Origin of the sequence: Bacillus sp. CH140a_4T (assembly GCF_008923725.1) — a bacterium.
Taxonomy (GTDB): domain Bacteria; phylum Bacillota; class Bacilli; order Bacillales; family Bacillaceae_G; genus Bacillus_A.
Genome location: NZ_WBPF01000019.1, coordinates 1 through 205,639, shown reverse-complemented (window position 1 = coordinate 205,639; position 205,639 = coordinate 1). Strand labels below are relative to the sequence as shown.

The 205,639-nt window shown below is 35.3% G+C and carries 167 protein-coding genes, 11 tRNA genes and 6 pseudogenes; 130 read left to right on the top strand and 54 right to left on the bottom strand.

The genetic code is table 11. The features are described 5' to 3' along the window. Positions 1–16: 16 nt before the first annotated feature. From F8162_RS21190 to F8162_RS21145, 10 genes are all read left to right on the top strand, one after another. A tRNA-Asp gene (locus tag F8162_RS21190) sits at positions 17–92 on the top strand. Positions 93–101: 9 nt separating this feature from the next. Continuing rightward, positions 102–177 (top strand) — tRNA-Phe (locus F8162_RS21185). 18 nt (positions 178–195) lie between these two features. Continuing rightward, a tRNA-Thr gene (locus tag F8162_RS21180) sits at positions 196–271 on the top strand. A gap of 10 nt (positions 272–281) precedes the next feature. After that, positions 282–365 (top strand) — tRNA-Tyr (locus tag F8162_RS21175). 7 nt (positions 366–372) lie between these two features. Beyond that, positions 373–446, top strand: a tRNA-Trp gene (locus F8162_RS21170). 19 nt (positions 447–465) lie between these two features. Continuing rightward, positions 466–541 (top strand) — tRNA-His (locus F8162_RS21165). Positions 542–604: 63 nt separating this feature from the next. Further along, positions 605–679, top strand: a tRNA-Gln gene (locus tag F8162_RS21160). A gap of 5 nt (positions 680–684) precedes the next feature. Beyond that, positions 685–759 (top strand) — tRNA-Gly (locus tag F8162_RS21155). Between the two features lie 14 nt (positions 760–773). After that, positions 774–844: transfer RNA gene (locus F8162_RS21150), tRNA-Cys, on the top strand. A gap of 10 nt (positions 845–854) precedes the next feature. Further along, positions 855–936 (top strand) — tRNA-Leu (locus tag F8162_RS21145). A gap of 399 nt (positions 937–1,335) precedes the next feature. On the opposite strand, the pseudogene F8162_RS21135 reads toward F8162_RS21145, so the two are convergent. Beyond that, a pseudogene (locus tag F8162_RS21135) lies at positions 1,336–1,566 on the bottom strand (DUF3884 family protein); the annotation flags it as partial. 264 nt (positions 1,567–1,830) lie between these two features. On the opposite strand from F8162_RS21135, the gene F8162_RS21130 reads away from it, so the two are divergent. The 13 genes from F8162_RS21130 to F8162_RS21070 all read left to right on the top strand — a co-directional run bounded on the left by F8162_RS21130 (position 1,831) and on the right by F8162_RS21070 (position 18,646). After that, entirely contained in the window at positions 1,831–2,550 is a 720-nt protein-coding gene (locus tag F8162_RS21130) for a YebC/PmpR family DNA-binding transcriptional regulator (RefSeq protein ID WP_000532975.1), read from the top strand. 146 nt (positions 2,551–2,696) lie between these two features. After that, entirely contained in the window at positions 2,697–3,158 is a 462-nt protein-coding gene (locus F8162_RS21125) for an NUDIX hydrolase (RefSeq protein ID WP_151635544.1), read from the top strand. Positions 3,159–3,638: 480 nt separating this feature from the next. Next, the gene (locus F8162_RS21120) at positions 3,639–4,415 is read left to right on the top strand and encodes a transglycosylase domain-containing protein (RefSeq protein WP_151635546.1); all 777 of its coding nucleotides are present in this window, start codon (positions 3,639–3,641) and stop codon (positions 4,413–4,415) included. Positions 4,416–4,602: 187 nt separating this feature from the next. Next, positions 4,603–5,253 (top strand): DsbA family protein, encoded by a 651-nt coding sequence (locus F8162_RS21115; RefSeq protein ID WP_151635548.1) that lies wholly within the window; start codon positions 4,603–4,605, stop codon positions 5,251–5,253. 114 nt (positions 5,254–5,367) lie between these two features. Continuing rightward, positions 5,368–5,441: transfer RNA gene (locus F8162_RS21110), tRNA-Gly, on the top strand. A gap of 199 nt (positions 5,442–5,640) precedes the next feature. Further along, positions 5,641–6,783 (top strand): tRNA epoxyqueuosine(34) reductase QueG, encoded by a 1,143-nt coding sequence (gene queG / locus F8162_RS21105; protein ID WP_151635550.1) that lies wholly within the window; start codon positions 5,641–5,643, stop codon positions 6,781–6,783. Between the two features lie 44 nt (positions 6,784–6,827). Beyond that, positions 6,828–7,715 (top strand): amidase domain-containing protein, encoded by an 888-nt coding sequence (locus tag F8162_RS21100; RefSeq protein ID WP_151635552.1) that lies wholly within the window; start codon positions 6,828–6,830, stop codon positions 7,713–7,715. A 58-nt stretch (positions 7,716–7,773) separates the two neighbouring features. Further along, the gene (gene trmL / locus F8162_RS21095; RefSeq protein WP_000538149.1) at positions 7,774–8,262 is read left to right on the top strand and encodes a tRNA (uridine(34)/cytosine(34)/5-carboxymethylaminomethyluridine(34)-2'-O)-methyltransferase TrmL; all 489 of its coding nucleotides are present in this window, start codon (positions 7,774–7,776) and stop codon (positions 8,260–8,262) included. Between the two features lie 134 nt (positions 8,263–8,396). Then, positions 8,397–10,466, top strand: a complete 2,070-nt coding sequence (locus tag F8162_RS21090; protein ID WP_151635554.1) for a GGDEF domain-containing phosphodiesterase — start codon at positions 8,397–8,399, stop codon at positions 10,464–10,466. Between the two features lie 394 nt (positions 10,467–10,860). Next, positions 10,861–12,756, top strand: a complete 1,896-nt coding sequence (locus F8162_RS21085; protein WP_000353281.1) for a PrkA family serine protein kinase — start codon at positions 10,861–10,863, stop codon at positions 12,754–12,756. Positions 12,757–13,202: 446 nt separating this feature from the next. Then, positions 13,203–14,378, top strand: a complete 1,176-nt coding sequence (gene yhbH, locus F8162_RS21080; RefSeq protein ID WP_000503502.1) for a sporulation protein YhbH — start codon at positions 13,203–13,205, stop codon at positions 14,376–14,378. Positions 14,379–14,507: 129 nt separating this feature from the next. Then, positions 14,508–17,624 carry a leucine-rich repeat domain-containing protein gene (locus F8162_RS21075; protein ID WP_151635556.1) on the top strand — a complete coding sequence of 1,039 codons (3,117 nt, stop codon included), beginning with the start codon at positions 14,508–14,510 and terminating at the stop codon, positions 17,622–17,624. Positions 17,625–17,779: 155 nt separating this feature from the next. Beyond that, positions 17,780–18,646 carry a GNAT family N-acetyltransferase gene (locus tag F8162_RS21070; RefSeq protein ID WP_151635558.1) on the top strand — a complete coding sequence of 289 codons (867 nt, stop codon included), beginning with the start codon at positions 17,780–17,782 and terminating at the stop codon, positions 18,644–18,646. A 130-nt stretch (positions 18,647–18,776) separates the two neighbouring features. On the opposite strand, the gene opuD is transcribed toward F8162_RS21070, so the two are convergent. Further along, positions 18,777–20,327, bottom strand: a complete 1,551-nt coding sequence (opuD, locus tag F8162_RS21065) for a glycine betaine transporter OpuD (protein WP_151635560.1) — start codon at positions 20,325–20,327, stop codon at positions 18,777–18,779. A gap of 268 nt (positions 20,328–20,595) precedes the next feature. Between opuD and colA the strand changes: the two genes are divergently transcribed. The 7 genes and pseudogenes from colA to F8162_RS21035 all read left to right on the top strand — a co-directional run bounded on the left by colA (position 20,596) and on the right by F8162_RS21035 (position 30,541). Continuing rightward, the gene (gene colA / locus F8162_RS21060) at positions 20,596–23,493 is read left to right on the top strand and encodes a collagenase ColA (protein WP_151635562.1); all 2,898 of its coding nucleotides are present in this window, start codon (positions 20,596–20,598) and stop codon (positions 23,491–23,493) included. Between the two features lie 246 nt (positions 23,494–23,739). After that, positions 23,740–24,288, top strand: coding sequence for an NfeD family protein (locus F8162_RS21055; protein WP_151635564.1), 549 nt, complete (start codon positions 23,740–23,742; stop codon positions 24,286–24,288). A gap of 12 nt (positions 24,289–24,300) precedes the next feature. Beyond that, positions 24,301–25,875 (top strand): flotillin family protein, encoded by a 1,575-nt coding sequence (locus F8162_RS21050; RefSeq protein ID WP_151635566.1) that lies wholly within the window; start codon positions 24,301–24,303, stop codon positions 25,873–25,875. A 123-nt stretch (positions 25,876–25,998) separates the two neighbouring features. Further along, a pseudogene (locus F8162_RS29475) lies at positions 25,999–27,096 on the top strand (cache and HAMP domain-containing protein); the annotation flags it as partial. 42 nt (positions 27,097–27,138) lie between these two features. Next, positions 27,139–28,086, top strand: a complete 948-nt coding sequence (locus tag F8162_RS29470) for a methyl-accepting chemotaxis protein (RefSeq protein ID WP_413226578.1) — start codon at positions 27,139–27,141, stop codon at positions 28,084–28,086. A 152-nt stretch (positions 28,087–28,238) separates the two neighbouring features. Continuing rightward, entirely contained in the window at positions 28,239–29,849 is a 1,611-nt protein-coding gene (locus F8162_RS21040; RefSeq protein ID WP_151635570.1) for a sensor histidine kinase, read from the top strand. Then, the gene (locus F8162_RS21035) at positions 29,849–30,541 is read left to right on the top strand and encodes a response regulator (RefSeq protein WP_151635572.1); all 693 of its coding nucleotides are present in this window, start codon (positions 29,849–29,851) and stop codon (positions 30,539–30,541) included. Before F8162_RS21040 ends, F8162_RS21035 begins: the two co-directional genes overlap by 1 nt. A gap of 42 nt (positions 30,542–30,583) precedes the next feature. On the opposite strand, the gene F8162_RS21030 is transcribed toward F8162_RS21035, so the two are convergent. Next, on the bottom strand, positions 30,584–31,888 hold the full coding sequence (locus F8162_RS21030) for a CitMHS family transporter (protein ID WP_151635574.1): 1,305 nt from the start codon (positions 31,886–31,888) through the stop codon (positions 30,584–30,586). A 253-nt stretch (positions 31,889–32,141) separates the two neighbouring features. Between F8162_RS21030 and F8162_RS21025 the strand changes: the two genes are divergently transcribed. From F8162_RS21025 to F8162_RS20965, 13 genes are all read left to right on the top strand, one after another. Further along, positions 32,142–32,396 carry a hypothetical protein gene (locus F8162_RS21025; protein WP_151635576.1) on the top strand — a complete coding sequence of 85 codons (255 nt, stop codon included), beginning with the start codon at positions 32,142–32,144 and terminating at the stop codon, positions 32,394–32,396. A gap of 131 nt (positions 32,397–32,527) precedes the next feature. Beyond that, positions 32,528–33,031, top strand: coding sequence for a nitrous oxide reductase accessory protein NosL (locus F8162_RS21020; RefSeq protein WP_151635578.1), 504 nt, complete (start codon positions 32,528–32,530; stop codon positions 33,029–33,031). 294 nt (positions 33,032–33,325) lie between these two features. Continuing rightward, positions 33,326–34,162: an ankyrin repeat domain-containing protein gene (locus tag F8162_RS21015; protein WP_225990170.1), complete on the top strand. Its 837-nt coding sequence runs from the start codon at positions 33,326–33,328 to the stop codon at positions 34,160–34,162. Positions 34,163–34,736: 574 nt separating this feature from the next. Then, entirely contained in the window at positions 34,737–35,441 is a 705-nt protein-coding gene (locus F8162_RS21010; protein ID WP_151635580.1) for a metallophosphoesterase family protein, read from the top strand. Positions 35,442–35,591: 150 nt separating this feature from the next. Beyond that, on the top strand, positions 35,592–36,263 hold the full coding sequence (locus tag F8162_RS21005) for a response regulator transcription factor (protein ID WP_001238626.1): 672 nt from the start codon (positions 35,592–35,594) through the stop codon (positions 36,261–36,263). Further along, on the top strand, positions 36,260–37,510 hold the full coding sequence (locus F8162_RS21000) for a HAMP domain-containing sensor histidine kinase (protein WP_318826082.1): 1,251 nt from the start codon (positions 36,260–36,262) through the stop codon (positions 37,508–37,510). The genes F8162_RS21005 and F8162_RS21000 overlap by 4 nt, the downstream gene beginning before the upstream one ends. Before the next feature lie 206 nt (positions 37,511–37,716). Beyond that, complete coding sequence (locus F8162_RS20995; RefSeq protein ID WP_151635811.1) at positions 37,717–38,538, top strand: transporter; 822 nt, start codon at positions 37,717–37,719, stop codon at positions 38,536–38,538. Between the two features lie 13 nt (positions 38,539–38,551). Beyond that, positions 38,552–39,301 carry a C39 family peptidase gene (locus F8162_RS20990; RefSeq protein WP_151635583.1) on the top strand — a complete coding sequence of 250 codons (750 nt, stop codon included), beginning with the start codon at positions 38,552–38,554 and terminating at the stop codon, positions 39,299–39,301. A gap of 393 nt (positions 39,302–39,694) precedes the next feature. Beyond that, positions 39,695–41,536, top strand: coding sequence for a methyl-accepting chemotaxis protein (locus tag F8162_RS20985; protein WP_413226545.1), 1,842 nt, complete (start codon positions 39,695–39,697; stop codon positions 41,534–41,536). Between the two features lie 78 nt (positions 41,537–41,614). Next, a complete protein-coding gene (locus tag F8162_RS20980; protein ID WP_151635589.1) occupies positions 41,615–43,219 on the top strand; it encodes a sensor histidine kinase in 1,605 nt (534 codons plus the stop codon). Further along, positions 43,216–43,923: a response regulator gene (locus F8162_RS20975; protein WP_151635591.1), complete on the top strand. Its 708-nt coding sequence runs from the start codon at positions 43,216–43,218 to the stop codon at positions 43,921–43,923. Before F8162_RS20980 ends, F8162_RS20975 begins: the two co-directional genes overlap by 4 nt. A 122-nt stretch (positions 43,924–44,045) precedes the next feature. Further along, positions 44,046–45,392, top strand: a complete 1,347-nt coding sequence (locus F8162_RS20970) for a 2-hydroxycarboxylate transporter family protein (protein ID WP_151635593.1) — start codon at positions 44,046–44,048, stop codon at positions 45,390–45,392. A 59-nt stretch (positions 45,393–45,451) separates the two neighbouring features. Beyond that, on the top strand, positions 45,452–46,651 hold the full coding sequence (locus tag F8162_RS20965; protein WP_151635595.1) for an NADP-dependent malic enzyme: 1,200 nt from the start codon (positions 45,452–45,454) through the stop codon (positions 46,649–46,651). A gap of 297 nt (positions 46,652–46,948) precedes the next feature. Here the strand turns inward: F8162_RS20965 and F8162_RS20960 are convergent, their stop codons facing one another. Next, positions 46,949–47,473 carry a DUF4871 domain-containing protein gene (locus tag F8162_RS20960; RefSeq protein WP_151635597.1) on the bottom strand — a complete coding sequence of 175 codons (525 nt, stop codon included), beginning with the start codon at positions 47,471–47,473 and terminating at the stop codon, positions 46,949–46,951. Positions 47,474–47,588: 115 nt separating this feature from the next. Continuing rightward, positions 47,589–48,515 carry a DMT family transporter gene (locus F8162_RS20955; RefSeq protein WP_151635599.1) on the bottom strand — a complete coding sequence of 309 codons (927 nt, stop codon included), beginning with the start codon at positions 48,513–48,515 and terminating at the stop codon, positions 47,589–47,591. A gap of 120 nt (positions 48,516–48,635) precedes the next feature. On the opposite strand from F8162_RS20955, the gene F8162_RS20950 reads away from it, so the two are divergent. Next, positions 48,636–50,036 (top strand): PLP-dependent aminotransferase family protein, encoded by a 1,401-nt coding sequence (locus F8162_RS20950; protein ID WP_151635601.1) that lies wholly within the window; start codon positions 48,636–48,638, stop codon positions 50,034–50,036. A 33-nt stretch (positions 50,037–50,069) separates the two neighbouring features. On the opposite strand, the gene F8162_RS20945 is transcribed toward F8162_RS20950, so the two are convergent. From F8162_RS20945 to F8162_RS20935, 3 genes are all read right to left on the bottom strand, one after another. Continuing rightward, on the bottom strand, positions 50,070–50,582 hold the full coding sequence (locus F8162_RS20945) for a GNAT family N-acetyltransferase (protein WP_000351216.1): 513 nt from the start codon (positions 50,580–50,582) through the stop codon (positions 50,070–50,072). 145 nt (positions 50,583–50,727) lie between these two features. Beyond that, the gene (locus tag F8162_RS20940) at positions 50,728–52,191 is read right to left on the bottom strand and encodes a sensor histidine kinase (protein ID WP_151635603.1); all 1,464 of its coding nucleotides are present in this window, start codon (positions 52,189–52,191) and stop codon (positions 50,728–50,730) included. Between the two features lie 65 nt (positions 52,192–52,256). Further along, on the bottom strand, positions 52,257–52,928 hold the full coding sequence (locus F8162_RS20935; protein ID WP_151635605.1) for a response regulator transcription factor: 672 nt from the start codon (positions 52,926–52,928) through the stop codon (positions 52,257–52,259). Positions 52,929–53,260: 332 nt separating this feature from the next. On the opposite strand from F8162_RS20935, the gene F8162_RS29275 reads away from it, so the two are divergent. Next, positions 53,261–53,383 carry a hypothetical protein gene (locus tag F8162_RS29275; RefSeq protein WP_001068388.1) on the top strand — a complete coding sequence of 41 codons (123 nt, stop codon included), beginning with the start codon at positions 53,261–53,263 and terminating at the stop codon, positions 53,381–53,383. Between the two features lie 503 nt (positions 53,384–53,886). Here F8162_RS29275 and F8162_RS20930 read toward each other — a convergent pair. Together F8162_RS20930 and fdhD are read right to left on the bottom strand one after the other, a co-directional pair. Then, on the bottom strand, positions 53,887–54,393 hold the full coding sequence (locus tag F8162_RS20930; protein WP_000405878.1) for a GNAT family N-acetyltransferase: 507 nt from the start codon (positions 54,391–54,393) through the stop codon (positions 53,887–53,889). 230 nt (positions 54,394–54,623) lie between these two features. Beyond that, positions 54,624–55,430 (bottom strand): formate dehydrogenase accessory sulfurtransferase FdhD, encoded by an 807-nt coding sequence (fdhD, locus tag F8162_RS20925; RefSeq protein ID WP_151635607.1) that lies wholly within the window; start codon positions 55,428–55,430, stop codon positions 54,624–54,626. A gap of 299 nt (positions 55,431–55,729) precedes the next feature. Here fdhD and fdhF point away from each other — a divergent pair, with 299 nt between their 5' ends. From fdhF to F8162_RS20890, 7 genes are all read left to right on the top strand, one after another. Beyond that, positions 55,730–58,666 carry a formate dehydrogenase subunit alpha gene (gene fdhF, locus F8162_RS20920; RefSeq protein WP_151635609.1) on the top strand — a complete coding sequence of 979 codons (2,937 nt, stop codon included), beginning with the start codon at positions 55,730–55,732 and terminating at the stop codon, positions 58,664–58,666. A gap of 12 nt (positions 58,667–58,678) precedes the next feature. Then, positions 58,679–59,161 carry a DUF1641 domain-containing protein gene (locus tag F8162_RS20915; protein WP_151635611.1) on the top strand — a complete coding sequence of 161 codons (483 nt, stop codon included), beginning with the start codon at positions 58,679–58,681 and terminating at the stop codon, positions 59,159–59,161. 155 nt (positions 59,162–59,316) lie between these two features. After that, entirely contained in the window at positions 59,317–61,188 is a 1,872-nt protein-coding gene (locus F8162_RS20910; protein WP_151635613.1) for a glycerophosphodiester phosphodiesterase, read from the top strand. A 369-nt stretch (positions 61,189–61,557) separates the two neighbouring features. Next, a complete protein-coding gene (gene ald, locus F8162_RS20905) occupies positions 61,558–62,691 on the top strand; it encodes an alanine dehydrogenase (RefSeq protein WP_151635615.1) in 1,134 nt (377 codons plus the stop codon). Between the two features lie 103 nt (positions 62,692–62,794). Continuing rightward, entirely contained in the window at positions 62,795–64,210 is a 1,416-nt protein-coding gene (locus tag F8162_RS20900; protein ID WP_151635617.1) for an amino acid permease, read from the top strand. Positions 64,211–64,466: 256 nt separating this feature from the next. Further along, positions 64,467–64,844, top strand: a complete 378-nt coding sequence (locus F8162_RS20895) for an ArsR/SmtB family transcription factor (RefSeq protein WP_151635619.1) — start codon at positions 64,467–64,469, stop codon at positions 64,842–64,844. Between the two features lie 24 nt (positions 64,845–64,868). Beyond that, on the top strand, positions 64,869–67,235 hold the full coding sequence (locus F8162_RS20890; RefSeq protein ID WP_151635621.1) for a heavy metal translocating P-type ATPase: 2,367 nt from the start codon (positions 64,869–64,871) through the stop codon (positions 67,233–67,235). Between the two features lie 341 nt (positions 67,236–67,576). Here the strand turns inward: F8162_RS20890 and F8162_RS20885 are convergent, their stop codons facing one another. Beyond that, the gene (locus F8162_RS20885; RefSeq protein WP_151635623.1) at positions 67,577–69,040 is read right to left on the bottom strand and encodes a nicotinate phosphoribosyltransferase; all 1,464 of its coding nucleotides are present in this window, start codon (positions 69,038–69,040) and stop codon (positions 67,577–67,579) included. 199 nt (positions 69,041–69,239) lie between these two features. Here F8162_RS20885 and F8162_RS20880 point away from each other — a divergent pair, with 199 nt between their 5' ends. The 3 genes from F8162_RS20880 (at position 69,240) to F8162_RS20870 (ending at position 72,642) form a co-directional block, all read left to right on the top strand. Continuing rightward, on the top strand, positions 69,240–70,505 hold the full coding sequence (locus F8162_RS20880; RefSeq protein WP_151635625.1) for a helix-turn-helix domain-containing protein: 1,266 nt from the start codon (positions 69,240–69,242) through the stop codon (positions 70,503–70,505). Positions 70,506–70,510: 5 nt separating this feature from the next. Continuing rightward, a complete protein-coding gene (locus F8162_RS20875; RefSeq protein ID WP_120342204.1) occupies positions 70,511–70,765 on the top strand; it encodes a Phr family secreted Rap phosphatase inhibitor in 255 nt (84 codons plus the stop codon). Positions 70,766–70,941: 176 nt separating this feature from the next. Beyond that, complete coding sequence (locus F8162_RS20870) at positions 70,942–72,642, top strand: M4 family metallopeptidase (RefSeq protein WP_151635627.1); 1,701 nt, start codon at positions 70,942–70,944, stop codon at positions 72,640–72,642. A 63-nt stretch (positions 72,643–72,705) separates the two neighbouring features. Here the strand turns inward: F8162_RS20870 and F8162_RS20865 are convergent, their stop codons facing one another. Continuing rightward, positions 72,706–73,254, bottom strand: coding sequence for a TVP38/TMEM64 family protein (locus tag F8162_RS20865; RefSeq protein ID WP_151635629.1), 549 nt, complete (start codon positions 73,252–73,254; stop codon positions 72,706–72,708). 399 nt (positions 73,255–73,653) lie between these two features. Here F8162_RS20865 and F8162_RS20860 point away from each other — a divergent pair, with 399 nt between their 5' ends. Continuing rightward, positions 73,654–74,172: an RNase A-like domain-containing lipoprotein gene (locus F8162_RS20860; protein WP_151635631.1), complete on the top strand. Its 519-nt coding sequence runs from the start codon at positions 73,654–73,656 to the stop codon at positions 74,170–74,172. 15 nt (positions 74,173–74,187) lie between these two features. Next, on the top strand, positions 74,188–74,460 hold the full coding sequence (locus F8162_RS20855; protein ID WP_151635633.1) for a hypothetical protein: 273 nt from the start codon (positions 74,188–74,190) through the stop codon (positions 74,458–74,460). A 48-nt stretch (positions 74,461–74,508) separates the two neighbouring features. Here F8162_RS20855 and F8162_RS20850 read toward each other — a convergent pair whose 3' ends face one another. From F8162_RS20850 to F8162_RS20840, 3 genes are all read right to left on the bottom strand, one after another. Then, positions 74,509–75,771 carry a VanW family protein gene (locus tag F8162_RS20850; protein WP_151635635.1) on the bottom strand — a complete coding sequence of 421 codons (1,263 nt, stop codon included), beginning with the start codon at positions 75,769–75,771 and terminating at the stop codon, positions 74,509–74,511. Between the two features lie 234 nt (positions 75,772–76,005). Further along, the gene (locus F8162_RS20845) at positions 76,006–77,022 is read right to left on the bottom strand and encodes an LCP family protein (protein ID WP_318826083.1); all 1,017 of its coding nucleotides are present in this window, start codon (positions 77,020–77,022) and stop codon (positions 76,006–76,008) included. 187 nt (positions 77,023–77,209) lie between these two features. Continuing rightward, entirely contained in the window at positions 77,210–78,388 is a 1,179-nt protein-coding gene (locus tag F8162_RS20840) for a NupC/NupG family nucleoside CNT transporter (RefSeq protein WP_151635639.1), read from the bottom strand. A 91-nt stretch (positions 78,389–78,479) separates the two neighbouring features. Between F8162_RS20840 and F8162_RS20835 the strand changes: the two genes are divergently transcribed. The 3 genes from F8162_RS20835 (at position 78,480) to aspA (ending at position 81,878) form a co-directional block, all read left to right on the top strand. Continuing rightward, positions 78,480–78,866: a VOC family protein gene (locus tag F8162_RS20835; protein ID WP_151635641.1), complete on the top strand. Its 387-nt coding sequence runs from the start codon at positions 78,480–78,482 to the stop codon at positions 78,864–78,866. 107 nt (positions 78,867–78,973) lie between these two features. Beyond that, the gene (locus F8162_RS20830) at positions 78,974–80,272 is read left to right on the top strand and encodes a hemolysin family protein (protein WP_151635643.1); all 1,299 of its coding nucleotides are present in this window, start codon (positions 78,974–78,976) and stop codon (positions 80,270–80,272) included. Between the two features lie 172 nt (positions 80,273–80,444). Next, the gene (gene aspA, locus F8162_RS20825) at positions 80,445–81,878 is read left to right on the top strand and encodes an aspartate ammonia-lyase (RefSeq protein ID WP_151635645.1); all 1,434 of its coding nucleotides are present in this window, start codon (positions 80,445–80,447) and stop codon (positions 81,876–81,878) included. Between the two features lie 40 nt (positions 81,879–81,918). On the opposite strand, the gene F8162_RS20820 is transcribed toward aspA, so the two are convergent. Continuing rightward, the gene (locus tag F8162_RS20820; RefSeq protein WP_151635647.1) at positions 81,919–83,538 is read right to left on the bottom strand and encodes an L-lactate permease; all 1,620 of its coding nucleotides are present in this window, start codon (positions 83,536–83,538) and stop codon (positions 81,919–81,921) included. 814 nt (positions 83,539–84,352) lie between these two features. On the opposite strand from F8162_RS20820, the gene F8162_RS20810 reads away from it, so the two are divergent. Continuing rightward, on the top strand, positions 84,353–84,640 hold the full coding sequence (locus tag F8162_RS20810; RefSeq protein ID WP_000081429.1) for an ArsR/SmtB family transcription factor: 288 nt from the start codon (positions 84,353–84,355) through the stop codon (positions 84,638–84,640). Between the two features lie 191 nt (positions 84,641–84,831). Further along, positions 84,832–85,011 carry an acid-soluble spore protein H gene (locus F8162_RS20805; RefSeq protein ID WP_000382683.1) on the top strand — a complete coding sequence of 60 codons (180 nt, stop codon included), beginning with the start codon at positions 84,832–84,834 and terminating at the stop codon, positions 85,009–85,011. A gap of 41 nt (positions 85,012–85,052) precedes the next feature. Here the strand turns inward: F8162_RS20805 and F8162_RS20800 are convergent, their stop codons facing one another. Continuing rightward, positions 85,053–86,402 (bottom strand): peptide MFS transporter, encoded by a 1,350-nt coding sequence (locus F8162_RS20800; protein ID WP_063261600.1) that lies wholly within the window; start codon positions 86,400–86,402, stop codon positions 85,053–85,055. Between the two features lie 381 nt (positions 86,403–86,783). Next, a complete protein-coding gene (locus tag F8162_RS20795) occupies positions 86,784–87,749 on the bottom strand; it encodes an ABC transporter substrate-binding protein (protein WP_151635649.1) in 966 nt (321 codons plus the stop codon). A 162-nt stretch (positions 87,750–87,911) separates the two neighbouring features. Between F8162_RS20795 and F8162_RS20790 the strand changes: the two genes are divergently transcribed. From F8162_RS20790 to F8162_RS20780, 3 genes are read left to right on the top strand one after another with little or no spacing between them, the layout of a single operon-like run. Next, positions 87,912–88,916, top strand: coding sequence for a FecCD family ABC transporter permease (locus F8162_RS20790; protein WP_151635651.1), 1,005 nt, complete (start codon positions 87,912–87,914; stop codon positions 88,914–88,916). After that, on the top strand, positions 88,913–89,971 hold the full coding sequence (locus F8162_RS20785) for a FecCD family ABC transporter permease (RefSeq protein WP_151635653.1): 1,059 nt from the start codon (positions 88,913–88,915) through the stop codon (positions 89,969–89,971). The genes F8162_RS20790 and F8162_RS20785 overlap by 4 nt, the downstream gene beginning before the upstream one ends. 12 nt (positions 89,972–89,983) lie before the next feature. Continuing rightward, entirely contained in the window at positions 89,984–90,805 is an 822-nt protein-coding gene (locus F8162_RS20780; RefSeq protein WP_151635655.1) for an ABC transporter ATP-binding protein, read from the top strand. Positions 90,806–90,837: 32 nt separating this feature from the next. On the opposite strand, the gene F8162_RS20775 is transcribed toward F8162_RS20780, so the two are convergent. Beyond that, positions 90,838–91,569, bottom strand: a complete 732-nt coding sequence (locus F8162_RS20775; RefSeq protein ID WP_151635657.1) for a class I SAM-dependent DNA methyltransferase — start codon at positions 91,567–91,569, stop codon at positions 90,838–90,840. Between the two features lie 212 nt (positions 91,570–91,781). Here F8162_RS20775 and F8162_RS20770 point away from each other — a divergent pair, with 212 nt between their 5' ends. The 3 genes from F8162_RS20770 to F8162_RS20760 are packed head-to-tail and all read left to right on the top strand — an operon-like array spanning position 91,782 to position 94,464. Next, positions 91,782–92,972 carry a glycine C-acetyltransferase gene (locus F8162_RS20770; RefSeq protein ID WP_151635659.1) on the top strand — a complete coding sequence of 397 codons (1,191 nt, stop codon included), beginning with the start codon at positions 91,782–91,784 and terminating at the stop codon, positions 92,970–92,972. A 44-nt stretch (positions 92,973–93,016) separates the two neighbouring features. Continuing rightward, positions 93,017–93,982 carry an L-threonine 3-dehydrogenase gene (locus F8162_RS20765; RefSeq protein WP_151635661.1) on the top strand — a complete coding sequence of 322 codons (966 nt, stop codon included), beginning with the start codon at positions 93,017–93,019 and terminating at the stop codon, positions 93,980–93,982. 59 nt (positions 93,983–94,041) lie between these two features. Then, positions 94,042–94,464, top strand: coding sequence for an NUDIX hydrolase (locus F8162_RS20760; protein ID WP_151635663.1), 423 nt, complete (start codon positions 94,042–94,044; stop codon positions 94,462–94,464). A 38-nt stretch (positions 94,465–94,502) separates the two neighbouring features. Here F8162_RS20760 and F8162_RS20755 read toward each other — a convergent pair whose 3' ends face one another. From F8162_RS20755 to F8162_RS20745, 3 genes are all read right to left on the bottom strand, one after another. Further along, positions 94,503–96,386 (bottom strand): vWA domain-containing protein, encoded by a 1,884-nt coding sequence (locus F8162_RS20755; protein WP_151635665.1) that lies wholly within the window; start codon positions 96,384–96,386, stop codon positions 94,503–94,505. 3 nt (positions 96,387–96,389) lie between these two features. Then, the gene (locus tag F8162_RS20750) at positions 96,390–97,283 is read right to left on the bottom strand and encodes an ATP-binding protein (protein ID WP_076542363.1); all 894 of its coding nucleotides are present in this window, start codon (positions 97,281–97,283) and stop codon (positions 96,390–96,392) included. 127 nt (positions 97,284–97,410) lie between these two features. Next, on the bottom strand, positions 97,411–98,940 hold the full coding sequence (locus F8162_RS20745; protein WP_151635667.1) for a cardiolipin synthase: 1,530 nt from the start codon (positions 98,938–98,940) through the stop codon (positions 97,411–97,413). Positions 98,941–99,331: 391 nt separating this feature from the next. Between F8162_RS20745 and F8162_RS20740 the strand changes: the two genes are divergently transcribed. Together F8162_RS20740 and F8162_RS20735 are read left to right on the top strand one after the other, a co-directional pair. Next, the gene (locus tag F8162_RS20740) at positions 99,332–99,667 is read left to right on the top strand and encodes a cobalt transporter (RefSeq protein ID WP_151635669.1); all 336 of its coding nucleotides are present in this window, start codon (positions 99,332–99,334) and stop codon (positions 99,665–99,667) included. 490 nt (positions 99,668–100,157) lie between these two features. Beyond that, complete coding sequence (locus F8162_RS20735; RefSeq protein WP_151635671.1) at positions 100,158–101,861, top strand: putative bifunctional diguanylate cyclase/phosphodiesterase; 1,704 nt, start codon at positions 100,158–100,160, stop codon at positions 101,859–101,861. 31 nt (positions 101,862–101,892) lie between these two features. On the opposite strand, the gene F8162_RS20730 is transcribed toward F8162_RS20735, so the two are convergent. Continuing rightward, positions 101,893–103,290 (bottom strand): amino acid permease, encoded by a 1,398-nt coding sequence (locus tag F8162_RS20730; protein ID WP_151635673.1) that lies wholly within the window; start codon positions 103,288–103,290, stop codon positions 101,893–101,895. A 449-nt stretch (positions 103,291–103,739) separates the two neighbouring features. Here F8162_RS20730 and treR point away from each other — a divergent pair, with 449 nt between their 5' ends. From treR to treC, 3 genes are all read left to right on the top strand, one after another. Next, positions 103,740–104,450: a trehalose operon repressor gene (gene treR / locus F8162_RS20725; RefSeq protein WP_151635675.1), complete on the top strand. Its 711-nt coding sequence runs from the start codon at positions 103,740–103,742 to the stop codon at positions 104,448–104,450. A 244-nt stretch (positions 104,451–104,694) separates the two neighbouring features. Beyond that, positions 104,695–106,122, top strand: a complete 1,428-nt coding sequence (gene treP / locus F8162_RS20720; RefSeq protein WP_151635677.1) for a PTS system trehalose-specific EIIBC component — start codon at positions 104,695–104,697, stop codon at positions 106,120–106,122. 13 nt (positions 106,123–106,135) lie between these two features. Continuing rightward, the gene (gene treC / locus F8162_RS20715) at positions 106,136–107,797 is read left to right on the top strand and encodes an alpha,alpha-phosphotrehalase (RefSeq protein ID WP_151635679.1); all 1,662 of its coding nucleotides are present in this window, start codon (positions 106,136–106,138) and stop codon (positions 107,795–107,797) included. A gap of 32 nt (positions 107,798–107,829) precedes the next feature. On the opposite strand, the gene gerKC is transcribed toward treC, so the two are convergent. From gerKC to gerKA, 3 genes are read right to left on the bottom strand one after another with little or no spacing between them, the layout of a single operon-like run. Next, entirely contained in the window at positions 107,830–108,954 is a 1,125-nt protein-coding gene (gene gerKC / locus F8162_RS20710) for a spore germination protein GerKC (RefSeq protein WP_151635681.1), read from the bottom strand. Beyond that, positions 108,935–110,041, bottom strand: a complete 1,107-nt coding sequence (locus F8162_RS20705; RefSeq protein WP_151635683.1) for a GerAB/ArcD/ProY family transporter — start codon at positions 110,039–110,041, stop codon at positions 108,935–108,937. The genes gerKC and F8162_RS20705 overlap by 20 nt, the downstream gene beginning before the upstream one ends. After that, positions 110,022–111,524, bottom strand: coding sequence for a spore germination protein GerKA (gene gerKA, locus F8162_RS20700; RefSeq protein ID WP_151635685.1), 1,503 nt, complete (start codon positions 111,522–111,524; stop codon positions 110,022–110,024). Before gerKA ends, F8162_RS20705 begins: the two co-directional genes overlap by 20 nt. Positions 111,525–111,876: 352 nt before the next feature. On the opposite strand from gerKA, the gene F8162_RS20695 reads away from it, so the two are divergent. The 14 genes and pseudogenes from F8162_RS20695 to F8162_RS20630 form a co-directional block, all read left to right on the top strand. Further along, positions 111,877–113,709 (top strand): GAF domain-containing sensor histidine kinase, encoded by a 1,833-nt coding sequence (locus F8162_RS20695; protein WP_151635687.1) that lies wholly within the window; start codon positions 111,877–111,879, stop codon positions 113,707–113,709. A 1-nt stretch (position 113,710) separates the two neighbouring features. Next, the gene (locus F8162_RS20690; protein ID WP_151635689.1) at positions 113,711–114,352 is read left to right on the top strand and encodes a response regulator; all 642 of its coding nucleotides are present in this window, start codon (positions 113,711–113,713) and stop codon (positions 114,350–114,352) included. A gap of 401 nt (positions 114,353–114,753) precedes the next feature. Next, positions 114,754–118,995: a S8 family serine peptidase gene (locus tag F8162_RS20685; protein ID WP_151635691.1), complete on the top strand. Its 4,242-nt coding sequence runs from the start codon at positions 114,754–114,756 to the stop codon at positions 118,993–118,995. A gap of 251 nt (positions 118,996–119,246) precedes the next feature. Beyond that, positions 119,247–119,846, top strand: a complete 600-nt coding sequence (locus tag F8162_RS20680) for a TasA family protein (protein WP_151635693.1) — start codon at positions 119,247–119,249, stop codon at positions 119,844–119,846. A 166-nt stretch (positions 119,847–120,012) separates the two neighbouring features. After that, the gene (locus tag F8162_RS20675) at positions 120,013–120,984 is read left to right on the top strand and encodes a phosphotransferase enzyme family protein (RefSeq protein WP_151635695.1); all 972 of its coding nucleotides are present in this window, start codon (positions 120,013–120,015) and stop codon (positions 120,982–120,984) included. 158 nt (positions 120,985–121,142) lie between these two features. Further along, on the top strand, positions 121,143–122,603 hold the full coding sequence (locus F8162_RS20670; protein WP_151635697.1) for an alanine/glycine:cation symporter family protein: 1,461 nt from the start codon (positions 121,143–121,145) through the stop codon (positions 122,601–122,603). Then, positions 122,548–123,468 carry an amino acid ABC transporter ATP-binding protein gene (locus tag F8162_RS20665; protein ID WP_151635699.1) on the top strand — a complete coding sequence of 307 codons (921 nt, stop codon included), beginning with the start codon at positions 122,548–122,550 and terminating at the stop codon, positions 123,466–123,468. Before F8162_RS20670 ends, F8162_RS20665 begins: the two co-directional genes overlap by 56 nt. Positions 123,469–123,480: 12 nt before the next feature. After that, a complete protein-coding gene (glnH, locus tag F8162_RS20660) occupies positions 123,481–124,311 on the top strand; it encodes a glutamine ABC transporter substrate-binding protein GlnH (RefSeq protein ID WP_151635701.1) in 831 nt (276 codons plus the stop codon). A gap of 100 nt (positions 124,312–124,411) precedes the next feature. Continuing rightward, positions 124,412–125,068, top strand: a complete 657-nt coding sequence (locus F8162_RS20655) for an amino acid ABC transporter permease (protein WP_151635703.1) — start codon at positions 124,412–124,414, stop codon at positions 125,066–125,068. Then, positions 125,069–125,713 carry an amino acid ABC transporter permease gene (locus tag F8162_RS20650; protein ID WP_151635705.1) on the top strand — a complete coding sequence of 215 codons (645 nt, stop codon included), beginning with the start codon at positions 125,069–125,071 and terminating at the stop codon, positions 125,711–125,713. It begins immediately after the preceding gene. 204 nt (positions 125,714–125,917) lie between these two features. After that, on the top strand, positions 125,918–127,345 hold the full coding sequence (locus F8162_RS20645) for an amino acid permease (protein WP_151635707.1): 1,428 nt from the start codon (positions 125,918–125,920) through the stop codon (positions 127,343–127,345). After that, a complete protein-coding gene (locus tag F8162_RS20640) occupies positions 127,320–127,697 on the top strand; it encodes an OsmC family protein (protein WP_151635709.1) in 378 nt (125 codons plus the stop codon). Before F8162_RS20645 ends, F8162_RS20640 begins: the two co-directional genes overlap by 26 nt. A gap of 62 nt (positions 127,698–127,759) precedes the next feature. After that, positions 127,760–128,008, top strand: a pseudogene (locus F8162_RS20635) (HIT family protein); the annotation flags it as partial. A 153-nt stretch (positions 128,009–128,161) separates the two neighbouring features. Beyond that, a pseudogene (locus tag F8162_RS20630) lies at positions 128,162–128,347 on the top strand (HIT family protein); the annotation flags it as partial. 222 nt (positions 128,348–128,569) lie between these two features. Here the strand turns inward: F8162_RS20630 and F8162_RS20625 are convergent. Beyond that, positions 128,570–129,511: a helix-turn-helix transcriptional regulator gene (locus tag F8162_RS20625; RefSeq protein ID WP_151635711.1), complete on the bottom strand. Its 942-nt coding sequence runs from the start codon at positions 129,509–129,511 to the stop codon at positions 128,570–128,572. Positions 129,512–129,620: 109 nt separating this feature from the next. On the opposite strand from F8162_RS20625, the gene F8162_RS20620 reads away from it, so the two are divergent. Next, positions 129,621–130,142 (top strand): dihydrofolate reductase family protein, encoded by a 522-nt coding sequence (locus F8162_RS20620; RefSeq protein ID WP_151635713.1) that lies wholly within the window; start codon positions 129,621–129,623, stop codon positions 130,140–130,142. 173 nt (positions 130,143–130,315) lie between these two features. On the opposite strand, the gene F8162_RS20610 is transcribed toward F8162_RS20620, so the two are convergent. Further along, on the bottom strand, positions 130,316–131,701 hold the full coding sequence (locus tag F8162_RS20610; RefSeq protein ID WP_151635715.1) for an ATP-binding protein: 1,386 nt from the start codon (positions 131,699–131,701) through the stop codon (positions 130,316–130,318). 11 nt (positions 131,702–131,712) lie between these two features. Beyond that, positions 131,713–132,390, bottom strand: coding sequence for a response regulator transcription factor (locus F8162_RS20605; protein ID WP_151635717.1), 678 nt, complete (start codon positions 132,388–132,390; stop codon positions 131,713–131,715). Positions 132,391–132,563: 173 nt separating this feature from the next. Here F8162_RS20605 and F8162_RS20600 point away from each other — a divergent pair, with 173 nt between their 5' ends. The 4 genes from F8162_RS20600 to F8162_RS20585 all read left to right on the top strand — a co-directional run bounded on the left by F8162_RS20600 (position 132,564) and on the right by F8162_RS20585 (position 136,385). Next, positions 132,564–133,811, top strand: a complete 1,248-nt coding sequence (locus F8162_RS20600; protein ID WP_151635719.1) for a cell wall-binding repeat-containing protein — start codon at positions 132,564–132,566, stop codon at positions 133,809–133,811. Between the two features lie 297 nt (positions 133,812–134,108). Beyond that, positions 134,109–135,560 carry a SulP family inorganic anion transporter gene (locus tag F8162_RS20595; RefSeq protein ID WP_151635721.1) on the top strand — a complete coding sequence of 484 codons (1,452 nt, stop codon included), beginning with the start codon at positions 134,109–134,111 and terminating at the stop codon, positions 135,558–135,560. Between the two features lie 65 nt (positions 135,561–135,625). Beyond that, complete coding sequence (locus F8162_RS20590; RefSeq protein ID WP_000277996.1) at positions 135,626–136,048, top strand: universal stress protein; 423 nt, start codon at positions 135,626–135,628, stop codon at positions 136,046–136,048. 211 nt (positions 136,049–136,259) lie between these two features. Continuing rightward, the gene (locus tag F8162_RS20585; RefSeq protein WP_087979436.1) at positions 136,260–136,385 is read left to right on the top strand and encodes a DUF4027 family protein; all 126 of its coding nucleotides are present in this window, start codon (positions 136,260–136,262) and stop codon (positions 136,383–136,385) included. 100 nt (positions 136,386–136,485) lie between these two features. Here F8162_RS20585 and opp4A read toward each other — a convergent pair whose 3' ends face one another. The 6 genes from opp4A to glpT all read right to left on the bottom strand — a co-directional run bounded on the left by opp4A (position 136,486) and on the right by glpT (position 143,743). After that, positions 136,486–138,261, bottom strand: coding sequence for an oligopeptide ABC transporter substrate-binding protein (gene opp4A / locus F8162_RS20580; RefSeq protein WP_151635723.1), 1,776 nt, complete (start codon positions 138,259–138,261; stop codon positions 136,486–136,488). A gap of 12 nt (positions 138,262–138,273) precedes the next feature. After that, entirely contained in the window at positions 138,274–139,179 is a 906-nt protein-coding gene (locus tag F8162_RS20575; RefSeq protein ID WP_000880735.1) for an ABC transporter permease, read from the bottom strand. A 17-nt stretch (positions 139,180–139,196) separates the two neighbouring features. Continuing rightward, a complete protein-coding gene (opp4B, locus tag F8162_RS20570; protein ID WP_033655978.1) occupies positions 139,197–140,162 on the bottom strand; it encodes an oligopeptide ABC transporter permease in 966 nt (321 codons plus the stop codon). Between the two features lie 14 nt (positions 140,163–140,176). Beyond that, positions 140,177–141,103, bottom strand: coding sequence for an ABC transporter ATP-binding protein (locus F8162_RS20565; RefSeq protein ID WP_001196372.1), 927 nt, complete (start codon positions 141,101–141,103; stop codon positions 140,177–140,179). After that, a complete protein-coding gene (locus tag F8162_RS20560) occupies positions 141,090–142,109 on the bottom strand; it encodes an ABC transporter ATP-binding protein (RefSeq protein ID WP_151635813.1) in 1,020 nt (339 codons plus the stop codon). Before F8162_RS20560 ends, F8162_RS20565 begins: the two co-directional genes overlap by 14 nt. A 284-nt stretch (positions 142,110–142,393) precedes the next feature. Next, on the bottom strand, positions 142,394–143,743 hold the full coding sequence (gene glpT, locus F8162_RS20555) for a glycerol-3-phosphate transporter (RefSeq protein WP_151635725.1): 1,350 nt from the start codon (positions 143,741–143,743) through the stop codon (positions 142,394–142,396). A gap of 272 nt (positions 143,744–144,015) precedes the next feature. Here glpT and F8162_RS20550 point away from each other — a divergent pair, with 272 nt between their 5' ends. The 11 genes from F8162_RS20550 (at position 144,016) to F8162_RS20500 (ending at position 156,109) form a co-directional block, all read left to right on the top strand. Continuing rightward, positions 144,016–144,474 carry a MarR family winged helix-turn-helix transcriptional regulator gene (locus F8162_RS20550; protein ID WP_061676345.1) on the top strand — a complete coding sequence of 153 codons (459 nt, stop codon included), beginning with the start codon at positions 144,016–144,018 and terminating at the stop codon, positions 144,472–144,474. Between the two features lie 19 nt (positions 144,475–144,493). Next, the gene (locus F8162_RS20545; RefSeq protein ID WP_151635727.1) at positions 144,494–146,107 is read left to right on the top strand and encodes an MDR family MFS transporter; all 1,614 of its coding nucleotides are present in this window, start codon (positions 144,494–144,496) and stop codon (positions 146,105–146,107) included. 137 nt (positions 146,108–146,244) lie between these two features. Beyond that, on the top strand, positions 146,245–147,216 hold the full coding sequence (rbsR, locus tag F8162_RS20540; protein ID WP_000104028.1) for a ribose operon transcriptional repressor RbsR: 972 nt from the start codon (positions 146,245–146,247) through the stop codon (positions 147,214–147,216). A 13-nt stretch (positions 147,217–147,229) separates the two neighbouring features. Then, the gene (rbsK, locus tag F8162_RS20535; protein WP_151635729.1) at positions 147,230–148,126 is read left to right on the top strand and encodes a ribokinase; all 897 of its coding nucleotides are present in this window, start codon (positions 147,230–147,232) and stop codon (positions 148,124–148,126) included. Further along, the gene (rbsD, locus tag F8162_RS20530) at positions 148,123–148,518 is read left to right on the top strand and encodes a D-ribose pyranase (RefSeq protein ID WP_151635731.1); all 396 of its coding nucleotides are present in this window, start codon (positions 148,123–148,125) and stop codon (positions 148,516–148,518) included. The genes rbsK and rbsD overlap by 4 nt, the downstream gene beginning before the upstream one ends. Positions 148,519–148,536: 18 nt before the next feature. Next, positions 148,537–150,021 (top strand): ribose ABC transporter ATP-binding protein RbsA, encoded by a 1,485-nt coding sequence (gene rbsA / locus F8162_RS20525; protein ID WP_151635733.1) that lies wholly within the window; start codon positions 148,537–148,539, stop codon positions 150,019–150,021. A gap of 2 nt (positions 150,022–150,023) precedes the next feature. After that, positions 150,024–150,959, top strand: coding sequence for an ABC transporter permease subunit (locus F8162_RS20520; protein ID WP_001074641.1), 936 nt, complete (start codon positions 150,024–150,026; stop codon positions 150,957–150,959). A 14-nt stretch (positions 150,960–150,973) separates the two neighbouring features. After that, positions 150,974–151,900 (top strand): ribose ABC transporter substrate-binding protein RbsB, encoded by a 927-nt coding sequence (gene rbsB, locus F8162_RS20515; protein ID WP_087979445.1) that lies wholly within the window; start codon positions 150,974–150,976, stop codon positions 151,898–151,900. 34 nt (positions 151,901–151,934) lie between these two features. Then, positions 151,935–152,582, top strand: coding sequence for a fructose-6-phosphate aldolase (gene fsa / locus F8162_RS20510; RefSeq protein ID WP_151635735.1), 648 nt, complete (start codon positions 151,935–151,937; stop codon positions 152,580–152,582). Positions 152,583–153,048: 466 nt separating this feature from the next. Then, the gene (inhA2, locus tag F8162_RS20505) at positions 153,049–155,448 is read left to right on the top strand and encodes a M6 family metalloprotease immune inhibitor InhA2 (RefSeq protein WP_151635737.1); all 2,400 of its coding nucleotides are present in this window, start codon (positions 153,049–153,051) and stop codon (positions 155,446–155,448) included. A gap of 319 nt (positions 155,449–155,767) precedes the next feature. Next, positions 155,768–156,109 (top strand): hypothetical protein, encoded by a 342-nt coding sequence (locus tag F8162_RS20500; RefSeq protein WP_151635739.1) that lies wholly within the window; start codon positions 155,768–155,770, stop codon positions 156,107–156,109. Positions 156,110–156,145: 36 nt separating this feature from the next. Here the strand turns inward: F8162_RS20500 and F8162_RS20495 are convergent, their stop codons facing one another. Next, positions 156,146–157,324: an MFS transporter gene (locus tag F8162_RS20495; RefSeq protein ID WP_151635741.1), complete on the bottom strand. Its 1,179-nt coding sequence runs from the start codon at positions 157,322–157,324 to the stop codon at positions 156,146–156,148. A gap of 225 nt (positions 157,325–157,549) precedes the next feature. Between F8162_RS20495 and bdhA the strand changes: the two genes are divergently transcribed. The 6 genes from bdhA (at position 157,550) to F8162_RS20465 (ending at position 163,841) form a co-directional block, all read left to right on the top strand. Beyond that, positions 157,550–158,602 carry a (R,R)-butanediol dehydrogenase gene (bdhA, locus tag F8162_RS20490; protein ID WP_151635743.1) on the top strand — a complete coding sequence of 351 codons (1,053 nt, stop codon included), beginning with the start codon at positions 157,550–157,552 and terminating at the stop codon, positions 158,600–158,602. A gap of 118 nt (positions 158,603–158,720) precedes the next feature. Then, positions 158,721–159,065 carry a potassium channel family protein gene (locus F8162_RS20485; RefSeq protein ID WP_000948235.1) on the top strand — a complete coding sequence of 115 codons (345 nt, stop codon included), beginning with the start codon at positions 158,721–158,723 and terminating at the stop codon, positions 159,063–159,065. Between the two features lie 265 nt (positions 159,066–159,330). Further along, on the top strand, positions 159,331–160,182 hold the full coding sequence (gene cerA / locus F8162_RS20480; RefSeq protein ID WP_151635745.1) for a phospholipase CerA: 852 nt from the start codon (positions 159,331–159,333) through the stop codon (positions 160,180–160,182). Positions 160,183–160,255: 73 nt separating this feature from the next. Continuing rightward, on the top strand, positions 160,256–161,257 hold the full coding sequence (gene sph / locus F8162_RS20475) for a sphingomyelinase C (RefSeq protein ID WP_151635748.1): 1,002 nt from the start codon (positions 160,256–160,258) through the stop codon (positions 161,255–161,257). 110 nt (positions 161,258–161,367) lie between these two features. Continuing rightward, the gene (locus F8162_RS20470) at positions 161,368–162,540 is read left to right on the top strand and encodes an amino acid deaminase/aldolase (protein WP_151635750.1); all 1,173 of its coding nucleotides are present in this window, start codon (positions 161,368–161,370) and stop codon (positions 162,538–162,540) included. After that, positions 162,528–163,841 carry a D-arabinono-1,4-lactone oxidase gene (locus F8162_RS20465; RefSeq protein ID WP_151635752.1) on the top strand — a complete coding sequence of 438 codons (1,314 nt, stop codon included), beginning with the start codon at positions 162,528–162,530 and terminating at the stop codon, positions 163,839–163,841. Before F8162_RS20470 ends, F8162_RS20465 begins: the two co-directional genes overlap by 13 nt. A 7-nt stretch (positions 163,842–163,848) precedes the next feature. Here F8162_RS20465 and F8162_RS20460 read toward each other — a convergent pair whose 3' ends face one another. Further along, a complete protein-coding gene (locus F8162_RS20460; protein ID WP_151635754.1) occupies positions 163,849–165,000 on the bottom strand; it encodes a VanZ family protein in 1,152 nt (383 codons plus the stop codon). A gap of 172 nt (positions 165,001–165,172) precedes the next feature. On the opposite strand from F8162_RS20460, the gene F8162_RS20455 reads away from it, so the two are divergent. After that, positions 165,173–165,376, top strand: a complete 204-nt coding sequence (locus F8162_RS20455) for a hypothetical protein (RefSeq protein WP_001268328.1) — start codon at positions 165,173–165,175, stop codon at positions 165,374–165,376. 119 nt (positions 165,377–165,495) lie between these two features. Here F8162_RS20455 and F8162_RS20450 read toward each other — a convergent pair whose 3' ends face one another. Both F8162_RS20450 and F8162_RS20445 read right to left on the bottom strand, forming a co-directional pair. Next, positions 165,496–166,308, bottom strand: a complete 813-nt coding sequence (locus F8162_RS20450) for an undecaprenyl-diphosphate phosphatase (RefSeq protein ID WP_097817871.1) — start codon at positions 166,306–166,308, stop codon at positions 165,496–165,498. A gap of 134 nt (positions 166,309–166,442) precedes the next feature. After that, on the bottom strand, positions 166,443–167,123 hold the full coding sequence (locus F8162_RS20445) for a methyl-accepting chemotaxis protein (protein ID WP_413226577.1): 681 nt from the start codon (positions 167,121–167,123) through the stop codon (positions 166,443–166,445). 484 nt (positions 167,124–167,607) lie between these two features. Here F8162_RS20445 and F8162_RS20440 point away from each other — a divergent pair, with 484 nt between their 5' ends. The 4 genes from F8162_RS20440 (at position 167,608) to F8162_RS20425 (ending at position 170,407) form a co-directional block, all read left to right on the top strand. After that, positions 167,608–168,861 (top strand): 3D domain-containing protein, encoded by a 1,254-nt coding sequence (locus F8162_RS20440; protein ID WP_151635758.1) that lies wholly within the window; start codon positions 167,608–167,610, stop codon positions 168,859–168,861. A 112-nt stretch (positions 168,862–168,973) separates the two neighbouring features. Then, positions 168,974–169,192 (top strand): helix-turn-helix transcriptional regulator, encoded by a 219-nt coding sequence (locus F8162_RS20435; RefSeq protein WP_151635761.1) that lies wholly within the window; start codon positions 168,974–168,976, stop codon positions 169,190–169,192. Then, positions 169,185–169,658, top strand: a complete 474-nt coding sequence (locus F8162_RS20430; protein WP_001079697.1) for a hypothetical protein — start codon at positions 169,185–169,187, stop codon at positions 169,656–169,658. Before F8162_RS20435 ends, F8162_RS20430 begins: the two co-directional genes overlap by 8 nt. A 116-nt stretch (positions 169,659–169,774) precedes the next feature. Continuing rightward, positions 169,775–170,407 carry a class A sortase gene (locus F8162_RS20425; protein WP_151635763.1) on the top strand — a complete coding sequence of 211 codons (633 nt, stop codon included), beginning with the start codon at positions 169,775–169,777 and terminating at the stop codon, positions 170,405–170,407. A gap of 30 nt (positions 170,408–170,437) precedes the next feature. Here the strand turns inward: F8162_RS20425 and F8162_RS20420 are convergent, their stop codons facing one another. Further along, the gene (locus tag F8162_RS20420; protein ID WP_151635765.1) at positions 170,438–171,823 is read right to left on the bottom strand and encodes a peptide MFS transporter; all 1,386 of its coding nucleotides are present in this window, start codon (positions 171,821–171,823) and stop codon (positions 170,438–170,440) included. 401 nt (positions 171,824–172,224) lie between these two features. Here F8162_RS20420 and brnQ1 point away from each other — a divergent pair, with 401 nt between their 5' ends. After that, on the top strand, positions 172,225–173,526 hold the full coding sequence (brnQ1, locus tag F8162_RS20415) for a branched-chain amino acid transport system II carrier protein BrnQ1 (RefSeq protein ID WP_151635767.1): 1,302 nt from the start codon (positions 172,225–172,227) through the stop codon (positions 173,524–173,526). 134 nt (positions 173,527–173,660) lie between these two features. Continuing rightward, positions 173,661–175,382, top strand: coding sequence for a DUF2339 domain-containing protein (locus F8162_RS20410; protein ID WP_151635769.1), 1,722 nt, complete (start codon positions 173,661–173,663; stop codon positions 175,380–175,382). Between the two features lie 35 nt (positions 175,383–175,417). Here the strand turns inward: F8162_RS20410 and F8162_RS20405 are convergent, their stop codons facing one another. Together F8162_RS20405 and F8162_RS20400 are read right to left on the bottom strand one after the other, a co-directional pair. Then, positions 175,418–176,965: a DNA-binding protein gene (locus F8162_RS20405; RefSeq protein ID WP_151635771.1), complete on the bottom strand. Its 1,548-nt coding sequence runs from the start codon at positions 176,963–176,965 to the stop codon at positions 175,418–175,420. Positions 176,966–177,134: 169 nt separating this feature from the next. After that, positions 177,135–178,526: an amino acid permease gene (locus F8162_RS20400; RefSeq protein ID WP_151635773.1), complete on the bottom strand. Its 1,392-nt coding sequence runs from the start codon at positions 178,524–178,526 to the stop codon at positions 177,135–177,137. A 280-nt stretch (positions 178,527–178,806) separates the two neighbouring features. Between F8162_RS20400 and F8162_RS20395 the strand changes: the two genes are divergently transcribed. From F8162_RS20395 to F8162_RS20385, 3 genes are all read left to right on the top strand, one after another. After that, positions 178,807–180,099 carry an NCS2 family permease gene (locus F8162_RS20395; protein WP_151635775.1) on the top strand — a complete coding sequence of 431 codons (1,293 nt, stop codon included), beginning with the start codon at positions 178,807–178,809 and terminating at the stop codon, positions 180,097–180,099. A gap of 239 nt (positions 180,100–180,338) precedes the next feature. Continuing rightward, positions 180,339–180,539 (top strand): helix-turn-helix transcriptional regulator, encoded by a 201-nt coding sequence (locus F8162_RS20390; RefSeq protein ID WP_000301181.1) that lies wholly within the window; start codon positions 180,339–180,341, stop codon positions 180,537–180,539. A gap of 4 nt (positions 180,540–180,543) precedes the next feature. Beyond that, entirely contained in the window at positions 180,544–180,972 is a 429-nt protein-coding gene (locus F8162_RS20385) for a hypothetical protein (protein WP_151635777.1), read from the top strand. Between the two features lie 39 nt (positions 180,973–181,011). Here the strand turns inward: F8162_RS20385 and F8162_RS20380 are convergent, their stop codons facing one another. From F8162_RS20380 to F8162_RS29100, 8 genes and pseudogenes are all read right to left on the bottom strand, one after another. Beyond that, the gene (locus tag F8162_RS20380; RefSeq protein WP_151635779.1) at positions 181,012–181,449 is read right to left on the bottom strand and encodes a GNAT family N-acetyltransferase; all 438 of its coding nucleotides are present in this window, start codon (positions 181,447–181,449) and stop codon (positions 181,012–181,014) included. A 14-nt stretch (positions 181,450–181,463) separates the two neighbouring features. Continuing rightward, positions 181,464–181,721 (bottom strand): DUF4022 family protein, encoded by a 258-nt coding sequence (locus tag F8162_RS20375; RefSeq protein ID WP_000926994.1) that lies wholly within the window; start codon positions 181,719–181,721, stop codon positions 181,464–181,466. A gap of 52 nt (positions 181,722–181,773) precedes the next feature. Next, entirely contained in the window at positions 181,774–183,603 is a 1,830-nt protein-coding gene (locus F8162_RS20370; RefSeq protein ID WP_151635781.1) for a monovalent cation:proton antiporter family protein, read from the bottom strand. Between the two features lie 268 nt (positions 183,604–183,871). After that, positions 183,872–184,183: a cytochrome aa3 quinol oxidase subunit IV gene (gene qoxD, locus F8162_RS20360; RefSeq protein ID WP_087979469.1), complete on the bottom strand. Its 312-nt coding sequence runs from the start codon at positions 184,181–184,183 to the stop codon at positions 183,872–183,874. Continuing rightward, positions 184,184–184,786, bottom strand: a complete 603-nt coding sequence (gene qoxC, locus F8162_RS20355; RefSeq protein WP_151635783.1) for a cytochrome aa3 quinol oxidase subunit III — start codon at positions 184,784–184,786, stop codon at positions 184,184–184,186. 13 nt (positions 184,787–184,799) lie between these two features. Beyond that, positions 184,800–186,734, bottom strand: a complete 1,935-nt coding sequence (gene qoxB / locus F8162_RS20350; RefSeq protein WP_151635785.1) for a cytochrome aa3 quinol oxidase subunit I — start codon at positions 186,732–186,734, stop codon at positions 184,800–184,802. A gap of 33 nt (positions 186,735–186,767) precedes the next feature. Beyond that, positions 186,768–187,643 (bottom strand): cytochrome aa3 quinol oxidase subunit II, encoded by an 876-nt coding sequence (locus tag F8162_RS20345; RefSeq protein ID WP_001176180.1) that lies wholly within the window; start codon positions 187,641–187,643, stop codon positions 186,768–186,770. A gap of 282 nt (positions 187,644–187,925) precedes the next feature. Further along, positions 187,926–188,078, bottom strand: a pseudogene (locus F8162_RS29100) (amino acid permease); the annotation flags it as partial. Positions 188,079–188,179: 101 nt separating this feature from the next. On the opposite strand from F8162_RS29100, the gene F8162_RS20335 reads away from it, so the two are divergent. From F8162_RS20335 to F8162_RS20305, 7 genes are all read left to right on the top strand, one after another. Next, on the top strand, positions 188,180–188,890 hold the full coding sequence (locus F8162_RS20335) for a C39 family peptidase (RefSeq protein ID WP_151635787.1): 711 nt from the start codon (positions 188,180–188,182) through the stop codon (positions 188,888–188,890). A gap of 132 nt (positions 188,891–189,022) precedes the next feature. Continuing rightward, positions 189,023–190,198: an amidohydrolase gene (locus F8162_RS20330; RefSeq protein WP_151635789.1), complete on the top strand. Its 1,176-nt coding sequence runs from the start codon at positions 189,023–189,025 to the stop codon at positions 190,196–190,198. Position 190,199: 1 nt separating this feature from the next. Further along, entirely contained in the window at positions 190,200–190,397 is a 198-nt protein-coding gene (locus F8162_RS20325) for a DUF3311 domain-containing protein (RefSeq protein ID WP_151635791.1), read from the top strand. Then, a complete protein-coding gene (locus tag F8162_RS20320) occupies positions 190,394–191,866 on the top strand; it encodes a sodium:solute symporter family protein (protein ID WP_151635793.1) in 1,473 nt (490 codons plus the stop codon). The genes F8162_RS20325 and F8162_RS20320 overlap by 4 nt, the downstream gene beginning before the upstream one ends. A gap of 101 nt (positions 191,867–191,967) precedes the next feature. Beyond that, the gene (gene gerLA / locus F8162_RS20315; RefSeq protein WP_151635795.1) at positions 191,968–193,446 is read left to right on the top strand and encodes a spore germination protein GerLA; all 1,479 of its coding nucleotides are present in this window, start codon (positions 191,968–191,970) and stop codon (positions 193,444–193,446) included. Continuing rightward, complete coding sequence (locus tag F8162_RS20310; protein ID WP_151635797.1) at positions 193,447–194,568, top strand: endospore germination permease; 1,122 nt, start codon at positions 193,447–193,449, stop codon at positions 194,566–194,568. Further along, the gene (locus F8162_RS20305) at positions 194,552–195,718 is read left to right on the top strand and encodes a Ger(x)C family spore germination protein (protein ID WP_151635799.1); all 1,167 of its coding nucleotides are present in this window, start codon (positions 194,552–194,554) and stop codon (positions 195,716–195,718) included. The genes F8162_RS20310 and F8162_RS20305 overlap by 17 nt, the downstream gene beginning before the upstream one ends. Before the next feature lie 209 nt (positions 195,719–195,927). Here F8162_RS20305 and F8162_RS20300 read toward each other — a convergent pair whose 3' ends face one another. The 3 genes from F8162_RS20300 to F8162_RS20290 are packed head-to-tail and all read right to left on the bottom strand — an operon-like array spanning position 195,928 to position 198,282. Continuing rightward, positions 195,928–197,328 carry a nucleoside recognition domain-containing protein gene (locus F8162_RS20300; RefSeq protein WP_144615874.1) on the bottom strand — a complete coding sequence of 467 codons (1,401 nt, stop codon included), beginning with the start codon at positions 197,326–197,328 and terminating at the stop codon, positions 195,928–195,930. Continuing rightward, positions 197,306–198,028, bottom strand: coding sequence for a FeoB small GTPase domain-containing protein (locus F8162_RS20295; protein WP_151635801.1), 723 nt, complete (start codon positions 198,026–198,028; stop codon positions 197,306–197,308). The genes F8162_RS20300 and F8162_RS20295 overlap by 23 nt, the downstream gene beginning before the upstream one ends. After that, positions 198,025–198,282, bottom strand: coding sequence for a FeoA family protein (locus F8162_RS20290; protein ID WP_000252989.1), 258 nt, complete (start codon positions 198,280–198,282; stop codon positions 198,025–198,027). Before F8162_RS20290 ends, F8162_RS20295 begins: the two co-directional genes overlap by 4 nt. 509 nt (positions 198,283–198,791) lie before the next feature. On the opposite strand from F8162_RS20290, the gene F8162_RS20285 reads away from it, so the two are divergent. The 4 genes and pseudogenes from F8162_RS20285 to F8162_RS20270 all read left to right on the top strand — a co-directional run. Continuing rightward, complete coding sequence (locus F8162_RS20285; RefSeq protein WP_151635803.1) at positions 198,792–199,694, top strand: phosphate ABC transporter substrate-binding protein PstS family protein; 903 nt, start codon at positions 198,792–198,794, stop codon at positions 199,692–199,694. A gap of 71 nt (positions 199,695–199,765) precedes the next feature. Continuing rightward, on the top strand, positions 199,766–200,656 hold the full coding sequence (pstC, locus tag F8162_RS20280; protein WP_000676674.1) for a phosphate ABC transporter permease subunit PstC: 891 nt from the start codon (positions 199,766–199,768) through the stop codon (positions 200,654–200,656). A gap of 2 nt (positions 200,657–200,658) precedes the next feature. Then, positions 200,659–201,579 (top strand): phosphate ABC transporter permease PstA, encoded by a 921-nt coding sequence (gene pstA, locus F8162_RS20275; protein WP_144615878.1) that lies wholly within the window; start codon positions 200,659–200,661, stop codon positions 201,577–201,579. Positions 201,580–201,641: 62 nt separating this feature from the next. Then, positions 201,642–201,744: pseudogene (locus F8162_RS20270) on the top strand (ATP-binding protein); the annotation flags it as partial. A gap of 44 nt (positions 201,745–201,788) precedes the next feature. Here the strand turns inward: F8162_RS20270 and F8162_RS20265 are convergent. Continuing rightward, positions 201,789–204,833 carry an efflux RND transporter permease subunit gene (locus F8162_RS20265; protein ID WP_151635805.1) on the bottom strand — a complete coding sequence of 1,015 codons (3,045 nt, stop codon included), beginning with the start codon at positions 204,831–204,833 and terminating at the stop codon, positions 201,789–201,791. Between the last annotated feature and the right edge of the window lie 806 nt (positions 204,834–205,639).

Sequence of the window (205,639 nt, the reverse complement as noted above, 5' to 3'; positions counted from 1 at the left end):
GTCCCCGCAACCAAATGGTCCCGTGGTGTAGTGGTTAACATGCCTGCCTGTCACGCAGGAGATCGCCGGTTCGACCCCGGTCGGGACCGCCATTTTAATAAGGCTCGGTAGCTCAGTCGGTAGAGCAGAGGACTGAAAATCCTCGTGTCGGCGGTTCGATTCCGTCCCGAGCCACCATTTATTTTAATAAAATACGCCGGCTTAGCTCAATTGGTAGAGCAACTGACTTGTAATCAGTAGGTTGGGGGTTCAAGTCCTCTAGCCGGCACCATGTAAGTTTCGGAGGGGTAGCGAAGTGGCTAAACGCGGCGGACTGTAAATCCGCTCCTTCGGGTTCGGCAGTTCGAATCTGCCCCCCTCCACCATTTACATAGGGGCATAGTTTAAAGGTAGAACTGAGGTCTCCAAAACCTCCAGTGTGGGTTCGATTCCTACTGCCCCTGCCAAATATATTTACACAACATGGCGGTTGTGGCGAAGTGGTTAACGCACCGGATTGTGGCTCCGGCATTCGTGGGTTCGATTCCCATCAGTCGCCCCATTTTTATTTTTAAAATTACAAATAATCTAATGGATACTTACATATAATTAAGTAAGAAATCGATGGGCTATAGCCAAGCGGTAAGGCAACGGACTTTGACTCCGTCATGCGCTGGTTCGAATCCAGCTAGCCCAGCCATTTTTGCGGAAGTAGTTCAGTGGTAGAATACAACCTTGCCAAGGTTGGGGTCGCGGGTTCGAATCCCGTCTTCCGCTCCAATAAAATTTCATATGGCGGCATAGCCAAGTGGTAAGGCAGAGGTCTGCAAAACCTTTATCACCGGTTCAAATCCGGTTGCCGCCTTTTCTTTTGTGCCGATGTGGCGGAATTGGCAGACGCGCACGACTCAAAATCGTGTTCCTTCGGGAGTGTCGGTTCGACCCCGACCATCGGTATCAAGAACGGCATAAAAAAACTCTATACTAATTGTATAGAGTTTTTTTGTGTTTTCATTACACGACGAAATAAGCACAAAAAAGCAAATGCTCTGATTTAATTCAGATTTAACATAATTTGTAAGGTGTCAGAACAGTTCGCTTCGCTTGCATTTACGTTGATTTCACAAGCTAACTATAAAGAAAATTTACAGTTAAATGATGAATGTCAAACAGAGGAAGTTGAGAAAGAAATAGTTATCCCTCATCAACAGGCAAGGGATTATATATTGGCACTTATCAACTTTGAAGTGAAAACACTAAAAGGATAAAAACGAACATTCATTTTTATCCTTTTAGTTTTATTTTTCTATAAAACGTCAGCAGAATATTGTATATACAATATTCCTTTCGAGCACTCTAGAGCGAATTTCTCCACCCCGGTGACATGAAGTTAAATCCGACACCACTAGTAGATATTAGTACATTATCAACGGTTAAGTTTGTAATTTCTAAAAACCTCTTTTCAAACTCTTCTTTGTTGTACTTGTACATAGTTGAGTGGCACGCCCACATGTGCGTTGAAGTACTCAACCAGTCCCCTAATTCCTTTAATTCAGGAAACACCTCAAATTGAATTGGTTCATCTAGTATCGGCGATATAAAAAGATTCTAACAAAAATGTTAGAGTTTTTTTGTTAAATTGTGCTATGTGCTTCTAAAATTCGTAATAAATGTAGAAATTCATGTATAATATAACTTGTCGATAGAACAAAATGATAGTGATTTATATTATGTCTGTAATATGAATCAAAAATGAACTTTTTATATTTCTTTTAAAAATGTGTTGAATACACATTATATTTCATATTAATATTTTTATGTAGATTTAAAACGGGAAAGAGAGTGGGAAGTATGGGTCGTAAATGGAATAATATTAAAGAAAAAAAAGCATCAAAAGATGCAAATACAAGCCGTATATACGCGAAATTTGGACGTGAAATTTATGTGGCAGCAAAACAAGGCGAGCCAGATCCAGAATCAAACCAAGCGCTTAGAGTTGTATTAGAACGTGCGAAAACATACAATGTTCCAAGAACAATTATTGATCGTGCAGTTGAAAAAGCAAAAGGCGGTTCAGAAGAAAATTATGACGAGCTTCGTTATGAAGGATTTGGACCAAACGGATCTATGGTAATTGTAGATACACTTACAAATAACGTAAACCGCACTGCAGCAGATGTACGAGCTGCATTTAGCAAAAACAGTGGTAACATGGGTGTAAACGGTTCTGTAGCTTATATGTTTGATGCGACAGCTGTTATCGGTCTTGAAGGTAAAACATCAGATGAAGTTCTTGAAATTTTAATGGAAGCAGATGTTGATGCACGTGACATTCTAGAAGAAGAAGATTCTGTTATCGTGTATGCTGAACCTGATCAATTCCATTCCGTACAATCTGCACTTAAAGATGCTGGTGTTGAAGAATTCACAGTTGCAGAATTAACAATGCTTGCACAAAGTGATGTAGAACTTCCTGAAGATGCTCAAGTACAATTTGAAAAAATGGTTGATGCATTAGAAGATTTAGAAGATGTGCAACAAGTTTACCATAACGTAGACTTAGGAGAATAATACGATAGAAGCCCTGCCCGTTTAACGGATAGGGGCTTTTTTTATGAAGTTAATTAAGTTGATGAATTAGTAAAGGTATTTTGTTGTAGACAGGGAATATGCTTATAGGGATATATGAAATAATCAGTATTTCTAGGAGGTTTAATATGGAACATAAAATACCAAAGCATATTGTTGCTGTAGCAGGTTATTTAACAAATGAAAAAGATGAAGTGTTATTAGCTAAAGTACATTGGCGATCGGATACGTGGGAGTTGCCAGGAGGACAGGTGGAAGAAGGAGAAGCGCTCGATCAAGCAGTTTGTAGGGAAATGTTTGAGGAAACGGGTTTAACGGTGAAGCCTATCGGAATTACAGGGGTTTATTATAATGCTTCTATGCATATTTTGGCTGTTGTTTTTAAAGTGGCATATGTGAGCGGTGAAATAAAAATTCAACCTGAAGAAATACAAGAGGCTAAATTTGTTGCTTTAAATGAAGAGAACATAGATGAGTATATAACGCGTCCTCATATGAAATCCAGAACGCTTGATGCGATGAGAGCAACACATTGTATTCCGTACGAAACGTGGGAAGTGCAGCCGTATAATTTAATAGGTAGATTGTAAAGAAAAGGGTAGCTGATTTGAGATACAATCAAATCACTACTCTTTTTTGTATACTGTTTAAGAAAAAGGCCAAAATAATAATAGTGCTAGTATTGATTTTAAGAACGTTCGTTCTGTATAATGTATGATATGTTATGCACATTTAGATTGCTAGATACTTACAAATATATATATTTGTAGATGATATAATGGAAATAGGTTGTTTTAATAGAGATGCCTTAAGGATTACTCTGTTATTATTGCTTTGACATAATCTATATTCAATATTTCAGATGAATAGTAGATAAAAAAGGACTGTGATACAATACTTTTTTACCCCACTATTTGCCGGGTAGTCCGATTGGTGCGGGCTAATTGAAGTTTCACTTTATACCTTACAATGATGTAAGGTACGTGTAAGAGAAATCGATGGGATATTTTTTTACAACAAGGTATTCTTAAAGTAAGAAGTATACGCTGTGTGGAAAAGAGGTGTTCAAGATGAAAGAACGAGTATTATCTAGGGTGAACTATCATCAAAAAGTTGCATTAAATCCAATGACTAAGTTTTTTTATAAAGCCATTATTATATTATTATTGTTAAGTTTTACGTTATTATTCATTGGAAATGTAATGATTGAGAAAAGTGACATTAGTAAATTACATGTACCGGCTAAGTTAGAGGTGCCAGAATCATTAACACATGCCTTTATTGCGACAGAAGATAAAAGGTTTTATCATCATAACGGTTTAGATTATATAGCGATTATTAGGGCATCTGTTGAGAATATAAAAGCTGGTGGTGTTGTGCAAGGCGGAAGCACAATTACACAACAGTTATCTAAAAATGCTTTTTTAACGAATGAACGCACATTTTCTCGTAAGTGGAAAGAGATTTTTTATACGAAAAAAATTGAACGCACATTTACGAAGGATGAAATTTTAAAATTGTATGTAAGTAATATTTATTACGGAGAAGGAGCATGGGGAATTGAAAAAGCAGCAAACCTTTACTTCGGTAAAAAGGTGGATCAATTAACGCTGGCTGAAAGTGCAATGATGGCTGCTGTAGTAAAGGCACCTGCTTATTACTCACCTGCACAAAATTATGATAAGGCTGTAGAGAGACGGAATGTAGTTTTGAGATTAATGGAGAAAGAAGGCTATATCAATCATGATGAATATGTGCAAGCAGTTAGTGAGAAATTAGTCATTCGTCATGATATAAAAACAGAGCAGTCGATGTTAAATACTGCCCGTGAAAAAGCAGTAAGCTAAGGGAAGTTCCTACATAGGAGCTTCTTTTTTTGAATAAATTGTGACAAATTGTGACACAATATCGTCACAATTGTTGTGTTTTTGTAATTTATGTGAGCGTGTTCATTGCGTGACATATGTAAGTATTGATATTATGTGTATTGTGTACAATGCTGTATACAGAATATGAATTTAAAGAGGAATGTATATGAAATCAAATAAACTCATGGCTCTTGGTATAGTTTTTTCTATCGCAGTATTGATTGTAATTGGAACAATTGCGTATAGCATCATAAATGACAAAAAAGATAAAGGGAATGAGATGTTTGCTTATTCCACACAACAATCTTTAGGGAAAGATGATGCACCAGTTAAGGTAGTTGAATTTGGAGACTTCAAATGTCCTGCTTGTCGTACTTGGGATGTAACAGTATTACCACGATTAAAAGAAGAGTATATTGATAAAGGTAAAGTGCAGTTATATTTTATTAACTTCCCGTTTATTGGAAAAGACTCTGATTTAGGTGCAGCAGCTGGTGAAGCAATTTATAAACAAGATCAAGATTCATTCTGGATTTTCTATGATGAGATTTATCAAAGTCAAAAGAAAGACACGGAAGAATGGATTACGGAAGAATTACTTCTTAACATTGTGAAAGAGAAGCTTCCGAAAGTTGATGTAGAACAATTTAAGAAAGATTTACACAGTAAAGAAATAAAAGAAAAAGTACGTAAAGATTCAGATCGTGCTCAAAAATTAAAAGTTCAAGGTGCTCCTTCAGTATACATAAACGGAAATCTTGCAAACCCTGATTTCGATAGTATGAAGAAGGCGATTGATAAAGAATTGAAAAAGTGATGAGCTATTCATCACTTTTTCGACTTTTTTCGATAAAATTCTTGCTTACGTTTTTTTTACATGCTATACTACTTTACATAAGTTATTCTAATATCTTATATTTATTTCATATTTGCGGGTGTAGTTTAGTGGTAAAACAAGAGCCTTCCAAGCTCTGGTCGAGAGTTCGATTCTCTTCACCCGCTCCAAATTTTATTAAATGTTTTTCTATAAATTGTGATCAACGCAGTGTTTCGTTTCTAAGATAAACGAGGCATTGCGTTTTTTAATGTTTGAAAAACATAATTGTATGCGAAAATAGAAGTAAAGAATAGTATTCCAAAAGTGAATTGCTAACCAATATAGACATTACATAAGAGGTGGATTCATCTGAGGAGGCGATTAGGAATGGATTTTGAACAATTAAAGCAAGATGTAATTGCGTATAGTAAAACAATTGGTATAGATAAAATAGGCTTTGCCAGTGCTTCACCATTTGAGGAATTAAAGCAGCGCTTAATCCAGCAGCAGCAATTAAATTATCAATCTGGATTTGAAGAGCCTGATATAGAAAAGAGAACGAACCCGCAGCTTCTACTACCTGGCTCAAAATCAATTATTGCGATTGCATTAGCGTATCCTTCAAAATTAAAAAATGCGCCATTAAGTAAGCGTGGAGAACGACGCGGGATTTTTTGTCGTGCTTCTTGGGGACAAGATTATCATCTTGTTTTACGAGATCGTTTGCAAAAATTAGAAGCATATTTAATCGAAAAACTTCCCGATATAGAAGTGAAGTCAATGGTTGATACGGGTGAATTAAGTGATCGAGCTGTTTCGGAGCGTGCCGGTATTGGATGGAGCGGTAAGAATTGCGCTATTATTACACCTGAATTTGGTTCGTATGTATATTTAGGAGAAATGATTACAAACGTTCCGTTCCCACCAGATCAGCCGATAGAAGATCAATGTGGAAGTTGTACAAAATGTATTGATATTTGTCCTACAGGTGCTTTAATACAAGGAGGACAGTTAGACTCGAAGAAATGCATTGCATTTTTAACACAGACGAAAGGATTCCTACCGGAAGAATATCGCGATAAAATAGGGAATCGTATTTATGGATGCGATACATGTCAGACTGTTTGTCCGAAAAATAAAGGAATGGATTTTCATAACCATCCTGAGATGGAACCAGATCCTGAGTTAGTTAAGCCTTTGTTAACACCACTTTTAACAATTAGTAATCGTGATTTTAAAGAAAAATATGGAATTATGTCGGGTTCATGGAGAGGTAAAAAGCCGTTGCAACGAAATGCGATTTTGGCACTTGCGCATTTTAAAGAAGCATCAGCAACTCCTGATTTAATAGGTGTTATGAAAGATGATCCAAGACCAGTACTTCGCGGAACAGCAGCATGGGCACTTGGGAAAATTGGTGGAGATGGCGTGGGCGAAGCCATTGAAAAAGCGATGCAACGTGAGAAAGATGAAGAGGTTCTTCATGAAATGAATCGCGGGCTTGAATTGTTAGCGCAGAAAAAAGAGTAGATAATATCTCCCTTTTTCATATTGTAATATGGGAGGGAGACGAAATGGTTGTAAAAATAAATATTGAAAAGCAAGTACAACAATTTTTAGCATATATAACAGAAAAACGAACAAATGTAGATGGTATTGCTGAAGATTTATTCCAAATAGCACAGAGAAAGAAACAATTGTTTCAAAAGCGTAATGCACATATAGTGAAAGCAACTGCGGACGTTTCTTTCATGAGACAATTAAATAATAGCAATCATCAAGAAATTGATTATCAAATACATTTTAAATATTTAATTAAGCATAAAGAATTATTTTATATCGAAGAGGAACAACTAAAACGAAGAGTTTGTTTAAATAATAGCCGGGTAATAGGTGATTATGCTATTGAAGTGCCAGAAGCAGCTGGAATGAATGAGACGTTAGAAAGGGAATTTATAAAAGAGAAGTATGGTTCTTATCAGTATAACCGTTTAGAGGCAGTTAAATATGCAGAGCGTTGGTGGGATGATCGAAACCCTGTATATCGTAATTTCCCTGATAATTGTACGAATTTTATTTCTCAATGTCTTCATACTGGAGAAGTACCAATGAATGGATATCCTAACATTCGTAAAGGATGGTGGCAAAGGGAGAATCAGTGGAGTTGGAGCTGGGCTGTTGCACACTCTTTTTATTGGTATTTGTCAGGTGCTACAACAGGGCTTCGAGCAGAAGCGGTAGAACGGCCAGAGGACCTTATTCTTGGTGATGTCATTGCTTATGATTTTGAGGATGATGGTAGGTGGAATCATACGACGATTGTAGTAGCAAAAGACGCAGATGGTATGCCACTTGTAAATGCACATTCAGCGAATAGCCGTCGGCGTTATTGGAACTATGAAGATTCTAGTAAATATACACCACAAATGAAATATAAATTCTTTCACATTATTAATGGGTAGAGATTTTTCGCTCAAGTGGTATAATACGTAGTAGACAAAAAACAGAGGTGAATATCGCGTGGGAGTACATGTTGTTTTATATCAACCAGAAATTCCAGCAAATACAGGGAATATTGCTCGTACTTGTGCAGCAACTGGAACAGAATTACATTTGATTAGACCGCTTGGATTTTCAACGGATGATAAAATGTTAAAACGTGCAGGATTAGATTATTGGCAGCACGTGAAAGTTACGTATTATGATTCAATTGAAGAATTTTATGAGAAAAATAAAGACGGTGAATTCTTCTATTTAACAAAGTATGGCGAGAAAGCTCATACAGCGTTTGATTATAGCAAACGTGAGAAGGATTACTATTTTGTATTTGGAAGAGAAACAAACGGCTTACCAGCTAATGTAATCGAAGAAAACTTCGATCATTGTTTACGTATTCCAATGACTGATAAAGTGCGCTCATTAAATTTATCTAATACAGCAGCTATTTTAATTTATGAAGCATTCCGTCAACAAAATTATCCAGGATTAGATTTAGAAATTGTTTATTAAAAGTCGCCATATGGCGACTTTTTTTCTAAAAATAAAAATAAAAATAATATGTAATCATACATTTAAAAAAGGGTGCATATTCATATAGAATGGGGATATATGAATAAAAATAGATCAGACGGGTTGAGATAAATATGAAGGAACAATATAATAATCAAAATACCTTTTTAAGTATGATAGATATGGATTTAATAAGAAGAGGATTATTACATGCTATTCAAGATTTAGTATTTATTGTGAAAGTTATGGATGAGGAAACCTTTAAATATATTTATGTAAATAAGATAGGTATGGATTATGCGAAGCTAGGCGAAGAATGTTATGGAAAAACGTTTGCTGAAGCATTACCAGAAGATACGGCGGAAATATTGCAAGTGCAATATGCAAAAGTAGCAAGCGAAGCGAAAGCACATACCTTTTGTGATGTAGTTAGTTTACCAACTGGTAACTTACATTATGAATCTTCACTTAATCCTGTAGTCGACGAAGAAGGAGTATGTCAGTTTATTATTTGTATTACGAGAGATATTACAGCTCAGATTGAGGAAAAGGCAGAGATAGAGCAAAAACAAATGTTATTTAAGTCATTACTAGAATATAATAATGACTCCATTATATCTATAGATTCTATAGGTAGAATTACATATGCAAACCCAGCAACGTATGAAATATTTGGATACCGACATGAAGAATTACATAAAAAATCTATTTTTGAATTTATTAATAAAGAATATGAAAAAGACTTTCAAATTATATTTAAAGGAGCCTTGCAAGGAAGAGCAAAACAAATTGTTTCAAAGAAATATGTTCATAAAGAAGGGTACGAGCTCTATATTTCTTTGAGAACTATTCCGATTATTGTGAACGGTGAAATTGTTGGAGTATATATTGTTACGAGGGATGTTACAAGGCAAGTATTGAATGAAATGCGGACAGAATATTTAGCTTATTATGATCAGTTAACAGGATTAATGAATAGAATTTCGTGTACAAATAAGTTAAATAATTTTTTAAATGAAAATATAAATTTTGCGCTTGTTTTTATAGATTTAGATGAGTTTCACCTTATTAATGATACTTTTGGTCATAAAGAAGGGGATAAAGTATTACAAAAAGTTACAGAATGTTTAAGCAATCTCCGAATAGACGGTATGCACTTATTTAGAGAACACGATGATCAATTTGTTATGTTAATAGAAAATGTAACGAAAGAATGTGTAGAGACAGTTGCCAAAAGTATACTAAAAAAGATTAGTGAACATTTTGTAATCGAAGAAGAGGACGTGTATTTAAGTGCGTCAATCGGAATTGTAATGGCTCCAACAGATGGAGAAGATGAAAAAATACTATTTCAAAGAGTGGATGCTGCTTTGGAAAAAGCAAAAGAAAAAGGAAAAGGGCATTATCATTTTTACTACATTGGATTAGATTGTGAGCGTGAACAAAGATTTATAATAGAAAACCAATTACATCGTGCTATAGAAAAAAATGAATTCTTTTTATATTATCAGCCACAAATGAATATTGAAACGAAAAAAATAGCTAGTATGGAGGCTTTAATAAGGTGGGAGAATAAAGAATTAGGATTTGTCCCTCCCAATCAATTTATTTCGCTAGCAGAAAGAACAGGGTTTATTATTAAGCTTGATGAATGGGTAGTAAATGAGGTGTGTCAGCAAATACGTGAATGGTTAAATAAAGGATATGAAGTTGTCCCGATTGCAGTTAATATTTCAGCCAGACACTTTCGCTCCATTACATTAATAGAAATGATTACACGGGCCTTACATAAGCACAATGTCCCAGCCCATCTATTAGCGATAGAGGTTACAGAAGGAGCCCTTATACATAAAGACATATCGAAAAGAGTATTGCTACAATTAAAAGAACAAAACTTAAAGATTCATTTAGATGATTTTGGAACGGGATATTCATCTTTAAGTTATTTAAAAACGTATCCAATTGATACTTTGAAAATCGATCGTTCTTTTATGGAAGGTATACATGTAGATGAACGCGATACGAATATTACAGCTGCCATTATTCATTTAGCTCATACTTTGGAATTGAATGTAATTGCAGAAGGAGTAGAAAAAGCGGAACAAATACAATTTTTGAAGGAAAAGAATGTGAAGTTTGTACAAGGTTATTATTATAGCCGACCTTTATCAAAAGATGATGTGGAAAATGTGTATTATAAATGATTGATAAAAAAAGTGATGTGCTTAGAAGCACATCACTTTTTATGTGTACCAGGTTTATCATTGTAACCAGATGTAAAAATGGCTGTAAGAAATGTGAGTGATACACCTAAAATTAATAATAATTTCATACTAATCCCCCTCCTGTTTTTTCAGTTTGTGAATCTGAAATATGAATTGAAAATGTATGTAAGGTTCTTGGAAGAAAAGAATTTATTTAAAATGAATAGCGGTGTAAAAACTTTAATACCTATATTATACAGAATTTTCTTTGAATTTTGGAGAGAATTTTATAGCACTACTGTATATTTCATTTTGATTTAAAGAATGTTTGAGGACATCCTAGCATACCTTTTATAATAATCCGATTGAACAAGGAGATGGGGGAGGAGCTATAATGGATATTCTAAAAAAAATTGAACAGCATCGAGAAGCAGAAGAACGCTTACAATGGGAAGGTACGTTTGCAGAGTATTTGGAGCTTGTGAAGGAAAGACCATGGGTGGCTCAAACAGCACACTCTCGCATTTACAATATGATAAAAGATGCTGGAATTGAAGAAGTAGATGGTAGAAGAAAGTATAACTTCTTTAGTAATCAGCTATTTGGATTAGAGGATGCTTTAGAACGTCTTGTAGAGGAATATTTCCATCCATCTGCAAAACGATTAGATGTTAGAAAACGTATTTTATTATTAATGGGTCCTGTTAGTGGAGGGAAATCAACGCTAGTTACGATGTTGAAACGAGGTTTAGAAACATATTCACGAACAGATCGAGGAGCAATTTTTGCAATTAAAGGCTGCCCAATGCATGAAGATCCGCTTCATTTAATTCCGCACCATTTACGGGATGATTTCTTTGATGAGTATGGAGTTAGAATTGAAGGGAATTTATCGCCACTCAACGTTATGCGTCTAGAGCAAGAATATGGTTCAAGAATTGAGGATGTAGTTGTAGAGCGTATTTTCTTCTCGGAAGATCGCCGTACAGGGATTGGTACATTTAGCCCGTCTGATCCTAAATCACAAGATATCGCCGATTTAACAGGTAGTCTGGACTTTTCAACAATCGCAGAATATGGTTCAGAATCAGACCCACGAGCGTATCGCTTCGATGGAGAATTGAATAAGGCAAACCGTGGGATGATGGAATTCCAAGAGATGTTAAAATGCGACGAGAAGTTCTTATGGCATTTATTATCGCTTACGCAAGAAGGGAATTTCAAAGCGGGAAGATTTGCGCTTATTTCAGCAGATGAATTAATTGTAGCCCATACGAATGAAACAGAGTATCGTTCCTTCATAGCAAACAAGAAAAATGAAGCATTACACTCAAGAATTATTGTAATGCCAGTCCCATACAATTTACGGGTGAGTGAAGAAGAACATATTTATGAAAAAATGATTCGTGAAAGTGATGTATCCAATGTTCATATTGCACCACACACACTTCGCGTTGCAGCAATGTTTACAATTTTAACTCGTTTAAAAGATCCGAAGCGTCCGGATATTGATTTAATTAAAAAGATGCGTTTATATGATGGAGAAACGGTAGAAGGTTATAATGCGATTGATGTAGAGGAGCTGCAACGTGAATATCAAGATGAAGGTATGAAAGGTATTGATCCTCGTTATGTTATTAACCGAATTTCTTCTACAATTATTCGAAAAGAGGTACCATCTATTAATGCATTAGATGTACTTCGCTCTTTAAAAGATGGATTAGATCAGCATCCATCCATTAGTAATGAAGATCGAGAGCGTTATATGAATTTCATCTCATTAGCGAGAAAAGAATATGATGAAATTGCGAAGAAAGAAGTACAAAAAGCATTCGTGTATTCATATGAAGAATCAGCGAAGACACTTATGGATAATTACTTAGATAACGTTGAAGCATATTGCAATAAATCGAAATTACGTGATCCATTAACAGGTGAAGAAATGAGTCCAGATGAAAAGCTAATGCGCTCAATTGAAGAGCAAATTGGAATTTCAGAAAATGCTAAGAAAGCATTCCGTGAAGAAATTTTAATTCGCATTTCTGCTTATGCGCGTAAAGGAAAACGCTTTGATTATAATTCACATGAGCGTCTTCGTGAAGCGATTCAGAAAAAACTATTTGCTGATTTAAAAGATATAGTGAAAATTACAACATCAACGAAAACGCCAGACGAAAATCAGCTTAAGAAAATTAATGATGTTGTTGCACGCTTAATTGATGAGCATGGCTATAATTCTTCATCTGCGAATGAATTATTACGCTATGTAGGTAGTCTGCTAAACCGATAGTTTGATAACAAAACGCTGTCTCTTGTATTTTGCGGGACAGCGTTTTATTATCCATTTATATGTGTAAAGTGTCATACCTTGTCCAAATGTAATAAATTAAGATGCAATTTCATGAATTTATTGTCAATTATTTTTACAATATGCATATGATAGAGTAACCAACCATTCATACGAAAAAAGCCAACACAATACAATATGTTGCAAAGTGTAAATGTGTGCAACTATGCATTGTGTTTCTTTCTTATCAACGGCTGAATATTTCTTTCTAGTATATGAGTGGCAAAATTTTGTTTAGGATGCTCGGAGTATTATATGAAAAACGTTATATATGTTTATGGGATGAATTTCGATGGGCAGTTATCTTTCATTCTAGCTTGCACAGTATAAAACAAAATTTCTAGCTTACTGTTCATAGGGAAAGACAATTACAGTAAGGAGGGAAAGAAATGGGTGAAGAAAACCAACCAAATTATACGATTTCACAGGAAAACTGGTCCCTCCATCGCAAAGGATATGACGACCAACAACGCCATCAAGAAAAAGTACAAGAGGCAATTAAGAATAATTTACCCGATCTTGTAACAGAAGAAAGCATAGTTATGTCTAATGGTAAGGATGTTGTAAAAATACCGATTCGTTCTTTAGATGAATATAAGATTAGGTACAATTATGATAAAAACAAACATGTTGGGCAAGGAAATGGTGACAGCAAAGTTGGTGATGTCGTTGCGAGAGATGGATCAGGTGGTCAAAAGCAAAAAGGACCAGGAAAAGGGCAAGGAGCAGGGGATGCGGCTGGAGAAGATTATTATGAAGCTGAAGTCTCTATTCTAGAATTAGAGCAAGCGTTTTTCAAAGAATTAGAGCTGCCTAATTTAAAGAGAAAAGAAATAGATGAAAACCGGATTGAACATGTTGAATTTAATGACATTAGAAAGACTGGATTATGGGGAAATATCGATAAGAAACGAACGATGATATCCGCATATAAACGAAATGCGATGCGTGGTAAAGCATCTTTTCATCCGATTCACCAAGAAGATTTAAAGTTCCGTACTTGGAATGAAGTATTAAAGCCAGATTCAAAAGCTGTTGTATTAGCGATGATGGATACGAGTGGATCGATGGGAATATGGGAGAAATATATGGCACGTAGCTTCTTTTTCTGGATGACAAGATTTCTACGAACGAAGTATGAAACGGTAGATATTGAGTTTATTGCTCATCATACGGAGGCGAAAGTCGTTACAGAGGAAGAGTTCTTTTCAAAAGGAGAAAGTGGCGGAACAATCTGTTCTTCTGTATACAAAAAAGCACTCGAGCTAATTGATAATAAATACTCACCAGACCGCTATAATATTTATCCATTCCATTTTTCAGACGGTGATAATTTAACATCAGATAATGCTAGATGTGTAAAGCTTGTCGAGGAGTTAATGAAGAAGTGTAATATGTTTGGATATGGGGAAGTGAACCAGTACAACCGCCATAGTACCCTCATGTCAGCCTATAAAAATATTAAAGATGAGAATTTTAGATATTATATTTTAAAGCAAAAAGCAGACGTATTCCATGCGATGAAGAGCTTTTTTAAAGAAGAATCCGGAGAAAAAATGGCATAACCCCCTTAAAAAGGGGTTATTTTTTTGTTAACTTTTTATTTTTTTAGTTGACAATGATAATGAAAATCATTATCATTTATTCGAGATATGATTACATTTAGATTTATATATTTTGGAGGAGATGTAAAGTTGAAAAAAAATAAAAGAAAACATATAAATGCAATGTTAGTGGCGGCAACATTATCGTTGCCGTTTGCTGTTTATGCTACACCTGTCTTAGCAGCTACTGCTGCTACAGAGAATATGGTTGCACAAAGTCCAAAAAAACATGTTTTTGATGCGGTAATTAAGGCCTATAAAGATAACTCAAATGAAGAGTCATATGCAACTGTATATATAAAAGATCCAAAGCTGACGATTGAAAATGGGAAAAGAATTATTACAGCAACATTAAAAGATAGTGATTTCTTTGACTATCTGAAAGTTGAAGATAGTAAAGAACTAGGTGTGTTCCATGATGTAAAGGTGCTTTCAGAAGATAAAAGAAAACATGGAACGAAAGTTATTCAATTTGAAGTAGGTGAGTTAGGAAAAAGATATAATATGCAAATGCATATTTTAATTCCAACTTTAGGGTACGATAAGGAATTCCAAATTCAATTTGAAGTGAATATGCGAACATTTGTAGAAAGTGATATAGAAGAAGATGACGAAGAACAAATCGAGGATACACAAAATGTAATACGTGATAAACGATTACAGCAAGTAATTAATAAAAACGTATTAAATAGAAAAGATGTAAATGAGCCAATATTTGAAGAAGATTTAAAAGAAATTAAAGAGTTAAATATATATGCAGGTCAAGGAATTGAGAGTCTAAAGGGATTAGAGTATATGGAAAATCTAGAAAAACTAACAATACAAGGGTCTGATGTACGAAATATAGCTCCTATTTCACAACTAAAACGTTTAAAAGTAGTTGATCTATCTTTTAATAAAATAGAAAATGTTGAGCCGTTTGTAAACTTAGAAAGATTGGATATACTAGAGCTACAAAATAATAGAATTACTGACGTTACTCCATTAAGTCAACTTAAAAAGGTTAGGACAATTAACTTATCAGGTAATAAAATTAGTGATATAAAGCCTTTATATAATGTTTCTTCTTTAAGAAAGTTATATGTAAGCAATAATAAAATTACTGATCTTACAGGCATTGAGCAAATGAATAAGTTAGGGACATTAGGAGTAGGAAGTAACGGGCTTGTAAATATTGAACCGATTAGTCAGATGAGTGGTATTGTGGAACTTGATCTTAAAAATAATGATATTAAAGATATTGCATCGTTATCTAAACTAACTGGCTTACAATCACTTAATTTAGAGGAAAACTATGTTTCGGATGTATCATCACTTAGTAATTTGACTCATTTATATGAATTAAAACTTGCAACAAATGAGATTCGTGATATAAGGCCTATTCAAGAATTAGGAAAACGAATTAAGATTGATGCTCAAAGACAAAAAGTCTTTTTAGATGAAGCGTATATGAATGATGAAGTGAAAATTCCTGTGTATGATTTAAATGGGGCAGCACTTCAAAATATTGAGTGGAAGAGTGAAGGCGGAAGTATTACGAACGGAGAAATAAAGTGGAATAGTCTTGGAGAAAAAACGTATGAATTTAAGATGGATGCTGGGGAAAGCAAGATAAGGTTCCACGGAAGGGTAATACAAAATATCGTTGAAAAACGAGAAGAAAGCTCTAACGTAATTCAAGATATGAAACTAAGACAATACATGAATAAACATAATTTTGAACGCAAAAATGTAAATACCCCTATAACGAAAGAAGATTTATTAACAGTTAAGACTTTGAAAATTACAGATGGGAAAAAAGAGGGAATAACAGATTTTTCTGGATTAGAATTTATGATAAATATGGAAGAATTGACATTAAAAAATGTTAATGTGAAAAATGTGGAATTTATCTCGAGTTTGAGAAGTTTAAAGTTAGTAGATTTATCCAATAATCAAATTGAGGATATGAAACCACTTCATTCATTAGAGAATCTTGAAAAATTAAATGTTAGCAATAACAGCATAAAAAATGTTCCAGAACTATTTAAGATTCAGAAATTAAAAACTCTCGATTTATCAAATAATAAACTTGATCATGCTGCTCTTGATGGAATTCATCAATTGAAAAATCTAGATACGTTGTTAGTAAATCATAATGAAATCAATAGTTTAGAGGAAATTAGTAAAATTAACAAATTGAATAAGCTTGAAATGATGGGCAATAAAGTACGAGACATTTCTCCATTAGCGAACTTGAAAAACCTACAGTGGTTAAATTTATCTGATAATAAGATTCAAGATATCTCTACTTTATCTTCTATGCTCGATTTACTTAGTTTGAAATTGGCTGGAAATGAGATTCGTGATGTAAGACCAATCATTCAATTGGCTCAATGGATGTTTATTGATATTAAAAATCAGAAAATTATTTTAGAAGATGGACAAATGAATCAAGAAATACAAATTCCTATCTACGATTTAGAGGGAGAAATCTTTGAAGATATTGAACTGAAGGGTACAGATGGTATCGTTACTGATAGAGGAACAGTCGTATGGAAAACTCCAGGAGAAAAAGTTTATGCGTTCTCCTTAAATGGAAATTATCACGGTCTATCTCTATTATTCAGTGGAACAGTTATGCAAAATATAGTAGCGCAAGAAGAAGTAAAAGAGCCGGCAAAAGAAGTTGACGGATCGAAAGAAGAGCCAAAAGAACCAACAAAAGAAGTTGAAGAATCAAAAGAAGAAGTAAAAGAACCAACAAAAGAAGTTGAAGAATCAAAAGAAGAAGTAAAAGAACCAACAAAAGAAGTTGAAGAATCAAAAGAAGAAGTAAAAGAACCAGCAAAAGAAGTTGAAGAATCAAAAGAAGAAGTAAAAGAACCGTCAAAAGAAGTTGAAGAATCAAAAGAAGAAGTGAAAGAGCCAACAAAAGAAGTTGAAGGACCGAAAGAAGTAAAAGAAATTCAAGGTTCAAAAGACGCAGTAAATCAATCAGTAGCAGTTCAAGAACAAAGTATGAACAATCAGGTTGTGAAAGAAAAAGTAATAGAGAATCAAAACGTGAAAGAAAATAAACCAGCTGTTAATAAGCAAGAAGAAAGTAAGAAATCATTAGGAGCAACAGGTGGACAAGAAAATAATGTACCTTTATTTGGTGGCCTAGCATTAGTTCTTTCAGCATTAAGTATGTTTGTATTTAGAAAGAAATTATTTAAGAAATAAAAACGTTTTATCTTGCTATAACGTAAAATAATTATATGATTTTTTGAGAAGACATTATTATGGCGATTTCATTTTGAAATATGCTTATGATAATGTCTTTTTTTGAAGGATATAAATGGAAAAAGTGTAAATGTATTAGAGAAGGAGGAGAGGTTATGCATGTTAGTTCTATTTTGAAAATTGAAGAGGTGGCAGCATTTATTGCGAATATGAATAAAGATGCTACTCATCATGTTGGTTATTGTGGAGATGAGAAAGAGGAGTTGTTACAGACAATTATTCATGATTTTTCGGATATAGGATGGGAACAATCTTTTGTTGCTACTTATGAGAATAATAATTTAATAGGTGTATTAGGATTCGATGTGGATGAAGTAAAGAAATGTGCCGAAATATGGGGACCATTTATTCTTTCAGCGAATTGGGAAGAAGTAGCTTTACATATGTGGAAGGAACTTATCGAAAAGATGCCTTTCCATATTGAAAAGTTTTATGGTTTTTATAATGTGGAGAATAATAATTGTGCCGGCTTAATGAAGGATTTACATGCAAAAGAACAAGATCAACATAGTATTTTCAGTTTAAGCCATAATCTTGTGGAAGAACGTAGTATATGTAATGTAGAAGAAGCTTTACCAAAAGTATTTAAGCAGTTTATCTCTTTACACAATAATGTTTTTCCTAATACATATTATGAAGGAAATGAAATTATCGAACGTTTAAGTGATACGAATAAATTATTTGTAAGTATGAAGAATGATAAGTTAGAAGGTTACGTATATGTTGAAGTAAATCCGGAGTTTCAAGAAGCGAATATCGAATTTATTTCAACTGCTGAAAATAGTAGAAGAAAAGGTGTCGGAGAGCGGTTATTACAAGCTGCAATTCAGTATATTTTCTCGTTCCAAGGGATGAGAGAGATAGAACTATGTTTAAATAAGAATAATGATGGTGCGATGAAGTTGTACAAGAAAGTAGGCTTTGTGGAGAAAGCATGTTTACAACACTATATAATAGAGTAAAAGTCCATTCGTATGAAAAGTATATTTCATACGAATGGGCTTTTACTTCATTTACTTTGCCGCCCTCAGTAATAAGGGATGCAGGACTAATTTGAGGAACGAATGCTCCTTTTAGAAGAGGTGCTAATCGTTACATAACTTTTTTTATTTTTTTCGGAACTTCTTTCGTTTGCAAATTAACATCTTCTTTTCGTAGCTCTTTAAAGAGCGAAGTAATCATAAGAACGACTACGATAGAAAATGGTAGAGCTGCGATTATAGCTGCAATTTGTAGTGCATTTAACCCTCCAGCTTGTAATAAAAGAGCTGCAATTATCGCGATTGTTAATCCCCATATAAGTTTTAAACTATTTTTCGGTGATAAGCTTCCGTTACTCGTTTGCATTGAAACAACAAATGTTGCCGAGTCGGCAGAAGTAACGAAAAATGTGGCTACTAAAATTAACCCGATAATCGTTAAAAATGTAGAGAATGGTAGGTGTGAAATAACAGCAAATAATCCAATCTCTGTACCATTCTTTGCGATTTCATCAGCTATGCCAAGCGATTGGAACATTTCCATATGGATAGCGGTACCGCCAAATACTGCAAACCAAAATGTACAGATAAGAGTTGGGACTAATACAACTCCAAAAATAAATTCTTTTATTGTGCGTCCTTTAGAAATACGGGCGATGAATGTACCGACGAATGGAGACCAAGAGATCCACCATCCCCAATAGAAAATAGTCCAGTTTTCAATCCAAGAAGAAGATTTTTCATTAAATGCGCCTAAATTTAATCCCATACTAGGTAAAGCTCCGATATAAGAACCGAGTGTAGATGTGAAATATTTCATAATAAATACAGTTGGTCCTAAAAGTAAAAAGGAGACGAGTAATATACCTGCAAGAGAGAAATTTAAGTTACTCAAATATTTAATCCCACGATCTAAGCCTGTTTGTGCACTTGTTAAATATAAAACAGCGAAGATGGCGATAAGTACGAGCTGAGTAAATAAAGTATTATGAATAGAAGGGAATAAATAGCTTAATCCTCCGGCGATTTGTTGAGCACCAATCCCAACAGATGGCACAATACCGAATACTGTGGCTAAAACAGCTAAAATATCCACTGTTTTTCCGATAGGAGAATTTTTCGATCGATTAAATAATGGAGTAACTGTAGCCCCAATTGTGCTACCTTTTTGTTTGCGGAATGTGAAATATGCAATTGTTAAAGCAACCATTGCGTATAGTGACCATGGAAAGAGACCCCAGTGGAAAAATGAATATTGCATAGCAAGCTTGGCGCTTTCCTCTGTACCTGCTTTTCCTGTTAGTGGATCTGTAAAATGTGAAATCGGTTCAGCGATTCCATAAAAGAGGAGTCCAATTCCCATTCCTGCCCCAAACAACATGGATAGCCAAGATGGGTAACTATACTTTGGTTTTTCTCCATCCTTACCAAGACGAATAGAACCGTACTTAGAAAATGCTAAATACGTGGCTAAAATAATCATTGTGGTCATAAGTAGAGAGTAAAACCATCCAAATTTATTGAGGATAAATGAGTTTAAAGAAGATGTAACGCTTTGTAAATCATAGCCTTGTATCCAACTTGCCGGGGTAATTCCCCATATGATGAATAACGTTGTTAGCAAGAAGGAGATATAAAATACACTGTTTTCTTTTTTTATCATAGAATCCCACCTTTGTTTAATAAAGTTAACAATTATATTAATCATAACAATTAAAGGTTTAATTGTCAAAAAATTCTCTTTTTGATACGTGTGAAATGACTGTTTAATCGCTATAGATTCATAACTATTGGAGGTTAGATAAAGGGAAGGTTGTTCACGATATGTACAAAATGTAAGAAGAAATAATATGAAATATTGCATTTTACATTGTTACATCTAGATTTTATGTTAAATTCGTGAATGGAATATTTGAATAGGGGGCAAGGATATGAACAAGAAATCAACAATTAATAAAGTAATGCTTAGTATTAGTACAATGGCTCTATCACTGGGGGCAATTCAAACTCATGTATCAGCAGAAGAAAAGGTACCATATAATGTATTGCATTCGAAACCGGTTGGAATCGAAAAGCCAGTAGATGAGATTGGGCACGTTTCTAAAGCAGAGGAGACATTATCGTTTAAAGAACGGTTAAAAGTAGGAGACTTTTCACAGAGACCAGCATCTATTATGAAGAGCTCAGAAGTAAAGCAAATTAAAGAAAGCTATTCAATGGCTGATTTAAACAAAATGAATAATCAAGAATTGGTTGAAACGCTAGGAAGTATTAAATGGAATCAAATTACAGACTTATTCCAGTTCAATGAAGATGCAAAGGCTTTTTATAAAGACAAAGGGAAAATGCAAGCGGTTATAGATGAATTAGCTCACCGAGGTAGTACGTTTACGAAAGATGATTCAAAAGGAATTCAAACGTTTACGGAAGTGTTACGTTCAGCTTTTTATCTCGCATTTTACAATAATGAATTAAGTGATTTAAATGAGAGAAGCTTCCAGGATAAATGTTTACCTGCTTTAAAAGCAATTGCAACCAATCCAAACTTTAAGCTTGGTACATATGAGCAAGATGCAGTCATATCTGCATACGGTAAATTAATTAGTAATGCTTCAAGTGATGTGGAAACGGTTCAATACGCATCGAATATTTTAAAACAATACAATGATAATCTTCATACGTATGTAGACGATCGTATGAAAGGACAAGCTGTATACGATATGATGCAAGGTATTGATTATGATATGCAATCTTATTTATTTGAAACTCGTAAAGAGGCAAAAGATACAATGTGGTACGGGAAAATAGATGGATTTATTAATGAAATAAATCGTATTGCTCTTTTAAATGAAGTAACACCAGAAAATAAGTGGCTCGTTAATAATGGAATTTATTTTGCTAGTCGTTTAGGTAAGTTTCATAGTAATCCAAATAAAGGTTTAGAGGTTGTTACACAAGCAATGCATATGTATCCGCGTTTAAGTGAGCCGTATTTTGTTGCAGTAGAACAAATTACGACAAATTATAACGGAAAAGATTATAGCGGTAATACGGTAGATTTAGAGACGATACGTAAGGAAGGAAAAGAACAGTACTTACCAAAAACGTATACATTCGACGATGGGTCTATTGTGTTTAAAACAGGAGATAAAGTATCAGAAGAAAAAATTAAGAGACTATACTGGGCTGCAAAGGAAGTAAAAGCACAGTATCATCGTGTAATTGGGAATGACAAAGCGTTAGAGCCAGGCAATGCAGATGATGTATTAACGATTGTGATTTATAACAGTCCAGAGGAGTACCAGTTAAATAGACAACTGTATGGATATGAAACAAACAACGGTGGCATTTATATAGAAGAAACAGGTACATTCTTTACATATGAGCGTACGCCAGAACAAAGTATTTATAGTCTAGAAGAGCTGTTCCGTCATGAGTTTACTCATTATCTTCAAGGTAGATTTGAAGTGCCAGGTTTATTTGGAAGAGGAGATATGTATCAAAATGAGAGATTAACTTGGTTCCAAGAAGGAAATGCAGAATTTTTCGCAGGATCTACTCGTACAAATAATGTAGTACCGAGAAAGAGCATCATTAGTGGATTATCATCTGATCCTGCAAGCCGTTATACAGCAGAGCGCACATTATTTGCTAAATATGGTTCTTGGGATTTCTATAATTACTCGTTCGCATTGCAATCTTATTTATATACACATCAATTTGAAACATTTGATAAAATTCAAGATTTAATTCGTGCAAATGACGTGAAAAATTATGATGCCTATCGTGAGAATTTAAGTAAAGATTCTAAACTAAATAAAGAGTATCAAGAGTATATGCAACAGTTAATTGATAATCAAGATAAATATAATGTACCGGAAGTAGCAGATGATTATTTAGCTGAACATGCACCAAAATCTTTAACAGCAGTAGAGAAAGAAATTCGTGATACGTTGCCGATGAAAGAGGCAAAAATGACAAAACATAGCTCCCAATTCTTTAATACATTTACATTAGAAGGCACATTTACAGGTAGTGTAACAAAAGGTGAATCAGAAGACTGGAATGAAATGAGTAAACGAGTAAATGAAGCAATAGAAGAACTGGCGCAAAAAGAATGGAGTGGCTACAAAACTGTTACAGCATACTTCGTCAATTATCGTGTGAATAGTTCAAATGAATTTGAATATGATGTAGTCTTCCACGGTATCGCAAAAGATGATGGAGAAAATAAAGCTCCAACGGTTAAGATAAATGGACCTTATAATGGGCTTGTAAAAGAAGGAATTCAATTTAAAAGTGATGGCTCAAATGATGAAGATGGAAAAATTGTTTCTTATTTATGGGAATTTGGAGATGGCAGCACAAGTGCAGAAGTTAATCCAATACATGCATATGAAAGAGAAGGAATTTATAAAGTAGCGTTAAGAGTAAAAGATGATAAAGGTAAAGAGAGCAGAAACGAAACCACTGTTACGATTAAAGATGGAAGTTTAACAGAATTAGAACCAAATAATCGTCCAGAGGAAGCGAATCGTATTGGGCTAAACACTACTATAAAAGGTAGCCTTATCGGCGGAGATCACACCGATGTTTATACATTTAATGTAGCATCAACGAAAAATATCGATATTTCCGTTTTAAATGAGTATGGAATCGGGATGACATGGGTGCTTCACCATGAATCAGATATGCAAAATTATGCCGCTTACGGTCAAGCTAATGGAAATCATATAGAGGCAAAATTTAATGCAAAACCAGGTAAGTATTATTTGTATGTATATAAATATGATAATGGCGATGGAACGTACGAATTATCAGTAAAATAAGTGCTTTTCCAATGTATGTTTAACTTTACTTTTTGTGGAAAATAGTATATTATATAGATATATAATATATCGGTTATTTACTAGGAGGAGCCTGTCACAATAGGTTTCTCCTGTTCTTTTTTAGGGGCCTGTCTTACAGGCTTTTCTTTAAAGGGTAAATAACTGAAAATTAAGAACTATAATCTTTGAAAGAGGTGGGGCATAAACATAACAAAAAAGGAATTGTTTAAGAGAGGGGGATAAGAAATGGCTTTGTTTGGTTATCCACTTGAAACAATTTATTTATACGGATTTATTATTGCTACTATACTCACTGTTATTTATATCTTTTTTGGAGATATATTTGAATCCATATTTAGTTTTGGAGGCGGATCGGTATCCGTTGTTACTTTATTACTTAGTTTTTTCGCCATGTTATGTGGACTTAGTTATATAGGAGAATATTTATTTTCCTTTAATAGCATTCTTATTTTTGGGGCTGCATTTGCTATATCCTTTATTGGTGTTTTCATAATGAAAATATTAATTTTAAAGCCGATTGCAGAAGCAGAACAAAACACTGTGCAGCGTATGGATGAATTCATTGGTTGTAAGGGAGAGGTCATTACGGCTATTCCTATAGAAGGGTTTGGTGAAGTATTAATTTCCTCCCAATTTGGAAACAATGCAATCCTAGCTAAAACAGTTGGAAAGAAAGATATTTCACAAGGAACGGAAGTTATTATCGAGGGAGTCCAAGATGGTGTTTTACTTGTACAGAACATCGCTTATTCTTTAAAGAAACCAAAATTATAAGGGGGAATTTACATGACGATTCCATTAATTATCGGTGGAGTATTACTCGCAATTTTAATTCTACTCATTTTAGTATTCATTACAAAGTATCGAACAGTTGGACCAGATGAAGCATTAATTGTTACTGGAAACTGGCTTGGTGGCGGGAAAAATGTAGTTACCACTGATGATGGAAAGAAGATTAAGATTATTCGTGGTGGCGGTACTTTCGTAGTTCCGATTATGCAAAGAGCAGAGCCTTTAAGTCTATTAAACTACAAATTAGAAGTGGGAACACGTGATACGTATACGAAACAAGGTGTACCGATTACAGTAAATGGTGTTTCTATTATTAAAGTAGGATCTACCATTGAAGAAGTTTCTACAGCAGCTGAACAATATTTAGGAAAAGAAACAGAAGAGTTGAAAATAGAAGCAAAAGAAGTTTTAGAAGGTCATCTACGTGCTATTTTATCTTCTATGACAGTAGAAGATGCCTATAGTAATAGAGAGCAATTCGCTCAAAAGGTACATGAAGTAGCTTCTACAGATTTAAAGAAGATGGGACTTCGCATCGTTTCCTTTACAATTAAAGAAATCATGGATAAGAACGGTTACTTAGATGCACTTGGTCAGCCACAAATTGCGATGGTTAAGCGTGATGCAACAGTTGCAAATGCAGAGCGTGAAAAAGAGGCGCGAATTGAAAAAGCTCGTGCTGAGAAAGAAGCGAAAGAAGCTGAGTATCAACGTGATGCACAAATCGCTGAAGCTGAAAAACATAAAGAGTTAAAAGTACAATCTTATAAGAGAGACCAAGAACAAGCTCGCGCAGATGCAGATCTTTCCTATGAATTACAACAAGCAAAAGCGCAACAAGGTGTTACAGAAGAGCAAATGCGCGTTAAAATCATTGAGCGTGAGAAACAAATTGAATTAGAAGAAAAAGAGATTGCGCGTCGTGAGAAGCAATATGATGCAGAAGTAAAGAAAAAAGCAGATGCAGATCGCTATGCTGTTGAGCAATCAGCGGAAGCAGAAAAAGTAAAACAAATTAAAAAAGCAGATGCGGATCAATATAAGATTGAAGCTGAAGCGAGAGCTCGTGCGGAAGAAGTACGTGTAGAAGGTTTAGCGAAGGCGGAAATTGAAAAAGCGCAAGGTCAAGCAAAAGCAGAAGTACAAAAAGCACAAGGTACAGCGGAAGCAGATGTTATTAGGTTAAAAGGTTTAGCAGAAGCAGAAGCGAAACAAAAAATTGCAGAGGCATTTGAATTATATGGCCAAGCGGCAATTATGGATATGGTTCTTAACATGCTTCCAAGTTATGCGAAGGAAGTTGCAAGCCCACTTAGCAACATTGATAAAATTACAGTTGTCGATACAGGCGGCGGTGGTAAAAATAGCGGTGCCGGAAAAGTTGCAGGTTATGCGACTGATTTAATGGCAACGATGCAAGAAACATTAAAAGCTTCTTCTGGCATTGATTTAAAAGAGTTATTAGAAGGATTTGCAGGAAAAGGAGCGATACAACAATTATCAAACGATAAACCTGTTGTATCTGTAGTAGAAGATGCGAAAAAAGAAGTAGAAAAAGATAAAGAGTAGTAAAGTGGGAGGAACCTCTAGTAAGTAAGATACTAGAGGTTCTTCTGTGAATTATAATATTTCGAATAATATACATTTTTATATATTGTTTTAATTATTTAATTTATATAGAATGAAAAAGGTATGTATCAACTCTTCAATAGAGAAAGAGTTGATACATTTGAATCGTATGATTTATATAAAGAAATTAAATGTAAAACAATTACATTTAAAACGGTATGGAGGGGTAGAAATATGTTTCAAGGGAAATTAAGGAGTAGTAGTTTAAAAACAAAGTTACTTGTATCATTTATCATTATTTTAATTCTTCCAAGTATTGTAATTGGTTTGACGTCTTATCAGCAGGCCAAGACGAATTTTAATGAAACGATTGTAAACTCGGCGAAAGATAATATAAAAATTTTGGATAATGTAATTAACAAGGAATTGGATAGTAAAAAAGTAGATGCAACTTATTTTACGAAATTATTCACACACTCAAGTTACCAAGCAGACCAAATTCAAAACATCCAAAATAAACTAGAAGAATACAACAAATTACATCCAGAAATGGAAGCAATCTATACAGGATCTAGTAATGGACAGTTTATTCAATCACCAGCTATTCAGATGCCAGACGGATATAATCCTACAGAAAGAGATTGGTATAAAGAAGCAGTGAAGAAAAGCGGAGAGGTAATTGTAACTGCTCCATATAAGTCACAGACGACAGGGAATATTGTTATTACACTAGCGAAACAAAATGAGGATAAAAGTGGCGTTCTTGGGATTGACTTAATAATTAATGATATTGTTACTACTTCCAAGATGGTTAATATCGGTAAGGAAGGGTATGTAGCAATATTTGATCAAGATAAAAATGTAGTAGCACATCCAAAAATGAAGCCAGGAGAGAAATTAGAAGAGAAACTTAGTAAGGTATTTTATAAACAGGAATCTGGTGATTTTCATTATTCATTAGAGGGTGAAGACCGTAATATTACTTTTAAAACGAATAAGAAAACGGGATGGAAAATAGCAGGAGTTATGCCTTCAAAAGAAATTATTGAAGCAGCTGAACCTATTTTCTATAAAACGATAACTGTTATTGGTATTTCATTAATAATTGGCGGGATTTTAATTTACTTCATCATTGCCTCTATTATTAATCCGTTAAAACAACTTGTTATATCATCGAAAAAGATTAGTGAAGGCGATTTAACAGAATCTATTGCAGTTCATTCTAAAGATGAAATTGGACAGCTAGGAGAAAGCTTTAACGAGATGGCAGCATCATTACAGCATGTCATTTCCAATATAAATACTTCGGCAGGTCATGTAGCGGCATCTTCAGAAGAATTAACAGCTAGTATGAAGCAGACGAGTGAAGCAACGGAACAAATTACACAAGCGATAGAGCAAGTGTCGAGTGGAGCGGAAATACAAACGAAAGAAGTCGAAGAAGGCGCAACATTATTAGAAGAAGTTACAGAAGGAATTCAACGTGTGGCAGACAGTTCTTCATTAGTGTCCACAGCATCTATGTATACGAAGAAAAAGGCTGAAGATGGTGGGAAGTTAGTTGAACAAACGGTGAATCAAATGCAATTAATCCATGAGTCTGTTTCACAATCAGATAAAGTTATTGTTTTGCTAGATGATAAGTCGAAACAAATTGGAGCAATCCTTGAGGTAATTCAACATATTGCAGAGCAGACAAATTTATTAGCATTAAATGCTGCAATTGAGGCTGCGAGAGCGGGAGAGCAAGGAAGAGGATTTGCAATTGTAGCAGATGAGGTGCGAAAGTTAGCAGAACAATCAGGACAGTCTTCTACGGAAATTGGAAAACTAGTAAAAGAGATACAATTTGACATAAAAGAAACGGTAAGTTCTATGAAGCAAGTTGGAACAGAAGTACAATCGGGGCTTGTAGTTGCAAATGAAACGAAGCAAAGCTTTGCTGAAATATTGAAGTCTACAGATGATACAGTTGTACAAATTGATAGTATGGTAGAAGTAGCGAAACAAATGACAGTAGATGCAAAACAAGTTAGTGCATCTATTAATGAAATTGCAGCTACGATTGAAGAAAATGCAGCAAGCGTTCAAAATATTGCTGGTTCTTCAGAAGAACAATTAGCTTCAGTAGATGAAATTAATGCAGCAGCAGTTCATTTATCGCAAATGGCAGAAGAATTACAAGAGATGATTGGAAAGTTTAAAGTGTAATAACAAATGTTAAGAAACGAGGTAGTAATTGTACTTCGTTTCTTTTTTTATGAAGAGAAAAAGAAAGAAATATAGAGTAACCGTGTTATGATTAGGTGTAAATATAAAAGACTGTATTTTCGTTAAATTCTATCTTTAATCATGTTAGGGGAATGGTTTTGAAATTTAAAAAATTAAAACTACAACCGAGAATTACATTAACAATTAGTACCCTTATTTTAGTTGTACTTCTGTTAACAAGTTATTTGTTTTATTACATATTGTCTGAAACGGTAGAAGAGCAAATTGGGAAACGTGCTTTGCATGTTGCGAAAACAGTTGCTGCTATACCTGAAATAAAGGAAGCTTTTCAAAAAGAAAACCCAGCTTCTATCATTCAGCCAATTGCAGAAAAAATTCGAATTGATACAGATGCTGATTTTATTGTAGTTGGAAACAAAGAGGGGATTCGATATGCACATCCTAAGCGAGATAAAATAGGAGAAATAATGGTTGGTGGAGATAACAAAGGAGTTCTATTAGAAGGAAAATCTTATGTTTCGAAAGCAACTGGATCATTAGGACCTTCATTACGCGGCAAAGTTCCAATCCGTAATCAGGAAAATGAAATTATAGGCGTGGTGTCTGTTGGATTTTCAATGGATGATATTCATGGAGCGATAGAAGTGTATGGAAAGCGTGTATTTTGGATTACAATAATAGGTCTTTTAATGGGGGTAATGGGTTCTATATATTTAGCGAGAAGTATAAAAAGAATGATGTTTGGGATGGAGCCAGAAGAAATTTCATCTTTATATGAAGAACATAGTACAGTGATTCAATCTGTACGTGAAGGGATTATTGTTATTGATCAAAATGGTATGATTAGTTTAGTCAATCAAGCAGCTTATGATATTCTTTCGCTAGATGAACAACGAAATATTATTGGAGAATTTATTTTAAATGTAATTCCTAATTCGACGATATTAGATATATTTCAAACTGGTGAAGAGCAGTTTGATCGTCAATTAAATATAAAAGGGCAGGCTGTTATTGCAAACCGTCTACCTATTAAAGTAAAGAATAAAGTAACTGGAGTTGTATCGAGCTTACGTTTGAAATCTGAAATGGATCAGTTAACAGCAGAATTATCTCAAACGAAGCAATATACAGAGGCATTACGAGCGCAAACGCATGAATATAACAACTTATTGTATACGCTTTCAGGTCTTATCCAGTTAGAATCATATGAAGACGCTTTAGAGCTTATTCATAAAGAAACAGCGGTATATCAAGATTTTGTTCAATTTATTATGAAGCGAATTCAAAATCCGTGGTTAGGTGGAATTTTAATTGGATTCTATAATAGAGCAAGAGAGTTGAAGATTGATTTTGTGCTAGATCGAGAAAGTAGCTTAGACAAATTAAGCCCGCACATTGAGAGTAATTATGTCGTTTCTATTTTAGGAAATTTAATTACGAATGCATTTGAAGCGATTGAAGGAAATGAAGAGAATGATAAGAAGGTAAGAATGTTTGTAACTGATATGGGAGAAGAAATAGTAATTGAAGTGGAAGATTCAGGACAAGGGATTCATGATGAAGTCATTACTAGCATATTCTATAAAGGCTTCTCGACGAAAGAAGGTGGGAAGCGAGGATATGGATTAGCAAAGGTGAAAGAGTTAGTGGAAGATTTAAATGGAAGTATCGCAATCGAAAAAGGGGATTTAGGTGGTGCATTATTTATTATTGCATTACCAAAAGAGAGAGGCGAATTGTGATGGGTGAGGAGATTGAAGTATTGATTGTAGAAGATGATATTCGCATTGCGGACATTCATCGGCGTTTTACTGAAAAGGTTGAGGGATTTAAAGTAATTGGAACAGCAACGAATGGAGAACAAGCGAAAGAATGGCTAGACCTTGTGAAGCCACAGCTCGTTTTATTAGACGTGTACTTACCTGATATGCAAGGAACGGAACTTGTCACGTATATTAGGCATAATTTACATGATACAGATATTATTATGATTACAGCTGCATCGGAAACAGATGTAGTAAGGCACGCTTTACGAGGCGGAGTAACAGATTATATCGTAAAGCCACTTATGTTTGATCGATTTAAGGCGAGTTTGGAAATTTACCAAAAAAAGATTGTGCAGTTAAAGAAAACTAATCAATTATCTATAGAGCAAATTGAACATTTATGGTCTCAAAGAGGCGTAAAGGGAAATGACATAGAATATGCCCCGAAAGGGATAGATCCTTTAACTTTAGCAAAAATAAAAAAGCATATGTTAACAGTTGATGAAGAAGGTATTACGGCAGAAGTGTTAAGCTCAATGGTTGGGGTGAGCCGATCAACAGCGAGGCGTTATTTAGAGTATTTAATATCTGGAAAGAAAGTTCATGCGGAGCTTATATATGGGAGTGTAGGGAGACCAGAGAGACGGTATTTTCTTGTTTCTTCATAATAAACAACAGTAGAGGGTATATGTCCTCTACTGTTGTTTATCTTATATTGGAATAATCCCAATTACAATTCCAGTAATCAACATCACCATTGTCGTTCCAACAGCCCAAAGTAACGTAAATCGTTGGTGTTCACCAAAATCAACCTTTGCCATACCGACTAATAAATAAGTGGAAGCAACGAGGGGACTCAGTAAGTGAACAGGTTGACCGAGTAAAGAAGCACGTCCCATTTCAGCTGCACTAATTCCGTAAGCAGCGGCAGCTTTCGTTAAAATAGGTAATACGCCGAAGTAAAATGCATCATTGGACATGAAAAATGTGAACGGCATACTAAGAAGAGCTGTAATAATTGGTAGTTGTGGTCCAAGAGCGTCTGGTATAAGAGTGACTACACTTTGAGCCATTGCATCTACCATTTTAGTTCCTGATAAAATACCAGTGAAAACTCCAGCGGCAAATACGAGAGAAACAACCGCTAATACGTTTCCTGCGTGAGAAGCAATACGTTCTTTCTGTTGTTCTAAGTTTGGATAGTTAAGCATAACAGCAATAGCGAAAGCAATTGTAAATAAAACAGGTAACGGCATAACTTCTAGTATGAGACAGACAAGTAAGGTAACAGTTAATAAAAAGTTAATCCATAGAAGTTTAGGGCGTTTATGAACAGCAGCTTCTACTGTTGCAGCTTGCTCATCCATCGTTTGCATTTGTTTTAAATATTGTACATCCATAATTCCTAGACGTTTTCTTTCTTTTTTGCCAAGGTAGTAAGCAACGAAAACGACCCAAATGGCACCCGCGATCATTCCTGGTATAAGTGGTGTAAAGAGCTCTGATGCGTCTAGTCCAAGAGCACTCATAACACGAGCTGTCGGTCCGCCCCACGGTGTAAGGTTTGTCACTCCTGCCCCTAACATAACAACCCCAGCTAATATAAGTGGATTCATTCCAAGGCGTTTATATAGTGGGTACATTGCGGAAACAGTAATCATATATGTCGTTGTTCCATCCCCATCTAATGAAACGATAATCGTAAGAATCGCTGTACCAACAACAATTTTTAAAGGATCTCCTTTTACAAATTTCAAAATCCGACTAATGACAGGATCGAATAAACCGCTATCAATCATAATTCCGAAATACAAAATAGCAAACATAAGCATAATACCGGTAGGTGCAAGTTTTTGAATTCCCTCTAACATCATAGGTCCCATGTCTGCATAGAAGCCTCCAATTAATGCGAAAGTAATTGGAATTAATATTAATGCTACTAGTGCTGACATACGTTTCGTCATAATTAAAAACATAAAGACAAGTACCATCGTAAATCCAAGTAGTGCTAACATGTAATCTCCCCCTCAAAAATGATTGCGCTTTCAAAATGGAATGAAAATTCAGAAAAATGTTTTTTGTTTATCATAAAATCATTCATTCAAATGGTAAATAATTTGAAAAATAACATCATTAGAAGCATAATTTTTATTTTGGTCATTTTGTTCACGGTAGTTAATTTGAATTTTTTAAAAAGTAAGCCGCCATCCGTAAGAATGGTAGAATAAGATGAAAATATTGAAGTGTGACATAGGGAGTAGATTTTATATGAAAACGAGAATGGAAGAGATTTATAGCTCTTATGAAGGAAAAGTAGAGGAGATTTTTGTTAATGAATCTTCTTACGTATATGAGTGGGAAAAATTAATGATGATCCAAAAAAATAACGGTGAACTTGAAAAAGTTGCGATCGGTATCAGTGGAAATATAAGATTAGTAAATGTAGTTGTTGGGCAGCAAATTCATACAGATACATTATTAGTTAAGTTAGAAGACGATTTATTAATTACAGGTTGTGAATGATGAGAGATGTGTAGAAATGACTACACATCTTTTTTGTTCCATATATTACAAAAGCCACATTGTTTTTTCACAAATCGCACACAAGTTTTTGATATGCTCCTTGTAGAAGATACGGTTAGGGAGGAAATAAAATGAGAACAAAGTATGCGATGCTTGCTATATGCTTATTCCTTGTCTTTACAATAGTAGGATGTGGTAAGAAACGAGCAGAGGCAGTGGCAATTGATGAGAAACATGATAAGTGTGATATTTGCCAAATTGGGGTAATGGATAATCAATTTGCAACAGAAGTTATTTTAGAAAATGGAAAAGCGTTAAAGTTTGATGATATCGGTTGTATGTATAAATGGATGGAGATTAATCCAGGTGAAAAGACGAAAGAAAAATTTGTTCGAGATTATGATTCGAAAGAGTGGATTTCATTAGAAGATGCGACTTACGTATATGATAAAACAATAACGACACCGATGTCTTATAATGTCATTTCATTTGAAAATAAAAAGGATGCGGAAAGCTTCGTGTCTAACTATAAAGGGAAAGTTCTTTCATATAAAGAGCTAGCAGAGCATAAATGGGAAATGAATAAAGAGATGATGGGGAATCCGAAAAAGGGAAATCACGGTGGTCATCATTAATACTAGTAAGAGACAACTATCATAGTTGTCTTTTTTTAGTATTACTCAAGTGCAAATATAGAAAAGGTGTAAAAATTTTAGAAGAACGGTTACAATGGAATATAGTAACCTAAAGCAATCATGTATGTACTTTTTAGAAATGTATACAAATGCGGTAAAATCGTGCTAAACTAATTGCTTCGCTAATATAGGTTGAGAAACATAGGTATAAGTTTAGATAATCCGATTAAAGAAGGAATATAAAGGGCTTATGGATAAATGTAATCAAGAAGAGTTATTGTATGTGATGGAGGAATGGTTAAGAAAACATTATCTTTCATAGGAGCTGTAGTTGTGAGAAAACAAAAAATTTTATTATGTATGTTATTAGGACTTTTAATGACGGTAGTGGCTTGCGATAAGCAAGAGGAGCCAGAATCGAAACCGGTTCATGTGAAAAACGAAAAGAAAAAAGAAAAGCATAAAGAACAGGAAGAATCTAAGGAAGAAAAAAGTATAAATTTAATGGACAAACAGTTGCTACTTTCTGCGACTCTTGGAGACACAGAAACGGCTATGAAGCTGATTCAAGATGGAGCCAATATAAATGTAGAAGGTGACAACGGAGAAACGCCTATCCTTGCAGCAACGTATCAAAATCACGTAGAGACAGTTAAAGCGTTAATTGGTGCAGGTGCTAATATGGAAAGTAAAGATGAGAAACAAAGCAATCCATTTCTTTATGCAAGTAGAGAAGGATATACAGACATTGTAAAGCTACTAATTAATGCAGGGGTTAATACGAAAGAAATTACTAAATCAGGTGGAACAGCACTCATTTCTGCATCTGAACGTGGCCATGTAGAGGTCGTAAAAGAATTGTTAGAGCATACAGATATTGATGTGAATTATAGAAATGCTCGTGGTGGAACAGCTTTAGTAGAAGCAATCGTATTAGGAAATGGTAGTGAAAATCATAAGAAAGTAATTCAAATACTTATTGACCACGGGGCAGATGTAAATATGGCCAATAAGGAAAATATTACGCCATTGCAATATGCTGAAAAAAGAGGTTTTAAAGATATTGCAAATATGTTGAGGGTAGCTGGAGCGAATGAAGTAATACAGCCACAACCACAACCGGTGGAATAACAAGTATGAAATAATCCCATTTAGATAGACAGAATGAAGAAGTCATTTCGTATGATGGATTCAGTAATGTGTATGTAAATGGGATTTTTGTTTTGAAAAAATTATTTGAGGGGATAGATACATAGTAAAAGGAATAATAAAGTGTGTAAATGAAACATGGTAATAAGAGAAAGCCGTATCCTGAAAAAGGATACGGCTTTCTTTACAAGGAGACAAGGGATCAAAAAAATGAAGAAGTCTTATCTCTTTTATATGAGTAAAGGGTCTAGAATAAATCTTGTCCTTTTCATTATTTGTTTAACTCCATTGCAACTTGTTTGCCATTTACGAAAACCTCTGCCACTGCTACTACAACTTCCATCACTTTTTTCATGTCTCATCTCTCCTTGTTTTTTTGTTTCATTTCTTACTTTCAGTATAAGGAAATATAGCAATTGCAACTATCGAATTGGATGACAAGAGACTTACATTGTTGTAAGGATAATCGTTTTGTTTGTAATAAATATGAGTTCAGAAGTTTCTGTTGTTTTGAACTATAATTAGAAAGAGAGTGGTTTAGAAAGAAGGGGATAATATGAAAAGAATTCTTGTTATTAGTGATATTCATGGAGAAATAGAAAAGTTCGAACAGTTATTGGAAGAAGCTCAATACGATGCAAGAAAGGATCAATTAATTTTATTAGGGGATTATGTGGATCGTGGTCCAAATGCGCGTGCAGTAATTGAAAAGGTAAAAGCGTTAAAAGAAGAGGGAGCCCTCGTTCTAAAGGGCAATCATGAAGATATGATGATTAAGGCGTTAACGACGGATGAGGAACGTTCATGGAACCATTGGGTAAAAAGAAATGGTGGAGATAAGACTTTATATAGTTATGGATTTGTAGAAGAAGATATTGTGGTTAATGAGGGGAATTTCCAAAAACCGATTTTACAATCGCGTGTATTAGATGAACATGTAAAGTTTATTCAAGAATTAGATCCTTACATTGAAACAGAAGAGTATATATTTGTACATGCTGGTGTTGAGCCAATGAGACGAGTTTCTGAATGTGAACCATATACGTTAATGTGGATTCGTAATGAGTTTCATAATGGATATAGCGGGGAAAAGGTTGTTGTATTTGGCCATACGGAAACAAAAACGCTTCATGGTAGTGAAAATTGTGGCGTGTATTTTGGGAGCAATCGTATTATAGGGATTGATGGCGGTGCTGTATATGGTGGTCAGTTAAATTGTTTAGAATTGCCGAGTCAAAAGGTATACGCAGTAAAAAGTTGAAAGAGATGAGAGGAGTCTTATTTCTTTCAACTTTTTATTAAGCAAAATTTAAGGAAGAGCTTTTATAATAAATCTTCCTAATTTTATATTGAGAAAAACGTTAAAATATAATTATAAATAGAATTGAACAATATGGCGGAAGGTGAGAATATGCGCTTACTCGTAGTAGAAGATAATGCTTCTTTATTAGAGTCCATTGTCCAAATATTACGCGATGAATTTGAAGTAGATACAGCATTGAATGGAGAAGATGGATTATTTCTAGCGTTACAAAATATATATGATGCCATTTTGCTTGATGTGATGATGCCAGAAATGGACGGTTTTGAAGTGATTCAAAAAATACGTGATGAAAAGATTGAAACACCAGTCCTATTTTTGACAGCGAGAGATTCTTTAGAAGATCGCGTGAAAGGGTTGGATTTTGGCGGGGATGACTATATCGTTAAGCCATTTCAGGCTCCAGAGTTAAAAGCGAGAATTCGTGCTTTATTACGACGAAGCGGTAGTTTAACAACAAAGCAGACTATTCGTTATAAAGGGATTGAACTGTTCGGAAAAGATAAAGACGTTCAAGTAGATGGACAAAGTATGAAGCTAACATTAAAACAATATGAGCTTCTAGAGTACCTTGTTCAAAATAGCGGAAAGATTTTAATGCGTGAACAAATTTTTGATCGTGTTTGGGGATTTGATTCAGATACGACAGTAGCAATTGTAGAAGTATATGTACATCATTTACGTAAAAAATTAGAGCCATTCGGTTACCAGAAAGATATTCAAACCGTTCGAGGTATTGGATATATATTAAAAGAACAATGAAGAAGGGAAGTATGTTTCAGAAGACGCGCATTCGATTGACTATATTGAATTCATTAGTATTTATCATTTTGATAGGTGTATTAGGTAGTATCATTTATTCGTACACATATAAGCGGATTTATAGTGGAGTAAATGAATCGATAGAAAAAGCCGTTCAGCATAGAAAGAATGCAAATGATAAAAAACTACCTAAAAAAATGAGGGGATATCCTCCAATTGGGGATCCGAGGATAATGGAGTTAACTTGGAGTGGAAACACAGTGGAGATAGGTGTTGAAAACGGCAAAAGACGTTTGATCTTTGAAGACAATTTAGGAAAGTTTTCGCCAAAGAAATTAGGAACTTTGCAAGATATAGAAGTGCAAGGACTATATTTTAGGACATTTGCATTTCAACAAGATGGAAAAATAGTTCAAATTGTACGCGATATAACAGCTGAAAAAGACATGTTAAATACTTTATTTTTAATTCTTGTTATAGGTTGTAGCGTAGGAAGTTTATGTGCAATAGGAATTGGATTTTTCTTAGCTGGCAGGGCGCTCGTACCCATTCAAAATTCATGGGAAAAACAGCAGCAATTCGTGTCGGATGCATCGCATGAATTAAGGACACCACTTGCAGTTATTCAATCCAAGACAGACATATTATTTCAGTCACCATCTGCGACAATAGAAGAAAAAGCGATGGATATTTCTACGATTTCAAAGGAGTGTAGAAGGTTATCTAAGCTTGTAGCTAATTTATTATTGTTAGCACGTTCGGATTCTAATCAAATTGAGATGGATAAGAAAACATTTGAAATGGATACATTGTTAGAAGAAATAGTAGAGCCATATAAAGAGATTGCTTCCTATCAAGAAAAAGAGATGATATTGAAAGCAGAGCATGACATATCATTTATGGGTGATAGAGAGCGAATCCATCAAATGATGGTCATATTGTTAGATAATGCGATGAAGTATACAAATGGGGGCGGGCATATTCAAATCGATTGTACGCAAACGAGCAGCTCAATTCGTATACGAGTGAAAGATGACGGGATAGGGGTTAAAGATGAGGACATCCCAAAATTATTTGATCGTTTTTATCAAGGTGATAAAGCGAGAAGTGCGTCAGAAGGAGCGGGATTAGGCCTTTCAATCGCAAATTGGATTGTAGAAAAGCATTATGGGAAAATATTAGTAGAGAGCAAATGGGGAGAGGGTACTTGTTTTGAAGTGAATTTCCCTAAAAACCAAAGAATATAAGTGAGAAGACGATCTTGTTTTTACAAGGTCGTCTTTTTTTAAGGGAAAGTTAAGAAACTATTTATAACATGTATGATATACAGAAAGTTCGCCCTATGAAGAAGCGATTATAAAAAGGTATTTGAGCAGATTATATCGATCATAATGTTATTTCGATTATGTATAGGGAATGATGGAAAAGAAAGTGTAAGAGGGAGGAATTAATGTTGAAAAAGAAAATGATGACGGTATTCACTATTGGAGTAATGAGCTTAAGCATATTAGGGGGTGCCTCTCCTTCTGAAACATCACAAGGAAAGACAAATTACACGCAGCGCAGTAAAGAACAATTAAATAATGGGAAGATACATGCGGTGCATACAGAAAAAAAGGCGGAGAATCTAGGTATTGAAACGGAAGGGAAAGAACAAATTACGCTAGAAAAAGAAATTCATGAGACGGAAGTAGGAAGAGAAGCTGAACAGTTAGGAATTTCGATTGAAGGAAAAGACGTTGGAACTCTTTCAGAAGAAATCTATGAAACAAAAGTGAAGCAAGAAGCGTTAAAGCTAGGCATATCTATAGAGAATATAACGATTGTAAATTTAATTAATCAAATTAATACGATTAAAATTAACGATGAAGCGGATAAATTTGGCATTTTGACAAATGGAAAAGAAATAGAGGATATTGAGGAAGAAATCTATGGAACGAAAGTAAGAGAGGAAGCAGGGAAGTTAGGTATTTCCCAAAAAGGAAAAGAGATAGAGAAGTTAGCACAAGAAGTGTACGAACAAAAAGTACAGGAAGAAGCAAAACAATATCATATTGATTTGTATGGTAAAGATATATATCAAGTATTAAAAGAAATTAATGAGCAAAAAGTATTACAAATGGCAGATGAGCTTAATATGGATAAAACGAATATGAATGTTCAAGAATTAGCCGAAAAAATAAAAAAAGATCAGCCTGAAAAAGGAAAAGAACTCAATTTTGTACCGGTGATTCGTACGGATGCTGACGCGTTTTATTCTTATTTAACGAACTAAAAAGGGCGTGAGAGTGATACGGAGATGGAAGTGGTATATATGTATGGTATTACTAGCTATAGCAGCATGGAATGTATATACAAATGGAATTATAAAGTATGTGGAGAAGTTAACATTCTTCAATATACAAAGCGGAAAAGAAGCAGATTTTAGTAATAATGATGAAAAGGTCATCTTATCGAATGTACCTTTAATTCAGCAATTACCAGAGCTAGATAGAGGCTGTGAAGTGACTAGCTTAGCGATGATGTTACAATATGCAGGCATTACAGTGGATAAGATGAAATTAGCAAATGAAATAAAGAAAGTTGATTTTATGAACGATGGTGTACGTGGGAATCCAAATGAAGGATTTGTAGGAAATATTTATACCTTTTCTGAATCTGGATATGGTGTATATCACGGACCACTTTTTCAATTAGCGAAAAAGTATTTACCTAATAAAGCTGTGGACTTAACAGGGAAGAGTATAGAAGAACTTTATAAGAGTGTAAAATCAGGACAACCGGTAGTTATGATTACGAATGCAACATTTGCGCCATTAGATGAAGATGAATTTACTACATGGGAAACAAATAGCGGAGATGTTTCTATTACGTATAATGAACATTGTGTTGTAATGATTGGATATGATGAAGAATTTGTATATATTCGGGATCCTCTCGATGATAGCCTAGATGTAAAAGTGCCGAGAGAAAACTTTGAAAAGGCATGGATGCAAATGGGAAGCCAGGCAATTAGTTATGTGAAAAGCTCTAAATGAATTAGTAAGGAAATAGATGTAAGGAACTGTAAGAGGAGTTTTTGTGGGTGTTTTTTGTTAAGAAATAAGAGAACTTCAGCTTATTATATAAGCTGAAGTTCTCTTGTTTTTTATGATTAAATCTTTAGAAGTAGTGAATATGTAAAAATGCATAATTGACAAAAAAATTACATGTTATCATTATATATTGTTTTATATATGTTAATTGTATAAAATTACACAAGTATTCACATTACATAAAGGAGGCTTATTATGCAAAAAATATTTAACTGGGTTAAATGTATGAGTATCAAGAAAAAATTAATCATTTCATTTTTTCTTATTTTAACTATACCAGGACTTATTATCGGTGTTGTTTCATATCAAACTGCCAAAACAAATTTTGAACAACAAATTACAAGTAAAGCAAAGGAAAATATTACTGTTTTAAATACTGTTATTTCTCAAAATATAGAAGAGAAATTTGTTGATGCGGCGTACTTTGCAGACGTCTTAACAGAGGATACATATCCAAACGGACAAGAAGAAATAGTAAGAACGAAGTTAGCGCAATATATAAAACTTCATCCAGAAGTAGAAGGTATTTATATTGGAACGCAGACGGGAAAGTTTATAAGAGAACCATTTATCCAAATGGCTGATGGGTATAATCCAACAGATAGATCTTGGTATAAAGAAGCACATGAAAATAAAGGGAAAGTAATTGTTACTGCACCATATCAATCAGCATCTACTAAAAATATGGTAGTGACAATTGCTAAAGAAGTAAAAGATGGTAAAGGTGTTATAGGAATTAACTTAAATTTAGATAACATCTTAAAAATTTCCAAAATGATTAACATTGGTGAAAAAGGTTATGCAGTTATTCTAGATCAAAATAAGCAAATTGTTAGTCATCCATCTAGAAAACCAGGTGCAAAAGTTACTGATCCGTGGATTAAACCAATTTATGAAGAAAAACAAGGAAATGTGTCTTATACAGAACAAGGTGATAAAAAGAATTTAATCTTTGCAACAAATGAGAAAACAGGATGGAAAGTAGTTGGAGTTATGTTCGACGAAGAAATTAACCAAGCTGCGAATCCAGTGTTTTATAAGACCTTGATTGTCATTGCTATCGCTATTGTATTTGGTAGTGTATTAATTTATTTCATTACAAAGTCTATTACAAGACCATTAAGAAAAATAGCTGACTCGGCACATAAAATTAGTAAGGGAGATTTGACAGAGAAAATTATAATCCATTCCAATGATGATATAGGGAAATTAGGGAAGTCATTTAATGAAATGTCTGCCTCTTTACAAGATGTGATTACTCAAATTAGTTTTTCAGCAGAACATGTCGCTGCATCGGCTGAAGAGTTAACAGCGAGCGTACAGCAAGCAAATGATGCGACAGATCAAATTACAATTGCAATGGAACAAGTATCAGGTGGGGCTGAATCACAAAGTCAAGGTGTTGAAGAAGGTGCGGCTACATTACAACAAGTAAATACAGCAATTCAAGATGTAAATGGAAGCGCGGAATCAATTTCTATCTCCTCATTACATGCGAGGGAAAGAGCTGAAGAAGGGGAAGAATTGGTTGAACAAACAGCAAAACAAATGCAGTCTATTTCTAGATCGGTATCAGAGTCAGACGCTATTATTAAACTTCTTGATGAGAAATCAAAGCAGGTAGGAGCTATTTCTGAAGCAATTCAAAACATCGCTACTCAAACGAACTTATTAGCTTTAAATGCGGCTATTGAAGCAGCAAGAGCAGGTGAACAGGGCCGAGGGTTTGCTATTGTAGCAGATGAGGTTAGGAAATTAGCGGAGCAATCAGGAGAATCATCTGGAGAGATCGCGAATTTAATTGCAGAAATTAAGGCTGATATTGAACATACTGTTAAGGCGATGGATAATGTGAATGGGGAAGTTCAACAAGGCCTTGATGTTGTAACAAAAACGAAAGTAAGTTTTACGGAAATTTTAAGTTCTACTACACATATTGTTTCTCAAGTGAATCAAATGGTGGAAACAACGAAGAGAATTGCTGGAGATGCAAATGAAGTGACAAATGCTATTGATGAAATTGCAGCGGCTGCAGAAGAAAATACAGCTAGTATGCAAAGTGTTGCTGCTTCAACAGAAGAACAAATGAATTCAATGGAAGAAATTAGTTCAGCTTCGCAAAATTTAGCTGAGATGGCCGAAGAACTACAAGCGATGACTAGTAAATTTAAAGTATAATAACAGCAGATAAGTAAGGTGAAAATAATATCACCTTACTTATTTTTCTATTCAGTAATTAGGGGAGTCATTTACGGGATGAAAAAAAGGAAAAGACTATGGAATTTATGGAAAACGATTACATTGTTAGTTTGTACAGTTGTGATTTTTTCTTTACTTGTGACAGATATATTAATTAGTCATAATGTAGAACGGACGACGGAGGATAGCCAAGCAGAGAAAGCAAAAACAATTGCACACATTGTGGCGAATGATTCGATTGTAATCGATGGTTTGACTGGGAAAGCAGATACTTCTGCAATCCAAACGTATACAAATAGAATATTAAAAAACACAGGTGTTCAATTTATTGTAGTTATGGACATGAATGGAATAAGAAAATCACATCCAAATCCCCAAAAAATAGGTCATCATTTTATTGGGGGGGATGAAGGGCCTGCATTGAAAGGAAAGGAACATGTATCGCTGGCAGAAGGAACTTTAGGTATTTCAATGCGAGTGTTTGTACCTGTATTTTCTCAAACAGGTGAACAACTTGGAGCGGTGGCCGTTGGTATTTCAGCAGATAATGTAAAAGAGAGAGTTAAGGAAAGTAGACATATCATTTATATTGGAGTTGGAGTTGGAGTACTAGTCGGAATTATAGGAGCAATATTGCTAGCTAGACATATAAAGAAAAGTTTATTCGGTCTTGAACCTCACAGGATAGCGAAAATTCTTGAAGAAAGAAATACGATGCTACAATCTGTAAAAGAAGGTATTATTGCTGTAGATAAAGAGGCCAATGTAACTTTAATAAATCATGAGGCAAAACGATTATTTAAGAAAAGTGGTCTTGAAGAAGATTTTATCGGTAAAGATGTTGAGTTGTATATGCCTAATTCACGTATAAAAGAAGTATTACAAACGGGAGAGGTACAATTAAACGAAGAACAAAATATTTATGGAATTACGATTGTGACGAATCGTGTTCCTTTATATGTAAAAGGAGAAATAGTTGGTGCGATTGCAACATTTCGTGATAAAACAGAGATTAGAAAATTAGCAGAAGAATTAACTGGTATTAGACTATATGCGGAAGCATTACGGGCACAATCTCATGAATTTATGAATAAAATGCATGTCGTATTAGGTCTTACACACATGAAGCAGTATGAAGAATTACAGAAGTATATAAGTGGTATGGTATCAGAGCATCAATATGAAATTGGTGGGATTATGGAGAGAATAAAAAGTCCCGTATTTGCTGGTTTTTTACTTGGGAAACTTAGCTATGCTAGAGAAAAAAATATAAAATTAATCATAAGTGAAGATTCTTACATGCCGGAAATAGATGATGAAAGTATTATTCATGAACTAATTACGATTGTCGGAAATTTAATTGATAATGCATTAGAGGCAGTGACGAATTGTGAAAAGAAGCAAGTTGAACTTGAGATACAATATGGGGATACATTAATCATTACAGTACAAGATACGGGGAAAGGTATACCAGAAGAAGAAATAGGGGCATTATTTACGAAAGGTTATTCCACAAAGGGAGATAACCGTGGTTATGGTTTGTATCTTGTAAAAGAAAGTATACAGCGAATAAATGGGGAAATTTATGTGCATTCATTAGTAGGAAAGGGAACAACGATAACAATTGAAATACCTAAAGGTAGGGATGAGAGGCAAATATGATTAAAGTTTTAATTGTAGAAGATGACCCGATGGTAGCAATGTTAAATACGCATTATTTAGAGCAAGTAGGAGGATTTGAATTTGTTCAAGCAGTTAACTCCGTTAAAGAAGCGATAGAAGTATTAGAGGGATTACGAGTAGATTTAGTATTACTTGATATTTTTATGCCTGAAGAGACTGGATTTGAGCTTTTAATGTATATTCGGAACCAAGAAAAAGAAATCGATATTATGATGATTTCAGCTGTACATGATATGGGGAGTATTAAAAAAGCATTACAATATGGTGTAGTAGATTATTTAATTAAACCATTTACATTTGAACGATTTAAAAAGGCGTTAACTATATATCGAGAAAAGCTTACTTTCATGAAAGAACAACAAAAAATTAGTCAATCAGAATTAGATTCGTTAATTTTGCAAAAAGAAAAAAGAGAGTCTACTGTCACTAAAGAGCTTCCGAAAGGATTAACGAAGCAAACGTTGAGATTAATTTGGCAGAAGATCGAGTCGCTGAATGGACGAGCATTTACAACAGAGGAAATGGCGCAATTAGTTGGTGTTTCAAGGGTTTCTATTCGAAAGTATGTAATGTTTTTAACTGAAATTGGAGTATTAGAAAACGAAATGGTATATCAACATGTAGGAAGACCAGTGAGTAAATTAAGATGTATTGACCAAAATAAAATAGAGTTTTACGTATAAGCGACTTATAATAAGTCGCTTATACTTTTTTTAATTACAAAATCAATTACAAAACTTACAAAAACTATTTTTACTATTGAAAGCGTTTTAATATTGTTATTAAGAAAACAAGGGGGTGCCATATGGGAATTCAAAAGAATGTGGAAGCGGTATCATTTTCTGGAGGAAATGAAGTACAAAGAGAATCTTTCGCTTCTAAAATGATGAATGTGAAAATCGGTGTTATACCTTTACCGTTATATGTAGTATTGGCTGCTATTATTTATGGAGCATCTGTATATAATAAATTACCAGCAGATATGATTGGTGGATTTGCGGTTATTATGATCATGGGTATTTTCTTAGGCGACATTGGGATGAGAATTCCAATCTTAAAAAATATCGGTGGTCCAGCAATTCTTTCGTTATTTATTCCATCATTACTTGTATTTTTTAACTGGATGAATCCAGCTTCAATGGAAGCTGCGACTATGTTAATGAAAAAATCGAACTTTTTATATTTATATATTTCTTGTTTAGTAGTCGGAAGTATTTTAGGAATGAATCGTAAAGTGTTAGTACAAGGTTTCGTTCGTATGTTTATACCTTTAGTAGTAGGGACGTTAGCTTCGGTAGCAGTAGGATTATTGGTCGGTTCACTATTTGGATTTGAAATGAAGCAAACATTCTTCTTTATCATCGTACCAATTGTGAGTGGTGGTATCGGGGAAGGGATTTTACCATTGTCGCTAGCTTATAGTGATATTTTAAATGAATCATCAGCAACGTTTGTATCACAGCTTATTCCAGCGGCTATTATTGGAAACATGTTCGCAATCGTGAGTGCAGGGTATATGAAGCGTTTAGGTGAGAAGAAACCGGAGCTTAGTGGTAACGGTGTATTAGTGAAAACAGACAATCAAGCAGAGTTATTAAAAGAACAAAATACAGAGAAGCCAATTGACTTCTCATTAATGGGAGCAGGTTTATTAATTGCATGTACGTTCTTCATCTTCGGAGGATTTGCTTCTAAGTTCATCGGTATTCCTGGGGCAATCATTATGATTTTCTCAGCAGCACTTGTGAAATACTTTAAATTAATGCCAGCAAAAATGGAGCAAGGAGCATTCCATTTATATAAATTTATTTCAAAGAATTTAACTTGGCCGTTAATGGTTGGATTAGGATTGCTATATATCCCGCTAAAAGATGTAGCAGCAGTTCTTTCGGTCGGATATGTTGTTGTGTGCGCATCAGTTGTTCTTACAATGGTAGCATCAGGTTTTCTTGTAGGGAAAGTGATGAAAATGTATCCAGTTGAATCAGCAATTGTAACGGGATGTCATAGTGGTTTAGGTGGAACTGGAGATGTTGCTATTTTATCGGCTTCAAATCGTATGGAATTAATGCCGTTTGCGCAAATTTCAACACGTTTAGGCGGGGCAGCAATGGTTGTAACAGCGACAATTTTATTGAAAATGTTTTCATGATCAAACAAGCTAGCTATATTCATATAGCTAGCTTGTCAAATTAAGGGGAGATTATAAGTATGTTAGAAAATCAAATTAATGAAAGATCATTGTTATTGCATAAAGAATTAGTAGGGAAAATTGAAATTACAAGTAAAGTAGAAGTAAATTCAGCGGATGATTTAAGCCTGACATATACACCAGGTGTAGCGGAATCTTGCAAAGCAATTGCAGCAGATGAAGAAACAGTGTATGACTATACAGCACGCGGTAATATGGTGGCAGTTGTCTCAGATGGAACAGCGGTACTTGGCTTAGGGAATATTGGACCGAAAGCAGCTATGCCTGTTATGGAAGGGAAGAGTATTTTATTTAAGAAATTTGCGAATGTAGATGCTTTCCCGTTATGTTTAGGTACGACTGATGTGGATGAAATCGTTACCCTTGTGAAGAATTTAGAGCCTACGTTTGCAGGAATTAACTTAGAAGATATTGCAGCACCACGTTGTTTTGAAATTGAAAAGCGATTAAAAGCAGAAACAAATATTCCTATATTCCATGATGATCAACATGGAACAGCTATTGTCGTATTAGCAGCTGTTATTAATGCATTAAAAGTTGTTAGCAAACAAATGGATAATGTGAAAATTGTTATTAACGGTGCGGGTTCGGCAGGAATTGCAATTGGAAATTTATTATTAAAGGCTGGTGCAAAGCACATTACGTTAGTTAGCTTAGAAGGTATTGTTTGTGAAGGTGAATCATGGATGAACGAAGCGCAAATTGAAGTTTCAAAAAAGACAAATCGAGAATATGTGCGTGGAACGTTAAAAGAAGCAATTCATCAAGCGGATATTTTTATTGGCGTATCTGCTCCTAACGTATTAACGAAAGAACTTGTACAAACGATGAATGAGAAAGCAATTGTGTTTGCTATGGCGAATCCAATTCCAGAAATCTTCCCTGAGGATGCATTAGAGGCTGGGGCAGCTGTAGTAGGAACCGGGCGCTCGGATTATGCGAATCAAGTAAATAATGTATTGGCGTTCCCAGGGATATTCCGCGGTGCGTTAGATGTGCGCGCGACTGATATTACAGAAGAGATGAAATTAGCGGCAGCATATGGGATCGCTAACATCATTACGGACGAAGAACGTAATGCGAATTATGTAATCCCGAATCCGTTAGATAAAAGAGTTGTTCCAAGTGTTGCAGAAGCTGTAGCGAAAGCAGCCATTGATTCAGGTGTGGCACAAATTATGAAAATACCAAGTTATTAATAGCGAAAAGCAGTGCCTAAAAAGGCACTGCTTTTTTGAGATAAGAAATCAAAATAATGAAGAAGTGTAAAATTATTTATTTGTGTTTCTTTACTATTTATTTAATTCCATTGCAACTTGTTTACCATTTACTAAAACCTCAGTTACTGCTACGATCACTTCTATCATTTTTTTCATCTCTCATCTCTCCTTGTGTCATTTCTTACTTTAAGTATAAGAGAAGAGAGATACTTACACTATCGAAGTATATGACGTAGAAATTACATTGTTGTAAGAAAGTGTTTTAGTTTTGTCACTTTACTCAGCAGTAATTACAAACTGATCATAATATTTTTCATTTACATATATGTTTAATACCCATAATCCAGATGAAGGTAGTGACATAGTGAGAGGGAGTTCGTTTGTAGTGGAATCAATTGTATTTGAAGTAGTCCAAGTTGGTTTGGAAGTTTCTTGTTGAAAGAGTACGGGTGTTGGAGTTACTGATCCTTGCTTTAGTGCAATAATAGATAGTTTTCCAGTTGGCATTTCAGGATCTAAAAAGTACCACATTATTTCATTTTTTTCGTTTGCGATAATGGGGCTATCAGCCATTGCGATTTTTTCTTCGATACCTTTTAAAGGTGTTTTTTCTTGTATGAAGGAGGGTGTTTCTTCCCAATTTACATCTTTTAAAACGCTAAGATGAAAGAAGGAAGGTGCATTAACTTGGGTGGATGACGTGGCGATAGCTTCTTTTTTAGGTGCTTCTGAATCAGGCTGCGCTTGTGTGCATCCAGCGATGAGAAAGGAGAAAAGTAGCATAGTTCCAATTTTTTTCATGGTGTCACACTCCTAATTTTTATTGTTAGTGTAATTGTATTTGCTAGAAAGCGGGACAATTCCTTTAAAACGTCAAAAGAGGTCGTAAGTTTTGTACGACCTCTTTTGACATTTTTTATATTTGTTCAGTTGTAAAGGTAGGTTCATTCTCTTTTTGCGGCATCGTTAAGAAAATAACAGAAAGAACGATACATACGCCGCCTAATAATTGATATGCTCCAAAGGATTCATTCAGCCAAGCGATTGAAATGATGGCAGCTACAAGTGGTTCAATGCTAGATAAAATGCTCGTTTCTGTTGCTGCTAAATATTTCAGACTACCGATATAAAGGAGGAAAGAAAGAGTGCCACTTATGATGATAAGAATAAGCATAGAAAAAGTTTTTGGTGTAAAAGTTTGTGAAAGCTGATCCCATTCAAACGAGCGATTACAAATAAGGAGGGCAATGCCGCCAATTAACATCCCCCAGCCAATTACTACAGTTGTTCCGCATTCTTTAATAAGAGAAGCTGGATGAAGGGTATAAAATGCAAATCCAATTGCTGTTAATAGACCGAAAATAATGGCTTCTTTCGATAAAACAATATTTTCAATTGAACCGTTTGTAATAATAAAGTACGTTCCCGTTAGGGCAGTTATAATTGCGAGTAGTTGCATAGAAGCAGGGAATTTTCTTTGTCCAAATGCGACATAAATGGTAATAAGAACAGGACCTAGAAATTGAAATAATGTCGCTGTGACCGCATTACTAATATGAACTGTTTCGATAAAGGCATATTGTGCACCGAGCATACCGAGAATAGAGAAAATAATAAGTTGTATAGCATATCTCGGATGTTTCCAAATTTGAAATATGTTTTGTTTCTTTATAAGTAAGAAAGATAAAATAAATATTCCCGCAAGCAACAAGCGAATTGTTAAAAAATCAATTGATGATACGTTAGTATGTTGAAATAGCCACTGAATCATCGGGCCAGATAATCCCCATAAGGTAGCTCCTGTAATAATCATAATGAGTCCAATCCGTCTATTGTTGTTCATGATCATGCATCCCCTCTCGAGTATTTGATTTTTTATGTGTGACATGATACAAGGAATTATATATAACTTCTGGTACTGTAAAAAGTATCAGATTTTAGTTTTATTAAGGGGTCAGATATTATGTTAGAATTAACGCCTAATTTAAATACGAAAAGTAAAATAGCATTGTATGTGCAATTGTATGAGTATATAAAAAAAGAGATTAAAGATGGAACGATTCCGGCTTTTACAAAATTACCTGCTAAAAGAAAGCTGGCGAGCTATTTACAAGTGAGTAAGAATACAGTAGAAGCAGCTTACGAGCAATTACTTGCAGAAGGTTATATTGAATCGGCATCGAGAAAAGGTTATTTTGTATGTAAAATTGAACAAATGATTTATGTAGAAGGAAGCGAAGCGAAAGTAGAAGAAGTACCGTTTCGGGAGGAGAACTATAAATTTGATTTCACCCAAACAGGAGTTGATACGAATACTTTTCCGTTCACTATGTACCGTAAGCTTATAAATGATGTATGGCAGCCGCATAATAATGAGTTGCTTTTTCTTGGACACCCTCAAGGGGAATTGAGCTTAAGGGAGGAAATTGCGAGCTATTTGTATGAATCTAGAGGTGTGCGTTGTTCAGCTAGTCAAATTGTATTAGGGGCAGGAACACAAATATTAGTGAAGTTACTTTTTCAGTTGTTGAAGGAAAGTAACTATGCGGTTGAAAACCCAGGTTATCATAGGAAAATGGTCGTTTTTGAACAGAAAGAAAAGAAGGTTCAAATGTTGTCTTTAGATAGGGACGGAATTTGTATGGCAGATTTAGAAAATAGCGATGCAAATGTTGTATTTGTTACACCTTCTCATCAATTCCCATATGGAATGATTATGCCTATTACGAGAAGGACGCAGCTTTTACAATGGGCGAAGAAAGAAGAAGGCAGGTATATTATTGAAGATGATTACGATAGTGAATTTCGTTATTCAGGAAAGCCAATTCCGGCACTACAAGGGTTAGATACAGATGGGAAAGTTATTTATATGGGGACGCTATCAAAAGCGTTGTTACCCTCATTACGGATGAGTTATATCGTATTACCGAAGAATGTAATTGAAAAGTATCAAAAGGAATATTTATTTTATACGCAAAGTGTTTCAAGAATGGACCAAGAAGTGATAAGAAGGTTTTTCAATGAAGGCTATTGGGAAAAACATATTCATAAAATGCGTGTTGTTTACCGAAAAAAGAGGGATCGACTTGTTTTTGAAATAGAGAAGTATTTCTCTAATCGTGTTGAAGTGATAGGAGAAGATTCTGGATTACACATTTTATTACAAGTGCATAATGGAATGCGAGAAGAAGAACTAATTCAAGAAGCTGCGAAATATTGTATTAAAATATATCCTGTTTCTACGTACTATAAAGACGGTACTGCGCCTGAAAATGTAGTTTTACTTGGGTTTGCGATTTTATCAGAAGAAGAAATTGCGAAAGCGATTCAATTATTACATAAGGCATGGTATACAAGAAAGTAAAAAAACATCCTCCAAGCATGAGGATGTTTTTTATTATTTATTTTCATCTAAGAATAAGACCATATGCTCTTCGTCCCAATATTGTCCGTTATATTTTAATGAACGTTCTTGCACACCGAATGTTTTAAATCCTAATGATTCATAAAGTTTCTTCGCACCATCGTTGCCAACAACAACATCAAGCATAACTTGTTCTACTTCTAAAGATTTAGCAAGTTCAAGACATTCTTTAATAAGTGCTTTTCCTGCTCCAAGTCCGCGTGCTTTTGGAGACACATATACAGAACCGATTTTAGCTTTATGCTCTTGTTTTACATATGGTTTCGTTTCCAGCGTTGCAACTCCGATTAATTGTCCATCTTTAAATGCACCTAGCGTATAGTTTTCATCTTGTGCTAATTTTTGTGCTTTATATTCAATCGCACACTCTTTATTAATAATATCTTCATAAGAAGAGCTGAAAGCTTCAGGGTTTTGCTTTAATCCTTCTACACGAAGTTCTAAGTAAATTTCTGCTTCGTCTTTTGTTAATACATGGATATCCAATTATATCACCCTCCAAATCTTTGCAAATGTAACTTTATTTTATATTGAAATAAGAATAATTTCAAAAGGTTAGCTTATATGAGCTGATTTTATGAACAAAATAACACCAGTAGTGTTTACTACTACTGGTGTTTTCACACGCATCTTATTCAAATGGTAGCTTGATTCTAAAGTTTGTCCCTACTCCTAATTGGCTTGTTACTAGAATGGAACCGTTATGCAATTCTACAATTTCTTTTGCAACAGCTAGCCCGATACCTTTTCCTCCAGTAGCTCTCGTTCTGGATTTATCAACGCGATAAAAACGATCAAAAATATGCGGGATATCCTCTTCAGGAATACCTTCTCCTTCATCGTCTACACTTATTGTAAAAGAATCTGTTTCCGTGAGTACACGTATCGTAATAGATGTGTTTTCTGGTGAATGTTGATAAGCATTGTGTAATAAATTTAACATAACTTGTTCCATACGTCTTTCGTCTATGTAAACTTCTAAATCATCTTTGCAATATACATGGAGTTGCATTTGTTTGTTAGTTAATGTTGTTTTTGTTTTTTCAACCATTCGTTCTAAAAATGGTTGAAGGATCACTTTTTGTTTTTTTATAACAAACTGATGTTGTTCTAATTGCACCAGCATAAATAAATCTTGGACGAGATCAGTTACACTATCTGTTTCATCCTCAATGATCTGTAAGTATTCTTCACGCTCTTCTTTCGTTAAAGAATCCCTCTTTGCTACCTTCGCATAACCTTTCATATAGGTCAATGGAGTTAATAGTTCATGGGCAACACTAGCGAGAAATTCATTTCTTTCTTTTTTCATATAAGTCAGTTCACTGGATAAATCTTCGATCGTTTTTGCTAAGCTGCCAAGCTCATCATTCCGTTTAATACCTAATTGAATTGGTGTATTTAATTTTGACATTTTTTCTGTTGCCCTCTTCATTTTTATAAGTGGTTCTGTAATAACACGAGAAAAAACAAAGACAGAAATAGTCGTTAAAATAATTGTCACAACACTAATGATAAGAAATTGATTCATGAGTTTAAGTAACATATTTTCTAAGAAAGATGTTTTTAATAACATATATAACTTTCCTTGAAACTCTTCTGTGTTAAGTGGGCTTACCGTTGTGATGAATTTTGATTTTTTCCAGTTCTTTTCGACGATTAATCCGCCTTTTGGGATAGGTTCTGTTTTACAAGTAAGTTGTTTCTGCATTGCCTTTGTTACGGGTTCTGAAGTGGAAATAATTTTGCCATTATTGTCTGTTAGTATGATAGCTATATCAGAGTTAGCAATTAATTCTGATTCTACTAAGTGTGCAGCTGCATCCGCGATATCGAAATCTGGATACATAGGACGGTTAGGGTTTTTATTGTATTCAGCGCGTTCGGGGTGTTGCTTTTCTTTAGCAATTGCATTCCACTTTGTGCGGCTTGTAATTTTTTTACTATAGCGATTACCTTTTTCTAAAAGAGCAAGTGTTTCTTCCTCAATCCGCATTGTTGAAATGCTTTTGTAAAAAGATACAAAAGCAATTGTTTCAATACATAAAGCTAATATTAAAAAGTATGTCCCAATTTTAAGTGAAAGTTTACTCATTTTCTCACCATACCTTATTTCATATAAAGGGTCAGTGGTATACTATTGTCCACTGACCGAAGTAATTATTCACTTTTCCATTTATATCCGACTTTATAAACTGTTTCTAAGTAATTTTCAACTGGAAATCCTTTTTTGCGTAATTTATCACGGATATTGCGAATATGTGAATCGATTGTTCTATATTCAATGTCTGTTTCATAACCCCAAATTTTTTCAATCAAATCATCTCGGCTATAAGCACGGTTTGTATTTAGTAAAAATAGTCCAAGTAACGAAAATTCGATAGGAGTTAGTGAGATTTTTTCATCATATACTGTGACAGTATGTTTCGTTTTATCCCACTCGATACCATTGAAGCTAACAAATCCATCTTTTTTTGTACGGCGTAATATAGCCTCAATTCGTGCAACTAATACATGCTCATCAAAGGGTTTTGTAATATAGTCATCCGCACCCATAGTGAGGCCTTTCACCATATCGTAGTTTTGATTACGAGCTGTTAGCATAATGATAGGAACTTTGGAAATTTGACGGATTTGATAGCAAGTATCCCATCCATCCATATTCGGCATCATAACATCTAACAAAATAATATCGAAGTCTTTTTGTTCTATTAACTTTAGTGCTTCAAGGCCAGAGGTAGCTTTCATACAAAAATAGCCACGAGGACTTAAGAACAGATCTAATAATCGTAACATGCGTTCTTCATCGTCTACTAATAAAATTTTTACCATAATCTTGTGCACCCCAAACTGTTCATTCTACTTTGTATAGTTTACATGAAAATAATAAAAAACTCTTTTTATGTGATTGAGTGGAAGAGTTATTTTTTACGCTCAGAGTAATTGACATAAAAAATGCACTAGTTTTGCACAACTATTTTTTATAATAGAAAACGTAGCGACACAAAATACCCTATGTTGCGACATAACGTCATGTCATTTTATTTATAAAATGACAATTCCATTCTATTGTGTATGTGAGATAGAGAGGGTTTTCGTATTCACCTCGCATCGGATAAGAAAAATTTCCTATCTCACACTTTTTTTAAAAGGAGATCATACACATGAATCCAAAAGAAGAAATTTCAAAAAAAGAAAAGCAAGATCGTAATACGGTTGTCATGTGCATTGCCGTATCTATGGTTATTATTATAAGTTGTGTAAATAAAATTTTGGGGATTTTATAATATAAAAAAGCTTATTGCTTCTTAAGAAGCAATAAGCTTTTTTCATTATTAGGGGAATAGTTCTATATTATAAACCAAGGTAAAATTGCTAACCCAGAAGTTACAATTGCTGTAGTAAATATTAAAAGCATAGCTCGTTTGTTTTGTTTCATGTCACATTCTCCTTTGTATATCAATTGAATGCTATACGTTCATTTCATAATTGATGCCTTACTAATTAAAGTTTCACTTTACCCCGCATTAATGGGCGGTAAGACTTCCATCTAAAGATTTAGTGGATGCGAAGAAGTTAGATGAAAGATCAACTGCCCATAAATGCCCGATTGGTTCAACTAATACTCAGTGGAGGTAAAGCTTTCCACTGAGTAAAGTTTCACTTTATACTTTTAGTATAATGAATGGAAAGGTTTGGTACGATCGATAAAGGTGACATGAAGATTACATTGTTGTAATGAAAAAAGCACCTTTCTTAATCAAAAGGTGCTTTTAACTATATTGAAGTATTAATCATTTAAGAATAGAACCATATGTTCCTCGTCCCAATATTGACCGTTATGTTTTAATGAACGTTCTTGTACGCCGTAAGTTTGGAAACCTAATGACTCATATAATTTTTTTGCCGCATCGTTACCAACTACAACATCGAGCATAAGTTGTTCGACATGTAATTTATCGGCATTTTCAATAATTGCTTTAATTAGAGCTCGTCCTGCGCCAAGGCCACGCGCTTTTGGGGAAACAAAAACGGAACCGATTTTTGCTTTATGTTCTTGTTTAATGAAAGGCTTTGTTTCTAAAGTAGAAATGCCGATTAAATCGTTATCTTTGAAGACCCCTAGAGTATACTTATCCGGATTGCTTAATCGTTTTGCCATAGCAGCTACAGGATCCTCATGTTTAAGAACATCTTCATAAGAAGAGCTAAAAGCTTCTGGGTTCTTCGTTAAACCTTCCATACAAACTTTTAAATATATTTCTGCGTCCTCTGTCGTTAATAAGCGAATTTCCATAGTTATAACCTCCTTGGTCGATTTCAAATAAAATAAATCCATTACTTCTATAAGATTGTGTATGCGTTTTGTTAGCAGTCTCTTTTAATTTGTAAAAGAATGAAAAGATATATGCTACAATGTTTTATTTTTAATATGTAATGAAATTATATATTAACTTCATTAACTATTCAAGTCTTTAATATATTACATTTTTATAACTAAAATAACTCCTCAACCGAGAAGTTATTTTAGTTATTCGATTGATAACCATCAATTCGATGTGGATGTGTGTAAATATTGCAAGATTCATTTCTAATAAATCCTACGACTGTAATGCCTAAATCATGAGCGAGTTGTAATGCTAATTGTGTTGGAGCGGATTTAGATAGAACCATTTCACATCCGATTTTTGAAACTTTTAGTAAAATTTCTGATGAAATCCGTCCGCTAAATGCGATTATTTTTCCTTTAACAGATATATCGTTACGTAAACAATGACCGTATATTTTATCTAATGCATTATGTCTTCCGATATCCATTCTTGATAGAAGGATATTGTTTCGATCGCATAGAGCGGTATTGTGAACACCGCCGGTTTGACGAAAGGTAGTGGAAGATTGTTGTAAAGTATTCATTAAGTAAAAGCACTCTTCAGGAGTAATTTTTACATGTATATCATGTAAATCTTTTGCTTTTGCTGCGTCGTTTACGAAAATAAAACCTTGTCTACCTTTTCCGCAGCAAGAAGTGATGTATCGTTTATTATATAAAGTTTGATAGAGTGGATTTACTTTTGATGATGTTACATGGACAATTCCGTTATCTTTTTGCACCCATAGTTCTTCAACATCTTTATAAGAAGCAATAATTCCTTCAGAAATTAAAAAACCAATTACCATATCCTCAATATAATTTGATGTGCATACGACTGTTACATATTCTTCACCATTTAATTTAATAGTAATAGGAGTTTCTGTAACAATCTCATCCAGTTGTTTTGAAAATGTACCAGATTGATAGCGTACAATTGTAGAAGTTTCTTGCGTAGGCCCCATATTAAATTCCCCTTTTATATGTATTTCTCTCCCATATTTATCATAAAACAATGGAAAAATAAAAACACCTATTAGCAAGAAGATCTCAGATTATTTTGGTTATTATTGTATATGTACGATATAATAGAACTGTAGAATAGTGATATTTTCAAGCTTTCGTAGTTATACCTTATAACATCTAGAATCGACTTCATAAGAAAGTATTTCAGCAGAGCGTTTCAAAAATATGTACAGTAATACGATTTTGAAAACGGATTCATGATTGTGTTGTACAGTTGGTTGTAAGGAGAGGGGAAACTATGGCAGAACAGACAGTCCGTGTAACCGTGGATGGTAAAGAATTTTCCACATCGGGTGAAAAGACGATACTACAATTATTTAACGAGAGTAATTTGGAACATCCTCAAATTTGTCATGTACCAGAAGTAGATCCAATTCAAACTTGTGATACGTGTATTGTAGAAGTAAATGGGAAGTTATTACGTGCTTGTTCAACGAAATTAGAGAGCGGTATGCATATCGAAAGACAGTCCCAGCGTGCGAAAGAGGCACAGACTGAGGCAATGGATCGAATATTAGAGAATCATTTATTGTATTGTACCGTTTGTGATAACAATAATGGTAACTGTAAAGTCCATAACACGGTACATATGATGGAAATTGAAGAACAGAAATATCCGTATGAGCCGAAAGTAAGTGCTTGTGAAGTGGATATGTCACATCCGTTTTATCGGTATGATCCAAATCAATGTATTGCTTGTGGACAGTGTGTAGAAGTATGTCAAAACTTACAGGTTAATGAAACTATATCGATAGACTGGAACTTAGATCGTCCACGTGTTATATGGGATCATGGTGTAAGCATAAATGACTCATCTTGTGTAAGTTGTGGGCAGTGTGTAACAGTATGTCCATGTAATGCGTTAATGGAAAAAACAATGCTAGGTGAAGCTGGGTTTATGACTGGATTGAAACCAGATGTGTTAGATCCAATGATTGATTTTGTAAAGGATGTAGAGCCTGGATATAGTAGTATTTTAGCGGTTTCAGAAGTAGAGGCTGCGATGCGTAAGACGAAAGTTAATAAAACAAAAACAGTTTGTACATTTTGTGGTGTCGGTTGTTCCTTCGAAGTATGGACGAAAGATCGCCATATATTAAAAGTGCAACCTGTTTCAGATGCACCGGTTAATGGTATTTCCACATGTGTAAAAGGTAAATTTGGATGGGACTTTGTAAATAGTGAAGATCGCATTACGAAGCCATTAATTCGCCAAGGAGATATGTTTGTTGAAGCTTCATGGGAAGAAGCGTTAGAAGTTGTTGCTTCTAACATGCAGCATATTAAATCTGAATATGGCAGTGATGCATTTGGGTTCATTTCTTCATCGAAAGTAACGAATGAAGAAAATTACCTTATGCAAAAACTAGCCCGACAAATATATGGAACGAATAATGTGGACAACTGTTCTCGTTATTGTCAATCTCCAGCGACAGACGGTTTATTTAAAACTGTCGGTATGGGCGGGGATGCTGGAACAGTGAAAGATATAGCTGAAGCAGGCCTTGTTATTATCGTTGGTGCGAATCCAACAGAAGGACACCCTGTACTTGCGACGAGAGTAAAACGTGCTCATAAATTACACGAGCAAAAACTGATTGTAGCAGACCTTCGTAAACATGAAATGGCAGAGCGTGCGGATTTATTTATTCATCCGCGCCAAGGTACGGATTACGTATGGCTTGCTGGTATTACGAAATATATTATTGATCAAGATTGGCACGATAAAAAGTTTTTAGCTGAAAATGTGAAGAACTTTGATGAATATAGCAAAATGTTAGAAAAGTATACGCTCGATTATACAGAAGAAATTACGGGGATTTCTAAAGCTCAGTTAAAAGAAATGGCCCGTATGGTATATGAAGCAGATGGTACTTGTATACTTTGGGGAATGGGTGTAACGCAAAATACAGGAGGAAGTACGACATCAGCAGCAATTTCAAATTTACTACTTGTTACGGGTAACTATCGTCGTCCTGGTGCAGGTGCATACCCATTACGAGGACATAATAACGTACAAGGTGCTTGTGATATGGCAACATTACCAAACTGGCTCCCTGGTTATCAAGCAGTATCAGATGATACGCTTCGTGCGAAATTTGAAAAAGCGTACGGTACAACTATTCCGAAAGCACCAGGATTGAATAATATTGCAATGTTACTGGCAGCGGAAGAAGGAAAACTACGTGGTATGTATGTCATGGGTGAAGAAATGGCTTTAGTCGATTCCAATGCGAACCATGTACAACATATTTTATCGAATCTAGACTTCCTTGTTGTTCAAGATATGTTCTTATCAAAAACAGCTCGTTTTGCCGATGTTATTTTACCAGCGGCACCAAGCTTAGAAAAAGAAGGAACATTTACGAATACAGAGCGCCGTATTCAAAGATTATATGAAGTATTGAAACCCCTCGGTGATTCAAAACCAGACTGGTGGATTTTACAAAAAGTTGCTCGGGCACTGGGCGGGGATTGGAATTATGAAAGTCCAAGTGAGATCATGGACGAAATCGCATCACTTGCACCGTTATACTCTCAAGCGACGTACGACCGTCTAGAAGGTTGGAATAGTTTATGTTGGGGTAGTCATGATGGTAGCGATACACCGCTATTATATGTAGATGGATTTAACTTCCCAGATAAACTCGCTCGCTTATCATTAGATGAATGGGTGCCACCAGTTGTAGCGCCAGATGAGTATGATTTACTTTTAAATAATGGACGCATGCTAGAGCATTTCCATGAAGGAAATATGACGAATAAGTCGGCTGGTATTTTATCTAAAGTATCTGAAGTATTCGTTGAAATTTCACCTGAACTTGCCATAGAGCGCAATGTGAAAGATGGTGGCCTTGTGGAATTAGCATCACCATTTGGAAAAATTAAAGTACAGGCGCTGATTACTGATCGTGTAACGGGGAAAGAGCTATATTTACCAATGCATGCAACAGTAAATGAAGAGGCGATCAATATTTTAACCGGGACGGCAACAGACCTGTATACGTGTACACCAGCATATAAACAAACGATGGTGAAAATGCGTGTATTACGTGAAAAAGGAAATCGTCCGTTACCATCTTCAAACCCGCGAGATAAAAAGCGTAATCCGCAAAATGGTGTTGAAATCGAGCAAAAGTGGCAAAGAAAACAATACGTATCACTTGTGGACTAGGGGGCGGAGATCGTGGCAAAAGAAATTACATTAATTAAAAAGAACGTTGTAACAGAGGAAGAACAGAAACAGCAAGTAGCGGATGAACTGTTTGCTGAATTAGCAAATAATCGTGAAGCAGTCGAGGAAACGATGCAGTTACTAGCACAATTACAAAAAGCGGGTATTTTAGATGCTGCGATTAGTTTACTTGCGGCGAAAGAAGATGTTTCGAAAATCGCTGTGGAGCAATTAAATCGTGAGCCAGTGAAAAATGCATTAAACAATATGATGGGGGCAGGAGAAGCACTATCTTCAGTTGACCCAGAAGTAACAAAGCAAATTACGTCAAGTTTAGTTACAGGGTTGCAATTTGCGACAGACGAATTAAATAGTGGTAAAAAAACAAAGGTAATGGATTTCTTTAAAGTACTAAAAGATCCGGATATCAATAGAGCCATTACATTCGGGTTTAGTTTCTTAAAAGCATTTGGACAAGGGCTAGAGAAAAAATAGAGTAGATGAAAAAGTGATGGGAAGTAGCCATCACTTTTTTCGTTATATGTATAAGAGTGTTCATGTTAGGCGGAATATATTATTATTAAAAAGATGGATTGGAAATGGAAATATGGAATCCATCTCAAATATCGTTTTAGAATGTGGAGGAATATATGCAACACCGTAAAAGACTATCTATACCAGGAGTAATGAGACATTCCTTTCAAACAGTTAGATTTGCTTTTTGGAATGTATTAACCTTTCAACTTGCTTATAAATTATTAGCAGCGATTGTGTTTATCCCACTTTTCGGTATTATTTTCAATAAGTTGTTGTACTTTGGTGGGTATGCAAATGCAACAAATGATGAGTTATTAGCATTTTTGAAAACACCATACGGGATTTTGGCGATTGTAGTTTTATCTATATTGGCATTGTTTCTTATCTTTACAGAGTTTGCAGTACTTATTATCATTTCGTACTTCGCTCATAAAAGACAAAAGGTGAGATTACGTCCAATTTTGTATAAAACAGTAACGTATTTACCTTCCCTGTTTACATATTGCTTACCCGGATTTGTTTTGTATGCAGTTGTCCTATTGCCACTATTAAGTATGGGGTATAAATCTGCATTGATTCCTGAAATTCAAATTCCTAATTTTATTACAGGTGAACTATTTAAGACAACAATGGGGCAAGTTGGATATTATACTTTCTTTGCTGTAGTTGCCTATTTGAATCTTCGTTGGATTTTTGTTTTACCTATTATTGTTTTAGAGGAAAAGCCGTTCCGCATGGCAGCACGAAAAAGTGCGGACTTAGTAAAAGAAAGCTTCTTTAAAGTATTGTTCTTTTTAGTAGGTTTTTTCATATCTGTAGGAATCGTTTTTCTTTTATGTGTAGGAATTTATTTACTTTGTCTGTGGGGAGTATATGAATTTACTAACCCAGAAGGGACATTTGCACTACTAGCAGAGTCAACCATTTCAGTCTTCTTAACGAGTACATTGTATTTATTTAGCTTTATTATGACGCCGTTTTACATTATGGCGTTAACAAGATTGTATTTACAAAAGGTTCCGGTCGAAGATGTTTTATTAGAAGAAGGATTAGATTATTCAAAAACGAGGGCAGATAAATGCTTCTTCCAAAAACACCGCTGGAAATTTATTGGTGTATATATTGTAGGGATTATTACTGCGGGCATGGTTGTTGCCTTCATTGTGACCTTTATTACAAACACATATAAAGAACCGATTATTATGGCGCATCGTGGTTATATTTCAAAAGGTGTAGAGAATACAAAAGAAGCTGTGCAAGGTGCTATTGATGCAAAAGCAGACTACGCTGAAATTGATGTACTACAAACAAAAGACGGTGAACTAGCAGTTATACATGATTTGAAGTTAAAACGTCTTGCTAATGCCAATGTGCATGTGTCAGATTTAACGATGGATGAGTTAAGGCAGCTTACTCTTAGTCAAGACGGACTTTCAGGACAAATAAGTACGCTTGATGAAATCATTAAGCTGTCAAAGGACAAAATTAAACTCAACATTGAAGTGAAACTTCATGGTGGCGAAAAAGATTTCGTAAACAAAGTATTAAAAACGATTAAAGATAATGAATTTGAGAAGCAATGTGTCATTCAAACGTTACACTATCCACTTATAAAAGAGTTTAAGCGTGCAAATCCAAATATAAAAGTAGGATATATATTGTATGCAAGTAGGGCGAATTTAAAATATGTACAAGCTGATTTTTATGTAGCAGAAGAATATATGTTAAATAAAAAATTAGTAAAAGAAGCAAGGAAATTAAACAAACCAATTTACGTATGGACAGTAAATGATATGGAAAGTTTAAAGGGATATTATAAGTTAAACGTAGATGGTATCATTACCGATTACCCTGAAGATGCACGTGAAACAATTAAGATGTTAAAAGAGCAAGAAGCGGAAGAAAGTGATCTGTTTGATAAAATTACGGAAACAACAGATGATTTATTTTCTAAGTTATTTATCAGTTACCCAGCTGCTGGCTAAATGCCCGCAGCTGTTTTTTTACGAAAAGAATATATTCCTAAAGCATTGTGCAAATTAATAACTGTATATGTATACGGCATCAATGGTGTTTTTTACATTGTTACATTATTGTCGAATAATAAATGATTGAGGCTTATTTTTCAGGAGTATAATAAAAATAGAGTGATAGATAATCAAATGTAACGAAGAGATTAATAGAATCAATGTTCCATATATTTACACTATTCTAAATATATAAACTTTTAAAAAATGATATGTTAGCGTTTTCATAACTTTTAAGTTATGCTAGAATAAGGACATAAGTTATTAATTATTACAAAAAGAAAAAAGACTTTCTTTTTTCTGTTAATTATAAGGGGGCATTTCATTATGCATATTGGGGTACCAGCAGAAATTAAAAACAACGAAAACCGTGTAGCAATGACACCAGCAGGTGTTGTACATTTAATTCGTAACAATCACGAAGTATTCATTCAAAAGGGTGCAGGTTTAGGATCTGGTTTCACAGATGCTCAGTATGTTGAAGCGGGAGCAAAAATTGTTGACACAGCTGAAGAAGCTTGGAACATGGAAATGGTTATGAAAGTTAAGGAACCAATTGAAAGCGAATACAAACACTTCAGCGAAGGTTTAATCTTATTCACATACTTACACTTAGCTCCAGAGCCAGAATTAACAAAAGCGTTAATCGAGAAGAAAGTTGTTGCGATTGCATACGAAACAGTGCAATTAGAAAACCGTTCTCTACCATTACTTGCACCTATGAGTGAAGTAGCTGGTCGTATGGCTGCACAAATTGGTGCACAATTCCTTGAGAAAAACAAAGGCGGTAAAGGTATCTTACTTGCAGGTGTTCCAGGGGTTAAACGTGGTAAAGTAACAATCATCGGTGGTGGACAAGCTGGTACAAATGCTGCTAAAATTGCAGTTGGACTAGGTGCGGATGTAACAATCATCGACTTAAGTGCAGAACGTCTTCGTCAATTAGATGACATTTTCGGAAACCAAGTAAAAACTTTAATGTCTAATCCTTACAATATTGCAGAAGCTGTAAAAGAGTCTGATCTTGTAATCGGTGCAGTATTAATCCCAGGTGCAAAAGCACCAAAACTTGTAACAGAAGAAATGATTCAATCAATGGAACCAGGTTCTGTTGTTGTAGATATCGCGATTGACCAAGGTGGTATTTTCGAAACAACTGACCGTATTACAACTCATGATAACCCAACTTACGAAAAACACGGCGTTGTTCATTATGCAGTTGCTAACATGCCAGGTGCGGTTCCACGTACATCAACTCTTGCATTAACAAACGTAACAGTACCATATGCAGTACAAATTGCGAACAAAGGCTACAAAGAAGCTTGCCTAGGCAACACTGCATTATTAAAAGGTATTAACACATTGGATGGCTATGTAACATTCGAAGCAGTTGCAGAAGCTCACGGTGTAGAGTACAAAGGTGCTAAAGAATTATTAGAAGCAGAAACAGTATCTTGCTAATAGAAGCATTATACAAAACAAAATCGAACAATATATAAAACAACATGATAAGAGCTAAGAGATAATACCTCTTAGCTCTTCTTGGCAAAAGGGGGCATACATCGTGGCCAACCTATTTAAAAAGAAATCCGTTACGCAACTGTTAGGGGAAAGTAAAAGTAAAACTTTAACGAAAACGCTAGGGGCATTCGACCTAACAATGCTAGGGATTGGTGCGATAATCGGTACAGGAGTTCTAGTATTAACAGGATTAGTAGCAGCAAGAGATGCTGGTCCAGCAGTTATTTTTTCATTCATGATTGCAGCGATTGTTTGTGGATTTGCAGCATTATGTTATGCAGAAGTTGCATCTACACTTCCGGTTTCAGGTAGTGTGTACACATATTCATATGCGACAATTGGTGAGTTTATTGCCCACCTAATGGGATGGACATTACTATCCGTATATGTCGTAACAACTGCCGCAGTAGCTGGTGGATGGACGGGTTATTTTAATAACTTAGTGAGTGGATTAGGACTTGAAATTCCTAAAGCCTTATTAACGATTCCATCGCAAGGTGGTATGGTGAACTTACCCGCAATTATCGTTACGTTGGTGATAACTTGGTTATTATCACGAGGTACAAAAGAAAGTAAGCGTGTGAATAACATAATGGTATTAATTAAAATTGGTATTGTTGTTTTATTCATTGCAGTTGGTGTATTCTACGTGAAACCAGAAAACTGGATACCATTTGCACCATACGGCATAAGTGGAGTTTTCGCCGGAGGAGCAGCAGTATTCTTCGCGTTCTTAGGATTTGATGCATTAGCAACTTCTGCTGAAGAAGTAAAAAATCCGCAACGTGATCTGCCGATTGGTATTATTGCTTCATTAGTCATTTGTACAATCATTTATGTTGTAGTTTGTCTCGTTATGACAGGTATGGTTTCTTATAAAGAATTAGATGTACCAGAAGCTATGGCATATGTGTTAGAAGTTGTAGGACAAGACAAAGTAGCAGGTATAATCGCAATTGGAGCTGTAATTGGTATTATGGCTGTAATTTTTGCTTACATTTATGCAACAACACGTGTATTCTTCGCGATGAGCCGTGACGGTTTATTACCAAAATCATTTGCAAAAATTAATAAAAAGACAGAAGCACCAACATTTTCAGTTTGGTTAACAGGAATTGGTAGTGCTTTAATTGCTGGATTTATCGATTTAAAAGAATTGTCGAATTTAGCGAATATTGGAGCGTTATTAACATTTGCCATGGTGGGTGTAACTGTTATCATTCTTCGTAAAACGCATCCGAAATTACAACGTGGATTTATGGTACCACTTGTACCAATCTTACCGATTATTTCAGTTGCATGTTGTCTATTCTTAATGGTAAATTTACCATTAAAAACATGGATATACTTCGGTGTTTGGTTAGCAATGGGAGTAGTTGTATACTTTGTTTATTCGAAAAAACATAGTCATTTAAAAGACGATGGAAGTTCGCAGGATAATTTAGATCAAGCTAATTAAAAGGGATATAAGTATAGTAAGCCTTGTGCGTCTAGGGAGCGCACAAGGCTTTTTTCTTTTGTGCAAAATGTACATCCTTTTTTTGTATGAGAATGTAATGGATGCGGAAAATATTTGTACGCCTTATTAAAGTGTGAACAAAATGTTCGGAAAAATGTATGAGATTTCATTGACACATATGAATGAACGCTCATATAATAAAAGTATAAGACATATGAATAATTGTTCATATGTTCAAATGAAGAGGTGAGCTATAATGGCTGAAAATAAAGTAGAAACACCACAAGAGACATGTTCTCAAACGATAATTCATGAAGAAGTTGTTGATCAAGTAAAACAAACAATTCCAAATGATGAAAGTTTAAGTAAAGTAGCAGAATTATTTAAAGTATTAGGTGATCGTACACGTACGAGAATATTACATGCGTTATTTGAAGCTGAAATGTGTGTTTGTGATTTAGCGTATTTATTAGGGATGACACAATCATCTATTTCACATCAGCTCCGTGTGTTAAAGCAAGCGAAACTTGTAAAGAATCGTAAAGAAGGAAAGGTCGTTTATTATTCGTTAGCTGACCAGCATGTAATTCATATCTTCGAGCAAGCGTTTGAACACGTAAACGAGGAAGAGTAAAAAAGAACGCGAGGAGGGAGAACGATGGCTGAAGCATTAGTGAAAAAGAAACTGATGTTAGAAGGTTTAGATTGTGCGAACTGTGCAATGAAAATCGAAAAAGGTGTTGGAAATATAGAAGGAGTAAATTCTTGCTCTGTAAATTTCGCGACAAAAACAATGATTTTAGAAACAGCTCAAAATAAAGAAGTCGAAGTTGTTACAGAAGCAAAACAACTTGTTACAAAATTAGAACCGCATATTAAAGTGCAAGAAGAACAAAAAAATAAAGTTGCAAAAGAAGTATTTATATTAGAAGGTTTAGATTGCGCGAACTGTGCGATGAAGATTGAAAATAAAGTTAAGGAAATGCCGACTGTTTCAGCAGCAACTGTTGATTTCGTATCAAAGAAATTACGAGTAGAAGTAGCGAATAAAAGAGAATTAGAAGCGACTGTAGCAAATATAACGAATGTTGTTCAAAAGTTAGAACCAGATGTGAAAGTTGTTCGTGAAGAAAAAGGTCGTCATGACCACGGACATAGTCACGACCATGGTGAAGCGAATGTGAAAAAGATGGTAGGACGATTAGTGGTCGGCGGAATTTTGACAGCAATTGCTGCATTAGCTGGCTTACCACAAATGATAACAATTCCGTTATTCGTCCTTGCGTATTTATTAATAGGTGGAGATATCGTTTGGAGAGCGGTAAGAAACATAACTCGCGGCCAAGTGTTCGATGAGAACTTCTTAATGGCAATTGCAACATTAGGAGCTTTTGCGATTCAACAATATTCAGAAGCTGTTGCGGTAATGCTATTCTATCAAGTAGGGGAACTATTCCAAAGTATTGCGGTCAATCGCTCCCGAAAATCAATTACTTCATTAATGGATATCCGTCCTGATTATGCGAATGTGAAGGTTGGAAATGAAACGAAACAAGTATCACCAGAAGATGTACAAATCGGCGATTATATTATCGTGAAGCCTGGTGAGAAAGTACCATTAGACGGAAAAGTAGTTGAAGGAACATCAATGGTAGATACTTCAGCATTGACTGGTGAATCTGTACCACGTGAAGTCGAAGTTGGAAATGATGTATTAAGTGGTTTTGTAAACCAAAATGGTGTATTAACAATTGAAGTTACAAAAGAATTTGGTGAATCAACTGTATCAAAAATTTTAGATTTAGTTCAAAATGCAAGCAGTAAAAAAGCGCCAACAGAAAACTTTATTACGAAGTTCGCGCGTTACTACACTCCAGTTGTAGTTATTACAGCAGCGATCATGGCGTTTATTCCACCACTTATTTTAGAAGGAGCTACATTCTCGGAATGGATTTATAGAGCTTTAGTGTTCTTAGTAATCTCTTGTCCATGTGCGTTAGTTGTATCTATTCCTCTTGGATTCTTTGGAGGAATTGGTGGTGCATCTAAAAGTGGTGTGTTAATAAAAGGAAGTAACTATTTAGAAGCTTTAAATGATGTGAAATATATTGTTTTTGATAAAACAGGAACATTAACAAAAGGTGTCTTCAAAGTTACAAAAATGGAACCAAGCGAAGGTATTACAAATGAAGAATTATTAGAGTATGCAGCATTTGCTGAAGTGTATTCTAATCATCCAATTGCACAATCTATTCGAAAGGCATATGGAAAATCAATTGATGAAAAAATAATCGATGATTATAACGAAATTTCTGGTCACGGTACAGTCGTAAAAGTACAAGGAAAAGAAATTTTTGCAGGTAATGCTAAATTAATGAGAAAAGAAAACATTAGATTTAAGCAACCAGAAACGGTAGGTACATTAGTTCACGTTGCTGTAGATGGGGAATATGCAGGTTATATCGTTATCTCTGATGAGGTAAAAGAAGATTCAAAACAAGCAATTCAAAAATTAAAAGAACTAGGTATTAAGAAGACAGTCATGTTAACTGGTGATGCAAAATCAGTTGGTGAAGCTGTTGGTAAAGAATTAGGTTTAGATGAAGTTCACGCAGAACTATTACCGCAACAAAAAGTAGAAGAGATTGAAAAAATTGATGCGGCGAAGAACGGAAAAGAAAAAGTTGCTTTCGTTGGTGATGGTATTAATGACACACCGGTATTAGCAAGAGCAGACGTTGGTATTGCGATGGGTGGTTTAGGATCAGATGCAGCGATTGAGGCGGCAGACATCGTTATTATGACTGATGAGCCTTCAAAAATTGCAACAGCCTTAAATATTGCAAAACGCACACGACGCATTGTATGGCAGAATATCATCTTTGCATTAGGGGTAAAAGGATTAGTTTTATTACTTGGTGCTTTCGGTATTGCAACAATGTGGGAAGCTGTCTTCTCAGATGTGGGTGTGACACTACTTGCAGTGTTAAATGCAATGCGTGTACTACGAGTGAAAGACTTGTAAAAAAGAGGACGCAGCCTGCGTCCTCTTTTTTAGGTTATTTATTCACAAAATAATAACAAATATTATTTTGTGAATAAACAACCTAATATTAAAATTTGCAAATAAAAAATATTTGTCTTACTATTTTAATATATTTTCCACAAAGATACATAAAGCGGGATAAAACAGAGAAGGAAAAGCTTCTCTGTTTTATCCCGCTTTAATGGGCAGTAAGACCCCCACCTCAAAATTTAGCGAAAGCAAAGAATTTAGGTGGGGGATCAACTGCCCCTAAAATTCCGATTGGTTCAACTAATAATCAGTGGGGAATGAAGAAAACCCCCACTGATTAAAGTTTCACTTTATTTTTGTATATTTTTTTCAACTTGTTCTCGAACAGTTTGAATGTAATTCATTTTATGATCCCAACATTCTTGACTTAAATCGACAGGATACTCTTCGGGATTTAAAGTTCGCATATACTCTTCCCAAAATAGGGCGAGACTTTGTTCATTGTATTTTTGAATATCTAATATGTCTGGTAGTTCATATGTTCTTTCACCGTTAACGAAAATGTCTTTATGCAGTTCGCGGGCTTCAAAGTTTGTTACAAATTTACTTATATACGTGTGAACAGGATGAAACATTTTTAAGCGTTCTTCTTTTCCTGGTTCTTCAGAATTTAATGCAATATAATCACCTTCTGCATGATTATTAACTCGATTGATAATGCGATAAATTCGTTTCAGTCCTGGAGTCGTAATTTTTTCAGGGTTAGATGAAATTTTAATTGTATCATTTAATTTTCCATCAGTATCTTCAATCGCAACTAGTTTATACACAGCCCCTAACGCTGGCTGCTCAAAGGACGTAATCAATTTTGTTCCAACGCCCCATACATCAATTTTTGCTCCTTGAGATTTCAAGTGCATAATTGTGTACTCATCTAAATCGCTAGAAGCAATAATTTTTGTATGTGTAAACCCAGCTTCATCTAGTAGTTTTCTTGCTTTTTTAGATAAATAAGCCATATCACCACTATCGAGGCGAATGCCGTAAAAATCGATACGATCTCCAAACTCTTTTGCGACGCGAATTGCATTTGGAACACCGGATTTTAATGTGTCATATGTATCAACGAGAAAGACGCATTTTTTATGAGTTTCAGCGTATTTCTTAAACGCGACATATTCATCGCGATATGCTTGAACGAAAGAGTGGGCGTGCGTGCCGGCTACAGGTATTCCGAAGCGTTTTCCAGCACGTACGTTACTCGTAGAGGAGAAACCACCAATAAAGGCAGCGCGTGTGCCCCAAAGAGCTGCGTCAAACTCGTGAGCACGTCTTGTGCCGAATTCTAAAAGTTCATCATTATTTGCAGCATGCTTCATACGAGCAGCTTTTGTTGCAATTAATGTTTGGTAATTCACGATGTTTAGCAGGGCAGTTTCAATAATTTGTGCTTCACCGAGCGGTGCATCAACACGTAATAAAGGCTCGTTATTAAATACAACTTCACCTTCTTGCATACTTCGAATGGTCCCAGTGAATTTCATATTTTGTAAATACTGAAGGAATTCTTCTTCAAATTGTAATTCTGCTAAATAAGCGATATCGCTTTCCATAAAGCTGAAGTTTTCTATGTACTCTACAATCTTTTCAAGGCCAGCAAAAACAGCATAACCGTTCTCGAATGGAAGTTTTCGAAAGTATAAATCAAACACCGAGCGGCGATTATGAATGTTATCTTTCCAATATGTATAAGCCATATTAATTTGATATAAATCTGTATGTAAGGCATAGCTATCGTCTTTATAATAAGTCATCGCGAAAACACCTCCATAATTTGGTTATAGTATACCAATTTTTCACCGCTCGTAGCAAAGAAAGGATATGAAGGTAGAGTCAAGAGGGAAAAAAATGAAATAATGCATATTTTTTAGAAAATTAACATTTATCAATTTATATTTCTCAAGATTTTATGTATTATTAGAGTAATGGGGGTAATGAGAATGGAGGAGGACAATGCAACAAACATTAGAAAAAATAGGCAAACAAGTCTTTTATAAACGGCTACAGCAAAAAATGACACAAGAAGAATTATGTCAGGGCATTTGTTCTGTCTCATACTTAAGTAAAATCGAAAATGGAAAGATCGAAGCATCAGAAGAAATTCTACAATTGCTCTGCACAAGGTTAGAAATTGCCGTGACGGATTTGAGAGATGTAGAAGAAGATGTGAAGGGGAAGCTGGATGAATGGTTGAATGCACTCGTTCATTTGGACAAGCAACAAGTAGAACGCATATATGAAGAATTACAAGGTGAAATGAAGCATGTTTTGGATTTTGAAATTATAAATTATTATAAGTTACTTTATACGCGGTATTTAATTATGAAACGAGATTTTCCTGCTGTTGAAGAAGAGTTGGAAAGATTAAAAAAAGTTTACAAGAAATACTCACCTTTTCAGAAGATGTTGTATACGTACAGTAAGGCATTGCTACTTAGTCTGCAATATAAGCATAAGGAAAGTTTGGAGTATTTAATTGAAACGGAGGAAATGGCTAAAGAGCAAGGATATTATGAAACTGGTATATATTATAACTTGAGTCTTGCGTATAGTCACCTAAATATACCACATTTAGCCATGCACTTTGCTCATATTGCCATGGAAGGGTTCCGTAACGAATACAAATTCCGTTATGTAATAAATTGTCAAACGATTATTGCTTTAAGTTATGTGGAAAAAGCACAGTATGAAGAAGCTCTAAAGATTTATGAAAGTATATTAAGAGAAGTGGATTCTTTTGCGGAAAAAGACATGATTAAAGCTATGACTTTAAATAATATGGGAGAATTATATCATTATAAGAATGAACATGATAAATCTAAAAACTATTTTCTTCAAAGTTTTCAATTGCAGCAGACTGTCAACATGAATTATATTGAAACAATTTATGGTTTGGCCAAACAATGTATTCATCTTAAATGTTATGAAGAAGCGCAGAAATGGATAGAAAAAGGAATTGAATGCTCACGCAGTGATGAAAAATATAATAAAATGATTTATTCTTTCTGTATATTTAAGTATAAATATTTTGGAGAATCCCAAGAGTTTAAGAGATTTTTAGAGAATGAGGCTATTCCATTTTTTAAGAGTGTGGGTAGTATGAAAGAATTGAAAAATGCCTATTTGGAATTAGCAATGTATTTAGAAAATGAATTTAAGTACGAGGAAAGCAATAAATATTATAAAGAAGTTATTAAAGTTTTGGAAGAAAGGGAGTAATTGAATTGAAAAAGCGTATATATGGTGTAGTAGGGTTGGGGATAGTAGCAATTCTTTCTTTAGGAGTTAATTATTCTAATCCAGACATATATGGAGTAAAATCCTTGAAAGAAGGATCAGTAAATTACTCTAATCCAGATATTTATGGATTGAAGTCTGTAAAAGAGGGAAATATACAATATTCTAATCCGGATATTTATGGATTTAATTTTTCAGAAAAAAGCTTTATAAATTATTCTAATCCAGATATTTATGGTTAAGAAAATGTTGAGAAACCCCTTTCCAATCGGAAAGGGGTTTTTTCAATATTTGTTCTCCAAAATCCTACAAAACTTGAGAAAAAAATTATTTGAATTTTTAGTATATTAATAGTGGAAACATAGTGCTACGATAAAACTACTCTTTTTCAAAAAAAATTTTATTAGGGGGAAGGTTCATGAAAAAGAAAAGTTTAGCGTTAGTGTTAGCGACAGGAATGGCAGTTACAACATTTGGAGGGACGGGCTCTGCGTTTGCAGATTCTAAAAATGTGCTCTCTACGAAGAAGTACAATGAGACGGTGCAGTCACCGGAGTTTATTTCTGGTGATTTAACTGGAGCAACTGGTAAGAAAGCAGAATCTGTTGTGTTTGATTACTTAAACGCAGCAAAAGGTGATTACAAGTTAGGGGAAAAGAGTGCGCAAGATTCTTTCAAAGTGAAACAAGTGAAGAAAGATGCTGTAACGGATTCAACGGTATTACGTTTGCAACAAGTATATGAAGGAGTACCTGTATGGGGGTCTACTCAAGTAGCCCACGTAAGTAAAGATGGTTCTTTAAAAGTATTGTCTGGAACAGTTGCGCCTGATTTAGACAAAAAGGACAAGCTGAAAAATAAAAATAAGATTGAAGGCGCAAAAGCGATTGAAATCGCGCAGCAAGATTTAGGGGGAACACCGAAATATGAGGTAGAACCAAAAGCGGACTTATATGTATATCAAAATGGTGAAGAAACAACATATGCATATGTTGTAAATTTAAACTTCTTAGAGCCAAGCCCAGGAAACTATTACTATTTCATTGAAGCAGATAGCGGTAAAGTATTAAATAAATATAATAAACTTGATCATGTAACAAATGAAGATAAGTCACCAGTTAAGCAAGAAGCTCCTAAACAAGAAGCGAAACCGGTTGTAAAGCCTGTAACAGGAACAAATAAAGTAGGAACTGGTAAAGGTGTATTGGGAGATACAAAGTCCTTGAATACAACGTTATCTGGATCATCTTACTACTTACAAGATAATACGCGCGGAGCAACGATTTTCACATATGATGCGAAAAACCGTTCAACATTACCAGGAACATTATGGGCAGATGCAGATAATGTTTTCAATGCAGCGTATGATGCAGCGGCAGTAGATGCTCATTACTATGCTGGTAGAACATATGATTATTATAAAGCTACATTTAACAGAAACTCTATTAATGATGCAGGAGCACCATTAAAATCAACAGTTCATTACGGAAGTAAGTATAATAATGCGTTCTGGAATGGCTCGCAAATGGTTTACGGAGATGGTGATGGTGTAACGTTTACTTCATTATCTGGCGGTATTGATGTAATTGGTCACGAATTAACGCATGCTGTTACGGAGTATAGCTCAGATTTAATCTATCAAAATGAATCAGGAGCATTAAATGAAGCTATTTCAGATGTTTTTGGTACATTAGTAGAGTATTATGATAATCGTAACCCAGATTGGGAGATTGGTGAAGATATTTACACGCCTGGTAAAGCAGGAGATGCGCTTCGTTCTATGAGTGATCCAACGAAGTATGGTGATCCAGACCATTATTCTAAGCGCTACACTGGTTCTGGTGATAACGGCGGCGTTCATACGAATAGCGGTATTATTAACAAAGCAGCTTATTTGTTAGCGAATGGTGGTACACATTACGGTGTTACTGTAAGTGGTGTTGGTAAAGATAAGGTAGGAGCGATTTATTACCGTGCAAACACGCAATATTTCACTCAATCTACTACGTTTAGTCAAGCTCGTGCTGGTTTAGTACAAGCTGCAGCTGATTTATATGGAGCAAATTCTGCAGAAGTAGCAGCAGTGAAGCAATCATATAGTGCTGTTGGTGTAAACTAAGGTTTTAAAGGGGAGTTATTAATAAAATACCTCAAAAATAAAGAAGGAGCATAGGCTCCTTCTTTATTTTTTTCTCCATTTTTTCCACAAATAATACAATCCGACACAACCCGCGATTGTTATAATCCACTTTGCTTCATTTGTTCCATTTATGACGTGGTAGGCAGAATATACTTCAATCAATAAGGACGGTATTTTTCCTATTGTGCTGGCAATACTGAAAGAGAGTAATGACATTTTGCCTAAAGCGGCAAATAAAGTCACGATACTTGATGGAATGAAAGGTATGAATCGAAACGATAGAACGAGTAGAAAGGCCTCTCTACCTTCTACATAAAGTAGGCGTTCTACCTTTGGATACTTATTTACTTTGTTGTGTGTGAATTTCTGAAGGCCTATACGATAAATATAAAACGAGATAATAGCCCCTAATGCCTCACCTGTGATCGAAATAATGGTTCCGTTCGTTACACCAAAGACCTGTATGTTAATAGCGGTCAAAAAAATACTAGGGATAAAACCTAAAAGACTGATGATGATGTTAATTAAGATACTAAGTGGAATTGCGATTGAATAATAGTCTGTTAAGAAGTTTTGAATTGTTTCAGCCATTGTTTAAAATCCTTTATCTTTTTTTGCATTACACCATATTTCTATTGTGTAGGCAAGTGCAAATTTACATAATGTAGAAAAATGTTGATGAAACACCATTATTATACCTTATATAGGTATTGGGTATATAAAATAAGGGGTATATTTTTATGTTTTAAAAAATACCGAATGAATTCTGAAATTAAAGGGTTTATTCGGTATTTATAATGGTGATTTAATTCGGGAAATAATTTGAAAATCATGGGGGTATATTTTAAAAAGGGTCCAAAATAGTAGTTTGATGAAACTATGGTGGTAATAGTGCAAATTTAATGAGGGATTTAAAAAATATGTATGTTTTTTTGTTGTGAAATTGACTTTTAGTTAAGTTATGATAATAATCATGGAAGAGGTGATATGATGAAACGAATAAGTAGTCTTTTCTTGAGTAGTTTATTGGCATTAATGCTGATCTTAAGTGGATGTGCAGGAAAAGAACAAAAAACAGAGAAACAAACAGGGAATCAATCGACATCAGTAGAAAAAATTAGTGATAATATTTTAGATGAAATGGAAGGGCCACCTAAAAATGGTCATACGATTGAAAGACATGTAGGCAAAACAGAAGAGGATTTAAAGAATCGCTTGAAGACAGATAAAGTATCAGCGGCAAGTACATACTATGATAAGGAAACAGCGACGAAAGCTGTAAAAGATAGTTTGAAGCAGCATGATAAGGAAATTCAAGATTGGTTAAAGAATTCTAAAGAGGCTCGTCTCGTATTAAATACAACTCATTCATTCCCGGTTGGAAAAACGGTAATAAAGAAATATATGAATGTAAAAGACAAGTTAGTCAAAACTGTTACTGTTTTAGCGAGAGATAAGTCAGGAGATCTAGGATATAAGATCATTACTTCTTATCCATCTGACAAATAAGAGGGGGGAGTACATATGTATACGACATTACAATACTTTCTTAAATCGTACTGTACGTTAAGTGTTCATGAGGATGAAATAGTAGGCGTGATGGAAGAGTTTATAGAGCAAGAAGACGAAGAAATTGTTTTGAAATTACGCGATGAATTATTATATATGAAGAAAAAGGATGCTTGGGAAGAGGCGTGTGTATTAGCTGCGAAGCTAGGAAATCGTATGTGGTCCTTAGAAGAAACGAAAGACCATCTTGAAGCTTTTTTACTATTATTGCAAAAGAAAAAGGCGTGAGTAAATCACGCCTTTTTCTTTTTTGAAATTTGCCCGTTTATTAGCACCTCATTGTTTTGGAGCGCTTTTATATACGCTTTTTGAAATTTGGCCATTAGATATTACTTCACCGTTTTGTGTGACTTTTTTATACGTAACTGCTGTTATTTTGTCATTAGCTCTACTAATTACTTGAGAAGAAACTTCAACATTTTTACCAGTATTTGTACCGAAAATGCGTGTAGTAATACTGCCTCCATTTGAAAATGCTTGAATATAAATATGATTGCCTGTATTGTTTTTAAATTTTAAATCTGGACCATAATCTGCCACTGCTGCATCTTGCCCAAGTGGTAAATAATTTACGGGCATCGAATGATTGCTTCGAGAAACAATGCCTAAATCTGCTCTTAAAGCGGCGCTATATAAAGTACTACTAACTTGGCAAACGCCTCCGCCTGCACTTTGTATAACTTTACCTTGTGAAAAGACTGCTGCGGATTTATAACCATGGGCAGCATCAGTTACGCCAACACGGCCATTAAAACTAAATGTTTCATCAGGTGCGACAATAACTCCACTTAAAGTATTAGCTGACTTATTTACGTTAAAGGATTGGTTCCCATTACGACCAGCCATTGGAGTCGAATATTCAGCAATTACTTCTTTAATGCCCATTTTCTGTATATCTTCTGTAGAACGTTCAGGTTTTAATAGTGTAACTGGTAACGTAACGTCAGATGTACCAGAAGTAATGGCCTGTTTCGTTAAATCAGTTAACTTTCCTTTGTCAATTTTTTCACCATTTTGACTTTGGCTAATATTTACTGTAGAGCCTTCAATATTTAATTCTGCATTAACAGGATTTTTTAATGTGTCATTATATTTATCCTTCATAAAGCTTTCATAAGCAGTTGTATTTAATTGAGGCGTTAATTTATAATCACGTTTTAATTCACCGTTTTCAGCCTGCTTCCGCATTTGGTAACGATTCATTGCATTTCCTTCTTGTTCTTTAAAGATTTTGTCGATAATATCTTTTTCCTTATAATTTATCCCTACGTCTTTCCATGTGTACGTTTGTTTATCATTTTGGAATATGTAGGTAAGAGATTTTTGGTCTAATTCAGTTACCTTTTGATTAATAATTGCTTGAATATCTTTCTTATTTTTTCCATCGAGAGAAATACCTTCAAATGTAGTATTTGGTAATGCAATAGTATCTAATTGATTATTTAGTTTGGATACATATTGATATCCACCAACACCGCCTACACAAAGTAATATGCCCCCAGCAATTGCAGAACCGATCAGTATTTTACTTAGCTTCATTTATTTCCCCCCAGAAATTTTTGTATAAATATATGTATTACATTTTTTGTATAAAAATGATGAAAATAACATTATGTACGTACTAGTATACTATTATTTCCATTATGTGTGTAATGTTTTTATAAAAAATGTTACATTGCTGTAATAATTGTCTCTTTTTGTCACAATATGTACGAGAAATATGTTGAAAATTATAATAAAAAGGCTGTCTAGAAAGATCTAGCAGCCTTTTTATTATAATTTTTTATGTTCATTTTTATTCGTAACACCGAGATGTTCTTGTAGTGTTGTCGAAATATTATTGACGCTTGTTTCATTTGGAACGTAATAATAAATACCACCTATATATTTATCAGTACCTTCTACTTGCATTTTGTCCATTTTTAAATTGGAATCCATTGAATTTTTGGCAATGGTCATCATATCATCAAAAGTTAAATTTGTTTTTAAGTCTTTATCAACAGCATCTAATAGGCCACCAATTTTATTAATGGAATTCAGAGATAGTGCTTTTTCAGCAATAGCTTCTAAAACAAGCTGTTGTCGTTGACCGCGCATATAATCACTGTCGATATGACGAGTTCTAGCTAGTGCCAATGCCTCTTCTCCATTTAAATGTTGACGTCCTTTTTTCAGATGAATTGCACCTGCTTCGTCTTTACTATTTTGTTCTGTAAACTCAACCGGAACATCGACAGTAATACCACCAAGAGAATCGACAATTTTAATAAATGATTTAAAGTTGAATTTTACATAGTAATCAACTGGAACATCTAAAAAGTTCTCTACTGTATCAATTGTGCTGTCCACACCACCGAATACGTGCGCATGTGTAATTTTATCGTATTTATCACGTGATTTAATGTAGACACGTGAGTCACGTGGAATACTGACAAGCTTAACAGATTTATCGTTTTTATTAATTGTTGCAAGTAATAGCGCATCTGTACGAGTTGCTTTTCCGTAATTTTTACCCCTAATATCACTTTCATCAACACCCATAATAAGTAGAGAAATGTTATCAGTCATAGGTTTAACGGCTTTTTCACGTTTGCTGGATTTATCCCCGCGGCCCAGTTCAGAATAGGCATTACTTAATATAGACTTTGCTTTACTATATATATGGAAGGAGTAACCTCCTGCTCCAAGTGCTATAATCAGTAATGGAATAAGAAGGAACCAAAGTAGACGTTTTTTCTTTGAGCGTCCTTTTTTGGCTCGAGTATCTTTGTTCATATCGGATTTCATCATTTTTTCTCCTTTAAAACTATCAAAGTGTATACATCTAGAAGCGCATTCAAACACATAAAAAATATTGTACGCTAAATAAAAGCGATTGTACATGTATAAAAAATAGATGTCTTGATTATTTATAAAGACATCTATTCGTTATTGTATACAAAAGATAGGGATAAGAAAATGATAAAATTTTACCTAATTACAACATAATGCTTACGATAATTGCAGATAAAATGCTAACGAGAGTAGCTCCATATAGTAATTTAAGGCCAAATCTGGCAACGACGTTTCCTTGTTCTTCGTTTAATCCTTTTACCGCACCTGAAATAATGCCGATAGAAGAAAAGTTAGCAAAAGAGACGAGGAAGACAGAAATAATACCAACTGTACGAGGAGAAAGGCTATTAGAAATTTTACTAAGGTCCATCATTGCTACAAATTCATTCGTTACCAGCTTCGTTGCCATAATGCTACCAGCTGTGACAATTTCAGAACTTGGTACACCGATAAGGAATGCAACAGGCGCAAATACGTAGCCGATCAATTGCTGGAAAGTAATGCCGAATATAATGAGGAATAGGTCATTAATGCAGCTAATTAATGCGACGAATCCGATGAGCATAGCGCCGACAACGATGGCTACGCGAAAGCCATCTAGAATGTATTCTCCAAGCATTTCAAAAAAGCTTTGCTTTTCGCCTTTAATTTCTAAAATATCTTCGTCATCTTTCACATCGTAAGGGTTAATGATGAGTACGATAATAAACCCACTAAATAAATTGAGAACGAGTGCGGTTACTACATATTTAGGTTCAATCATTGTCATGTAGGCACCTACGATAGACATAGATACGGTTGACATGGCAGAAGCACAAAGTGTATAAAGACGGTGTTTTGGAATTTGAGCTAATTGTTTTTTAACCGTAATAAAAACTTCTGATTGGCCGACAATAGCAGATGCGATAGCGTTGTAAGATTCTAATTTCCCAAGCCCATTTATTTTGCTAAGGAAGTAACCGATCCAATGAATAAAAAATGGTAGTATTTTGAAATGCTGTAGTATACCAATTAAGACGGAAATGAAGACAATTGGTAATAATACAGTAAGGAAAAATGACATTTCACCTGTATTGGCAAGACCGCCAAATACGAAGTTTATACCATCAGCAGCATAATCGAGTAGCTTTGTAAACAGACTGGAAATGACCCGAATAAGTATGAGGCCGATTTCTGTATTTAATAATAAATAGGTTAAAATCAACTGTATAATAAGCATGATGAAAATTGGTTTAAATTTAATATGTTTCTTATTGTTGCTAGCAATATAAGCAAGGAAGAAAACAACGATAAGTCCCACGAAAAAAGTAATAAATTTCATAGTAAGCCCCCTAAAAGAGATATTCTGCTATATATGTTTTTCATTTCAAGGGAGAATATGCATCTTTGGTAAAGAAAGGAATAGAGAGAGCATGAATATATGTAGAGTGCACCACGTTGCAATTATTTGTTCGAATTATGAACTGTCAAAGGATTTTTATACTCGGATATTAGGTTTTAAAGCGATAAATGAAGTATATAGAAAAGAACGAGATTCTTATAAATTAGATTTATGTGTAGGGGAAGAGTATCAAATTGAATTATTTTCATTTCCTAGTCCACCTGAGCGCCCAAGTTTTCCAGAAGCAGCTGGACTTAGACATTTAGCATTTGCTGTTACAAATATAGAAGAAGCTGTAAACAATTTAAAACAATGCGGTGTGGAGACTGAAGCGATACGTATGGATGAAATTACGGATAAAAAATTTGTCTTTTTCCAAGATCCTGATGGCTTGCCTTTAGAATTGTATGAGGCTTGAAATTGGTGAATTTTATATAGGGTTGCTTTCAAATAAATGAAGAAACTAAAGTGAAACTTCTTTTTTAAAGGAGGTGTAACTTTAGCTAAGAAAGCTAAAGGACATATGTGGATATTTTAAAATTATTGATGGTAGCCATCCTTATTGCGTTAACAGCATTTTTTGTGGCTGTTGAGTTTGCAATTATTAAGGTGCGTAGCAGTCGTATTGATCAACTCGTTATTGAAAAACGAAGAGGAGCATTGGCAGCTAAAAAAGTAACTTCAAATTTAGATGAGTATTTATCAGCATGTCAGTTAGGTATTACAATTACTGCTTTAGGACTTGGGTGGTTAGGCGAGCCGACAATAAAACATTTACTCGAGCCGTTGTTTTTAAAACTACACTTATCTCCTGCAATTGCAAGTACAGTTTCATTTATTATTGCCTTTGCAGTGATTACGTTTTTACATGTTGTTATTGGTGAACTTGCTCCGAAGACGCTCGCTATACAAAGGGCAGAGCAAGTTAGCTTATTATTATCGAAGCCAATTATTTACTTTTACCGAGTAATGTATCCGTTTATTTGGGCTTTAAATGGTTCAGCAAGGCTTGTGACAGGGTTATTCGGATTACATCCGGCTTCTGAACATGAAGTAGCTCATTCGGAGGAAGAATTACGATTCATCTTATCTGAGAGTTATGAGAGCGGAGAGATTAATCAAAGGGAATTTAAATATGTAAATAATATTTTTGAATTCGATAATAGAGTCGCAAAGGAAATTATGGTACCTCGTACGGAAGTTGTAGGCTTATATGAGGACGAACCATTTGAAACACACATTAAAATAATCGCACAAGAAAAATATACGAGGTATCCCGTATTTGGTGAAGATAAAGATGAAATCATTGGGATGGTTAATGTAAAGGATTTATTTATTCGTTATATGGATGGTAATCGAGAGGAGGAGTGCTCGATTACACCATATACAAGGCCAGTTATTGAGGTGTTAGAAAATATTCCTATCCATGATTTGCTATTACAAATGCAAAGAAAACGAATTCCGTTAGCTGTATTATATGATGAATACGGCGGTACAGCAGGGATTGTTACACTAGAAGATATTTTAGAAGAAATTGTTGGAGAAATCCGAGATGAATACGATGAAGATGAACACCCGCCTATAGAGCATATAAGTGAAGGCTATAAAATCGTAGAGGGAAAAGTGCTTATTAGTGAAGTGAATGATTTATTTGGCATACACTTAATCGCTGATGATGTAGATACAATCGGTGGCTGGATTATGGTACAAAAGCAAATCGTTGCTGAAGGAGATGTTATTGAAAAATCCGGCTTTTCTTTTAAAGTTCTTGAAAAGGATATGCATCAAATTAAACGAGTGGAAATAAAGAGGGTAGAAGAATGATTTTCTATATTTTTTTATAAAAGATATATATAGAAAGATAAATGTTTGCGCTTTCAAAAAAGGTGCTATATAGTGAAGGTGGATACTGAAAAATTCTTCTGCATGATACTCGTATTTTTAGAGGGCGAATTTTTTAGATAAGGATTTAGAATGAAAAGTATAGGTGATGAAAATGATAGCAACGAAGGATATACGTATAGAAAAAGACTTTTTAGGTGAAAAGGAAGTACCAAGTGTAGCTTATTATGGTGTACAAACATTACGTGCTGTAGAAAACTTCCCGATTACAGGATATCGCATTCATCCGTCACTCATTACGGCAATGGCAATTGTGAAAAAAGCGGCGGCACTTGCAAATATGGATACTGGTTACTTAGCGAAAGACATTGGACATGAAATTGCAGAGGCAGCACAAGAAATTGTTGACGGGAAATTTCATGATCAATTTATCGTGGATCCAATCCAAGGCGGTGCTGGAACTTCTATTAATATGAATACAAATGAAGTAATCGCTAATCGAGCGTTAGAACGTATGGGATATGAAAAAGGCGAGTATGCAAAGATTAGTCCAAACACGCATGTGAATATGGCTCAATCAACGAATGATGCGTTTCCAACGGGAATTCATATTGCAACTCTTATGATGTTAGAAGAACTTCTTATTACAATGGAAGAACTTCATGCAGCTTTCCGTGTAAAAGCAAAAGAGTTCGATCACGTTATTAAAATGGGGCGTACACATTTACAAGATGCTGTTCCGATTCGTCTTGGACAAGAATTCGAAGCGTATAGCCGCGTGCTTGAGCGTGATATAAAGAGAATTAAACAGTCTCGCCAACATTTATATGAAGTGAACATGGGGGCGACAGCTGTTGGTACGGGATTAAATGCAAACCCTATGTACATTGAACAAGTGGTTAAACACTTGAGAACATTTAGCGGATTCCCACTTGTTGGTGCAGAGCATTTAGTTGATGCAACGCAAAACACGGATGCATACACAGAAGTATCTGCGGCATTAAAAGTATGTATGATGAATATGTCTAAAATTGCGAATGACCTTCGTATTATGGCATCTGGTCCACGTGTTGGATTGGCGGAGATTCAATTGCCAGCTCGTCAACCAGGTTCATCTATTATGCCAGGGAAAGTAAACCCTGTTATGGCAGAAGTAATTAATCAAGTTGCTTTCCAAGTAATTGGTAATGATCATACAATTTGCTTAGCGTCAGAAGCGGGACAATTAGAGTTAAACGTAATGGAGCCTGTACTCGTATTTAATTTAATTCAATCTATTAGTATTATGAATAACGGATTCCGTGTATTCCGTGAATATTGTATTAAAGGAATTACAGCAAATGAAGAATTGCTGAAGCAATATGTGGAGAAGAGTGTTGGAATTATTACAGCAGTAAACCCTCATATTGGTTATGAAGCAGCATCTCGTATTGCGCGTGAAGCAATTGAAACAGGAAAATCTGTTAGGGAGTTATGTTTAGAACATGGTGTACTGACAGAAGAAGAATTGGATATTATTTTAGATCCATTCGAAATGACGCATCCTGAAATTGCTGGAGCTTCTTTATTAAAGAATAAGAAGATGTAATGTGAAAAAACACCGATCCATTTGGATCGGTGTTTTATTTTTAAAAGATATTAAATACAGAGTTTAATTGAAGTAAGCTAATAATCGCTAAGAAGATTAAACTGTATTTCATTGCTGTTTTAAATAGGGCAGATTCTTTACCAACTAGTCCAACTGCTGCACAAGCAACTGCTACAGATTGTGGTGAAACCATTTTTGCCATTGTACCACCTACTACGTTTAATGCAACGAGTGTAGAAGGAACGATGTTTAATTGATCTGCAGTTACTGCTTGAAGCGGTGCGAATAATGAACCACTTGATACTACTGATCCTGTAATGAATACGCCAATCCATCCTAAGATTGGAGAAAGAACTGGGAATGCATTACCAGTAGAAGAGAATGCAAGTCCAAGTGTAGATGACATACCAGAGTAGTTCTCTACGTAAGCTAAAGCGATAACGCTACAGATTGTATATACTGGAGCTTTTAGTTCTTTCATTGTTTCTACTACTAATTCTTTAACCATTTTACCTTTTACGCGGTACACGATAAGTGAAACGATAATTGCCAATACGATTGCAGTAGTTGTAGAAGAGAATACATCAAACTTGAAAACAGCTGCGAAAGGTGTATCAGCTTTTGTAATAGGTGTAGTTTTCATAACAGCATTATGAAGACCAGGGAATTGAATGTTAAATACTAAGTTTGCTAGTGCGCCATCCGGAGCAAATAAAGCTTTAATTGGTTTTAAATTAAAGATTGTTACGAATGCAGTTAAGAATACGAATGGAGACCAAGCATATAAAATTTGATTGAATGTATGAGATGCTTTTTCTTCTTGTTTTTCTTTTTTAGTAGAAGATTTTGGCTGCCAAACACGTAAGAATAATGCAAGAGAGATCATACTTACAACGGCTGCGAAAATATTAGTAAGTTCTGCACCTAAGAAGTAAGTTACAAGGAACTGAGTAACCGCGAAAGAAACACCACTTACAAGAATACCTTGCCAAGTTTCTTTGATACCTTTAATTCCATCAACCATTGATACAAGTAAGAAAGGTAAAACAATACTAATGAATGGTAAAATAAGAACAGTTTGACGACCGATAGTTAATGCGTCTAGTTCAGTTAATTGTGCTGGTACTGTAACTGGGATACCCATAGCACCCATAGCACCACCAGCGATGTTTGCTACTAAACAAATACCTGCTGCTTTTAATGGATTAAAGCCCATACCTACAAGTAATGCAGCTGTAATAGCAACTGGAACCCCTAGCCCAGCCGCGCCTTCTAAGAAAGCACCAAAAGAATAAGCGATTAATAATACTTGTAAACGTTGGTCATTTGTAATGCTTGAAATACTATCACGAATGACATTGAATTGCTCTGTTTTAACAGTTAATTTATAAAGGAAAATTGCTGCGATAACGATAGTACAAATTGGATAAAATCCAGATAAAACACCGAATCCGGCAGATGCTACAGCTACTGTTGCTGGCATTTTATAAACGAATATAGCAAGAATAATAGCGACGATCACACTGTAAAGACCAGCGATATAACTTTTCATTTTTAGTCCCATTAAACAAATGATGAAGCAGAAAATTGGAATTGCTGCGATTAGTGCAGATAACCAAATATTGTTTAATGGGTCATAAATTTGTGTCCAAGTACTCATAATAATGACAACTCCTATCTATTTTATGTGAAGAAATTCACATTATTTGTGAAACAATTCACAATCAACTTACATGCTTAGTATATTCTCCTTCAACACTATTGTCAACGTAAAAAAGTATAATTATTCCATAATAGTGTTAAAAGGAATGCTTTGTTCATAAAGTAGACAAAAAGCGCACTCGAATACATTTGAATGCGCTTTTTGAAGTTATTTCTATATTATTTTGTTTGTTCGCATATCATTAATCTTATATGTTAGATGACGTCTTTGCATTAAGTATATAGGATGTTGAAATTTGATAGGTGTCACATGCTGGTCTGAGTTGATCTAGTAAGAAAGAGAAAGTAAATGCATTTAATAGGAAGTTTTGAATAACAGTCTGAGCAAGTACAATACGAATTAAAACAACAATAATTCAATTTTTAATATTACATTATCTTTTTTACTGAAAATTCCTTTTTGCATAACAAAGAGGTTAAATATGACCCAAATACGTTACGATAGGTTATCAATTATAGACGGTATTTTACAATATCATTACTGTACGTTGCAATGCAGTGAAAATATAACAAAAAGCCTGATAAAACAACGTTTGTAAGCAAAGTATTCCTAGCTCTTACTTTTGCTTTTTCATTATATCATATAGTATAATATTCAAAATCAGCAAGGAATTTTTCCTGAATTCTTTCCTGATAAAGGTGGAAAAAATTTTCAGCTTTATAGGTTGATAAAGTTATGTCGTAACAGGAAATATAAGAACAGATATATAAATAAATAAAAAGAAAATAAAAACGAAAATGAGGGGAACTTTATGAGCCAAAATCAATTCGAATGTCGTATTTCAGAAGAAGATGTACAAATGTTAAGAGCGCTAGCGCATCCGTTACGTTTACGCCTAGTAATGGAACTAATGCAACGTGGAACTTGTAATGTAACACAATTACAGGAAGTGTTAGAAATTCCACAATCAACGGTTTCGCAACATTTAACGAAATTAAAACAAAATAAAGTAGTGCGCTTTGAAAGACGAGGACTAGAAGTGTATTATCAAATTCATAATGATAAAGTAAGTGAAGTTGTAAAGACATTATTTTCTTAAAATTTGAATATTATGGAAAGAGACGTGTGGGATATACGTCTTTTTTTATTTGTCAGAAAGATAATAGGATAGAAAATGTTAGCATGAAGGGAAGAAAAGGCTATCCATTAAAATGATGCTATATGGAATATATTCTAAAGGGGAAAGAAAAGATAGAAAGGAGTGTAGTAAGGAAAAGGAGGAATAGTAGTATGGATGTAAAACGTGTGAAACAAATTTTATCTTCTTCAAGTAGAATTGACGTTACATATGAGGGCGTCCCAGTATGGATTGAGAGCTGTGACGAGCAGAGTGGGGTTGCTCAAGTGTATGATGTATCTAATCCTGGAGAAAGCGTTCACGTGAACGTGACGGCTTTAGAGGAGAAGTAATAGAAAAGACGCTTCTAATTTTAGAAGCGTCTTTTTATTTCTTATTCCATCATATGTGCAATTTTCTTAGAGAACATAAGAAGTACTAATCCTAGCACGATTACGATGACACCGATGCTTGCGAATACTTCTAAATATCCTAAAGATTGAGTGAAAGCAGCTAATTGTCCTGCTAATAAGTTTGCGAAGCCAGTACCAGCTAACCATACACCCATTAATAATGATGCTAATTTAACAGGAGCGATTGCACTTACCATAGATAATCCGATTGGTGATAAGAATAACTCACCGATTGTGTGGAACATGTAAGTGAATACAATGAATAGTAAGTTTGCTTTCATTGCAATATTACCTTCATCGCTACCAGTTTTTAATACAGCTAAAGTTAGAACTAAATATCCAATCCCTAGTAAAATCATACCAAATGCCATTTTTGTTGGGATTTTTAAGTCACCATTTTTCGTTTTTGAAAGTTTAATCCATAATGCAGAAACCGGTAATGCTAGTAAGATAATGAATAGTGGGTTTACAGATTGGAACCAAGGTGTTGGAATTGTAAATCCACCGATTGTGCGATCCACGAACTTATCTGTGTAAAGTGTTAAAGAACTACCAGCTTGTTCAAATCCTGCCCAGAAGAATACAACGAAACAAGTTAAAATTAAAATTGCAGTAGTACGTTTTTTCTCTTGTGTTGTTAAAGGCTTTTTCTCAATTGCTTTTGCATTTTTTTCTTTAGACTTTTTACCGACAACAGTTGTTCCAATAGACCCTAAGTAACGAGGTGCTAAGAAATTAAAGGCAAGTTGTCCAATAATCATACCGATACAAGCTGTTAAGAAACCGTATCTATAATCTGCGAAGTAACCGCAAATGAATGGAGCGATAAGAGCCCCTAAGTTAATTCCCATGTAGAAGATAGTGAAGGCACTATCACGACGAGAATCGTTTTCGCTATATAATTGACCTAATAAAGTCGAAATATTTGGTTTGAAGAATCCGTTACCAATAACTAATAATCCTAATCCTAAGAAAAGTCCAGTTTTTGTGTTCATTGAGAATAATACAAAGTTACCAATTGCCATGATGATACCACCAATAGTAATGGCATGTCGCTTCGTAATGAAATGGTCAGTTAACCAACCACCAATAATAGGTGTGAAATATACAAGCATTGTGAAAATACCGTAAATTTGAACTGCAACTGCTTTATCAAATCCTAAACCACCGCTTACTAAGCTCGTTGTTAAATAAAGAACTAATAAGCCGCGCATTCCGTAATAACTAAATCTTTCCCATGCCTCTGTAAAGAACAACAAGTATAACCCTGGTGGATGTTTTTTTGGTGATTGTTGCTCTCCAGCTTTGTCTAATTTTAAAGCTGCATCCATTTTTGTTTCCCCCTAATCCTGTATAACGGATATTTATGTAATCATTTTAATTTACAAAATATTTAGAAGTCAATAGAATTATATGGAAATAGAAAGAAAATTTCTAAAAAATTTCTATTTTTCTTCAACCGTTACTGTATTTTGCCCTGAAAACGAGATGATAAGCGTTTTCAAATGTAATAATTGAATTCTAAAAGAAAATAAAATAGTGATTAATCAGAAAATTTAGATTAAAATATTTATTCTGATATAAAGAAAATACATTCTATTTACTTTTATAATATAACATATTGGGAATAAAAATACAAAATGAAATAATGTGACATTTAAGTGAATTGAAAAATAACCAGCTCCATAGAAGGAGAGCTGGTTAAGGAAATATTATTTAGCAAAGCGTTTTTCAATATCATCTAATAGTAGGTTAGCAGCCATTACACCACCAGCTGTATTCCAAATAACGTCGTCAACTTTGTATGCTTTACCATTTTTCACTGCATTTAAATTTTTAAATAGAGGATCATTGATATATTCTTTTTCTAATTCAGAGCCTTTTTTCTCGTTTCCTTTGTCGAATGTGAAGTAGAATAATACATCGCCATCCATTGCGGAAATACGTTCTTTAGAAACGTTACGTTCTGCAAAGTCATCTTTATTTTGATCACCAGGACGATTAAATCCAAGTTCTTTTAAAATAACACCAGAGAATGTATCGCCATGATAAATACGAACATCACCAGGCATGAAGCGAACCATAGAGATTTCTTGATTTACTTTATCGCCTAGTTTTCCTTGTAATTCTTTTGTACGTTTTTCGTAATCAGTTAAAACCTTTTGACCTTCTTTTTCTTTATTTAATGCTTTTGCATAAAATTTGAAGTTATCTTTCCATTCACCACGTAGCGTCTCAGAGAACACAGTAGGTGCAATTGCTGTTAGTTGCTCGTACACTTTTTCGTGACGCATTTTGTTACCGATAATTAAGTCTGGTTTTAAAGAAGCAATTGTTTCCACGTTCACTTGTCCTTCATCACCAACAACTTTTACATCTTTCATTTTATCTTTAATATGTGGATACCATGGATCACCAGTCCAAGATTTTACAGCTCCAACTGGTTTCACACCTAGTTCAAGTAAAGCTTCAGTTCCTTCATTTGTTAAAATAACTACACGTTTTGGATTAGCAGGAACTTCTGTTTTTCCCATTGCGTGTTCCACCGTAATCATTTCTTTTTTCGTATCTTCTTTTGTTTCCTCTTTCGTATTTGATTTTCCACAAGCACTTAAAAGTAATGAAAAGGCTAGTAAAAATACAAATACTGTAAACGATTTCTTGCGTGTTAAATTCATTATGTACCCCCTACATACTGAGAAGTTTTTTCAATAGCAAGCATGATAATAATACTTCATGGTCCAATTGTCAATGAAAATAATTCTCATTATCGTTGACAATGAGAATTAAGTTGAAATACACTTACAACGTATCATTATACATTGAAGGGGAAACGCTGCATGTTATTAAAAACAAATCAAGCAAAATGGATTGGATTATTTGTTGGAATCATTGCAGTCGTTATTTGTATTTGGGGAAGTATTATTTTCGGATATACAAATACGAGCTGGAAATTAGCGTTAGATGCTTTTTTTCATTTTAATGGTTCCAATGAACATATTATTATTCAAAATGTGCGTCTACCAAGGGCATTAATTGCAGCTAGTGTTGGTGCTAGTTTAGCCATTGCAGGTTGTCTTATGCAAACTTTAACGAAGAATCCACTTGCCTCTCCAGATTTTATTGGACTAAATTCAGGTGCTGCCTTCTTCATAGTTGTAGCAATTGTGATTTTTTCCGTGACATCATTATCAGCTTTCACGTGGATTGCCTTTTTAGGGGCAGCAGTTGCAGCCGTACTTGTATTCGCTTCTAGCTCTTTAGGAAAAGAAGGGACAACGCCTCTTAAGTTAACATTGGCAGGGGTCGCAATTAGTGCGTTATTTTCATCATTAACACAAGGGTTACTTGTGTTAAATGAAAAAGCGCTTGAAGAGGTATTATTTTGGCTTGCCGGATCTGTGCAAGGAAGAAAGTTAGAAATTTTACAATCTGTATTCCCATATTTATTAGTAGGCTGGATCGCATCTCTTATGATGGCAGGGAAAGTAAATACATTGATGATGGGAGAAGACGTCGCAAAAGGACTTGGACAACGTACAATTTTAATGAAATCATTCGTACTACTTGTTATTGTCCTGTTGTCTGGTGGTTCAGTTGCAGTCGCTGGTCCGATTGGATTTATTGGTATTATTACTCCGCATTTTGCCAGATTTCTTGTTGGAGTAGATCACAGGTGGAGAGTACCATATAGCGGGTTGTTAGGTGCAATACTATTAATCTTAGCTGATATAGCAGCAAGATATGTCATTATGCCACAAGAAGTACCAGTAGGGGTTATGACAGCATTTATCGGGGCACCATTCTTTATTTATATTGCACGTAAGAGAGGGCTTAGCAAATGAAGAAGTATATTCCGTTTCGTATAGGAAAAGGCAAGCTCTCGTTTTTAATGTATAAACGAGCTTGTCTCGTCTTATTCAGCTTATTAGTTGTTTTAATTGGATTATTTTTTGCGAGTGCAGGTATGGGAGACATGAAAATTGCCCCTTATGATGTATGGCAAGCGATTACTGGAAATGGCGATGCGATGTCAAATATGGTTGTAAACAAGTTTCGTATGCCGCGTATTTTGATTGCCATCCTTGTAGGAATCGCACTTGCTGTAGCAGGATGTATTTTACAAGGTCTCGTTCGAAATCCACTGGCTTCTCCTGATATCATCGGGATTACAGGTGGTGCAAGTGTTGCAGTTGTATTATTTTTAGCTATATTTAGTGATAAAAATAATGCGCTAACCGTAAGCATTCATTATATGCCGTTAGCAGCCTTCGCTGGGGCAACGATTGTAGCGCTTTTTGTATATTTATTTGCATGGAGAAATGACGGATTATCACCGATTAGTCTTGTTTTAATTGGTGTTGGTTTTTGGGCATTAACGAAAGCGGCAACGACTTTGTTTATGTTGTTAGCGCCAATTTATCAAGCGAGTCAAGCGAATGTATGGATTACAGGTACTGTTTACGGTTCTTCATGGCAAAACGTTATGGTGCTTGCGCCGTGGGTTCTCATTTTAACGGTAATATCATTTATAGCTGCTAGGCATTTAAATGCGCAAGAGCTAGGGGATGATATCGCGGTAGGACTTGGTGTTCCTTTAACGAAGTCACGCGTATTCATGTTATTACTGAGTACAGCTTTAATTGGTGGCGCAGTTGCCTTCGCCGGAGGAATTGGGTTTGTCGGTTTAATGGCACCTCATATTTCACGAAGACTAGTTGGTTCTTTATACGGTGCATTACTCCCAGTTGCGGCTATTGTTGGTGCAATTTTAGTACTTGCTGCAGATTTAATCGGGCGTACAGTTTTCACACCACTTGAAATTCCAGCAGGGGTATTTACATCAGCAATTGGTGCACCTTATTTTATTTATTTACTTTATAAAAGTCGGAATTCATAAAGGGAGATGAATATGCAAAAAGCATTGGAGACGAAACGTTTGACGCTGTCTTATGGTGAAGCAATTATTATTGATGAGTTGAATTTAGAAATTCCAAAAGGCGAAATTACCATCTTTATCGGTTCTAACGGTTGTGGAAAATCAACTTTATTACGTTCACTAGCTAGATTATTAAAGCCAACAACTGGTGACATTTTGCTAGATAATCAAGCCATTCAAAGTATGCAAACGAAGCAAATTGCTCGTCAAATGGCAATTTTACCGCAAGGACCGCAAGCGCCAGAAGGGCTTACAGTATTGCAACTTGTAAAGCAAGGACGTTATCCATATCAAACATGGCTGAAACAATGGTCAGAAAAAGATGAGGAAATGGTACAAAAAGCACTTGCCGCAACAGGTATGACAGAATTTGCTGAGCGTGATGTGCATGCTCTCTCAGGTGGACAACGTCAACGTGCTTGGATTGCAATGACGCTTGCGCAAGATACAGATATTATTTTACTGGATGAGCCTACTACATATTTAGATATGACTCACCAAATTGAAGTGCTAGATTTATTATTCGAATTAAATGAAACAGAACAAAGAACAATTGTTATGGTATTACACGATTTAAATTTAGCATGCCGTTATGCAGACAATATTGTAGCCATTCAAGATAAACAAATATATGCACAAGGTAAGCCGGAAGAAGTAGTGGATGAGAAGCTAGTACGTGATGTATTCCGAATGGAATGTCAAATCAGTACGGATCCGTTATTTGGGACACCACTTTGTATCCCGCATGGAAAAGGAAGACGTGTAGTGAAAGAGGTTGCTCAGGCAATGAGATAATGAAAAAAGACGATGAGGATTCATCGTCTTTTTTATTTTCGGCAGGAGAATAAGAGGAAGAGGGGAATTCGTAAACGTCGTTCATATTCTTCTTCGCTCTGAAAATAAGTTTGATTTGGTGTAGCTTCTTTTATGTTTGTAATCGTAAATCCAGCTTGTTGCAACAATGTAAAATATTCTTCTGTTGTACGATGATATTTAATAACTTCTTGGTCAATCCAAGATTCAACCCGTTTTCCCATTTTAAAATAATCATCAACGAGCCAATTCGTTCTTTTTCCGCTCGTTTGCAAGCTTTCAAATGAAGAGGTAATAATAGGATGCTGAACGCTAAAGGTAAAGGTTCCATTTGTTTTTAAAGTTTGGAACACATTTTGAAAAATGATAGGAAGATTTTCGATATAATGTAAGGCGAGTCTAGATGTTACTAAATCAAAAGTAGAAGGAGGGTATGTATAGTCTTTGAGGTTTAAAAAATGGACGGTGCCATTTTTATTTTCTAGTTGTTTTTTAGCTTTTTCATACATAAGCTTGGAGCCTTCAATACCAGTGTAAGAGAGGCAGCTATTCTCTAATAATTCCTCGCCGAATTTAGCGTCACCGCATCCTAAATCGAGAATTTGTTTTCCTTTTACATCACCAATGAGTTGAAAGAAGGCTGGTTTTTCAAGTGATTCATTTGGGCTATTTTCTCGATATCTTCGTTTCATATATTGTTCCAAAAATGCTTCGTTATTATATACATCAGATTCAGTAAATGCCATGATTGAAGCCCCCTTAAATATTTTTTTATTCTACCAAATATGAAAAGTAAATGATAGATTTCTTGTAATGAATCATATATAATCTAAAATTGTAAGCGGTTACTTTAAGCTATTTTTCTATAATAAATTCTGAAAACGTGTTAAGCTAGTAGAGGGATTATTAGAACTATTAAGACAATAATTCGCTTACATGAACGATGGGAGGCTTCACAATGTCTAGTAAAACACTTGCAAAATTTTTAGAAGAAAATTTAGAGGATTTAAAATCAAAGGGGCTTTATAACGTGATTGATCCGCTTGAGAGTTCAAATGGACCGATCATTACAATTGGCGGAAAAGAATATATTAACTTATCTTCAAACAACTATCTTGGATTAGCAACAGATAGTCGTTTGCAAGAAGCAGCAATTGGTGCAATTCATAAGTACGGCGTTGGAGCAGGAGCTGTTCGTACAATTAACGGTACTTTAGATTTGCATATTAAATTAGAAGAAACAATTGCAAAGTTTAAACATACAGAAGCAGCAATTGCTTACCAATCAGGATTTAACTGTAATATGGCAGCGATTTCAGCCGTTATGGATAAAAATGATGCGATTCTTTCAGACGAATTAAACCATGCTTCTATCATTGATGGTAGTCGTCTATCACGAGCGAAAATCATCGTTTATAAGCATTCTGATATGGAAGATTTACGTAAAAAGGCAATCGAAGCGAAAGAATCAGGACTTTACAATAAATTAATGGTTATTACAGACGGTGTTTTCTCAATGGATGGAGATATTGCAAAATTACCAGAGATTGTTGAGATTGCAGAAGAGCTAGATTTAATGACATACGTAGACGATGCACACGGTTCAGGTGTGCTTGGAAAAGGTGCAGGTACTGTAAAACACTTCGGTCTTTCTGATAAAGTTGATTTCCAAATTGGTACATTATCAAAAGCAATTGGGGTAATTGGTGGATATGTAGCGGGGAAACAAAACTTAATTGACTGGTTAAAAGTTCGTTCACGTCCATTCTTATTCTCTACAGCATTAACACCAGCTGACGCAGCTGCATGTATGCGATCAATTGAAATCTTAATGGAAAGCACAGAGTTACATGATCGTTTATGGGAAAATGGTCGCTATTTAAAACAAGGATTAAAAGAACTTGGCTTTAACATCGGAGAAAGTGAAACGCCAATTACACCTTGTATTATTGGTGACGAAGTGTTAACACAAGAATTTAGTAAGCGTCTAAATGAAGAAGGCGTATACGCAAAATCTATCGTGTTCCCAACTGTAGCTAAAGGAAAAGGACGCGTTCGTAATATGCCTACAGCAGCTCATACGAAAGAAATGTTAGATGAAGCAATTCGTAAGTATGAAAAAGTAGGGAAAGAAATGGGCATCATTTAAGTAAGGACAACTTTTGAATAGCTTGCAAATGAGGAGTGGGGAAAATGAAAAAAATTCTAGTAACCGGTTCTTTAGGGCAAATTGGTTCTGAACTAGTAATGAAACTTCGTGATGTATACGGTGCATCAAATGTTATTGCAACAGATATTCGTGAAACAGATAGTGAAGTAGTAACGTCTGGTCCATTTGAAACGTTAGATGTAACAGATGGACAAAAACTACATGATATTGCAAAGCGTAATGAAGTAGATACAATTATTCATTTAGCAGCTTTACTTTCAGCAACAGCAGAAAAAAATCCTTTATTTGCTTGGAATTTAAATATGGGCGGACTTGTAAATGCATTAGAAGCAGCTCGTGAATTAAACTGTAAGTTCTTCACGCCAAGTTCTATTGGCGCATTCGGTCCATCAACGCCGAAAGATAATACGCCACAAGATACAATTCAGCGTCCTACTACGATGTATGGGGTAAACAAAGTAGCAGGAGAATTACTATGCGATTATTATCATCAAAAGTTTGGCGTTGATACGCGCGGTGTACGTTTCCCAGGTTTAATTTCTTATGTAGCTCCTCCAGGAGGCGGAACAACTGACTATGCAGTTGAAGTTTATTATGAGGCGATTAAAAAAGGCACATACACCTCATACATTGCAGAAGGAACATACATGGATATGATGTATATGCCAGATGCTTTACAAGCAATCATTTCATTAATGGAAGCAGATCCAAGTAAACTTGTGCATAGAAACGCGTTCAATATTACAGCAATGAGCTTTGAGCCAGAGCAAATCGCAGCATCGATTCGTAAACACATCCCGACGTTTACAATGGATTACGCTGTAGATCCTGCTCGTCAAACAATCGCCGATAGCTGGCCAAATTCGATTGATGCAACAGCAGCAATGAAAGAGTGGGGCTTTAAAGCCGAATACGATTTAGACAAAATGACAACGGACATGTTGGCTAAGTTAAAAAAAAAGCTCACAGCTGAGTTAGTGATGAATTGAGAGGAAGAGCCGATTCTTAGGAATTGGCTCTTCATTATTTTTGGAGGGAGAGAAGTCTCATGCAAAGAGTTGACGTCGTATATGCACTAATACATGATGAAGAAACGGATAAAGTATTAATGGTACATAATGTAGAACAAAACGTTTGGTCATTACCAGGCGGAGCTGTTGAAAAGGGTGAAACGTTAGAGGAAGCTCTAGTAAGGGAGGTAAAAGAAGAGACAGGTCTAGCTGCTGTGGCAGGTGGACTTGTTGCCATCAATGAAAAATTCTTTGAAGAGTCAGGGAATCATGCGCTATTGTTTACATTCCGAGCAAATGTAGTAAAAGGTGAACTTATTGCGGAAGATGGAGAAGAAATTTCTGCAATAGAGTGGGTAGATCGAAGGATCGCAAATGAACGATTCCCATTCTACGATGGAGGATTCGAGGCATTATTAGAAGTAGCCATTCCATACAAGTTTCAACCAGAAACAAAGTGATTGAATAAAAAAACAGGAGCGACAACGCTCCTGTTTTTCTATTCAATCGTCTTCAGTAATAACTTTTTCAATAGTGGTTTAATCTTCAGACGTAAATCTTCAGCGTGATTTGCAACTAGGAAGTGATGGTTATAAATGTTCTTCATTAATTGATAAGTTGCTTCTTTCGCTTCACCTTCTTCGATGAAGATTCCGATTACTTCCATACCACTTTTACGAGCAAGTTTGACAGCCTCATGCGTATCTAAAATACCGTCTTGTTGATAGTCTAGCGCAGAAGGTTCACCGTCTGTAAAGACAAGTAAGAATTTATGCTTTTCTGGTCTTTTTGCAAGCTTTTCAGAAACGATACGAATAATATATCCGTCGCGGTTATCTTCTTCTTCGCGGAGCTGCATAATTTCGGGACCAACGTTTGGTAACGTTGAATTTTTATACGTTACAACCTCATGGATAACGTTCGGCTTATCTTCAGGTTTAGCACTAGAAGCATCTTCCCAAAATCCGCTAATAGCGTGCGGGATTTTTAAAGATTTCAATGCTTCATGGAATAGGACCACACTCTTTTTCGTTTCTTCCATTTTGTTATACATAGAACCAGAGCAGTCCACTAGTAATTGGAATGCAACGTCGAGTTCTTGTGATTCTTGCCCTTTTTTATAAAACATGCGCGGCTGCTTTTCAGTATAAATACGAAGGAATTTCTTACGAAGTCTTCCGTAATATTTATCACTATTTGCATTCGTTTTATTCTCAATCGTTTTTTCGATAATTTTCTTTAATTCTTTTACATCTTTATTAACGACTGATTTGATAGCTTGGTAATCTTTTTTCTCATCGGTATTTGCTTTGCGAGCTTCTTTAAATGTATGAGAAGCACCAACGTTATACTTACCGTATGCACCCTCGTTTTGGCTAGAAGCGTGTGAAGCTCTTGCTTCTTCTGTATCAGCGCCATCAAAGTTGGATTGTGTACTCTTTTGAGAAGTACCTTGTACAGAACCAAGTGCTTGGTCGCCATCTTCTGATTCACGAGCAGTATCGCCCATCATGTTTGTTTTTGTTCCGCTTTCTAATTCAAAGCGTAAAAAGTTCTCGTTTTCGTTATTTTTATTTTCACGATGCCATGTGGAGAAACTTTCATCCATTTTGTTTTTATTTTCATCGTCATCTATGAGCTGCGTATCATCATTTGCTAAATCTTCGACGCGACAGTTCTTTTCGTCTGCAATGACAGATAAATAAAGCGGAGCATGTCCGAAATAATTATTAAGCATATCACTTTCTAGAAGTCCTTCTAAACGATAGCGAATTTTTTCAACGATATACATAATGTCTTCTGTATTACGAGCTTGGAATGTTTCATGCAAAATTGCTTCAATTTGCTCGAAATATTCATTATTAAACATTTCATATTTATCGCTCGTTAATGAAAGATAGCAGAGACAAAATAGACGATCACTGTGATAGTTACGAACACGATTGATTTCATTTTGTGAACCAAAGTAATTGCGATACATTTCTTTTCTTCTTTTAAAAACATGTTTTGTGCCAGGGCGCAAGTTTTTTACGATTTCCTCAACACGTAAATCTTCTAATAGAACAAATAATTGTGTTAAAAACTTTTTTAAAGGTGATTCTTGTAATTCAATCGCATAAGAACGAATTAAAGTCATGTCCGAGTAATGTTTATTACCAAGTGCTTTTAAAAACACTTCGCTTTTTAATCCGATTACTGTATCCTCTTCTTTTCGATCATCCCAAAAGTGACTAATGACGACCTTTTTTTCAATTTCGTCGTAGTATGCTTTATAGCCATACTCAAGGTAGGCATCGTCTTCTTTTAGAAGAGCATACATTAAGTTTTCCATTTGTAGAAACAGCGACGCATCAATTTTTTTGTCACTAAAAATTTGTCTCATGAATTATCCCTCAAAGAAATAACTTTCTGCTAATTCACGGACAGTCATTTGTTCTGTTTCATCGTTTAATTTTGCGATAATACTACGTTCAATTGCACGCATAACAGGAATATATACACCTAAATCACATGCGTCGATAATGCCACGAATACTTGCTGCTTCTTCACTTACACGTCCATCACGAGCTAAAGGCATAAGGTCGCTTGCAAATGCAACGAACTTTTCAATTGTTGCAACATCATTTAATTTTGATTCAGATAGTAATAGTTCTTTTAATGTGTCACCTTGAATGTATGGAACTTCAATAATAACGAAACGGTTTTTTAATGCTTCGTTTAGTTCACTTGTTCCAACGTAACCTTCATTAATTGCTGCAATTACACGATACTCGTCATCGCCATATACAACCTCTTGTGTAAATGGATTTGTAATCATTTTACGGTAATCTAATGCACCGTGAAGAAGTGGTAACGTTTCAGGTTTTGCCATATTGATTTCATCAATATATAGGAAATGACCGCTCTTCATTGCTTTCATAAGAGGACCGTTAACGAATGTAACTTCAGATGCGCCATCTTTTGTTTGTAGTGTGTTGTATCCTAAAATACCTTCTACATCTAAGTCAACAGAACAGTTAATGCTATGCATTGGTTTTTGGAATAAAGAAGAAAGAGTTTCCGCTAGTACTGTTTTACCACTACCAGTGGGCCCTTTTAATAGAATGTTTTTGCCAAGGAGAAGTGCTGTAATAGCATCTTCAATGATGCTGTTATCAGATGCTTTATATATTTTCTTTCCAATTAAATGTGCATTTTCACCGGCTTCTTGCTTATTCTTTTCGTGAATTGTAGAAAGCTGTTGTTTTAAATCAGCATGTATATGAAATTGTTCTAACATGTATTTCCCACCTAACATTATTTTCATAAAGTAATACATCTTATGATAACTTGTTTTAATATGGTATGCAAAGAAAAGGAAAGGGGAGAAATACAAAAGAAAAAGCAATCAATATTACATTGATTGCTTACAGTAAAGGAGAAATGAGTCGCATGAAAGACTCTAATATTCGTTTTTTGATACTTCTTTTTTGGAATGCGTTCCATTTAATTTCAGTGGAATGATTAAAGTCATTTTCAAAATCACGTTTTATATCATGAACGGTTTCTGATTCATATAGTACGCTAATAAGTTCATAATTTAATTCAAAGCTACGTACGTCCATATTTGCTGTTCCGATTGTAGCGATTTGATCATCAACAAGTACAATTTTTGCATGCATAAAACCATCTTTATAACTGTAAATGGAGGCACCGGCTTTTAAAAGTGGAGTGAAGTAGGACTGAGATGCTTGGTCACTAATAATACTATCACTTTTACCAGGATATAAAATGCGTACATCTATGCCAGATATTGCACTTAAACGTAATAAAGTTAAGGTTTCTTGATCTGGAATAAAGTAGGGTGTAGCGATCCAAATCGATTTTTTTGCAGATCCCATAACAGCTAATAATGTATTGCGAATGCTTTTATCATCTGAGCTTGGTCCGCTCGCTACAATTTGCACAGCGCCTTCTGCATTTGAAATTTCTTTACCTGGGAAGTATTGTCTATTCATAAATTGATCCCAGGAATAAGTATTCAAACCACTAGATGCATAGAGCCAGTCCTCTAGAAAGATTGCTTGTAATTTATATAACGCTTTTCCTTCTATTTTTAAATGACTATCACGCCAAACGGGAAACTTCTTTGAACGGCCAAGGTATTCATCACCGACATTGAGACCTCCAGTAAAACCAATTTCTCCATCTACAATGACAATTTTACGATGGTTACGATAATTGACAGTTTCAAGTAACCAAGCTGAAAAAATAGGGTCAAATTCTACAATTTCAATACCAGCTTCTTTCATAGGTTGTAAAAATCGTCTTCTTAAAGTGTTACTTCCGAGGCCATCATAAAGGAAGCGTACAATAACACCGTCTTTTGCTTTTTTGATTAAAGCGTCTCGAACTTTTGTACCAATTTCATCAGATTTATAAATATAGTATTGAATATGTATGTGATGTTTTGCTCGCTCGATCGCTTGCAAAATTTCTGAGAATGTTTGATCACCATTTGTTAAAAGCTTTGTAGTTGTTTTATCTGCGGCAGGTCCGCCTCCAAATTTTTGCACGACTTTTGTTAAATGTGTAGAACGTTCATGTAAGGGGACTGTGAGTGATAATTCTACTCGTCTTCCTTCTAATATTTCACGGAATAACTTTCTTTGCTCTTCTGAACGATGTAGATGTTTTTTTCTTCTCCAACGGCTACGCCCGAAAATCGCATATAAAAGGACACCTACAAGAGGAAGAAGTGCTAATACTAAAAACCAAGCTAAGGTGCTTTGAGGAGACCTATTTTCGATAAAAATAACGAATGAAATTCCTAAGATTGTAATAGACCATAGGGCACCGACAAATGTATATAAAGAAATAAACGATGTATTTAATAGGAAAAGAACGATAGATATAATTACAAATATTGTTAATAATTGAACGATAGGCTTCTTCATTTCGATAAAATTCCTCTAATCTTTCTTAAATATAAACTTTTTATATAAAAAGGTATAATCCGACATTCTTATTATAAAGTGTTTTATTTTTTTTACAAAATATAGACATTTTCCTCATTCTTTCCGCATTTGTCCTACATACAGTATATTGTTATGTTATTATCCTGCTATTTGCTGGCTAATAAACAGTGTAAGAGGGACAAAACCCTTGCCTCTTATATATAGGAAGGGTTATAACCATATTCTAGAATTGTAGCAGGGGCATCATAAAGACCAGGATATAGTTATCTGTATTACGCGGCTTCTTCTTAATTATATAGGTTACCAACAAGGTTCGTACTATTCATACAATACCTATTAAGATGAGAAAAGGGAAAAGGAGAGGGGAAACATGAATTATATAGACAATAATGGATTGTATTATCGTCATAATCATGGAGGGCACCATCATAATGGCGGACATCACCATCATGGCGGACACAATCACCATGATTATCACCACCATCACAGTGGCGGATGGGGCTGGGGTGGAGGCTCATGGGGCGGTGGATTTTTCCCTGGAAGTTTTGCTGGAGGTGTGTTAGGTGGGCTTACAGCTGGCGCGTTAACGGGTGCAGCAGGTGGAGGCTACTATCCAGCACCGTATCCAGTAACTTATCCAGCGCCATATCCAGCACCATATCCAATGCCATATCCGGGTTATCAGCAAATACCATATCCGTATTAAACTAAAAAAAGAGGCTTTCCTCTTTTTTTAGTTTAATACATTATTTATAAAATATTTCCAAAAAAAAGGTGAAAATATGTTAATATTTTGTTATTGTAATTTTAAAACATATATACTAATTTTAATTTTTATATTATTATTCGTGAATAGTTGTATAGTATGCTCAAATGTCTATTTCGCTAGTAAAGTAAAGAGGTTAGATGTAAGTAGAATTAGTAGGAAACTAGGGTTGTATAGAGCTAGTTATAAAGGTATGTAAGAGAATGAAGAATCTATAATAAGGTAAGCTAATTATAGTGATAAGAAACAACTATTTATAATTGAAACGGTATTATATTGCTTTTTATTACAAATAATATTATGTTATTTGAATCGGCATATTTCAAAAGTGATGTATGTAAAGGACGATTATTAGGAAATGAAATGTCTCTATTTCTATGAAAAGAAACAAGTTGTGTTTTAGTCAGATAGGAAGCAAGGAGAGATGCGCATGCTAGAACAAAGAGGTCATGCATTATATGACTCTTCATTGCGAGATTTAAAGTTAGCATTAGATGAGTCTTCAATTGTTGCGATTACAGACCGAAATGGTCTTATTACATATGTAAATGATAAGTTTTGTGAAATATCCAAATATCCACGAGAAGAGTTAATAGGGAAAGATCATCGTATTTTAAATTCAGGACATCACCCGAAAACATTTTTTCAAGTTCTTTGGAAGCGTATTTTGAGCGGAAAAGTATGGAGAGGTGAAATTCGAAATCGAGCAAAAGATGGGACATATTATTGGGTTAAAACAACAATTGTTCCATTTTTAAATGAAAAAGGAGAGCCATATCAATTTATTGCGATCCGAAATGATATTAGTAGTAGGAAAGAAGCAGAACAGAGGTTGCGTTTAAGCGAAAGCCGTTATAGGGAGCTTGCGTATCATGATGCTTTAACGAGTTTGCCGAACCGACTACAGTTAATAACGACTGTCAACGAGATGATTGCAGGCAAAAAAGAATTTGGTATGATTTATTTTGATTTGGATCGTTTTAAATTTGTAAATGATACGTTAGGTCATATGATAGGGGATTTACTTTTAAGCGAAGTTGCTTCACGGTTGCATTATGTGCTAGGAGAGAAAGATGTTCTGGCTAGGCTGGGTGGCGACGAATTTGTGCTGTTAACAAAAAATCATACGCAAGATGAAATGAGGCAGCTTGCGACATCTGTGTTGTCATGTTTTCAGGCACCATTTATGCTTGAAGGTCATGAAGTATACATTTCAGCTAGTCTGGGACTTTGCTCATATCCGCAAGACGGACAAGATGTGGAAACGCTATTGAAAAATTCGGATTTAGCTATGTACAGTGCGAAAGAACAAGGCAGAAATGCCGCATGTTTCTTTACAGATGAGTTACGTGCAAAAATAAATCGTAGAATGAAAATTGAATTTGCTTTGCAAAAGGCAATTCGTGATGAAGAGTTAGATGTGGCGCTGCAGCCTATTATTGATTTGAAAACGAAGCGATATACTGGTATTGAGGCTTTAGCACGTTGTTCGACAGAAGAGGGGCCGATTTCGCCAGGCGAATTTATTCCAGTAGCTGAAGAATCTGGACTTATTATAAAATTAGGGGACTGGGTATTAGAAAAGTCATGTCGCTTGTTTAAAACATTGCCAGAGTATCAAGATGGACTAAAGTTATCTGTGAATTTATCCATACAACAATTAATGCAAAAGCGTTTTATTTTATCTGTACGTAGCATTTTGAGGAGAACGGGCTTTCCTCCAAATCGTTTAATTTTAGAAATAACGGAAAGCATTGCTGTGCGACATTTTGATTATATTATTGCTACATTACAAGAATTAAGAAATATGGGTATTTTAATTGCTTTAGATGACTTCGGAACAGGCTATTCTTCCTTATATTATTTAAAACAACTACCACTGGATATAGTAAAAATTGATCGTAATTTTATTCGTGAATTTCATTATGATCATGCACAGCCAGAGCGAACAATTGTAAAATCTGTTATTGAAATTGCCCATAGCTTACATTTAGCAGTAGTTGCTGAAGGGGTAGAAACAGTGGAGCAAGAAAGTTTATTACAATCTATGGGCTGTGATTACGTACAAGGATTTTATTATTCGAAACCTTTATCTGTAGGAGAGTTAAAAGAAAAATTAATTACAGATTTTTAATAAAAAAGAGAAGCCGGTAGCTTCTCTTTTTTTAATTTATTTTTTGTGAGTCCTTCATTAGTACTGGATAAAGAATAAGACCTAATACGAACAATCCGATTCCTAAGAAGAACGTTTTTAAATCAGCAGTTCCGGTTTTGATAACCCAAATAGAGTATACAAATGCTAATGTAGTAATAATTCCATCCTTTAATCGAGAGCCAGGCATTATATCGTACGTTTCTCCTGTAATAACCAGTTTGAGTTGGTATAGCGTAGAAACAAGGTATGGAATTAAATAAGCTAATGTTGCTACAACGATAGCGAAATTATAAGCTTCTGACACGGTACCAGAAATCGTTGAGAATAAGAAAATCTGCGTCATCACATTTGTAATAAATAATGATTTTGAAGGACTACCTTTTTTATTTGTTTTCGCGAAAAATTTAGGGAAAAGTCCATTCTTTGCAGCCTGATAAGGTACTTCTGAACTAACAACGATCCAGCCAACTGTAGATCCAAACAAAGATACAAGTGCAAGTAAAGCCATGATATATGCGCCTTTATTGCCAATTGCTAAATTTAGCGCGTCTACTAATGGTTTTTGAGACTCTTTTAAAGCATCTTGCGGGAGAGCGCCCATTGTAAGTAGAGTAATTGACATGTAAATAAGAAGAGCGATAATTAATCCGAAAATGGTAGCTTTTTTTACATCGCGCTGAGATTTTGCACGATTAGAAAGCATGACAGCTGATTCAATACCGATAAACGCCCAAAGTGTTGCAATAGCAGCTGAATTAATTTGTCCACCTAACGAAATGGATTGTCCTGCTTCATTCATAAATGATTGACCGTCTCCGAAATTAGAAGCATTGAAAATGAATAATGTGATTACAATAAACATTGTAAATCCGATAATTTTTGCAATGGTAGCAAGAAGATTCATATTTCCAGCTCGGTCAATATTTTGAGAAAGAATATATTGAATTCCCCATAACATAAGGCTACATACGAGGAAAGTTAATCCTTTGCCGAGTTCTAGTGAAAATCCGTTTGTTGAAAAGAGAATTTGCTTACTTTGTAAAACTGGAAAGAATGTTGATAAATATCCAGCGAAGGAAATAATAACAGATGCTGTTGCAGCCCAGTTCGCAGCCCAATATCCCCATGCTATACTATATCCTGCAACTTTTCCCGCTCTTTCGGAAGGAAACATCGCTTGAGCATAACTTTGTGGTCCTGCTTTTAATTCTGGTTTTCGAATTGCTAAATTTCCAAATACGAGTGCAATCATAAATACGCCAAGACCTGTAATACTCCATGCAAGTGTAGAACCCATTGGACCTGATACTTGTGCTAAATTTGCTGGGAGCATAAATACGCCACCGCCAACCATATTTCCAATCACAAAAGCTGTTAAAATCCATAATCCCCATTTTTTCGTTTCCATTTTTGTTAACTCCTTTGTAGTAATTTTTGCGTAAACATCATTTTTTACTAGCTTTTTGACAATAAAAAAAGAGCCATGTAGATAAAAAATACCTACATGGCTCTTCGCCTAACGTAGGTACAACGGGAATAACCCTTGTACCTACGCGTAATTTTTCCGCTAGGTTTCAAGGGTTACGTATGATGATGATGTTTTTGTGCAAATGTAACTACAATTGTTGTGTAAGTAAGCATAGTTCTTTGCTCCCTTTCTCCTCTGATTTTGAAGTTAGTATACTACATGTTTTTTTGAATGAAAAGAAAAATATAAAAATTTTTATAAAAATACGTTTTAGAGATTAAATATTTACCTGTATTTTTCCTATACTGGAAAATAAGTGAGAGATTGGCAGAAGAGTGTAGCATGGTATAATACATATAGAATTAGAAGGTGACAAGGGGCTATTGTAGATGATGAGTAAGTATGAACAAATTTATACAGCAATCAGCAAGTCTATTGATAATAAACAATTAAAAGAGGGATGCAAAATCCCATCAGAAACTGAATTAATGAAGCAATATGAAGCGAGCCGAGGTACGGTAAGAAAAGCTGTAGATTTATTACAAGAGCGTGGATATGTTCAAAAAATACATGGAAAAGGTGTCTTTGTTTTAAAGCGAAAAAATATTGAATTCAACTTTGGTGGTATTGTAAGCTTCCAAGAAGAAAATGAACGTTTAGGACGCCATTGTATTACAGAAGTCGTGGAAATGGAGAAAGTAAAAGCGATAAAAGAGGTTGCAAAGCTATTAAATGTGAAAGAGAAAACAGAAATAGATCATATTAAACGCGTACGAAATATTGATGGAGAAAAAGTAATTTTGGATATCAATCATTTTGTATCGGAATATATTCCTGGGTTAACGAGTGAAATTGCAGCGGAATCCATTTATAAATACATTGAGAAAGAATTAGGTCTTCATATTAGTTACTCACAGAGGGTAATTGAAGTGCAGCCATGTACAGAGGACGATAGAAAGTATTTAGATTTAAATGGAACAGACTATGTTGTCGTTGTGAAAAACTTTACGCATTTTTATGATGGAAGTCAGTTCGAATATACAGAATCACGCCATCGTTTAGATATTTTTCATTTTTCGGATGTGGCGCGGAGAAAATAAGGAGATGGAACGAAATAACGTTTCATCTCTTTTTTTTATCCCGCTATTTGTGGAAGTCGGACGGTCCGTAAGCACCCGATTGGTGAGGGCTGATAATCAGTGTGGGATGAACAAAACCCCCACTGATTAAAATTTCAATTTATAAAAACAAACAAACTCGTATATACGAGTGTTGACTAACTTATATATACGAGTTAATATGTAATTGTAAACGGTATCAAAAAAAGAAAAGAGGGACGGGAATATGGGGAAAGACTATCGTAAAACAGCAGAGGAAGTGTTGCAGTATATTGGTGGGAGAGACAATATTGAACAAGCTGCGCACTGTGTAACGAGGCTCCGTATCGCTTTAAAAGATGAAAGTAAAATAGATAACGATAAATTGCAGTCTGTTTCATTAGTGAAGGGAGCGTTTCATAACGCTGGGGTATTTCAAATTGTAATCGGTCCAGGAGATGTTGATCGAGTATATGCCGAATTGATAACGCTTGCAGGTATGAAGGAAGCGACAGTAGCTGACGTGAAAGACTTTGGAAACCAAAAGTTAAACCCAGTTCAAAAGTTTGTAAAAGTATTTTCAGATGTATTTATGCCGATATTACCAGCGATCGTAACAGCTGGTTTACTAATGGGAATTAACAATCTATTAGGGGCGAAGGACTTATTTTTTGAAGGTAAAAATTTATTAGATGTATATCCAAACTTAAGTGGGCTTTGGGATTTAATTAATATGATGGCGAATACAGCATTCGTATTCTTACCAGCACTTGTCGGTTGGTCAGCAACGAAGCGTTTTGGTGGTAGTCCGATATTAGGGATCGTTATGGGATTAATGCTTGTGCATCCAGCCTTATTAAACGCGTGGGATTATGGTAAAGCAGCAACTGGTTTAGATGGGCAAAAGATTGAGTACTTCGATATTTTAGGATTATTTCAAATTGAAAAGGTAGGGTATCAAGGGCAAATTCTACCCGTTTTAGTAGCGGCATTCGTACTAAGTAAAGTGGAAATCTTCTTAAAGAAACATGTACCAAATGCAATTCAATTATTAGTTGTACCCATTACAACGATTGTCGTAACAGGTGTGTTAGCATTAGGAATTATTGGTCCAGTTACACGTCATATTGGAGATTTATTAACAGTTGGATTAGTAGGTGTATATGAAACAGTACCAGTAGTTGGAGCAGTATTGTTTGGAGCATTATATGCACCGCTTGTAATTACAGGCATGCATCATATGTTTATTGCTATCGACTTACAATTAATTGCACAGCACGGTGGTACATTCATTTGGCCAATGATTGCTCTTTCTAACATTGCGCAAGGTAGTGCGGCACTTGCGATGTTCTGGATTTCTAAAAATCAAAATGATAAAAGTATGGCATCTACATCAGCAATTTCAGCATATTTCGGTATTACAGAGCCAGCTATGTTTGGTGTAAACTTACGAAATAAATTCCCGTTCTATGCAGCTATTATAGGATCGGCTACTGCAGCTATATTTATTACGCTAAATGGTGTATTAGCACCTGCTATCGGAATTGGCGGATTACCAGCATTTATTTCTATCATTCCGAAATCGATTCCAATATTTATTGTAGGAATGATTATAGCAGTTGTAATCCCATTTACATTAACATGGTTATTTGCAAAACGAGTAAAACAGAAGTAGGAGGAAGTTAAACATGAAGGATTGGCATAAAAGTGTAGTTTATCAAATTTATCCGAAGAGCTTTAATAGCTATTACAATAAAGAAACTGGTGATATAAAAGGGGTTACAGAGAAACTAGATTATTTAAAAGAACTCGGAGTAGATTATATTTGGTTAACACCGATATACCAATCACCACAAAATGATAATGGATACGATGTAAGTGATTACTACAGCATTGATCCATCTTACGGAACGATGGAAGAGTTTGAAGAGCTTTTAGAAGAAGCAAAGGCACGTAATATTGAAATTATGCTTGATATCGTTGTAAATCATAGTTCGACGGAGCATAAGTGGTTTAAGGAAGCGAAGGAAGATAAAAATAGTCCATATCGTAATTACTATATTTGGCGTGATGAAAAAAATAATTGGCAATCTAAGTTTGGCGGGTCTGCTTGGAAATATGATGAGAAGACAGAGCAATATTTTTTACATCTATTTGATGAGACGCAAGCGGATTTAAATTGGGAAAATGAAAAACTTCGTGAAGAAGTATATGATATGATGCGTTTTTGGTTTGATAAAGGGGTAACTGGATTCCGATTAGATGTTATTAATTTAATTTCAAAAGATCAACAGTTCTTAAATGATGATGGAAGTACGGCGACAAGCGATGGGCGTAAATATTATACAGATGGCCCGCGCGTTCATGAATATTTACAAGAGATGAACCGAAATGTTTTTGAAGGGAAAGATGTAATTACAGTTGGAGAAATGTCATCTACGACAATTGAGAATTGTATTAAATATTCAAACCCTGAGCGTAATGAATTAAGTATGACGTTTAGTTTCCATCATTTAAAAGTAGATTATCCGAATGGTGATAAGTGGACGCAAGCGGATTTTGATTTCATTAAATTAAAAGAGATTATGTCTAATTGGCAAATTGAAATGCAAAAGGGCGGAGGATGGAATGCGTTATTCTGGTGTAATCATGACCAACCTCGCATAGTGTCACGCTTCGGTGATGATAGAAAGTACCGAAATGAATCTGCGAAAATGTTAGCGACAGCTATGCATATGTTGCAAGGCACACCTTACATTTATCAAGGTGAAGAAATCGGTATGACAAATCCTAAATTCGAATCCATCGAGCAATATCGCGATGTAGAATCGTTAAATATATACGATATCAAGCGAGAAGAAGGATTATCAAAAGAAGAGATTATCGGGATTTTAAAACAAAAATCTCGTGATAACTCCCGTACTCCGATGCAGTGGAATGAAGAGACGAACAGTGGTTTTACAACAAGTACACCTTGGATTTCAGTGGCTGAAAACTTTACAGAAATAAATGTAGAGAAGGCATTAGAAGATAAAGATTCTGTATTTTATCATTATAAAAAACTAATCGAGCTAAGAAAAACATATGATGTTATTACAGAAGGAGAATATGCTATTTTAGATGAAGATCATGCTAAGGTTTGGGCATATACTCGTACTTTAAAGAATGAAGTACTACTCGTTATAAATAACTTCTACGGAGAAGGAATAACGTATTCTGTACCAGCTCATGTTCAATTAGATGAAATGAAGCAAGAAGTATTATTGTCAAACTATAAAGATTCAAGCAAGGATATTACAAATCTAAACTTAAGACCATATGAATCAATTGTCTATCGATATGCGAAATAAAAGGTTGTATGCCCACGCGGCATACAACCTTTTTATTTTAAGACACCGCTATATAAAATATTTACGTCTACTTCTGGTTTGAATTTTACTTTTGCATAATCTTTATTCCAATTTTTTTTCTTCCATAAGTCAGGATGATATGCGATAAGATGTCTTCCGATACCGAAAGCATCACAATTTGCTTTTTGTAGTTTGTTTGTTATTTTTTTCGCTTCTTTCGTAAGTTGTTTTGATAGGTCCTTATTTAGTTTTTTTCTGGCTTCCATTTTATAAATATTATCTCTTGGGGCTTCAAGTGCTATTACTTTTAGTTGGAGCTTAATGTGAGCATAAACATTTCCTTTTTTATCTGTTGTTATTTTTAAGTCTCGTTTTAACTTTCGATTGCTAATTTCCATTGTTAAATAATCAGATGTCTTCTCTGATTCATCGCTAGTAAGTTTTTGGGTTATACGAGCACTTGTTCCCATTTTTCCGGTTAATAACACGAATAAAACAGATTGTTTCAAAGGTAAGTGCCCAGTTAATTTATCATTGTTAAATAAAGCTAACCCGTTTGTAACTACTTCTTTTCCTTTTATTTTTATAGAAGGGAGGGTAAAGTCTTTACCGGGATCTAACATTTTTGTAGCAGCTGTTTCTAAAGTTTCTTTTGGAAATACACTCATATCTTCTAAGCTTTTCACTTTTTTCTTTAGAAAATCTCCGATTAGTAAATTTCCTACTTTCTTTTTTTCTAGTATCTCGGATGTTTCACCATCTACTGCAATAAGTTTTACTAAAGCAGTTGGGTTTGTTGGGTCCCGAAAGCTGACATCTAAATAGGGTAGTATACCTTTTTTTAGAATTTTGGTTCCTAGTAATTGAACACCATATTTGAAATAGCGAATGTTTCCAGTCACATCTTTTCTTAGGGCATCGCTTGTATCCCTTATGTTATGCCCGGTTGCTGAATGTATTTCATTCTCGAATGAAGATTGTTCTCCGTTTGAACTTTTTACGAGCTCGATTGTTTGCTGAAGTTTATTCTCTTCTGTAATATCATATCCAATACTATAAGCTAACCTTGCCTCCCTTAATGGTTCTTGATCCCAACAGCCAGAAAGGAGTGAACTAGCACATAATATAAAAAGTAATTTAACTCTTTTTTTGAACATACTGTTCTCCTTTCTTATTTCTTATTACTGAATAAAGTAGAAATAAAAGCGGAAGGACAACTATGAAAATATAGGTGAACTTATCAGTGAAAGTTGCAATTACTTTTAATTCTTCAGGCGTATCTATAAATAAGGCTACACTAAAGGCAATAATACCAACGATTGGAACGGCTTTTTTATGATTACCAAAGTTGAATATGTGTCCAATTCCGATAGAAGCAGCACAATAATAACTAGCAATAGAAGCTACAACAGTTATCATCCAAATTGGTATGAAAATCAGATCCGTTCGGTCTATAATTCCAATATGTAGAGAGCGCAATAAGTAAGCAACTGGCTCTGGAATAAGCTCAATTTGTTTTGGACTAAATACGATAAAGCAAATCCAAACAGTAAAAGTGTAAAAAATCGTTACACATCCATTAGCGATAGAAATTGCCTTTAGCTTTGCCACAGCACTTCCATTTACTTTTGGGAATGCAATCAGAATAATTTCAAAACCATACATGGCTGTAATTGTTTCCTTTGATGCTTGGATTATATTCCACCATCCGGCTTCTGTAAGGGGGAAAATATAAGAAAAGTCAGCTCGTGTGAGTCCAAGAGCAATTAAAAATGCCATTGGAACGATAAGAATGGAAGCCATGACATAAAATCGTACAATTACTTTAAAGGTGTTAAAGGCTATATAGCAACAAGCTATTGTAAATAGTATGAGAATGGCAGACCAAGGAGTGGCTTGTAAGACCCATACTTTAATGACGTTACAAGCGTTTAACATAACGGTCATACCGATAAGAGTAAAATAAAAAATATAAAAAAAACCTATTAGTTTTCCAAGTTTATTACCAAATAGCATACAAACACTTTCATACATATTTGCATCAGGAAATCGTTTTAAGAAAAGCCACATAAGTAAAATAATAAGTTGAATTGCAAGACCAGCGATGAGAGCAGAAATCCATCCACCACCTTTCGCTATTGGGTGAACCCGGTTCGGTAGAGAAAGTATGCCCACTCCGATTTGGCATTGAATAACGAAAAAGGTAAATTGAACTAGCGAAATTTTACTTTGCGTGTTTGTCACCGTTCTCATCCTCTCTCGTTACATGTTGTCGTTGCATTTTTTTCGGCTTTGGATCATGTGGTCTTTCCCAAAATGACCAAATTGGTAGTCTTACGAAAGAATCTTTCATATCTTTTACCCGCATCGGAGCGACAGGAGAAAGATATGGGGTATGAAATGAATGTAACTGGCATAAATGAACAAAAGTTATAATGAGACCGAATGATATTCCTACATATCCGAATATGGCAGCAAGAATCATTAATGGAAAACGAAGAATCCGAACTGCTGAGCTCATGTCGTTTGATGGAACGAGAAAAGACGCAATGGCAGTTAAAGCTACAACGATGATCATCGTATAAGAAACGAGTCCCGCTTTTACAATCGCATCCCCAATTACTAAACCACCTACAATACCGATTGTTTGTCCAACGCGGCTCGGCAAACGAATACCAGCTTCCCGTAATAATTCGAAAATCAATTCCATTAAGAGAGCTTCAAAAATCGGAGGGAGTGGCACTTTTTCTAATGAAGCTTTAATTGTATACACAAGTTCGAGCGGTAACACATCAGGATGAAAAGCAACGGTTGCAATATATATAGCTGGTAAGAGAAAGGCGATTAAAAAACTGACTAAGCGAATCATTCGGACGAAAGAACCGACAATCCAGCGGTTATTATAATCATCTGGTGATTGATAGAAAGCAAAAAGTGTAACAGGGACAATAAGTGCTGTTGGATCTCCGTCAGATAAAATAGCAACTCTTCCCTCCATTAAATTAGCAGCAGTTCTATCTGGACGCTCTGTATTTAATTGTTGTGGAAATGGAGAGAAAGACGTATCCTCTATAAATTCTTGTATGTATCCTGGAGGCATAAGTGCATCTGTCTTAATCTTTTCTAACCTTCTTTTCACTTCTGCAACTAGATCGTCATTAGCTATGTTTTGCATATAAGCAATAGCCACTTTCGTATGCATTTCTTCACCAAGTGTAAAATATTTAACGACGAAATTTGGGCTTTTTATGAGTTTACGAATAGAAGCTAAATTGGTTGCTAAATCTTCTACAAAACCGTTATGCGGTCCACGGACAACTCCCTCATTATCAGGTTCGGTTATATCTCTTTTTAAAGATAAAGCTGTTTCGAAAATACAAAAACTGTCGACATGTTCATGGAAATATAATGATTTACCTTGTAATAAGAGCTGTACACCATAATTTAAATTTGTTTCTTTTTTCATATTTAATGTGGAAAAAGCTTTATCTAAAGACAAATCAGACCGCGTTAATAATGGCTCAAGAGCTAATTGATGAATTAAATTTGGGTCTGCTAAAGATTCGATATATAAGATTGTCCCTTTGCCGTTTTGAAAAGGGAGATCTAATTTTTTTATATCATCTGAGTGACAGAGCTTATTTTCAATGTAATTAATATTTTCCGGCAGTGATGGAAACATATGCTTTTGGTTTTTACTCTCTTGTTGTTCTTTGTGCTCTGTCATAAATTCCACCTCTTTTAGAATAAAATTACTTCTGTTAATTTTTGTTGTTTGTGAGAAATTTATGCTTGGATTATTTAGAAAAAGTAGGGGAACGGAAAGAAAGTATATATTTGAGATATTAATATATATCTTTTGTACTATAAGGTGGTAAACCTAGCGGTATGTATAATTACATCATTCGATGAATAGGAAATTTAAGAAAAGCGATTTATAATACTAGTATTGTGTCTTGCCTTTTTAGGTACAGTACACAGCCGGTGATTGGCTAGTGGAGGTTCTTCCATTTTGCCAGTGCCGGTTTTTTATTGGATAATAGAGAAAATGAAGTTTTATAAAGAAAGAAGGGGTTGTTTTGAAGGATATAAATTCTATCTTTATGAGAGAAAAGATTGCTAGTTCTTATCTTTATTTCATTTCTTTTCTTGGTTTGATTACTATAACTATATCTTTACTTGAAATTAAAATCCCTTCTTATCCAACGATATTAATATTATTATTAATATTTATGGGGATTGCAGAGTATTTTCCTGTACGGTTTTGGAGAGGAACTAGCTCGCTTACCTTTCCAATAATTTACGCTATGAGTTGGCAGTTTGGAATCCATATAACTATTATTGCTATTGTACTCGTAACACTAATTATTCACCTGCATCGTCGTTCGCCGATACAAAGAATGTTATTTAATAGTACTCAGCATGCGCTTAGTTTAATCTTGGCCCAATGGTTTTCAAATAAATGTATGTCCTTATTAATTAACAAGATAGATATGTCAGTTCTATATGAAAATTTAATATCTTTGTTATTATTTTGCGTGTTTTTTTGTTTTTTTAACAACCGCTTTTACGATTTGTTAATGATACTCCTTCCACAACCATATTCAATCTATCAGTGGTATAAAAAAACTGTAACTGTATTTCTTTGCGAAACTTTTGGTTTCTCTTATGCAGCACTGATGCATATGTTAATTAGTACATATAGTGTGGAAGTAAACGAGCTTACAGTACTGTTTTTCTTTTTTCCACTTGTAGCAGCTTCAATTATTAGTTCTTTTTCTGTACGGATAAGGATGGAGAAGGAACGATTATATGAGTTATTTCTTATTACGACCGAAATTAGTCGAGGATTAACCGGAGGAAACTTGAAGCATATTAAACAAGCACTTAAAGGTTTTTTTGGTATACAAGCATATGTAATATGGACAAAAGATGATGGGAACTGGAATATTCTATTAAAAGATGGAAAAGTCCGCTCTCATATTTCTGATGATTCAGAAAAAAATAAGGTGTTTGAGGAACTCTCTAAAAATCTAGTATTTAATGATTGGAAAATTGGTATGGCTCCTGGAGATGAAATATTTGATAGTGTCATACGCTCACTTGTGTATTTTCCTCTTATTGTAAATGATGAACTAGTCGGAATGTTTGTTGCAGGGAAAAGTAGAACTGCAGGTTTTTTTCCAGAAGATGTACAGTCGTTAGCTACATTTTCTAATCAATTAGCTAACGTAGTTAAAACAAGGATATTGATTTCTGAGCAGGAAAAAAGAATGATTTTAGAAGAAAGAAATAGAATCGCACGAGAAATTCACGATGGTATTGCGCAAACATTAGCCGGGGTGATATTTCAACTAGAATCCGCGCAGAAAAAATACCGTGATAAACCAATAGATATGCAGCAAGTAGTAGAGAAAAGTATAAAAGATTTAAGAGGAAGCTTAGGAGAAGTTCGCTATTCTATTTATGCTTTAAAACCATATCCGACACAACAATTAGGACTTAAGCAGGCGATAGCGAGTAAAATAAAATCTTTAAAACAAGAGTACGAACTAGATATTACATATCATGAAAGAGGTCATGCACGTGCGCTTAGTTTTTCAAAAGAAAGGGTTATTTTTGATACATTACAAGAGAGTTTGCAAAACATTGTAAAACATGCAAAAGCAGAAAAGGCTGATGTTTTACTCAGCTATCAAAGTGAGCACGTGCTTTTAAGAGTTAAGGATAATGGAGTTGGTTTTTCATTATTTGAGTCTATGGTTAAAACGAAGAATGAGCCACATTATGGTATATTACATATGAATGAACAAGCTGAACAATTAGGGGCTACTTTACAGATTGATAGTTCTGTAGGGAAAGGGACAGAAATTACACTGTTAATTCCAGATTCACAAACAAGGGGTGCGTAAAATGATTAAAATATTAGTCGTAGATGATCATGCTTTTTTACGAGACGCAATTCGGAGCATACTAGAGGATGAATCTGATATGAAAGTGGTTGGAGAAGCTAGCTCTGGGGACGGAGTATTGGAAAAAGTAGAAGAATGCAGACCAGATTGTATTTTGATGGATATTAATCTTCCGGGGAAAAATGGTATTGAAGCTACAGAGTTGGTGAAAAGAAATTATCCGAATTGCCGAGTACTCGTGTTTACAATGTATGAGCATGATGAGTATTTAATGGATGCACTCCAAGCTGGTGCTGATGGGTATTTATTGAAAGATTCATCATCGGAGCAGGTAGTAGCAGCAATTCGGATGTTATATCGAGGCGATTCAGTTATTCATCCGCGTATGACTAAAAAATTAATTACATATCATCAGCAAAAAATGAAAGTAGAATCAAATGAAAATGAACTGACGGAACGTGAAAAGGAAATTCTCTTTGAATTAGTAAAAGGACTTAGTAATAAAGAAATTGCTGAAGTTCTATATATTAGTGATAAAACAGTTAAAATTCACATCAATAAAATTTTTAAAAAACTAAATGTGAAAAGTCGATCGCAAGCAGTGATTTATGCTGTTCGAAATCAATTGGTTCCGTTGGATTAAATAAGAGATGTTTAAAAGAACTATCGTGTTTCTTTATTCTATATTACAAAGAATAAAGAGCAAGGTAGTTCTTTTGTACTACGCAGACATAGAATCCTTAGAGAAAAGATACTCCTTTTGTTCAATTTTCAGAAAAATCAGAATGTGTAATAATAAATATAGAATTACATTTTAACCCTATTAATAATTCATTTTGTGAAAACCTTTTAGTGAAAATAAATTATGGGGGGCTTCTATAGAAAGATTAAAGTGAATGATTAGCTATATGGGGATGGTAGTAGTGTTGGAAATTCTTAATGATACAAAATAAAAGTTTAAGATTAATAGAATTTTCAATACTAAATGGGAATTTAAGAATCAATTTGTTTAGAAAAATAATTTTAGTAATGGGGAGATGCAATATGAAACGAGGGAAATTTGGGAAAATTCTTATTGGAACGCTAACAGTTGGAATGTTATTGTCTCAAGGAATTCCATATAACGTATTAGCGGAAGAGGTAAATACATCTACTTTAACTGGAATTGATGATGCAAATGCTGTATTGAAAGGCCTTACAAAGGAACAACGTAATGCCTTGAAAACGTTAGATACAAAACCAGGGTTTGTTATTTCTCCAGGTATCAATACAACAAGTCCTAATAATGTGAATGTGATTATAGAATTTAAGCAAGCACCTAGCAAAATTGAAGTATTAAAACAAGCGGCTAAAGGGAAAAAGGTAGCTCTTTCAAATGCAGAACAAAAGGTAGAAGCATCACATAAAGGATTTAAAGCAGAACTTGAACAGCTTCAAAAGAATAAAGAGAAAGGGACACATTTAAAAGCTGCAAAAATAACAAGAGAATATAAGAATGCTTTTAATGGTGTAGCGATTTCTTTACCTGCCAACATGATTGAAGATTTAGTTCGTACCGGTATGGTTAAGCGTGTATGGGAAGATCGTGAGGTCAAAATTGATTTACCGAAAGAAACAGCTAAAGAGGCTGTTGCACCAAAAATGGCAGATAGCGTACCGCAAATTGGTGTGGACAAGCTACATGATGAAAAAATAACAGGTAAAGGAATTAAGGTAGGTGTACTGGACACAGGTATTGATTACAACCACCCAGATTTAAAAGATGCATATAAAGGATATCGTGCAAAACAAGGTGAAGATCCAAGCAAAATTGATCCAAATTCTATAAAGGGATGGGACTTTGTTAATAATGATGCTGATCCGATGGAAACAACGTATAAGGATTGGCAAAATTCTGGAGGATATCCTGAGATTTATGAGGGAAGTGCATATTATACATCCCATGGTACTCATGTAGCTGGGACAATTTCTGCAGACAAAAAGAATAATGTAGATTATGCGGTTAAGGGCGTTGCTCCAGATGTAGATTTATATTCATATCGTGTATTGGGGCCATATGGAAGTGGTCAAACAAGTGGTATTCTTGCTGCGATTGATAAAGCAGTGAAAGACGATATGGATGTTATCAATTTATCATTAGGTGCGTCTATTAATGATCCTTTATATCCTACTTCTGTCGCAGTGAATAATGCGATGTTAGCTGGTGTTGTTACAGTAGTAGCAGCTGGTAATAGTGGTCCGCAAGAAGGTACCATTGGATCACCTAGTGCAGCAGCACTTCCCATTACAGTGGGAGCCAGTGACGCTGCAATGACTATTCCAACGTTTTCCGCCGATGCAGGTGATGTACATGTAGATAAGATGATGCTACTTGGAAAAAGCTTTACTGATAAGATTGAAGATTTGAAAGGACAATCTTTATCGGTTGTATATGCAGGGCTTGGGAAATCAGGTGATTTTACAGGGAAAGATATAAAAGGGAAGTTAGCTCTTGTCCAACGCGGTGAGATTACATTTGATGAAAAAATTAAAAATGCTAAGGAAGCAGGCGCAAAGGCAGTAATTGTATATAACAATGTAGATGGGGAAATTACAAGTTATCTTGGAGAAAGTACATCATCTATTCCAACGTTCCGCTTAACAAAAGTAGATGGTGAGAAATTACAAGCAAAAGCTGTACAAGGAGATGTGTCGTTAGCGTTTGGAGAACTTAGTAATATAAAAACAGAGGGAGATCACTTAGCTGATTTCAGCTCCCGTGGTCCCGCAGCTAAAACAGATGATATTAAGCCAGATATTGTAGCACCAGGTGTGTCTATCTTCTCAACTGTTCCTGAATATATTAATGATCCAAAGGATGGAGAAAATTATCCGGTAGCGTATGGACGTATGTCAGGTACATCTATGGCAACTCCTCATACTGCAGGGGTTGCGGCACTGATTTTACAGGAACATCCAAACTATAGTCCATTTGAAGTAAAAGAGGCACTTATGAATACCGCAGTTGATTTAAAAGAAGAGCGTTCTGTGTTTGAGGTGGGATCAGGAAGAATTGATGCATATCGTGCAGTTCATGCAGACACATCTATTGAGGTTATCGATAAAACATCAAACGCTGTAGATGATGAAGAAGTAGAAATTGAAGAAAAAACAGGTTCTATTGCATTTGGGTATAAAAATCAAATTGAAACTGGACCTATTAAAGATAGCCGAAAAGTGTTAATTAAGAACAGCAGTAAAACAGATGGGAAAGAGTTTAAATTAGAAGTAGAGTTTTCACCTACGAGTGTAGGTGTGCAAGATGCAGCGAAGAATGGTGTGAAGCTAAACGTACAAGATTCTATTAAAGTAGCTCCTGGTACAGCAGGGGAAATTAGCCCTGAAATTATCATCCCAGAAAACGCTGAATTCGGTAGATATGAGGGATATATTCATATTTCAAATAAAAACAATGAAAAAGAAGTATATCAAGTACCATTTGCAGTTAAATTCACAGAAAAAGGGATTGCGTCTGTGGATTTACTGAGAGATGCAATGGCAACAGATGCATCTAAATTCCATCCATTTATGGAAAGACCTAGTTCGCCTTTGACATTTAAATTAAATAGTCCTCTTGAAACCATTGATGCAGTTGTGAAGGACCGAAAGACAGGGAAGGCATTAGGAGTCGTTGGTACACTTAATGCAAGTAGTCTAACACCAAATGTTGAGTATATGATGTTTTCTGGTATGGGAGGATATGTACTTCCATTCACAGGAGATCCAGCTCATCCAATTGGGGATAAACCTGTTATGTTGCCTGATGGAGATTACGAATTGAACTTCGTTGGATATGATAAAGAAGGGAAATCGTATAAAAAAGGCGATAGCATAATCATTGATAATGTAATACCTGAAATGAAATTTAAGGATGTACAACCTGGTATACATGAAGTCAATGATTCCATGTTTAAAGAAGAAGACGGCCAACGTGCATTATGGGTGCATGGTAATATTTATGATTCTACAGTAGATGCATTAAAGGCAAAAGGCTTGCAGTATGATCAAAAAGCGAATCAAATTGTATATTATCAAAACTCAGCCTTCCCATCAGGTTGGTTGAATACAATTCAAGCAAATGGTGATTTTAAATTTGGAGTACTTCCAGAGGAAATAAATGAGCCGTTAAATTTAAAATTATTTGGATATGACCTCGCAACTGCAGGGAATATGGCAACTGGATATAAAGATTATGTCTTTGTAAAAGAAGGGACAGAATATGCTGTTCCAAGTTATGACAAAGATAAAATCAAATTAGGAGAGAAAATTAAGTTAACTTTGAATCTTAATAATGTAAAACAGCTTATGTCAGGTACATTTGAAATTCCTTATTACAAGCAGTTATTTAAATTTACAGACGTGAAACCAAATCCAGTACTTACGGAATATGTAAAACAACATGGACTGAACCTTAAATTAGAAGATCCAAAGATAAGTGAAGAAGGAGCTTGGGAAAACAAGGTGAAAGTTGGCGCGTCATTGGAAGGAAAAGAATTTAAAGGATTAGATGGAGATACACCATTTTTAGATGTTACATTCGAGATGACGAGTGATGAATACTTTAATGATTTAACTGCATTTGGAGTAGATAAGTTCTCTTATACAAAAGTTGGTGCAACAGAAGGCAATGAGATTCCTGTGTTTAAAGATAAACCTTTTGCTATTGTTTCAAAACATTCAACGGTTACAGGATATATTGGTCCGGAAGCTTTCTTGAATGAAGAGGGGTATTTAGGTAAGAAAGACTATACAAAACTAGGGGCAAAAGTGTACGCAGTTGGCAAGGATGGAAAGAAATATACAGGAACGATTAATGAAAATGGGCAATTTGAGATTCATAGTGTTCCAGTAAGCGATAAAGAATATGATATTTTCGTAGAAATGCCAGGTCATTTAAATAGTAAATTAACAACAAAAATAGGGAAGATGCAAGACGGTGAATTAGTGGGACAAAACTTTAGAGCTGACATTGATGATAACCTTGCAGGTGATGTAAACGGCGATAAAATGGTAGATATTCAAGATGCTAGAATAGCAGCTTTATCGTATGGAAAAGGAAAAGTATCTGTAAAAGATGGAGATATAAATCAAGATGGTGTTGTAGATGAAACAGATATTCGTTTTATTGAGAAAAACTTCTTGAAAAAGGGGCCAGATGCTAAAGAAAATCAGAAGCCGAAAGAAAATGTAGGGCCAGTGACGTTAGATAAAATCTTACGCTCTATTGGATTAGAACCCAAAAAATAAGTGGACAAACTTCTAGAATAAATAAAGCAATAAAACAATGAATATAAAATTAAATGAGATTGGCTAACAAATAACCGGTAATGATTTACAGTAACATTACCGGTTATTTTAAAAGTAATAGTCGTTTTGGTACATGAAGTAACTAGTTTAAAGTTAGTCAGCTTTCGTTATGGGACAAGGTAGTTGCTTAATTATTATTGTTTGTGGGATGGAAATAAGGTTTGAACTTTAAAAATAGGGGGACTTGTGAAATGAGTATTAAGAAAAAATTTGGTATGGGTGTTGTAACTGCAGCACTTGGCTTATCTTTAATTGGTGGGGGAACATATGCGTATTTTAGTGATAAGGAAGTATCACAAAACACTTTTGCAGCGGGTACTTTAGATTTGAGTGTGAATCCTGAAGTTGTTATTAATGTAGACAATATTAAACCAGGTGATGAAATGGAGCGTGGTTTTCAATTAGTAAACAAAGGGACCTTAGCGATAGGAGATGTGAAACTCCTGACAGATTACAGTGTAATCGATGCTAAAGGAGATAATGGAGATGCTGATTTTGGTGATCATATCCGTGTTGATTTCTTGTGGAATTTGGATAAAAATGAGGTTCCAATTTGGTCTACTACATTATCTGAATTAAAGATAGCTACGCAAAACGGAAGTATTCCTGATCTTGTACAAAAAGGTGTTGTAGACCGAGAAGGAAATGGTCTTGCACCTGGTGATGATGATACTTTCTATGTAATGTTCACATTTGTAGATAATGATGAAGAGCAAAATGTATTTCAAGGAGACTCATTAAAATTAAATTGGACTTTCAATTCAATGCAGACAAAAGGTGAAGAGAAATAAAAATAAATGTTATATACGAGAATCAATTGATGAAGAATTGATAAATAAAACTTTTAATAGTGTAAAGGTTGATTTAGTGAATCAACCTTTTTTTGTTTTTTAGATTATTCATAGCAGTACTTCTAACATTTGTGTCGAATTAAGAAGATATATAGGAGGGATACATATGGAAATGGCTGTAGAACGTGTTTTTACGAAAGAGATTTTAAGAAGAGCAGCAAAGGCATTTCATGTAACAGTGGAAGAGAAGCCGCTTGGAGATTTTGAAAATTATATTTTTAAGGCGAAGGGAGATAATGATGAGGACTATGTATTACGTTTAACGCATTCTTCGCATCGCTCTAAAAAAGAAGTTGAAGCTGAACTAGATTTTTTACAATATGTTGCGGAGCATGGGGCAAAGGTAGCAGGACCTCTTTACTCAACTTCTCAAAATCTTGTAGAAGAAATTGGAGCGGAAGATAGCTCTTTCTTTTTTGCTTCTTTATTTACATATGCAAAAGGTGAGCAAGTAAAAGGAGAAGAATCGCCTTATTGGGGAGATGCTTACTTTGAAGCATGGGGAAAAGCGATTGGACAACTGCACCGCCTAACAATGAACTATCCTAAAACAAATAATCGTGATACGTGGGAAGAAGACGAAAGTGGAATTGTTAATGAATTAGAAGATAACCAAGTGAAAAAGACTGCAGCTGTATTAATGGATGAAATAAAGGCTCTCCCAATTGAAAGAGAAACGTTCGGCCTTATGCACGGTGATATCCATCCAGGTAATTTTCATTATGATGGAAAAGATCTAACAATCTTTGATTTTGATGATGCGGCTTATAATTACTTTATACATGATTTAGCGATGGTTCTCTATTACTCTGTTCTATTTGCACCGTGGACAGCGGAGGAGAAGACGACATTCGCTCGTAAACAGTTACAAGTGCTAAGAAAAGGATACGAATATGAACACAAGCTGGCGGATAGTTGGTATGAATCGTTACCGCTATTTTTACGCTTACGCGATATAGGTTTATATGGCACGCTCCAAAAGAAGTTTAAGGGGAAAGATATGCCAGATAACTTCCGAGAATTATGTGAAGAATTATATGACAGAATTATAAGCAAAGAAGCGATTGTGAATATATAATACATTTTGTTCAAAACAAAGTATATAAAATAAATATATACTTTGTTTTTTTATACAAAAATATGTTTGTTTTATTAAAATAATATTGTCATAGATTCGGTATACATTTATAATTTTTATATATTCTGAAAATTCTTTATAAAGAAGGAGGGGGAATATTGGAAGCTATCGTCAATTGGATAAATAATATTGTTTGGAGTCCAGCACTTGTTTATTTATGTTTAGGAGTAGGGTTATATTTTTCCATTCGAACGAGGTTTTTACAAGTAAGGCATGTAGGAGAAATGGTGAAGCTGACATTTCAAGGTGAAAAATCAGAGGCTGGTGTTTCTTCATTCCAAGCGTTAGCACTTTCATTATCAGGGCGCGTTGGAACAGGGAATATTGCTGGGGTAGCAACAGCGGTTGCCTTCGGTGGACCAGGAGCTGTATTTTGGATGTGGGCAGTGGCTTTTTTAGGAGCAGGATCAGCTTATATAGAATCAACACTCGCGCAAATATATAAGACGAAACATCAAGGACAGTTTCGCGGTGGACCTGCTTATTACATTGAAAAAGGTTTAGGTGTGAAATGGTATGCATTAGTATTCGTTGCAGCGACAATTATTGCAACGGGGCTTTTATTGCCAGGTGTGCAAGCAAATAGTATTGCTGTAAGTTTAGAAACAGCTTTTGGAATTAACACTACTGTATCAGGGGCTTTATTAGTTGTTGTATTAGCTATTATCATCTTCGGTGGCGTAAAGCGAATCGTTAACGTGGCACAAGTTGTCGTACCGTTTATGGCAGTTGGTTATATTTTAGTAGCTTGCGTTATTGTTGCTATGAATATTGAAAAATTGCCAGAAGCATTCATGTTAATTATAAGAAGTGCATTTGCATTAGAAGCGGCTTTCGGTGGTATTATCGGTTTAGCAATTTCTTGGGGAGTAAAACGTGGTATTTATTCCAATGAAGCAGGGCAAGGAACTGGACCACATGCAGCAGCTGCTGCGGAAGTATCACATCCAGCTAAGCAAGGTTTAGTGCAAGCATTTTCCGTTTACATTGATACATTATTTGTTTGTTCAGCAACAGCATTTATGATAATTATTACAGGCATGTATAACGTATTTGATGCAAGCGGAAAAAACTTTATCGTAAATAAATTAAATGGTGCTCAGCCAGGACCAGGATATACACAGGCAGCGGTAGAATCTGTTTTCCCTGGATTTGGAAACGGTTTCGTTGCAATCTCGTTATTATTCTTTGCCTTTACAACAATTATGGCGTATTACTACATTGCAGAAACGAATATCGCGTACTTAAATCGTGATAAAGACCGTCCGTGGCTGTCTATGGTACTAAAATTTGTATTTTTAGGAGCTGTATTCTACGGCTGTATAAAAACAGCAGCAACAGCTTGGGCTTTAGGTGATATTGGTGTAGGAATTATGGCATGGGTAAATATCATTGCGATTTTACTATTACAAAAACCCGCATTAATCGCATTAAAGGATTATGAAAAGCAGAAAAAAGAAGGAAAAGATCCAGTATTCGATCCAGGTCCATTAGGAATTAAAAATGCTGATTTCTGGGAGCATGAATACGGAAAAGATAAGAAAGAAGAAGTATCTTAATCAAATAGAAATGAAGGAGCAAAGGGAAAATCCCTTTGCTTTTTTTATGGGCAAAATGAGGCTGGAAGTTATTTTTTTGCCTATTTTTGAATATAAAAAGAATGTACATGCTTTGTTAGTGGAAGGGGGGAGTACGTTGATAGAGTTTCGTAATGTAAATAAATATTATGGCAATTTTCAAGTTTTAAAAGATATTCATGTGCAAGTGAAAAAAGGTGAAGTGGTAGTAGTTGTTGGACCTTCAGGATCAGGAAAAAGCACGTTGCTTCGGTGTATAAATCAGCTAGAGACAATTACAGACGGAGAGTTAATTGTACAAAATACGGAGGTACACAATGTCAAAACAGATATGAATGAATTACGCCGAAATATCGGGATGGTCTTTCAACATTTTTATTTATATCCACATAAAACGGTTCTTCAAAATATTACACTAGCACCGATTAAAGTAAATAAAGTTTCAAAAGAGGAAGCTGAGCAAACAGCGATGTTTTATTTAGAGAAAGTAGGAATCCCAGAGAAGGCTAATGTATACCCGCATCAACTATCTGGAGGGCAACAGCAAAGGGTAGCAATTGCTAGGGGGCTCGCAATGCAGCCGGAAATTATGTTATTTGATGAGCCTACGTCTGCTCTTGATCCAGAGATGATTGGGGAAGTACTTGATGTTATGAAAACGCTGGCTAAAGAAGGGATGACGATGGTCGTTGTCACGCATGAAATGGGATTTGCGCGAGAAGTAGCAGATCGGATTTTATTTATGGATGATGGCAAGATCATTGAGGATACAACACCGGCGCAATTTTTTGCAAGTCCTGAACAAGAAAGAGCGCGTCTATTTTTAAGAAGAGTGTTAAATCATTAAAGGGGGAGTTTTATGCTTAAAATGAAAAAGTTGTTTACGTTAATCGTTTTTTCATGTTTATTCGTACTTGTCGTTGCCGGGTGCGGAAGTAAAAAAGATGAGGCAAAAGAAACGAATACGAAGCAAGGCGGGGCCGTTGAGCAAATTAAGAAGCGGGGGAAATTAGTAGTTGGAGTGAAGAATGATACGAACTTATTTGGACTAAAGAATCCTTCAACAGGGCAAGTAGAAGGATTTGATGTTGATATCGCAAAGGCGCTTGCGAAAAAAATTCTTGGAGATGAAAAGAAACTAGAATTAAAAGAAGTAACGTCTAAAACGCGTATTCCACTACTGAAAAATGGTGATATTGATGCAATTATTGCGACAATGACAATTACGGAAGAACGTAAAAAAGAAGTAGATTTTTCAGATGTATATTTTAAAGCAGGACAATCGTTACTTGTGAAAAAAGGGAGCGATATTAAAAGTATTGATGATGTGAAAAAGGGTGTGAAAGTGTTAGCTGTAAAAGGTTCAACATCTACAACTAATATTCGTCAAAAGTCACCAGAATCGACTGTATTAGAATTTGAAAATTACAGTGAGGCATTTACGGCGTTAAAAGCAGGGAAAGGTGATGTTTTAACGACAGATAATGCAATTCTTTACGGCATGGCAAAACAAGATTCGAATTATGAAGTTGTAGGGAAAATTTTCACGGATGAGCCGTACGGAATTGCAGTGCAAAAAGGTGCAGATGATTTGACGAAAGAGATTAATAGCTTACTAAAAGATATGAAAGCGAATGGAGAATACGATAAATTGTATGAGAAATGGATTGGTCAAAAACAAGAGAAGTAAAGTGAAACTTTACTTAGTGGGGCTTTCTTCTTATTGAAGAGTAAGAGTGAGAGGATGAGGGATGCTCATCCTCTTCTTGTAAAGAAAGAGGGGAGAATATGTGCCTGATTTTTCTATACTAACGAATAACATTGATATGTATTTAGAAGGCTTTAAGTATACAGTTATGTCTAGTGTAATTGCATTAATAGGAAGCTTTATTTTAGGAGTAATTTTGGCGGTAATGCGTATTGCACCGATTCGTATTTTAAATTGGTTGGGAGCTGCTATTGTAGAATTTGTAAGAAATATTCCACTCGTATTAATTGCATTTATATTCTATTTCGCTTTACCTGTAGTAGGAATTACTTTAAATGGTTTTGTAGCAGGAACGGTTACGCTTACGGTATATACTGCAGCATTTATTGCTGAAGTCATTCGCGCTGGTATTTTATCAGTCGCGAAAGGTCAAATGGAGGCAGCACGTTCCTCAGGATTGACTTATACGCAAGCGATGTACTATGTCGTTTTACCTCAAGCGATGAAAATCGTAATCCCTCCTTTAGGAAATCAATTTCTCAATTTAGTAAAAAACTCTTCCATACTTGGAATTATTGCTGGTACGGATTTAATGTATCAAGGAGACTTAATTTCAACGAAGACATTTGTTACGTTCGATGTGTATATATTTGTCGGGATGTTTTATTTAATATTAACAATTCCGCTCAGTATGCTAGTGCGTTATTTAGAAAAACGCTTAGCAAAGGAGGCGGTGTAAATGGATTTTAAGGGAGCAATTACAGGAGATCATATTCTGTTTTTATTAAAAGGATTACTTATAACGTTAGAGGTAGCGCTCGTAGCAATTGTACTTAGCTTTATTATTGGTAGTGTGATAGGAATATTGCGCTACATGAAAATACCTGTTGTCGCACAAATATTAGGAATTATCATTGAAGTGATTCGAAATTTACCACTACTTTTAATTATATTTTTCACGTATTTTGCACTTCCAGAAGCAGGCTTAAAATTAGAGATTATAACAGCTGTAATTGTTGCCTTAACAATATTTGAAGCAGCAATGATATCTGAAATTGTCCGAAGTGGTTTATTATCTATTGAAAAAGGACAGATTGAGGCTGCAAGATCTTCAGGATTAACGTATGTTCAAGCGCTTTGGCACATTATTTTACCACAAGCATTAAGAAGAATGGTCCCACCGCTTGTTAGTCAGTTTATTTCATTGCTGAAAGATACAGCATTAGCAGTTGTTATATCACTTCCAGAGCTTATGCATAATGCTCAAATTATTAGCGGACAGAATGTAAATTATATGATTCCAACGTTTATAGTAGTGGCTTGTATGTACTTTATCGTAAATTATAGTTTATCAATTTTATCGAGAAGATTAGAACTTCGTTAACCTTTACAATATATGTAAAGGTTTTTCCTTGTTTAACCTTATTTTCCTCTAATTAGAATCTAAAACTCGCGATAATTCAATTTTTTATATTATTTTATCAGAAAAGTTTTAATTTTATATAGAAATTGTAATCGCTTTCGTGTATATTTTTATTATCAGAAAATTTTAACAAGATATAGGGGTATCGGTAGGGGGAGGATTTAGATGCAGCAACAAACGAATGAGAAATTACATCGTACGATGAAGAGTAGACATTTATTTATGATCGCACTAGGTGGTGTAATCGGAACTGGTTTTTTCTTAGGTTCAGGTTACACCATTAATCAGGCTGGACCAGGGGGAGCCATCCTTTCATATTTAGTAGGCGGATTTATTATGTATTTAACAATGCTTTGTCTTGGAGAATTAACGGTAGCAATGCCAGTTTCAGGTTCTTTCCAAAAGTATGCGACGAAGTTTATTGGACCAGGAACGGGCTTTATGATTGGCTGGCTATATTGGCTTGGCTGGGCAGTGACAGTAGGTTTAGAGTTAACGTCAATCGGTTTAATGATGAAAAGATGGTTTCCGAATGTTGATGTTTGGGTATGGTGTCTCGTATTTGGCGTTATTTTATATGCGTCAAACGCAATTTCGGCGAAAAGTTATGCTGAATTAGAATTTTGGTTCTCTAGTATTAAAGTAGTTACAATTCTTGCATTTGTTGTTCTTGGTGGTAGTGCATTACTAGGGTTTATATCATATGACGGAAAAGAAGCAGCACCTCTTTTCTCTAACTTTGTAAGCGATGGCGGATTATTCCCGAATGGACTAGCTGCCGTATTACTTACGATGATTACAGTTAACTTCTCGTTCCAAGGAACAGAGTTAATCGGGATTGCAGCAGGAGAAAGTAAAGATCCTGAAAAAACAATTCCACGTGCGATTCGTAATACAGTATGGCGCATTATGTTATTCTTCATTTTAACAATGACGATTTTAGTAGGGTTAATTTCTTGGAAAGAAGCTGGCGTAATTGAAAGCCCATTCGTAGTCGTATTTGATAAAATTGGTATTCCATACGCAGCTGATATTATGAACTTCGTTATTATTACAGCGTTACTATCTGTAGCGAATTCAGGATTATATGCGGCAACTCGTATATTATGGTCACTTGCAAATGAAGGAATGGCACCAACATCGTTCCAGAAAGTAAATAAGCGTGGTATTCCAATTACTGCACTAGTTGTAACGATTGCAGTAGCTGGCCTATCTTTATTCACAAGTTTCCTTGCAGAAGATACAGTATACATGTACTTATTATCTATAGCTGGTTTATCGGCTGTTTCAAGTTGGATCATCATTGCTCTATCGCAACTTCGCTTTAGAAGTCAGTATATAAAAGGCGGAGGAAAGTTAGAGGACTTAAAGTATAGAACACCGTTATATCCAATTGTTCCTATTTTAGCTTTAATTACAAATAGTATCGTTGTTATTAGTTTAGCGTTTATTCCAGAACAAAGGATGGCGTTATATTGTGGCATTCCATTTATCATTTTCTGCTACATATATTATTATATGAGTAAGAAACGGCAGAAACCGATGAAAGTGGAGATGGAAAATACAAATGAAACTAACAATCAAACACGATGATATAGAAGCAGATTTATCGTATGGTCCATTAGCGATTGGAAAAGAAAATGGGTATTCACCGTTACAATTACTCGTTTCTTCTATCGCAGGATGTAGTGCAATTGTCTTTCGAACAATTTTAGAAAAGAAACGTATTACATATGATACGTTTACAATTGAAACGGAAATTGGTAGAAGTGAAGCTTTATCAAAACCAGTTAAAAGTGTTCATTTGCACTATAAAATTAAAGCACAAAACATTACAGAAGAGCAGTTGGACAAGGCACTGCAACTAGCAGTGAAAAATTGTACGATTGTTCAATCGGTAAAAGATAGTATAAAAGTTACGGAAACCATTGAACTAATAAAGTGAAACATAAAAACGTGAGAATACGTCTCTCACGTTTTTATGTTTTTAATAAAGGGGGAAATATGATGGAATGTTTAGGGTGTAAATTAGCCAACGAAGAAGAAATTATATATAAAATATATGAAGATGACTATGTAACATGCTTTTTAGATCATGAACCGTTCTATCCAGGACATACTTTAATTGTGCCGAAGCAGCATGTTCTAGAAGTGGATGAATTAGATGATATTGTAGCAAAATCCATTATGGATGCTTCTAAGCTTATTGCAAAAGCGATTAAGCTATTATATAAACCTGATGGAATTACAATTTGCCCCGCATTAACGGGCAGTAAGATCCCTTACCTCAAAATTCAGTGAAAACAAAGAAGTTAGTTGGGGATCCAACTGCCCGTAAAAGCCCGATTGGTTCAACTAATAATCAGTGGGGGATGAACAAAACCCCCACTGATTAAAGTTTCACTTTATCAAAATGGTGGAATCTTTAACGAGTTAACACATTACCATATGCATGTCGTACCGAGATATAAAGAGCGCTCGTTTGCTGAGTTTTATACGGTGCAGCCAGGAGAAAAGAAGAATTATAACTTGGAAGAGACACAGAATTTGTTACAAGAAGCGATAGAGCAAATGCTGTTTACTGAAAAGGCGTAAGAGGGATGTTCTTAAAGGAACAGTTAGGAAAATTCTAATATTAAAAAGGCCAATTTCTCAGTTAAAATAGAGAAATTGGCCTTTTGTTTATTCTATTATTCAATTTTCTATATTAAAAAAGGCCTGCAGTGTCACAAAGTATATCGCTCATTCGTTATATAGAGTGAGAGGAGGAATTATATGAAAGTTACAAACAACGATTATGAAAAGATGGAAGAGCTATCAGTCTTCATACATATGTAAAACTTCTTTCGCGCGTATACGTAAACCATCTATTAATTCTTTCGGTTCTAAAACTCGTGCCTCTTTTCCAAGTCTATAAAATAAAGGGGTAATAAAGTTAATTTCACCTTTATCGATTGTTGAATGTATATATCCTGTCCCGTCTTCGTTTACTATCACGAATTCTTCAAGGTAAGGAACGCTTTTACATTGGCGCACACCTTCTGTCGTTAATAAAACATGTAACTGGGTAGGAATGTTTATGACGTTAGAGTTAGAGCCGAACCACTCTTCTAAATTCATGAACGTATCTTTATTTTCTTCCATTGATAATACGGAAAGAATACGATCAACGCGATACAGTAATACTTTTTTTCTACTGAAGTCATAGGATGGTAAGTACCATAGTCCGTCATGAGCGTATACACCTATAGGATGAACATGTTTTGTTTGTATCCCCGATTTAGATTCGTATTGAAAGTGTAAATTTTTATTTTCAATAGCCGCGGTTAGCACTTCGTTTAAAAGAGGTGTATCAATTGTTCTCTTCGGATTCCAAAAGGCGATATAAGAACGTATTTTATCAACTTTCGCTTTCGCATCATGTTGTAGGGAGTTATACAGTTTATGCGTAACGGAGTTGATTTCTGTATTAAAAGGCAGGTCTCGGTAGTAGCTTAAAGATTGAAAGGCAAAAAAGATGGAGACAGCTTCTTCTTCCGTAAATAAAATAGGGGGAATTACTTTATTCGTTAATACTTTATAGCCGCCGTTGCGACCTTGTTCAGCATAAATAGGTAATCCCATATCACTTAAATCTAAAATGTATCTATGAACCGTACGAACAGAAATATTAAATTCATCGGCTATTTCTTGAGCTGTAAATGCTTTTTTCGCAGAAGCAAATATAAGAATATCTAATAAGCGTTTAGCTTTTGACAAATGTATCACCTTTTTTCTTTTTTAAACATGACATAAATTGTCGTGTTTTATTGTTAGTATATTGTTTATATCATAATGTTATTAAGATGAGATGCAAGGAGGAAAAGATATGTCACGCGAAATAGTTTTATTTATTGCAGCGAGTTTAGATGGATATATTGCGAAAGAAGATGATGATTTACAGTGGTTAATGGAAACGGAAGGAGAGGGAGATAACGGTTATACAGAAATGTACGAAACGATTGATACAATAATTATGGGAAAAAGAACGTACGATTATGTAGTAGAGCACACGGAAACATTCCCATACTTAGATAAAGCATGTTATGTTTTTTCTCGTTCAGAAAAAGGCTCAGACGGAAACGTGGAGTTTGTAAATGAAGATATAGTGGAGTTTACTAAAAGGCTAAAAGCACAAGAAGGATCTAAAATATGGATGGTCGGTGGAGGAAGTTTACTGAGAGAGTTCTTTAAGAATAATCTAATTGATGAATATGTTGTTACGATTACACCACATATATTAGGTTCTGGAGTTCCGTTATTTCAAGACAAGAATCCAGAAATTAATTTAACTCTAACGGATACGAAACGTTTTGGGCAATTTGTAAATTTATATTATAACGTAAAATGATAAAGTGAAACTTTAATCAGTGGGGGGGGGGTTCATCTCCCACTGATTATTAGTTGAACCAATCGGGCTTTTACGGGCAGTTGATCCCCCACCTAATTTCTTTGCTTCCGCTGAATTTTGAGGTAGGGGTCTTACTGCCTGGTAAATAGCGGGATAAAGAAACACGACTACCATCAATAGTCGTGTTTTTGTATAGATGGTAATGAAATGATAAAACAAGATCCGTGATCGACTTCACTCGTTACAGTAATATTCCCGCCGTGTAGTTCTACAATTTCTTTTACGATAGATAGTCCTAAACCAGTTCCACCTGTAGCTCGTGATCTTGCTTTATCAACTCGATAAAAGCGATCGAAAATGTGAGGGAGGTCTTCAGGCGGAATACCTTCGCCTTCATCTTCAATTGTAATGGAAATATGTTTATGTTCTTCTATAACAGAAATGTTTATATGAGAATGTTCTTTTGAATGTCTATAAGCGTTATTTAAAATGTTTATTATAACTTGTTCAAATCGCTGTTCATCTAAATTTACTAGCAGAGTAGGAGGACAAGAGAAAGAAACTTTAATGTATCTTTCTCTATACATAGCGTTAACTTTTTCGGCTATGCGAGTGAGGAAGGTGTGTACATGTACTTCCTTTACTTGAATAGAAAAGTTATGTTGTTCCATTTGTGCAAGTGAAAATAAATCTTGAACTAAGTTTGTAATGTAATCAGACTCATCTTTTATAATAGATAAATATCGTAAACGTTGCTCAGGAGCTGTGCTTTCTTTTAAAGCAATGTCAGCGTAACCTCTTACATATGTTAACGGTGTTCGTAATTCGTGAGCAACACTTGCTAGAAATTCACTTCGCTCTGTTTTCATATAATGTAAATCATTTGCGAGTGTTTGAATAGATGAGGCTAATTCACCAATTTCATCATTTCGACTAGTCGTTAATGAAACAGATAAATCGCCTTTACTCATTTTTTCAGTGGCATGTTTCATGTGTAACAATGGTTTTGTTAACAACCGTGATAAGAGAAAGATGGTGATGGCTGTTAATAGAAACGTAATGACTCCGGCAATAATGAATTGTCTTGTTAACCCGTTAACCATTTCCTCAATTGATTCCGTTCCGAGAAACATATATACATAGCCTTCCGTTTTTCCTGCCACTATAATGGGGCTAACTGTACATATATAATTAGATGTTTTCCAATGATTCTCTATAATTGCTCCGTCATGATCTGTCCGTGTTTGCATCTTTTCAATATGCTTTTTTATCGTAGTATTTATTTCATTGGATTGAGCTAGCACATCCTTATTTGCATTTGTAATAACGACAGTGGTTTCGGCTTCGGATTCCATTAGTGCAACATGGGAGATTGTTTGCTTATCAAAATACTTTTCAAGGACATCTCGGTGACTATTCCCACGCTTTAATAAAGCTGTCATTTCTTCATTTACTCTATTGTTGACAAGGCTATAATAAAGCAAGACAAATAGAACACTTTCGATTAAAAGTGTAACAATTAAAAAATAAAATCCGAGCTGAATAGAAATTCTCTTCATCTTTTTGCTCCTTAATCTAAAGTATCAACCCATCGATATCCGACTCCGTAAACAGTTTTTAAATGGTGATCAATAGGGAAATGTACTTTTCGTAATTTATCACGCAAATTACGAATATGTGAATCGACTGTTCGATCTTCTGTATTTGTATTTAATCCCCAAATGCGTTCAATGAGCTGATCGCGGCTTAATACGTAGTTCACATGACGTAAAAATAATCCCAGTAAAGAGAATTCGATTGGAGTGAGAAGAAGTTCTTCATTATCGAAAGAAACGAAATGCTTTGCCTCATCCCATAAAATGCCGTGATATTGGATTTGCGTACGTTGATTCGTTCGTCTTAAAACAGCTTCAATTCTTGCGAAAAGCTCCTCTTCGTGGAAAGGTTTCGTCACGTAATCATCCGCTCCGAGTTTTAACCCTTGGATGACATCTACCGTTTGATCACGAGCCGTTACTATAATGATAGGAACGTTACTAAATGATCGAATTCTTTTGCACGTTTCCCACCCATCCATCTTTGGCATCATAATATCGAGTAAAACAAATTTGAAGTTTCGATTTTCTATATGTGAAATAGCTTCTTCCCCGGACACCGCACATACGCAGTTATATCCGATTGGAGTAAGATAAAGTGTTAATAATTCAAGCATTCTCGGCTCATCATCTACGAGTAGTATATCGACCATAGAGTACCTCCGCATTTTTGTTATTACTTAAATTGTAAGTCAAAATCATGAAGAAATGGTGCAGATTATCATGCATCTGCATAATTTCTTCAGAATTGCTTGTTATTGTAAAGTTGAAATTCCATTTTAGGTAATCATATTGACTCGAAAACGATTCATACGGAGGCGGTATAGTGAAAAAGATGACCCGAATTTTTGGGATAACAATAATTACAGCAGTTGGTCTTGCTGCATGTGGACAAACGAACACGGATCATAAAAATCATGAAACTAAAGAAGAGAAAAAAACAGAGCAAAAGGAAATGAAAATGAATCAGGAGGTAACTGCGCCGAAAGAAATGAACGAGGGTGCATCAAATGATTTATTAACGACAAGCTTAAAAAATGTAACGAGATTAAACACAAACGATCCGCTGCAAATGGCAGTATTAACTTCGCAAACGATATGGCCAGCAACGCATAAAGAGAATCAGCCAGGCGCTATTATTTTAGTACCAGTAAACGAGTGGCAATTAGGTACTGCGAGTGCGGATCTTATTCATCATCCGAATAACGGGCCAATTTTATTTATAGAAAAAGAAAAGGTACCCGAAATGACGTTAAAAGAAATAAAACGATTAAATCCGCTCGGAACGAAAGACGGAACACAAATTATGGTGATGGGAGATGTAGGTGCATCTATCCTTGAGCAATTGAAAGAGTATAAAGTAAAGCAAATAAAAGAAACGGATCCAGCTACATTTGCAAAAGATGTGGATAAAGAATATGCCGAAATAACAGGAAGCTATCCAAATAGTGTTATTATTGGTTCGTCTGAAGAAGAAGGACGTTTATACACAACTCCAGCTGTAAATTGGATCTCTCATATGCCAGAACCGCTTTTATATACAGAGAAAGATAAGGTGCCAGAAGCGACGATAGAGGCATTAAAGGTGAGAAAAGATAAAGCGAATATATATGTATTAGGACCAGAAAAAGTCATTTCAAAAGCAGTAGAAAAAGAATTAAGTAAATACGGGAAAGTAACGCGTATTAGTGGTGAAACCCCAACAGAAAATTCGGTTGCCTTTGCGAAATTTAAAGATGAAAAAACGAAATTTGGCTGGGGGTTCACAAAACCAGGTCACGGTTTATCATTTGTTTCAAGCAAAACACCAGATTTAGCAGTTGCAGGAGCACCATTTTCACATATGGGTAAACACGCACCTGTTGTATTGTTAGAAGAAGGTAAAGCTTCACAACCAGTGTATGACTTCCTTGCTAGTATTCAACCGAAGTTTAAAGATGACCCAACGCTTGGACCGTATAATCACGGTTTCTTATTAGGAAGTACGAGTGATATTTCATTTGAAACACAAGGTATATTGGATGAGAGGTTAGAGATTGTGCAAGAAAGTGGTCAAGGGCACGGTGGACATTAATATAATGAGCAAAGGCGCTACTAAGGTAGCGTCTTTTTCTTTAGGAAACTTTTACATAGCAAAAATATCTCCACTCGTTATATAATAGCCTTCGTGCAGTCGGCTTAGATTTTCTTATGGAGAAAATCAAATGATAAAGTGAAACTTTAATCAGTGGGGGTTTTGTTCATCCCCCACTGATTATTAGCCTTCACCAATCGGGCTTTTATGGGCAGTTGATCCCTTTGCTTCTGCTGAATTTTGAGGTGGGGTCTTACTGCCCGTTAATGCGGGAAAAAAGAGTAGAGGAGTGGTATTTTGTTTCAAACGATAAAAAATGATTGGTTCTCCAATGTGAGAGGGGACGTGCTATCGGGAATTGTCGTTGCTTTAGCGTTAATTCCTGAAGCGATCGCTTTCTCTGTTATTGCAGGCGTGGATCCGACCGTTGGGTTATATGCAGCCTTTTGTATTGCAGTTACCATTTCATTTGTTGGCGGACGAACTGGGATGATTTCAGCGGCAACAGGTGCAATGGCATTATTAATGGTAACGCTCGTTAAGGATCATGGTTTGCAATACTTATTTGCTACAACAATATTAACCGGTATTGTCCAAATTATTTTTGGCGTGTTCAAACTGAGCTCATTTATGAAGTTTGTACCTAAATCTGTTATGAGTGGGTTTTTAAATTCACTTGGAATTTTAGTTTTTACAGCGCAATTGCCACATTTTAAAAACGCCACTTGGCAAATGTATGCACTTGTCGCATTAGGACTTGCAATTATATATGTATTTCCACGTATTACGACGGCTGTACCGTCTACACTTATTTCTATTATTATTGTGACAAGTATTGCACTTATGAGCGGATTACAGTTAAAAACAGTCGGGGATATGGGAAGTTTACCGAAAGAATTACCGTTCTTTAGCATGCCTGACGTGCCTTTTACACTTGAGACATTAGGGATTATTTTACCGTACGCAGTTATGCTTGCAATTATCGGTTTACTAGAGTCTTTATTAACAGCTTCAGTTTTAGATGATATGACGCATACGGAAAGTAATAAACATAAAGAAGCACGTGGGCAAGGTATTGCAAACATTGTTGCTGGTTTCTTCGGAGGAATGGCAGGATGTGCAATGATTGGACAATCTGTTATTAATATTAAATCAGGTGGACGAGGTCGTTTATCTACATTTGTAGCGGGCGGATTTTTAATCGTATTACTATTTGTTTTAGGTGATTATGTCGTTCATATTCCGATGGCAGCTTTAGTTGCAGTTATGATTATGGTTTCAATCGGAACATTTGATTGGAACTCTGTAACAACGATTCATAAAGTACCGAAAGGAAACGCACTTGTTATGATCGTAACAGTTCTGATTGTCTTAATTACACATAATTTAGCATTAGGTGTAATTATCGGAACAGTAATTAGTGCAGTTTTATTTGCATTCAATATGGCAAAGATTCACGTGAAACATTTATATATTGAAAATAAGAAAATATACGAAATTCACGGTCAACTTTTCTTTGCATCTACAGCAGACTTTATAAATAATTTTTCATTCAATGAAGATGTAAAAGAAATTGAGTTGAATTTTACTCACGCACACGTATGGGATGATTCGGCAGTAGCTGCAATTGATAAAGTTATCATGAAGTATGAACAAAGTGGCGTGAAAGTAAGTATAACGGGATTAAATGAACGAAGCTCGAAGATTATTTCAAATTTAGCTACTTATAATAAAAGAATTGCTAGTTAGAAGCCTCCTTTTTAGGGGGCTTTATTATATAATACGGGTAGGATAACGAAAAGGGGATTCAGCATATGTACAAACAAATTATATTAGCATGTGACGGTTCTGAACATGCACTTCGAGCAGCGGAACATGCAACATATATTGCGAAATGTAGCGAAGAAACAAATGTTGAAGTTGTGTACGTAGTAGATAATAGAACGGCAAAATCAGATATTATACAAGGTCAAACAGATCTAGAAACAATATCGGCTAGTCGAAAAGATAAATTAAAAGAGATTGAAGGTTTATTAAAGAAAGAGAACATTTCTTATAAAATTACGATATTACATGGCGATCCAGGAGATACGATTGTTCAATATGTAAATACAGGGGATATAGATCTTGTTATAGCTGGAAGTAGAGGATTAAATACATTGCAAGAAATGGTGCTTGGTAGTGTCAGTCATAAAATAGCAAAGCGTGTAAAATGCCCGGTGATGATTATAAAGTAAATTGAATGAGATCTTTTGTAGTGTAAGCAAGACCTTGATATAATTCGAGGTCTTTTTTTGCGTATAAAGAGGGAGAGTGCGGACATACTAGATATATAAGTTTAAAGGGAAATCGTTAACTTACAAATTTGTAAGTTTGTTGTCAGAAAAATCGATGTTATGAAATTTTTCCCATTGGTAAAATAAGAGTATCAAAGGGGAAATAAGGAGGATGGAAGTAATGAAATCATTGCAACATTTATCATATAGTCAAGGGGTAAGCTTAATTTGTTTAGGTGGATTTGCTGCATCTGTTACGTTAGCCATTTTAATAAAGATGGTTCATCAAATCTTTTAATTTTAGAGTAAGGAAGGAATTGGTTGTTATTAATAGCAAGAGAAGTATTATAAATAAAAAATAGCTCCTAGCATGTATCTTAGTGCTAGGAGCTATTTTCTTATTTCTCTGTTTCTGCTTTATCGCTTGTTACGCTAACTTTACCCCACTTGTATTGATCTTCTGGTGTATATTTATAATCTTTTACGCGATTATTTACACCTTTTAAGTCAAATTTATAATGAAGTGGAATTAATGGTACTTCGTCATGAACTAATTTTTGCCATTTATCGTATACATCTTTACGGTACTTTTCATCAGCAGCTTCTGGAGAAATACCTTGTTTTAATAATTCTGTGTTTTTGTCAGTAGCCCAACGTGGGTAATTGAACGCTGCATCTTTAGCCCAAATACCAGAAGGATCTGGGTCAGATCCAGTTCCCCAAGCTGCCGCGAAAAGATCAACTTTTGGATCATCTTTTTTAATCATATCGTAGAATGAGTTAAATTCATGTAAGCGACCATCAAGAAGCTCTACTTTTAGGCCGATGTCTTTCCAAGATTGAATAAAGAATTTTGCAAGTGGTTCACTTACATCGCTACCACTCATTGATAAGAAATTAGCTTTAAATTCTTTACCATTCGGATCTTCACGGAATCCATCTCCGTTCGTATCTTTATAGCCAGCTTCATCTAATAATTTTTTAGCTTTCTCTATATCTTTATCATAGGCACCAGCTTTATTGTTATGATATTTTGGTAGAGATGGTGGGATTGGTGAGTTAGCCGGATAACGTAGGCCGTGATATAATTTTTCACCAATTTCTTTTCGATCGATAGCGTACGCCATTGCTTGACGTACACGAACGTCTTTAAATTTCTCCTTATCCATTACTACTTCTTCTTTTTCTTTATCCATATGGCCTAATTTAAAACCGATATAGCTATAGTATAAATCAGTTTTACCGACTAATTGTGCATTTTTTAATGTACTTACATTTGGATACTGATCTGCACTTACTTCAGCAATGTCAATATCACCATTTTTTAAGGACGCGTTAACAACGGAAGGGTTAACAACTTTTAAAACCATACTTTTTAGTTTTGGTTTTCCGCCATAATAATCATCAAAACGTTCAAATTCAACAGCTTCACCTGGCGTAATTTTCTTCACTTTAAAAGGTCCGAAACCAATTGGATTTTTACGGATTTTATCAGATTCTGCTAATTTATCGATTGGTACATCTCCTAAGTATTTCTTATGAAGAGGGTATGTCCAAAGCCCAGTTTTCACTGAAGGATTCGGTTCTTTAAACGTAATTGAAATTGTTTTTGGATCCGTTACCTTGATACCCGAAATTTTTTCGGCTTTTCCATCGTGGTAATCTTTCATACCTTCAATCATTTGCATTTGAGTGTCATAGCGAGAACCGGCATATTGTTTGCTACCAATTACAAGATAAGAGTATTCTAAATCTTCAGCAGTAACAGGGTTTCCATCATGCCATTTTACATTATCTTTAATTTTAAGTGTAATTGTCTTTTTATCTTTAGAAATTTCATATGTAGCAGCGCCATCATTCGTGTATTCCCAGTTTTCATCATTTGATAATAAAGATTCATCGAAAATGGTAATGACTTGGTTATCAGGATCTCCTTCATACACAGCGAAGTTCAAAAGTCCTTCAAATGGTGTGTTAGAAACAAGACCATATGTTAATGAACCATCTTTAACTTCTTTTTTATCATTTTTAACAGATGTACTAAATTTATTTGTATCTACTTTTTTTGTGCTGCTCGTTTTTTCACTACCACCACTGCCCCCACATGCTGAAAGTAGTAATGTTGAAACTGCAAGTGTACTTAATACTTTGAAAAACTTTGGCTTATTTGTCATTTCGTCCACCCCTTATCCTTTTCTTTGTCTTGCGTCGGCCGAACGGCGTAGCGCTTGACCAATAAAATTTATACACAGCATCAATGTTAAAATCATGACTGATGCGGGTAACCAAATCCACCATTTCTCTTGTAATACATCTGGATTTCTAGCATAACTAACAAGTGTACCAAGGCTTGGTGTACTTTCTGGTAGACCAAATCCTAAGAAGGTTAGACCAGATTCAATACCAATGTTTCCAGCAAGGTTTAATGTAACACTAACAATGATAATGGAACTTAAGTTAGGTAGTACTTGGAAAAGAATGATCTTCCAGTTTGGTGTTCCTAAAGTTTTTGATGCAGAGACATAATCTAGTTCTTTTTCAGTTAGTACTTTTGAGCGAATTAATCTGGCCTTTCCTGTCCATAAGAACACGCTCATAATTAAAATGAAAGTAAAAATATTGAATGTAGGAACAAGTGTAATAAATACAATTACAAGCATTAAAAATGGTAAAACCATAACAAAGTCGATAATGCGCATAATGATATTATCAATAGCTCCTCCAAAATACCCGGCAATTAATCCAATTGAAAGACCAATGAAACAAGAAAGAATAGTAATTGCTAATCCAATTGTAAAGGAGTTACGTGTACCAATAATAAGTTGGCCGAAAATGTCGCGTCCTCCGTAATCTGTTCCTAACCAATGTTCAGCAGAGGGAGGAGCATAAATAGCGAATAAATCAACTCGTACAATATCTTCTTGTTTCATAATAAAAGATGTTGCGTAGACTGCTACTAATAAGATTGCTAGGAAAATAAGTGAAAACATTGCTAATTTATCTTTACGAAGTTCTCGCCACATAATAGAGAAACCAGAAGGGCTTTTTTCGTAATGAATAACTTCAGTTTGTTTTTCAGGGTTTGCTAACATAACGTCATCTCCTTTCTTTAATCAATACGAATACGTGGATCGACGATGCTTAGAATAATATCTGAAAGGAGAGTTCCAAGTAACGTTGCAAATCCAGTAAACATAACGAGTGTAGTTATTACACTAAAATCACGTTGAGAGATAGATTGTATAAATAGTTGTCCAATTCCTGGATAGCTAAAAATACTTTCTAAAAAGATGGCACCGCCAACTAATCCTGTAATTTCATAGCCTAAGAAGGCTGCAATTGGTAAGAATGAATTTCGTAAAATATGTCTAGAATAGATTTTTGATTCTGGAACACCTTTTGCTCTTACTGTACGAACAAAATCTTTATGTTTCGTATCAATAATTTCGCTTCGTAAATATTGAACAGTACCAACTGTTGCGATTAATGCCCCGGATAAAGCTGGTAGTAGCATGTGATTCAATTTGCTTAAATAGTAAGCAAATGTACCTGTTGCAACTTGAGGATCTACGCTACCGCCGGTTGGAAATATTGCAAACTTAAATCCGAATAGGAAGAGCATAACTAGTGCAAATATAAATAGTGGTGTAGCAAAACCTAGATAGTTGTAAAGGGTAATGAGTCGATCAGCCCATGTATCATTCCACCGCCCACTTATAACTCCTAGTGGTATGGCAATTAAATAAGTAAGAATAAGAATGACAAGTGCTAAAGATACTGTATTTCCAAGTCGTTCTCCAATTAAATCGGTTACTTTCATTTTATGTGCATAGGAAATACCAAAGTCACCTTGGGCTGCATTTTTAATCCAGCGAACATATTGTGTTGTAACTGGGTCATTTAATCCAAGCTTTTCTCGCTGTTCTTCAATCACTTTTGGATCCGCTTTTGGATTCATTGCTTTGCCAGTTAAGGCATCGCCTGGCATTGCCTTAGCTAGTAGAAAGACAAGTACACTTAACACGAATAATTGCGGGATCATCACTAAAAATCTCCGTAATATAAACTTCCACATGTTTTATCACTCCCTTATGGTAATGCCACCCGGTGCGTTGGCGAGATTGCTTTTAAGTCATAAGCCCGACCGTTTTCATTGAAATAATTTTCGTATGATTTCTCGTATTCAGAGCTTACTTGTTGACGGAGCTTACGCTGTCTCTCTCTGTTTTCAGGACGAATATCAGGAATTGCAGATATTAGGCGCTTCGTATAAATATGTTGCGGATTACTATAAATTTCTGCACTAGTTGCTTCTTCGACAATGCGTCCGCGATACATAACACCGATACGGTCACACATATGACGAATTACACCTAAATCATGACTAATGAATAAGTATGTTAGTCCGAGCTCAGCTTGTAAATCTTGCAAGAAGTTTAATACTTGTGCCTGTACAGAGACGTCAAGCGCAGATACAGGTTCATCAGCGATAATAAGCTTCGGTTTTAATGTAAGAGCGCGTGCAATACCAATCCGCTGCCTTTGTCCACCGGAAAATTCATGTGGATATTTATAAATTGACTCTGGATTTAGACCAACTTTATCAAGATATTCTTGAACTGCTCTACGTTCTTCATCAGGTGAGAGCTTCTCAAAATTTCGAAGAGGCTCAGCAATAATGTCGAGAACACGTTTCTTCGGATTTAACGATGAATACGGATCTTGGAAAATCATTTGAATATCTTTTCGTTGTTCACGTAGCTCAGAGCGACTTAATTTTGTTAAATCTCTATTATTAAAATGAATGCTACCCTCTGTTGCTTTCGTTAAATGCATAATTGCTTTACCCGTTGTTGATTTGCCACTTCCTGATTCACCAACGATCCCGTATGTTTCACCCGGTTGTAATTCAAAACTTACACCATCGACAGCACGCACGTAATCTAATGTGCGGCCGAAGAAACCACCTTTAATTGGAAAATGTACTTTTAAATCTTCTACTTTAAGCAGTGCCATGAGTTACGTCATCTCCTTTCTTATCTTGGAAGTTGAAATGCTTGTAGCAAGTACAACGTACCCAATGGTCTGGTTTTACTTCATGTAAAATTGGATTTTCCTCGTGTTGATCAGGTCTAATCCATGGAATTCGAGCTTGGAAGCGACAACCTGTGCGAGGAAGCTTCGCTAACGAAGGAACCACCCCTTGAATTACATGCAATTTTTCTTTTTCACCATACGCAGATGGAATGGAGTTTAATAGAGAACGAGTATATGGGTGAAGAGGGGTGTTAAAAATCTCTTCAACTTTTCCTGTCTCTACAACTTGTCCAGCGTACATAACGACGATACGATCGGCTGTTTCTGCGACAACACTTAAATCATGAGTAATTAAAATGATGCCCATTTTCGTTTGTTCTTGAATAGATTTTAGTAAGTCTAAAATTTGTGCTTGGATGGTTACGTCAAGAGCCGTTGTTGGCTCATCCGCAATAATGAGTGCTGGGTTACAAGCAATTGCAATTGCGATAACAATTCTTTGTCTCATTCCGCCAGATAATTCGTGTGGGTATTGTTTATATGTAAGTTCTGGTTTTGGAATACCAACTTGATGGAGTAGTTCTAAGGTGCGTTCTTTCTTTTCAACTTTTGAAAGGCTTGTGTGGTAGTCTAAGTTTTCTTCGATTTGTTTTCCAACTGTCATGAGAGGATCAAGTGCTGTAAGGGGTTCTTGGAAAATCATACCGATGTTTGATCCGCGTACTTTATTCATCTCTGCGGCTGACATAGTTAGTAGATCCTTATCTCTATAGTTAAGCTGCCCTTGTAATTTTGTATTTGCTTCATTATGCAGTCGCATAATAGAAAGGGCAAGTGCACTTTTTCCGCAACCTGATTCACCAACGATCGCGACAATTTCATTTTCATGGACAGCTAACGAAACATCATCAACTGCGGCATGATAGTGATCTTGTATGCGAAAGGAAGTCTGTAAGTTTTCAATGTGAAGAAGTGGATTCTTCATGGCTATCCCTCCATCTTTTCAGAAAAGACTAAATATTTTGTATGTTGTTGTTATTTTAATATAAATTGACAATGTTTGACAAGCATAAGTTGAGAAAATATTCAAAAATCTTTTTATACAAAAATTGAATGCAGTTGTAGTGGTAGGTGAAGTTATTTGAAAACGCTAACATATATGTGAGAGGGAAATAAATCTTTTGTAGGAAAAAAGTATTATATGTAGAAAAAAGAGAGGTGTTCTGGAAAGAACAGTCTCTCTTTTTTTGATAAGAATAATATTAGTACTTAAGCTTGTTTTGGTTTTGCAGATCCTGTCTTTAAAGTAAGAGCAAGGAAGAACATTGCAAGTACACAAGATACAAGTAATAAGATGAATCCACCATCCCATCCGAATGCATCGACGATAAAGCCCATAGCTGCGCTAGCAAAAGTAGCTCCACCTAGGTAACCGAAGAACCCAGTTAAACCAGCTGCAGTTCCAGCAGCTTTTTTTGGTGCTAAGTCTAGTGCGTGTAGGCCGATTAACATAACAGGTCCATAAATTAAAAATCCAATTGCGACAAGTGCGATACTATCAACCATTGGATTACCAGGAGGATTTAGCCAGTAAACAAGAACGGCGATAAATACACCAACCATAAATAAAATACCAGCAGGTGCGCGGCGCCCCTTAAACAGTTTATCACTCATCCATCCGCAAAGAAGTGTACCTGGAATACCAGCCCATTCGTATAGAGCGTAAGCTGTACGAGAGCTACTATGTGTGAAACTTTTTTCCTCTACTAAATAAGTAGGAGCCCAGTCTACAACGCCGTAACGTACGAAATAAACGAAAACGTTCGCGATAGCGATGTACCATAAAAATTTATTGTTTAGTACGTATTTAAATAAAATTTCTTTTACTGAAAGTTCGCGTTCGCGATCTTTTACTTTTTCATCTGATGGATATTCTCCAGTATGTTCTTCAATAGAAGGTAATCCACAAGATTGAGGTGTATCTCTCATCGTAATTAATACATAAATACCAACTAAAATTGAAAGAATACCTGGGAAGTAAAAAATACTCTTCCAGTCATTTGCGAAGAAGTATAAGCCTAATGTCACAAGAGAAGGCATAAGAGCGCCACCGACATTATGAGCAACGTTCCAAATAGACATTTTTGTACCACGTTCACTAATAGAGAACCAGTGAACCATTGTACGCCCACAAGGAGGCCATCCCATACCTTGTACCCATCCATTTAAAAACTGAAGTACAAACATAAGTATAATGCTCGTTGTAATGAAAGAAAATGAGCCGAAAATAATATTAATGATACCTGATAAAAATAGCCCAGCTGCTAAAAAGTAGCGAGGATTACAACGATCGGATACGATACCCATAAGAAATTTACTTAATCCGTAAGCGATAGAAACTGCTGAAAGGATAACCCCAAGTTCCCCTTTACTAAATCCTTGTTCGATCAAGTATGGCATTGCAAGTGAAAAGTTTTTTCGAACAAAGTAATAACCCGCATAACCGATGAAGATGCCTAAGAATACTTGTAAACGTAATTTACGGTATTCGCTATCAACGCGATCAGCTGGTAAGCGTTCTGCGTGGGGTGCAGGTTTAAAGAATTGTGTAAAAAACATAAAATGAAAATCCTCCCCTAATTAATTCGAAGTGTTGTAAGGCAGAGAGAATATAAAAAGGCCATGAAATATAAAAAAGTTTCCTTTTTTATGATTCATAGCCGTATACTCCGATTCTCCGTGACTGTCAATATTAACTTCGTCGAAAATTATACAACTTTGTGACAAAAATGTAAACGTTTTTATAAATAAAAAGTGTTGACGGATTTTGTTCGTGGGATTAATATTTAAATACATTAAATATTTTATTGCTTAAATAAGAGGTGGATAACATGCCAAATGATATGACGCATATCGATAAAATTCAAGCTCTCGCCTTTTCGATTGGAAAGAAAATGCAGACGGAGTTATTAGAACAAATGCAAGCAACAGGACTTACACCACCGCAGTTTTATATTTTAAAGATTTTAGATCATTATGGTGCTTCAAGAGCGACAAAATTAGCAAAAAAGATGTATGTAAAGCCGAGTGCAATTACAGTGATGATTGATCGCTTAATTGACCAAGAGCTTGTAGAGCGCTATCACGACAAAGATGACCGTCGTGTTGTCGTCATTGAGCTGACAAAAAAGGGGAAAGCTAGAGTAGAAGAGGCAATGATCGCTCGTAATGAGCACATTGCAAAATATTTCTCACATTTAGAATTACAAGAAAGAGAAGATTTGTTACGCCTCTTTGAAAAGTTAGAAACAATTATTTGCGGGACACAAGAGAAAAAAGAGAATAACTAAGAGGAATTGAGGAGATTACATGGAGCAACAAGAAAACATAAATAGAAAGTTGCTGTTAATCGGTTTAATAATCGCGATGCTATTTGCTGCATTAGATGGAACAATCGTTGGTACAGCAATGCCGCGTATCGTCGGTGAACTAGGCGGATTAAGCTTAATGACGTGGTTAACAACAGCTTATATGTTAACATCAACGACAGTTGTACCAATTGCAGGTAAATTAGCGGATTTACTTGGCCGTCGTAATGTATATATTACAGGACTAGTTATCTTTATGGTTGGTTCGGCGTTATGTGGTATGGCAAATGGTATGACGGAATTAATTATTTTCCGTGGTATTCAAGGTCTTGGTGGCGGTATTATGATGCCAATGGCTATGATTATTATCGGAGATATGTTTACGGGAAAAGAACGTGCGAAATGGCAAGGTATTTTTGGTGCGTTATACGGTCTTGCTTCTGTAATTGGGCCACAAGTGGGTGGTTGGATTGTAGACGCAGTGAACTGGAGATGGGTATTCTACATTAACTTACCAGTTGGTATTTTAGCAACAATCTTTATTGCAATGGGATTAAAGTCACATAAACAAACAGGACCGATCAAAATTGATATTGCTGGAATCTTTACGATGATTCTCGGTGTTGTAAGTTTATTACTTGCATTAACGTTTGGCGGAAAAGATTATCCATGGGATTCTTGGCAAATTATCGGTTTATTTGCATTAGCTTTAATTGGTATTGTTAGCTTTGTTATCGTTGAAACGAAAGCAGAAGAACCGATTTTACCGATGCATTTCTTTAAAAATCGCACGTTTACAATACTGAATGCGATTGGTTTCTTTATGAGTATCGGAATGTTCGGTGCGATTATGTTCGTACCATTCTTCATGCAAGGAATTGTAGGAGTAAGTGCTGCTGAATCAGGAACAATCATGACACCGATGATGATTACAATGATTGTAATGAGTATTATCGGTGGTCAACTCGTATTAAAAGTTGGTGTGAAACCACAAATTATTACAGGCATGCTTATTATGGCTGGTGGTTTCTGGTTATTAACAACGATGGATATGCACACGACTAAACTTACTGCTACTTTTTATATGAGTATTATCGGTTTAGGAATGGGTCTTGTTATGCCGACATTAACATTAGCGTTACAAGAAAGTTTCCCGAAAAAAGATCTTGGAGTCGTAACATCATCAAGTCAGTTCTTCCGTCAAATCGGTGGAACATTTGGTATTACAATTTTAGGGTCAATTATGAATAACACTTCAGGTACAACATTAACAAATAAATTAGTACCTGTATTAGATACGTTCCCGAAAGAAGCGGGACAAATGGTAACGAAATTTAAAGATATGATTCATACAGACCCACAAGGTTTATATTCGATGCTATTTAGTCCAGAGGCATTAAAACAAATGCCAGAAGCATTCGCTAACAGCATTGTACCAATTTTGAAAAACTCTTTAGTAGACTCACTTCATACTGTATTCTTAACAGGATTAGTATTCATTGTAGTGGGTGCTATCTTTACGATTTTCTTACAGAAGATTAAACTATCAGATCGTAAAAAAGACGCTAAAGAGCCTTCTGTAGAAGAAAAAGAACAAACTGTATCATATTCGTAATGAAAAAGCATCGCCTTATGGCGGTGCTTTTTTGAGTATAACCTTAAAAGCTTTTTTGTGAGAAATGATTGACGTATTTCTAGAAATACGTTATATTATTTTCTGTAAACGGTTACATGAAATGGAGAGGAAAGAGAATGAGTACGATTAAAGACGTTGCAAAATTAGCGGGAGTATCTGTTGCGACCGTTTCCAGAGTGTTAAATAAAAATGGATATGTTCATGAAGATACATTAAAGAAAGTAGAGCGAGCGATTGAGATGCTAGATTATAAACCTAGTACAGTAGCGCGTTCACTGTATAATAAAAAATCTCGTTTAATTGGCTTAGTTGTTCCAAATATCGTGAATCCATTCTTTCCAGAAGTTGCACGTGCCGTAGAAGATGTAGCGCATAAGCAAGGATACACAGTTGTCCTTTGTAACTCTGATGAGAGTTTAGAGAAAGAAAAGCAATATATTGATGTACTTAGGCAAAATAATGTGGATGGATTTATTGTAGCAACGAATCCACAAAATAGTGTTAATTACATGAAGTTGTCTGTTCCAGTTGTTGCAATTGACCGTATGTTTAATGAGCGTATTCCTACTGTATATGCAGATAACTATGCAGGGAGTCAGGCAGCGACAAAGTTATTAATAGATAAAGGGTGTAAACATATTGCGCATATTCGCGGACCGCGTGACGTAAGCACGGCTAATGAGCGTTTTGAAGGTTTTGTAGACGTTATTACGCAAAATAATCTTTCTTATATGATTGCAGAGAGTACATTTGATCCAGCTAATAGTGAGCGTGTAGCGGTGGAGTTATTAGAAGAATACCCGCATATTGATGGAATTGTTGCTGGAAATGATTTAATTGCAATAGGTATTGTAAAGGCTGCACTTCAAAAGGGGATTTCTATTCCGGATAATTTACAAATTATCGGATTCGATGGAATTTCTTTAACAGAAATGATGTATCCATCTATTACAACTGTTGCACAGCCAATTTATGAAATGGGGAAAATTGCAACAGAGCTGTTGTTAGAGCAGATGGAAGGAAACGTATTAGAAGAGAAACACTATCGTTTACCGATTGAAATTATAGAACGAAATACAACGAAGTAAGGAGATGAAACAGATGCCAAATATTGCAGTAGTAGGTAGTATTTCAATGGACTTAGTGGCTGTTTCAAAAAAGCGTCCGAAAGCAGGAGAAACAGTAATTGGTGAAGCATTTCATACAATCCCGGGAGGGAAAGGAGCTAACCAAGCGGTTGCTGCAGCTAGATTAGGCGCCAATGTAGCGATGGTTGGAGCGGTAGGAAACGATAATTATGGAACTGTAGTTAGGAGCAATTTAGAGAACGAACGCGTTTTTATCGACTATGTGGTACCGGTTACAGATGCAGCGACAGGAATTGCTCATATCGTTTTAGCAGAAGAGGATAACAGTATTGTTGTCGTGCAAGGGGCGAATGCTCTTGTAAATGAGTCGGTTGTAGATCGTTCGAAAGATCTTCTTATAAAAGCAGATATGGTTGTTCTTCAACTAGAGATTCCACTTGAAGCAGTAAAATATGTATTGGCTATTTGTGAGGAGCATAATATTCCAGTTATGTTAAATCCAGCGCCAGCACAAGTGTTATCAGAAGATATTTTAGAAAAGGCAACTTATATTACACCAAATGAACATGAGTGCCGCATCGTATTAGATGATTTCACATCACCAATTGAAGATTTACTGGCTAAATATCCAAATAAACTATTGATGACAGAAGGTTCTAAAGGTGTTCGTTTCCATAATGGTACGGAGATTGTACATGTTCCTAGCATCGCTGTTGATGTAGTAGATACGACTGGAGCTGGTGATACATTCAATGGTGCATTAGCAGTTGCGCTTTCTGAAGGAGAAACACTTCAAAAAGCAATTCGTTTTGCGAATATTGCTGGTGGCCTTTCTGTAACGAAACTTGGAGCACAGGGCGGTATGCCAACGAGAGATAGAGTACGTGAAGTACAGGTGATTGTCGGATGAAAAAGCACGGTGTATTAAACAGTGAGATTGCAGCAGTCCTTGCTTCACTTGGACATACAGATACGATTGTAATCGCAGACTGCGGGTTACCAATTCCTGACGAAGTAAAACGAATTGATTTAGCTGTTGAGATTGGAAAACCTAGCTTTTTAGACGTATTGCAAGTGGTAGCTGATGATATGGCAATTGAAAAAGTAACGTTGGCAGAAGAAATCATTAACAATAATGTTGAAGTAAATAAAGAGATTGAGCTGAAATTAATAGAGCCAGCGTTTGAATATGTATCGCATGAACAATTTAAAGAGCATACGAAGAAAGCGAAGGCGATTATTCGTACAGGAGAGGCTACTCCTTATGCCAATGTAATTTTACATGCAGGCGTGATTTTTTAATAAAGGGAAGTGATGGGAATGCGTATTGAAATGAAAAATATTTCAAAGGCGTTCAATGGTAATCCTGTTTTGAAGAGTGCACAATTTATGATTGAAACAGGGGAAGTCCATGCATTGATGGGGGAAAATGGAGCGGGCAAATCAACGCTCATGAAGATTTTAACAGGTGTATATAAAAGAGATAGTGGAACAATCACGATTGATGGACAAGAACGAACTTTTAAAAATGCGAAAGAAGCTGAAGAGTACGGTATTGCATTTATACATCAAGAATTGAACATATTATCGAACTTAACAGTAGCTGAAAATATGTTTCTCGGCAAAGAGTTAATGTATGGGAAGACAGGTATTTTACGTACGCGTCAAATGAACGCGATTGCGCAGCAGCAACTAGCGGAGTTAGGGTTACATGTAAAAGGCGCTATGTTGGCAGGAGAGTTATCGGTTGGACAACAGCAAATTATTGAAATTGCGAAAGCGTTAATGACAAACGCGAGCGTTATTATTATGGATGAACCTACAGCTGCATTAACAGATCGTGAAATTGAAACGTTGTTTACTGTCATTAATAAATTACGTAAAGAAGGCGTTTCGTTCGTTTATATCTCACACCGAATGGAAGAAATTTTTTCAATATGTGATGCCATTACGATTTTACGTGATGGAGAATACGTAGGAAAGAGACTTATTCCAGAAACATCATTTGATGAAGTAGTGAGTATGATGGTGGGGCGCAGCATTGGTGAACGTTACCCAGAGCGAAATAGTCAAATTGGCGATGTCATTTTTGAGATGCGTAACGGAACGAAAAAAGGGAAGTTTGAAAATATTTCGTTTCAAGTGAGAAAAGGCGAAATCCTTGGTGTTGCTGGCTTGATGGGAGCTGGCCGTACAGATATTATGAAAGCGATATTTGGATACGAACCTTTAGATTCTGGCCAAATTTTTATAAATGGACAAGAAGTAAAGATTGATAGTCCGATAGATGCGATTAGACAAAGAATAGCTTTTATTACAGAGGATAGAAAATCTGAAGGGTTAGTTTTAGATTTCTCAATTCGAGAAAATTTAGCTTTACCGAATTTAGAAAGTCTTTCAAAGGGAAGTGTCGTAAGTAACAAACTAGAACAACAGTTTACAGCGGATATGATGAAACTTCTTAATGTGAAAGCAGCTAGTGGAGAGCAAGCGGTGAAATCTCTTTCTGGTGGAAATCAGCAAAAGGTCGTTATTGCAAAATGGCTAGGTATCCACCCGCAGTTACTCATTTTAGATGAGCCAACAAGGGGTGTAGATGTTGGGGCGAAAAAAGAAATTTACTCTATTATGAATAAGCTTACAGAGCAAGGAGATGCCGTTATTATGGTATCATCTGAGCTTCCAGAAGTTTTAGGAATGAGTGATCGCGTTCTTGTTATTCATGAAGGAAAAGTCGGCGGCATTTTAGAGAAAGATGAGGCATCACAAGAGTCTATTATGGCACTAGCTACAGGGGGAGAGTAAGGATGGCTAAGAAGGGGAATGTATTACAACAACTCGGTTCTTTAATCGGTTTAGTATTAATTATCGTCGTAATTACAGCTTTAAATCCGGCATTTATTGAGATTCCAAATTTATTTAATATACTGCGTCAAGTATCGATTAATGCGCTTATTGCATTCGGAATGACCTTTGTAATTTTAACAGGGGGTATTGACTTATCGGTAGGTTCTATTTTAGCATTATCAAGTGCACTTGTTGCTGGAATGATGGCAAGTGGCATGGACCCGTTCCTTGCGATGGCAGTTGGATTATTAGCTGGTCTTGTAATGGGGATTGTAAACGGTATCATCATAGCAAAGGGAAAAGTAGCTCCATTTATTGCAACTTTAGCAACAATGACTATTTTTCGTGGGTTGACGCTTGTTTATATGGACGGACGTCCGATCACTGGTCTTGGTGATCATTTAATGTTCCAAATGTTTGGCCGCGGTTATTTTCTCGGTATTCCGGTACCAGCTGTTACAATGATGATCGCTTTCGCAGTACTGTACTTCATTTTGAAGAAAACGACATTTGGTCGCCGTACATTTGCAATTGGTGGAAATGAAGAAGCAGCAGCACTATCAGGTATTAATGTTACGAGAATTAAAGTGATGATTTACGGTCTTTCCGGAATTTTGGCAGCGCTTGCAGGTATTGTCTTAACATCACGACTAGATTCTGCACAGCCAACTGCAGGTACTTCTTACGAATTAGATGCAATTGCAGCAGTTGTATTAGGTGGAACAAGTCTTTCTGGGGGAAGAGGTTGGATTGTTGGTACATTCATCGGTGTACTTATTATCGGTGTACTAAATAACGGTTTAAATTTATTAGGCGTATCTTCTTTCTTCCAACAAGTTGTAAAAGGACTTGTAATCTTACTAGCTGTATTAATTGATCGTCGAAAAGAAGCGTAATGGAGGGACAGTTCATGAAGAAATGGTTACTTATACTCGTTGCATGTATTATGGTCATTACTGCTGGTTGTTCAATGGAACCACCAGAATGGGCAAAGGATTCTAGCGATAAAGGTCGAAATAAAACTATTAAAGTTGGATTCTCTGTTTCAACTTTAAACAATCCATTTTTTGTTACTTTGAAAAAAGGGGCAGAAAAGAAAGCGAAAGAAAGCGGTATTGAGTTGATTGCTGTTGATGCACAAAATGATGCAGCAAAGCAAACAAATGATGTTGAAGATTTAATTCAAAAAGGTGTCGATGTAGTTGTTATTAATCCAACCGATTCAGATGCTGTTGCTTCAGCAGTAAGTGCGGCAAATGCAGCAAATGTCCCTGTTATTACTGTAGACCGCGTTGCAAATTCAGGTAAAGTTGTTTCTCACATTGCCTCTAATAATATTGAAGGTGGTCAAATGGCTAGTGATTACATTCGTGAATTAGTTGGCGAGGGAGCAAATGTTGCTGAATTAGAAGGAATCCCTGGCTCTTCTGCTGCTCGTGAGCGCGGGAAAGGATTCCATAACGTAGCTGATAAGTCTTTAAAAGTAGTTGCAAAACAAGCAGCTGATTTTGATAGAGCAAAAGGATTATCTGTTATGGAAAATATTTTGCAAGCAAATAGTGATATTAAAGCCGTGTTTGCGCATAACGATGAAATGGCATTAGGGGCACTTGAAGCATTGAAGTCTTCTGGAAAAACAGATGTAGTCGTTGTTGGTTTTGATGCAACAGAAGATGCTGTAAAAGCGGTTAACGATGGGCGTATGGCTGCAACAGTTGCTCAAAAACCGGAATTAATCGGGGAGAAGGCGATGCAAACAGCAAAAGAAATCACGCAAGGTAAAAAAGTAGACAAATCTATTCCGATTGAATTAGAGCTTATTAAGAAAAACAAATAAATATAAAATGAAAATTAGGAAGGAAGAATAACAAATGAAATTCTTTATCGATACAGCAAACATTAACGAAATTAAAGAGGCAAATGCATTAGGAGTATTAGCTGGAGTAACGACAAATCCATCACTTGTAGCAAAAGAAGGCGTAGATTTCCACGAGCGTATTCGTGAAATTTGCAACGTTGTAGAAGGACCTGTAAGTGCAGAAGTAATTAGCTTAGAAGCTGATAAAATGATCGAAGAAGGAAAAGAGTTAGCGAAAATTGCTCCAAACGTTGTTGTAAAAGTTCCAATGACAACAGAAGGTTTAAAAGCAGTAAAAGCATTCTCTGACTTAGGAATTCGTACAAACGTTACATTAGTATTCTCAGCAGTTCAAGCATTACTTGCAGCTCGTGCTGGTGCAACATACGTTTCACCATTCTTAGGTCGCTTAGACGATATCGGTCATAACGGTATGGACCTAATCCGCCAAATCGCAGAAATCTTTGCAATTCACGGCATTGAAACAGAAATCATTGCAGCATCTGTACGTCACAGTGTTCACGTAACAGAAGCAGCATTAAACGGTTCACATATTGCAACAATCCCAGCAAACGTAATTGCTTCATTAGTGAAGCACCCATTAACAGATCAAGGAGTTGAGAAGTTCTTAGCTGATTGGGAAAAAACACAAGAGAAATAATAGAAAATCAAGAATCCTAGTTTAATTGACTAGGGTTCTTTTTTATTTAAAAGAATTTTCATGCAATTTTGCATATTGTCTTTTAAATTTGTTATATAAGCTATTTAATATATATCAAATCACTTTTTATTTTTCATATTTCGACATAAAAAGTTAGAGGTTCTGACCAGAAAACTGGAGGGGCATGATTCTATAACAGAAAGCTTAACGTTTATAGAATTATGCCTTTTTGTCCAGCATTAACGGTCAGTAAGATTCCCACCTTAAAATTCAGCTAGAGCAAAGAAGTTAGGTGGGAAATCAACTGCCCGTAAATGCCCGATTGGTTCAACTAATAATCAGTAGGGATGGACAAACTCCCACTGATTAAAGTTTCATTTTATATAGGGAGGGCAGAAAGTAGAGATTTTGATTTAAATGCACTTATTTATCTGAATTTTAAGTTTTATAAAAGGAGAGAAATAGAATGAGAAGAAAAGCGCCATTTAAAGTGTTATCATCTTTAGCAATTGCGGCAATTATCGGATGCACATCTGTAATGAGTGCTCCATTAGCATACGCAGAAACGCCAGCAAAAGAGAAAGAGAATGTATCTACAACACCAATTGATTACAATTTAATTCAAGAAGATCGTTTAGCGGAAGCGTTGAAAGAAAGAGGAACAATTAATCCAGCATCTTCTAAAGAAGAAACGAAAAAGGCTGTAGAAAAGTACATTGAAAAGAAACAAGGCGATCAGGCAAATAAAGAAATTCTTCCAGCGGATACTGCTAAAGAGGCATCTGACTTTGTAAAAAAAGTAAAAGAGAAAAAGATGGAAGAAAAGGAGAAAGTAAAGAAACCTGAAAAAAATGTTAGTCCTGAGCAAAAGCCAGAACCAAATAAAAAGCAATTGAATGGACAAGTCCCAACTTCTAAAGCGAAGCAAGCACCATATAAGGGATCTGTTCGAAATGATAAAGTATTAGTATTACTCGTTGAATTTAGTGATTATAAACATAATAATATTGATCAAACGCCAGGGTATATGTATTCGAATGACTTTAGTAGAGAGCATTATCAAAAAATGTTATTTGGTAATGAACCGTACACGCTATTTGATGGTTCGAAAGTAAAAACGTTTAAACAATATTATGAAGAGCAGTCTGGTGGAAGTTATACGACAGATGGATATGTAACGGAATGGCTAACTGTTCCAGGAAAAGCGTCTGACTACGGTGCTGATGGTAGTAGTGGTCACGATAATAAAGGACCAAAAGGCGCACGTGATTTAGTGAAAGAAGCTTTACATGCAGCTGCTGAGAAAGGGCTAGATTTATCTCAATTTGATCAATTCGATAGATATGATACAAATGGTGATGGAAATCAAAATGAACCTGATGGTGTAATTGATCATTTAATGGTAATCCATGCTGGCGTTGGTCAAGAAGCTGGTGGCGGTAAATTAGGTGATGATGCAATTTGGTCACATCGTTCAAAATTAGCAATAGATCCAGTAGCGGTTGAAGGTACAAAATCAAAGGTAGATTACTTTGGTGGAAAAGTAGCGGCGCATGATTATACAATTGAACCTGAAGATGGAGCAGTAGGTGTATTTGCGCATGAATTTGGACATGATCTTGGCTTACCAGATGAATATGACACGAAATATACTGGAACTGGTTCACCTGTCGAAGCGTGGTCATTAATGAGTGGAGGTAGTTGGACAGGGAAAATTGCAGGAACAGAGCCAACTAGTTTTTCACCACAAAATAAAGACTTCTTACAAAAGAATATGGGCGGCAACTGGGCAAAAATTTTAGAAGTAGATTACGATAAAATTAAGCGTGGAGTAGGAATTCCTACATATATCGATCAAAGTGTTACGAAATCCAATCGTCCAGGCGTTGTACGTGTTAACTTACCGGGTAAGAGTGTTGAAACGATTAAACCGGAGTTTGGAAAGCATGCATATTATAGTACAAGAGGAGATGATATGCATACAACACTAGAGACACCATTCTTTGATTTAACAAAAGGAACAAATGCAAAATTCGATTATAAAGCAAATTATGAGTTAGAAGCAGAGTGCGATTTTGTCGAAGTGCATGCAGTAACAGAAGATGGAACGAAAACGTTAATTGATAGACTTGGAGAAAAAGTAGTCCAAGAAGATAAAGATACAACAGATGGAAAATGGATGGATAAATCATATGATTTAAGTCAATTTAAAGGGAAAAAAGTGAAACTGCAATTCGATTATATTACAGATCCGGCTGTAACATATAAAGGTTTCGCGATGGATAATGTAAATGTAACTGTTGATGGACAAGTTGTATTTTCTGATGATACAGAAGGACAGGCTAAAATGAATTTAAATGGTTTTGTTGTTTCTGATGGGACAGAAAAGAAAGCTCATTATTACTACTTAGAGTGGAGAAACTATGCGGGATCAGATAATGGATTAAAGGCAGGAAAAGGTCCAGTGTATAATACAGGTCTTGTCGTTTGGTATGCAGATGATAGCTTTAAAGATAACTGGGTTGGGGTGCATCCAGGTGAAGGATTCCTTGGTGTTGTGGATTCGCATCCAGAGGCATTTGTTGGGAATTTAAACGGAAGACCAACTTACGGTAATACAGGTATGCAAATTGCAGATGCTGCATTTTCATTTGATCAAACACCAGCATGGAGTGCAAATTCATTAACACGTGGACAGTTTAACTATTCTGGATTACAAGGTGTTACAACATTTGATGATTCAAAAGTATATAGTAACAAACAAATTGCAGATGCAGGAAGAAAAGTTCCAAACCTTGGACTTAAATTCCAAGTTGTTGGACAGGCAGAGGATAAATCGGCAGGCGCTGTTTGGATTAAACGTTAATAACATAAAAGCACATTCTTCATATGAAGAGTGTGCTTTTCAATTTGTACAGTAAGTTATTATTTTAGCTTATGTAATACAAGTGTCTGTTCATATGTAGTGTATCAAATTATGTGGGGAAAGGAAATATTTCCGAGGAAATTGTCGAAGTATCGTTGGTATTTATACACTTTTTTTTGTAAAAGAAGAAATGTAGTGTTGCCTTTACCATTCAATTTATTTACATTGTTACTTAGCTGCACACAAAAGTAATATATTTGGCAAAAAAAGAGCTCTATTCGATAGGGCTCTTTTTTATGGATAGAAAGGGGTGAATGAAATGAAAGAAATAATTGAATGTCCACAGTGTGAAGGGAATATTACTGCGCAACATATTATGGATCTCCCGCATCCTTTTTCATTCAGGTGTCCACACTGTAAGGTGAAGCTAAAAGAAATGAGGATCACACCATGCTTAATATTAGCGGCAATTTGTATCATTCCACTGTTTATTATAATTGGAGAGAGTATCAAGGAATTACTAGTAAAATATTTTTCTATTATAGACGATGTCCCAACTGTACTTATTTTCTTCTTATTTTGTTATCCATTGTATTATCTCTATGAAAAATATAATGCCATATTGTTTATTAAATACGGTTTATTGAAAGTTAAAAGTTGAATAGGAGTTTATCATTAAAAAAAGACAATAATGGAATTAACCCATCATTGTCTTTTTTACTTTGCTTTTTGCTTTACTTTTTATTTTGCTTCTTACATAAATCATACCGGCAAATGTTAATAAGAATGCAGTTCCAACAAGGAAGCTGACGCTAGGTGATGCCCCAATTGCTCCAACTGTAAAGGATCCAGCAACAACTCCTAATGAGAAGAAAGCATAAAATAATCCGAATGCTTTTCCGCGTTTATCATCTGTCGTATTTTCAACAAGTAATGCATTTATCGATGGGAAAAGGATAGCGAATCCAATGCCATAAATCATCATAACGATAAAGAGCATGCCTTTTGTTGCGAATAATCCAAGTAAAGATAAAGCTAATGCCATTACTGCAATCCCAATTAACATGAGCTTTGAACGATTAAAACGATCGTAAATACGGTTTGTTGGCAGTAAGAAGAAGAGGATAGCGGTAATTCCGAATACACTTAACATCATACCTGTTGTAGATGCTTTAAGTGCTAATGCCTCAACTTTCACTGGTAGCATATAAGTGACAATTCCTTGTGAAAACATTAGTGTGAACGCACCAATATATGCTTGTAATAACGGTTCTGATTTCAATAGTTCAATCATATCTCCTTTGTTCATCATTTGTGTTCTTGAAGTATCTGTTCTTGATACGTTATTTGGTAAGAAGAATAGAGATACGATTGTACCAAGGACCATTAAAATAGAAATGGTAATGAACACCCACTCTATACCAGCAGTAGCTTTCATAATCCCACTGAAAGCAGGTCCTACAATTGCCGCTGTTCCAACAGCAGCACCAGATAGAGCCATTGCCTTACCTTGTCTTGCTGAATTTGTTTGTTTTGATAAAAACGTAAAGGCAGCAGGAATTAAAAATCCGTCACTAAAGCCGTGCATAAAGCGCACAACTAATAGTTGTTCACCACTTTGAACAACGGTGTATAACAAGACTATGAAACTCGTAAGTCCCATGCTTATATAAAGTATTTTTTTTGCACCAAATTTATCGACGGCAGCGCCAGCAATTATATTACCGATCATATTAGCGAATGAGTACATACCGACAACTAGCCCAATAATAAGAGGAGATCCTCCAAGACTTTGAGCGAACGTACTCATAATAGGTAATTGTGAAAATGTATCTAGAAACGCTACGATAACAATAAAGTAAATAAAATATTTCAAGCGATATTCACCTCTCCTATGCTATTATGGCATAATGCTAATTTCAACCGCAATGAAATTGAATTAACAGATGTGGAAAAAAGTACAAAGTGACAAAATATTGAACATTATTTGTTAAAATTTAGTGGAAAAGAGATTGTTTTTTTGAAATATATGGATGAAAGTATTATAATAGATTTGTAAACTTCACCAGGTTAAGTATATACGTAGAGAGGGATGTATAAAATGAAAGCACTACTTTGGCATAATCAACGTGATGTACGAGTAGAAGAAGTACCAGAACCAACTGTAAGACCAGGAGCAGTTAAGATTAAAGTGAAATGGTGTGGTATCTGCGGAACAGACTTGCATGAATATTTAGCAGGACCTATTTTTATTCCAACAGAAGAGCACCCATTAACACACGTAAAAGCACCGGTTATTTTAGGTCATGAGTTTAGTGGTGAGGTAGTTGAAATCGGTGAAGGCGTTACTTCTCATAAGGTGGGAGATCGCGTCGTTGTAGAACCAATTTATTCTTGTGGTAAATGTGAAGCTTGTAAACATGGACATTACAATGTTTGTGAACAACTTGTTTTCCACGGTCTTGGCGGAGAAGGCGGCGGTTTCTCTGAATATACAGTAGTACCAGAAGATATGGTTCACCATATTCCTGATGAAATGACGTATGAACAAGGTGCACTTGTAGAACCAGCAGCAGTAGCCGTTCATGCAGTACGTCAAAGTAAATTAAAAGAAGGGGAAGCTGTAGCAGTATTTGGTTGTGGTCCAATTGGACTTCTTGTTATTCAAGCGGCTAAAGCAGCAGGAGCAACTCCTGTTATTGCAGTTGAACTTTCTAAAGAACGTCAAGAGTTAGCAAAATTAGCAGGTGCGGATTACGTATTAAATCCAGCTACTCAAGATGTATTAGCAGAAATTCGTAGCTTAACAAATGGTTTAGGTGTAAATGTGAGCTTTGAAGTAACAGGTGTTGAAGTAGTGCTTCGTCAAGCGATTGAAAGTACAAGCTTTGAAGGTCAAACTGTAATTGTGAGTGTATGGGAAAAAGACGCAACAATTACGCCAAACAACCTTGTACTAAAAGAAAAAGAAGTTATCGGTATTCTTGGATACCGTCATATCTTCCCAGCTGTTATTAAATTAATTAGCTCTGGCCAAATTCAAGCAGAGAAATTAATTACGAAAAAAATCACAGTGGATCAAGTTGTTGAAGAAGGATTTGAAGCACTTGTAAAAGATAAAACACAAGTGAAAATTCTTGTTTCACCTAAATAATAGAGAATAGTAAAAAGTAGCTCTTTTCTAGAAATAGAAGAGGGCTACTTTTTTTCTATACAGAAAGGTGATAGACTTTCCTTTAACTAAAGGTATTTTGTTTGGAAGGGGAAGTCTAATGCTTTCATTTATGTTGACATTGAAACGGATGCTAAAAGCTTGTTTGCGAGCGTGGAAAGATAAAGAATTTCAAGTGTTATTCGTATTAACATTTTTAACATTAACATCTGGTACGATTTTTTATAGTACAGTTGAAGGATTACGTCCTCTTGACGCTTTATATTTTAGTGTGGTCACGTTGACGACTGTCGGTGATGGGGATTTTAGTCCACAAACTGATTTTGGAAAGATATTTACAATCTTATACATATTTATTGGGATTGGATTAGTGTTTGGATTTATTCATAAGTTGGCAGTTAATGTACAACTGCCAAGTATATTATCGAATCGAAAAAAAGAGTAAAGCATGTGGATGCTTTACTCTTTTTTTACATTAGTTTAGACAATCATTTGCAGTAGATTAACAATACTTTATTACAATATAAGAGCATTCATTCATTATATTCACTATGTATAAAGTTATAATGATATGAACATTTGCATATTTTAATTTAGTGATAGAATTTTCATGAAAGGTGGGATATTCTAGTCATAGGTTAACCGGACGACATCATAGGATCCTAACAGAAAAGTTTACAATAATTCAATTATAAAATGGAGGATTTCAGATGAAAAAGAAAGTACTTGCTTTAGCAGCAGCTATTACATTAGTAGCTCCGTTACAAAGTGTTGCATTTGCTCATGAAAATGATGGGGGAAGTAAAATAAAAATAGTTCATCGCTGGTCTGCTGAAGATAAACATAAAGAAGGCGTAAACTCTCATTTATGGATTGTAAACCGTGCTATTGATATTATGTCTCGCAATACAACACTTGTAAAACAAGATCGAGTTGCACAATTAAATGAAGGGCGTACGGAGTTAGAGAACGGTATTTACGCTGCTGACTATGAAAATCCTTATTATGATAATAGCACATTTGCTTCACATTTCTATGATCCAGACAATGGAAAAACATATATTCCATTTGCAAAGCAGGCAAAAGAAACTGGGGCTAAATATTTTAAATTAGCTGGTGAGTCATACAAAAATAAAGATATGAAACAAGCATTCTTCTATTTAGGATTATCTCTTCATTATTTAGGAGATGTAAACCAACCGATGCATGCGGCAAACTTTACAAATCTTTCATACCCACAAGGATTCCATTCTAAATATGAAAACTTTGTAGATACGATAAAAGATAATTATAAAGTAACGGATGGAAATGGATATTGGAACTGGAAAGGTACAAATCCAGAAGATTGGATTCACGGAGCAGCAGTAGTTGCGAAACAAGATTACGCTGGCATTGTAAATGATGATACGAAAGATTGGTTCGTAAAAGCAGCTGTATCACAAGAATATGCCGATAAATGGCGCGCTGAAGTTACACCAATGACTGGTAAGCGATTAATGGATGCACAACGTGTTACCGCTGGATACATTCAGCTCTGGTTTGATACGTACGGAGATCGTTAAGTATTTAAAAAAGGTCAAATCTCATAATAGAGTATTTGGCCTTTTTATCACTATACACATGGAGGTATGAAACGTGAAAGGTAAATTGCTAAAAGGTGTACTTAGCTTTGGGATTGGTTTAGGAGTTTTATACGGAGGATCTTCAGCTCGAGCAGAAACGTCTACAAATCAAAATAATACTTTGAAAGTGATGACGCATAACGTGTATATGCTATCAACAAATTTATATCCGAACTGGGGACAAAGTGATCGTGCTGATTTAATTGGGGCGGCAGATTATATAAAGAATCAAGACGTTGTTATATTAAATGAAGTGTTTGATAATAGCGCATCAGATCGCTTGTTAGGGAATTTAAAGAAAGAATATCCAAATCAAACAGCGGTATTAGGTCGTAGTAACGGAAATGAATGGGATAAAACGTTAGGTAGCTATTCATCTTCAACTCCTGAAGATGGGGGCGTTGCAATCGTGAGTAAATGGCCGATCGTTGAGAAGATTCAATATGTATTTGCAAAAGGATGCGGGCCAGATAATTTATCAAATAAAGGATTTGTATACACGAAAATTAAGAAAAATGATCGTTTCGTTCATGTGATTGGGACACATTTGCAGGCTGAAGATAGTATGTGCGGAAAAACTTCACCTGCATCTGTACGTACAAATCAGCTAAAAGAAATTCAAGATTTTATAAAAAATAAGAATATACCAAATGACGAGTACGTCTTATTTGGTGGCGATATGAACGTGAATAAAATAAATGCAGAGAACAATAGTGACTCAGAGTACGCATCCATGTTTAAAACATTGCATGCGTCAGTTCCATCTTATACGGGACATACAGCAACTTGGGATGCGACGACAAACAGTATTGCGAAATACAATTATCCAGATGCACCTGCTGAACATTTAGATTATATTATTGCAAGTAAAGATCATGCGAATCCATCATTTATAGAGAATAAAGTATTACAACCGAAATCTCCACAGTGGACTGTTACATCATGGCTCAAAAAATATACGTATGATGATTATTCTGATCATTATCCAGTAGAGGCAACTATTTCTATGAAGTAGTCCTAAAAAAGTTTCTTCTTAAATAGGAAGAAACTTTTTTATTTTGTAGAGGAAATTCTAACTTTCTTTCCAATATGTATAAGACATGTTGAGAAGAGGAGAGAAAAAATGTGGATAGAGGAATTTTTAAAGAAGTTCCATTACCGTGTGCATTTTTGGATGAAGTGGCTTTAGATAGAAATATTCAATGGATTATAGAATTAAGTGGAAATAAGAAGATTCGTATAGCGAGTAAATCGTTACGTTCTGTTCCGGTTATGCAAAAGATTTTAGCAGCAAACGATCGATTTCAAGGTATTATGTGTTTCTCACCTAGGGAGGCTTTGTTTTTAATTGCACAAGGATTCAATGATTTATTACTCGGATATCCTGCTTATGATGAAAGAGCTTTACATGAAATAAGTTTGCTAACAAAGCAAGGGCTCATTATAACTTGTATGGTGGATTGTGAAGACCATATTGTTTATTTAGAAAAAATTGCTGAGAAGTCTAAAGGGTGTTTTCGTGTTTGTTTGGATATTGATATGAGTAGTCGTTTTTTTCAATTTCATTTTGGGGTAAACAGATCACCGGTAAAAGGTGTGCAAGGTGCTTTGAAAATAGTAAAAAGGGTGAAAGAATCATCATTTTTAATATTAGATGGTGTAATGGGATATGAAGCCCAAATTGCTGGGATAGGAGATCACATACCAAATCAGCGAGTGAAAAGTAAAGTGATTTCGTATTTAAAAAAGAAATCAGTGTTAGAAGTTAACGAAAGAAGAGGACGTATCGTAAAAGAAATACAAAACCTGGGTATTGAACTAAGGTTTGTAAATGGGGGAGGAACAGGAAGTATAAAAACAACCGAGCAAGATAATTCAGTTTCAGAGATTACAATAGGTTCTGCTTTTTATGCCCCGAAGCTGTTTGATTATTATAAAGAGGTGCAATTTCATCCAGCTGTCGGATTTGCTTTACCAGTTGTACGTAAACCAGCCCCGTATATTTACACTTGTCTAGGTGGTGGATATATTGCTTCAGGCGCAATTGGTAAAGATAAAGAACCTGAGATTTGGAGACCAAATGGTGCAAAATTATTAGCTTTAGAAGGTGCTGGCGAGGTACAAACACCGATTTTTTATAACGGTGAGGACCGGATAGAGATAGGAGATTCTATCTTGTTTCGCCACAGTAAAGCTGGAGAGTTATGTGAGCGGTTTCCGTTTTTATATCGTGTGAAAGAAGGAGAGATTGTTGGGGAGTATTCAACATATCGGGGGGATGGCCAATGCTTTCTATAAAGGGACAAAAATGGAGAAATTGGACAGGGAATGTAGAAGGGACACCGCATTATACGATGTATCCAGAAAGTATACAAGATGTAGTAGAAGTGGTGGAACTTGCTCAAAAAAAAGGGAAGAAAATTCGTGTTGTCGGTTCAGGTCACTCGTTTACACCTCTTGTACAAACGGAAGAAATTTTAGTTTCTTTAGATGAATTGAAAGGTATTATGAATATCGATGAAGAGAAGATGGTTGCTGAAGTATGGGCAGGAACAAAGCTACATGATTTAGGGAGGTTACTTGAAGAAAAAGGTTATGCACAAGAAAATTTAGGGGATATTGATTCACAATCTATTGCAGGAGCGATTAGTACAGGGACTCATGGGACGGGTATTACCTTTGGAAGTTTATCAACACAAGTTATAGAGATTACCGCAATTTTATCTACAGGTGAGAGTATAGTTTGTTCGGAAACTGAGAATGTGGAATATTGGAGAGCCTTTCAGTTATCGCTTGGAGTGTTAGGTATTATTGTAAAAATAAAATTGAAGGTTATTCCAGCCTATTCACTCGTTTATAAAAGTGAAAAACAGTCATTATTTACTGTAATGAACAAGCTAGAAGAATATAAAAAAAGTCGCCATTTTGAATTTTTCGTTTTTCCTTATTCAGATGAAGTACAAGTGAAATTTACAAATGAAACAACAGGTAAAAAAAATGATTTGAAATGGCATAAACTAAAGGTAGAGTTGCTTGAAAATAAGATGTTCTCTTTGTTATCTAAAGGATGTAAATGGTTTCCTTCTATAAGTAAAGGAGTAAGTCGATTATCAGCTAAAGCTGTACCGAATACAAAAATAATTGGTCCGAGTTATGAAGTATTTGCTACATCTCGTGCGGTTCCATTTTATGAAATGGAGTATAGTGTTCCTTCAAAGTATATGCGGGCGGTTGTAGAAGAAATATCAAACCTTATTGAAAAGAAAAAGTATAAAGTGCACTTCCCAATTGAATGCCGGTATGTGAAAAGTGATAATATATGGCTCAGTCCAGCATACGGAAGGGATTCAGCGTACATTGCTGTTCATATGTATAAAGGTATGAAGTATGCTGCTTATTTTGGTGAGGTGGAGAAAATTTTTCTAAAGTATGAAGGACGCCCACATTGGGGGAAAATGCATACGTTAACGTACGCAAAATTACAAAATATATATCCAGAGTTGCATTCGTTTCTAAAGGTGAGAAAGTTATTAGATGAAGCAGAAATGTTTTCAAACCCTTACACAGAAAAATTATTTACGATTATGAAAAAAAGCTGACAAAGTATTACTTGTCAGCTTTTTTTAGTATGATCGCATTTCTTGTTTGACTAATGCGCTCGTAAAATAGTAATTTATCACGGCTAAATACATGTAATAAAACATGGATAATAAATAGACCGTTAATTACAAATTGGAATAATAGTATAACTAGTAATACTAAAGGCTCTGTATGATTTAAGATAGAGCTACTCGAAAGAATATAATTGATTCCGCCTAGAATGAAATAGAATATACCGTAACGAATGAATAATTCTTTGAGTGTGATACGCTCTGCTCGTCCTTTAATGTAAATCCGAAGCAACGCTTTTCCTATTGTTCTTCCATTTGTAAAGTATGGAATGATAATAAAGTAAATTAAGATTGAACATGTAATGAAAAGAAGTTCGTATACATTTGTATAAGATTGGATGTTGGAAATAAATAGTGAATTCCCTTTGTTTTTAATGAAAGGTACAACGATAGATAAGAAAATCCAATCAATTTGCATAGCGATGAGACGACGAATGAATCCGACTGGTTTCGTTTCTAAATCAATATGAATATCTAGCTCACTTGTTTTCGGAAGGAAGTACGTAAATATTGGTGCAATGATAAAACCAATTACGCCGCCTAGTGTGTTTAAAAACAAATCATCAATATCAAATAAGCGATAGGCACAATTATAAATACCATATAATCCAGTTACTTGTGTTAATTCAAAGAACAGTGAAAGGCAAAAAGAAATACACACTGTTTGTAAGAAGCTACGTCGGAAATAATAACGTAAGTACATACCAAATGGAACGGTTAGTAGAACGTTAAAAGCGACTTGTAAAAACGCAGATTCCTTTAATAAATAGAAGTAGGTAGCTGGCTTCGTTAAAATTGCCGAGGTATGATTACTAATCTCTTGTATGAAATAAAATGGCGAGAGTTGCATATGTTGCGTATTAGCCGGTTGTAGGCTACAAGTATCATACGTTTGTGGTAATGGCAAAATCACAAGAAAATAGGCATTTAATACATAGAGTAATAGTGAATATAAAATAAATGAACGCCATTTATTCAAATAACCGTATTTGCGATAATTAAATATTAAAAAAGGGATTAATAGAAACATTGCTAAAATAGGAAATAAAATAAATGCTGTTTTTATTGGAAATAAATATGCAGTCAAAATGAAGCTCCTTTCAATGAAAATTCGTTTATCATTATAACGTTAAAAGAACTTGAAAACAAAATTAAAATATTTCGAAATAGAAAAAATTTCAAATTTAAACGGGATTAAGTTATACTAAATTTAATATAAGGATATTGTGATTATTATAAGTTGAGAGAGGGTACAAGATATGCGATATGAGCTTTTTTCTGTAAGTGGGGATCATATTACAACTTTTGAAAGTGCATGGCATTTTCAGGAGGGAGAACAGATTTTTGTTCATGATGATCAAACAAAACGAAATTTTATTATTATCCGCCTAACGCATGATGTATTTCAACAAAATAAACATGTTATTCGTTTGTATTGTCAAGAAAAGAAAGTATACGCATAAGAGAGCCCCTCTTACTGTATAAAAAAGTAAGAGGGGCTTTATCATTATAAAGATATAAAAATGCGAGTCATCCTAGTAGTTTAATAGAATGACTCGCTTTTCGCTTTGTAAGTTTCACTTTATAAGAAAATAAGAGTAAGTACACCTACGATAATGCAATAGAAAGAGAAATATTTTAAATTTCCTTTTGCCATAATGTTCATAAACCATTTTAATGAAATATACGTCATGATAAATGTTGCGATAAATGCAACGACATATGGTACGAATAATGTGTCTAGGTTTGGATCTTTTGCAATGTCTGTAATACTTAGTAATAAACCACCTAAGCTAACGGGGATGTATAATAAGAATGAGAAACGAAGAGCTGTTTCTTGCTTCATACCAAGTAACATCGCTGCTACGATTGTTGCACCTGAGCGGCTTATTCCAGGAATTAGTGCGCAAGCTTGTGCTAATCCGATGATAATTGCATCTTTCATAGAAAGATCGCCATCATTTTTACGTCCACGCAGGTTTCTAATAATCCAAAGGCCGACAGCAGTAATAAGAAGGGAAATCCCAACCATCTTCACGCCTTTTAAGTACTGGTCGATATAGTCTTTAAATAAAACCCCAATAACGCCTGCTGGAATAGTCGCAATAACAAGGTAAATAATAAAGAAGAAATCTGATTTTGCGTCTTCTGCTCTTGTAAATATATAAGATAGACCATTCTTAGTTAGACGAATTAAATCATTTCTATAAATAAGTAATACAGCTAATAATGAAGCTGAATTAACAAGTAGTTCGAAGCTAAACCCTTCTATTTTTAGTCCTAGCAAATGCTGTGCTAAAACGAGGTGACCACTTGAAGAAATGGGAATTGGTTCTGTTAGTCCTTGGAACAGACCAAGAATTAAATATTTTAAAATGTAGTAAAATTGTTCCATAATAACCTCCTTGTTTATTAGTCGAAAGAAACAACTTGTCCATTATAACAAAGATACGGATGAATATTGAGAAGAAATAAATATTCGAAATATAATAAAAACCCCTTATAGCGCCGCTATAGGGGTTTTTACTATTAATGAGAAGCTGCTGTTTCTTGAAGACCTTTAGTCAATTGAACAACGACTTTTTCAGCATCATGAATATGGTTCATAATAGTAGTATTTAATTTTTGGAACATTTGTTGTGTATTAGCGAATTCTCGTAATATATCATCATTACAAGATTTTTGGTTTTCGATAGCTTTAATAACATTTGTAGCACCGTTTTGTAACGTTTGAATCATAATTAAAATATTTTCAATTCTAGCGTTTGTATCGGCACTCATTTCTACACCTTCATCGACTAAATGCAAATTATCTTTCGTGTTATCGTATGCTTTTTCAATTTCTTCTTGAATTTTTTTCGTTAAGTTGCCGATGTTTTTCGTACTTTCAGCGGTACTTTCCGCTAGTTTTCTTACTTCATTGGCAACGACAGCGAATCCTTTACCGTGCTCTCCAGCACGCGCAGCTTCAATACTCGCATTTAAAGCAAGTAAATTTGTTTGTGCTGCAATGTTTTGAATGACTTCTACAATTTGCTCAATTTCTTTTGAGCGCTCACTTAAATGATTCATACTATTAGACGTACGTTGAGATTGTTCACCTAATTTGTTAATTACAATAAGTAAACGGTGAACAGATTCTTTCCCTTCATTAGAACAGTCGATAATTTCTTCAATAGATTGAATTAAGCTTTGTTCTTTTTGTAACATTTCGTTATTCAATTCATTGGAATGTGTAGTGCGCGTTGAAACATTTTCGAAACATGAGTTTAATTGTTGAACTAAATTTTGAAGTGTATGGTGTTGATTATTTACAAGTTTATGCTCTTGAACAACGCTTTGTACACGATCGTGGATAGAAGAAATAATCTCTTGTTTTTCAATATCTTTTTGTTTTAATTCTGCTTCTAGTTCCTGTATACGATTTTCTAATTGATCAATTTTATGTTGGAGTGATTTCTTTTGAGTAAACATATATTTATTTCAACCGCCTTTAGAAGTTATATTTTCTCTATATTTGGATTTTAGCATCTTTTATAATTTTTAAATATAGGAATTGTTAAATATTTAAGAATCTATTACATTTTATGCATAATTCCCTTTTTTTCGTCATGAAAAATAAACTGTATTTAATGGTATTGTAAACAAACTGTAAAATAAATCATGTATAACTGTATAAGAAGGGAGTCGGATTATGAACTATTTTAAGCGAATCAGTAGTCTAGTATTAGCAGGCATTATAGGTCTTTCTAGTACAGTCGCTGTAAAAGCAGAGTCAAACGACGAGAAACTTAACAACATGCAACAGCAATTGCAGCAAAACGATGCAGATATGCAAAAGAAAGAGCAAGAGAAGCAAGCTGTTAATAAAGAAATTCAGGGTATCGAAAACGAACTACATAATTTAAATAATACAATTGCAAAAAATAAAGAGGATCAAGCTGCTATTCAACGTAAAATCGATGAAACACATAAGCAGATTGAGCAAAAAAAGATTGAAATTGTCGTTTTAGAGGATAAAGTCCTTGCTCGTAAGGATATTATGAGAAAACGTATGGTTTCTGTTCAAAACAGTTCAAATACAAGTTTAGTAGTAGAAGTTGTAGTAGAGTCAAAAAACTTTGCAGATTTCTTACAACGTATGAATGCAGTTTCTACTATTCTAGAAGCAGATAAAGAAATTTTACGTCTACAAGAACAAGATCTTCGTCAAATTGAAGAAGATAAGAAAACAATTGACGAGAAAGAAGCGTCTTTAGTAGTAGACAAACAAAAATTAGCAAAAGCACAAGCTGAGTTGCAAGATAACTTGAAAAAACGTCAAGATAACTTACAAACAGTTCAAGCTAAATATAATGCGATTGCAAGCCAACTTAATTTAGCAGCAGAAGAAAAGGCTAAAATTGAGTCAAATATGAAGGCAGTTCAAGAAACAATTGCTCGTGAGCAAGAAGCAGCAAGAATTGCAGCAGAAGAGCGTGCAAAAGCAGAAGCAGCTGCAAAGGCTGAGCAAGAGGAGTTAGCAAAAGCAAAGGCAGCGGTAGCTAAGCAAAAAGAGGAACAGGTAGCTAAGTCGGCAGAGCCTGTAGCAAAAAATACATCACCAGAGTCTAAGCCTGACACGAAACCAGCTAAAGGTGGAAAAGAATTTTATGTAACAGCAACAGCTTATACAGCTGATCCATCTGAAAATGGCTATAAACCGGGTGAAACTGTAAAATCTAAGTTAGGACATAATTTAACTGCAAATCCAAACATGAAATTAATTGCTGTAGATCCAGCTGTTATACCTTTAGGCTCTACTGTATATGTAGATGGATATGGAACAGCGATTGCTGGAGATACTGGTAGTGCAATAAAAGGGCATATAATTGATTTATTAATGCCAAGTTCAGCTCAAGCAAATGAATGGGGCAGAAGAACAGTTAAAGTTACAATCTTAAATTAAAAAGAAATCCAACTTTACAAAACGTAAAGTTGGATTTTTTTACAAAAATAATGTTAAGTTGAGTTTGCATTTTGTTAAGGTTAGCATACAATATAATCGAGAGGTGGTAAATTTGACCATTTTAAATAGAGTGAAGGAATTAAGAGCTCGCTTTAATTTTTCGCAAAGTGTGTTAGCAGAAAAGGTTGGAGTGACGAGACAAACAATCGCTGCAATTGAAAAAGGGGATTATGTTCCTTCTTTGTTATTAGCCCTTATGATTTGTGATGTATTTGAGTTAAAGATGGAAGATGTGTTTGTTTTAAATAAGGAGGGGAAAGAGGATGAATAGGATTGGTTTTTCTTATATTATAAACGTGCTTTATACCGCTTTAGCATGCTGGACATTTGTTGAATTTTATAGTGTTATTACAGAGTTGGCAGATATAATAAAAAACGAGAGATTTCCATTTGAAGTATGGTTTAATGGAGTGCCATTCATTTTATTATTTATTGGAGCTATTATAGTTACAATTTTTTATAGAATTCAAAAGAAAAAGTACAAGAATTTATCTTTTTGGATGTATCCATTATTATTTCCACTAGAAGATGAACGTGAAAAAGCAATTACGGATAAAGCTTGTCGAACAACATTTGTATCGTTATGGTTTGTGTTACCATGTGCAGTTGGATTTTTAACTTTTTCGCCTATTATTAATGAATATCTTCCTGGATACCCATTGTATATTCTATTTTCTATTTTCTTTATTCAAATGACAGTATTCCACGTATCACTATACAGAAATAAATTAGCTTGAAAAGAAACCTTCTTGCATCGGCGAGAAGGTTTCTTTTCAGCTTACACTTGTACATATAGCAATATTATCTTATCATTTTATATAGAGTAAGATTTTGTAAGGGAAAGGAATTGTATATGAATAAGCAAAGAATGTATAGTATAGTAGCAATCCTTCTATTTGTTGTAGGTGGTGTGTTAATCGGAAAGCCATTTTATGATGGATATCAGGCTGAAAAGAAACAGACTGAAAATGTACAGGCTGTTCAAAAAATGGATTATGAAAAACATGAGACGACATTTGTAGATGCTTCGAAAATTGATCAACCAGACTTGGCAGAAGTAGCGAATGCATCATTAGATAAGAAACAAGTAATTGGTCGTATTTCAATCCCGAGTGTTTCATTAGAACTCCCTGTTTTAAAATCTTCTACTGAGAAAAACCTATTATCAGGTGCAGCAACAGTAAAAGAAAATCAAGTAATGGGAAAAGGGAATTATGCATTAGCAGGACATAACATGTCTAAAAAAGGTGTTTTATTTAGTGATGTAGCCTCTTTAAAAAAAGGCGACAAAATGTATTTGTATGATAATGAAAACGAATATGAATATGCGGTTACTGGTGTATCTGAAGTAACTCCTGATAAGTGGGAAGTTGTAGAGGATCATGGGAAAGATGAAATAACGCTTATTACATGTGTATCTGTTAAGGATAACTCTAAGCGTTACGTTGTTGCTGGTGATTTAGTAGGAACGAAGGCGAAGAAATAAAAAAAGATGAGGGATTTCCCTCATCTTTTTTTAATCCATCCATTTCACTAATTTCTTAGAAATTAGTAATAAAACACAACCTAATACAATTGCTACAGCTCCGATTACGGTAAATACTTCAGCATACCCAAGTGAAGTTGTGAAGCTTGCCAGTTGTCCACCTAAAATGTTGGCGATTCCTGAGCTTGCTAACCATACTCCCATTAATAAAGAAGCAAGTTTTACTGGGGCAAGTGCACTAACCATTGATAGTCCAACAGGTGATAAGAATAGCTCACCTAACGTATGGAAAAGATACGTAAAGACGATAAATAGTAAGTTTGCTTTTTCTGTAATGTTATGTTCATCACTCCCTGTTTTTAATGTAGCGATAACGAGAATGATATAACCGATACCAAGCAAGATCATACCAAGTCCCATTTTAGTTGGGATTTTTAAATCCCCGCGCTTGCGAGTTGCAAGTTTTGCCCATAATGCTGAAATGACTGGAGCAAGTAAAATAATAAATAATGGATTGACCGATTGGAACCAAGATGTTGGAACTTCCCATCCGAACACAGAGCGGTCTACAAATTTGTTTGTATATAATGTTAATGAGCTACCGGCCTGTTCAAAGCCAGCCCAGAAGAAGACAACGAAGCATGTTAAAATGACGATAACTGCGGTACGCTGTTTTTCTTTTTTTGTTAAAGGTGTATCTCCTACTGATGGTTGTCCATCTGTTGTTTGTAAATCGCGAGTTGGTTTTTTACCGATATCACCAAGGAAGCGATTTGATAGAGTTGTAAATAAAATTTGTCCAATGATCATTCCGATTGAAGCGGCTAAGAAACCGTAACGGAATCCGTAATGTACAACGCCATCAACTGTTGTTTTGAATAAATTTTCTGATAAAAATCCGCAAACGAGTGGAGCTAAAAATGACCCGACGTTAATACCCATATAGAAAATGGTAAATGCACTATCACGTTTTGGATCGTTTTCTTCGTATAATTCTCCAACCAGTGTAGAGATATTCGGTTTGAAGAACCCGTTACCGATAATAATAAGCGCTAATCCGAGGTATAGGCCGACTTGGTTTTGCATGGCAAATAGTGTTAGGTTACCGATTGCCATTGTTATACCACCAATTGTGATGGCTTTTCGTCTACCTAGAAAACGGTCTGTTAAGTATCCACCAATCATTGGTGTGAAATAACAGGCTCCAGTATAAAATCCGTAAATGGAGAGTGCCCATGCGGGACTAAACCCAAGACCACCGCTTACTAAAGCTGTCGTTAAATATAATGTTAATAATCCTCGTAATCCATAGTAACTAAATCTTTCCCACATTTCTGTAAAGAAGAGTAAGTATAAACCTGGAGGATGTTTCTTTTTTCTTTGTTGTTCTCTTTCTAGTTGTATCGTTGATTCCATGTTATTTTCCTCCTGACACAAACAAAACAAAGTTAATAATTTTGTATATTTAATATTTTACCTTATTAACTATTATAAGTCAATGAAGTGAAACTTTACTCATGTTGGAAGATTTCATTCCAACATGAGTATTAGCCTTCACGAATCGGGCTTTTATGGGCAGTTTGACTCCCTTTGGATATCTGGTTATTAGCTTAATTATTAGAAGGGAGTCTTACTGCCCGTTAATGCGGGGAAAGGTTGATTTTCAGAAGAAATTGGAAAAGAGAGATAGCTATAGAATGGGTATTTCTTTTGTGATAGACTATGGACTATGTTTTCTTTGTCAGGAAGCGGGTTATTGCACTTTTTTATATGTGAAATTGATTTCATAAAAGCTGGAATTAAAGAAGGAGAAAGAAATGAAATTGTTACAGAAAAAAGAAATTTTACTTATTAGTCTTATGTTATTCTCGATGTTCTTTGGCGCGGGGAATCTTATATTCCCACCTTTCCTTGGGTATGAAGCAGGAGAACATGTGTGGATTTCATTAGTAGGGTTTATTATATCAGCAACAGGTCTGCCTATATTGGGAGTTATTGCGATTGCAAAAGCAGGAAGTTTTCAAGCGTTAGCGGGTAGGGTTCATTCTTCATTTTCCATTATTTTTCCATGTATCGTGTATTTATTTATTGGACCAGGACTTGGTATACCACGTGCAGGAAGTTTAGCTTTTGAAATGGGGCCAGGTCAGTTCTTCCCAGAAGCAGGAAGCATAATTTTATTATGTTACACGGTTATTTTCTTTAGTATCGTGTACTGGTTAAGTTTATCACCATCTAAATTAATGGGGTTGTTCGGAAAAGTTTTAACACCGTTATTATTAGGTATGATTGCCCTTATTTTTATAAAGAGTATGTTTACATCAGTAGGTAGTGTGAAAGAGGCTGCTGGAAACTATGGACAAGCTCCTATGTTCCAAGGGTTTTTAGATGGGTATTTAACGATGGATGCATTAGCAGCTTTAATTTTTGGGATTGTTATTGCAAATGCTCTTCGTACAAAAGGTATTGAAGATGATAAAGGTTTAGCGAAATATATGAGTATTGCTGGAATTGGTGCAGGACTATTACTATCTATTATTTATGTCATACTTGGATATGTTGGTTCAATTAGCGGTTCGTTAGGTCCATTTGATAATGGGGCGAACGTATTAGCACAAGTGATGACGACGTTATTTGGACAAGGTGGAGTCGTTTTATTAGGTCTTATTTTTACGATCGCGTGCTTATGTGTTTCAATTGGACTTGTTACATCTTGTAGTCAATTTTTCGCAAGTGCATTTCCGAAAGTGGCGTATAAAGTGTGGGCATTTATATTAAGTTGTATTAGTATGATTTTAGCTAATTTAGGATTAACGCAAATTTTAAAAGTATCAGTACCGATTCTTGGATTTATTTATCCAGTTGCATTAACGCTTATTATTTTAGGGTTATTCCATAAGTATATTGGAAAGTATGCATACGTATATGCAGTGACAGTTGGGATTGTAGCCGTATTTAGTGCAATCGATATTTTCAATAAAAATGTGATGATGAATCAGTGGACATCAGTATTGAAATACATTCCGTTTTATATAGAAGGTGTAGGATGGATTGTTCCAGCTATTATAGGTGCTTGCATTGGCGTTATCGTGAGTAGTGTTTTCAATAAGAAGAAATAAGTAAGAGGTGTTTTCCTATTTCGGAAAACACCTTTCTTTTTTTGGAAAAATGGTATTGAAAATGAATAGACTAATAGTATGATAAAGTTAATTGGTAATATATAGGTTTTGAATGAATGGTGAGGGGGGAGCGTATGAAGGAAGATTTAAATAAGAAAATAGAAGCGCTCGAAACGGCAATTGAAACAATTCAAGAAGCACTCTTTGAATTGAAAGCAAAACAAAAAGAAATAGAAGTAGAAAATGCTCAGCAACATGTTAGTAAGGAAAAGAAAGAATATATTGAAACGGTAACGGAAGAAAAACCAAAAGAAGAAGTAGTTACAATAAAAGAGCCCGTGCAAGAACGGGAGGTAAAACAAGTAGATATATCTGCTTTTAAACCAGAACCATTTAATATTATTCAGTTTTGCCAAACGTGGTTACCACGCATATTTGTCGGTATTATGTTACTTGGAGTAATCTGGTTATTTAAAGCAGGGGTAGATGCTGGATTATTAACGCCAGCAATACGAATTGTGTTTGGTGTTGTCCTATCAATCGGTTTTTATTATATAGGGGATATTCAAATTAAACGAGAGCGGCAAGCGTTAGGGTTAGTATTAGCGGGAGGAAGTATTACGGGTATAGTTTTAACGACATTTGCGGCACATTATTTATATGGATTTATTCCAGCAAGTGTTGCATTTGTATGTAATATTGCATGGGTCATTTTAGGTATTTATGTAGCGAAGAGGTATCAATCGGAATATCTTACTATTTTCGTAGCGGTAGGAGCTTTCTTCGTACCATTCTTATTAAATAGTACGACTCCCAATCCGTATATTTTCTTTGGATATGAGACGATACTAACAATTAGCTTATTATGGTATGCGCTGAAAAATCGTTATCAGTATTTATATATGATTTCTTATGCTGTTGCTGTTATTGTCCTTTTCGTCTTCTTTGCTATTATGTCAATGTTAGTAGAGGATTTACAAGTACAGCTAACAGTTGTTTATGGTTTGATTCACTTACTATTATTTTGGCATATGTTTACGGAGAGAAGTTTTATATTAGAGCCACGCTTGGCGATATTTAGTGCGAATGCAGTTTTCTTTATATTAGCCATTTCAAAAATACCCGAATTTACAACATTGGGATTAATGATTAGTGCGCTTGTGCATGCTGTTATGTTCGTGTTTGAATATAGGAAGAATCGACATTCTACATTTACAAATCTTTTATTTGGTTTCGCAATGGGTGCATTTAGTTTAGCGATTTTATATGAGTATAGTTTAGTGAATGCAGCGATTGTATTATTATTACAAGGTTTCCTCGGTATGGTGACTGCTATTAAAGTAAAACAACAAATAAAATTGTATGTTAGTGCGACGGTTTATGCAATTGGAATGATACAGACTATTTTTAGCCCGTTTGATCATTTTCTTTCAGCTGGGTTCGTTGCTCATATTATTTTAATAGGTACATTTTATTACTGCATGAAACAAGCGAAAGATGTGTTAATGAGTTTTGGAAAATATGTATATTCTATAGCGCTCTATTGGTTTATGGTTATCATATTTATTGCAATTACTAGAGTCGGTGAAGTGCTTTCTACAGATGGAAGTATAATAAGTGTATCTGTATCCTTATTATGGATGGTATATGCATTATTTGCAGTTTGGCTTGGACGGAATAAAAATATGAATGAAATATTGTATGCCGGCTTAGTCGTGTTAGTCGTAACGATAGGGAAGCTATTCCTTCTGGACTTACCAGAAGTATCGATGATGATTAGGGCAATTTTATTCTTAATAGTCGGTAGTATAGGTATCGTTATTTCAAGGATGTTTTTCTCAAAAGAAGAGAAGTAAAAAGAAGGCAATCCATATCCGGATTGCCTTTTTCATTATTTCTTATTAATCGTTACAGTCTCACTATATTTCGCTGTTGTATTTTGGCGTAGACGAAGTGTTGCTTGTCCAGTCGTATTTGGGTTGATTTGCACATTTACAATCTTCTCAGCAGAACCTAAGCTGTTTGTTGTGAAAGAGAATGCACTACTATATCCAAAAGTAGATGGCCAAGTGCCGTTTGTATTTTGAACTTTTGCTACTTGTGTACCACCAGTAGTGAATATACCTAAAGAGTAATTATTGTATGTTGTGTTTGGTAATAAGTTATTTACTTGAATTTTGATTTGGAACACTTCATTGTTTGGTAGAGTGCTAGGGTGTGTAACTACGTAGTCGTTTGCTGTTACCGCACCGTTATAACCGTATGAACCTGATTTAAAAGTATTTGTATTAAACCATTGATAACCTGCATTTGGAGCACTCCAAGGTTCAGGTTGTGGCTCGGTTGATAAGCTTGGTTGTTCAAATGTTTGTAAAGTGGTAGGTAGATCAAGTTGTAAACCATTTACTTGATCTAAACTTGTAAATGTTTCTTTATTCGATAGCCAATTTACGATGTTTTCTAGTAAGATAGCATCGTTTTCTTCTTTATACCCATCATAAGTTTTCTTCGTTTGACCAGAATCTTCACGAACGTATTTTGGCGTAGCATCTTCAACAGGAGAAGAGTCACCGATAAAGGCAGCTTTTCCAAGTCCTACTTTTGCGATAGCAGCATAAGGACCCTCTGCAACACCACCGCCGTTATAAACACCACTATCAACAGCATTATTCCATTTTGACGGGTTTTCTGGAAGATAAACAAGTCCTTTTGCTAGTTTTGGGTTTGTAATGGCTAGAGTAGAACCAGCATGCATTGCTACGGATGAAACACCTTTTGTAATTCCGAATGATTGTTCAGGTGATACAATATTTTTAGCAGAAACATCACCAATTGCATTGTAGCGGAAGCGAATACCGAAGTTATCAGATAGCCAATCAGAGCTTTCTACTCCTTGCATAGCTTGTGAATTTACTTCTTCACTAGACATTCCTTTTGCAGGATTATCCCAAGCACCGCGTCTATATCCATTAAATACTTCAGAAGAATCCCAGCGATTTTTATTACGATCTGCATTATAATGATCGGCAATAAAGAAGATACTACCGCCATTTTTTACATATTGTAACATTGCATCTTGTTCAGATTTTTTGTAAGGAATATTAGCTTCTGGAACGATAAATACATTGTAGTCTTTTAAATCTTCATACGTAATCGGTGTTGATTTACGAAGTTCTTTTACATGATATCCGTTTTGGGCAATACCGTTTCCGAAGTCAGAAAAGCCGCCATCAATAACCCAGTCAGCGGTCCCGGCAGTTTGACCGTGTGTATTATCGAATAATACTTTTTTTCCGCTATTTTGATTTACAACTTTTGCAGCAATTTCAGGAGCTGGGTCTACTGAGCTTTCGGCATAAGTAGATGGAATGAATGAAGCTCCTATACTTAGTGTAATTGCTGTTGCTAAAGAAAATGTAATCCATTTTTTATTCTTCATAGAAGAATCCCCCTAATAAAAATATTTGCTTTAATAATGTAATCTATTTTTTTTAGGAAAGAAAGATAGAAAATATTAAATAGTGTAAAGATAGCGTTAATTTGATTGAGAAATATTTGTTTGAATAATTAAAAAATCTCTTCCTAGTAAATAGGAAGAGATCTTGGGCTTAACTAATTTTTGAATTAGGTGTTTCGTCAATTTTATGGAACCCTTTCATGTAATACACGATAGCTAAACCAATAAGCCAAATAGGACCAACAATCAATGCAATTCTTGTATCTTCTGAATACGCCATAATACCTAATACGAGTGCAAGGAAAGCGAGTGAGAAATATGAACTGAATGGATGTAAAGGCATTTTATATGTTAGCTTGTCCTTTTTATCAGTTTGCAATCCTTTACGGAATTTAATTTGAGCGATTAAAATGATGCCCCAAGTCCAAATTGCCCCGAAAGTTGAAATACTAGTGAGCCATGTAAATACTTTTGCAGGCACAAGATAGTTTAATATAACACCAACGAGTAAAACGATAGCTGTTGCTACAATTCCTTGACTTGGAATGCCATTTTTATTTAAACGACCGAATCTTTCAGGAGCTTTCTTCTGCTGAGCTAATGTATATAGCATACGGCCTGTACTAAATAAACCACCATTACAGGAAGAAAGAGCTGCTGTTAATACGACAAAGTTGATAATCCCTGCTGCTTTTGCGATACCGATTTGCTGGAATGTTAATACGAATGGACTTCCTTTTTCACCAAGTTCATTCCATGGATAAATGGCCATCATAACGAATAGAGCCCCAACGTAGAACAGTAATATTCTCCAAAATACGTTATCGATTGCTTTTGCGAGTGTTTTTTTCGGATTTTGAGCTTCACCCGCTGTAACACCGATTAATTCAACGCCTAAATAAGCGAATAACACCATTTGTAAAGAGAGTAGTAACCCAGAAAAACCATTTGGGAACCAGCCACCATGTGACCAAAGGTTTGAAATACCAGTAGCGATACCACCGTTTCCGAATCCGAATAAAATAATACCAGCTCCAACAATTATCATACAGATAATTGTGACAATTTTGATGAGAGCAAACCAAAATTCAAGTTCTCCAAATACTTTTACGGATAAGAAGTTGAAAGCACTCATTAATAATAGAGCGAGTAAAGCCCAAGTCCAGCGCGGGATATCTGGGAACCAGTATTGCATGTAAATGCCAGCTGCTGTAATTTCAGCCATGCAAGTAACAACCCATAAGAACCAGTAGTTCCAACCGGTAATATAGCCAGCTAGTGGTCCAAGATAATCAGAAGCATATTTACTAAAAGAACCGGCAACAGGTTGTTCAATTGCCATTTCTCCGAGTGCTCGCATAATGAAAAAAATAACGAGTCCGGCGATCATATAACCTAGTAGAATAGAAGGGCCAGCTAGCTTAATAGCAGAAGCGGATCCTAAAAATAGTCCAACGCCAATAGCGGAGCCGAGCGACATTAAAGTAATATGTCGTTCTTTTAAACCGCGGTTTAAAGTTTCAGATTTGTTTGTGTGCTGCATAAGAAGAATCCCCCTTGTAGAGTGAACGATATTTGAATGCGTTTACTAAATATTTAACTATTTCAAATTATAAAACATTTCTATCTGTTATGCTACAAAAATAAACATGATTAGCTGTACTACATCTGCGCTTGTCAGACTTAAACTTAAAATTCGAACTATTAGCGAATATATTGACTCTTCTTTTTATTGATTGTTAAGATTAAGTATTATATTTTCTCACATACTAGTAGGAAAAGAATGTGTGATAATAATTCAGATGTAGGAAGGGTACATAACCATGTTTCAATTACAAAAATATAACACTTCTGTGAAGCAAGAGCTTTTAGCTGGCATCACAACTTTTTTTACATTTGCGTATATTCTTGTCATCAATCCGAAAATATTATCTGATGCAGGTGTACCATTTGACCAAGCGTTTACAGCAACAATTATTGCAACAGTTGTTGGAACAGTAGGTATGGCGATTTTCGCTAATTATCCGATTGTTATTGCTCCAGCTATGGGAATGAACGCATATTTTGCGTATTCTGTTGTACAGAAGGCAGAAGGAATTACGTATGTAATAGCCTTTTCAGCAGTATTTGTAACAGGTATCATTTTTCTTTTATTATCTTTCACTTCATTTAGGCAAAAGTTAATTGTCGCAATTCCTGATAGTTTAAAACATGCAATTGCAGGTGGAATTGGACTATTTATTGCTTTTATTGGATTACGCCTTTCTGGAATTATCGTCGATCATCCATCTAATTTAGTTACGATTGGTGATTTTCATTCTCCAGCTGTTATTTTAACTTTAATTGGTTTAATTTTAGCGGCGGTATTAATGGCATTACGTGTGAGCGGTGCATTATTTATTAGTATGATTGTGACGGGAGTTATCGCCTTCTTTACAGGGCAACTGAAGTTTACGGATAAAATTGTTGCGATGCCTCATTTACCAGAGGGGATTATCGTTTCAAACCCAATCAACGCCTTTTCCGATGTAATTGAATATGGATTATATGGTGTTGTATTTTCATTTTTACTTGTACTGTTATTCGATACAACAGGTGCATTACTTGGTTTAATTAAACAAGCAGGTTTAATTACAGATAATACAGAGAAACGTTTTGGTAAAGCGTTTATTGCAGATGCAATTGGGGGGACTACAGGCTCTATCTTTGGAACAAGCCCAACAGCAGCGACGATTGAATCGTCAGCTGGTATTGCGGCAGGTGGTAAAACGGGATTAACAGGTATTGTCGTTGTCGGTCTAACGATTATAACGGCATTCTTCAGCCCTGTAATTGCTTCTTTATCAAGTGTAGCTGCTATTACAGCTCCTTCATTAATTATTGTAGGTAGTTTAATGGCGCAAAGTCTTCGTGATATTAATTGGAATGAATTTGAAGATGCATTACCAGCATTTTTAATTTTCATTGGTATTCCGTTAACATCTAGTATTGCGAATGGAATTGCAATTGGATTTTTAGTGTATCCAGTCTTAAAAATTGTGAAAGGGAAAGGGATGGAAGTACATCCATTACTATACTTATTTACAATTTTATTTGGATGTCATTTATTCTTATAATATAGATATAGGAAAGGGGGCTTCTTATGAGAGGCCCTTTTTTGTGTATAATAAAGTGAAACTATAATCAGTAGGGGGCGGTTAATTTCCCGCCTAACTACTTTGCTCCAGCCGAATATTGAGGTAGGAGTGTTACTGCCCACAAATAGAGGGATAAAGTGAAATTATAGTCAATTAAGCAAAGTATAAATTACTTAATGGAATATATATGTTACAATAAGGGTAGAGGAGGAACATGAATGGCTGTAAGTAAAATAAAAGTCGCGCGTGTTCAGTTAGATTTAACACAGCAACAATTAGCAGAAAAAGTAGGCGTTACAAGGCAAACGATTAGTTTAATTGAGAAGGGGAAATACAACCCGTCTTTAGATTTGTGTTTAAAAATTTGTTATGCGGTAGATAAAACATTGAATGATTTATTTTGGGAGGAAGAGGAGTGAGGGGATGAGAATCGTGAAAGATGAACGTTTAATGGTTGAAGGATTAAAACATATTAGACTAGCTTTCATCTTACAAAATATCGTCATACTAGGTATTGTTTTTTACCGTTACGTTTTGCAGGGTGTAGGATATGAAAGTGTTTCGGATTTATTAATGATATTTATTGGCGGGATTGTAGTCATTAACTTCTTAAATTTAAAACATTCTGTAGAGGTATATGAGCATACGGGCGGAGTATCACGCAGTTATTTCATGAAACTATTACTAATTCCGGTAGGTATTGTTATTGGACTGTTAGCTATTTGTATTGTTGTAACACCGGATATTTCGATAAAAGAAATCAGTATAACAGGACTTATTATGTTTGCTTGTTTTTTAGTTCCTAGTTTGTTTATATACATATACATGAAAAAAATACAAAGTGAAGATTGAAATATAAGAAAAGCTTTCCCGTATTGTGGAAAGCTTTTCTTATATCTTTTTATACAGTACTTTATGCAGGCCAATCGGTTCAATTTCAAAGATTTCACCATGTTCCTGGAAGCCTAAGCGCTTGTAATAGTCAGCTACAGTAATTCGGCCATTACACCATAATATATTTGCTTGACGTTCTTGTAGGATTTGTTCTGCCTTCTGAATTAAGGAGCTTCCAGCACGGTTGTTTCGAAATTCAGGTAATGTTGCCATTCCTCGTAGCCGATAATGAATACCTGCTGGTAAGTCAGGATATATTTCTTTTGAGAAGGAAGCGATACTAATGAGTTCATCGTTTATAAATGCGCCTAAGTGAAAGGTGTCTGTTTCATAGTCGGAAGAGTATTTACAATCTGCTAATGTTTGATTCGGGCGTAAAATTTTTTGACGTAATACGTAAGTTTCAGATCCCTCAATATTTTTCACGGTAATCATATTAACATCCTTTCTTATAAGGCATTTTCTGTTAGTTGTATAAAGAAATAGGCCGGTGCGGCGAAAAGTCCGAGTATGCTAGCAGTTCCGAGAAGGAGTGAAAGTAAGAGGCAAGAGTATTTTATTCCATTCGATTTTTTCCATCCGTAACTACAAATTTCAATGCTAACACCGATGAGAATAATGGCAACGAGTATTTCCGCCAATAATAAAAGAGCTAAAGTTACAATAGACATAATGTGATCCATCCTCATAATATGTGATAGTAACATTTTACCATAAGAAATGGAAAAAAATGCCCCTCAATTATGTGAGGGGCATTTTTTATTCTAATATGCTTTTTAGTGTATCGATATGTTCTTTTGAACCTGTTACAAGTAATGTATCACCGTGCTGTAGTCTCGTATCACCATGCGGAATTAATGCTTTATTCCCGCGATAAATTTGAATGACGAGTACATCGCCTAAAAACGGGAGGCGGCGAAGTGCAACTCCGTTATATGTATTGCTTCGTAGTTCAACTTCACGAACTGTTTCGTTTGCTGTTGTAATTAAGCGAACAAGACTTGGTTTATCAATTAGTGCACGTAATAGAATACGTGTAGAGTTAATTGTTGAGAATACAGCGATATGTTCTTGCGTTGCTTTTTCTTGTAGAAGCGGATCTTCTACACTTGCAATAACATGTTCAACACCTAGTTCTTTTGCATATTCTGCTAATAATAAGTTTTGTTCATCATCACTTGTTGCCACAACAACACGGTCTGCATGAAATGCTGTATGTTCAGTTAATGATGCAATTGTGATGTCATCTAATTTCACAATAGGGAAGTCATGTGATTTTGCTTCCTCATCATTTATTTTATTTTGACGCATCATATATAGTGTCACGTCATAATCTTCTCGTTTTAAATCAAGTGATAACGGAAGTGTAATTCTGCTCGCGCCAATAATAGAAACTTTTGGTTTTGGTGTTTCCACTTTTGGGAATATCTTTTTAAATAATATAGGTGCAAAAATACAAGTAATAACTGCGCTTAAAATAAGGGAAGCAGATAAACTTGGACTGATGATTCCTAGTTTTTCACCAATTTGTGCAGCTGCAATAACTAAAGAAAGTGTCGATGTTAATAAGATGGCACTTCCCAGTACGATATTGCGTGGATACCATTTTCGTAAGACAAGTGATGGCAATAGTTTTGATATAAAGAGTCCTACAATTAAAATTGGGATCATTAGCATACTAGAAGGTTCTTTAAAAATAGACCAAACTTCTAGATTTACACCAACCATTACGAAGAAAATAGGGATGAAGAAACCGTAGCCGATGGAATCAAGCTTTTCAACCATATCTTCATTTGGTGATAATAACGATACGAGTACCCCTGCTAAGAAGGCACCTAAAATATTTTCAGCTCCAACAGATTCAGATAAACCAACTAATATTAAGATAAGTGCAAAAACAGCTCGTGTATCAATTTGTACACTACCAGCCTTTAGGCTATCTAAGTATGGAATGTTTTTAAAGCGTTTTGCAACGAAGTAAATAACAATACCAGCGCCGAACAGAAGAAGAAGGAGCCACATGCTTTGGCCGCTTTCAGAATTTAATCCGACGAATACAGCGAGTAAAATCATTGTAACTAAATCTGCAATAACAGCGACTAATAGAATGATTTGACCGATTGCCGTTTTTCCTAAATTATTTTCTTTTAATGTTGGTACGACAACACCTAAAGAGATAGTTGAAATAATTAAAGTCATAAACATTGCATTATCTACAAATCCTAGCCATACGAATAGTAAGGATAGGGCATAAGATAAGATGAAAATAAATAAGAAGATAATGCTTGCTGCTTGGAATGTGTTTGGTTCGTTTGTCGTATTCTTTTTCCCTTTTTGTTTAAAGATAGAAAAATCAATTTCTAAACCGCTTAAAAACATAAGGAAGATAAATCCTAGTGTCGATAAGACTTGAAGCCACATATCTGGCTCAATAACATTAAACCCACTTTTACCTACAAAGATTCCTGCGATGATTTCTGCAACAACGACAGGAAGTGCTTTTAATTTAAAGCGTTGTAACAAAAGGGGAACGAAAAACGCGATTGCAACGACAATCATAAGTGATAGAACAGAAGTATGATGTTCCATTGCGTTCTCTCCCTTCAAATAAATATAGTACCTATTTAGCCATATAATAGGTAGAAAAGCAACGCATATGGATTCGATTTCATAAAGAAAGAGTTTTCTTAACATTTGTCATAATAAGTATATTTTTCATGATTCTGTTGTTAATTCCGTAATGTGGATGTAATAGGGGAGGGGATAAAGTGAAACTTTGATCAGTGGGGGTCTTACTGCTCGTTAATGCGGGATAAAAAAAGACTGCTGAGAAACCTCAGCAGTCTTTTCATGTACATTACATTGAGAAGAAGATCCATACAGTTAAACCAACTGTTGCAGTTGCAACGAAGAAACTGTAGATCATTGTAAGGATTTGAACTCTTCCTTCTCCTTCTTTTAAATGCATGAACATGATTAATTGTAATAAAGCTTGCGCAACAGCCATTGCGATAATGGACGTTAATATCGTTGAAAGTGGCAAGTTTGTATAAAGTGCCACGTATAACGCTAGGAACGTTAGTGCAAGCGATAAAATAAATCCGAAAACGTGTGACCATGGGAATCCGCTATGTGCATGCCCGTTTGCTTGATTGTTATTTTGACTCATTTACGCCACCATCCCGTTCAAGTAAACTAGTGTGTAAATAAAGACCCAAACAAGATCAAGGAAATGCCAGTATAAGCTGATAATAAATACTTTACGAGCTGTAACTGGTGTTAAACCTCGTTTTAAAATTTGGATAATAACACAAATTGCCCAAATGATACCGCCTGTTACGTGGGCACCATGTGTTCCAAGAAGAACGAAAAATGCAGATAGGAAAGCACTTGTTTGAAGCGTTGCGCCTTCACCAATATACAAAATGAATTCTTCAATTTCAAAGAATAGGAAACCTGCACCTAAAAGTAATGTAAGGATGAACCATCCAAGCATTGCTTTTTGGTTGTTCTTACGCATTTCGTGAATTACGATACCACATGTGAAACTACTTGTTAAAAGTAGTAATGTTTGAATTAAAAGCGTTTTAAGTTCAAACAGTTGCGCTGGAGTTGGGCCATCGGCCGTACGACCAGCAAGTACTAGATAAGAGGCGAAAAGTGTTGCGAACAGCATAATTTCAGCCCCAAGAAAAATCCAGAATCCTAGGATATTCAATCTGCTTTGCTCGGATTGATATTCCAAAGGTAAGCTTTTATCTAAAGCCGCCATATCATTTCACCTCTCATGCTATATGTTCTGTTTCTTTAATTTCATCAACGCTTACGTAGTAGCCATCATCATAATCGAATGAACGATAGATTAAGCAAGCTAAAATACCAACGCCGCCGATTGCTGCAATCCAGAACCAGCTAAATACTAATGCAAAACCTGCAAGACCGAAGAATGCAGACATAATAATAGGCACACCAGAGTTACTTGGCATGTGAATTGGTTTTAATTCTTCTGCAGCTGGTGTAACTGTTTCTCCGCGTTTTTTCATGAACCAGAAAGCATCAGCTTCTTTAATTTCAGGAAGTTTCGCGAAGTTGTAATGTTGTACAGGAGATTGAGTTGCCCATTCAAGTGTACGGCCGTCCCATGGATCTCCAGTTGTGTCACGTTCACCGTGACGAGCACTCCAAATTACGTTATAGCAAAGGATTAGGAAGCCAATACCCATCATTACAGCACCAACAGATGCGATTTGGTTTAGCCAGCCCCATCCAAGACTTTCAGAGTAAGTGTACATACGACGAGTCATACCATCTAAACCTAAGAAGTACATTGGGAAGAAACAGATGTTAAATCCGCTCATAAAGATCCAGAATGTCCATTTACCTAGGCGCTCGTTTAACATATGACCTGTCATTTTTGGATACCAGAATGTGAATCCAGCAAGCATAGCGAATACTGTACCTGCGATTAATACGTAGTGGAAGTGAGCAATTAGGAAGTAGCTGTTATGGTATTGATAATCAGCTGCTGCCATTCCAAGCATAACCCCTGTAACTCCACCAACTACGAAGTTTGGAATAAATGCCAATGACCAAAGCATTGGAACTGTAAAACGAATACGTCCTTTATACAGTGTAAACAACCAGTTAAAGATCTTAACCCCGGTTGGAATCGAAATCGCCATTGTCGAGATCGAGAAGAATGAGTTAACCGCTGGACCTGCACCCATCGTGAAGAAATGGTGAAGCCATACGACGAAACTTAGTAAAGAAATTGCGACCATCGAATACACCATCGCACTGTAACCGAATAGACGCTTACGTGAGAATGTACTAATGATTTCAGAGAAAATACCGAATGCCGGTAAAATAACGATATATACTTCAGGATGACCCCATACCCAGAATAGGTTGGCCCAGAGCATTGGCATACCGCCGCTCGCCATCGTAAAGAAGTGAGCATCGAATAGACGGTCAAATGTCATTAATGCAAGAGCAACTGTTAATACTGGGAAAGCGAAAATAATGATAACTGTTGTAATTAAGATTGACCAAGTAAACATTGGCATTCTCATTAAAGTCATACCAGGTGTACGCATTTTTAAGATAGTAACAAGGAAGTTAATACCGGTCATTAGCGTACCGAGACCTGAAATCTGTAATGCAATTGCGTAGTAGTTATTTCCTACACCAGAAGTAAACTCTGTACCTGCCATTGGGAAGTAAGAAGTCCACCCAGCGTCTGGAGAACCACCGATTACGAAAGCGATGTTGAATAACATTGCTCCGATAAAGAATAACCAGAAACTTAAAGCATTTAAGAACGGATATGCAACGTCACGAGCACCAATTTGTAATGGTACTACAAGGTTCATTAATCCCATAACGAATGGCATTGCCATGAAAAGAATCATTACTGTACCATGTGTTGTAAAGATTCCGTTATAGTGTTCAGCGTTTAAATAAGTTGTTTCTGGGAATGTTAACTGTGCACGGATCATTAAACCATCCATACCACCACGGAATAACATGATAACCGCAGAAATAATATACATGGCTCCGATTTTTTTATGGTCAACAGTTGTTAACCATTCGTCCCAAAGCCACTTCCATTTTTTATACTTTGTTAGTACGAAAATGATTGCTAATGTCACAAGAACGATAGAAGCGTCTGCACCGTAAATAATCGGGTCACCTGTGACAAAGAATTCATCAAGCTTCACTGTGTTCACTCCAATCTGTTGGAATAATAGCTATTATTTTTTGTTTTTGTAGTAGTTGTAATCACAATATTCAAGTGATTTTGGATCTACATAACTTAAGTGATGACTAGAGAACGTCATACGACCAACTACACCAGGTTTAACAATTTCGTTGTACTTATCTTCTGTTAGTTTAGGAGCAGTTTGTTGTACTTCTTTTACCCACTTGTCATACTTCTCTTTAGTTTTTGCTTCAACTTCGAACTCCATGTGAGTGAATCCTTCACCAGAGAAGTTCGCGCTACGGCCTAGGTAAGAACCTGGCTTATCAGCTTGTAAATAAAGATCCATAATCATACCGTCCATAGTGTACTTCATACCACCAAGTTCTGGTACCCAGAAAGCATTCATTGGACCTACAGAAGTAAGCTTAAATTGAATTGGTACACCAGCTGGGATATTTAAATAGTTAACGGTTTCAATTTTTTCCTCTGGGTAACTGAATAACCATTTCCAGTTTGCAGATGTAACGTAAATTTCAACTGGTTTAATATGTTTGGACTCTTCCGGAACCTCTTCCGAAGCGTAAGTTGCTTTTACTGTTGGAATCGATAATGCGATAACGATAATAACAGGAACAAGCGTCCAAATAATTTCTAATAATGTGTTACCGTGTTGATCAGGTGGCTCGTAGTCCATATTCTCTGGTTTTTCACGATAACGAATCAAGATGACTGTAAACAAGATGAATACAATTGCGATAATTAATGACATAAGCAAGAATGACCAAACAATTAAATCATACTGTGCTTTTGCAACAGGTCCTTGCGGATTTAATACTGCGAGTTTCTTATCACAGCCACCGAGGAACAGAAGTAATGATAACGGAAGAAGCGAAGCCAGCTTCCAAAACGTTTTCTTTAGTTGCACGATTGAAAATCTCCTTTCTCCTTGGATTGAAACTATGCCAATAAAACAATATAAACCTATTAATTTATAGATGGCAATAGTTTTTGAGATATTGTTAAAAAATAGACACAAATGCACACTTTTTAAGGTGAATATCATTTGTAACTTGATTACATTGTAAACTATTTTCCAGAGAAAAACGTGATTGTAGAAATTTTAAGATAAATAAAGTTATACCAAGATATCCAAGAAATAGAAAAAAACTATCTTATTATAAGAAAGATAGCAGAATATTTTATATATTTAGTTTACTTGTTTTTTTATGTTTATTTGTTGTTCAAATGTGACAATTTTTTTATATTTAACTTCGTATAAAATGTAACAAATAATCATAAATAGAATACCGCAATCAAGAGCTATTCTCTGACCTGGAATGAATGCTAAATTAACAAATGTGAACAATAATTCACAGAATATTTCTAGCAAACTAGTAAGAAGAAAGGTACAATGATAAGAGGTATGTCTGTAAAATAATAATTAATGGAGTTTTGTTTAAAATGAAAAAGTTAAAATATCTTTTTGTTTTTGGAATTATATTTGCTGCCGCGTTTTTTATAGGGAAAGATAAAATTATACAAAAGGCGCAAGTGTTCCGTTTAGAGTTTCTATCTGAAATGAAAGAAGCGACTATGATTGAAAATGTTCCGTTTATAAAGCAGTTACCAGAATTACCTCGTGGATGTGAAGTTACAAGTTTGGCTATGTTGCTGCAATACAAAGGTATACAAGTAGATAAGATGCAACTTGCTAGCGAGATTCATCGTGTTCCATTTGAACAAAATGGTTTACGTGGAAATCCTTATGAGGGGTTCGTTGGAAATATTTATACGAAGACAGAGCCAGGATATGGTGTATATAATCAACCCATTTTTAATTTAGCAGAAAAATATGCTCCTGAAAAAGTAGTTAATTTAACAGGTAGAGACGTGCAAGATATGTATAAAGTAGTTAGTTCTGGTTCGCCAGTATGGGTCATTATTAATACAACGTTTAAGCCACTAGCCGAGGATAGTTTTCAAACATGGAATACAAGCTCTGGCGAAGTGAAAATTACATATTATGAGCATAGTGTAGTAATAGTTGGGTATGATCAAAACTTTATATATGTAAATGATCCCCTTAAAAATAATCCGCGTTTTGCTGTTCCGCGAGCAGAGTTTGAGAAAGCTTGGGAGCAAATGGGGAAACAAGCGATTACTATTTTATAATACTGAAAAAGTCATCTTTTTGATGGCTTTTTATTTTTAAGTGATTATAACGGAAAATTCGGAAGATTCTTTTAAAAGTTAACAGTTCACGTTATAATAACATTTAACTTGGTGAAGAAGGGGCGAAGAGAAATGGACGTTGCAAAGGAACTCGTTGTATCAAAAAATCAATTAATTGAGTGGAGAAGGCATTTTCATAAGTATCCAGAGCTATCTTTTCAAGAAGAAAAAACGTCACAGTTTGTATTTGATATACTTCGAAAAATCCCATATTTAGAAGTGTCAAGACCTACTAAATATAGTGTAATAGCGAGGTTGATTGGTAAGCAACCTGGGAAAACCATCGCGGTTCGTGCTGACATGGACGCTCTTCCTATTCATGAAGAAAATGAGTTTGATTTTATTTCTACATATCCAGGTGTGATGCATGCATGTGGCCATGATGGACATATAGCGATATTACTTGGGGTCGTACATAAGTTAGTAGAGGGAAGAGAGAAGGTTAAAGGAGAAATCCGCTTTCTTTTTCAACATGCAGAAGAAAACTTTCCTGGTGGTGCAGAGGAAATGGTTGCGGCGGGTGTAATGGAAGGTGTGGATTATATTATTGGCGCTCACCTTTGGGCATCGTTACAGGTTGGAAAAATAGGTGTAATTTATGGTCCAGCAATGGCGGCTCCAGACGTTTTTAAAATTATAATAGAAGGAAAAGGTGGACATGCCGGAATCCCTCATGAAACGGTAGATAGTATTGCAATCGGCACACAAGTTGTTTCGCAACTTCAGCAAATTGTATCCCGCCTCACGAATCCGTTAGATTCCCTTGTAGTATCTGTTACGCAATTTCATGCTGGTACAACCCATAATGTAATTCCAGAACAAGCGGAGATTGAAGGGACAGTGCGGAGTTTAAGACATGAGTTGCGAGAAGAAACAGAGAAAAGGATTGAACAGATTGTGAAACATGTGACGGAAGCTTACGGAGCGAAATATACGTTTTCTTATGAATATGGATATCGACCAGTAGTAAATGATTATGAAGTTACAGAGATTATTGAGCGAACAGCATTACAGCTTTATGGAAGAGAGCAAGTTATTCGTTTACAACCGACAATGGCTGGGGAAGATTTTTCAGCGTTTTTACAAAAGGCGCCAGGTGCATTCTTTTTTATCGGAGCGGGAAATAAAGAGAAAGGAATTATATATCCTCACCATCATCCTCGTTTTACGATTGATGAAGATGCATTACCGATTGGCGTAGAAGTCTTTGTATCATCCATTATGAATTTCATAAGTAAAGGAGAATGAGATGAAGAAAATATACGTATTAGCGCTTATTCCAGTTTTTTGTTTAGTTATCGGACCAGTATTTGCTAATTCAGTTACTCCTTACGTATTAGGGATGCCATTTTTATTATTTTGGGTACTATTATCAGTGCTTATTACATCTCTTTGTATGGGGCTTGTGTACGTATTTGATCCTGCGAATAAGGGGGATGTGAAATGACCGCATTACTTATCATTATTTTATTTTTGTTTCTCGCGCTATTTTTAGGAATTCGGGCACAACATGGAAAAGATATGAATTTAGAACAATGGTCAGTGGGTGGACGAGGCTTTGGCACTATTTTTGTTTTTCTTCTTATGGCAGGTGAAATTTATACGACATTCACATTTTTAGGTGGAAGTGGATGGGCGTATAGTAAAGGAGCGCCTACTTTCTATATTTTAGGTTATGGTGCACTAGCTTATATTTTATCTTACTTTTTATTGCCGCCAGTTTGGAAGTATGCGAAAGAGCATAATCTTGTTTCACAGCCAGATTTTTTTGTGAAGAAATATAAGAGTCAGACACTTGGCATTATCGTTTCTGTCATTGGGGTTATTTCGATTATCCCATACCTTGTTTTACAGTTAAAAGGATTAGGCATTATCGTTTCGGAAGCATCTTATGGAAGGGTATCACCAGTTATTGCAGTGTGGATTGGTGCGATTGTCATAACGATATATGTAATGGTTTCAGGCATACACGGTTCTGCTTGGACAGCCGCTTTGAAGGATATTATGATCCTGTTTATCGTTATGTTTTTAGGTATATATTTACCGTACCATTATTACGGAGGATTTCAGCCGATGTTCGAAGCGGTAGAAGCGGCGAAACCAGGATTTTTATCTTTACCCGATGAAGGAATGAGTATTTCTTGGTTTGTTTCTACTATTGTATTAACAGCTCTCGGTTTCTATATGTGGCCCCATACATTTGCTTCTGCTTTCTCTGCAAAAAATGAAAAAGTATTTAGGAAAAACGCGGCGATCATGCCCCTTTATTCTTTAGTATTGCTTTTCGTATTCTTTGCAGGTTTTGCAGCTATCTTGCAAGTTCCAGGGCTAAAGGGAGGGGATGTAGACCTTTCGTTATTCCGTCTCGCTCTTCAAACTTTTGATCCATGGTTTATTGGGATTATTGGTAGTGCAGGAGTTTTAACGGCATTAGTTCCAGGTTCCATGCTTGTTATGGCGGCATCTACGTTGTTAGCAAAAAATATTTACCGAACAATGGTCCCATCTGCTTCAGATAGACAAGTTGCGAAAGCTGCAAAATTATTTGTGCCTGTAGTAACACTTGTTGCAGTATTGTTTACATTTAAAGGCGGTGAAACGATAGGAGCACTTCTTTTAATGGGGTATAGTATAGTGACGCAACTTTTCCCTGCACTTGTATGTAGTTTGTTTCCACGTCAAGTCATTACGAAGCAAGGGGCAATTGCAGGAATGGGGATTGGGTTGTTAGTGGTCGCGTATATTACTTTATCTGGTTCAACTATAGCTACGATGTTACCGGGTTTCCCTCAATATATAAAAGATTTAAATGTAGGTATAGTTGCATTGTTGATGAATATGATTGTGATGTTTATCGTTAGCGGGTTCACGAAAAATGTGTCCATAAAGACAGACAATATAATAGTAGAAAAGTAATCCGTCTGCTAGAGCTATCTTTGAAAAGAGATAGCTCTTTTTTGTATATATTTTCTTCTATTAGCGGAATCTAACTAAAAACGTGTTGAAAAGGAAGTTAGGTGGGGGAATTGTTAGAGTTAAAAGGTAACTTATTTGAAGTTATGAAAGAAATTAGGAATGAGTTAGGTTCGCCTAATGATTTAACAATTAGGGAAGTTGCCCTTGCTGGTAGTTTTACACGCTGTGCTGTTATTTTTTTATGTGGGTTAACAGATAAGGATAATGTTTATAAATATGTAGTTCGTACACTCCAATATGAAGAAGTACAAAAAGAAGCAGCTGTCGTTCAGACGTTATTAGATCGTTTTATTTCTATTGCGGAAGTTGGTAAGAAGACAACGTTTCCGGATATTATAAATGCGATTTTAGCGGGAGATACGGTTATATTAATTGATAATATTCAAACCGCTATCGTGATTAATAGTAGAGCTTGGGAAAAAAGAAGTTTAGAACCGCCAGTAACAGAAGATTTAATACGTGGACCGAGGATCGGATTAAATGAAGATATTAACGTGAATAAAATGTTAATTCGCCGTAGTTTACGTGACCCAAAGCTGAGATTTCAATCTTATATTATGGGGAAGAGATCCCAAAAAGAGGTGACTTTAGTATATATAGAAGACATTATTAATCCTTACATTGTAAAAGAGCTAGATCGGCGTCTTCAATCCATAGTGACAGATGTTGTTTTTGAGACGGGTACGATTGAGCAATTAATTCAAGATAATAATTTGTCACCGTTTCCGCAGTTTTTGAATACGGAAAGGCCTGATAATATTGTGGCCTCATTAGCGAAAGGGAAGGCAGCTATTTTAGTGGATGGATCACCGTTTGCTCTTATAGCTCCGCTAGTATTTGTTGATATTTTTCAGTCTGTGGAAGATCACTATGAGCGTTGGATAATTGGGACTTTATTAAGAATTTTGCGGATGGGTTCTGGTATAGTCGCAGTTTTAATGCCGGCGATGTATGTAGCACTTGTCTCATATCACCAAGGACTTATTCCTTCTAAACTGGCGTATTCAATTGCTGGGGCGAGGGAAGGTGTTCCGTTTCCTGCATATATAGAAACATTAATGATGGCATTAACGATGGAGTTAATACGAGAAGCGGGAATTAGGTTGCCAAAACCGATGGGGCAAACAATTGGGATTGTAGGTGGTCTTGTAATTGGAGAAGCAGCGGTGAACGCAGGGATTGTAAATCCATTTTTAGTTATCATAATTGCGGTCACAGCTATTGCTACCTTTTCTCTTCCTGTATACAGCATTACGATTACGTTTCGTATTTTACTTTTCGTCTTTGTTTTAGCAGCGACTGCCTTTGGTTTATATGGAATTATTTTAGCGCTTATTGCACTTGCAGTTCATATTACGAATTTGAAGAGTGTTGGTGTCCCTTATACAACGCCGATTGCTCCTGCATTTTATAAAGATTGGAAAGAAGAAATTATCCGCATGCCAAAATCAATGTTGAAAGATAGACCAGAGTATTTGCAAACGAAAGATTCTACAATACGTCCAAAGGAGCGAGAATAATTGAAACCATTTGAGTATGGCGATGAAGAAATTGGATCTCGGGAGCTGGGTTTTGCGGTATCGTCAACGATTATTGGTATAGGTGCACTATCTATGCCACGAGATATCGCTATGCAAACTTTATTTTCGGATGGTTGGATTATTTTACTTCTTGGTGGATTGATATGTGCTTGTTTAGGTTGGTTTGTGACACGAGTGGCAATTTTATTTCCAAAACAAAACTTTGTTCAATATACGAGTGAGCACTTGACGAAGCCTGTTGCATACACAATTAGTATCATTTTAGTGTTAACATTCGTTGCTTTGACGGCATATGAGGCCCGGAAAATTTCAATTATTTCACAAACTTATTTATTTAGTGATACGCCAATACAATTGCTATCCTTCTTGTTTTTGTTAGTTGTTGTTTATGGAATTGCTGGATCTAGAGCTGCTTTATTAAGGCTAAATGTTTTATTTTTACCCATCGTTTTAATTGCGATCGTGCTGCTTTCTTTATTGAATGTGAACTTAATGGAAATAGATAATTTACTACCTGCTTTTCAAACGGACGTCAGTCAATATGCTGTTGGAGTTAAAAATTCTATTTTTACGTTTATTGGATTTGAGGTCGCGTTATTTTATGCAGTGATGTTAAACGAGACAGCAAAAAAGGCACCGATGGCAGTTGCAAAAGCTGTGATGGTAAACGTATTGTCTTACATTTTAATTTATTTAACTTGTATTAGTGTATTTACATATATGACAACCCGGGGATTAACATATCCAACGATTGAATTAGGGAAGGAGATTGAAATTGGTGGGGGGTTTTTAGAAAGATTCGATGCGATTTTTTTTACGACTTGGATTATTACTATTTATAACACTACCGCAATGTATTATGACGTCGCATCTCTATTATTTTGTGCTATGTTTCCGAAAGTGAAGAAACATATTTTTATTTTCGTAAGTGCTCCTATGATTTTTATGCTGAATATGATCCCTGGTAATTTAGATACTTTATCAAATTACGGAACGTATTTAGCTTGGATAGATATGGGCTTTGTCGTGTTAGCACCTTTGTTAGTTTTTATTGTATATAAAATAAAAAGAAGGAATGGTAGAAATGAAACACCTTCTTAAAATTATAATGTTCATGGTTTTAGCTGGATCTATCAGTGGGTGCTCTGAGCTAGAAGAAATAGAAGAAAGAGGATTTGTAGTAGGTGCAGCCTATGATATTGTGAAAAAAAAGAAATCGAATCCAATTATGAAAGGGACGTATCAGATGGTACTTCCCAGTAAGTTAGCACAGCAAGGTGGACAAGGTGATGGAGATAGCGAAAATTATATTAATGTTAGTGCGAAAGCAGATAGTGTCTTTGAACAAATACGAATTATCGCTAAAAAAATTAGTCGCTCATTATTTTTTCCGCATATACAAGTGATAATTTTTTCTAAAGATTTATTAGCGAATCCATATGTTTTACAAAATACGTTAGATGTATATATTCGTGATCATGAAATGAGACGGAATATTCGCTTGTTCGTTTCTGAGAAAGATGCAGAAGCTATTTTGAAGCAGAGTGCGAAGCCTGAAAATTTACCGGCGCAGTATATTGATATGTTAGCTGAACATCCTCCGAAAAATGCTCAAATGATTGAAGCTGCAAGAATTGGTGAGGTGCAACAAAAAATGGTTGCTAATAGAAGTTTCGTATTGCCAATTTTAGGTCTAACGAAGCAAGGGGTGCAGATGGAAGGGGCAGCGTTGTTTCGTGGAAAGGATAATAAGTGTGTAGGCAGTTTGAATGGAGAAGAAACATTAGGGATGAATTATGTAATAGGTAAAAAAATTGGAGGGTTCTTTACCATCCGTAAAAAAGATCAGCTTATTACATATGAAATTCATAAGATGCGGCGGAAGATTAAAGTATCTACGGAAAATGTCACAAAACCAAAATTTGATATTCATTTATCTTTGGAAGGGACTTTAGCTGAGTTGCATTTTAGTGATCATAAACAAATTATGAATGAAGATCGATTGAAGAAAAACATCGCGGAGGAAATGGAGAAGCGTATCCAAAAATCGATTAAGCTTGTTCAAAAAAAATATAAAGTAGATGTATTAGCGTTAGGAGAAGTATATAAGCGGCATAATTATAAAGAATGGAAGAAGATAGATAAGAATTGGGATCAAGGTGAAAATTACTTTAGTGATGCTGAAATTACTGTTCATGTTCATCCGACAATTGAACATTCTGGTTCAGCTTTACCGAAAAGAGTGAAATAAGGTGATGAAAGTTGTTTACTGGATTGGGAATTAGTTGCACGATATTAATGGCGGTTCTTCCGGGAACCATATACTTTATTCATAAGAAACTTACAACGTATGGGGCACAGCCTTGGAATACTGATGCACAAAAAAAGAAACCTAAATAAATTCAGGTTTCTTTCGTGCAAAGCAAATGAAGGGGGATACCTTCTATGTATGCTTTGCTTTTATACAAGCCCTAACCAATGTACCAACTGTGTAGAGAGGAATGTCACAACAATGGCGATAACGGTAGGGATTGCAAACGATAAGAATGTCCATTTTGCACTTTTTGTTTCTTTATATATGTTAACCAGTGTTGTTCCACATGGGAAATGAAGAAGTGAGAACAACATTGTGTTTAACGCTGTTAACCAAGTCCAACCATTTTCTAAGAATAGATTTTTAATCTGATTAAAATCGTCTATTTCAGTTAAAGCTCCAGTTGATAAATAAGACATTAATAAAATAGGGATAACAATTTCATTCGCTGGTAGTCCAAGAATGAATGCAGCTAGAATAAATCCATCAAGTCCTAACATTTTAGCGAACGGATCTAGGAAGTTGACAAAATACATAAGTAAGCTTGTGTCACCGATGAAAATGTTAGCTAGTAACCAAGTTAATGCAGCAGCAGGGGCTGCTACAACAACAGCTCGTTTTAAAACATAGACTGATTTGTCGAGTGTCGCACGCACAATTGTATTCCAAACCTTTGGCTTACGGTACGGCGGTAACTCAAGTGTGTAGTGAGTTGGCACACCTTTTAAAGCTGTTTTTGATAGTACCCAAGAAACAGTTAATGTCATAATAACACCAATTACAACCATCCCAACTACAACGCCAGCAGTAACTAATGTTTGCATACTACCTGTATAACCAGCAGCCATAAATAATGAAGCCATTAAAATTAACATAGGCCAGCGACCGTTACAAGGAACGAAGTTGTTTGTTAAGATTGCAAGCATACGTTCACGTGGTGATTCAATAATACGTGTTGACATAATAGCGGCTGCGTTACAACCAAAGCCCATTGCCATTGTTAAAGATTGTTTGCCGTGTGCACCGGAGCGTTTGAATAAGCGATCCATGTTAAATGCGACACGTGGTAAGTATCCATAGTTTTCTAATAGTGCGAACATAGGGAAGAAGATTGCCATAGGTGGTAACATAACACTAATAACAGCACCAATACCACGGAATAAGCCAAGTATTAAAATGCCATGTAACCATTCAGGTGCATGTGCTGCCTGGAACCAAGATGTTAAATATCCTTCGGCCCATCCGAAGAATTCAGCAATCATATCAGACGGTACATTAGCACCTGCAATTGTAAGATAAAAAATAATAGATAAAATACCGAGCATAATGGGAAATCCCCAGATTGGAGATGTGAAAATTTTATCTAGTTTTTCGGAACGATACAATTTATCAGTATTTGTATATTGAACAGATTCTTTACATATGCTTGCAGATGTTCGGTAAATATCTCCGACAATATCATCTCGTATATCTTCTTTTGATAGTGTTTGTGCATGTTGAATAATATAGTCTAATGGAAGAGCTTTACTGGCTGAGTGAGATTCCATTCATTACAACCTCCCTTACAAGTGGTTCATTATGCTGTTTTTGAAGTGTAGTTAAGAAATTTGTATCTCCATCTAATATACGTAACGCAATCCAACGTGCTGGATACGTATCACCGAACACTTTATAAATTTGTGGTTCTAATTCCTGAATCATATTTTCGATTTTTTCGCTGTAAGAAATTTTAATTGGAGTTGGAATTAGTTTTTTATTTGCTACTTTAGCGATGACACTTAGTAAATGACCGATGCCTACTCGGTTACGAGCAGAAATCTTAACTACAGGTACACCGAGTGATTTTGCTAATTTCTTCTCATCAATAACGATGCCTTTTTTCTCAGCTTCATCAATTAGGTTAATACAAATGACTACGTTGTTCGTCATTTCCATCACTTGAAGTGCTAAATTTAAATTTCTCTCCATAGCAGTTGCATCGATAACAACTACAGTTACTTCTGGTTTTTCAAATATAATATAATCTCTTGCTACTTCTTCATCCGTAGAATTTGAATATAGTGAGTAAGTTCCAGGTAAATCTATTAATGTATAGTTACTTCCGTTATGTTCATATTCCCCTTCAGCTTTTAAAACAGTTTTTCCCGTCCAGTTTCCAGTATGTTGTTTTAAGCCTGTTAACGTATTAAATAATGTACTTTTCCCGGTGTTCGGGTTGCCAGCTAAAGCAATACGATGTTTGCTCATCTGAAATCATCTCCTATTAATACCCCGAAAATAAGGGAGCTTTCTTCTTTACGTAGAGCAATAGTTGTATTGCTTACTTGATAAGCGACCGGATCTCCAAGTGGACTGCGCTGTAATACTTTAATTGTTGCTCCAGGGATAAACCCTAAGTCTAATAAACGTCGTTTCATAGTTCCTTCTAATTGTATCTTCTCAATTTGTACAAACTCTCCTGTTTTAAATTCGGAAAGTGGTTTTGTATTAGCCGATACCATAAAAGTTACCTCATCTCTATATTGTTAGTTTGAGTTTAAAAAGTTTCCTTAGGTAAACTTTTTGTTAATAATATAGTAGACTACATTGGATGATGCTGTCAATTGGTACTTTAAAAATATTCATTTCTTTTTAGAATTGTTCCAATTTATTTAGTTGTACTAAAAAAAATTGGAACAATTCTTTTTAATGTAAATGAAGTAAGAGTGTAAAAGTTAAAAAATACAATGGATTTGTAAATGTATTTTTAAGTAAAAGGGGAAAAGAGTGAAAAACATTTACATTGAATTTACATTGTTAAGAATAAATTTACATTACAGTTTAATTAGTGTGGGTTTTGTTGGATTCTTTAACTATAAATGTTGGGATTCCTAGCTTTTAAAGATTATTATCGTCATTTACTTAAAATTAAAAATTGCTTAACACTCACATAATATTGTTGTCCTACAATGAATTTGTGTTCGAAAGAAAATGAATTCGAAAAGTGATAATCCAAATGGGGGTACAAGACATGGTTATGAAAAAAGGTATTAAATTTTCTTTAGCAGCTTTAGTGGTAGCGGGAGCGTTAGTTGGATGTGGGAAGGCAGAAGATACAGCTAGTAAAGAAAATGCTAAAGGAAGCGATAATACAAAACAAGAATTATCAGGTACGATTGCAGCAGCTGGTTCTACAGCTCTTCTACCTCTTGCGGAGGAAGCTGGAAAGAAATTCATGGAGAAAAATTCAAAAGTTTCTATTCAAGTGCAAGGTGGCGGTAGTGGAACTGGGATTAACCAAGTAGCATCGGGTGCAGTACAAATCGGTAATTCAGATGTTCCATCAGGAGATAAAATAAAAGATGCTGAAAAAGCGAAAGAATTAGTAGATAACAAGGTTGCGGGTATTGCATTCGCACTTGTCGTAAATAAAGATGTAAAAGTTGATAACTTAACAGTACAACAAGTACAAGATATCTTCACTGGAAAAGTAACAAACTGGAAAGAGGTAGGCGGGAAAGATGAAAAGATCAACGTAATTAACCGTCCAGCTTCATCTGGTACACGTGCTACATTTGAAAAGACAGTTATGAAAGAAGCGAAAATTAATGATGGAACTGGTACAACACAAGATTCTAACGGTGCAGTAGAGCAAGCAATCAATTCTACGCCAGGTTCAGTAAGTTACTTAGCTATGTCTTACATGGTTGGCGATAAAAAAAGTGCACTACAAACAGTGAAAATTGATGGTTCTGAACCAAAGGTTGAAAATATTGCGTCTGGTAAATATCCATTCTGGTCTTACGAGTACATGGTAACAAAAGGTGAAGCAAAAGAAGCAACGAAAGCTTATATTGACTATGTAAAAGGTAAAGACTTTGAAAAGCAAGTAGAAGATATGGGCTACATTCCAATGTCTAAATTAAATAAGTAATAAAATTTTATGGGGCTGGCTGCAAGGCCAGTCCTGTTCATTTCAATTTATGAAGTGGGGTCTGACCTGTGATGAAGGGGAAAAAACAAATTAATTACGTAAAAAGTGAGTATATAGGAAGATCGCTTGTTACGTTTTGTGGTATTTTTATTGTTTTAATTACATTAGCTATTATTGCGTTTATTTGCGGTAAAGGTATTCAATCTTTTACACAAAGCGGTATTTCATTTACTGAGATGTTAACATCGACAAAATGGAATCCAAATGCTGACGAAGGAACCTTTGGGGCTTTGATTTTCATTGTAGGTTCAACAGTGGTTTCATTAGGTGCGGTTATTATTAGTGCACCAATTGCCATAGCTCTTGCTATATTCATGAATTTAATTTCGCCGAAGTTTGGAAATAAAGTATTGAAGCCTGTTTTAGAATTATTAGTTGGTATTCCTTCGGTTGTATACGGATTATTAGGGGTTACGATTTTAGTACCGTTATTACGTGATTCGTTTGGGGGAGTGGGCTTTAGTTTAATTGCAGGTATTGTTGTATTAAGTATTATGATTTTACCTACTATTGCTAGTATCGCTTCTGATGCAATACGCTCTGTCCCATTTGATTATTTAGAAGCTTCTTATGGTCTAGGATCAACGAAATGGCAAGCGGTTAGCCGAGTGATTGTTCCTGCTGCGAAAAAAGGGATTTTAACAGGTATTGTTTTAGGTTTAGCGCGTGCTTTTGGTGAAGCATTAGCGGTTCAAATGGTAATCGGGAACACAATTAAATTACCAGAAGGAATATACAGTCCGACAGCAACGTTAACTGGTATTTTGACAATGGACATGACAAATACATTAAATGGAACTGCTTGGAACAATGCGCTATGGACTTTAGCGATGATTTTACTTGTTATTTCATTCCTGTTTATTTTAGTAATTCGAGCGATTGGGCAAAGAGGTGAGCGATAATAATGAATGCAAGAACGGTAAATAAAGTTTGGACAGGTATCTTTTATGCAGTTGCAGCTTTAGTTGTAGCTCTGTTAGTATTCTTAGTGTTTGAAATTCTGCAAAAGGGATGGGGATTTTGGGATCCTAATTTCTTGTTTGGAGAACCAAGTAATACAAGAGCTGGTGGTGGGATTGGTCCGCAGTTATTCAATTCCTTCTACATGCTTGTTATAACGCTTGTTATATCTATTCCTCTTGGGTTAGGTGCTGGAATATATTTAGCAGAGTACGCAAAACAAGGGCGTTTTTTAAACTTTGTTCGTTTATGTATTGAGACAATGGCGTCGTTACCTTCGATTGTTGTTGGTTTATTCGGTTTGTTAGTGTTCGTTACCATGACAGGTTGGGGATACACAGTAATGGGTGGTGCCCTTGCATTGACGATTTTAAATTTACCAGGTTTAACGCGTGTTTGTGAAAATGCCATTTCAGAAGTGCCTCATAATGTAAAAGAGGCGAGTCTTGGATTAGGTGCAACGAAGTGGCAAACAATCGCTCGTATTATTATTCCGTCGTCATTACCACAAATTATTACAGGTATTATTTTAGCGGCGGGTCGTATATTTGGTGAAGCGGCAGCGTTGATTTACACAGCGGGTTTAACGTCCCCGATTTTAAATTCAGCAGCGGACTTCTCAAGTCCTGCGCATCCTTTAAATCCATTTAGACCAGCTGAAACGTTAGCGGTTCACATTTGGAAGTTAAATTCTGAAGGTGTTATTCCGGATGCGAAGTTAATTGCGACAAAATCTGCAGCTGTACTAATTATTATGGTGTTACTATTCAATGTTATTTCACGCTTAGTAGCATCTGTATTGCACAAACGTTTTACAGGAACGAAAAGAAAAAGTAAAACGACGAAGAAAGTAAAAGCGGCATAAATGATAAAGAAAAACTCCCTATTTATAAATAGGGAGTTCTTTTTGTATTTTAATATAGAAGGAATGGTAGTAAAAGACCTTTAAATAGTGAATATCTTATTGTAGATTCTGGTAAACTGCTAGAGCGGTATGCTCAAAAAAATGATGGATTATATGAGTAAGTAGAGAAAAAAGCGTTATCTTCATTCATGAAGATAACGCTTTTTCTTTTAAATATCAGGTGTTTCTGTGGAAGCGCTTATTTTTCTACGAGAGCGTCTTTTTCTCCCGATTTTATCTAATAATTCATACATAACTGGAACGACTACTAATGTAAGAACGGTTGAGACTGCTAAACCACCGATAACAACGACGGCAAGACTTTTTGATACCATGCTTCCGGCTTGCGATTGACCAAATAGGAGAGGGAGCATAGCAACGATTGTCGTTATAGCTGTCATAATAATTGGACGTAATCTAGTAGATCCCGCTTCTAGTAAGGCTTCTCTTGTTTCCATTCCGTGTTCCCGATTTTGTTGGACTCTTTCTATTAATACAATAGCGTTTGTAACGACAATTCCGATTAACATTAATGCGCCGATTAAGGAATTTACATCAACAGGTGTTCCTGAAATGATTAATCCTAAAATACCGCCGACAGCAGCTAATGGCAAGGAGAACAAAATTGCAAAAGGAGCGCGCGCTTGTCCGAAGGTGATAACCATAATTAAATATACAATCCCGATTGCAATCCCCATAATCTTGAATAAATCTGTGAAGTTCTCTTGCATAGATTCAGTTGCACCTGCAATAGTTACTTTTGCGCCGCTAGGTAAATCTAAGTTAGCTATCACTTCGTTTACTTCTTTGTTCACTTTACTTAAATCTTCATTTGAGGCCTCGGCAGTAATTTGAATCGTTTCTTTTCCATCTTTATGGAAGACTTCTGTTTGAAGTTGCTTTTCTGAAATAGTTGCAATGTCTTTTAAAGGAATTGGTCCATTGATAGGTGATAGTATGTTTGTGTTTAAAATGTCTTCTTGTTTCGTAATGTTTTCTTTTTTGTGTTCTATTATGATAGTTGTTTTTTCATTATTGATTGAAACTTCACCAATAGGTGATTTCTTCATAAGGAATGCTACTTGTTGTGCTGCTAATTCTGGAGTTAATCCCAGTTGTTCGGCCTTTGTTTGATCAACGTGGATTTGCCATTCTTTCTTAGAGTCTTCTAAATTCGTTTTTACTTTAGAGAGAGCAGTTATATTTTTTAGTTTTGTTTCGACGATAGTAGCAGCCTTTTTTAAATTCGTTTCGTTAGTGGCTGTTACGTTAAATTGCAAATTGTTGCCGCCACCAGAGCTTGAATAACTCGTTTTTATATAATCTAGTTCAGCAGGCTCAAAAGCTTTATGATCTTTCTTTAACTCTTTAATATATTGATCAATATCAGAGCCTTTCTTGAAGACTACAAATATACTTGCGAGATTATTTTTAGTCGTTTGCCCCCATTGTGCATCTTCTGCGCTAGATCCCATCCGTAAAATAACATCCGTTACATCCGAATTAGAAAGTAGCTTTTTTTCGAAGTCAAAGGCTTTTTGTTTTTGCGTTTCAGGAGCGTAATCAGCTGGGAAAGTCATGTTAATAGATAACATTGTGTCGTCTTCAGATTTTATATTCGCTTTCGGTAGTAATACATAGGCTGCAATCGATCCTGCGAATAATAAAAAGGCGGTAAGTAGAATAATGAATTTATGCGAAAGAGCCCACTTTAATGTAGCGACATATCGTGGTGAAGAACTTGGTTTTTTGTGCTTTGTTTTTTTGAGCAGTAAAAAAGCCATAAGAGGAACAACTGTTAGTGCAACAATTAAGGATGATAGTATAGAATATACAACTGCTAATACCATAGGTAACATTAATTTTCCGATTACCCCTGATACAAGGCCGATAGGTAAGAAGACAGCGACTGTTGTTAAAGTAGAAGAAGTAATTGCGACGGCGACCTCTTTCGTTGCATCGAGAATAATATCTTTAGAGAAAGGTTCTTTTTGCAAACGACGGAAAATATTTTCAATGACAACGATGCTATCATCGACGAGACGTCCAACTGCAACAGCTAAACCACCAAGTGTTAAAGTGTTAAGTGTGATGTTAGATTGGTGTAGTAAAAAGAGAGTTAATAAAATAGATAACGGAATACTGACAACAGCGATGAGTGTCGTTCGGAAGTTACGCAGAAAGATTAAGATAATTAGAGTAGCGGCAATTGCTCCAAGAATTACTTCTTTACCCATACTAGTAACAGCATTTTCAACTTGCTCATGAGTTGAGGCTAAAAGTTTAATAGAAAACTGATCTTTATATTGTTTACTTATATCTTTGATTTTTTTATCAATTTCTTTTCCGATTGCAACCGCATTTTTGCTTGGCTCTTTCATGATGATTAATCCGGTGCCTTCTTCTCCGTTTATATGTGAAATTGTATCGTAGTGTTGTTTAAGTTCAACTTGAGCAACGTCCTGCAATTTTACTTGAGGTGCAACAGTGACGTTTTTAATGTCATCTACATTTTTGATATCCCCAATGACGCGAAGATTATATTCTTCTTTATTAACGGTAACGGCTCCAGCAGGAGTGGAAGTTTCTTTTCCTTGTAAAACTTTTAATATTTGTTCTGTTGTTACGTTTTTATCTTTTAATTGGTTTGGGTCTAGTATGATAGATAATTCAGAAGCTGATTTTCCGAAAAACATAACGTTGGCAACACCATCAATGCTTTCGAGTTGTGGTACGATTTCTTTTTCGATTTGTTTTTCATCTGCTTTTGAAAATCCGTTTTGCTTCTGGATAGCAATTTGGGCGAGTGGAATCATAGAAGTATTTAATTGGCTAACTATGGGTTTAGTTGCATCTTTAGGTAATTTAATTGTATTAATGGCCTTTTCAACTTCGCGTGCTGCATCTTTCATATTTGCTTTTGATGTATACGCGATATCGATACGTGATAATCCTTCATGCGTAGAAGAGGTGATGGTATCGACGTGTTCTAAATTCCGGAATTGTTTTTCAAGGGGGGCAGTTACTTCTTTCGTCATTGCTTCAGCGTCGAGTCCTGGAGATAAGGTTGTGACAGTGACTGCGGGATTATCGATGCTAGGTAAAAACTCCATAGGTAATTTAGAGCCGGAATAAACGCCAAGTATGGAAATGAGAAAAACCATGATGATAACAGCGGCGCGGTTTTTTAATGAAAACTTCGTTAACCTATCCATAAAGTAATTCCTCCATTGGTTTATTTATAGTTGAGTACGTCCTTTCTTACTATATAACAAAAAATGGATATCTTTCATTAATTAAATGTAAAAAAATTCTAACAATAATCTTAAGTTAATGTTTTTGTAGTAATTTCGTTATTTATCTCGCTATTTGCCGGACGAAAAGACTCTCACCTCAAAATTCGGTTGGAGTCGAGTTGTCTGTAAACACCCGATTCGTTCAACTAATAGTTTGTGTGGAGGAGCAAAACTAAAAATCGGCACGTTCGCTTTATGTAGGAAGTGAAAATACTGATTGGAGAGGGGAGTGGTGAATCCATTTTCTTTTTTAGTTTGGATGGATTTGTTTTTTATATTGTTAGTCTATAGAGAAGTAAACGATTAGGGGCTTTAATATAAGAAGAGAATGAAAATCTAGGAAGGGGTTATGAAATGCAGTTTGGTTAATTAGATTGTATTGGCATACAATTTAAATAGCTGTTTTCCATAGGTGGATGAGGTGTCTCTATATAGAAGAAAGTAGGATGGATATTTTTTTGTGTTTTTTTATAAAAAACACTTGTTATTTAAAAATCATGATGGTATATTAATAAAAGTCGCTGATGCGGAAACGCAGAAAACGACAAAAAAAGAAATTTTAAAACATAGTTGACATCGAAAAATGAAGATGTTAATATGATGAAGTCGCTTCTGAAGCGGCAGAAAAGTTCTTTGAAAACTGAACGAAACAAACAACGTGAAACGTCAATTTTTATTTTTAGATGCTAGACAAACTAACTTTATTGGAGAGTTTGATCCTGGCT

Coding starts and splice junctions, on each gene's coding strand:
- F8162_RS21130 (WP_000532975.1), top strand. CDS start 1,831: ATGGGTCGTAAATGGAATAATATTAAAGAAAAAAAAGCATCAAAAGAT.
- F8162_RS21125 (WP_151635544.1), top strand. CDS start 2,697: ATGGAACATAAAATACCAAAGCATATTGTTGCTGTAGCAGGTTATTTA.
- F8162_RS21120 (WP_151635546.1), top strand. CDS start 3,639: ATGAAAGAACGAGTATTATCTAGGGTGAACTATCATCAAAAAGTTGCA.
- F8162_RS21115 (WP_151635548.1), top strand. CDS start 4,603: ATGAAATCAAATAAACTCATGGCTCTTGGTATAGTTTTTTCTATCGCA.
- queG (WP_151635550.1), top strand. CDS start 5,641: ATGGATTTTGAACAATTAAAGCAAGATGTAATTGCGTATAGTAAAACA.
- F8162_RS21100 (WP_151635552.1), top strand. CDS start 6,828: ATGGTTGTAAAAATAAATATTGAAAAGCAAGTACAACAATTTTTAGCA.
- F8162_RS21090 (WP_151635554.1), top strand. CDS start 8,397: ATGAAGGAACAATATAATAATCAAAATACCTTTTTAAGTATGATAGAT.
- F8162_RS21085 (WP_000353281.1), top strand. CDS start 10,861: ATGGATATTCTAAAAAAAATTGAACAGCATCGAGAAGCAGAAGAACGC.
- yhbH (WP_000503502.1), top strand. CDS start 13,203: ATGGGTGAAGAAAACCAACCAAATTATACGATTTCACAGGAAAACTGG.
- F8162_RS21070 (WP_151635558.1), top strand. CDS start 17,780: ATGCATGTTAGTTCTATTTTGAAAATTGAAGAGGTGGCAGCATTTATT.
- opuD (WP_151635560.1), bottom strand. CDS start 20,327: ATGATAAAAAAAGAAAACAGTGTATTTTATATCTCCTTCTTGCTAACA.
- colA (WP_151635562.1), top strand. CDS start 20,596: ATGAACAAGAAATCAACAATTAATAAAGTAATGCTTAGTATTAGTACA.
- F8162_RS21055 (WP_151635564.1), top strand. CDS start 23,740: ATGGCTTTGTTTGGTTATCCACTTGAAACAATTTATTTATACGGATTT.
- F8162_RS21050 (WP_151635566.1), top strand. CDS start 24,301: ATGACGATTCCATTAATTATCGGTGGAGTATTACTCGCAATTTTAATT.
- F8162_RS29470 (WP_413226578.1), top strand. CDS start 27,139: ATGGCAGCATCATTACAGCATGTCATTTCCAATATAAATACTTCGGCA.
- F8162_RS21040 (WP_151635570.1), top strand. CDS start 28,239: ATGGTTTTGAAATTTAAAAAATTAAAACTACAACCGAGAATTACATTA.
- F8162_RS21035 (WP_151635572.1), top strand. CDS start 29,849: ATGGGTGAGGAGATTGAAGTATTGATTGTAGAAGATGATATTCGCATT.
- F8162_RS21030 (WP_151635574.1), bottom strand. CDS start 31,888: ATGTTAGCACTACTTGGATTTACGATGGTACTTGTCTTTATGTTTTTA.
- F8162_RS21025 (WP_151635576.1), top strand. CDS start 32,142: ATGAAAACGAGAATGGAAGAGATTTATAGCTCTTATGAAGGAAAAGTA.
- F8162_RS21020 (WP_151635578.1), top strand. CDS start 32,528: ATGAGAACAAAGTATGCGATGCTTGCTATATGCTTATTCCTTGTCTTT.
- F8162_RS21015 (WP_225990170.1), top strand. CDS start 33,326: ATGGTTAAGAAAACATTATCTTTCATAGGAGCTGTAGTTGTGAGAAAA.
- F8162_RS21010 (WP_151635580.1), top strand. CDS start 34,737: ATGAAAAGAATTCTTGTTATTAGTGATATTCATGGAGAAATAGAAAAG.
- F8162_RS21005 (WP_001238626.1), top strand. CDS start 35,592: ATGCGCTTACTCGTAGTAGAAGATAATGCTTCTTTATTAGAGTCCATT.
- F8162_RS21000 (WP_318826082.1), top strand. CDS start 36,260: ATGAAGAAGGGAAGTATGTTTCAGAAGACGCGCATTCGATTGACTATA.
- F8162_RS20980 (WP_151635589.1), top strand. CDS start 41,615: ATGAAAAAAAGGAAAAGACTATGGAATTTATGGAAAACGATTACATTG.
- F8162_RS20975 (WP_151635591.1), top strand. CDS start 43,216: ATGATTAAAGTTTTAATTGTAGAAGATGACCCGATGGTAGCAATGTTA.
- F8162_RS20970 (WP_151635593.1), top strand. CDS start 44,046: ATGGGAATTCAAAAGAATGTGGAAGCGGTATCATTTTCTGGAGGAAAT.
- F8162_RS20965 (WP_151635595.1), top strand. CDS start 45,452: ATGTTAGAAAATCAAATTAATGAAAGATCATTGTTATTGCATAAAGAA.
- F8162_RS20960 (WP_151635597.1), bottom strand. CDS start 47,473: ATGAAAAAAATTGGAACTATGCTACTTTTCTCCTTTCTCATCGCTGGA.
- F8162_RS20955 (WP_151635599.1), bottom strand. CDS start 48,515: ATGAACAACAATAGACGGATTGGACTCATTATGATTATTACAGGAGCT.
- F8162_RS20950 (WP_151635601.1), top strand. CDS start 48,636: ATGTTAGAATTAACGCCTAATTTAAATACGAAAAGTAAAATAGCATTG.
- F8162_RS20940 (WP_151635603.1), bottom strand. CDS start 52,191: ATGAGTAAACTTTCACTTAAAATTGGGACATACTTTTTAATATTAGCT.
- F8162_RS20935 (WP_151635605.1), bottom strand. CDS start 52,928: ATGGTAAAAATTTTATTAGTAGACGATGAAGAACGCATGTTACGATTA.
- F8162_RS29275 (WP_001068388.1), top strand. CDS start 53,261: ATGAATCCAAAAGAAGAAATTTCAAAAAAAGAAAAGCAAGATCGTAAT.
- F8162_RS20930 (WP_000405878.1), bottom strand. CDS start 54,393: ATGGAAATTCGCTTATTAACGACAGAGGACGCAGAAATATATTTAAAA.
- fdhD (WP_151635607.1), bottom strand. CDS start 55,430: ATGGGGCCTACGCAAGAAACTTCTACAATTGTACGCTATCAATCTGGT.
- fdhF (WP_151635609.1), top strand. CDS start 55,730: ATGGCAGAACAGACAGTCCGTGTAACCGTGGATGGTAAAGAATTTTCC.
- F8162_RS20910 (WP_151635613.1), top strand. CDS start 59,317: ATGCAACACCGTAAAAGACTATCTATACCAGGAGTAATGAGACATTCC.
- ald (WP_151635615.1), top strand. CDS start 61,558: ATGCATATTGGGGTACCAGCAGAAATTAAAAACAACGAAAACCGTGTA.
- F8162_RS20895 (WP_151635619.1), top strand. CDS start 64,467: ATGGCTGAAAATAAAGTAGAAACACCACAAGAGACATGTTCTCAAACG.
- F8162_RS20890 (WP_151635621.1), top strand. CDS start 64,869: ATGGCTGAAGCATTAGTGAAAAAGAAACTGATGTTAGAAGGTTTAGAT.
- F8162_RS20885 (WP_151635623.1), bottom strand. CDS start 69,040: ATGACTTATTATAAAGACGATAGCTATGCCTTACATACAGATTTATAT.
- F8162_RS20880 (WP_151635625.1), top strand. CDS start 69,240: ATGCAACAAACATTAGAAAAAATAGGCAAACAAGTCTTTTATAAACGG.
- F8162_RS20870 (WP_151635627.1), top strand. CDS start 70,942: ATGAAAAAGAAAAGTTTAGCGTTAGTGTTAGCGACAGGAATGGCAGTT.
- F8162_RS20865 (WP_151635629.1), bottom strand. CDS start 73,254: ATGGCTGAAACAATTCAAAACTTCTTAACAGACTATTATTCAATCGCA.
- F8162_RS20860 (WP_151635631.1), top strand. CDS start 73,654: ATGAAACGAATAAGTAGTCTTTTCTTGAGTAGTTTATTGGCATTAATG.
- F8162_RS20855 (WP_151635633.1), top strand. CDS start 74,188: ATGTATACGACATTACAATACTTTCTTAAATCGTACTGTACGTTAAGT.
- F8162_RS20850 (WP_151635635.1), bottom strand. CDS start 75,771: ATGAAGCTAAGTAAAATACTGATCGGTTCTGCAATTGCTGGGGGCATA.
- F8162_RS20845 (WP_318826083.1), bottom strand. CDS start 77,022: ATGATGAAATCCGATATGAACAAAGATACTCGAGCCAAAAAAGGACGC.
- F8162_RS20840 (WP_151635639.1), bottom strand. CDS start 78,388: ATGAAATTTATTACTTTTTTCGTGGGACTTATCGTTGTTTTCTTCCTT.
- F8162_RS20835 (WP_151635641.1), top strand. CDS start 78,480: ATGAATATATGTAGAGTGCACCACGTTGCAATTATTTGTTCGAATTAT.
- aspA (WP_151635645.1), top strand. CDS start 80,445: ATGATAGCAACGAAGGATATACGTATAGAAAAAGACTTTTTAGGTGAA.
- F8162_RS20820 (WP_151635647.1), bottom strand. CDS start 83,538: ATGAGTACTTGGACACAAATTTATGACCCATTAAACAATATTTGGTTA.
- F8162_RS20810 (WP_000081429.1), top strand. CDS start 84,353: ATGAGCCAAAATCAATTCGAATGTCGTATTTCAGAAGAAGATGTACAA.
- F8162_RS20805 (WP_000382683.1), top strand. CDS start 84,832: ATGGATGTAAAACGTGTGAAACAAATTTTATCTTCTTCAAGTAGAATT.
- F8162_RS20800 (WP_063261600.1), bottom strand. CDS start 86,402: ATGGATGCAGCTTTAAAATTAGACAAAGCTGGAGAGCAACAATCACCA.
- F8162_RS20795 (WP_151635649.1), bottom strand. CDS start 87,749: ATGAATTTAACACGCAAGAAATCGTTTACAGTATTTGTATTTTTACTA.
- F8162_RS20790 (WP_151635651.1), top strand. CDS start 87,912: ATGTTATTAAAAACAAATCAAGCAAAATGGATTGGATTATTTGTTGGA.
- F8162_RS20785 (WP_151635653.1), top strand. CDS start 88,913: ATGAAGAAGTATATTCCGTTTCGTATAGGAAAAGGCAAGCTCTCGTTT.
- F8162_RS20780 (WP_151635655.1), top strand. CDS start 89,984: ATGCAAAAAGCATTGGAGACGAAACGTTTGACGCTGTCTTATGGTGAA.
- F8162_RS20775 (WP_151635657.1), bottom strand. CDS start 91,569: ATGGCATTTACTGAATCTGATGTATATAATAACGAAGCATTTTTGGAA.
- F8162_RS20770 (WP_151635659.1), top strand. CDS start 91,782: ATGTCTAGTAAAACACTTGCAAAATTTTTAGAAGAAAATTTAGAGGAT.
- F8162_RS20765 (WP_151635661.1), top strand. CDS start 93,017: ATGAAAAAAATTCTAGTAACCGGTTCTTTAGGGCAAATTGGTTCTGAA.
- F8162_RS20760 (WP_151635663.1), top strand. CDS start 94,042: ATGCAAAGAGTTGACGTCGTATATGCACTAATACATGATGAAGAAACG.
- F8162_RS20755 (WP_151635665.1), bottom strand. CDS start 96,386: ATGAGACAAATTTTTAGTGACAAAAAAATTGATGCGTCGCTGTTTCTA.
- F8162_RS20750 (WP_076542363.1), bottom strand. CDS start 97,283: ATGTTAGAACAATTTCATATACATGCTGATTTAAAACAACAGCTTTCT.
- F8162_RS20745 (WP_151635667.1), bottom strand. CDS start 98,940: ATGAAGAAGCCTATCGTTCAATTATTAACAATATTTGTAATTATATCT.
- F8162_RS20740 (WP_151635669.1), top strand. CDS start 99,332: ATGAATTATATAGACAATAATGGATTGTATTATCGTCATAATCATGGA.
- F8162_RS20735 (WP_151635671.1), top strand. CDS start 100,158: ATGCTAGAACAAAGAGGTCATGCATTATATGACTCTTCATTGCGAGAT.
- F8162_RS20730 (WP_151635673.1), bottom strand. CDS start 103,290: ATGGAAACGAAAAAATGGGGATTATGGATTTTAACAGCTTTTGTGATT.
- treR (WP_151635675.1), top strand. CDS start 103,740: ATGATGAGTAAGTATGAACAAATTTATACAGCAATCAGCAAGTCTATT.
- treP (WP_151635677.1), top strand. CDS start 104,695: ATGGGGAAAGACTATCGTAAAACAGCAGAGGAAGTGTTGCAGTATATT.
- treC (WP_151635679.1), top strand. CDS start 106,136: ATGAAGGATTGGCATAAAAGTGTAGTTTATCAAATTTATCCGAAGAGC.
- gerKC (WP_151635681.1), bottom strand. CDS start 108,954: ATGTTCAAAAAAAGAGTTAAATTACTTTTTATATTATGTGCTAGTTCA.
- gerKA (WP_151635685.1), bottom strand. CDS start 111,524: ATGACAGAGCACAAAGAACAACAAGAGAGTAAAAACCAAAAGCATATG.
- F8162_RS20690 (WP_151635689.1), top strand. CDS start 113,711: ATGATTAAAATATTAGTCGTAGATGATCATGCTTTTTTACGAGACGCA.
- F8162_RS20685 (WP_151635691.1), top strand. CDS start 114,754: ATGAAACGAGGGAAATTTGGGAAAATTCTTATTGGAACGCTAACAGTT.
- F8162_RS20680 (WP_151635693.1), top strand. CDS start 119,247: ATGAGTATTAAGAAAAAATTTGGTATGGGTGTTGTAACTGCAGCACTT.
- F8162_RS20675 (WP_151635695.1), top strand. CDS start 120,013: ATGGAAATGGCTGTAGAACGTGTTTTTACGAAAGAGATTTTAAGAAGA.
- F8162_RS20665 (WP_151635699.1), top strand. CDS start 122,548: ATGCTGATTTCTGGGAGCATGAATACGGAAAAGATAAGAAAGAAGAAG.
- glnH (WP_151635701.1), top strand. CDS start 123,481: ATGCTTAAAATGAAAAAGTTGTTTACGTTAATCGTTTTTTCATGTTTA.
- F8162_RS20650 (WP_151635705.1), top strand. CDS start 125,069: ATGGATTTTAAGGGAGCAATTACAGGAGATCATATTCTGTTTTTATTA.
- F8162_RS20645 (WP_151635707.1), top strand. CDS start 125,918: ATGCAGCAACAAACGAATGAGAAATTACATCGTACGATGAAGAGTAGA.
- F8162_RS20640 (WP_151635709.1), top strand. CDS start 127,320: ATGAAACTAACAATCAAACACGATGATATAGAAGCAGATTTATCGTAT.
- F8162_RS20620 (WP_151635713.1), top strand. CDS start 129,621: ATGTCACGCGAAATAGTTTTATTTATTGCAGCGAGTTTAGATGGATAT.
- F8162_RS20610 (WP_151635715.1), bottom strand. CDS start 131,701: ATGAAGAGAATTTCTATTCAGCTCGGATTTTATTTTTTAATTGTTACA.
- F8162_RS20605 (WP_151635717.1), bottom strand. CDS start 132,390: ATGGTCGATATACTACTCGTAGATGATGAGCCGAGAATGCTTGAATTA.
- F8162_RS20590 (WP_000277996.1), top strand. CDS start 135,626: ATGTACAAACAAATTATATTAGCATGTGACGGTTCTGAACATGCACTT.
- F8162_RS20585 (WP_087979436.1), top strand. CDS start 136,260: ATGGAAGTAATGAAATCATTGCAACATTTATCATATAGTCAAGGGGTA.
- opp4A (WP_151635723.1), bottom strand. CDS start 138,261: ATGACAAATAAGCCAAAGTTTTTCAAAGTATTAAGTACACTTGCAGTT.
- F8162_RS20575 (WP_000880735.1), bottom strand. CDS start 139,179: ATGTTAGCAAACCCTGAAAAACAAACTGAAGTTATTCATTACGAAAAA.
- opp4B (WP_033655978.1), bottom strand. CDS start 140,162: ATGTGGAAGTTTATATTACGGAGATTTTTAGTGATGATCCCGCAATTA.
- F8162_RS20565 (WP_001196372.1), bottom strand. CDS start 141,103: ATGGCACTGCTTAAAGTAGAAGATTTAAAAGTACATTTTCCAATTAAA.
- F8162_RS20560 (WP_151635813.1), bottom strand. CDS start 142,109: ATGAAGAATCCACTTCTTCACATTGAAAACTTACAGACTTCCTTTCGC.
- glpT (WP_151635725.1), bottom strand. CDS start 143,743: ATGTTTTTTACACAATTCTTTAAACCTGCACCCCACGCAGAACGCTTA.
- F8162_RS20550 (WP_061676345.1), top strand. CDS start 144,016: ATGCCAAATGATATGACGCATATCGATAAAATTCAAGCTCTCGCCTTT.
- F8162_RS20545 (WP_151635727.1), top strand. CDS start 144,494: ATGGAGCAACAAGAAAACATAAATAGAAAGTTGCTGTTAATCGGTTTA.
- rbsR (WP_000104028.1), top strand. CDS start 146,245: ATGAGTACGATTAAAGACGTTGCAAAATTAGCGGGAGTATCTGTTGCG.
- rbsK (WP_151635729.1), top strand. CDS start 147,230: ATGCCAAATATTGCAGTAGTAGGTAGTATTTCAATGGACTTAGTGGCT.
- rbsD (WP_151635731.1), top strand. CDS start 148,123: ATGAAAAAGCACGGTGTATTAAACAGTGAGATTGCAGCAGTCCTTGCT.
- rbsA (WP_151635733.1), top strand. CDS start 148,537: ATGCGTATTGAAATGAAAAATATTTCAAAGGCGTTCAATGGTAATCCT.
- F8162_RS20520 (WP_001074641.1), top strand. CDS start 150,024: ATGGCTAAGAAGGGGAATGTATTACAACAACTCGGTTCTTTAATCGGT.
- rbsB (WP_087979445.1), top strand. CDS start 150,974: ATGAAGAAATGGTTACTTATACTCGTTGCATGTATTATGGTCATTACT.
- fsa (WP_151635735.1), top strand. CDS start 151,935: ATGAAATTCTTTATCGATACAGCAAACATTAACGAAATTAAAGAGGCA.
- inhA2 (WP_151635737.1), top strand. CDS start 153,049: ATGAGAAGAAAAGCGCCATTTAAAGTGTTATCATCTTTAGCAATTGCG.
- F8162_RS20500 (WP_151635739.1), top strand. CDS start 155,768: ATGAAAGAAATAATTGAATGTCCACAGTGTGAAGGGAATATTACTGCG.
- bdhA (WP_151635743.1), top strand. CDS start 157,550: ATGAAAGCACTACTTTGGCATAATCAACGTGATGTACGAGTAGAAGAA.
- F8162_RS20485 (WP_000948235.1), top strand. CDS start 158,721: ATGCTTTCATTTATGTTGACATTGAAACGGATGCTAAAAGCTTGTTTG.
- cerA (WP_151635745.1), top strand. CDS start 159,331: ATGAAAAAGAAAGTACTTGCTTTAGCAGCAGCTATTACATTAGTAGCT.
- F8162_RS20465 (WP_151635752.1), top strand. CDS start 162,528: ATGCTTTCTATAAAGGGACAAAAATGGAGAAATTGGACAGGGAATGTA.
- F8162_RS20455 (WP_001268328.1), top strand. CDS start 165,173: ATGCGATATGAGCTTTTTTCTGTAAGTGGGGATCATATTACAACTTTT.
- F8162_RS20450 (WP_097817871.1), bottom strand. CDS start 166,308: ATGGAACAATTTTACTACATTTTAAAATATTTAATTCTTGGTCTGTTC.
- F8162_RS20445 (WP_413226577.1), bottom strand. CDS start 167,123: ATGTTACAAAAAGAACAAAGCTTAATTCAATCTATTGAAGAAATTATC.
- F8162_RS20440 (WP_151635758.1), top strand. CDS start 167,608: ATGAACTATTTTAAGCGAATCAGTAGTCTAGTATTAGCAGGCATTATA.
- F8162_RS20430 (WP_001079697.1), top strand. CDS start 169,185: ATGAATAGGATTGGTTTTTCTTATATTATAAACGTGCTTTATACCGCT.
- F8162_RS20425 (WP_151635763.1), top strand. CDS start 169,775: ATGAATAAGCAAAGAATGTATAGTATAGTAGCAATCCTTCTATTTGTT.
- F8162_RS20420 (WP_151635765.1), bottom strand. CDS start 171,823: ATGGAATCAACGATACAACTAGAAAGAGAACAACAAAGAAAAAAGAAA.
- brnQ1 (WP_151635767.1), top strand. CDS start 172,225: ATGAAATTGTTACAGAAAAAAGAAATTTTACTTATTAGTCTTATGTTA.
- F8162_RS20410 (WP_151635769.1), top strand. CDS start 173,661: ATGAAGGAAGATTTAAATAAGAAAATAGAAGCGCTCGAAACGGCAATT.
- F8162_RS20405 (WP_151635771.1), bottom strand. CDS start 176,965: ATGAAGAATAAAAAATGGATTACATTTTCTTTAGCAACAGCAATTACA.
- F8162_RS20400 (WP_151635773.1), bottom strand. CDS start 178,526: ATGCAGCACACAAACAAATCTGAAACTTTAAACCGCGGTTTAAAAGAA.
- F8162_RS20395 (WP_151635775.1), top strand. CDS start 178,807: ATGTTTCAATTACAAAAATATAACACTTCTGTGAAGCAAGAGCTTTTA.
- F8162_RS20390 (WP_000301181.1), top strand. CDS start 180,339: ATGGCTGTAAGTAAAATAAAAGTCGCGCGTGTTCAGTTAGATTTAACA.
- F8162_RS20385 (WP_151635777.1), top strand. CDS start 180,544: ATGAGAATCGTGAAAGATGAACGTTTAATGGTTGAAGGATTAAAACAT.
- F8162_RS20380 (WP_151635779.1), bottom strand. CDS start 181,449: ATGATTACCGTGAAAAATATTGAGGGATCTGAAACTTACGTATTACGT.
- F8162_RS20375 (WP_000926994.1), bottom strand. CDS start 181,721: ATGTTACTATCACATATTATGAGGATGGATCACATTATGTCTATTGTA.
- F8162_RS20370 (WP_151635781.1), bottom strand. CDS start 183,603: ATGGAACATCATACTTCTGTTCTATCACTTATGATTGTCGTTGCAATC.
- qoxD (WP_087979469.1), bottom strand. CDS start 184,183: ATGAGTCAAAATAACAATCAAGCAAACGGGCATGCACATAGCGGATTC.
- qoxC (WP_151635783.1), bottom strand. CDS start 184,786: ATGGCGGCTTTAGATAAAAGCTTACCTTTGGAATATCAATCCGAGCAA.
- F8162_RS20335 (WP_151635787.1), top strand. CDS start 188,180: ATGAAAAAGTTAAAATATCTTTTTGTTTTTGGAATTATATTTGCTGCC.
- F8162_RS20330 (WP_151635789.1), top strand. CDS start 189,023: ATGGACGTTGCAAAGGAACTCGTTGTATCAAAAAATCAATTAATTGAG.
- F8162_RS20325 (WP_151635791.1), top strand. CDS start 190,200: ATGAAGAAAATATACGTATTAGCGCTTATTCCAGTTTTTTGTTTAGTT.
- F8162_RS20320 (WP_151635793.1), top strand. CDS start 190,394: ATGACCGCATTACTTATCATTATTTTATTTTTGTTTCTCGCGCTATTT.
- F8162_RS20305 (WP_151635799.1), top strand. CDS start 194,552: ATGAAACACCTTCTTAAAATTATAATGTTCATGGTTTTAGCTGGATCT.
- F8162_RS20300 (WP_144615874.1), bottom strand. CDS start 197,328: ATGGAATCTCACTCAGCCAGTAAAGCTCTTCCATTAGACTATATTATT.
- F8162_RS20295 (WP_151635801.1), bottom strand. CDS start 198,028: ATGAGCAAACATCGTATTGCTTTAGCTGGCAACCCGAACACCGGGAAA.
- F8162_RS20290 (WP_000252989.1), bottom strand. CDS start 198,282: ATGGTATCGGCTAATACAAAACCACTTTCCGAATTTAAAACAGGAGAG.
- F8162_RS20285 (WP_151635803.1), top strand. CDS start 198,792: ATGGTTATGAAAAAAGGTATTAAATTTTCTTTAGCAGCTTTAGTGGTA.
- pstC (WP_000676674.1), top strand. CDS start 199,766: ATGAAGGGGAAAAAACAAATTAATTACGTAAAAAGTGAGTATATAGGA.
- pstA (WP_144615878.1), top strand. CDS start 200,659: ATGAATGCAAGAACGGTAAATAAAGTTTGGACAGGTATCTTTTATGCA.
- F8162_RS20265 (WP_151635805.1), bottom strand. CDS start 204,833: ATGGATAGGTTAACGAAGTTTTCATTAAAAAACCGCGCCGCTGTTATC.